The organism is Pseudohalioglobus sediminis (assembly GCF_008370495.1).
GTDB lineage: Bacteria > Pseudomonadota > Gammaproteobacteria > Pseudomonadales > Halieaceae > Halioglobus.
The window spans coordinates 1-230,686 of record NZ_VTUX01000002.1; the positions used below are offsets into that span (position 1 = coordinate 1).

Annotated in this window: 204 protein-coding genes and 2 tRNA genes (1 of these 206 cut by a window edge); 98 read left to right on the forward strand and 108 right to left on the reverse strand. The window is 60.1% G+C overall.

Going from position 1 to position 230,686, the window contains the following annotated elements; all coding sequences use genetic code 11:
* Positions 1–330 precede the first annotated feature (330 nt).
* The gene (locus F0M18_RS04010; RefSeq protein ID WP_149610129.1) at positions 331–954 is read left to right on the forward strand and encodes an MSMEG_1061 family FMN-dependent PPOX-type flavoprotein; all 624 of its coding nucleotides are present in this window, start codon (positions 331–333) and stop codon (positions 952–954) included.
* A gap of 62 nt (positions 955–1,016) precedes the next feature.
* Here the strand turns inward: F0M18_RS04010 and F0M18_RS04015 are convergent, their stop codons facing one another.
* The 4 genes from F0M18_RS04015 to F0M18_RS04030 all read right to left on the reverse strand — a co-directional run bounded on the left by F0M18_RS04015 (position 1,017) and on the right by F0M18_RS04030 (position 5,872).
* Positions 1,017–2,030 carry a DUF21 domain-containing protein gene (locus F0M18_RS04015; RefSeq protein ID WP_149610130.1) on the reverse strand — a complete coding sequence of 338 codons (1,014 nt, stop codon included), beginning with the start codon at positions 2,028–2,030 and terminating at the stop codon, positions 1,017–1,019.
* A gap of 80 nt (positions 2,031–2,110) precedes the next feature.
* Positions 2,111–3,373 (reverse strand): hemolysin family protein, encoded by a 1,263-nt coding sequence (locus F0M18_RS04020; RefSeq protein ID WP_149610131.1) that lies wholly within the window; start codon positions 3,371–3,373, stop codon positions 2,111–2,113.
* Positions 3,370–4,647: a hemolysin family protein gene (locus F0M18_RS04025; protein ID WP_149610132.1), complete on the reverse strand. Its 1,278-nt coding sequence runs from the start codon at positions 4,645–4,647 to the stop codon at positions 3,370–3,372. Before F0M18_RS04025 ends, F0M18_RS04020 begins: the two co-directional genes overlap by 4 nt.
* A 208-nt stretch (positions 4,648–4,855) precedes the next feature.
* Positions 4,856–5,872 (reverse strand): LLM class F420-dependent oxidoreductase, encoded by a 1,017-nt coding sequence (locus F0M18_RS04030; protein WP_149610133.1) that lies wholly within the window; start codon positions 5,870–5,872, stop codon positions 4,856–4,858.
* 151 nt (positions 5,873–6,023) lie between these two features.
* Between F0M18_RS04030 and moaC the strand changes: the two genes are divergently transcribed.
* The 13 genes from moaC (at position 6,024) to F0M18_RS04095 (ending at position 14,923) form a co-directional block, all read left to right on the forward strand.
* Positions 6,024–6,509 (forward strand): cyclic pyranopterin monophosphate synthase MoaC, encoded by a 486-nt coding sequence (moaC, locus tag F0M18_RS04035; RefSeq protein ID WP_149610134.1) that lies wholly within the window; start codon positions 6,024–6,026, stop codon positions 6,507–6,509.
* On the forward strand, positions 6,509–6,763 hold the full coding sequence (locus tag F0M18_RS04040) for a MoaD/ThiS family protein (RefSeq protein WP_149610135.1): 255 nt from the start codon (positions 6,509–6,511) through the stop codon (positions 6,761–6,763). The genes moaC and F0M18_RS04040 overlap by 1 nt, the downstream gene beginning before the upstream one ends.
* Before the next feature lie 6 nt (positions 6,764–6,769).
* Positions 6,770–7,237, forward strand: coding sequence for a molybdenum cofactor biosynthesis protein MoaE (locus F0M18_RS04045; RefSeq protein WP_149610136.1), 468 nt, complete (start codon positions 6,770–6,772; stop codon positions 7,235–7,237).
* 75 nt (positions 7,238–7,312) lie between these two features.
* Positions 7,313–7,789 carry a flavin reductase family protein gene (locus tag F0M18_RS04050; protein WP_149610137.1) on the forward strand — a complete coding sequence of 159 codons (477 nt, stop codon included), beginning with the start codon at positions 7,313–7,315 and terminating at the stop codon, positions 7,787–7,789.
* 88 nt (positions 7,790–7,877) lie between these two features.
* Positions 7,878–8,420 carry an NUDIX hydrolase gene (locus F0M18_RS04055; protein WP_149610138.1) on the forward strand — a complete coding sequence of 181 codons (543 nt, stop codon included), beginning with the start codon at positions 7,878–7,880 and terminating at the stop codon, positions 8,418–8,420.
* 19 nt (positions 8,421–8,439) lie between these two features.
* The gene (bcp, locus tag F0M18_RS04060; RefSeq protein WP_149610139.1) at positions 8,440–8,925 is read left to right on the forward strand and encodes a thioredoxin-dependent thiol peroxidase; all 486 of its coding nucleotides are present in this window, start codon (positions 8,440–8,442) and stop codon (positions 8,923–8,925) included.
* 3 nt (positions 8,926–8,928) lie between these two features.
* Complete coding sequence (locus F0M18_RS04065) at positions 8,929–10,020, forward strand: MBL fold metallo-hydrolase (protein ID WP_149610140.1); 1,092 nt, start codon at positions 8,929–8,931, stop codon at positions 10,018–10,020.
* A gap of 181 nt (positions 10,021–10,201) precedes the next feature.
* The gene (locus F0M18_RS04070; RefSeq protein ID WP_149610141.1) at positions 10,202–11,446 is read left to right on the forward strand and encodes a cytochrome P450; all 1,245 of its coding nucleotides are present in this window, start codon (positions 10,202–10,204) and stop codon (positions 11,444–11,446) included.
* Between the two features lie 7 nt (positions 11,447–11,453).
* Entirely contained in the window at positions 11,454–11,885 is a 432-nt protein-coding gene (locus F0M18_RS04075) for an HIT family protein (protein ID WP_149610142.1), read from the forward strand.
* A 9-nt stretch (positions 11,886–11,894) separates the two neighbouring features.
* Positions 11,895–12,767 (forward strand): amidohydrolase family protein, encoded by an 873-nt coding sequence (locus tag F0M18_RS04080; protein WP_149610143.1) that lies wholly within the window; start codon positions 11,895–11,897, stop codon positions 12,765–12,767.
* 1 nt (position 12,768) lies between these two features.
* Positions 12,769–13,524 (forward strand): glutathione S-transferase family protein, encoded by a 756-nt coding sequence (locus F0M18_RS04085; protein ID WP_149610144.1) that lies wholly within the window; start codon positions 12,769–12,771, stop codon positions 13,522–13,524.
* Positions 13,525–13,561: 37 nt separating this feature from the next.
* Complete coding sequence (locus F0M18_RS04090) at positions 13,562–14,014, forward strand: nuclear transport factor 2 family protein (protein WP_149610145.1); 453 nt, start codon at positions 13,562–13,564, stop codon at positions 14,012–14,014.
* 6 nt (positions 14,015–14,020) lie between these two features.
* Complete coding sequence (locus F0M18_RS04095; RefSeq protein WP_149610146.1) at positions 14,021–14,923, forward strand: transporter; 903 nt, start codon at positions 14,021–14,023, stop codon at positions 14,921–14,923.
* A gap of 9 nt (positions 14,924–14,932) precedes the next feature.
* Here the strand turns inward: F0M18_RS04095 and F0M18_RS04100 are convergent, their stop codons facing one another.
* Positions 14,933–15,427, reverse strand: a complete 495-nt coding sequence (locus F0M18_RS04100; protein WP_149610147.1) for a MarR family winged helix-turn-helix transcriptional regulator — start codon at positions 15,425–15,427, stop codon at positions 14,933–14,935.
* A gap of 253 nt (positions 15,428–15,680) precedes the next feature.
* Between F0M18_RS04100 and yajC the strand changes: the two genes are divergently transcribed.
* The 7 genes from yajC (at position 15,681) to thrH (ending at position 23,480) form a co-directional block, all read left to right on the forward strand.
* A complete protein-coding gene (gene yajC / locus F0M18_RS04105; RefSeq protein ID WP_149610148.1) occupies positions 15,681–16,016 on the forward strand; it encodes a preprotein translocase subunit YajC in 336 nt (111 codons plus the stop codon).
* A gap of 5 nt (positions 16,017–16,021) precedes the next feature.
* Positions 16,022–17,020 (forward strand): 1-aminocyclopropane-1-carboxylate deaminase/D-cysteine desulfhydrase, encoded by a 999-nt coding sequence (locus tag F0M18_RS04110; protein WP_262500816.1) that lies wholly within the window; start codon positions 16,022–16,024, stop codon positions 17,018–17,020.
* A gap of 53 nt (positions 17,021–17,073) precedes the next feature.
* Entirely contained in the window at positions 17,074–18,411 is a 1,338-nt protein-coding gene (locus F0M18_RS04115) for an alanine/glycine:cation symporter family protein (RefSeq protein ID WP_149610149.1), read from the forward strand.
* A gap of 81 nt (positions 18,412–18,492) precedes the next feature.
* Positions 18,493–20,640, forward strand: a complete 2,148-nt coding sequence (locus F0M18_RS04120) for an acetyl-CoA hydrolase/transferase C-terminal domain-containing protein (RefSeq protein WP_149610150.1) — start codon at positions 18,493–18,495, stop codon at positions 20,638–20,640.
* A 40-nt stretch (positions 20,641–20,680) separates the two neighbouring features.
* The gene (locus tag F0M18_RS04125) at positions 20,681–21,583 is read left to right on the forward strand and encodes a 5'-nucleotidase (RefSeq protein WP_149610151.1); all 903 of its coding nucleotides are present in this window, start codon (positions 20,681–20,683) and stop codon (positions 21,581–21,583) included.
* A 224-nt stretch (positions 21,584–21,807) separates the two neighbouring features.
* Positions 21,808–22,782 carry an HTH-type transcriptional regulator CysB gene (gene cysB / locus F0M18_RS04130; RefSeq protein ID WP_149610152.1) on the forward strand — a complete coding sequence of 325 codons (975 nt, stop codon included), beginning with the start codon at positions 21,808–21,810 and terminating at the stop codon, positions 22,780–22,782.
* An 80-nt stretch (positions 22,783–22,862) separates the two neighbouring features.
* Positions 22,863–23,480, forward strand: coding sequence for a bifunctional phosphoserine phosphatase/homoserine phosphotransferase ThrH (gene thrH, locus F0M18_RS04135; RefSeq protein WP_149610153.1), 618 nt, complete (start codon positions 22,863–22,865; stop codon positions 23,478–23,480).
* Positions 23,481–23,554: 74 nt separating this feature from the next.
* Here thrH and pabB read toward each other — a convergent pair whose 3' ends face one another.
* Positions 23,555–24,913, reverse strand: a complete 1,359-nt coding sequence (gene pabB, locus F0M18_RS04140; RefSeq protein WP_149610154.1) for an aminodeoxychorismate synthase component I — start codon at positions 24,911–24,913, stop codon at positions 23,555–23,557.
* 311 nt (positions 24,914–25,224) lie between these two features.
* Between pabB and F0M18_RS04145 the strand changes: the two genes are divergently transcribed.
* The 9 genes from F0M18_RS04145 (at position 25,225) to F0M18_RS04185 (ending at position 35,817) form a co-directional block, all read left to right on the forward strand.
* Positions 25,225–26,958: an acyl-CoA carboxylase subunit beta gene (locus F0M18_RS04145; protein ID WP_149610155.1), complete on the forward strand. Its 1,734-nt coding sequence runs from the start codon at positions 25,225–25,227 to the stop codon at positions 26,956–26,958.
* Between the two features lie 25 nt (positions 26,959–26,983).
* The gene (locus tag F0M18_RS04150) at positions 26,984–29,797 is read left to right on the forward strand and encodes an ATP-binding protein (RefSeq protein ID WP_149610156.1); all 2,814 of its coding nucleotides are present in this window, start codon (positions 26,984–26,986) and stop codon (positions 29,795–29,797) included.
* 11 nt (positions 29,798–29,808) lie between these two features.
* Positions 29,809–30,219, forward strand: a complete 411-nt coding sequence (gene mce, locus F0M18_RS04155) for a methylmalonyl-CoA epimerase (protein ID WP_149610157.1) — start codon at positions 29,809–29,811, stop codon at positions 30,217–30,219.
* Between the two features lie 52 nt (positions 30,220–30,271).
* Positions 30,272–32,428 (forward strand): methylmalonyl-CoA mutase, encoded by a 2,157-nt coding sequence (scpA, locus tag F0M18_RS04160; RefSeq protein ID WP_149610158.1) that lies wholly within the window; start codon positions 30,272–30,274, stop codon positions 32,426–32,428.
* 81 nt (positions 32,429–32,509) lie between these two features.
* Positions 32,510–33,469, forward strand: coding sequence for a methylmalonyl Co-A mutase-associated GTPase MeaB (gene meaB / locus F0M18_RS04165; protein WP_149610159.1), 960 nt, complete (start codon positions 32,510–32,512; stop codon positions 33,467–33,469).
* Between the two features lie 70 nt (positions 33,470–33,539).
* Positions 33,540–34,406 (forward strand): TIGR03619 family F420-dependent LLM class oxidoreductase, encoded by an 867-nt coding sequence (locus tag F0M18_RS04170; protein WP_149610160.1) that lies wholly within the window; start codon positions 33,540–33,542, stop codon positions 34,404–34,406.
* 19 nt (positions 34,407–34,425) lie between these two features.
* Positions 34,426–34,740, forward strand: a complete 315-nt coding sequence (locus F0M18_RS04175; protein WP_149610161.1) for a Rieske (2Fe-2S) protein — start codon at positions 34,426–34,428, stop codon at positions 34,738–34,740.
* A 92-nt stretch (positions 34,741–34,832) separates the two neighbouring features.
* On the forward strand, positions 34,833–35,276 hold the full coding sequence (locus F0M18_RS04180) for a YtoQ family protein (RefSeq protein ID WP_149610162.1): 444 nt from the start codon (positions 34,833–34,835) through the stop codon (positions 35,274–35,276).
* 4 nt (positions 35,277–35,280) lie between these two features.
* Positions 35,281–35,817 (forward strand): GNAT family N-acetyltransferase, encoded by a 537-nt coding sequence (locus F0M18_RS04185; RefSeq protein WP_188109588.1) that lies wholly within the window; start codon positions 35,281–35,283, stop codon positions 35,815–35,817.
* 3 nt (positions 35,818–35,820) lie between these two features.
* Here the strand turns inward: F0M18_RS04185 and F0M18_RS04190 are convergent, their stop codons facing one another.
* From F0M18_RS04190 to F0M18_RS04220, 7 genes are read right to left on the reverse strand one after another with little or no spacing between them, the layout of a single operon-like run.
* A complete protein-coding gene (locus F0M18_RS04190; RefSeq protein ID WP_149610164.1) occupies positions 35,821–36,309 on the reverse strand; it encodes a DUF7931 domain-containing protein in 489 nt (162 codons plus the stop codon).
* Positions 36,299–37,432 carry a cupin domain-containing protein gene (locus F0M18_RS04195; protein ID WP_149610165.1) on the reverse strand — a complete coding sequence of 378 codons (1,134 nt, stop codon included), beginning with the start codon at positions 37,430–37,432 and terminating at the stop codon, positions 36,299–36,301. Before F0M18_RS04195 ends, F0M18_RS04190 begins: the two co-directional genes overlap by 11 nt.
* Positions 37,433–37,437: 5 nt before the next feature.
* On the reverse strand, positions 37,438–38,808 hold the full coding sequence (purB, locus tag F0M18_RS04200; protein WP_149610166.1) for an adenylosuccinate lyase: 1,371 nt from the start codon (positions 38,806–38,808) through the stop codon (positions 37,438–37,440).
* A 30-nt stretch (positions 38,809–38,838) separates the two neighbouring features.
* Positions 38,839–39,471: a high frequency lysogenization protein HflD gene (gene hflD / locus F0M18_RS04205; RefSeq protein ID WP_149610167.1), complete on the reverse strand. Its 633-nt coding sequence runs from the start codon at positions 39,469–39,471 to the stop codon at positions 38,839–38,841.
* Entirely contained in the window at positions 39,472–40,563 is a 1,092-nt protein-coding gene (gene mnmA / locus F0M18_RS04210) for a tRNA 2-thiouridine(34) synthase MnmA (protein WP_149610168.1), read from the reverse strand. It lies immediately after the preceding gene.
* A complete protein-coding gene (locus F0M18_RS04215; RefSeq protein WP_149610169.1) occupies positions 40,541–41,017 on the reverse strand; it encodes an NUDIX hydrolase in 477 nt (158 codons plus the stop codon). The genes mnmA and F0M18_RS04215 overlap by 23 nt, the downstream gene beginning before the upstream one ends.
* Positions 41,014–41,607, reverse strand: coding sequence for a pseudouridine synthase (locus F0M18_RS04220; protein WP_149610170.1), 594 nt, complete (start codon positions 41,605–41,607; stop codon positions 41,014–41,016). Before F0M18_RS04220 ends, F0M18_RS04215 begins: the two co-directional genes overlap by 4 nt.
* A gap of 186 nt (positions 41,608–41,793) precedes the next feature.
* Between F0M18_RS04220 and icd the strand changes: the two genes are divergently transcribed.
* From icd to clpA, 4 genes are all read left to right on the forward strand, one after another.
* On the forward strand, positions 41,794–43,047 hold the full coding sequence (gene icd / locus F0M18_RS04225) for an NADP-dependent isocitrate dehydrogenase (RefSeq protein WP_149610171.1): 1,254 nt from the start codon (positions 41,794–41,796) through the stop codon (positions 43,045–43,047).
* Between the two features lie 208 nt (positions 43,048–43,255).
* Positions 43,256–44,530 carry a spinster family MFS transporter gene (locus F0M18_RS04230; RefSeq protein ID WP_149610172.1) on the forward strand — a complete coding sequence of 425 codons (1,275 nt, stop codon included), beginning with the start codon at positions 43,256–43,258 and terminating at the stop codon, positions 44,528–44,530.
* Positions 44,531–44,833: 303 nt separating this feature from the next.
* Positions 44,834–45,157, forward strand: coding sequence for an ATP-dependent Clp protease adapter ClpS (gene clpS, locus F0M18_RS04235; protein ID WP_149610608.1), 324 nt, complete (start codon positions 44,834–44,836; stop codon positions 45,155–45,157).
* 19 nt (positions 45,158–45,176) lie between these two features.
* Positions 45,177–47,465 carry an ATP-dependent Clp protease ATP-binding subunit ClpA gene (gene clpA / locus F0M18_RS04240; protein WP_149610173.1) on the forward strand — a complete coding sequence of 763 codons (2,289 nt, stop codon included), beginning with the start codon at positions 45,177–45,179 and terminating at the stop codon, positions 47,463–47,465.
* Positions 47,466–47,508: 43 nt separating this feature from the next.
* Here clpA and F0M18_RS04245 read toward each other — a convergent pair whose 3' ends face one another.
* From F0M18_RS04245 to F0M18_RS04260, 4 genes are read right to left on the reverse strand one after another with little or no spacing between them, the layout of a single operon-like run.
* Positions 47,509–47,829, reverse strand: a complete 321-nt coding sequence (locus tag F0M18_RS04245) for a DUF3240 family protein (RefSeq protein WP_149610174.1) — start codon at positions 47,827–47,829, stop codon at positions 47,509–47,511.
* Positions 47,826–50,894, reverse strand: coding sequence for an efflux RND transporter permease subunit (locus F0M18_RS04250; RefSeq protein ID WP_262500817.1), 3,069 nt, complete (start codon positions 50,892–50,894; stop codon positions 47,826–47,828). The genes F0M18_RS04245 and F0M18_RS04250 overlap by 4 nt, the downstream gene beginning before the upstream one ends.
* Positions 50,894–51,913 (reverse strand): efflux RND transporter periplasmic adaptor subunit, encoded by a 1,020-nt coding sequence (locus F0M18_RS04255; protein WP_149610175.1) that lies wholly within the window; start codon positions 51,911–51,913, stop codon positions 50,894–50,896. The genes F0M18_RS04250 and F0M18_RS04255 overlap by 1 nt, the downstream gene beginning before the upstream one ends.
* Positions 51,910–53,157: a TolC family protein gene (locus tag F0M18_RS04260; RefSeq protein WP_188109589.1), complete on the reverse strand. Its 1,248-nt coding sequence runs from the start codon at positions 53,155–53,157 to the stop codon at positions 51,910–51,912. The genes F0M18_RS04255 and F0M18_RS04260 overlap by 4 nt, the downstream gene beginning before the upstream one ends.
* Before the next feature lie 108 nt (positions 53,158–53,265).
* On the opposite strand from F0M18_RS04260, the gene F0M18_RS04265 reads away from it, so the two are divergent.
* Complete coding sequence (locus tag F0M18_RS04265; protein WP_149610177.1) at positions 53,266–53,793, forward strand: helix-turn-helix transcriptional regulator; 528 nt, start codon at positions 53,266–53,268, stop codon at positions 53,791–53,793.
* Here F0M18_RS04265 and infA read toward each other — a convergent pair.
* The 4 genes from infA to trxB form a co-directional block, all read right to left on the reverse strand.
* Positions 53,790–54,008, reverse strand: a complete 219-nt coding sequence (infA, locus tag F0M18_RS04270; protein WP_148063084.1) for a translation initiation factor IF-1 — start codon at positions 54,006–54,008, stop codon at positions 53,790–53,792. The two genes, F0M18_RS04265 and infA, sit on opposite strands and share 4 nt — an antisense overlap.
* 213 nt (positions 54,009–54,221) lie before the next feature.
* Entirely contained in the window at positions 54,222–54,932 is a 711-nt protein-coding gene (locus F0M18_RS04275) for an arginyltransferase (protein ID WP_149610178.1), read from the reverse strand.
* Positions 54,929–55,642 carry a leucyl/phenylalanyl-tRNA--protein transferase gene (gene aat, locus F0M18_RS04280; protein WP_149610179.1) on the reverse strand — a complete coding sequence of 238 codons (714 nt, stop codon included), beginning with the start codon at positions 55,640–55,642 and terminating at the stop codon, positions 54,929–54,931. Before aat ends, F0M18_RS04275 begins: the two co-directional genes overlap by 4 nt.
* A 53-nt stretch (positions 55,643–55,695) precedes the next feature.
* A complete protein-coding gene (trxB, locus tag F0M18_RS04285) occupies positions 55,696–56,643 on the reverse strand; it encodes a thioredoxin-disulfide reductase (RefSeq protein WP_149610180.1) in 948 nt (315 codons plus the stop codon).
* A 266-nt stretch (positions 56,644–56,909) separates the two neighbouring features.
* On the opposite strand from trxB, the gene F0M18_RS04290 reads away from it, so the two are divergent.
* The 6 genes from F0M18_RS04290 to cysG are packed head-to-tail and all read left to right on the forward strand — an operon-like array spanning position 56,910 to position 64,283.
* On the forward strand, positions 56,910–59,195 hold the full coding sequence (locus tag F0M18_RS04290) for a DNA translocase FtsK (protein WP_149610610.1): 2,286 nt from the start codon (positions 56,910–56,912) through the stop codon (positions 59,193–59,195).
* 11 nt (positions 59,196–59,206) lie between these two features.
* On the forward strand, positions 59,207–59,830 hold the full coding sequence (locus tag F0M18_RS04295) for a LolA family protein (protein WP_149610181.1): 624 nt from the start codon (positions 59,207–59,209) through the stop codon (positions 59,828–59,830).
* Positions 59,820–61,136, forward strand: a complete 1,317-nt coding sequence (locus F0M18_RS04300; protein ID WP_149610182.1) for a replication-associated recombination protein A — start codon at positions 59,820–59,822, stop codon at positions 61,134–61,136. The genes F0M18_RS04295 and F0M18_RS04300 overlap by 11 nt, the downstream gene beginning before the upstream one ends.
* Positions 61,137–61,153: 17 nt before the next feature.
* On the forward strand, positions 61,154–61,528 hold the full coding sequence (gene crcB, locus F0M18_RS04305) for a fluoride efflux transporter CrcB (protein ID WP_149610183.1): 375 nt from the start codon (positions 61,154–61,156) through the stop codon (positions 61,526–61,528).
* A gap of 45 nt (positions 61,529–61,573) precedes the next feature.
* Positions 61,574–62,881, forward strand: coding sequence for a serine--tRNA ligase (serS, locus tag F0M18_RS04310; protein WP_149610184.1), 1,308 nt, complete (start codon positions 61,574–61,576; stop codon positions 62,879–62,881).
* Between the two features lie 22 nt (positions 62,882–62,903).
* Positions 62,904–64,283: a siroheme synthase CysG gene (cysG, locus tag F0M18_RS04315; protein WP_149610185.1), complete on the forward strand. Its 1,380-nt coding sequence runs from the start codon at positions 62,904–62,906 to the stop codon at positions 64,281–64,283.
* Between the two features lie 22 nt (positions 64,284–64,305).
* On the opposite strand, the gene F0M18_RS04320 is transcribed toward cysG, so the two are convergent.
* Entirely contained in the window at positions 64,306–66,417 is a 2,112-nt protein-coding gene (locus F0M18_RS04320) for a carboxy terminal-processing peptidase (RefSeq protein WP_262500818.1), read from the reverse strand.
* 326 nt (positions 66,418–66,743) lie between these two features.
* On the reverse strand, positions 66,744–67,454 hold the full coding sequence (locus F0M18_RS04325; protein ID WP_149610186.1) for a hypothetical protein: 711 nt from the start codon (positions 67,452–67,454) through the stop codon (positions 66,744–66,746).
* A 195-nt stretch (positions 67,455–67,649) separates the two neighbouring features.
* On the opposite strand from F0M18_RS04325, the gene ggt reads away from it, so the two are divergent.
* Positions 67,650–69,413, forward strand: a complete 1,764-nt coding sequence (gene ggt / locus F0M18_RS04330) for a gamma-glutamyltransferase (RefSeq protein WP_149610187.1) — start codon at positions 67,650–67,652, stop codon at positions 69,411–69,413.
* On the opposite strand, the gene F0M18_RS04335 is transcribed toward ggt, so the two are convergent.
* Positions 69,410–70,174 carry an enoyl-CoA hydratase/isomerase family protein gene (locus F0M18_RS04335; RefSeq protein WP_149610188.1) on the reverse strand — a complete coding sequence of 255 codons (765 nt, stop codon included), beginning with the start codon at positions 70,172–70,174 and terminating at the stop codon, positions 69,410–69,412. The two genes, ggt and F0M18_RS04335, sit on opposite strands and share 4 nt — an antisense overlap.
* A 206-nt stretch (positions 70,175–70,380) precedes the next feature.
* Between F0M18_RS04335 and F0M18_RS04340 the strand changes: the two genes are divergently transcribed.
* Positions 70,381–70,635 carry a hypothetical protein gene (locus F0M18_RS04340; protein ID WP_149610189.1) on the forward strand — a complete coding sequence of 85 codons (255 nt, stop codon included), beginning with the start codon at positions 70,381–70,383 and terminating at the stop codon, positions 70,633–70,635.
* 37 nt (positions 70,636–70,672) lie between these two features.
* On the opposite strand, the gene F0M18_RS04345 is transcribed toward F0M18_RS04340, so the two are convergent.
* Both F0M18_RS04345 and F0M18_RS04350 read right to left on the reverse strand, forming a co-directional pair.
* Positions 70,673–71,098 carry a VOC family protein gene (locus F0M18_RS04345; protein WP_149610190.1) on the reverse strand — a complete coding sequence of 142 codons (426 nt, stop codon included), beginning with the start codon at positions 71,096–71,098 and terminating at the stop codon, positions 70,673–70,675.
* 111 nt (positions 71,099–71,209) lie between these two features.
* Complete coding sequence (locus tag F0M18_RS04350; protein ID WP_149610191.1) at positions 71,210–71,944, reverse strand: SDR family oxidoreductase; 735 nt, start codon at positions 71,942–71,944, stop codon at positions 71,210–71,212.
* A 483-nt stretch (positions 71,945–72,427) separates the two neighbouring features.
* Between F0M18_RS04350 and F0M18_RS04355 the strand changes: the two genes are divergently transcribed.
* The 4 genes from F0M18_RS04355 to F0M18_RS04365 are packed head-to-tail and all read left to right on the forward strand — an operon-like array spanning position 72,428 to position 78,836.
* Entirely contained in the window at positions 72,428–73,096 is a 669-nt protein-coding gene (locus F0M18_RS04355) for a response regulator (protein WP_149610192.1), read from the forward strand.
* Between the two features lie 34 nt (positions 73,097–73,130).
* Positions 73,131–74,084, forward strand: coding sequence for a type 1 periplasmic-binding domain-containing protein (locus tag F0M18_RS19935; protein ID WP_188109590.1), 954 nt, complete (start codon positions 73,131–73,133; stop codon positions 74,082–74,084).
* A complete protein-coding gene (locus F0M18_RS04360; RefSeq protein WP_188109591.1) occupies positions 74,081–76,753 on the forward strand; it encodes an ATP-binding protein in 2,673 nt (890 codons plus the stop codon). Before F0M18_RS19935 ends, F0M18_RS04360 begins: the two co-directional genes overlap by 4 nt.
* A gap of 19 nt (positions 76,754–76,772) precedes the next feature.
* On the forward strand, positions 76,773–78,836 hold the full coding sequence (locus tag F0M18_RS04365) for a TonB-dependent receptor plug domain-containing protein (protein WP_149610194.1): 2,064 nt from the start codon (positions 76,773–76,775) through the stop codon (positions 78,834–78,836).
* A gap of 528 nt (positions 78,837–79,364) precedes the next feature.
* Here F0M18_RS04365 and F0M18_RS04370 read toward each other — a convergent pair.
* Entirely contained in the window at positions 79,365–79,958 is a 594-nt protein-coding gene (locus F0M18_RS04370; RefSeq protein WP_188109592.1) for a TetR/AcrR family transcriptional regulator, read from the reverse strand.
* A 322-nt stretch (positions 79,959–80,280) separates the two neighbouring features.
* On the opposite strand from F0M18_RS04370, the gene F0M18_RS04375 reads away from it, so the two are divergent.
* The 4 genes from F0M18_RS04375 (at position 80,281) to F0M18_RS04390 (ending at position 84,749) form a co-directional block, all read left to right on the forward strand.
* On the forward strand, positions 80,281–81,120 hold the full coding sequence (locus F0M18_RS04375; protein ID WP_149610196.1) for an SDR family NAD(P)-dependent oxidoreductase: 840 nt from the start codon (positions 80,281–80,283) through the stop codon (positions 81,118–81,120).
* A gap of 61 nt (positions 81,121–81,181) precedes the next feature.
* Positions 81,182–81,949, forward strand: coding sequence for a glucose 1-dehydrogenase (locus F0M18_RS04380; RefSeq protein WP_223177907.1), 768 nt, complete (start codon positions 81,182–81,184; stop codon positions 81,947–81,949).
* A gap of 167 nt (positions 81,950–82,116) precedes the next feature.
* On the forward strand, positions 82,117–83,268 hold the full coding sequence (locus F0M18_RS04385) for a sulfotransferase family protein (RefSeq protein WP_149610198.1): 1,152 nt from the start codon (positions 82,117–82,119) through the stop codon (positions 83,266–83,268).
* Between the two features lie 86 nt (positions 83,269–83,354).
* Complete coding sequence (locus F0M18_RS04390) at positions 83,355–84,749, forward strand: hypothetical protein (protein WP_149610199.1); 1,395 nt, start codon at positions 83,355–83,357, stop codon at positions 84,747–84,749.
* Positions 84,750–84,766: 17 nt separating this feature from the next.
* On the opposite strand, the gene F0M18_RS04395 is transcribed toward F0M18_RS04390, so the two are convergent.
* On the reverse strand, positions 84,767–85,780 hold the full coding sequence (locus tag F0M18_RS04395) for an LLM class flavin-dependent oxidoreductase (RefSeq protein WP_149610200.1): 1,014 nt from the start codon (positions 85,778–85,780) through the stop codon (positions 84,767–84,769).
* 95 nt (positions 85,781–85,875) lie between these two features.
* Complete coding sequence (locus F0M18_RS04400) at positions 85,876–86,898, reverse strand: TIGR03617 family F420-dependent LLM class oxidoreductase (protein ID WP_149610201.1); 1,023 nt, start codon at positions 86,896–86,898, stop codon at positions 85,876–85,878.
* 67 nt (positions 86,899–86,965) lie between these two features.
* On the opposite strand from F0M18_RS04400, the gene F0M18_RS04405 reads away from it, so the two are divergent.
* The 3 genes from F0M18_RS04405 to F0M18_RS04415 are packed head-to-tail and all read left to right on the forward strand — an operon-like array spanning position 86,966 to position 89,023.
* Positions 86,966–87,418, forward strand: coding sequence for a MarR family winged helix-turn-helix transcriptional regulator (locus tag F0M18_RS04405; protein ID WP_149610202.1), 453 nt, complete (start codon positions 86,966–86,968; stop codon positions 87,416–87,418).
* Entirely contained in the window at positions 87,415–88,254 is an 840-nt protein-coding gene (locus F0M18_RS04410; protein ID WP_149610203.1) for an SDR family oxidoreductase, read from the forward strand. Before F0M18_RS04405 ends, F0M18_RS04410 begins: the two co-directional genes overlap by 4 nt.
* 1 nt (position 88,255) lies before the next feature.
* Complete coding sequence (locus F0M18_RS04415) at positions 88,256–89,023, forward strand: enoyl-CoA hydratase (protein WP_149610204.1); 768 nt, start codon at positions 88,256–88,258, stop codon at positions 89,021–89,023.
* A gap of 5 nt (positions 89,024–89,028) precedes the next feature.
* Here F0M18_RS04415 and F0M18_RS04420 read toward each other — a convergent pair whose 3' ends face one another.
* The 4 genes from F0M18_RS04420 to F0M18_RS04435 form a co-directional block, all read right to left on the reverse strand.
* Positions 89,029–89,652 (reverse strand): DsbA family protein, encoded by a 624-nt coding sequence (locus F0M18_RS04420; RefSeq protein ID WP_149610205.1) that lies wholly within the window; start codon positions 89,650–89,652, stop codon positions 89,029–89,031.
* Between the two features lie 2 nt (positions 89,653–89,654).
* Complete coding sequence (locus F0M18_RS04425; protein ID WP_149610206.1) at positions 89,655–90,410, reverse strand: SDR family NAD(P)-dependent oxidoreductase; 756 nt, start codon at positions 90,408–90,410, stop codon at positions 89,655–89,657.
* Positions 90,411–91,666: 1,256 nt separating this feature from the next.
* The gene (locus tag F0M18_RS04430) at positions 91,667–93,766 is read right to left on the reverse strand and encodes a PQQ-dependent dehydrogenase, methanol/ethanol family (RefSeq protein WP_149610207.1); all 2,100 of its coding nucleotides are present in this window, start codon (positions 93,764–93,766) and stop codon (positions 91,667–91,669) included.
* A gap of 159 nt (positions 93,767–93,925) precedes the next feature.
* Positions 93,926–95,653, reverse strand: coding sequence for an IlvD/Edd family dehydratase (locus F0M18_RS04435; protein WP_149610208.1), 1,728 nt, complete (start codon positions 95,651–95,653; stop codon positions 93,926–93,928).
* 163 nt (positions 95,654–95,816) lie between these two features.
* Between F0M18_RS04435 and F0M18_RS04440 the strand changes: the two genes are divergently transcribed.
* Complete coding sequence (locus F0M18_RS04440; RefSeq protein WP_188109593.1) at positions 95,817–96,533, forward strand: Crp/Fnr family transcriptional regulator; 717 nt, start codon at positions 95,817–95,819, stop codon at positions 96,531–96,533.
* 10 nt (positions 96,534–96,543) lie between these two features.
* On the opposite strand, the gene F0M18_RS04445 is transcribed toward F0M18_RS04440, so the two are convergent.
* Together F0M18_RS04445 and F0M18_RS04450 are read right to left on the reverse strand one after the other, a co-directional pair.
* Positions 96,544–97,473, reverse strand: coding sequence for a 2-hydroxyacid dehydrogenase (locus F0M18_RS04445; RefSeq protein ID WP_149610210.1), 930 nt, complete (start codon positions 97,471–97,473; stop codon positions 96,544–96,546).
* Positions 97,474–97,515: 42 nt separating this feature from the next.
* Positions 97,516–98,289, reverse strand: a complete 774-nt coding sequence (locus F0M18_RS04450) for an SDR family NAD(P)-dependent oxidoreductase (RefSeq protein WP_262500820.1) — start codon at positions 98,287–98,289, stop codon at positions 97,516–97,518.
* A 266-nt stretch (positions 98,290–98,555) separates the two neighbouring features.
* On the opposite strand from F0M18_RS04450, the gene F0M18_RS04455 reads away from it, so the two are divergent.
* The gene (locus tag F0M18_RS04455; RefSeq protein ID WP_149610211.1) at positions 98,556–99,836 is read left to right on the forward strand and encodes an MFS transporter; all 1,281 of its coding nucleotides are present in this window, start codon (positions 98,556–98,558) and stop codon (positions 99,834–99,836) included.
* A 36-nt stretch (positions 99,837–99,872) separates the two neighbouring features.
* Here F0M18_RS04455 and F0M18_RS04460 read toward each other — a convergent pair whose 3' ends face one another.
* The 3 genes from F0M18_RS04460 to F0M18_RS04470 are packed head-to-tail and all read right to left on the reverse strand — an operon-like array spanning position 99,873 to position 102,523.
* Positions 99,873–100,850, reverse strand: a complete 978-nt coding sequence (locus F0M18_RS04460) for an LLM class flavin-dependent oxidoreductase (RefSeq protein WP_149610212.1) — start codon at positions 100,848–100,850, stop codon at positions 99,873–99,875.
* A gap of 16 nt (positions 100,851–100,866) precedes the next feature.
* Positions 100,867–101,325 (reverse strand): nuclear transport factor 2 family protein, encoded by a 459-nt coding sequence (locus tag F0M18_RS04465; RefSeq protein ID WP_149610213.1) that lies wholly within the window; start codon positions 101,323–101,325, stop codon positions 100,867–100,869.
* A 25-nt stretch (positions 101,326–101,350) separates the two neighbouring features.
* Positions 101,351–102,523 carry an acyl-CoA dehydrogenase family protein gene (locus tag F0M18_RS04470; RefSeq protein ID WP_149610214.1) on the reverse strand — a complete coding sequence of 391 codons (1,173 nt, stop codon included), beginning with the start codon at positions 102,521–102,523 and terminating at the stop codon, positions 101,351–101,353.
* Between the two features lie 208 nt (positions 102,524–102,731).
* On the opposite strand from F0M18_RS04470, the gene F0M18_RS04475 reads away from it, so the two are divergent.
* On the forward strand, positions 102,732–104,204 hold the full coding sequence (locus tag F0M18_RS04475) for an acyl-CoA carboxylase subunit beta (protein WP_149610215.1): 1,473 nt from the start codon (positions 102,732–102,734) through the stop codon (positions 104,202–104,204).
* A gap of 51 nt (positions 104,205–104,255) precedes the next feature.
* Positions 104,256–105,470, forward strand: a complete 1,215-nt coding sequence (locus F0M18_RS04480; RefSeq protein WP_149610216.1) for a CaiB/BaiF CoA transferase family protein — start codon at positions 104,256–104,258, stop codon at positions 105,468–105,470.
* On the opposite strand, the gene F0M18_RS04485 is transcribed toward F0M18_RS04480, so the two are convergent.
* From F0M18_RS04485 to F0M18_RS04495, 3 genes are all read right to left on the reverse strand, one after another.
* Positions 105,471–107,501 carry an AarF/UbiB family protein gene (locus tag F0M18_RS04485; protein WP_149610217.1) on the reverse strand — a complete coding sequence of 677 codons (2,031 nt, stop codon included), beginning with the start codon at positions 107,499–107,501 and terminating at the stop codon, positions 105,471–105,473.
* 129 nt (positions 107,502–107,630) lie between these two features.
* A complete protein-coding gene (locus tag F0M18_RS04490) occupies positions 107,631–107,930 on the reverse strand; it encodes a YciI family protein (RefSeq protein ID WP_149610218.1) in 300 nt (99 codons plus the stop codon).
* A 15-nt stretch (positions 107,931–107,945) separates the two neighbouring features.
* Positions 107,946–108,746, reverse strand: a complete 801-nt coding sequence (locus F0M18_RS04495) for an enoyl-CoA hydratase (RefSeq protein WP_149610219.1) — start codon at positions 108,744–108,746, stop codon at positions 107,946–107,948.
* 185 nt (positions 108,747–108,931) lie between these two features.
* Here F0M18_RS04495 and F0M18_RS04500 point away from each other — a divergent pair, with 185 nt between their 5' ends.
* The 4 genes from F0M18_RS04500 (at position 108,932) to F0M18_RS04515 (ending at position 115,499) form a co-directional block, all read left to right on the forward strand.
* The gene (locus F0M18_RS04500) at positions 108,932–110,155 is read left to right on the forward strand and encodes an acyl-CoA dehydrogenase family protein (RefSeq protein ID WP_149610220.1); all 1,224 of its coding nucleotides are present in this window, start codon (positions 108,932–108,934) and stop codon (positions 110,153–110,155) included.
* A 9-nt stretch (positions 110,156–110,164) separates the two neighbouring features.
* A complete protein-coding gene (locus F0M18_RS04505; protein WP_149610221.1) occupies positions 110,165–110,944 on the forward strand; it encodes an SDR family NAD(P)-dependent oxidoreductase in 780 nt (259 codons plus the stop codon).
* An 84-nt stretch (positions 110,945–111,028) separates the two neighbouring features.
* A complete protein-coding gene (locus F0M18_RS04510) occupies positions 111,029–112,738 on the forward strand; it encodes a SulP family inorganic anion transporter (protein WP_262500821.1) in 1,710 nt (569 codons plus the stop codon).
* A 58-nt stretch (positions 112,739–112,796) separates the two neighbouring features.
* Complete coding sequence (locus F0M18_RS04515; RefSeq protein WP_262500822.1) at positions 112,797–115,499, forward strand: fatty acid cis/trans isomerase; 2,703 nt, start codon at positions 112,797–112,799, stop codon at positions 115,497–115,499.
* On the opposite strand, the gene sohB is transcribed toward F0M18_RS04515, so the two are convergent.
* The gene (sohB, locus tag F0M18_RS04520) at positions 115,500–116,564 is read right to left on the reverse strand and encodes a protease SohB (protein ID WP_149610223.1); all 1,065 of its coding nucleotides are present in this window, start codon (positions 116,562–116,564) and stop codon (positions 115,500–115,502) included. It lies immediately after the preceding gene.
* Positions 116,565–116,567: 3 nt separating this feature from the next.
* Entirely contained in the window at positions 116,568–117,389 is an 822-nt protein-coding gene (gene nudC, locus F0M18_RS04525) for an NAD(+) diphosphatase (RefSeq protein ID WP_149610224.1), read from the reverse strand.
* Positions 117,390–117,546: 157 nt separating this feature from the next.
* On the opposite strand from nudC, the gene nhaB reads away from it, so the two are divergent.
* Positions 117,547–119,052: a sodium/proton antiporter NhaB gene (gene nhaB, locus F0M18_RS04530; protein ID WP_149610225.1), complete on the forward strand. Its 1,506-nt coding sequence runs from the start codon at positions 117,547–117,549 to the stop codon at positions 119,050–119,052.
* Positions 119,053–119,065: 13 nt separating this feature from the next.
* Here the strand turns inward: nhaB and dnaQ are convergent, their stop codons facing one another.
* Genes dnaQ through F0M18_RS04545 form a run of 3 tightly spaced genes read right to left on the reverse strand, consistent with a single transcriptional unit; the run spans position 119,066 to position 121,044 of the window.
* Positions 119,066–119,776, reverse strand: a complete 711-nt coding sequence (dnaQ, locus tag F0M18_RS04535; protein ID WP_149610226.1) for a DNA polymerase III subunit epsilon — start codon at positions 119,774–119,776, stop codon at positions 119,066–119,068.
* A 21-nt stretch (positions 119,777–119,797) separates the two neighbouring features.
* A complete protein-coding gene (gene rnhA, locus F0M18_RS04540) occupies positions 119,798–120,232 on the reverse strand; it encodes a ribonuclease HI (RefSeq protein WP_149610227.1) in 435 nt (144 codons plus the stop codon).
* On the reverse strand, positions 120,229–121,044 hold the full coding sequence (locus tag F0M18_RS04545; protein WP_188109594.1) for a class I SAM-dependent methyltransferase: 816 nt from the start codon (positions 121,042–121,044) through the stop codon (positions 120,229–120,231). Before F0M18_RS04545 ends, rnhA begins: the two co-directional genes overlap by 4 nt.
* Before the next feature lie 71 nt (positions 121,045–121,115).
* Between F0M18_RS04545 and gloB the strand changes: the two genes are divergently transcribed.
* The 4 genes from gloB to F0M18_RS04565 all read left to right on the forward strand — a co-directional run bounded on the left by gloB (position 121,116) and on the right by F0M18_RS04565 (position 125,141).
* Entirely contained in the window at positions 121,116–121,889 is a 774-nt protein-coding gene (gloB, locus tag F0M18_RS04550; protein WP_149610229.1) for a hydroxyacylglutathione hydrolase, read from the forward strand.
* A gap of 179 nt (positions 121,890–122,068) precedes the next feature.
* On the forward strand, positions 122,069–123,328 hold the full coding sequence (locus F0M18_RS04555) for a transglycosylase SLT domain-containing protein (RefSeq protein ID WP_262500823.1): 1,260 nt from the start codon (positions 122,069–122,071) through the stop codon (positions 123,326–123,328).
* A gap of 6 nt (positions 123,329–123,334) precedes the next feature.
* Complete coding sequence (locus tag F0M18_RS04560; protein ID WP_149610230.1) at positions 123,335–124,453, forward strand: class I SAM-dependent methyltransferase; 1,119 nt, start codon at positions 123,335–123,337, stop codon at positions 124,451–124,453.
* Between the two features lie 85 nt (positions 124,454–124,538).
* Positions 124,539–125,141, forward strand: a complete 603-nt coding sequence (locus tag F0M18_RS04565; protein ID WP_149610231.1) for a hypothetical protein — start codon at positions 124,539–124,541, stop codon at positions 125,139–125,141.
* Positions 125,142–125,169: 28 nt separating this feature from the next.
* On the opposite strand, the gene F0M18_RS04570 is transcribed toward F0M18_RS04565, so the two are convergent.
* Complete coding sequence (locus F0M18_RS04570; protein ID WP_262500824.1) at positions 125,170–125,889, reverse strand: NAD-dependent deacylase; 720 nt, start codon at positions 125,887–125,889, stop codon at positions 125,170–125,172.
* Between the two features lie 60 nt (positions 125,890–125,949).
* Between F0M18_RS04570 and F0M18_RS04575 the strand changes: the two genes are divergently transcribed.
* Positions 125,950–126,822 (forward strand): LLM class F420-dependent oxidoreductase, encoded by an 873-nt coding sequence (locus F0M18_RS04575; protein ID WP_149610232.1) that lies wholly within the window; start codon positions 125,950–125,952, stop codon positions 126,820–126,822.
* Positions 126,823–126,842: 20 nt separating this feature from the next.
* On the opposite strand, the gene F0M18_RS04580 is transcribed toward F0M18_RS04575, so the two are convergent.
* Together F0M18_RS04580 and F0M18_RS04585 are read right to left on the reverse strand one after the other, a co-directional pair.
* Positions 126,843–130,190 (reverse strand): UvrD-helicase domain-containing protein, encoded by a 3,348-nt coding sequence (locus F0M18_RS04580; protein WP_149610233.1) that lies wholly within the window; start codon positions 130,188–130,190, stop codon positions 126,843–126,845.
* Positions 130,187–132,859, reverse strand: a complete 2,673-nt coding sequence (locus F0M18_RS04585; RefSeq protein WP_149610234.1) for a PD-(D/E)XK nuclease family protein — start codon at positions 132,857–132,859, stop codon at positions 130,187–130,189. The genes F0M18_RS04580 and F0M18_RS04585 overlap by 4 nt, the downstream gene beginning before the upstream one ends.
* 135 nt (positions 132,860–132,994) lie before the next feature.
* On the opposite strand from F0M18_RS04585, the gene F0M18_RS04590 reads away from it, so the two are divergent.
* Positions 132,995–134,077 (forward strand): 3-deoxy-7-phosphoheptulonate synthase, encoded by a 1,083-nt coding sequence (locus tag F0M18_RS04590; RefSeq protein WP_149610235.1) that lies wholly within the window; start codon positions 132,995–132,997, stop codon positions 134,075–134,077.
* Positions 134,078–134,122: 45 nt separating this feature from the next.
* Here F0M18_RS04590 and nfuA read toward each other — a convergent pair whose 3' ends face one another.
* Positions 134,123–134,698 carry a Fe-S biogenesis protein NfuA gene (gene nfuA, locus F0M18_RS04595; protein WP_149610236.1) on the reverse strand — a complete coding sequence of 192 codons (576 nt, stop codon included), beginning with the start codon at positions 134,696–134,698 and terminating at the stop codon, positions 134,123–134,125.
* 170 nt (positions 134,699–134,868) lie between these two features.
* On the opposite strand from nfuA, the gene metH reads away from it, so the two are divergent.
* Positions 134,869–138,543: a methionine synthase gene (gene metH, locus F0M18_RS04600; RefSeq protein WP_149610237.1), complete on the forward strand. Its 3,675-nt coding sequence runs from the start codon at positions 134,869–134,871 to the stop codon at positions 138,541–138,543.
* 18 nt (positions 138,544–138,561) lie between these two features.
* Complete coding sequence (locus F0M18_RS04605; RefSeq protein ID WP_149610238.1) at positions 138,562–138,792, forward strand: DUF2970 domain-containing protein; 231 nt, start codon at positions 138,562–138,564, stop codon at positions 138,790–138,792.
* Between the two features lie 26 nt (positions 138,793–138,818).
* Here the strand turns inward: F0M18_RS04605 and F0M18_RS20040 are convergent, their stop codons facing one another.
* Complete coding sequence (locus tag F0M18_RS20040) at positions 138,819–138,941, reverse strand: hypothetical protein (RefSeq protein ID WP_262500825.1); 123 nt, start codon at positions 138,939–138,941, stop codon at positions 138,819–138,821.
* Between the two features lie 197 nt (positions 138,942–139,138).
* Here F0M18_RS20040 and F0M18_RS04610 point away from each other — a divergent pair, with 197 nt between their 5' ends.
* The 3 genes from F0M18_RS04610 (at position 139,139) to F0M18_RS04620 (ending at position 142,485) form a co-directional block, all read left to right on the forward strand.
* On the forward strand, positions 139,139–140,794 hold the full coding sequence (locus tag F0M18_RS04610) for a nitrite/sulfite reductase (protein ID WP_149610239.1): 1,656 nt from the start codon (positions 139,139–139,141) through the stop codon (positions 140,792–140,794).
* Positions 140,787–141,227: a DUF934 domain-containing protein gene (locus F0M18_RS04615; protein WP_149610240.1), complete on the forward strand. Its 441-nt coding sequence runs from the start codon at positions 140,787–140,789 to the stop codon at positions 141,225–141,227. Before F0M18_RS04610 ends, F0M18_RS04615 begins: the two co-directional genes overlap by 8 nt.
* 88 nt (positions 141,228–141,315) lie before the next feature.
* Positions 141,316–142,485 carry a cation:proton antiporter domain-containing protein gene (locus F0M18_RS04620; protein ID WP_149610616.1) on the forward strand — a complete coding sequence of 390 codons (1,170 nt, stop codon included), beginning with the start codon at positions 141,316–141,318 and terminating at the stop codon, positions 142,483–142,485.
* Positions 142,486–142,590: 105 nt separating this feature from the next.
* On the opposite strand, the gene F0M18_RS04625 is transcribed toward F0M18_RS04620, so the two are convergent.
* Positions 142,591–143,520: an FAD-binding protein gene (locus tag F0M18_RS04625; RefSeq protein ID WP_149610241.1), complete on the reverse strand. Its 930-nt coding sequence runs from the start codon at positions 143,518–143,520 to the stop codon at positions 142,591–142,593.
* Positions 143,520–144,269, reverse strand: a complete 750-nt coding sequence (locus tag F0M18_RS04630; protein WP_149610242.1) for an electron transfer flavoprotein subunit beta/FixA family protein — start codon at positions 144,267–144,269, stop codon at positions 143,520–143,522. The genes F0M18_RS04625 and F0M18_RS04630 overlap by 1 nt, the downstream gene beginning before the upstream one ends.
* Before the next feature lie 321 nt (positions 144,270–144,590).
* Here F0M18_RS04630 and F0M18_RS04635 point away from each other — a divergent pair, with 321 nt between their 5' ends.
* Entirely contained in the window at positions 144,591–146,243 is a 1,653-nt protein-coding gene (locus F0M18_RS04635; RefSeq protein ID WP_149610243.1) for an electron transfer flavoprotein-ubiquinone oxidoreductase, read from the forward strand.
* 100 nt (positions 146,244–146,343) lie between these two features.
* On the opposite strand, the gene F0M18_RS04640 is transcribed toward F0M18_RS04635, so the two are convergent.
* The 21 genes from F0M18_RS04640 to F0M18_RS04740 all read right to left on the reverse strand — a co-directional run bounded on the left by F0M18_RS04640 (position 146,344) and on the right by F0M18_RS04740 (position 166,700).
* Positions 146,344–146,865: a DUF1285 domain-containing protein gene (locus tag F0M18_RS04640; protein ID WP_149610244.1), complete on the reverse strand. Its 522-nt coding sequence runs from the start codon at positions 146,863–146,865 to the stop codon at positions 146,344–146,346.
* 21 nt (positions 146,866–146,886) lie between these two features.
* On the reverse strand, positions 146,887–148,071 hold the full coding sequence (locus F0M18_RS04645; RefSeq protein ID WP_149610245.1) for a phosphoglycerate dehydrogenase: 1,185 nt from the start codon (positions 148,069–148,071) through the stop codon (positions 146,887–146,889).
* Between the two features lie 21 nt (positions 148,072–148,092).
* Positions 148,093–149,973 carry a SurA N-terminal domain-containing protein gene (locus F0M18_RS04650; protein WP_149610246.1) on the reverse strand — a complete coding sequence of 627 codons (1,881 nt, stop codon included), beginning with the start codon at positions 149,971–149,973 and terminating at the stop codon, positions 148,093–148,095.
* Positions 149,974–150,088: 115 nt separating this feature from the next.
* Complete coding sequence (locus F0M18_RS04655; protein WP_149610247.1) at positions 150,089–150,364, reverse strand: HU family DNA-binding protein; 276 nt, start codon at positions 150,362–150,364, stop codon at positions 150,089–150,091.
* 184 nt (positions 150,365–150,548) lie between these two features.
* Positions 150,549–152,960, reverse strand: a complete 2,412-nt coding sequence (lon, locus tag F0M18_RS04660) for an endopeptidase La (RefSeq protein WP_149610248.1) — start codon at positions 152,958–152,960, stop codon at positions 150,549–150,551.
* A 129-nt stretch (positions 152,961–153,089) separates the two neighbouring features.
* Positions 153,090–154,382 carry an ATP-dependent Clp protease ATP-binding subunit ClpX gene (clpX, locus tag F0M18_RS04665; RefSeq protein WP_149610249.1) on the reverse strand — a complete coding sequence of 431 codons (1,293 nt, stop codon included), beginning with the start codon at positions 154,380–154,382 and terminating at the stop codon, positions 153,090–153,092.
* A gap of 112 nt (positions 154,383–154,494) precedes the next feature.
* Positions 154,495–155,133, reverse strand: a complete 639-nt coding sequence (gene clpP, locus F0M18_RS04670; RefSeq protein WP_149610250.1) for an ATP-dependent Clp endopeptidase proteolytic subunit ClpP — start codon at positions 155,131–155,133, stop codon at positions 154,495–154,497.
* Between the two features lie 63 nt (positions 155,134–155,196).
* The gene (gene tig, locus F0M18_RS04675; RefSeq protein WP_149610251.1) at positions 155,197–156,522 is read right to left on the reverse strand and encodes a trigger factor; all 1,326 of its coding nucleotides are present in this window, start codon (positions 156,520–156,522) and stop codon (positions 155,197–155,199) included.
* An 87-nt stretch (positions 156,523–156,609) separates the two neighbouring features.
* Positions 156,610–156,694 (reverse strand) — tRNA-Leu (locus tag F0M18_RS04680).
* A 152-nt stretch (positions 156,695–156,846) separates the two neighbouring features.
* Positions 156,847–158,148 (reverse strand): hypothetical protein, encoded by a 1,302-nt coding sequence (locus tag F0M18_RS04685; RefSeq protein ID WP_149610252.1) that lies wholly within the window; start codon positions 158,146–158,148, stop codon positions 156,847–156,849.
* 303 nt (positions 158,149–158,451) lie between these two features.
* Positions 158,452–158,805, reverse strand: a complete 354-nt coding sequence (locus F0M18_RS04690) for a PilZ domain-containing protein (RefSeq protein ID WP_149610253.1) — start codon at positions 158,803–158,805, stop codon at positions 158,452–158,454.
* Positions 158,806–158,823: 18 nt separating this feature from the next.
* Positions 158,824–159,813 carry a DNA polymerase III subunit delta' gene (holB, locus tag F0M18_RS04695; protein WP_149610254.1) on the reverse strand — a complete coding sequence of 330 codons (990 nt, stop codon included), beginning with the start codon at positions 159,811–159,813 and terminating at the stop codon, positions 158,824–158,826.
* Positions 159,813–160,460, reverse strand: coding sequence for a dTMP kinase (gene tmk, locus F0M18_RS04700; RefSeq protein WP_149610255.1), 648 nt, complete (start codon positions 160,458–160,460; stop codon positions 159,813–159,815). The genes holB and tmk overlap by 1 nt, the downstream gene beginning before the upstream one ends.
* Positions 160,461–160,467: 7 nt before the next feature.
* The gene (gene mltG / locus F0M18_RS04705; RefSeq protein WP_149610256.1) at positions 160,468–161,499 is read right to left on the reverse strand and encodes an endolytic transglycosylase MltG; all 1,032 of its coding nucleotides are present in this window, start codon (positions 161,497–161,499) and stop codon (positions 160,468–160,470) included.
* Positions 161,493–162,329, reverse strand: coding sequence for an aminodeoxychorismate lyase (gene pabC, locus F0M18_RS04710; RefSeq protein ID WP_149610257.1), 837 nt, complete (start codon positions 162,327–162,329; stop codon positions 161,493–161,495). Before pabC ends, mltG begins: the two co-directional genes overlap by 7 nt.
* Positions 162,330–162,338: 9 nt before the next feature.
* The gene (fabF, locus tag F0M18_RS04715; RefSeq protein WP_149610258.1) at positions 162,339–163,580 is read right to left on the reverse strand and encodes a beta-ketoacyl-ACP synthase II; all 1,242 of its coding nucleotides are present in this window, start codon (positions 163,578–163,580) and stop codon (positions 162,339–162,341) included.
* 98 nt (positions 163,581–163,678) lie between these two features.
* Positions 163,679–163,915 carry an acyl carrier protein gene (gene acpP / locus F0M18_RS04720; RefSeq protein ID WP_066056577.1) on the reverse strand — a complete coding sequence of 79 codons (237 nt, stop codon included), beginning with the start codon at positions 163,913–163,915 and terminating at the stop codon, positions 163,679–163,681.
* Positions 163,916–164,057: 142 nt separating this feature from the next.
* Positions 164,058–164,801: a 3-oxoacyl-ACP reductase FabG gene (gene fabG / locus F0M18_RS04725; protein ID WP_149610259.1), complete on the reverse strand. Its 744-nt coding sequence runs from the start codon at positions 164,799–164,801 to the stop codon at positions 164,058–164,060.
* Between the two features lie 24 nt (positions 164,802–164,825).
* On the reverse strand, positions 164,826–165,761 hold the full coding sequence (fabD, locus tag F0M18_RS04730) for an ACP S-malonyltransferase (RefSeq protein ID WP_149610260.1): 936 nt from the start codon (positions 165,759–165,761) through the stop codon (positions 164,826–164,828).
* A gap of 214 nt (positions 165,762–165,975) precedes the next feature.
* Entirely contained in the window at positions 165,976–166,158 is a 183-nt protein-coding gene (gene rpmF / locus F0M18_RS04735) for a 50S ribosomal protein L32 (protein WP_149610261.1), read from the reverse strand.
* Between the two features lie 14 nt (positions 166,159–166,172).
* Positions 166,173–166,700 (reverse strand): YceD family protein, encoded by a 528-nt coding sequence (locus F0M18_RS04740; protein ID WP_149610262.1) that lies wholly within the window; start codon positions 166,698–166,700, stop codon positions 166,173–166,175.
* Between the two features lie 96 nt (positions 166,701–166,796).
* On the opposite strand from F0M18_RS04740, the gene F0M18_RS04745 reads away from it, so the two are divergent.
* A complete protein-coding gene (locus F0M18_RS04745) occupies positions 166,797–167,378 on the forward strand; it encodes a Maf family protein (protein WP_316838358.1) in 582 nt (193 codons plus the stop codon).
* Between the two features lie 6 nt (positions 167,379–167,384).
* Here the strand turns inward: F0M18_RS04745 and F0M18_RS04750 are convergent, their stop codons facing one another.
* Positions 167,385–168,029, reverse strand: a complete 645-nt coding sequence (locus F0M18_RS04750) for an HAD-IA family hydrolase (protein WP_149610264.1) — start codon at positions 168,027–168,029, stop codon at positions 167,385–167,387.
* A 5-nt stretch (positions 168,030–168,034) separates the two neighbouring features.
* The gene (rluC, locus tag F0M18_RS04755) at positions 168,035–168,991 is read right to left on the reverse strand and encodes a 23S rRNA pseudouridine(955/2504/2580) synthase RluC (protein WP_149610265.1); all 957 of its coding nucleotides are present in this window, start codon (positions 168,989–168,991) and stop codon (positions 168,035–168,037) included.
* Between the two features lie 542 nt (positions 168,992–169,533).
* On the opposite strand from rluC, the gene rne reads away from it, so the two are divergent.
* The 4 genes from rne to F0M18_RS04775 all read left to right on the forward strand — a co-directional run bounded on the left by rne (position 169,534) and on the right by F0M18_RS04775 (position 174,191).
* A complete protein-coding gene (rne, locus tag F0M18_RS04760) occupies positions 169,534–172,311 on the forward strand; it encodes a ribonuclease E (RefSeq protein ID WP_149610266.1) in 2,778 nt (925 codons plus the stop codon).
* A 112-nt stretch (positions 172,312–172,423) separates the two neighbouring features.
* Positions 172,424–172,513, forward strand: a tRNA-Ser gene (locus tag F0M18_RS04765).
* 104 nt (positions 172,514–172,617) lie between these two features.
* Complete coding sequence (locus tag F0M18_RS20045) at positions 172,618–173,712, forward strand: hypothetical protein (RefSeq protein WP_223177908.1); 1,095 nt, start codon at positions 172,618–172,620, stop codon at positions 173,710–173,712.
* A gap of 65 nt (positions 173,713–173,777) precedes the next feature.
* The gene (locus F0M18_RS04775; protein ID WP_149610267.1) at positions 173,778–174,191 is read left to right on the forward strand and encodes a hypothetical protein; all 414 of its coding nucleotides are present in this window, start codon (positions 173,778–173,780) and stop codon (positions 174,189–174,191) included.
* 6 nt (positions 174,192–174,197) lie between these two features.
* Here the strand turns inward: F0M18_RS04775 and F0M18_RS04780 are convergent, their stop codons facing one another.
* Positions 174,198–176,042, reverse strand: a complete 1,845-nt coding sequence (locus F0M18_RS04780) for a beta-ketoacyl synthase (RefSeq protein WP_149610268.1) — start codon at positions 176,040–176,042, stop codon at positions 174,198–174,200.
* 115 nt (positions 176,043–176,157) lie between these two features.
* On the opposite strand from F0M18_RS04780, the gene F0M18_RS04785 reads away from it, so the two are divergent.
* Positions 176,158–177,150, forward strand: a complete 993-nt coding sequence (locus F0M18_RS04785; protein ID WP_188109595.1) for a GlxA family transcriptional regulator — start codon at positions 176,158–176,160, stop codon at positions 177,148–177,150.
* A gap of 68 nt (positions 177,151–177,218) precedes the next feature.
* Positions 177,219–178,331 carry a 3,4-dihydroxy-2-butanone-4-phosphate synthase gene (gene ribB, locus F0M18_RS04790; RefSeq protein WP_149610270.1) on the forward strand — a complete coding sequence of 371 codons (1,113 nt, stop codon included), beginning with the start codon at positions 177,219–177,221 and terminating at the stop codon, positions 178,329–178,331.
* 86 nt (positions 178,332–178,417) lie between these two features.
* On the opposite strand, the gene F0M18_RS04795 is transcribed toward ribB, so the two are convergent.
* The 9 genes from F0M18_RS04795 to F0M18_RS20055 all read right to left on the reverse strand — a co-directional run bounded on the left by F0M18_RS04795 (position 178,418) and on the right by F0M18_RS20055 (position 188,168).
* Positions 178,418–180,859 carry a penicillin acylase family protein gene (locus F0M18_RS04795; RefSeq protein WP_188109596.1) on the reverse strand — a complete coding sequence of 814 codons (2,442 nt, stop codon included), beginning with the start codon at positions 180,857–180,859 and terminating at the stop codon, positions 178,418–178,420.
* A gap of 115 nt (positions 180,860–180,974) precedes the next feature.
* On the reverse strand, positions 180,975–181,739 hold the full coding sequence (locus tag F0M18_RS04800) for an enoyl-CoA hydratase-related protein (protein WP_149610272.1): 765 nt from the start codon (positions 181,737–181,739) through the stop codon (positions 180,975–180,977).
* A 6-nt stretch (positions 181,740–181,745) separates the two neighbouring features.
* The gene (locus F0M18_RS04805; protein ID WP_149610273.1) at positions 181,746–182,420 is read right to left on the reverse strand and encodes a nitroreductase; all 675 of its coding nucleotides are present in this window, start codon (positions 182,418–182,420) and stop codon (positions 181,746–181,748) included.
* 47 nt (positions 182,421–182,467) lie between these two features.
* On the reverse strand, positions 182,468–183,286 hold the full coding sequence (locus F0M18_RS04810; protein WP_149610274.1) for a crotonase/enoyl-CoA hydratase family protein: 819 nt from the start codon (positions 183,284–183,286) through the stop codon (positions 182,468–182,470).
* Between the two features lie 51 nt (positions 183,287–183,337).
* A complete protein-coding gene (locus F0M18_RS04815; protein WP_149610275.1) occupies positions 183,338–184,966 on the reverse strand; it encodes an acyl-CoA synthetase in 1,629 nt (542 codons plus the stop codon).
* Between the two features lie 9 nt (positions 184,967–184,975).
* Positions 184,976–186,139, reverse strand: coding sequence for a thiolase domain-containing protein (locus tag F0M18_RS04820; RefSeq protein WP_149610276.1), 1,164 nt, complete (start codon positions 186,137–186,139; stop codon positions 184,976–184,978).
* The gene (locus tag F0M18_RS04825; protein ID WP_149610277.1) at positions 186,139–187,197 is read right to left on the reverse strand and encodes a thiolase domain-containing protein; all 1,059 of its coding nucleotides are present in this window, start codon (positions 187,195–187,197) and stop codon (positions 186,139–186,141) included. The genes F0M18_RS04820 and F0M18_RS04825 overlap by 1 nt, the downstream gene beginning before the upstream one ends.
* Positions 187,190–187,717 (reverse strand): Zn-ribbon domain-containing OB-fold protein, encoded by a 528-nt coding sequence (locus F0M18_RS20050; RefSeq protein WP_223177909.1) that lies wholly within the window; start codon positions 187,715–187,717, stop codon positions 187,190–187,192. Before F0M18_RS20050 ends, F0M18_RS04825 begins: the two co-directional genes overlap by 8 nt.
* 10 nt (positions 187,718–187,727) lie before the next feature.
* Positions 187,728–188,168 (reverse strand): Zn-ribbon domain-containing OB-fold protein, encoded by a 441-nt coding sequence (locus F0M18_RS20055; RefSeq protein WP_223177910.1) that lies wholly within the window; start codon positions 188,166–188,168, stop codon positions 187,728–187,730.
* Positions 188,169–188,372: 204 nt separating this feature from the next.
* Here F0M18_RS20055 and F0M18_RS04835 point away from each other — a divergent pair, with 204 nt between their 5' ends.
* On the forward strand, positions 188,373–189,278 hold the full coding sequence (locus F0M18_RS04835; RefSeq protein ID WP_149610278.1) for a VOC family protein: 906 nt from the start codon (positions 188,373–188,375) through the stop codon (positions 189,276–189,278).
* 141 nt (positions 189,279–189,419) lie between these two features.
* On the opposite strand, the gene F0M18_RS04840 is transcribed toward F0M18_RS04835, so the two are convergent.
* Both F0M18_RS04840 and F0M18_RS04845 read right to left on the reverse strand, forming a co-directional pair.
* Complete coding sequence (locus F0M18_RS04840) at positions 189,420–190,523, reverse strand: DUF3089 domain-containing protein (protein ID WP_262500857.1); 1,104 nt, start codon at positions 190,521–190,523, stop codon at positions 189,420–189,422.
* Between the two features lie 22 nt (positions 190,524–190,545).
* Complete coding sequence (locus F0M18_RS04845) at positions 190,546–191,298, reverse strand: substrate-binding periplasmic protein (RefSeq protein ID WP_149610280.1); 753 nt, start codon at positions 191,296–191,298, stop codon at positions 190,546–190,548.
* 176 nt (positions 191,299–191,474) lie between these two features.
* On the opposite strand from F0M18_RS04845, the gene F0M18_RS04850 reads away from it, so the two are divergent.
* Positions 191,475–191,945 (forward strand): YbjN domain-containing protein, encoded by a 471-nt coding sequence (locus tag F0M18_RS04850; RefSeq protein ID WP_149610281.1) that lies wholly within the window; start codon positions 191,475–191,477, stop codon positions 191,943–191,945.
* 27 nt (positions 191,946–191,972) lie between these two features.
* Here F0M18_RS04850 and F0M18_RS04855 read toward each other — a convergent pair whose 3' ends face one another.
* Together F0M18_RS04855 and F0M18_RS04860 are read right to left on the reverse strand one after the other, a co-directional pair.
* A complete protein-coding gene (locus tag F0M18_RS04855; protein ID WP_149610282.1) occupies positions 191,973–192,815 on the reverse strand; it encodes an SDR family NAD(P)-dependent oxidoreductase in 843 nt (280 codons plus the stop codon).
* Between the two features lie 13 nt (positions 192,816–192,828).
* Positions 192,829–193,857 carry an AraC family transcriptional regulator gene (locus F0M18_RS04860; protein WP_149610283.1) on the reverse strand — a complete coding sequence of 343 codons (1,029 nt, stop codon included), beginning with the start codon at positions 193,855–193,857 and terminating at the stop codon, positions 192,829–192,831.
* Between the two features lie 145 nt (positions 193,858–194,002).
* Between F0M18_RS04860 and F0M18_RS04865 the strand changes: the two genes are divergently transcribed.
* The 4 genes from F0M18_RS04865 to F0M18_RS04880 all read left to right on the forward strand — a co-directional run bounded on the left by F0M18_RS04865 (position 194,003) and on the right by F0M18_RS04880 (position 198,929).
* Positions 194,003–195,637: an AMP-binding protein gene (locus F0M18_RS04865; RefSeq protein WP_149610284.1), complete on the forward strand. Its 1,635-nt coding sequence runs from the start codon at positions 194,003–194,005 to the stop codon at positions 195,635–195,637.
* Positions 195,638–195,653: 16 nt separating this feature from the next.
* Positions 195,654–197,174 (forward strand): aldehyde dehydrogenase family protein, encoded by a 1,521-nt coding sequence (locus tag F0M18_RS04870; RefSeq protein WP_149610285.1) that lies wholly within the window; start codon positions 195,654–195,656, stop codon positions 197,172–197,174.
* Positions 197,175–197,199: 25 nt separating this feature from the next.
* Positions 197,200–198,399: an iron-containing alcohol dehydrogenase gene (locus F0M18_RS04875; protein WP_149610286.1), complete on the forward strand. Its 1,200-nt coding sequence runs from the start codon at positions 197,200–197,202 to the stop codon at positions 198,397–198,399.
* A gap of 104 nt (positions 198,400–198,503) precedes the next feature.
* On the forward strand, positions 198,504–198,929 hold the full coding sequence (locus F0M18_RS04880) for a nuclear transport factor 2 family protein (protein WP_149610287.1): 426 nt from the start codon (positions 198,504–198,506) through the stop codon (positions 198,927–198,929).
* Positions 198,930–198,957: 28 nt separating this feature from the next.
* Here the strand turns inward: F0M18_RS04880 and F0M18_RS04885 are convergent, their stop codons facing one another.
* The 6 genes from F0M18_RS04885 to F0M18_RS04910 all read right to left on the reverse strand — a co-directional run bounded on the left by F0M18_RS04885 (position 198,958) and on the right by F0M18_RS04910 (position 203,829).
* Positions 198,958–199,686 carry a hypothetical protein gene (locus tag F0M18_RS04885; RefSeq protein WP_149610288.1) on the reverse strand — a complete coding sequence of 243 codons (729 nt, stop codon included), beginning with the start codon at positions 199,684–199,686 and terminating at the stop codon, positions 198,958–198,960.
* 18 nt (positions 199,687–199,704) lie between these two features.
* Positions 199,705–200,154 carry a DUF3237 domain-containing protein gene (locus F0M18_RS04890; protein ID WP_149610289.1) on the reverse strand — a complete coding sequence of 150 codons (450 nt, stop codon included), beginning with the start codon at positions 200,152–200,154 and terminating at the stop codon, positions 199,705–199,707.
* A gap of 139 nt (positions 200,155–200,293) precedes the next feature.
* Positions 200,294–200,824, reverse strand: a complete 531-nt coding sequence (locus F0M18_RS04895; RefSeq protein ID WP_149610290.1) for a nuclear transport factor 2 family protein — start codon at positions 200,822–200,824, stop codon at positions 200,294–200,296.
* A gap of 26 nt (positions 200,825–200,850) precedes the next feature.
* Positions 200,851–201,744, reverse strand: a complete 894-nt coding sequence (locus F0M18_RS04900; protein ID WP_149610291.1) for an NAD-dependent epimerase/dehydratase family protein — start codon at positions 201,742–201,744, stop codon at positions 200,851–200,853.
* Positions 201,745–201,746: 2 nt separating this feature from the next.
* Positions 201,747–202,610, reverse strand: a complete 864-nt coding sequence (locus F0M18_RS04905; RefSeq protein ID WP_149610292.1) for an LLM class F420-dependent oxidoreductase — start codon at positions 202,608–202,610, stop codon at positions 201,747–201,749.
* A gap of 55 nt (positions 202,611–202,665) precedes the next feature.
* Positions 202,666–203,829, reverse strand: coding sequence for a hypothetical protein (locus tag F0M18_RS04910; protein WP_149610293.1), 1,164 nt, complete (start codon positions 203,827–203,829; stop codon positions 202,666–202,668).
* Positions 203,830–204,041: 212 nt separating this feature from the next.
* On the opposite strand from F0M18_RS04910, the gene F0M18_RS04915 reads away from it, so the two are divergent.
* On the forward strand, positions 204,042–205,757 hold the full coding sequence (locus F0M18_RS04915; RefSeq protein WP_149610294.1) for a class I adenylate-forming enzyme family protein: 1,716 nt from the start codon (positions 204,042–204,044) through the stop codon (positions 205,755–205,757).
* Positions 205,758–205,778: 21 nt separating this feature from the next.
* On the forward strand, positions 205,779–207,392 hold the full coding sequence (locus F0M18_RS04920) for an AMP-binding protein (protein ID WP_149610295.1): 1,614 nt from the start codon (positions 205,779–205,781) through the stop codon (positions 207,390–207,392).
* Positions 207,393–207,620: 228 nt separating this feature from the next.
* Here F0M18_RS04920 and F0M18_RS04925 read toward each other — a convergent pair whose 3' ends face one another.
* Entirely contained in the window at positions 207,621–208,028 is a 408-nt protein-coding gene (locus tag F0M18_RS04925) for a nuclear transport factor 2 family protein (protein WP_149610296.1), read from the reverse strand.
* 179 nt (positions 208,029–208,207) lie between these two features.
* Between F0M18_RS04925 and F0M18_RS04930 the strand changes: the two genes are divergently transcribed.
* Positions 208,208–209,770, forward strand: a complete 1,563-nt coding sequence (locus tag F0M18_RS04930; protein WP_149610297.1) for an acyl-CoA synthetase — start codon at positions 208,208–208,210, stop codon at positions 209,768–209,770.
* Between the two features lie 28 nt (positions 209,771–209,798).
* On the opposite strand, the gene F0M18_RS04935 is transcribed toward F0M18_RS04930, so the two are convergent.
* Complete coding sequence (locus F0M18_RS04935; protein WP_188109597.1) at positions 209,799–210,530, reverse strand: DUF975 family protein; 732 nt, start codon at positions 210,528–210,530, stop codon at positions 209,799–209,801.
* A 77-nt stretch (positions 210,531–210,607) separates the two neighbouring features.
* Between F0M18_RS04935 and F0M18_RS04940 the strand changes: the two genes are divergently transcribed.
* The 3 genes from F0M18_RS04940 to F0M18_RS04950 all read left to right on the forward strand — a co-directional run bounded on the left by F0M18_RS04940 (position 210,608) and on the right by F0M18_RS04950 (position 213,563).
* Complete coding sequence (locus tag F0M18_RS04940) at positions 210,608–211,705, forward strand: BamA/TamA family outer membrane protein (protein ID WP_188109598.1); 1,098 nt, start codon at positions 210,608–210,610, stop codon at positions 211,703–211,705.
* A gap of 212 nt (positions 211,706–211,917) precedes the next feature.
* Positions 211,918–212,838, forward strand: coding sequence for an aminotransferase class IV (locus F0M18_RS04945; RefSeq protein ID WP_149610300.1), 921 nt, complete (start codon positions 211,918–211,920; stop codon positions 212,836–212,838).
* Entirely contained in the window at positions 212,835–213,563 is a 729-nt protein-coding gene (locus tag F0M18_RS04950; protein WP_262500826.1) for a sulfotransferase-like domain-containing protein, read from the forward strand. Before F0M18_RS04945 ends, F0M18_RS04950 begins: the two co-directional genes overlap by 4 nt.
* A gap of 13 nt (positions 213,564–213,576) precedes the next feature.
* Here F0M18_RS04950 and F0M18_RS04955 read toward each other — a convergent pair whose 3' ends face one another.
* The 3 genes from F0M18_RS04955 to putA all read right to left on the reverse strand — a co-directional run bounded on the left by F0M18_RS04955 (position 213,577) and on the right by putA (position 219,620).
* On the reverse strand, positions 213,577–214,701 hold the full coding sequence (locus tag F0M18_RS04955; protein ID WP_149610301.1) for an NAD(P)H-dependent flavin oxidoreductase: 1,125 nt from the start codon (positions 214,699–214,701) through the stop codon (positions 213,577–213,579).
* Between the two features lie 166 nt (positions 214,702–214,867).
* Positions 214,868–216,304 carry a DUF3336 domain-containing protein gene (locus F0M18_RS04960; protein WP_262500827.1) on the reverse strand — a complete coding sequence of 479 codons (1,437 nt, stop codon included), beginning with the start codon at positions 216,302–216,304 and terminating at the stop codon, positions 214,868–214,870.
* Positions 216,305–216,485: 181 nt separating this feature from the next.
* The gene (putA, locus tag F0M18_RS04965) at positions 216,486–219,620 is read right to left on the reverse strand and encodes a bifunctional proline dehydrogenase/L-glutamate gamma-semialdehyde dehydrogenase PutA (protein ID WP_262500828.1); all 3,135 of its coding nucleotides are present in this window, start codon (positions 219,618–219,620) and stop codon (positions 216,486–216,488) included.
* A gap of 357 nt (positions 219,621–219,977) precedes the next feature.
* Here putA and F0M18_RS04970 point away from each other — a divergent pair, with 357 nt between their 5' ends.
* Positions 219,978–220,640, forward strand: coding sequence for a cyclic nucleotide-binding domain-containing protein (locus F0M18_RS04970; protein ID WP_149610303.1), 663 nt, complete (start codon positions 219,978–219,980; stop codon positions 220,638–220,640).
* 16 nt (positions 220,641–220,656) lie between these two features.
* Here F0M18_RS04970 and F0M18_RS04975 read toward each other — a convergent pair whose 3' ends face one another.
* Complete coding sequence (locus F0M18_RS04975) at positions 220,657–221,592, reverse strand: fatty acid desaturase family protein (protein WP_149610304.1); 936 nt, start codon at positions 221,590–221,592, stop codon at positions 220,657–220,659.
* Between the two features lie 106 nt (positions 221,593–221,698).
* On the opposite strand from F0M18_RS04975, the gene F0M18_RS04980 reads away from it, so the two are divergent.
* Positions 221,699–222,520: a PaaX gene (locus F0M18_RS04980; RefSeq protein ID WP_149610305.1), complete on the forward strand. Its 822-nt coding sequence runs from the start codon at positions 221,699–221,701 to the stop codon at positions 222,518–222,520.
* Between the two features lie 5 nt (positions 222,521–222,525).
* Here F0M18_RS04980 and F0M18_RS04985 read toward each other — a convergent pair whose 3' ends face one another.
* A complete protein-coding gene (locus F0M18_RS04985; protein ID WP_149610306.1) occupies positions 222,526–223,437 on the reverse strand; it encodes a fatty acid desaturase family protein in 912 nt (303 codons plus the stop codon).
* Between the two features lie 117 nt (positions 223,438–223,554).
* On the opposite strand from F0M18_RS04985, the gene F0M18_RS04990 reads away from it, so the two are divergent.
* Positions 223,555–224,565: a helix-turn-helix domain-containing protein gene (locus tag F0M18_RS04990; protein WP_149610307.1), complete on the forward strand. Its 1,011-nt coding sequence runs from the start codon at positions 223,555–223,557 to the stop codon at positions 224,563–224,565.
* A 5-nt stretch (positions 224,566–224,570) separates the two neighbouring features.
* Positions 224,571–225,245: a nitroreductase family protein gene (locus F0M18_RS04995; protein ID WP_149610308.1), complete on the forward strand. Its 675-nt coding sequence runs from the start codon at positions 224,571–224,573 to the stop codon at positions 225,243–225,245.
* 48 nt (positions 225,246–225,293) lie between these two features.
* Here F0M18_RS04995 and F0M18_RS05000 read toward each other — a convergent pair whose 3' ends face one another.
* From F0M18_RS05000 to F0M18_RS05020, 5 genes are all read right to left on the reverse strand, one after another.
* Complete coding sequence (locus tag F0M18_RS05000; protein WP_149610309.1) at positions 225,294–226,340, reverse strand: TIGR03617 family F420-dependent LLM class oxidoreductase; 1,047 nt, start codon at positions 226,338–226,340, stop codon at positions 225,294–225,296.
* A 17-nt stretch (positions 226,341–226,357) separates the two neighbouring features.
* On the reverse strand, positions 226,358–227,179 hold the full coding sequence (locus F0M18_RS05005) for a class I SAM-dependent methyltransferase (protein ID WP_149610310.1): 822 nt from the start codon (positions 227,177–227,179) through the stop codon (positions 226,358–226,360).
* Between the two features lie 243 nt (positions 227,180–227,422).
* Positions 227,423–228,478 carry an ecdysteroid 22-kinase family protein gene (locus F0M18_RS05010; protein WP_262500829.1) on the reverse strand — a complete coding sequence of 352 codons (1,056 nt, stop codon included), beginning with the start codon at positions 228,476–228,478 and terminating at the stop codon, positions 227,423–227,425.
* 17 nt (positions 228,479–228,495) lie between these two features.
* Positions 228,496–229,551 carry a TIGR03857 family LLM class F420-dependent oxidoreductase gene (locus tag F0M18_RS05015; protein ID WP_149610312.1) on the reverse strand — a complete coding sequence of 352 codons (1,056 nt, stop codon included), beginning with the start codon at positions 229,549–229,551 and terminating at the stop codon, positions 228,496–228,498.
* 65 nt (positions 229,552–229,616) lie between these two features.
* A protein-coding gene (locus tag F0M18_RS05020; RefSeq protein ID WP_188109599.1) for a cytochrome P450 crosses the window boundary here: on the reverse strand, positions 229,617–230,686 show its 3' portion. 280 nt of this gene lie beyond the right edge of the window; the window shows 1,070 of its 1,350 coding nt (coding positions 281–1,350); its start codon lies beyond the right edge, outside the window — the gene reads right to left on this strand; its stop codon occupies positions 229,617–229,619.

A 230,686-nucleotide genomic window follows, 5' to 3' on the forward strand; every position in this document is an offset into this window, starting at 1 on the left:
ACTCTCGGCATAGGGCCGCCATCTTCTCTCCTTCGAGCAGCCTGGCGACAAATCTGAGGCGTTCATCCATCGGTTTACACTCTTTCCACGGCATCTGGAGGCCTCCTCCAAATACCTAAATGTGTAAACCATGTCTCCGGCGGCCGGCGCTCCGGTATATTCTGTAAGCTATGTGTCAGGAACTACAAAAAAGGTCCCGCAGGGGCCTTTTTGCGTTATCAGGGGTGCAAAAAAACTCGTTGCTACCCGGGCGCACCTTGCTGGAGCGAGCTGCGCAGCCTATCTTGGGGATATCAATCTCGGTGCTCCCTAAAGGGGCAGGAATATGGCATGAAGCGCATCGAAACCGTCGACGAGCTGAGGCAGCTTATCGGGGAACCACATTCACTGGTCCAGCATAAGATCTCACCGGTGTTGACCCCGGAAGCCCGTGATTTCATCAGCAGGAGTCCGTTGCTGTTCATGGCGACGAAGGACGACGTGAATCGAGTCACCGTCTCCCCCAAAGGCGATGTTGCCGGCTTTGTCCGTGTCGGGGATGAGCACACCCTGCTGATCCCGGAGCGGCCGGGCAATAAACTCTGCCATGGCCTTGGCAACATTCTCCGCACCGGCAGCGTTGGCTTGCTGTTCACGCTTCCGGGTACCGAGGAGACACTGCGTGTAAACGGCAGGGCGCAGCTCTACGAAGACGACGAGACCTGCGGTGAGATGTCGGCAAACGGGAAGCCGGCCCTGTTATTGATCAGGGTCGAGGTCGAAGAGTGCTTTTTCCATTGCGCGAAGGCTTTCAAGCGCAGCAAGAGCTGGCAGCCAGAGACCTGGCAGCAGCCGCTGAAAGTCAATTTTGGCAAACAAATCGCCAGGAATTCCGGGCGTGGCAAGGTCAGTGGTGCCGCAGTCGCCATTGCCGTAGATGCCGCAATCAAGGCGGACTATAAAAACAACCTGTGATCCGCCCGGCGGTGCAAGGCCAGCCCGGCTCCGGTGAAACGTTGCGCTGCCTGGCGTTGGCGCTAGTGATAGCGATATTTGCCAATACCGGTGAGCAGTCGCGCCAGTATGTCGCTGCCGGTGATGATGCGCCGCTGGCCAACCCAGATTAGCACCACATCGTTCTGTATTTGGTCATCAGTGTTGGCACTGGCTCTCTTGAGCTGGCGAATCACATCGCCGAGGGTTGTTTGCTGGTCGCGCACCACGACCGGGCGGTGACAGTAGCGATAGGGCTCCAGCGGCTGTTTGCCATACAGCGCAGCGCGGGTGAATTGATCCACATGCAAGGCCAGGCGGGGCTCTCCCTCCGCGTCCACCACGATCACCCAGGGTTCACCGGGGGCGTTGATGCGCTGCAGGAAAGCGTCATCTGCCCGTCGCTCTACTTCCGGAAAGCGCGGCAGGTCCAGGTCTACGGGCAGCGTGATAATGCTGTCGTCACTGAGCTGTTCGCCTTCCTCCATGGTCGACAGATCGTCGATGTCCAGAAAGTTGAGTGCGCCGATACCTTCCACATCGCTGACCTCGGTCTCGGGCGAGCGCACATGCGCTTTCAGGATGTCGCGCAACAGGGGCTCATGCATGTACTCGATGGCTTCCTTGCCCAGCCACCAGTCCAGGAACCTGGCAGTTGGCCTGGCAAAAGGAAACAGCAAAAACTGGTACAGGTGAATGACCGGTGCCAGCAGCGACGCGGTACGCAGCGGGTGCCGTGAAAAGTAGGCCTGGGGCATTATTTCGCCAAACCAGGTGATAATAAAAGTTGAGAACAGAAATGCGAGCAGCCCGGCCATGACCGAATTGGCCAGCAAGGCCAGTAATACATTGATCGACACGTTGCCCCACAAGATCGTTGCCAGCAGGAAATTGGAGTCCTCGCGCAGGCGCAATACGCGGCTGGCGCGTTCGTCTCGTTTGGCTTCCACTTCCAACTGCAATCGGCTCAGTCGATAGAATGCGAGATTGCTGCCTGAGAACATTGCGCTCTGGGTTACGCAGAAAGCGATGCCAGCCCAGGTCAGGATATTTTCCATCGTCGGTAGTCCCCAAGATTTAGCAGTAAAACTGCGTTAATTATGCTTCCCCAATGGCTTTCGCGGCAGCCTTGCGCCAGCTAGTCAGCCGGTTTGACGTGCACTTCCAGGATCGTTCTATCGTTAGCCTTTTCCACGGTAAAGGCGTAGCCACAATCGACCAGTGTCTCGCCGATCGCGGGTACGTGCTTCAGCCGCGCCACGATCAGTCCGCCGATAGTCCGCGCCTCGCTCAGGCGCAGGTCGGTACCCAGCAGGTCATTTACTTCCGCGACCGGCATGCGCGCATCGAGGCGGTAGCTTTCATCATCCAGTGCTGCATAGCCAGGCCGGAGGTGGTCATCTTGCTCGTCGTATATCGCCCCTGCACCGACCTGCCCGACGACCGTTTCGAGGATTCTCTCAACGGTGATCAAGCCTATGGCAGAGCCGTATTCGTCAACCACCACCGCGCTTTGATCCTCCCGATTGCGCAGCACCGGTAGCAACTCTACCAGCGGCTGTTGTGACGGGACATACAGTGCCGGCCTGACCAGGTCCTTGAGCGATTGCGTCGATTCTCGCACCCGTTTCAGGTCCCACACAGACAGCGATAACAGGCCGGTTACCTCGCTGCGTTTGTCGTCATAAACGGGCAGGTGCGCAACACCGGTGTTACGCAGCAGATTATCAATGTCTTCGAGCCTGGTGTTGGTGTCGACGGCGGTCATTTGCGCAGCGGGCAGCATGACGTCGCCGGCAACGAACTCGCCGAAGCGCACCACATTCCTGATCCGTGTGCGGTCAAACACATCTACCGTGGCGCCACCTTCGGCCATATCGAGAACCGCGCGCAGTTGGGCCCGAATCGGAAAAATCCCGGCACCGGGATCGCCGTGGCCGAACCAACGCGCCGCCAGACGGGCCACGCGGGAGAATACATAAATAATCGGGAAGAAAACGATGTAGAAAGCGTACAGCGGGTAGATGATCTTGGGCGTCAGTTCGTCAGCGCGTTGCTGGAACACGCTCTTGGGTACCACCTCGCCCAAAACCAGCGTTATCGGGATGAGCAGCAGTGTCGCGTAGAGATCGCCTTTTTCCCCGACCGCTGCGATTGTTGTCGTCGTCGCGATTGCCGTTAGCAGCACCAGCGCCACGTTCGTGCCGACCAGAGTCGTACTAAGGATCACCTCCGGGCTCTCCAGCAGCCGCAGGGCCAGCTTGCTGCCGGCATCACCGTTCCTGGCCCGGTGACGCAGTTTATGACGGTCGCAGTTGACGATGGCAATTTCCGCGCCGGAGAAGAACCCCTGCAGCCCCAGGAGTACAGCAAGACCGGCCAGCATGAACAATGTGCTCATGGGATCTCTGCTCCGCTGTCTGTGCGGCGCATCACCCGAGCACGGGCCACGCGATTACCGTCCATCTCCAGCACTTCGATTTGCAGGCCATCAAGAGACACCTGGTCGCCCGGGGCTGGCAGACGGTCGAGTTGCCGCAGGATCAGGCCGCCCAGTGTGGTCATCCGCGAGTCCTCCAGGCCGAAGTTCGCAAGCCGATTGAGGTCGATCAGTTTCATGTCGCCGGGCAGATCGAAGGATTCAGCGCCCACGTCGAAAACTGCCCGCTGCCGGGCCGTTTCCGCCTGGGTTCGCCCGAAAATACAGGTCAGTACATCGTTGATGGTAAGCAGGCCGTCCACGCCGCCAAACTCGTTCAGCACCATCACGGCGCGCAGGTCCCTGGATTGGAAATAGTCGAACATTTCGTCGACTTTCTTGGTGCCGGGTACCATTGCTGCGGGTCGCAGCAGCTCATCCAGTGGCAGGGTGGTCAGGTCAATATCCTCAAGCAGGTATTTCATGACATCCTCGGCACAGAGAAAACCGAGTACGTTGTCGTGATGCTCCCGGTACACAGGCACCCGCTGATGCCGGAAACTGAGGAAGTGGTCGATGATGTCGCTCATGGGCTGGTCAGCGTTTATCCAGCGAACACGGGTGCGGGGCACCATCACTTCTATGATCTCGGCGGTTCCCGCCTGCAGAAGATTGTGGATCAGGGCCTGTTCTGTCGCCGTGAGTTCCCCGCGGATGACGCCCTCGTCGAGCAGGGACCTGAATTCATCTACCTGCAGAATGTTGTCGCTTGATCGCTCCTCGCCGACGAGCCGGCTGGTTATACGATCTGAAAGGACGCGAATTGCCGAGGTCAGTGGTGCGATCAAATTGACCCAGAAATGCATGGGTTTGGCGACGATCCTGGTGCTCACGCCCACGGGGTCGGAAATAGCGATGGTTTTCGGGGTGGCCTCTCCAAACAGCAGTAGCAAAGGCACCATGACCAGCGTGCTGATCCAGGCGGCATTGTGCGTACCGTAGAGGGCAACAAGTATGGCGGTCAGGTTGGCAGTGGCCGCAACATTGACCACCTGGTTGCCACAGAGTATGGAGATGATCAGCCTGCGCGGCTGTCCCAGCAGGGCGTGAAGCTTGTCCGCGAGCGGATTGCGCTCCCGACGGAGCTGGCGCAGGTCGAGGCGAGAGAGCGAAAACAGCGCCGTTTCTGACCCGGAAAAAAATGCCGATGCAACCAGCAGGCCGACAAGTAATGTGAACTGAAAAATCAATTCCATCTACGCATTCTAACCCGTCGACTCATGTGCGGTTAGGCCTTTGTTGACGGAAAAACCCACAAATTCAATCGCGCTGGGTTGCGGCAATGGCAAGGCTGAGGCGATCTGGCGTGTCGTACACCGGTCATGCAGGCCTCGACCGGCCCCGCCTGGTGCGCAGCTTGCGGCCGGGATGCGCGGTCAGGCGGGTCTCAACGGATGTTTTTGCCTAGAGCGCCAGTTCCGCCATATCGCGGAGCAGCGCTTCGTCCCCATTTATCAGCAGACTGGTCACCGGCGAGTTTTCCCAGTCCTGGAGTTTCTCGCGGATACGCTCTCGCGGCCCGCAGAGGGAGATTTCGTCGGCAAAAGCGTCGGGCACTGCGGCAATGGCCTCATCCCGCTTGCCCTCGAAGAACAGTGTCTGGATCTGCTCGGCCTCATCCGGGAAACCCATCCTGGCCATGAGTTCCTTGTGAAAATTGCGCTTGGCCGCGCCCATGCCGCCGATGTAGAAGCCGAGCATGGCCTTGACGGGGTAGAGCGCCTGCTCAAGGTCGTCGTTGATATTGGCCATCACCGTGGGGCAGATTTCGAAGCCCTCGGGGGCGCCGGCGATCTGGTCGGCATAGACTTCCTGACGATACGGCGAGTAGTAGAGTGGCAGCCAGCCATCGGCTATCTCTGCGGTCTGGGTGACATTGCGCGGACCTTCTGCGCCGATAAAAATCGGCACGTCCGCGCGCAGGGGATGGGTGATGGGTTTCAGCGGCTTGCCCATACCCCAGGCACCGGGGCCCTCATAGGGCAGGGGGTAGAATTCACCGTCATTGGTAACCGGCGCTTTGCGCGCCAGTACCTGGCGGATAATGGAGACATACTCGCGGGTGCGGGTTACCGGTTTACTGTAGGGCTGGCCGTACCAGCCTTCTACTACCTGCGGCCCCGAAACGCCGAGCCCCAGAATCATGCGCCCCCCTGACAGTGCATCGAGCGCCAGCGTCGCCATGGCGCAGGCCGTCGGCGTGCGTGCAGACAATTGCGCCACGGACGTGCCGAGACGGATAGTCGATGTCTGTGCCCCGATCCAGGCCAGCGGTGTAAAACAATCATTGCCCCAGGATTCCGCAGTCCATACGGAATCGAAGCCGAGGCGCTCCGCCTCCTGTGCCAGCGCAGTATGATTCTCACCGGGGCACAATGCGCCCCAGTACCCGAGTTGTAATCCAAGTTTGAGTTTGGCCATGTCTTGTCTCCTTGTTCTGCTTACTCTAAGCCACCCTCAGCCCGTGGGGAAAGTGGTTCGGGGCCAAATTGTCTGGCAGCATTGATCAAGCCTGTTATTCAGTGGCGCCATTGGATAGACTCTGGCGGTTCTCAGCAAGGCGGGATCAGCCATGAGTAAACTCTCACATCTGGATGCCTCCGGCGCTGCCCACATGGTGGATGTGGGCGGCAAGTCGGTGAGTGAGCGCGTGGCAGTGGCCAGCGCTACTGTCAGCATGTTGCCGGAAACCCTGCAGTTACTGCGCGATGGCGGACACAAGAAAGGTGACGTATTGGCCGTCGCGCGTGTCGCGGGTATCCAGGCTGCCAAAAAGTGTTCTGACCTGATTCCGCTGTGTCACCCGCTGATGCTGACCGCGATCAGCATAGAGTTCGAACTGGACGCGAGTGACACACAGGTCCTGATCACCGGCCGCTGTAAGGTCGCAGGGCAAACCGGCGTTGAAATGGAAGCGCTCACGGCGGTATCTGTCGCCGCGCTCACGATCTACGATATGTGCAAGGCGGTGGATCGCGGCATGGTCATCGGCGGACTTCGCCTGCTGGAAAAGCAGGGCGGGAAGTCCGGGACCTGGCGGGCAGGGGAGCCGGGCTGATGTTGCGAGTGCTGTTTTTTGGTCGGATTCGCGAGGAACTGGGCTGCGCGCATCTCAGCCTGGAGCATGACGAGAGTACTGCCGATCTCGAGCGCTTGCAGCAGGAACTGGTTGCGGCCAACAGTGAAAAGTGGGCGCAGGTACTTTCTGCCGACAACATCATACGTGCAGTCAATCAGCAGGTAGCCCAGGGCAATGTTGCACTATGCGATGGCGATGAAGTGGCCTTCTTTCCGCCGGTAACCGGGGGTTAGTGTCGCGTGCGTACACATGTCAGCGTGCAGCAAGCGGATTTTGATGTCGCGGCGCTGCAGGCGGAATTACAAACGGATGCGGCGGCAGTCGGCGCTATCGCGACCTTTACCGGATACGTGCGTGGGGGGCAGGGCGACAGCGTCATTTCTGCCCTGGAGTTGGAGCACTATCCAGGTATGACGGAAACATCTATCGAGCATATACTGCGCGACAGCGCGCAGCGCTGGCCGTTGCTGGCTGCGACGGTGGTACATCGTATTGGTATCCTGGAGCCAGGTGCCCAAATCGTTTGGGTAGGCGTCAGCGCAGGCCATCGAGGTGACGCTTTTGCGGCCTGCGAGTTCATTATGGATTACCTGAAGACACGAGCGCCGTTCTGGAAAAAGGAATCCGGTGCCGGCGGTAGTCGCTGGGTTGATGCACGCGACAGCGACAACGCCAGAGCAGCCCGCTGGCAAGCGCAGGGCGAATAACCGAAACGGGTGATGCCAATAACGCCCGAAGGCGTTGCAATACACCAAAATAAACAGGCGATCAAAGGAGAGCACATGACGATTGACGGACGAGAGCTGCGCAACGCGCTGGGGAGATTTGCCACCGGTGTATGCGTTATCAGCGCGGTAGACGCGCAAGGCCACGCGGTGGGCATGACGGCTAATTCTTTTGCTTCCGTTTCCCTGGAACCACCCCTCGTGCTCTGGTCCTTACAGAATTCGTCTGAGGTTTTCGACAGCTTTGCCGGCGCGCGCCGGTTTGCTATCAATGTGCTGGCGTCAGACCAGCTGGAAATCTCCAACCAGTATGCCAAGAAGGGCGACCACCGGATGGCGCCGCAACACTATCGCCTCGGTCGCCATGGGGCGCCGCTGCTGCGCAATGCGCTGGTCAGCTTCGAGTGCGAGCAGGATGTCACCCATGATGGCGGCGATCACCTCATTATTGTTGGCCGGGTCAAGGATATGATCTCGCGTCCTACAGGCAAGCCCCTGTTGTTCCACTCTGGCGCGTATTGCGAGCTGCGCTAGTTCAGTCTGTGAACCGCGCTCTCGCCGTCGTCGTAGATTGTCTCTATACTGATTCGCTCATTTGATGGGCCTTTGTGGTTGAAGCTGAATGAAGTTCTGCACCAGCTGCGGTAGCACCGTGGCGCTGACAATCCCGGAAGGTGATGATCGCGAGCGTTTCGTGTGCACGAGTTGCGAAAGCATTCACTATGTGAATCCGCGCGTGATCGTTGGCTGCCTGCCGGTCCACGAGGACAAGGTGCTGCTGTGTAAGCGTGCTATCGAGCCAAGACTGGGTTACTGGACGCTGCCCGCCGGGTTCATGGAAAACGGCGAGACCACACCGCAGGGCGCCGCCAGGGAAACCTGGGAAGAGGCCCGGGCCCGGGTGACGGACCTGGAGTTGTATCGAATTTTTGATGTGCCCTATATCAGCCAGGTATATATGTTCTATCGCTGCCGGGTTGAAGACGGGCGTTACGGTGTCGGCCCTGAGAGTCTGGAAACCGGGTTATACACCGAACAGGAGATTCCCTGGGATGAGATCGCGTTTCCCGTGGTCAAGCAGACCCTCCAGTCCTACTTCGAGGACGTGAAAACCGGTCATTATCCCGTTCAGGTATCCGCCGTCGAATATCGCCGGCGCAGCTGACTTATTACAGGAGGAACACATGGCGTTTCCAAAGATTGGCAATATGGCCCCCGCATTCACGCTCCTGGATCAGGATGGCAATAAGGTCAGCCTGAAACAGTTCCGGGGTGAAAAAAACGTGGTTGTCTATTTTTATCCCAAGGCCATGACTCCCGGGTGTACTGTCCAGGCCTGTGGTATTCGCGATAGCAAGAAGGAGCTGGCCAAGCTCGATACGGTGGTTCTTGGCATCAGTCCTGACCCTGTGGCGCGGCTTGGTCGCTTCATCGAGAAGCAGGAGCTGAATTTCACCCTGCTTTCAGACGAGGATCATGCCGTGGCCGACAAATACGGCGCCTGGGGTTTGAAAAAGTTCATGGGGCGCGAGTTCATGGGCGTATTGCGCACGTCATTTATCATCGGCAAGGATGGGCGCCTGAAACACGTGATGGACAAGGTCAAAACCAAGAGTCATCACGAGGATGTGATCGCGCTTATCCGGGAACTCGGCCTGGACAAGAACTGATAAGTGCTCAATTACCCCTTCCCTGAGAAGCCCGCCGCCGGCGACGTAATCGAAGTGGCAGAGGGCGTGCTGTGGTTGCGCATGCCACTGCCGATGGCGCTGGACCATATCAACCTGTATCTCATTGAGGACCACGACGGCTGGTGGGTGGTAGACACCGGCATGGATGTCGGGGCGACCAGGGACCTGTGGCAGCAAATCTTCGACAAGCACCTGCGCGGTAAGCCAGTGAAGGCCGTGGTGGCGACGCACTGGCATCCTGATCATGTCGGCCTCGCCGGCTGGTTATGTGATGTCTGGCGTGCGCCCTGTTACATGACCCAGGGCGAATACCTGACCGGCCTGGTCTACACTCGCGCCGCGAAGGAACACTTCGGCTGGAGTAACGAGCAGCACCAGGTGCGCAGCGGTCGCGGCCAGGCCGGCATCGACTCTGCACGTTCAAGCATGGGCGGTGTAGGTCGCATCACCCACGCCATGCCAACATCCTATCGCCGTCTGGAGGAGGGCACGCGCCTCACCATCAAGGGGCGCCGCTGGCGGGTCGTTGTAGGCAGTGGTCACTCCCCCGAACACGCGTGTCTGTTCTGTGAATCGCTCAACGTGCTGCTTTCCGGCGATCAGGTCATACCCAGGATCACATCCAATATCAGCGTTTCCGGTCTTGAGCCCGAGGGTAATCCGCTTAAGGCCTGGCTCACCTCGCTGGAGCGATTTCTTGAGGTGCTGCCTGACGACGCCCTGGTGCTGCCCGCACACAACACGCCATTCACGGGCTTGCATCACCGGCTGCGCTACCTGATCGAACACCATGAGGACCACCTTATCGCGCTGGAGCAGGCCTGCATGACGCAGCCCAAGAGCGCCGTCGAGCTGTTGCCGGTGCTGTTCCAGCGAGAACTCAATGAACAGCACATCGGCCTGGCCGTTGGTGAGTGCGTAGCCCATCTCAACTACCTGTATCAGCGTGGCCAGTTGGAGCGCACGGTGGACGCAGAGGGGTGCTATCGCTATCGCTCGATTGACGACACCCTGCCGATGCGCCTGCGCAAGCACCGTCACCGCGCAGAATCTGCCGATCCCATTCGAGTTTAGTTTAAAAAACAGATAGATAGAGAGTTTATATAAAGCTGAATCTAGTTATTATGACCAGCGCCTGAGCGCTTCTGACAATAGTGCGCGGCCAGAGTAGCCAGCCACGACCCGGGCCGGCAGGGTTATACTTGGATGCCTTCCCGGCGATGACAACTACAATAATAGAGAGAGGTAATACGGCGTGAGCGGATGCCCGCATTTTGACCTTACCAAGCCCGAAACCTATGCGGGTGGCCTGCCCAGGGACGTGTTTCGGCACCTGCGTCAGGAACAGCCGGTTTACTGGCACGAAGACCCGGAGCAGGGCGTGGGTTTCTGGGCGGTGACGCGCCAGGCTGACCTGGACTATGTATCCAAGCACCCGGAACTGTTTTCTTCTGCCGAGCGCGGTTGCCTGCTGAATGAGATGGAGGGCGATCAGTTGGCCATGATTCAGACCCAGTTGATCAACATGGACCCGCCACAACATCTCAAGTATCGCCGCCTGGTGCGGGCCGCGTTTACACCGCGCATGGTCGACACCTATGAAGAGCGATTTCGCGAGGTCGCCAGAGGCCTGGTGGAGAAGGTCGCTCCCGCGGGACGCTGTGAATTCGTGCAGGATATCGCGGTAGACCTGCCCCTGATTGCCATCTGTGAACTGATGGGCGTGCCACTGGACAAGCGCCAGCGCCTGTTCGAGCTGACCAATATCATGCTGGGGATGGACGATCCGGAGCTTTCTACCTCCGAGGAGGACGGCCTCAATGCCGCCATGGAAATGTTCATGATGGCGATGGAGCTGGCCGCGGAGCACCGCGCCAACCCGCGCAACGATATCGTCAACGTGTTGCTCACCGGTACGGTAGAGGACGAGCCCCTTTCCGACGATGATTTCTGCAATTTTTTCCTGATGTTGATCGTTGCCGGTAACGAGACCACGCGTACCGTTACCAGCCACGGCATGCGCCTGCTGATGGCGCACCCGGATCAATACGAGGCCCTGGTGAAGCATCCGCAGATGATCGAGGATGCGGTAGAGGAAATTCTGCGCTACAACCCGGCAGTAATCGCTTTCAGGCGTACGGCGATGGCGGACCTGGAACTGGGAGGCCAGCGCATTAGCAAAGGCGACAAGGTGTTGATGTTCTACGGTGCTGCCAGTGCCGACGAGGCGGTATTCAAGGACGGCGACCGCTTTGATATCACCCGGGCCCAGCGTGAAGATGTGCGAAACGAGCACCGCGCCTTTGGCGTCGGGCAGCACTTCTGCCTGGGGTCACATCTGGCCCGGCTCGAGTTGCGGGTGATTTTCGAGGAGATAACGCGCCTGATCCGCAATCCGCGTCTTGACGGGGAGATCAAGTGGTTACGTTCAAATTTCATCAGCGGCATCAAGTCCATGCCGATTGTGTTTGATGTCGCCACGCCCGGGGAGAGGGAGTAACAGCGCCATGAGTGACAACTGCATATTTTGCCAGATACTCGCCGAGAAGGCCCCCTGCTACCCGGTGCATGAGACCCGCTATACCAGGACATTCCTCGATATATTCCCCGCCGCTCCAGGCCATTGCCTTATCGTGACCAAGGAGCACTACACGGATATTTTCGATGCCACGCCGGAAGCCATCGCCATGGTAGGGCACGTGTCGACTTTGATTGCCCACGCTGTGCGGGATGAACTGCAGTGCGATGGCGTGGGCGTGTTCCAGCTCAATGGCGCCGCCGCCGGCCAGACCGTGTTTCACTACCATATGCATGTGATTCCGCGGAATACCGGCGAGGAGCTGGTCATTCATTCCCGCCAACCCGGCAATGCATCTGAACTGGAAGCCATGGCGGCGCGGCTGAGCAAGCGCGCGCACGCCATGCGTATCGACGACTAGGACAATACTATGACCATGCCCACCGACATCGGTGTTATCGATCTCATGCTTGCCGTACCCGGAGATGACAGCAGCCAGTTCTACGAGTGGATCAAGCCTATGCTCATGGATAAAGAAAGCCATGAGATGTTCAGTATGCCCGCTCAGTACATGTTCAAGGACATCCCCCAGACCGGCAAGCAGGAAGACTACATTGCCTATACCCTGGCACAAATGGACAAGCACAATATCGAGCGCGCCATGGTCGGTGTGGGCAAGTTTTCCGATCTCAACGCCGAGGCGGTGCGCCGTTATCCGGAGCGCTTTTTTGCCTGCTACGAAGCCAACGCCAACATGGGTATGGAAGAAGTGCGCACCATCGTCGCGATGAAAGAGGAGTTCGACATCAAGGCGGTCACCGCGTCGCCGGCAATGATTTCGCCGCCGGTGCCGGTTAACGACAAGAAGTGGTATCCGATCTACGGCAAGCTGGTAGAACTGGATATACCGTTTTGTCCCTGTATGGGTGTGCCCGGGCCGCGAGTCCCCGCGGGCCCACAGAAAGTTGAACTGCTGGACGAGGTGTTGTGGTTTTTCCCCGAGCTGCGCATTGTCACGCGCCACGGCTGTGAACCCTGGACTGAGATGGCGTGGAAGTTGATGCTCAAATATCCCAACCTCCATTACATGACCAGCGCTTTTACTCCACGCCGGTACCCGGCCGATATTATTGAATTTGCCAATACGCGCGGCGCAGACCAGGTCATGTACGCGGGCTATTTTCCCATGGGCTTGTCGCTGGATCGCATATTCGCTGAATTGCCCGACGTGCCGCTGCGTGATGAGGTGTGGCCAAAATTCCTGCGCGACAACGCCATCCGAGTTTTCAAACTGGACAGCTGAAATGGAATATATCGAAGTAGAGCAAGCCATCGAACTGCCAGGCCTGCGCCTGGTGTTGTCTGCCGGTGTCCCGGGGCCCTGGGGTGAAGCCGCAAAAGCCATGCTGGCCTACAAAGGTCTCGACTTCACAGCGGTGCGCCAGGAGGGAGGTGGTGAGAATGCTGCCCTCAAGGCGTGGACGGGGCAATCTTCCGCCCCGGTGCTGGTGGCTGATGATCTGCCGCCGGCTTGCCATTGGCTGGACCTGGTCACTCTCGCGGACCGCTTGCAGCCCGCTCCTGCCTTGCTGCCCGAGGAACCGGCGCTGCGCGCACAGGCTGTGGGCCTGAGCACACTGATCGCCGGGGCAGAGGGCTTTGGCTGGCAGCGGCGACTAATGATGATTCATCCGATGATGGCGGTTAATCCAGTACCCGAAGTAGCTGCAAACCTGGCGCACAGGTACGGCTATTCCGAAAGCGCTTTTCATGCGGCACCCGGGCGTATGCAGCAGATCTGCGGATATCTCGACCAGCAACTGCAGCAGGCAGCGGGAGAGTACTTTGTCGGCGACGCGCCAAGCGCAGCGGATTTCTATTGGGCTAACTTCGTCGGCATGATCAAACCCCTGCCGCCGGAGGCCAATCCAATGCCGGACTGGATCAGGACCCTGTATACCACCGAAGACCCGGGGTTGCTCCAATGCCTGACGTCGCGATTGGAAGCGCACAGGGATATGATGTACCAGCGCCATATCAGCCTGCCGCTGGATTTTTAACGACACCAATTCTGTCAACCACACCCGGGGAACCGTTATGTTATCGCAACAGGAAATATCTGATCGATTTGAAATCCAGGACCTGGTGTTCCGTTACGCAGAGCTCATTGACAGTAAGCAGATTCAGGACCTCCGTGACCAGGTATTCTGCGAAGATGCGCACATTGACTACAGTGCCGTGGGTGGCAGTGTGGGCAATGTCGATGAGACCATTGCCTTCCTTGAGGGTGCGCTCACCAGTGAGCTGTTCCCCGCCAGCCAGCACCTCAATGCCAATATCCAGGTCTCTGTCGATGGAGACACCGCCCAAGGCAGGGTAATGTGCTTCAACCCCATGGAAATGGCCATGCCTGACGGTGGCTCCACGGTGTATTTTCTCGGCTTGTGGTACGTGGACGAGTACCGGCGTACACCCGCGGGTTGGCGTATCGCCAGCCGCAGGGAAGAAAAGAGCTGGGTGTTTAACGCGCCTGATTTTATGCAGCTGTAGAACTTGATGCACAGTATGACACAGCGGGTCTCGATGGCGCTGTTGATGGCGTGTACGACAGCGCTTGCACACGGACAGGAGTTGGAACCGCGCAGTTTCAATAACCTGCCCATTGACCAGACGTTCGTCTTTGTAGGCGCCGCGCGTTCAGATGGCGACCTGTCACCTCCGGGTTCTTCCCCGCTGCAGGATGCGGAACTGACTATCGACGGACTGGCTGTAGGCGTGTCCCGTACCTTTGATCTCGCGGGGTCATCCGCCAAGGCCGACGCGGTGGCCACGCGCCTGTGTTACGAGGGTGAAGGGCTGTTTCGCGGTGAATACGTCGAGGGGCGTCGCTGCGAGTACGCGGACCCCCGTTTCAAGCTGACCTGGAACTTCCTCGGTGCGCCGGCCATGTCCATGCAACAGTTTGCAGGGTGGCAGCAGGACCTGGTCGCGGGCGTGAGTGTCAGCGTCAACGCACCCTGGGGCGACTATACTTCGCGCCAGCTGATCAATGCCGGCAGCAATCGCTGGAGCATCAAGCCTGTGCTGGGTATGTCGAAGCGCTACGGTACGCGGTGGCAGTGGGAGGCCAAGCTGGGTGCGACCTTTTATGAGGACAACGATGACTACTACAACGGTGCCCAGTTACAGCAGGACCCGCTGTACTCAACCAGCTTTCACGTCATCTACAACCTGCCTAGGGGCTGGTTGTCACTGGATGCGAATTACTTCACCGGCGGCCGTACCACTGTCGATGGCCAGAAGCAGGATACGCGGCAGGACAACTCACGCTGGGGTGTGACCTGGTCCCGGCCGCTCATGCCCAGGCATTTGCTGAAGGTTTACGCCAGTACCGGGGTCATCACGCGCATCGGCAATGAATTCAACTCCTTTGGCGTGGCCTGGTTGTACCGCTTCTGAGACGCGACGTTACTCCACCCAGGATTCCGGCAGGTACTCCAGCTCCAGCTTGTCAACCGTGTCGCGCAGGTCGTTTTCCAGTTGCGCCAGTTGTTTGCCGCCCACTTTGGCGTCGTAGTATTCGCGTACCTCCTCCATGACTTCGAGGCTGTCCTGCGCCAGCTGTATGCCGCGATCGGTCAAGCGGATTTCACGCGCTCGCTTGTCGGCCATATCAACATCGCGGGCAACGTAACCCAGCCTTTCCAGCTCCTTGAGCATCTTGCCCATTGCCTGCTGGGTGACCTGCGCCCGTTCTGCCAGCTCGCTGACACGAACAGAACCCATGCCCAGGTTGGCGAAGACCTGGCTGTGAGCTGGCCGTATTTCGGGGTAGCCGCGCGCCGCCAGTTGGCGCCATATCCGCCGTTCGTAATCGCGGGAAAACTCGCGTAGCAGGCGCGGCAGGTTGTTGGATAATCTGTAGGCGATTTCGCGATTGGTTTGTGCTGTTGTTTTTCTCATTTGCCGCCCCTGGCAGTGCCGGTAATGCTGGCGTCATCGATTATCTGTTTTATTGACTGCTCATTTTATACTCAACAGCGGCGCCGAAGTCAGTCCCCTGGCGCGCTGAAAGCGTGACCGGTGTCTAGAAATTGAACCCTGAACAGCCGATCAGGTAGACTGCGCGGCCTGCATTGCCCGGTACCGAGAAACCCTGTACATTTATCGCCGTTTTTACGCTCCCGAGCGGAGCCAGCAAAAAAGGTAACAAGATATGAGTTTGTTTATAGCCAGTGCACACGCCCAGGCAGCCGGACAGTCGCCCCAGGGTGGAGAGTTGTTCCAGATTGGTTTCCTGGTCCTGCTTTTTGTGCTGTTTTACGTCATCGCGATTCGCCCCCAGCGCAAGCGCCAGAAAGAGCATGCTGAAATGGTGTCTGCCCTGAAGAAGGGCGATGAGGTTGTCACCAGCTCGGGCATCCTCGGCAAGGTGACTGCACTGGACGAGAATTACATGGTCCTGAATGTGGCCAACAACGTGGACATGAAGTTCCAGCGTGTGCACGTTCACGCCGTGCTGCCCAAGGGCACTCTCAAGTCCATCGGCTAACCACGGTGCCCGGTATCGATCCCAGCTTTCCCCGCAAGATCGAACTGGCGCGCCTGCCGACCCCGCTGCAGCACCTCCCGCGCGCCTCCGAGCGCTGGGGCAGGGGGCATAGACTCTGGATAAAGCGTGATGACCTGACCGGCTGCACGCTCAGCGGCAATAAGGTGCGCAAACTCGAATATATACTCGCTCATGCCCGGGATAACGGCTTTGATACGCTGATAACCTGTGGCGGTCTCCAGTCCAACCATTGTCGCGCCACCGCTTTTGCCGGGGCCCAGCTCGGTATCCCGGTACACCTGGTACTGCGCGGGCAGCCCTCCGGAAGCAGTCAGGGTAACCTGTTGCTGGACCATCTGGCGGGTGCCGTGGTCAGTTGCTACGACACGCGCGAATATATCGAGGGGCGTGACCAGTTGCTCGCCCACTGGCAGCAGCACTATGCCGAACAGGGGCGGAATGCCCTGGTGATACCGACAGGCGGCAGCGATGGCCTGGGTGTGTGGGGCTACCTCGAAGCCACCCGGGAGCTCGACCAGGATCGCGCCGCGGCGGGCATCGAGCGGGCGCAGGTTGTCTGCGCCACCGGTTCGGGCGGGACGCAGGCCGGTTTGACCCTGGGCTCGGCACTGTTTGGCCTGCCGCTGGACATCTGGGGGGTCAACGTTTGCGACGATGCACACTACTTCCATGAGAAAGTAGCGCAGGATGTCGGGGATTGGCAGCAACGCTACGGGCAGCAAGCGCCACCGCTGGATGTCCGCGTGCTGGATGGCTATGTGGGTGAGGGCTATGCCAAGGCGTCGCCCGAGGTCTTTGCCCTGATCGCAGAACTGGCCAGGCTGGAGGGCGTGTTGCTGGACCCGGTCTACACCGCCAAGGCCTTCAACGGGATGGTGCAGGAAATTGAACAGGGGCGCTTCGACGGCTGTCGCGATATCATTTTCCTGCACACTGGCGGCATATTCGGGGTGTTCCCACAAAGCGACGGCTTCAATTTGTGACCTGCAAGGGCAGGACCCCGGCGCCACGATAGCAATAACAAACGGGTGTAGACATGACAGAAATAATCCAAACGGTTAACAGCTGGGCCTGGGGCCCGGTGATGCTGGTGTTGCTGCTCGGTACGGGCCTGTACCTGAGCATCGGCTTGCGTTTCATGACCCTGAAGAAGATACCTGTCGCGCTGCGCCTGCTGCTGCAGGGGCACGAGGGCAAGGGCAAAGGAGATATTTCTCCCTTTAGTGCGTTGATGACCTCGCTTTCAGCCACCATAGGCACCGGCAATATCGCCGGGGTAGCGACTGCTGTGGCGCTAGGTGGCCCCGGCGCGCTGTTCTGGATGTGGATCACCGCGCTGGTTGGCATGGCAACCAAGTATGCTGAAGCCGTCTGCGCGGTCACCTTTCGCGAGCAGGATGAGCAGGGCAACTACAGTGGTGGCCCGATGTACTATATCCGCAACGGCTTGCACAAGCGCTGGCACTGGCTGGCTTACGCGTTCGCCCTGTTCGGCTCTCTGGCCGGGTTCGGCCTTGCCAATACGGTGCAATCCAATTCTGTATCCCAGGTCCTGAACGATGCGTTCAGTGTTCCGCCGGTCGCTACGGGCCTGGTGTTGATGGTGATGGTAGGTGCTGTGGTACTGGGAGGTATCAAGCGCATTGCCAGTGTGGCCAGTCTGCTGGTGCCGGCCATGGCCCTGGGCTACATCCTGCTCAGCGTGATCGTTATCGCGCTCAATATCGAGCAGGTGCCAGCCGCCCTGGTTACCATTGTCGACAGCGCACTCAACGGCTCTGCCGCTGCTGGCGGTTTTGCCGGCGCCACGGTATGGGCGGCGTTGCGATTCGGCGTGGCGAGGGGAATATTTTCCAATGAAGCGGGATTGGGCAGTGCCCCCATCGCCCACGCTGCGGCCAGGACCAACCAACCGGTTCAGCAGGGCATGATTGCCATGCTGGGTACTTTTATCGATACGCTTATCGTTTGCACCATGACCGGCCTGGTGATTGTGATTATGGATGTATTACCTAGTGGCGTAAGCGGCGCCAGCCTGACTTCAATGGCGTTTGCCAATGCTTTCCCGGGTGGGGAATATATCGTCACCCTCGGTTTGTGCCTGTTTGCTTTCACTACCATGATTGGCTGGTCTTTTTACGGGGAGCGCTGTGTCGTGTTCCTGGTAGGCGCCCGCGGTATCCTGCCTTTCCGTGTGCTGTGGGTACTGGCTATCCCTGTCGGCACGCTGGTGCAGCTGGACCTGATATGGCTCATCGCGGACACGCTCAACGCGTTTATGGCGATTCCCAACCTTGTGGCGCTGCTGTTACTGGGGCCACTGGTATTCAAGCTGACGCGGGAGTATTTTGAGAACCGGGACATCGGCCATTGATACCGGTGCAAGCCGGGAGCAGTCACGATGTTCACGTCTGGCCGTTGCCGCCAGTAACAGGAATTCCACGAGGACAAAGCAGTGAGTAACGTAGTTTCCAGCGTCGAGGCCTGTGTAGATCACATTATCGACAGCGTTGGCCCGGACATAAAACTCGGCGCGCCGCTCGGGCTGGGCAAGCCGGTGCAGTTGATCAACGCACTGTATCACCGGGTGGCAGCGGATCCCTCGCTTTCACTGCACATCTATACCGCGCTGTGCCTGGAAGTGCCCAGGCCACAAAGCTCGATTGAGGAGGGCCTGGCCGGGCCGATCCTGCAGCGTATGTTCGGTGACTACGAGGAACTGGCCTTTCTGGAGCCGTTCAAGCGCGACCAGTTGCCGCCGAACATCCAGCTCTCGGAGCTGTATTTCAAGGCGGGCTCGATGAAGAACAACCAGCGCGCCCAGCAGAACTATATCTCCAGTAATTACACGCACATATGTCGCGATATGCTGGCAGCCGGTGTCAACGTCATGGCGCAAATGGTGGCAGCGCGGGGCAGTGACGACGCACTGCGTCTCAGCTTCTCCTGTAACCCGGATGTCTCCCTGGAAATGCTGGAGACCCTGCAACAGCTTGACCGGCCCTTTGCCTTCGTCGCCCAGGTGCACAGCGATCTGCCGTTTATGGAGCACGATGCCGAGGTCGGCAGCGAGTGCTTCGATTGCATCGTACACAACACCGAATACGATCGTACCTTGTTCGCAGTGCCGAATGCCGCGGTACCATTGCGGGACTATGCGGCGGCCCTGCATGCCAGCAGCCTGATCGTGGACGGGGGCACCCTCCAGATCGGCATCGGCTCACTGGGTGACGCCGTTGCCCATGCCTGCATACTGCGCCAGCAGGACAATGCAATCTACCGTCGACTGCTCGATGATCTCAGCCATGAGCCATTGAGCGACCAGCGCGATACCGGAGTGTTTGAGCAGGGCCTCTATGTGTCTACGGAAATGTTCGTAAACGGCATGATGCACCTGCTTGAGCAGGGCGTGGTCAAGCGCCGGGTGTACGACAACCTGGCCCTGCAGCAGGGTCTCAACAGCGGTGCGATCAGTGAGCGCATCGATTCCCAGCTCTGGGGCTTCGCTCGCGAGCACGGAATTTTGCCGCGCACTCTGGACCAGACCTCCCTGGCGACATCGCAGTACTGGGGGATCGTCCCCGACACGCTAACGCTGCGCGATGACGCCTTGCACTTTGCCGGGGATGTGCTGGCCAATGACCTGGACGATCCGGGTACCCGCGCTACCTTGCTTGAAGCCTGTGTGGGTAAGCACCTGCGTCATGGCCGCGTGCTGCATGGCGGCTTTTTCCTGGGGCCTCGCGATTTCTACCAGAAGCTCCGTGACCTCGGTCCCGATGAGCATGAAAGAATCTGCATGACCGGTGTGCGGCGAACCAACCAGTTGCTGCTCGACTATCCGCTCTATTGCGCCCAGCGCCGCCATGCCCGCTTCATTAACACCGGCATGCTCGCCGCGCTCAATGGCGCCGTCGCTTCCGACGCGCTTGAGGATGGCACCGTCATCAGTGGCGTGGGCGGGCAATATAATTTCGTCGCCATGGCCCACGACCTGCCGGGTGCGCGTTCGGTGCTGTGTATCCGCGCCACACGGGGGGAGGGCAAGGCGTTGCGTTCCAATATCGTACCCTTCTATGGCTACACCACTATTCCCAAGCACCTGCGCGACTTCATCGTGACGGAATATGGCGTGGCTGACTTGCGCGGGCAATCCGACTGCGAGGTCATCAAGCGCATGATCAATATCGCGGATTCCCGTTTCCAGCCGGAATTGCTCAAGTTCGCCAGGGAACACGGCAAGGTGCCGCAGGACTACGACATACCAGCGGCGGCGCGTAACAACACCCCCGAGAAGCTCGAGGCAATACTGCGGCCGCAAATGCGTGCTGCCGTGCTGCCGGAATACCCTTTCGGTACCGAACTGACGCCGGAAGAACAGGCCCTGGGAGCCAGCTTGCGGCATATCAAATCCCTCAGTGAAGAGCCGACGCACTTCCTTTCCAGCGCCTTCAAGGCGCTGCTGCACCGCGCTGACGAAGAGGCCGCGCGGCCTTTCCTCGAGCGGGTGCACCTGGATCATCCCGGTACAACACGGGAGTTCCTGGTGCAGCAGTTGTTACTGCTGGAACTGGAGCAGCGCGGCATGCTCAAGGTCAGCTGATGCGCTGGCCGCCAGTTGCGCAACTGGGTATGCTGTAGCCATGCCTGAAACACTCGACGACAAACTGGTCATAGCCATTTCCTCGCGCGCGCTCTTCAACCTCGACGACAGCCACCAGGTATTTCGCAGCCAGGGCCTGGACGCCTATTCCGAGTACCAGATAGCCCATGAGGACCAGCCTCTGGAGCCGGGGGAAGCGTTTCCGCTGGTGCACAAGTTGCTGCGGCTCAACGACTTGCTGGGCCCGGAGCAGCAGGTCGAGGTGGTACTGCTATCGCGCAATAGTGCCGATACGGGCCTGCGCGTATTCAATTCGATCGAACACTATGACCTGGCTATCAACCGCGCCGCATTCTGTGGCGGCGAAAGCCCCTGGCGTTATATCAACGCATTTGGCTGCAAGCTGTTCCTCTCCAGTGAAGCGGACGACGTGCGCAACGCGCTGGACTGCGGTGTCGCAGCGGCCACGCTGATATCCGGCGCGCGGCAGGAAACCGGCAATGAACAGCTGCGCTTTGCTTTCGACGGGGATGCTGTGCTGTTTTCTGATGAGGCCGAGCGCGTTTACAAGAGTGAGGGACTGGAGGCGTTCACCGCCAGCGAGAAAGCCGCAGCCCGCCAGCCGCTTGCCGGCGGCCCGTTCAAACCTTTTCTCTCCGCGTTGCATCGGTTGCAGCAGGCCTTTCCCGCATCCGAGGCGCCCATTCGCACGGCGCTGGTGACCGCCCGGTCTGCGCCTGCACACGAACGTGTGATTCGCACATTACGGGCGTGGAATATCCGTATAGACGAGTCCATATTCCTGGGTGGCCTGGACAAGACGGAGTTCCTGCGCGCATACCAGGCCGATGTCTTCTTCGATGACCAGCAGACACACTGCGCCTCAGCCAGCCCCCACATTGCCACCGGCCACGTGCCCCATGGCGTGGCCAATAACAGTTGATTGCGGCTCTCGAGAGCGTTTTAGGCAGCGCCTTCCAGTACCTGCAGCGCCCCAGCCAGTAAGCTCACGCTGCCGCAATCCGCGGGCCGGCACGGGCGCCTGACACCCCGCGCAGGAGCGCATTTGCGGTGGCGCGGGTTATTCCATTTTAATTTGGCAAAATGCCGGGTTAATGGCTATTCTTCATAAGCCCTGCTATCAACGGGCTCACTGCGGAGGAAGGGATGAAGCTGCAACAGTTGCGCTATATCTGGGAGGTTGCCCACCACGACCTGAATGTTTCCGCAACGGCCCAGAGCCTGTTTACCTCGCAACCGGGCATCAGCAAACAAATCCGCTTGCTCGAGGACGAACTCGGCGTTGAGGTGTTTGCGCGCAGTGGCAAGCACCTGACCCATGTAACCCCCGCTGGCGAAGCGATCCTGGAGGCCGCTGGCGAGGTGTTGCGCAAGGTCGAAAGCATCAAGCAGGTGGCCCAGGAATACTCCAACGAGAAGAAGGGCACACTTTCCATCGCCACCACCCACACCCAGGCCCGCTATGCCTTGCCGGCAACCATTGCTGCATTTATCGAGCGCTACCCGGAAGTGTCGCTGCACATGCACCAGGGCACGCCGATGCAGATTTCGGAAATGGCGGCCGACGGTACCGTGGATTTCGCTATTGCCACGGAAGCACTGGAGCTGTTTTCGGACCTGGTGATGATGCCCTGTTATCGCTGGAACCGCTGTATTCTGGTGCCCAGGGACCACCCGCTCTGCCAGGTGTCGCAGCTCAGCCTGGAAGATGTGGCGGCGCACCCGATTGTCACCTACGTATTCGGCTTCACCGGGCGCTCCAAACTGGACGAGGCATTCACCGAGAAAGGGCTGACCCCGCGCGTGGTATTTACCGCCGCGGATGCGGATGTGATCAAGACCTATGTGCGCCTCGGTCTCGGTATCGGGATTGTCGCGGGCATGGCACACGATCCCGAAATCGATCCGGACCTGGTGGCGCTGGATGCCAGCCACCTGTTTGCCAGCAGTGTTACCCGTATAGGCTGCAGCCGCGGCACTTTCCTGCGCGGTTATATGTACGAGTTTATCGAGGATTTCGCGCCCCATCTTACGCGCGAAGTCGTCGACCAGGCATTCAAATGTCACAGCAAGGCGGAGCTGGAGCGGCTGTTTCAGCACCTCGAGCTCCCCGTATACTGAATATTTCCCCGTGGCACTTGTGCCTGTCCCGCCAACGCCTTAGATTGTTGCGCTGATTTTGCCCCGCAGGAGATGAAAACGTGGAACTTGCCTGTCTTGACCTGGAAGGTGTATTGGTCCCGGAGATCTGGATTGCTTTTGCCGAGAAGACCGGTATCGATGAATTACGTGCCACCACCAGGGACATTCCCGATTACAACGTGTTGATGAAGCAGCGCCTCGGCATTCTCGACCAGCACGGACTGAAGATCGACGATATCCAGGAAGTGATTGCCACGCTGGAACCATTGCCCGGCGCCATCGATTTCGTGAACTGGTTGCGCGAGCGCTTCCAGGTCATCATTCTCTCTGACACCTTCTACGAGTTTTCCCAGCCACTGATGCGCCAGTTGGGCTGGCCGACCCTGTTCTGTCATCGCCTGGTAACGGACGATGAGGGCAGGGTAGTGGACTACAAGCTGCGCCAGGAAGATCCCAAGCGGGCTTCGGTCATGGCGCTGCACAGCCTGAACTATCGCGTGATTGCCGCGGGTGACTCCTATAACGACACCACCATGCTGGGAGAGGCGGATGTCGGCATTCTCATTCACGCCCCGCAAAATGTGATCGATGAGTTTCCGCAGTTTCGTTCCGTGAAAACCCTGGCAGAACTCAAGCAGGCGTTTGTCGATGCCTCGGTACGGGACCTGGCTATCTAGGATCCGGGCATTACGCCGCTGCCAACCCGGCGCTGTCTTATCCGCAATACCACAGGTGGGCTGGTGCGACCCATTCAGCTCATGGATTCCAGCGCTGCCAGGAACCTGCCCACCTTGTCGAAGGTTTCCTGGTATTCGTGGCGCCATTGCGAGTCAGCAACGATACCGCCGCCCCCCCAGCAGCGAATTTCGCCTTCGTGGCACAGCAGGCTGCGAATAGCGATATTGCTATCCATGCGGCCGTCCGCGCTGACATAGACCACGCTGCCGCAGTAGGCTTCCCGCGCGTGCGGCTCAAGCTCGGCAATGATTTCCATGGCCCTGCGCTTGGGTGCGCCGGTAATGGACCCGCCCGGGAAACTGTCGCGCAATAAATCGTAGGCGCCGCGATCAGCGCGCAGTTCCCCGGTGATATTGCTCACCAGGTGATGCACCGTCGGGAAGCTCTGCACCTCGAATAACGCATCCACGTGAATGCTCCCCGGAATACAGTTGCGACCCAGGTCATTGCGCAGCAGGTCAACAATCATCAGGTTTTCCGCACGATCCTTGTGCGATGCGCGCAGCGCATCTGCTGCCAACTGGTCGGCAGCGGCGTCGCGATGTCGCGGGCGCGTGCCCTTGATCGGGGATGTTTGTACGCGGTGTCCGTGTAGCCGCAGGAAGCGTTCGGGTGACAGGCAAAGCAGGGCCGAATCTGTGCCGTGCTGCAGGAATGCGGAAAATGGCGCCGCAGCGATGCTGCGCAACACACGGTAGGCACACCAGGGGTCACCCTCGAAGCCGGCACTGAACCGCTGCGCGAGGTTGACCTGGTAGCAATCGCCAGCCTGGATATAGGCCTGGATTCTCTCGAAAGCGTGGCGGTACTCTGCCTCTGTGAGGTTGGAACGGAAGCGCTGGCGCAGGCGGAACCCGGTGTTGACCTCCCTTGGCACGGCCTGCAAACGCAGGCGTATATCCCTGCGTACCGCTGCCGACACCTGTGGCTGGGCCACCAGCACCGCGCGTTGTAACAGGTGGTCCTGGATCACGGCCCAATCATAGGCTGACAGGTTTATCCCCGAGTGGGTGGTGGGCGCCGACGTCGCCTGTACTTTATGCAGCGCATTACCCGAGTCGTAACCGAGCACGCCGAGCAGGCCCCCGCAGAACGGGATATCTTCAGCCGCGGGCTGGACCTTGCCGTAACGCTCGCGATGAAAGCGGCCGAGTTCCGAAAAGTAGTCGTGCCAGGCCGGGGCGTCGGCGCCGGGCGGTGGGTTCGCGGGTGCGGGCACCGGCTGGGCGCAGAGGATGTCGTAGCGACCGGCTTGACTGAGCGGATAGCTGGAATCCAGTAACGCCGCGCCCGGTATATCGCGCAGCGCCTCGAACAATTCACAGCTGTCGGGGCGATAATTCAACTCCTCCAGGGAGACGGTCTGGTGCATGCTTGCGTTGCCTGTTGTGGCGCTGACATATGTTGACACTGATTACTCGCCGCAAAAAATATGCAGGCGGAGTCAGTATTGTAAACTAATGCGCCCAACGGCGTTGAACGCGCGAGTATTTGCAGTGAAAACATGGCGTTACGGCAGTCGTGCGATTGACTTTGCAGACCCCGACAATTAATGTAGGACGCCGTTTTTCGGGCGAAACTGGAAACCCCGGTACGCCTGTTTGTCCCATCTTGCCACTGTGCCTCACAGAAGGCCGAGCAAGTTCTCCCCGGCCCGCAAGGCCTTTTACTGGATCAAGGAATATGACAACACCAAACAGCAATGACCTGATCGCAAGTCTGGAGAATCCGTTCGCTGAAAAGAATGAGCAGGAATTCCGTGTGCCGGGCCAGGTGGACTCCGCCCCCGGCCTTTACGAACACGCAATGAAGCACGGGTGGGAGCTGCAGCAGCGCCCCTACCTGGCTGGCGGTGTGAAGAATATCCAGCGCCAGCACCAGAAGCACCGCATGACTATCTGGGAGCGTATCCAGTGCCTGGCGGACGCTGCTCCCACAGTGTTGTACCAGAACTGGGGACCCAACCTGGACGGTGCTTCACTGGTAACGGCACTTATTAAGGTGAATGGTCGCGATGTGGCAATTTACGGCCATGATTTCACGGTGCGTGCCGGCTCCATGGATGCCACCAATGGCGACAAGCTGGCGCGACTGTTCGAACTGGCAGCCAAGCGTCGTATACCCGTGGTGGGCCTGAACGATTCAGCCGGTGCCTACATCCCCGCCGGCGTTGGCGGGCTTGACGGGTATGCCGATGCCTTCACAGCGCTGCGCAAGATTTCCGGCGTGGTGCCGAGCATCATGTGCATGTTCGGGTTTAACGCCGGCGGTGGTTCCTACCTGCCGCGCCAGGGCTCGTTCCTGATTCAGCCCAATGAGACCTTTTTCGGGCTCACCGGGCCCGGCGTGGTCAAGTCGGTGCTGGGTGAGGATGTCACGCCGGATGAACTCGGCGGCCCGGGCGTGCACAGCCAGAGCGGCGTCACCGACTTTGTGGTGCCCGATGAAGAAGCGGCACTGCGCAAGGTACGTGCCTTGCTGGCCTACCTGCCCAGTCACAACGGTGAGTTGCCGCCACACCAACCCTCTTCAGACCCGGTAACCCGCAAGACCTGGGATATCGATATCCTGTTGAAGAAGGCGTTCAACTCTCCCACCGGATTCAATACCCCCTTTGATATCAGCATCCTGATCCAGCAGCTGTGCGATCACGGTGACTTTATTGAAATCCAGCCGGAGCGCGCACGGAATACCATCACTGCCCTGGGCCGTATGGGCGGCAATGTGGTTGGCTTCGTTGCCAACAATTCCTCGGTGGCCTCGGGGCAGATCGATATCGATGCCGCATACAAGAATGCGCGCTTTATCCGTTTCTGCAACCTGTACAACGTGCCCATGATATTCCTCGAGGACACTACCGGCTTCCTGCCCGGCAAGGAACAGGAGAGCCGGGGCATCGTGCAGGCGGGGCGGGCCATGCTCGACGCCATCGTCGACCTGCGTACCCCGCGGTTCCTGGTACTGGTGCGTAACGCTTTCGGCGGCGCCTACGCCTCGTATAACAACTACCCAACAGGTGCCGACTTTGTCGTCGCGCTACCCACCACTCGGGTTGCGGTGATGGGCCCAGCCGGTGTCGAGTATGTATACAAGGATGAACTGAAAAAGATTCGCAGCTCCGTAAAGCAGCGCATTGCTGACGAAACCGCGGCGCAGAAAGCCGCCGGTCTCGACGATGCCGCCGCAGCCGCTGCCGCCGAGCAACTGGTGGGCGACTGGGTCAAGGGCGAAGAGATATTACTCGCGCAACGCTACGAGCAGGAGTTGATGAATCCTGACGAGGCACTCAGTCTCGGATCGATCTCGCAGATCGTGATGCCCTCTGACCTGCGTCATGTGCTGGCGGAACATATGGACTTCTGTCTGCGTCACTACGAGCCCACACCGCTGCAGTCTGTACAGCGCGAATTCCACTAAGCACGGCCCACGAGAGGATTTACACGTGTCCAACGAACACTATTTGAGTAACCCCCTGATCCACCGTGATCGCCGCCTGGGCCGTCGTCACAACGACTGGGTCAAGCAGTTTGACTGCACACATATGCGCCCGCTTATCATCTGCCGCGGCCCCATCCGCAAGGAGGCGATGGATGTCTTCGCCGAGATGGGCATCGACACGTTTGGCATTCTGCTCTCTGAAAAGGATTCCATCGTCTACAAGAACGCGCTGGCACCGGAGCTGCGCTCCTTGACTGACCCTGACCGCGTCCACCGCGTGCCGGACTATACCGGCGCCAATAAGGAAGAGCGCGACCAGCGCATCAAGCAGATCATCAATATTGCCCGCGAGAATGATTACAACTCGATCTTCGCCGGCTACGGTTTTATGGCCGAGGACGAAACCATGGTCGCAGCCATGGAAAAGGCCGGCCTGAAGTTCATCGGCCCCTGCTCGCGGACAGTGCACGATGCGGGACTCAAGGACGAGGCCAAACGCACCGCGTTGAAAGCGGGCGTATCGGTCACTCCCGGTATCGACAATGGCACCGCTTTGACCCTGCTGAAGAAACACCCCGACGTGGCCGCGCTGAAAGCACTGGTGGCGAGCGAGGGGCTGGATGTTGATGCGGCCGCGCTGGATGATTCGACGATTGAACTGGCCGATAAGGCCGACATGGTGCTGGCGGCGTCCTATGTGAAAGGCATAGACCTCTACACCGTGGATGAGCTGTGTGAAACGCTGACCGAGGCTGTTGAGAAAATGGCGGCGGACTACCCGGAAAACCGCATCAGGCTCAAGGCGATTTCCGGCGGTGGCGGTAAAGGCCAGCGCATCCTGCCCATCGGCCAGTCAGCGCGCACCCCGGAAATGGTTCGCGAGATTCTCAACGAAGTGAAGACTACCGGCGTCGGCGATAACAAAAACGTGCTGGTGGAACTGAACATCGAGACCACGCGTCACCAGGAGATCCAGGCCATTGGTAACGGTGTCTGGAGCATGTCCATGGGCGGTCGCGACTGCTCCCTGCAGATGCATGAGCAAAAACTTCTGGAAGTATCGGTCACGGTGGAGTCACTGCAGGCGGCGATCGAACAGGCTGAGGCTGCTGGTAAGGCCAAAGAAGCGCAGGTGCTGAGACAGGACCTGGAGACACTGGAAGCCATGGAGGATGAAGCGGCCCGCTTTGGTGAGGCTGTGGGCCTGGATTCGGTGTCGACCTTTGAGTGTATCGTGGATCGAGACAAGCATTTCTTCATGGAAATGAATACCCGCATCCAGGTAGAGCACCGGGTTACCGAGCTGTGCTACGCACTGCACTTTGCCAATCCCGATAACCCGAACGAAAGCTTCGAGGTTGAATCGCTGGTAGAACTGATGGTGTTGCTGGCAGCACACGGACCCAAGCTGCCCAAACCGACCCGCCGTGTGCGTCACAACGATTCTGTCGAGGCCCGTCTCAACGCCACCAACCAGGCGCTGCAACCCAGTGCCGGTGGTGTCATAGAGTACTGGTCAGACGCAATCGACGGTGAAATTCGCGATGACCAGGGCATCAGCCTGCACAATCCCGACACCGACGTGTTTATGAAGTACACGCTGGCGGGGGCTTACGATTCCAATATCGCCCTGTTGTTGACCGTGGGCGATACGCGGCTGGATACCTATGAGCGCATGGCGGAAGTGATTCGCCAGACAACGATGCGCGGCAAGGACCTGGCGACCAATCTGGAATTCCACTACGGGCTGGTTAACTGGTTTATCGGGCAGAACATCAACGCCCGCCCGACAACGCGCTTTATCGTGCCCTACCTCACGGCCGTGGGGCAGTTGAAACAGCAGGGCAATAACATGGACCTGGGCTATGCCTGGTCACAAATCTGTGCATCCGCGCTCGCCGGGCTGGAAGGTGACGCCGCCAGGGCGCAGAAGCAGGCCCTGGAGCAGAAGCAGACACTGTTGCTGCGGCCACTGGAAATACTGCTGCACGAACCGCATATCCTTAGCGGTTGGCTGAGCATCAATCACGACAGCTACACCATGATAGATGGCAAGATCAGCTGGAACGAGAACCCCATCGAACTGCTTGCTGACACCTACCATTTCCTCAATATGGATTACGCCCCCGGTGACCCCGCGGCCAGTATGATCTGGGATCACGATAACGAGATATTGCAGCAGGCGCTGGATTTTTACGCCGAGCTCAACAACCGCCTGGATGCAGAGGACTGGATCGAGCTGCAGACGGCGCTGGAGGCCGAGGCCGCGCCAGAGGGTATCGATGACGCACTGTGGGCGCAGATTCGTGCCGCGCACGCCGGTTACCAGGCCGGCACAGAACTGCTCGGTGTCCTGCCCAGCATCGCCGAGTACACCGGGTTCTACGAGTTGAGCGTCAACGACGACCTGACCATTCACATACCCGAACGCCTCCTGGACGAGAACCTCCAGGATGCCATGGCCAAGGTCCTGGTACCCCCGCCGGTGGCCAAGAGCGATGAGATACTGGCTGAGAGCGGCGGTATGTTTTATGGCCGCGAAACGCCGGAAGCAGAGCTTTACATCCAGGAAGGTGATCACTTCGAGGCCGGCGACCCGCTCTACATCGTGGAAGTGATGAAAATGTTCAACAAGGTGTATGCGCCCTTCGCCGGCACCGTAGACCAGGTCCTCATCGATACCGACGGTGTCATCATCAGCAAGGGGCAGCCGCTGTTCAAGATCACGCCTGACGAGAAGATCGAGGTGGAGTCCCCGGAAGAGATCGCGGCGCGCCGGCGCGCCTCCACCAGCGTATTCCTCGAACAATTGATTTAGGGAGACACACCATGATCACAGCCCTGGACCACATTGCGATTGCAGTGCCTGACTTCGACAAGGCTATCAAGCGCTTTATGGAGGACTTCGGTCTTAACTTTGAAGGTACCGAGGACGTGCCGGCTGCCAAAACCTCGACGGCTTTTTTCCCGGTACCCCCCACCAGTATTGAACTGGTGCATCCTTTGAACGGTGAAGGCCCCATAGCGGGTTACCTGGAGAAGAAGGGTGGTGGCTTGCACCACATCTGCTTCCGCTCCGATAACATCGAGGAAGACGTTGAGCGACTCAAGGCCAAGGGATACCAGTTCCTCGCAGACGCTCCCACCCCGGGCGCGCACGGCTCAAAGGTGATTTTCATTCATCCAAAGAGTTGCGACGGCGTGCTGATCGAGATCAATCAGCCTGCCGACGGGCACTGAAACGGGTAACCATTACATCCGGTAGCGACCAACAGAACAGCGGGACAACAGTATGAGCGACAATATCTACGACAAAGCGAAAGCGACACCGCAAGCCTGGGCTGAACTGGCGAGCAAGCAATTGCGCGGCAAGCCGCTCGAGGACCTGACCTGGCATACGCCAGAAGATATTGACGTAAAGCCGCTGTACACAGCCGCCGACACCGAGCAGCTGGATTTCGCCGATACCATGCCTGGCATGTCGCCCTACATACGCGGCCCACAGGCCACCATGTATGCCGGTAGACCCTGGACAATCCGCCAGTACGCCGGTTTCTCCACGGCGGAGGAGTCCAACGCCTTCTATCGCAAGGCCCTCGCAGCCGGCGGGCAGGGCGTTTCCGTCGCCTTTGACCTGGCCACGCATCGCGGTTACGACTCGGATCATCCGCGCGTGTCAGGAGATGTCGGTAAAGCCGGTGTGGCGATCGACTCCGTCGAGGACATGAAAATCCTGTTCGATGATATCCCGTTGGACAAGGTATCCGTATCCATGACCATGAACGGCGCCGTGCTCCCGGTGCTGGCGGGCTATATCGTCGCAGCTGAAGAGCAGGGCGTTAGTCAGGCCGACCTCGCCGGCACTATCCAGAATGACATCCTGAAAGAATTCATGGTGCGCAATACCTACATTTACCCGCCCGCACCGAGCATGAAAATCATTGGCGATATCATCGCCTATTGCTCGGAAAACATGCCGCGCTTCAACACCATTTCCATTTCCGGGTATCACATCCAGGAAGCCGGGGCCAATGCCGCGCTGGAACTGGCGTACACGCTGGCGGACGGCAAGGAATACATCCGCACGGCACTGGCTGCGGGCCTGGATATCGATCAGTTTGCTCCGCGCCTGTCCTTCTTCTGGGGCATCGGCATGAACTTCTATATGGAGATCGCCAAGATGCGCGCCGCGCGCCTGTTGTGGGCGCGGATCGTGGGGCAATTCAACCCGCAAAATCCCAAGAGCTCCATGCTGCGTACCCACTGCCAGACATCCGGCTGGTCGCTTACCGAGCAGGATCCCTATAACAACGTGGTGCGCACGACCATCGAGGCCATGGCGGCGGTCTTCGGCGGCACCCAGTCGCTGCACACCAATGCGCTGGATGAAGCGATCGCGCTGCCCACCGAGTTCTCCGCACGTATTGCCCGTAACACCCAGTTGATCATCCAGGAAGAAACCGGCATCACCAATGTGGTGGATCCCTGGGGTGGCTCCTACATGATGGAGAGCCTGACCCAGGATATTGCGGACAAGGCCTGGGAACTGATCGAGGAGATCGAGGAGGCCGGCGGTATGGCCAAGGCGATCGAAACCGGTATGCCCAAGCTGCGCATCGAAGAGGCAGCGGCTCGTAAGCAGGCGCGTATTGATCGCGGCGACGACGTCATAGTGGGCGTCAACAAATATGTACAGGACCAGGAAGACGACGTCGATGTGCTGGAGATCGACAACAATGCCGTGCGCGAGGCACAGCTGGCACGGCTCGCCAAAGTCAGGGAGTCTCGCGACGAGGCTGCGGTAGAGGCGATTCTCGAGGACATTTATCAGGCGGCGGTGTCCGGAGACGGCAACCTGCTGGCGCTGGCCGTGGAGGCCACCCGTCGCCGCGCCACGGTCGGGGAGATTTCCTTCGCCATGGAGCGTGAGTTCGGCCGCTTCAACGCCCAGGCGCAAACCGTGTCCGGCGTCTATGGCAGCGCCTTCCAGGAAGACGACGACTGGCAGGCGATCAGCAAGGATATCGACGCGTTCGTTGATCAGCACGGGCGCAGGCCGCGCATGCTGGTATGCAAAATGGGCCAGGACGGCCACGATCGCGGCGCCAAGGTTGTTGCCACAGCTTTCGCCGATGTCGGCTTCGATATCGACCTGTCCCCGATGTTCTCCACCCCTGAAGAAGTGGCACGACAGGCGATCGAGAATGACGTGCACGTGGTGGGGGCTTCGTCTCTTGCTGCGGGTCACAAGACCTTGGTCCCGGAGCTTGTTGAGGAACTGAGGAAGCAGGGCGCGGACGATATTGTGGTCATCGCTGGCGGCGTGATTCCGCGTCAGGATTACGACTTCCTTTACGAGGCCGGGGTGAAATGTATTTTTGGGCCAGGGACACCGATTCCGGTTTGTGCGCGAGAGGTGCTTGATGCCGTTAACTCGGCGCAGGGGTAATAGAGCGAATTCTTTCGCGGCGCGGGGCACGCCTGGCGAGCATCACGTGCCATCTCCGACGCTCAGGTATACTGGATCGCAATGAACAACATCGACCTCGATAAGCTACTCGCCGGTAACCGCCGCGCATTGGCCAAGGCGATCACCCTGGTGGAAAGCAAGCTGGATACGCACCGCGAACAGGCCCAGGACGTTCTCGAACAGGTCCTCCCACACAGCGGCAACAGCATCCGCGTGGGCATAACCGGGGTGCCCGGCGTCGGCAAGTCCACCTTTATCGAAGCCTTCGGGCTCTATCTCATCGAGCAGGGCAAACGCGTGGCTGTTCTGGCGGTCGACCCAAGCTCGCCTATCGCAGGTGGCTCTATCCTGGGTGACAAGACCCGCATGGAAGAACTGTCCCGCCGTGAGGAGGCGTTTATCCGCCCCTCACCCTCTGAAGGCGCCCTCGGCGGCGTAGCACAGAAAACCCGCGAAACCATGCTGCTGTGCGAGGCGGCCGGCTACGACGTCATCCTTGTAGAGACTGTTGGCGTGGGGCAGAGCGAATACCAGGTCGCGGGCATGGTCGATTTTTTCATGGTGCTGATGCTGCCCGGTGGCGGCGACGAACTGCAGGGCATCAAGAAGGGGATTATGGAGCTCGCCGATGCGCTGGTCATCAACAAGGCCGATGGTGACAGCGAGAATCTGGCACAGCTGGCGCGCCAGCAATATACCAGTGCCATGAACCTGCTGCGACATACCAGTTTCTGGACGCCGCGAGTGATGACCTGCAGCGCTCTCAAACAGATCAATATCGACGCGATCTGGGGCATGGTCGTAGAGTATTACTTTCGCGCTCTGGATGAGGGCGGGTTTTACCAGAAGCGTGCCCAGCAAAACCGGGACTGGCTGCACCAGCTCATCAACGAGATGCTGTTGTTGAAGCTGAGCCGCAGCGCGGAGGTGAAACAACTTTTGCCGGTGTTGGAACAGGAGGTCGAGGCAGACCGTAAAACCGCTTACACTGCGGCCAGGGAAATTATTGCATTGTTGTAGCCGCTGTCTGCCTTAGCCCCATGCGGGCGGGCAGGCTGGATCAGGCACCGGATGTGCCGGGAGAGCAGTGATGAAGTTTTGGCAGGCCTTGACGTGGATTGAGCCGGAGCAACTGCTGGAGGCAGCGAAGTTTGCCGAGGAAGTTGGCTTCGAAGGCGTCTTTCTCGGCGACCATGGCGTCTACCCGCAGCAGGTCACCGCCCGCTACCCTTACTCGACAGATGGGCTGCCGCCAATGGCTCCCGAAGACCCGTACCCGGACTGCTGGGTAACCCTGGGCGCACTCTCCGCCGCGACCTCCACCCTGAAGTTCAGTGTTTCTGTGTACGTGCTGCCTTTGCGCAACGTATTTGAGGTAGCCAGGGCTACCGGGTCCCTGGATTTATTCAGTGACGGTCGTTTCCTGTTTGGCGTGGGCGCGGGCTGGATGGAGGATGAGTTCGATATTTACGGTGTCCCCTTTCGCCAGCGCGGTAAGCGTATGGACGAGATGATCACCATCCTGCGCAAATTGTGGCAGGGGGGTTGGGTGGAGCACCAGGGCGAATACTATGATTTTCCGGCATTACAGGTCTCGCCGGCTCCCGGGCGCCAGGTTCCTGTGCTTGTGGGCGGTGGCAACAAGGCGGCCCTGCGGCGTGCAGCGCGCAACGATGGCTGGCTGGGTGCCGGCAGCGCGCCGGAAGAGGTGCCGGCGGTGCTGCAGGAAATTGCGCAATACCGTGCCGAATACCAGCGCCAGGACCAACCCTTTGAGACCATAGTAGGCCTGACCACGCCACCCGATGTGGATACCTTCAAGCGCCTTGAGGCGGCCGGCATGACCGCCGGCGTCTCGTATCCATTCAAGTTTGCCCTTGGCGCGCGTTCCTCGCTGGACGAGAAGAAGAGATTGATGGAACAGTTTGCCGAGTCGATAATCCGGCATTGCCGTTAGCGTCCGGAGTCAGCCGTTTATGCGCTTCTACCCGCTTGAGAAAATGATGAACCTCGAGGACGGATACACGCGCCAGTTCAAGATAGACGCGCTACAGTTACTGCTGGTCCAGAGGGAAGGTAGCGTGCATCTGCTGGAGGCGGCCTGCCCGCATCGCGGTCACCCCCTCAGTGAGGGTGAAATAGCCGATGGCGTCATGCGTTGCCCACGCCACAATTATCGCTTCTCGCTGCAGGACGGTACGCCGCTACAGCAGGTTGAGCATTGCCGGGCACTTCGGGTCTGGCCACTGGTTTACGAGGGCAATGAAATCGGCGTTATGCTGCCGGACTGAGCGCCAGGGGCGAATAAGGTGAGCATGGCGTAGCGTGCCCGGATTCAGTAAGGGCTAATCAAATTATGGGTTAACACCTGGAGGTACCGAACATGACCTGGAACATTTACCTGTCCGGCGAGATTCATACGGACTGGCGCGAGCAGATCAAGCAAGGTTGCAGCGAGCGCGCGCTGGATGTGAGCTTCAGTTCCGCCGTCACGGATCACGAGGCCAGCGACGCAGCAGGTGACGTGCTGGGGCCGGAGCAGGATAACTTCTGGCGTGATCACAAGTCGGCAAAGGTCAACGCCATACGCACCAGCACCCTGATCGGTCGTTGTGATATCGCTATTGTGCGTTTTGGCGACAAGTATAAACAGTGGAACGCCGCCTTCGACGCCGGCCAGTGCGCTGCGCTGGGCAAGCCCTACATTACCCTGCACGACGAGGCGCTTATTCACCCGCTCAAGGAAGTAGATGCCGCCGCCCTGGCATGGGCAAGCGATGTCGAGCAGGTGGTCAGCATTCTCGCGTATATCACCAGCCAGCAGTAATCCCATGCTGAGCTACCCGCAGGATGTGCTGCTCACAGACAGATTGTTCATGCGCAAGATTGACCAGTCAGACCTGGCCGCCCTGTACCCGGTGCATTCGGTGGACGCGGTAAACCGTTTCCTGCCCTATGAAACCTGGCAATCTTTCGAAGATGCCGAGAAATGGTGGCAGCGTACCAGTGAGCGCATGGACAGTGGTACCGGGATCCAGTTTGTCATAGGCCTGCGCCAGAATGGCGAGTTGATTGGCAGCTGTACCCTGTTCGCCTACGACGAACCCGCGCGCCGGGCCGAAGTAGGGTATGTACTCGGGCAGGCCTATTGGGGCCGCAAACTCGGCGGGGAAGCGGTGCACGGGCTACTCGATTTCGCCTTTTCCCGCCTGGCCCTGCGACGCATTGAGGCCAGGGTAGACACGCGAAACGTGGCCTCCGCGCGGCTGCTGCAGCGCCTTGGTTTCAGCTCAGAGGGCTGCTTGCGACAGTGGCAGCAGGACTGTGATTTGCAGCTCTTCGGGCTGCTGCGCGAAGAGTGGCCCTAGGCGCTAGATACTCAGAGTGCGCAGGTTCGGGTCCTGTTCGCTGTGCCGCCACAGCTCCTCGAAAAGCTCGAGATGGCGTTGCGTTGAGGCGCGCGAGTCTGGTTCGTAGAACCCGTCACGCTCAGATCCGCCCGGCTTGTACAGCACGCCATCACGATCACGGATGACCAGTGTCTCGCCGTTCCAGTCGGGGTGTTCCTGCAGCACACGCAGGTGTATGGAGCTGGGTATGCGCCTGGCAAGGCTGAGCAGCCGGTGACCGCGGCTGACGATGCCGGTGCTGCGGGCAACCAGTATCCGCACTTCCGATTGGCGCCCACCTCGCGCTAGTTTGCTGAGGGCATCTGCCAGCGCGGTATTGTCGAACGCGGCGTGATCGAGATCGGGGCTGAGAATGCAGACGTAGCGTGAGGCGCCCTCACACAGTGACACCGCGTAGTCATCGAATGGATGCGGGTAGGCCAGCTCGCGCACAAACTCTTCAGCGGACATAAATGCACCCCGTTTCCAGCAGGTAATCCAGCAGGCTCGCGGACTCGGCATCCTCCAGTGACGCCTGCAGTTCCGGCCCGGTGAGGGCCCGGTCGCCACACAGCGTGGTCAGCAGATCGATCTGCCGGGCAGAAAAACGCCTGCTGTCGCCGTTGGCAAACACCAGAACATCCTGCTCGGTATGCTGCCATGCCAGCTTCGCGGCCGGCGACACGGTGACTGACTCGCCCTTGTGATGTAGCAGAGCCCTGGCCTCGGCGAGATCATCGTCGTCCGGCAACTGTTCATAGCGCGGCTCCGTTACCAGTTCGCCGAACCAGTTGTCCTCGCCAGCCTGGTCCAGTGCCGCCTCGAGTTGGGCGCGCACGCGCTGCAGGTCTCTGGTGCGTATTTCCCCGGCGCGGGTGCTCGGCTCGATCCTGGCGTCATGATAAAACTGGTCGGGTTCCATAGAGGCCAGCAGGGCGTCGGCAAAGCGCGAGACCATGTCGTTGATGCGCGGGGCACGAAAGCCTATAGAGAATGTCGTACACTCGCCCTCGGCAATACCCCAGTGCGCTACACCAGGCGGCAGGTACAACATGTCGCCGGTCTCGAGCAGGTATTCCTCTTCGCTTTCAAACAGGGCCAGCAGGCGCAGGGACTCATGGTCCAGCAGGGGTGTGTCAGCGTTGCAGAATTGCCCGGTCCGCCAGCGTCGCCGGCCTTCCCCCTGCAGCAGGAATACGTCGTAGTTGTCGTAATGCGGACCCACGCTGCCGCCGTCGACAGCGTAGCTGACCATCACGTCATCCACTCGCCACTGGGGCAGGAAATCCACCAGGCGCCGCAGTGCGGCCACTTCGTCCACGTAGTGATCTACGGCCTGCACCAGCAGGGTCCAGGGCGCACTGCGCTGGTAATCCGCGTTGTTGAAGGGGCCGTGCTCGAGGTGCCAGTGGCCGTCGCGGTGTTCTATGATGCGCGACTCGACCGCGTCTTCAAACGCCAGTCCTGCGAGTTCATGGCTGGAAATCGGGGGTTTGAAGCCGGGTACCGCCTGGCGCACCAGCAGCGGTTTCTGTTGCCAGTACCGGGCCAGGAATTGTTCCCGATCGAGGTGTAGTTCCTGGCCCGTAGACATGGGAACTAGGCTATTTTCTCGGCCTGGCTGACCGCGTTGCCAATATAGTTGGCGGGAGTCAGGGCCAGCAGGGCTTCGCGGGCATGTTCGGGGATGTCCAGTCGGTTGACAAAGTCCTGGATGACTTCCTTGCTCATGTCCTGGCCGCGCGTCAGTTCCTTGAGCTTTTCATAGGGCTTGTCGATACCGTAGCGGCGCATCACCGTCTGGATCGGCTCAGCCAGCACTTCCCAGCTGTTGTCGAGATCTTCCGCCAGGCGCTGTTCATTGAGCTGCAGTTTGCTGATCCCCTTCAGGCTGGCCTGGTAGGCGATCAGGCTGTAACCCGCGCCAACCCCCATATTGCGCAGTACGGTAGAGTCGGTCAGGTCGCGCTGCCAGCGGCTGACTGGCAGCTTTGCCGCCAGGTGCTGGAACAGGGCATTGGCTAGACCAAGGTTGCCTTCGGAGTTTTCGAAATCGATGGGGTTGACCTTGTGCGGCATGGTCGACGAGCCCACTTCGCCGGCGATGGTCCGCTGCTTGAAATAGCCCAGGGAGATATAGCCCCAGACATCGCGATCGAAGTCGATCAGCACCGTGTTGAAGCGGGCGATCGCATCGAACAGTTCGGCCATGTAGTCGTGCGGCTCAATCTGTGTGGTATAGGGGTTCCAGCTCAGGCCCAGCGAGGTGACGAACGCCTCGGCGTTGGCCTGCCAGTCCACGTCGGGGTAGGCGGAGAAATGCGCGTTGTAGTTACCTACCGCGCCGTTGATCTTGCCCAGGTAGGGGACTCTTTCCACCTCAGCCAGTTGGCGCTGTAGGCGCGCCACCACGTTGGCGATCTCCTTGCCCATCGTGGTCGGGCTGGCGGTCTGGCCATGCGTCCGCGAGAGCATGGGCACGGCGGCGGCATCACGGGCCAGGTCTGCCAGCGCATTGATGACGTTTTGCATTTGCGGCAACAGCACCCCGTGGATGCCATCGCGCAGCATCAGTGCGTGGGACAGGTTGTTGATGTCTTCCGAGGTGCACGCAAAGTGCACGAACTCAGCCACGGACTCGAGTTCCTCCTGGCCGGCAAAACGCTCCTTGAGAAAGTATTCCACGGCTTTTACATCGTGGTTGGTTGTCGCTTCGATATCCTTGATGCGGCGGGCATCGACCTCGGCAAAGTTATCGAGAATGGCTTCGAGTTCGGCATTGGCGGAGGGCGAGAACGCAGGCACCTCGGGAATGCCGGGATGATTGGCCAGGCACTGCAACCAGCGAACTTCCACCTGGACGCGGCGCTTGATCAGCCCGTATTCACTGAACACGTCGCGCAGTGGCGCAGTTTTGCTGCCGTATCGGCCATCAATGGGGGATATTGCGCTGAGGGCTGTGAGGTCCATGCCTGACTCCGGATTGAAAGAGGCCGGATTTTACACCAGCGGAAGATCGCGCGACAGGTTTTGTGCTGTCTGCAGCAGTTGTTTGCGCTGGAACAGCAACTTCCAGCGCCGGCCGCCCAGCTGGCGCCACAGGAAGGCCGAACGCAGGCCGGCGAGCAGCACGGCACGGATGATGTCGGCGTTCCTGGGGTCCTGCAGGTGTTGCGCCGCCCCGGTGACCTTGACGCGAAAACGCAACTTGCTGAGGGTGTCCTGGTAGATGCCCGAGACGGCGTGACAGGTGTCATTGACGTGGCTGGCGAAATGCTCTGCATTGAAGCTGGCATGCTCCAGCCGGGATCTCACCACCGACATCATTTCATCGCTGGCAGCGAACTTGCGCTCCAGGTAAAGCAGGTTGAACACGTAGCGTATGGTGTCGCGGTTTTCCTCGCCCTGTCGATTGGACAGCATGGCACTGAGGTTGTCGAGACCGAGTTTGACGCCGCCGACGCCGCCAAACAGGTCGGCTGCATCGTCGATTTCGAAGGTGAACAGGCTGTGCAGGGAGGACTCGAGAAACTCCACGGGGTAGGTGCCGGTTTTTGAAACCTGGTCTACCAGTCGGGCCGCCTGTGCCACGCCGGCCAGCGCCAGGGTCTGCTGTTCAAGATGACTGCGCATTCAGGCGGTACTCTCTATAACGCCGCCGCCAAGACACTGTTCGCCCTGGTAGAACACGACTGACTGGCCGGGCGTGACGGCGCGCTGGGGCTGCGCGAATTCAACGCGGTAGCCCTGGCCGTCGCGCAGCAGGGTGCAGGCCTGGTCAGCCTGGCGATAGCGCACCTTGGCGTGGCACGACAGGGGCAGGGCAGGGGGTTCGTCCGCCACCCAGAATATGTGGCTGCAGGCCAGGGCCTGCCGGAACAGGGCCGGGTGCTCATTGCCCTGTGCCACCAGCAGCACATTGTGCTCCAGGTCCTTCTCAACCACGTACCAGGGCGCCTCGGAATGGTTGGCCAGGCCGCCGATGCCCAGCCCCTGGCGCTGACCGATAGTGTGGTACATCAGCCCCTGGTGGCGGCCCAGCAACTCGTTGTCGATGCTGCGTATTTCACCGGGCTGGGCCGGCAGGTACTGTTGCAGGAAATCGCGAAAGCGCCGCTCGCCGATAAAGCAGATGCCGGTGGAGTCTTTTTTTCGCGCCGTGGCCAGGCCGTGCTGTGCCGCCAGTTCCCGCACCAGCGGCTTCTCGATATCACCCACCGGGAACAGGGTTCTGGCGAGTTCCTCGTGGCCTACAGCGTGCAGGAAATAGCTTTGGTCCTTGTTGCCATCCAGGCCCTTGAGCAGGGTGGCTTTGCCGCCGGACGTGCCCCTGCGGGCATAGTGGCCGGTGGCGATCATGTCCGCTCCCAATTCCAGTGCGTAATCGAGAAACGCCTTGAACTTGATTTCGCGGTTGCAGAGGATGTCCGGGTTAGGTGTGCGCCCGGCGCGGTATTCAGCGAGGAAATGCTCGAATACGTGGTCCCAGTATTCAGCGGCAAAGTTGGCGCCGTGCAGGGTGATACCCAATTTGTCGGCTACCGCCTGGGCGTCGGCGAAGTCTTCCTTGGCGGTGCAGTATTCGGTGCCGTCGTCTTCCTCCCAGTTCTTCATGAACAGGCCTTCCACGGCATAGCCCTGCTCCCTGAGAAGCAGGGCGGCGACCGAGGAGTCGACACCGCCGGACATGCCGACAATGACTTTACTGGAAGCGTTGAGGCTCATCGATGTATACAAAGTCCAGGGGGTAGTGGTGTCCCTTGCGGTATTGCTCAATGGTGGGCAGTACCAGCGGGCTGCGCAGTCTAGCAGAATTCGCCACGATTTCCTCGTAGCTGAGCCAGTGCACGCGTTCGATATCAGCATCGATTATCGCGCCTTCCACCTCTGTCACTGGCTGCGCAGCAAAGCTGGTTCGGTAATAGGTAATGCCATTGGGTGCGGTCGCCAGCGATACACCGATCACGCCAGTCAGTTGCACCGACCAACCGGTCTCCTCCAGCGTTTCACGCAGGGCGGCCTGCAACAGCCCTTCGCCGGGCTCCAGGTGGCCGGCAGGCTGGTTGAATACCAGTCCCCCTGCGAGTTCATCTCTCTCTTCTACCATCAGGTAGTGGCCATCGCGTTCAACGACAACCGCGACGGTGACATGGGGTGGCCAATCACGGGCTGGGGTCACTGTTTTCTCCTCTTCGGTGGCGGCCGACGCCGGCGCGGTGCAGTCGGTGCGGCTACGTCTTCGATACGGTATTGTCCCGGCCCCAGTTCACCCAGGTGCCAGTCGGCTATGCGCGTGCGCACCAGGCGCAGTGTGGGAAGGCCCACAGCTGCTGTCATCCTGCGTACCTGCCGATTGCGTCCCTCTCGTATAGACAGCTCCAGCCAACTGTCGGGAACCGTCTTGCGGCTGCGCACGGGCGGCGTCCGTGGCCAGAGCGCGGGTGGGTCCATGCGCCTGGCGCGCGCAGGCAGCGTGGGGCCGTCCTTGAGCTCGACCCCCTTTGCCAGTGCCGCGATGGCAGCAGCGTCAACATTGCCCTCGACCTGCACCCAGTAGGTCTTCCACTGCTTGTGTCGCGGGTTGGCAATCTGCTGTTGCAGGCGGCCATTATCCGTTAACAGCAGCAGGCCCTCGGAATCGTAATCCAGCCTGCCGGCGGCTCGAAAACCGGGCGCATCGAGGTAGTCCGCCAGCGTATCCCGGCCTTCGGCGTCAGTGAACTGGCTGAGCACCCGGAAGGGTTTGTTGAAGAGGATGATTTTTGCCATGACCTTGTGAATGCTACGTCAAATGGCGCCGTGCGGTGTAATGATTTGGTCCTGCACGAGCGAAAAAAGGCGCCAGGCTGCGCAGAAACGCCTGCAAACGTGCTACAATTTCCGCCGCTTCAAACGGGGCGTCCCACAGGATTTCCCCAATTATTCCAAGAACTAAAGCAGCAATGGAGTAGATATATGGGCTACAAGCATATTCAGGTTCCCTCTACAGGTGACAAAATCACCGTTAACGAAGATAACAGCCTGAACGTCCCGGACAATCCCGTCATTCCTTACATCGAAGGTGACGGCATCGGCGTTGATATCAGCCCGGTGATGATAGACGTGGTAGACGCCGCCGTGGAGAAGGCCTACGGTGGTGCCAGGAAGATTTCCTGGATGGAAATCTTCACCGGTGAAAAAGCCGCCGAACTGTACGATGGCGACTGGTTTCCTGAAGAGACACTCGATGCGATCAAGGAATACTCGGTTGCCATCAAGGGCCCCCTGACCACGCCGGTAGGCGGCGGTTTCCGCTCCCTCAACGTGGCACTGCGCCAGGAGCTTGACCTCTACACCTGCCTGCGTCCCGTGCGCTGGTTCGAGGGCGTCCCGTCTCCCGTGAAAGACCCGGGCGCCTGCAACATGGTTATTTTCCGGGAGAACTCGGAAGACATCTATGCCGGCATCGAGTACCAGGCCGGCAGTCAGGAAGCGCAGAAAGTGGTCGATTTCATCATCAATGAAATGGGCGCCACCAAGATCCGCTTCCCCCAGAACGTCGGCATCGGTATCAAGCCGGTTTCAGCTGAGGGTACCAAGCGTCTCGTGCGCAAGGCCATCCAGTACGCGATCGACCAGGACCTGCCCTCGGTAACACTGGTGCACAAGGGCAACATCATGAAGTTCACCGAGGGCGCTTTCCGCGACTGGGGTTATGAACTGGCGCAGGAAGAGTTCGGCGGCGAGTTGCTGGACGGCGGTCCCTGGGTGTCGATCAAGAACCCCAACACCGGCAAGGAGATTATCATCAAGGATGTGATCGCCGATGCCATGTTGCAGCAGGTGTTGACCCGGCCCAAGGAATACAGTGTGGTGGCCACACTGAACCTGAACGGCGATTACCTGTCCGATGCGCTGGCCGCACAGGTCGGCGGTATCGGCATCGCGCCGGGCGCCAACCTTTCCGATACCGTGGCCTTGTTCGAAGCCACGCACGGTACCGCGCCCAAGTACGCCGGCCAGGACAAGGTCAACCCCGGCTCGCTGATCCTGTCGGCGGAAATGATGCTCCGCCACATGGGTTGGAACGAAGCGGCAGACCTGATCATAGACGGCATGAACGGCGCGATTCAGGCTGGTACCGTCACCTACGATTTCGAGCGCCTGATGGACGGTGCAACGCTGTTGAGTTGCTCTGATTTCGGCAAGGCCATCGTCAAGGCCATGTAGCACGGCAGCGCAGTCTAAAGACAGGGGCAACGTTTGGCGTTGCCCCTTTTTTTGTTCCGCACATTACCGGATGCCGTGAGTGCCGGCCTGCTGGCGCAGCCGTCCCTGCAGCCTCTGTATTGCCATGCAAGCCTGGGGGGTGAATATGTGGACTTGGGCGCGCAGCATGACTATTCTCGCTGGCTAACCCACGAGTTGTGTCGCAGCCATGCAATCCGCATTCAGTCCCAGATACCGCGCCTACGTCCTCTTCATACTCTGGATTACCTATATCCTCAATTTCGTCGACCGGCAGTTGATCACCATTCTGCTGGAGCCGATCAAGCTCGAGTTTGAAGTCAGCGACACCGCTATGGGTTTTTTGAGCGGTTTTGCCTTCGCCCTGTTTTACGCCAGCCTGGGTGTGCCGGTAGCGCGCCTGGCAGACCGTTGGTCGAGGCGCAATGTCATCGCCATATCCGTTGGCTTGTGGAGCGCCATGACGGCGTTCTGCGGTCTCGCCGGCAGTTTCTGGCAGTTGGCGCTGGCGCGCGTGGGCGTGGGTATCGGCGAGGCGGGGGGGACACCGCCGTCCCATAGCCTTATCGCGGACTATTTTCCTGTTGAGCAGCGCGCCACGGCCTTGAGCATTCACGCCACCGCCACACAGTTCGGCATTCTTATCGGCATGCTGGGCGGTGCTGTGGTGGCGGCCCAATATGGTTGGCGCATGGCGTTTATCTTCTTTGGTATCCCGGGTATTGTCGTCGGCCTGCTGGTGGCGTTTACCGTAAAGGAGCCGCGCCGTGAAAGCCCGCTGGGCACCAGCAGCATGCTGGCAGACATAAAACACATCTGGGCCCTGCCCGGTTTTGCACTGATTGCCACCGCCGGCGCAAGCACGGCATTGGCCGCCTACGGCCTGGGTACCTGGTCTCCCAGCTTCCTGATGCGTTCACACGGACTCAGCCTGGTGGAGACCGGTTTGCTACTCGGTGGCGCGGGCGCCGTCAGCGGCATTATCGGTGCGATAAGCGGTGGCTTGATGTGTGACCGACTGTGCCAGCGCGACAAGCGCTGGCAGCTGTGGTTGCCCGCACTGGGTGCGTTCGCGACGGCTCCGCTGATGCTCGGCTTTCTGCTGTGGCCTGAGTCACAGCAGTTTGCGGTGGGTGGATCCATGATCCCGGTTGCCATCCTGTTCACCTTTCTCGGTGGCATTGTGGCGGCGTTCTGGCTGGGGCCCACCTACGCTGCCATACAGACGCTGTCGCCCGGTAGTATGCGAGCACAGGCTGCCGCGATATTCCTGTTTATGTTCAACCTGGTGGGCATGGGCCTGGGTCCGCTGCTTATCGGCGCGTTGAGCGACTTGCTGGAGCCGGCGTATGGCAGCGACAGCCTGCGCTACGCCATGGCCATCAGCCTGAGCCTGGTCGTGGTTGGTGGGCTCCTGTTTCTGCGCGCGGCACCAAAGTACGTGACCGCCACGGCATCAACTTGACCCTGTCCGCTACATTGCCTTGTCGCAGTGCCAGCAGGGTAATAGTGAGCAGGGCTGACTCGCCTGCACGCCGGAGCCACGGCGGAGGGGCGGGGCAGCAGGCGCACATGGCGTCACACAGGTGTGTGCTGCAGTAATCTTAAAAGCGCTATTCAGCGTATATCCCTGCAACCATTCAGGCTTTTCAGTCTCGCGTTGCGAGCCCTTGAAAACACGAGTATTGTATCCATATCCAGTAGTCGAACCCCATTTGCAGGTATGAGTAGCACCGTGGAATACATCCAGAAGCACCTTGACTGGCGTATGGCTGATGAGCAGCGCGACTCCGAAGGCGGCCTGGCTCTGCAGGAGTCCAAACCCGAGTTAAAGAAACCGCCGTTGTTCAAGGTCGTGCTGCTGAATGATGATTACACGCCCATGGAATTTGTGGTCGAGGTGCTGGAACTGTTTTTTCGTATGAACCGTGAGCAGGCAACACATGTGATGTTGACGGTACACACCCAGGGCAAAGGCGTATGCGGGATTTTCACCCGCGATATTGCCGAAACCAAGGCGGCACAGGTAAACCAGTACGCCCGTGAAAACGAACATCCCCTGTTGTGTGAAATCGAGGCGTCGGAGGGCTAAGGCCCGGGAGTAGCCAAGTATGCTGAGTAAAGATCTGGAACAGGCACTGAACGACGCCTTCCGCAACGCACGTGCCAAGCGTCATGAGTTCATGACGGTGGAGCACCTGTTGCTGGCGCTATTGGACAATAACGATGCGATTCGAGTGCTCAAATCATGTGGCGCCGATATCGGCGGCCTGCGCGGCGATCTCGTGGAGTTTGTGGACGCGACCACGCCACTGATCCCGGAAGACGATGAAGACCGCGATACGCAGCCGACGCTGGGTTTCCAGCGCGTACTGCAGCGAGCCGTCTTTCATGTGCAGTCTTCCGGCAAGAGTGAAGTGACCGGGGCCAATGTGCTGGTAGCCATTTTCAGTGAAGCCGAAAGCCAGGCGGTATTCTTTCTCAAGACCCAGAATATCGCCCGCCTGGACGTGGTGAACTACATCACCCACGGCATCTCCAAGGTTGCCGGCGAGGATGAGCAGGGTGAAATACCCCATTCACTGGAGAACGATGGCGCGGCGTCAGAGGAGGGCGAAAGCAACCCCCTCGACAGTTATGCAACCAACCTGAATCGCGAGGCCGCAGAGGGCCATATCGACCCGCTGATAGGGCGCGTGCCGGAAGTCGAACGCGTTGCACAGATACTGGCCCGCAGGCGCAAGAACAATCCCCTGCTGGTAGGCGAGTCCGGCGTTGGCAAGACGGCTATCGTTGAAGGCCTGGCCAAGAAGATTGTAGAGGGCGACGTGCCTGACATGCTGCAGGACGCGGTGGTGTACTCACTTGACCTCGGCTCCCTGCTGGCTGGCACCAAGTACCGCGGAGACTTTGAGAAACGTTTCAAGGGCCTGCTGGCCGAGCTCAAAAAGCGGGATCATGCCATCCTGTTTATCGACGAGGTGCATACCATTATCGGCGCCGGGGCGGCTTCGGGCGGCGTCATGGATGCCAGCAACCTGCTCAAGCCACTGCTCAGCTCTGGCAAATTGCGCTGTATCGGCTCCACCACCTTCCAGGAATACCGGGGCATCTTCGACAAGGACAAGGCCCTCAGCCGGCGTTTCCAGAAGGTCGATGTGCTGGAACCCAGTACCGAAGACGCCTACAAGATCCTCAAGGGGCTGAAATCGCGCTTTGAGGAGCACCATGGCCTGCGCTACACCGACAAGGCGCTGAAAGTGGCAACCGACCTTTCCGCGCGCTACATTACCGATCGCTTCCTGCCTGACAAGGCCATAGACGTGATCGATGAAGCAGGGGCCTTCCAGCAGTTGCAGCCACCGTCAAAGCGCAAAAAAGTCGTGGGCGTCGGTGACATCGAAACGGTGATAGCGAAGATTGCGCGCATTCCGCCAAAATCGGTGAGTGCCGACGACAAGGACACCCTGGCGAAGCTCGAGCAGAACCTGCAGATGGTAGTTTTCGGGCAGGACAGTGCCATATCCAGTCTGTCGACGTCCATCAAGATGGCGCGTGCGGGGCTGCGGGCAGGCGACAAACCGATCGGTTCCTTCCTGCTCGCAGGTCCTACGGGCGTGGGCAAGACCGAGGTGACGCGGCAACTCGCCATGCAACTGGGCCTGGAACTGATTCGTTTCGATATGTCCGAGTATATGGAGCGGCACACGGTGTCGCGGCTTATCGGCGCCCCACCGGGCTATGTCGGCTTTGACCAGGGGGGCTTGTTAACGGACGCGGTCACCAAGCATCCACACGCGGTGGTACTGCTGGACGAAATCGAAAAAGCGCACCCGGAAGTATTCAACCTGCTGCTGCAGGTAATGGATCACGGCACACTCACGGATAACAACGGCCGCAAGGCTGATTTCCGCAACGTGATCCTGGTCATGACCACGAACGCGGGAGCGGAGAGTATCAGCCGCCGCAGCATTGGTTTTACCCAGCAGGACCACAGTACCGATGGCATGGAAGCTATCAACAAGATGTTCACCCCGGAGTTCCGCAACCGCCTGGACGCCATAGTACAGTTCGAGCCCCTCGGCGAAGATGTCATCCTCACCGTGGTCGACAAATTCCTTACCGAACTGCAGGGGCAGCTCGACGAGAAGCGGGTCACGCTGGATGTCGATGAGGACGCGCGCCTGTGGCTGGTGGAAAAAGGCTACGATCAACACATGGGTGCCAGGCCCATGGAGCGCGTTATACAGGAGCACATCAAGAAGCCGCTGGCGGAGATGGTGCTGTTCGGCGACCTCGCGCGCTCGGGGGGCACTGCCAGGGTACGCCTGAACAAGGCCGAGGACAGGCTCGACGTCACCGTGGAAGAAGAAGAGGGAGTGCTGGAAAAAAGCGACTGACTGCCACAGGCTGCCTGGCCCTCCCTGAGGGCAGGCGGGGCAGTCAGTGAGGCTCCCCGCTGTCCGGGATGACGCCGCTCCCGGAGACGGGGCTTATCCAGTAGCGCACGTGGCTGGCCTTGCCAGCGTCCTGCAGGGCCGCGAGCAGCACCTGCTCCTGATCTTCGCCGTGCATGACCTCGATACGGCACATGCGCCTGTGGCCGGCAACCTGTTCCTTTATATCGTAGCGGCTGTGTTCCCTGCTATAGCCGTGAACCGCACCCAGCGTGAAGCCGGAAACCACCTCCAGACTCATCATTGTATCGATGATTTCATCTTTTATTTCTTCTGAGAAGACAGCCGTAAGTATCTGTTTATTCATGCTTTTCGGTTCTCAATTCGCAGGTAGGCCAGCGGCAGCAGGAAGAGCGTGGTGGCGGTTGATGTGAGCAGGCCACCAATCACCACAATCGCCAGGGGGCGCTGGATTTCAGCTCCGGGGCCGCTGGCAAAAACCAGCGGTAGCAAGCCGAACATGGCGGTGGTTGCTGTCATGAGAATAGGGCGCAAGCGCGTGGCAGCGCCACTCAGCACACGGTCACCGGCGTCGGGAAAGTAGGGGCGGCTCTGCTCAAAGTGACTGATCATCACCACGGCATTGAGCACAGCGACGCCCAGCAGGGCGATAAAGCCAACCGATGCCGGCACAGACAGGTACTCACCACTGATAAACAGGGCGATGGCCCCACCCATCAGCGCAAAAGGGATATTGCCGAGAATCATCGCGGCGGTAAGTAAGGAGCGAAATGTGGTGAACAGGATGACGAGTATGAGCAATAGCGCTGCCGGCACTACCATCAACAGGTTAAAAGTGGCCCGGCGCTGGTTCTCGAATTCGCCACCAAAGCTGACATAGTAGCCCGCCGGCAGGACAAGCTCCTCGCTGATGCGGCGATCCAGTTCCTCGACAAAACTGACCACGTCGCGGCCACTGATATTGCTGGTCACCACGCCAAAACGGTTACCCATCTCCCGCTCAATCAACAGCGGCCCTTCGCGAAACTGGATGTCGGCAATAGCCTGTAACGGAGCCTTGCTGCCGTCGGGCAGGATAACTAGCTGCTGCTGCAACTCGGCAATGCTCGCAGACGGGTCAAAGGCACTTCCCCGACTGGCCAGGGTCAGGGGAAAGCGCCGTTTACCCTCAATCACCTCCGCCACCACCACCCCTTCCAGTTGCGCGCGGACGGCATCCCCAAGGTCGGTCACGCTCATACCGCGGCCAGCCACCAGGTCCTGCTTTACGCGCAGGTCCAGGAAACGACCGCCCTCTATCACGGCGCTTTGCACATCAACAGCACCCTCTGTGTCGCGGGTAATGGCTTTAATTGCTTCGACCGCACTAGCAAGCGTGGCTATGTCATCGCCGAACACCTTGATCGCCAGGTCGCCACTGGAACCGGAGAGCATCTCTGACACGCGCATATCGATGGGCTGGGTGAAGCCGAAGTTAATACCGGGAAACTGCAGCAGTACCTCGCGGATAGCGTCGGTCAATGCGTCCTTGCTGCCAAACCGCCACTGCTCCATCGGTTTCAATTCCATGAAGATATCGGTTTCATTCAGCCCCATGGGGTCGAGGCCGATCTCGTCCGAACCGGTGCGCGCAACGATCTGGCGAATTTCAGGGATTTGCTGCAGCAGTGCGAGTTCAACCTGTTTGTCTAGCTCCGTTGATGCCTGCAGGGAGATGCTTGGCGACTTCTCCAACTGCACGATAAGGTCACCCTCGTCCAGCGACGGCATGAAGGTCTTGCCGGTGAACGCGAACAGCACCAGGGCGACAACCAAGGTGGCAAAAGTGACCAGCAGCAGGAAGGCCGGGCGTTTCAGCACCCGCTCGAGCAGGGATCGATAGGCGCGTTGCAGTCGCGCGATATAACCCGGCACGGCGACCGTCTTATCGTTCAGCAGCAGCGAAGCGAGAATGGGTATGACCGTGAGCGAAAACAGCAGCGCCGAAAGCATCGCAAATACAATGGTAAGCGCCACCGGGGTAAACAGCTTGCCCTCGAGGCCGGTGAGGGTCAGCAGTGGAGAAAACACAATAAGCACAATCAGTGTGCCGGACACTACCGGCACGGCCACATCCTTGACTGCCCGATAGATGATATGCAGTCGCGGCAGCCCCGGCTTTCCTGTCAGGCGCGTGGCGATGCTCTCAACCACTACCACAGAGGAATCGACGATCATGCCAATGGCGATAACCAGGCCACCCAGGCTCATCAGGTTTGCAGACAGGCCGTAGAGACGCATCAGCGTAAAGGTGGCCAGTGCCGCCAGCGGCAGGGACAGGGACACCACCAGGGACGCGCGCAGGTCTCCCAGGAACAGGGCCAGCAGTGCGATAACAATAACGACAGCCTGGAACAAGGCACTGGAAAGGGTGGCTACCGCCGTGTTGATCAGCACGGAGCGGTCGTAGAACACGTTGATCTCGGTGCCCTTGGGCAAAGTTGGTACCAGTTCTGCCAGCTTGTCCTTTACCGCACTGATGACCTCGGCGGCGTTGCTGTCCTTCAGTGCAATAACCAGTGCCTCCGTGGTCTCCTCGCCATCTCGGGTAACAGAACCGTAGCGGCTCAAATGGCCGACACTCACGGTGGCGATGTCGCGCACCCGATAGACTGTCGCACCGTCGCTGTGCACCACCTGGTTGGCAATGTCTTCCGCGCTGAGCATGCGTCCGGATGTCCGTACGATAAGTGTGTCGTTGCCCTGCACGATTCTGCCGGTGCCGGTGTTCCGGTTATTCTGCGAGAGTATGTTGCGCAGCCTGTCCAGGTCGATTCCCAGTGCTGCCATGCGCTCCGGGTCCGGAGATACCTGGTAGGTCCTGGCGTAGCCGCCAAGCACGTTGACATCGGCGACCCCGGGTACAGACCGCAACGCCGGGCGTATTTCCCAGTCCAGCAACTCGCGCCGTTGCATCAGTGACAGGGCAGGGTTCTCCAGGGTAAACATGAACATCTCGGATAGCGGTGTGCTCATCGGGGCGATGCCGCCGCTGATGTCATCCGGCAGGGTATCCCAGATGTTGAGCAGTCTTTCGTTGACCTGCTGCCTGGCCCAGTAGATATCTGTGCCGTCGGCGAAGTCCAGGGTGATGTCAGTGATCGCGTATTTGGTCGTCGAGCGCAGAATTTGCTGACGCGGGATACCCAGTAGTTCGGTCTCTATTGGCTGGGTTACCTGTTGCTCGATTTCCTCAGCCGTCATTCCGGGCGCTTTGAGGATGATCTTCACCTGGGTCGGGGAGATATCCGGAAAGGCATCAATCGGTATTTGCAGCCAGGAACGCACACCCAGCACACAAACCACGGTGGCCAGCAGCAGTACGAACAGGCGCTGGGTCAGGGAAAAATGCACCACGGACTGCAACAGCACTATTCGCCCCCCAGGCCATTGAGCATGCCCTGAACGGCGCTTGCCGAGGTGGACAGCACCTCGCGGCCAGACAGGTCTCGCGCAGAGGTGACGAAGTAGCTGCTATTCACGCTGCCGAGAATCTGCACCAAGACAGTTTCCAGCGCCGTTCCTGCCTTCATCAGTACAACAGATTTACCCTGCCATTCGATCAGTGCGCTGCGGGGTACCAGGTAGCCCGTAACGCCCAATAGCGGCCTGGCCATAACCCGTTGTCCGGGCAATAGTTGGCAGGCGCTTGTCAGCGGCGCGCTCCATGCCTCAATGAAATAGTCATCAGCGATGCCGCTGAGCGATTCAACCGCCAGGGTGCAACCCGGTATCCGCAGAGACTGCGTTTGCTGTCCCATGTCGATTGGCAGCGATACCCGCAGTCGCAATGCATCCTGTGGGATGATTAACGCAAGTTGTTGCCCGGCAGCGAGCCCGGGTTCGGGTTGCCTGTACTGCAGCAACCCGCTGGCCGGTGACTTGAGCCAGAGCGCGTCGTCCTCGCCCGCAGGCTCCAACAGCTCATAAAAGTGGCGCATGTGTTCGTGCTCCAGGCGCAGCGCGTAATAGCTATCGCTGATGTCCAGCCAGGTGGACTCGTCAATGGCCTGTCGCTCATACAGTTCACGATTTCTCTCGTAACGCCGGCTTGCACTGGCCAGGCGCGACTGCAGGATAGTGAACTCGGTCATGAAGTGGTGTATCTCAGGGCCGGCCAGGCGGGCAATGATGTCGCCACGGGCAACCAGGGCGCCGGGCGGGTGCTGGAAGCGTATCTGCCTGACGGCATAGGGCGTGACCAGATTCACCGCCTCGCCCTGGCGAAAACTCGCACGTGCCGACAGGGGGCGGCCCGGGTAAGTGTCGGTTGACACTACTTTGGCGAAGTCAACGGCCAGGTCACCCAGCGCGCCAAGGGGTATGGTGTCGGCCCGGGCGATGGTGCCCAGCAGTCCGGTAAACAAGAGAAGCGAAGTGAATAGTTTCAAAGGGGTAATCCTGCTGCGTGTCGGCTCATGGCGCGGTTTTCGCCAATGCGTAACTGGTTGATGGCGACCTCGGCCTGCCGGTCCAGGTACGCGAGTTCACGGCGCAACCAGATTTCACGGCCCAACTCGTTCTCGCCCATCAGCGTGCGTGTCTCGCGCACCAGTTCCTGGCTGGCGCTGGCTGCTGACTCGAGCAGCGATTGTCGTTCTCGCAGATAGACTGCCTCGGTTTGCAGGGCCTGCCATCGCTGCGCGAGCTGCAACTGCAACTCGTCGCGCTGCTGCCAGTAACTGCGTCGGCTGGCTCGCCAGTCACTTGTGCTGGATTCGGCAGCCGTATCGAGGAATGAGAGCGGTACGTCCACGGCGACCCCGTACTGGTCCTCTGTGAACGCCGGGCTATCAACCTGCTTTGCATGCAGGGAAACCTGCCACGGCTGCGCGCGCGCACTGGAAGCAGCAATCACGCTGCGCTGTCGTTCCCAGTCGAGATCGAGCATGCGTAGTAGCGGATGTGCCTGCCATGCTTCACCCACTGGCGCTGGCATTTCCTCGATGTCTGCAGGGAGGTTTCCCAGCCCTGTGAGTTGCCTGTAGCGAGCGTGCCAGCGACGCCTGTCTGCGCGCTGCTCTGCCAGCAGCAAGTTCGCATCGGCTATCTCCTGCTGCAGCAGGAGCAGGCTGTAGCGACTTGCGCTGCGCGCATCGAACAGTGCCTGTTGGCGCGAGAGCAGGCTGGCAAGCTGTGTCACTTTCTTTTCGCTGAAGGCGACCCTGGTGCTGGCCAGCTTATGTGACCAGAGCGCTTCCCTGATCAGGCCAGACAGGTAAAGTCGGCGCCGTTCCTGTTCCAGCTGCTGTAGCTGTTCGCCAATCTGGCGCAGGTTTTTGTCCCTGGCGGCGAGAAAGGGCGATTTCACCGGGAAATTGACGCTGACCTCGGTCTCGTCGGTACCCGCTCTCTCATCACTCTGCAGGTAGCTCAGTGAGACCGAGGGCAGGGCAGCCAACCAGGTGGAGGATTGAAAGGGTGGGGTGACGGCAGTATCTCCGTATCCGCTCTGCTGCTTCGCGGCCACAATGTCCACCAGTTCTGAGGCCTGGATGCTGCTGGCCGTGACAGCATTGCCGTTGCCGGCTTCGCTGCCATGGACGCCGCATGCCAACAGTGTGGCGGCCAGGAGTGACCACGGCGACAACAGGCGCTTTCGGGGCGGTGTGGAGATTTTGTAAGCGAGGATCATAGCGCCAAATGTACGCCCGTGCGGCCCGCGGGGCATCGGGCAAGTGTCTCTCTTGGGCTTATGGTACACTTGTCCTATGCTTTATAACCGACTGTTTATTAAGGAAAAATGAGAGACTACCTGATTGCCGGTGTACTCGGCGTGATCATGATACTTAACGCGCTGGATGTGGTGACGGATATCGGTCTTGGCGTGCCGCGCTGGCACATCGTGGAAGAGAGCATGATTGTGCTCGCCTCCGGCATAGGTTTTATCTACCTGCTCTGGGAAATGCGCCGCCGCAGCAGGGAAATGCAGGCACTGACTCATAGCCTGAACAGTGCCGGACAGCAGCTACAGGACATCACCGAAGAGATGCGCCGGGCCCGGAGCAATTTCAGCGAGAGTATTCAGCAGCAGTTCCAGGATTGGGGGCTCACCCTGAGCGAGCAGCAGGTCGCCATGCTGCTGCTCAAGGGCTTGAGCTTCAGGGAGATCGCCGTGGTACGCGACACCAGGGAAAAGACGGTGCGCCAACAGGCTTCTTCCATTTACGGGAAATCAGGGCTGGATGGACGCCACGCATTTTCGGCATGGTTCCTGGAAGATTTTCTCAGTGCGGATCCGGTGCATGAGAGCGCACCGGGTAGCGCCTAGCGCTCGCGATAAGTGATGCGGCCCTTGCTCAGGTCGTAGGGCGTCAATTCGACGCGAACTTTGTCGCCGGTGAGGATGCGGATGTAGTTCTTGCGCATTTTGCCGGAAATGTGCGCGGTCACCACGTGACCGTTTTCCAGTTGTACGCGGAACGTGGTGTTAGGCAGGGTGTCGATCACCTCACCTTCCATCTCGATTTGGTCTTCTTTTGCCATGTAGTGGCAGTCCTCGCTAAAAAAACAGCGCGCATTTTGCCTGAAACAGGGAATCGTTGCTAGCTTATTTCTTGGTAATTCTGGGCCCGGCAGCGCCGCTGCGGTGCTGCCGGTGGTCGACTGTTTGTCAGGGGTGGCCGCGGGCGACCATGTTATCAAGCGCCGTGCGCATGGCGGGCAGCGCCGTGGTTAGCACCCGGCTCAGCGGCGCAGTCAGCGCAGATCCGACCAGCGCCCGTTCAGGTACAGCTGCAGCGGACGGTACTCGGATTTGTAAGCCATTTTCCGGCAGCCGCGAATCCAGTAGCCCAGATACAGGTAATCGAGATTCAGTTCCCGGGCCTTTTCTACCTGCCACAACACGGCGTAGCGTCCCAGGCTGCGCTTCTCGGCATCGGGGGCAAAAAACGTGTAGATGGCGGAGAGGCCGTCCAGCAGTTCATCGACCACGGATACGCCGACCAGGCGTCCCTGCTCGTAGAAGCGAAAATACCGGGTGCATTCCCAGGCGTTGTCGAGGAATGAAAGATACTGCTCGCGATCCGGCGGGTACATGTCACCGTCGTGATGCCGTTGCTCGATGTAGCGTCGATAGAGCTCGAAGGCAGCCTCGTCGCGGATGTCTGCAGTCAGTTCCACTTCCAGGTCGCGGTTGCGGGACAGAGTGCGACGCTGGCTGCGATTGGGGGCAAAGTGATTGACCGGGATACGCGCCGGTATGCAGGCTTCACAGCCCTCGCAGTGCGGGCGGTAGAGGTGATTGCCGCTGCGACGGAAGCCGATGACGGACAGGTTGCTGTACAGCGTCTGGTCGACCTCCTGGCGCGGGTCGACAAACAGGGTGGTGGCTTCCCGATCTTCCAGGTAGCTACAACTATGGGGGTAGGTCGTATAGACCTTTAGGTCCCGCAGGGAAGAAGTCACAACAGTTCTCCGCAATTCGCCGGCAGCCGCCACAGGCCGGGGTCATGGGCAGCATCTATAGTTTGGTCAAGGTGCGCCTCGAAGTCCAGCCGGCTGATCGACTCGGCGCCGAGCGAGTTCATGTGCTCACTCTCAACCTGGCAATCGATCAGGCGAAAGCCGCCGCGTCGCATGATGTGGACGAGCCCGACCAGCGCGATCTTGGAGGTGTCGGTTTCAGCGCTGAACATGGACTCGCCAAAGAACACCCCGCCGAGCGCTACGCCGTAAAGGCCGCCAACCAGATCGCCCTGCTGATTCAATACTTCGATAGAGTGCGCGTGGCCGATGTAGTGGAGATCGCAGTAGGCGGCGAGCATGTCGTCGCCAATCCAGGTGCCCAGTCCGTCGCCGCGCAGTTGTGCACACTGGCGCATTACCGCCTCAAAGTCTTGGTCCACGCTGAGGGCATAGTTTGCTCGCCGCAGCGTTTTGCGCAGGGAGCGCGAGATATGCAGCTTTTCCGGAAACAGCACCGAGCGCGGCTGCGGGGTCCACCACAGCACCGGCTGCGGCTCTTCATACCAGGGGAAGATGCCGCGGCGATAGGCTTCCAGCAAGCGCCCGGCAGAAAGATCGCCGCCCACAGCGAGCAGGCCATTGGGGTACTCCAGGGCCTGGTCGGTGGGGGGAAAGGGCGAGTCCCCTCGCAGCTGGGGCAGTGCCTGCATTGGTTCAGCCGGCCCGCACGATCATTGCGCAGCGAGGCATGTCGCCCGGGATATCACAGGTTATCCAGGTACTTCTCCGCATCGAGGGCGGCCATGCATCCGAAGCCAGCGGAGGTGACTGCCTGCCGGTAGATATGATCGCCCACATCACCGGCGGCAAATACGCCGGGCAAACTGGTGCTGGTGGCATTGCCCTCGAGGCCGCTCTTGATGACGATATAGCCATCTTTCATCTCCAGTTGGCCGGCAAACATGTCTGTGTTGGGCTTGTGGCCGATAGCGATAAATACGCCGGCCAGATCCACGTCAGTGGTGCTGTCGTCCTTGACCGAGCGCACACGCATGCCGGTTACGCCGCTGTCATCGCCGAGCACCTCGTCGAGTACGTGGTCCCACATTATAGTGACTTTGCCTTCCTTCTCACGGGCGAACAGGCGATCCTGCAAGACCTTCTCCGAGCGCAGTGCGTCGCGGCGATGCACCACGACCACGTGCTCGGCGATATTGGCCAGGTACAAAGCCTCTTCCACGGCCGTATTGCCACCGCCAATAACGGCTACCTTCTTACCGCGGTAGAAAAAGCCATCACAGGTCGCGCAGGCACTGACGCCTTTGCCCATGAACGCCTGCTCCGAAGGCAGGCCCAGGTATTGTGCCGATGCGCCGGTGGCGATAATGAGCGCATCACAGGTGTAGGACCCGGTGCCCTTCAGCACCATGGGGCGGGCGCTGAGGTCAACGTCTTCGATATGGTCAAACAGGACTTCAGTACCGAAGCGCTCAACATGCTTCTGCATGTCCTGCATCAGTTCGGGACCCTGGAGTTCGGCGTGTCCGCCGGGCCAGTTTTCCACTTCGGTGGTTGTAGTCAATTGCCCACCCTGCTGCATGCCGGTGATCACCACCGGATTCAGGTTGGCGCGGGCGGCGTAAACGGCGGCAGTGTAACCCGCGGGGCCGCTGCCCAGGATAATCAGGGGGATATGGCGTGCTTCGCTCATCGGTCGCGATTCCTTTTGCTCTGGTGTGATGTCAAGTGGAAAACTTGGTCTGTAATTGGGGTCGACTATGGTACTTTAAAGGCCTGAATCCGGCAAAGGCTAGGACGATTCTAAAAAGATTGTATAAGCCTTTGATAAAAATACAGATTGAGGCGACAATTGCTCTTCCCTATAAGTGCCATAGCAGCGCTGTATAGGCGATTTACAGACACAGCCCGGTAAGGACCGTAGCAACCGTGCCAGACACGACTGAAACTGAATCATTCATGGGGCCGCGCCTGCGCGAGGGCGCCTTTATTGGCGTGAGTGCCGTCTGCCTCTACCTGATGCTGGCGTTGCTGACCTATAGCCCCCAGGACCCCGGCTGGTCTGCCAGTGGCGCCGGCGGCGGCATCCGCAATCTTGGCGGCCCCACCGGTGCCTGGCTTGCCGATGTGTTTTTCTCTCTGGTCGGCTACGCCGCCTACCTGTTCCCGCTGATGCTGGCATACCGGGCGGTTATCATCCTGCTGGAGCGCAATGACGACAAGGGCTTCGACTGGCTTACCTTCGGAATCCGTACCCTTGGGCTGGTGCTGGTGATGATAGCCGGTACGGCGCTGGCGGCCATGAACGACAGCGGCAACTCACCACTGCCGCAGGGCGCGGGCGGTATTCTCGGGCAGGCCATCGGAGATTCCTTCACGGTCGCCTTCAGCGCGGTCGGCAGCCGGCTGATCCTGCTATCGGTGTTCCTGTTTGGCATGACGATATTTACTGACCTGAGCTGGTTGAAGCTGATGGATCGGCTGGGTCAGTGGGCCATCAGCGCATTTGAAGCCACGCGGACGCGCGTGCAAAAAGCCATCGACGAGTTCCGGGACAAGCGCCAACGCGACAAAGCGGTGGAAGCGCGCAAAGTGGTGATCGAAGAACATGTCGAAAAGGAAAAGAAGCGCAAACCGCCCAAGATCAAGCCCCTGAAGCCCAGGGCAGAGAAGTCCGAGCGTGTTGAAAAAGAGAAACAGCAACCGCTGTTCGATGCCCCGGTTACCGGCGAGTTGCCGCCCCTGGAACTGCTTGATGAAGAAGTGAAAGACCCTACCAAGGGCTATTCCAAGGAGGCGCTGGAAGCCCTGTCCAAGTTGCTGGAACTGAAACTGGCGGATTTCGGCGTTACGGCCGAGGTCACGGCGGTCTATCCCGGCCCGGTGATCACGCGCTTCGAAATCCAGCCGGCGGCGGGGGTCAAGGTGTCGCGGATATCCAATCTCGCGAAAGACCTGGCGCGTTCACTGGCGGTTATCTCCGTGCGCGTGGTGGAGGTGATCCCGGGGAAATCGGTGGTCGGCATCGAAATTCCCAACGAGGACCGTGAGATCGTCAACTTCAGGGAGGTGCTTGCCTCCAAGGCCTTCGACCAGTCCAGGTCTCCGCTGACGCTGGCACTCGGGCACGATATCTCGGGGCAGCCGGTGGTGGCTGACCTGGCCAAGATGCCGCACCTGCTGGTGGCAGGCACCACGGGCTCGGGTAAATCGGTCGGTGTGAACGCGATGTTGCTGAGCCTGCTGTATAAATCAGGCCCTGAGGACGTCAGGCTGATACTGGTTGATCCGAAGATGCTGGAACTCTCGGTATACGACGGTATCCCGCATTTGCTGACACCGGTTATCACCGATATGAAGGATGCCGCCAACGGCCTGCGCTGGTGCGTGGCCGAGATGGAGCGGCGCTACAAGCTGATGGCTGCGCTGGGTGTGCGCAACCTCGCCGGGTATAACCGAAAAATACAGGAGTCAAGCAAGGCCGGCACGCCGATAGCCGACCCGCTGTGGACGCCGGATCCGATATTTGCCGAGACCGATGAGGAACAGACGCCGCCCAACCTGGAAAAACTGCCGGCCATCGTGGTGGTAATCGATGAGTTCGCCGACATGATGATGATTGTCGGCAAAAAGGTCGAAGAGCTGATAGCCCGTATCGCCCAGAAGGCCCGCGCCGCCGGTATTCACCTTATCCTGGCGACCCAGCGCCCCTCGGTGGACGTCATCACGGGACTGATCAAGGCCAACGTACCGACCCGTATTGCTTTTCAGGTCTCTTCCAAGGTGGACTCGCGGACCATTCTCGACCAGGGCGGTGCCGAGCAGTTGCTCGGGCACGGGGACATGCTCTACCTGCCGCCGGGGTCAGGCGTGCCCAATCGTGTGCATGGCGCCTTCTGTTCAGACGAGGAGGTGCACCGGGTCGTGGCGGACTGGAAGAAGCGCGGTGACCCGCTGTATATCGAAGGCCTGCTTGATGAGGGTGGGCAGACGCCGGTCACGGCCGGGGAACTTAAAGCCAGTTCATCTGACGAAGATGATGAGAGCGATGCACTCTATGATGAGGCCGTGCACTACGTCACCAAGAGCCGTCGCGCCTCAATCTCCAGTGTCCAGCGCAAACTGCGTATTGGCTACAACCGCGCCGCGCGGCTCATCGAGGCAATGGAAGCGGCTGGCGTGGTAAGCGAAATGGGCACTAACGGCCAGCGCGAAGTGCTGGCGCCTCCACCTGTTGAAGATTGACGGCGGTCACTATGAAATCACTGACGATGATCTGTGCCCTGATTGTGGGCATATTCGCGGGTGGGGTGCGCGCGGAGCAGGGCGCCGATGAGCAGCTGATTGCTTTGCTCCAGGGTTTTGAGCAATTGCAGGGCGGCTTCGTCCAGACGCAATACGGCCCCGATGAGGAGGCAGCGGTCGCCACCAGCAGGGGCACGTTCCGCCTGTTGAAGCCGCGCTACTTTTCCTGGCGCATCGAGGACCCTGATCGCCAGCTGGTCCTCGCCGACGGTGAGTTCATCTGGCATCACGACCTGGACCTGGAAACCGTGACCCGGCGACCGCTGTCCTCGCAGGATGCGGTGTCGCCGTTGCAGGTGCTGGGTGGCGATACCGATATCCTGCGCAGTGATTTCGACATCAGTGTTACCGGTAAAGGCCGGTTTCGATTGCAGCCCACCGCGGGCAATCCGGGGTTTCGGGAGCTCACCCTTATTTTTAGCGACAGCACGGTTTCCGGTATGGAAATAGTCGACAACCTGGGCCAGCGTCTGTTCATTGAACTTGTCGACGTGCAGACCACGCCGGTGCTGCGCCCCGCTGACTTTAACTTTACTCCTCCCGCAGGCGCCGATCTATTCTTCCATGACCAGTGACCTGTTCGAAGGCAGCACCGACAGCAGCGGGTATCAACCGCTGGCGGCGCGCCTGAGGCCCCACGACCTGGATACCTACGCAGGGCAACAGCACCTGCTGGCCCCCGGGAAGCCGTTGCGTGAATCCATCGAGCGGCGCCAGCTGCATTCGATGATCTTCTGGGGGCCGCCTGGCGTTGGCAAAACCACCCTGGCGCGCATCGCGGCTGAGGCGGCCGACGCCCATTTCCTGCAGCTTTCCGCCGTACTTTCCGGGGTCAAGGAAATCCGCGAAGCCGTGGCGCAGGCGAAACAGCACAAGGCCTCCGGGCGGGATACCGTGCTCTTCGTGGACGAGGTGCACCGCTTCAATAAATCACAGCAGGACGCATTCCTGCCCTACGTGGAAGACGGCACGGTGATTTTCGTCGGCGCGACCACGGAAAACCCGTCCTTCGAACTCAACAATGCGCTGCTCTCCCGCTCCAGGGTGTACAAACTTCGCCAGTTGGAGCGCGCAGAGCTTGAACACGTTCTGCAACGCGGTCTCGAGGCCCTGCCGGGAATGCAAGCCTCAACCGAGTGCCTGGCAATGATCGCTGCCCAGGCCGACGGTGATGCGCGCCGCGCCCTCAACCTGCTGGAACTGGCGGCAGACCTCGCCGAGCAGGATGAGATTACGCAGGCGACACTGGAGGAAGTGCTGCAGGGTTCTTTGCGCCGTTTCGACAAGGGCGGTGACCTGTTTTACGACCAGATAAGCGCGCTGCATAAAGCCGTCAGGGGCAGCGCTCCCGATGCCGCCCTGTACTGGTTCTGCCGCATGCTGGACGGCGGCTGTGAGCCGCTTTACATCGCGCGGCGAGTCATGCGCATGGCCAGCGAGGATATCGGCAACGCCGACCCCAGGGCGCTGTCCCTGGCGCTTGATGCCTGGCAGGTGCAGGAGCGCCTCGGCAGCCCGGAGGGTGAGTTGGCCCTGGCGCAGGCGATCCTCTACCTGGCCTGTGCGCCGAAGAGTAACGCGGTCTATAACGCCTACAAACTCGCCAGCGCCGACGTGGATGAGGGTGACAGCGAGGAGGTGCCAATGCACCTGCGCAACGCTCCCACGGCGTTGATGCGGGACATGGAGCACGGCGAAGGCTATCGCTATGCCCACGACGAGGAAGAGGGCTATGCGGCCGGTGAAAACTATTTTCCTGCGGCGCTGAGTGAACGCCGCTATTACCATCCAGTAGATCGCGGCCTCGAGAAACGCATCGCCGAAAAGCTGCAGTACCTGCGCGAGCGCGACAAAACCAGTACAATACGCCGCTACGACTGACGCGCTGCCGCACGACTATGAAGTACCTGCTATTCATTGCCCTGGGCGGTGCCTCCGGTGCCGTAGCCAGATACCTGGTATCCAGCTGGGCGCACGCGCTCTGGGAAGGGCGCTGGCCCGTGGGCACCTTGCTGGTGAACATGCTGGGTTCGTTCCTGATCGGCGTGGTTTTTGTGCTTATCGAGAGGCAGATCATGCATCCCGACTGGCGCAGTGTGCTGATGGTGGGTTTTCTGGGTGCGTTTACCACCTTTTCCACGTTTTCGCTGGAAACCATCGCCCTGCTGGAGGAGGGACATGTCCTGCAGGCCATGGCCTATATGGTTGTCAGCGCACTGAGTTGCGTGCTCATGGCGGGGCTGTCTATCCACCTGACCAGGGCAATGGTTTAGCGCCAGTCGGTATTTTCAGTTTTTCTGTAACGGGATTTATACAACATGTTGGATATCAAGGCCGTCAGGCAAGACCCACAAGGGGTTGCACAGGCGCTGGCGAAGCGCGGTTTCGTTTTCGATGTCGCGGAGTTCCAGGCGCTAGACGCCAGCCGCCGCCAGGCTGACATCGACAGCCAGGGCCTGCTGGCCGAGCGTAAAGCGGCCTCCAAGCAGATCGGCGTCCTGGTCGGGCAGGGCATGAGTGTCGATGACGCCAAGGCTCAGGTAAATGAAACCCTCGAAAAGATCGCCGCACAGCTCGACTGCGCCACAGATGCAGCAAAGGCTGCCCAGGCGGCACTGGACGAGTTGTTGCTGTCCACGCCGAACATTCCTGCCGACGAAGTCCCCGAGGGTAGCTCGGAGGAGGACAATGTCGAGGTCGCGCGCTGGGGTGAGCCCGCGGCCTACAGCTTTGCAGTAAAGGATCACGTTGCCCTCGGTGAAGCACTGGGTGAGATGGATTTCGAAACTGCGGGCAAGATTACCGGCTCCCGGTTCAACGTGATGTATGGCGATCTCGCGCGCCTGCACCGGGCACTGATCCAGTTCATGCTCAACCTGCATACATCCGAGCATGGTTACCGTGAGATCTATGTGCCCTACATTGTCAACCGGGACTCCCTGCGCGGTACCGGCCAGCTGCCGAAATTTGAAGCAGACCTGTTCAAACTGGAAGGCGAACAGGGTTATTACCTGATTCCCACCGCCGAAGTTCCGGTGACCAATGTCGGCAGGGAGCGGATATTCGAAGACTCCGAACTCGGTGCCGATGGTGTCCGCTTCGCCTGTCACACGCCGTGCTTCCGCAGTGAGGCGGGCAGCTATGGGCGTGATACCCGCGGCATCATCCGCCAACACCAGTTCGAGAAGGTAGAACTGGTGCAACTGGTGCGTCCGTCACAGTCTGATGCCGCGCTGGAACAGCTGACCGGGCATGCCGAGGTGGTATTGCAACGCCTGGAGCTGCCTTACCGCAAGGTGATCCTGTGTGGCGGCGATATCGGCTTCGGGGCGCGCAAGACCTACGACCTCGAGGTGTGGCTGCCGGCACAGGATACCTACCGTGAAATATCCTCCTGCAGCAATTTTGGCGATTACCAGGCGCGAAGGATGCAGGCGCGCTGGCGTAACCCGGATACCGGCAAGCCGGAACTACTGCACACGCTGAACGGTTCCGGCCTCGCCGTGGGTCGCACCTTGGTGGCGATCATGGAGAACTACCAGCAAGCGGACGGCAGCGTCGCTATTCCGGAGGTGCTGCAACCCTATATGGGCGGGCTTGACACCCTGGCCCCCGGGGCCGGGTAAAACGGCGTTAGCGAGGCCCAGCATGCAATACCTGCCCATTTGTCTGAAACTCCATGGAGCGCCGGTTTTACTGGTGGGCGCGGGTACGGTGGCAACGCGCAAGGCGCGCTTGCTGCTGCGCGCCGGAGCAGATGTCACCGCAGTTGCGCCGGAGGCCTGCGCAGAGCTGCAGGCACTGCTGCAGGAGCATGGCGGGCATTGGCGACAGGGGTGCTACGACACAGCCGACCTCGAGGGCAAAACACTGGTGGTCGCCGCCACACCGGTGGCTGAAGTCAATTATCGCGTTTATGAAGATGCCTGCGCCCTGGGAGTGCCGGTCAATGTCGTGGATGCGCCGGCGTATTGTAATTTTATATTCCCTTCCATTGTCGACCGCGATCCACTGGTAGTCGCCATCAGTAGCAGCGGCAGCAGTCCGGTTCTGGCGCGCCAGTTACGCCATCGCATAGACGCCATGTTGCCGGCGGCACTGGGACGCCTGGCGGCCTTTGCAGGCGGCCTGCGCGATCGTGTTAAACAGGCCATCCCGGATGAGTCGGCCCGGCGCCTGTTCTGGGAAAAGTTGTTGCAGGGTGCGGTTGCCGAACAGGTGCTGGCCGGTAACGAGGCGCGAGCTGAGGCCTTGTTCGACGAGGCGATCGCGAGCGGGGCGAAGCAGTCGCAGGGCGAGGTCTACCTTATCGGGGCCGGCCCCGGTGACCCCGACCTGATGACATTCAAGGCCGCACGTTTGTTGCAGAGCGCCGACGTGGTGCTGTATGACCGCCTGGTATCGACGCCGATAGTGGACATGGCGAGGCGCGATGCACAGCGCATTTATGTCGGCAAGCGCAGGGGCGACCACGCGGTACCCCAGGGGCAGATCAACCAGCAGTTGCTGGACCTGGCCAGGGAGGGCAAGCGCGTTGTGCGCCTCAAGGGTGGGGACCCTTTCGTGTTCGGGCGCGGAGGTGAGGAAATCGAATTACTGGCCCGGCATGGCGTGCCTTTCCAGGTAGTGCCCGGTATTACCGCGGCTAATGCGGCTGCATGCTATGCCGGTATCCCGCTGACACACCGCGATTACGCCCAGTCAGTACGCTTCGTTGCCGGCCACCTGAAAGACAACAGCAGCAACCTGGACTGGGGCGGCATGCAGTCTGAGTCAGAGACGCTGGTTTTCTATATGGGGCTGGTTGGATTGCCGGTGATCTGTGAACAGTTGCGGGCGCACGGCCGGCGACCGGACACGCCGATGGCGCTGGTGGAGAGGGCAACCCGCGAAGAGCAACGGGTGCTGACTGGCACACTGGCCACGATGGTGGATATCGTCGCCAGCGAAAACCCACAGGCGCCCACGCTGATAATCGTCGGCGATGTCGTGACCCTGCACCCGCAGTTGCGCTGGTACGGGGAGTAGCGCCAGGCCTCGCTCTGCAGGGTTACTCCTTCTCGCCGGCGTTGAGTGCGAAGCGCTGCTGTTTCAGGACCAGTGCGTCCACCAGCACATTACCGGCCTCGCTGAGCAGTACATCCGGCTCGTCATCTTCCTCCTCCTCGCTGGCGAGGTCAGCGCCATCACCTTCAGCCTCGACGTCTTCTTCATCTTCCTCGAGTGACGCCAGCGGTTCCTCACCCTTGGCTTTGCGGCGCTTGTTCTCTATTTCCAGGGCCCTGTCTTTCTGGCTGTCGCGCAGTGCGAGCCGGGCTTTTTCGTTCAGCGGCAATTTTTCCAGTTTGCGGGTTTCGGCAGCCAGCGCTATGCGGTCCTGCAGGTAGATGAAATCAGGGTTGCTGAGACTGCGCTCCTCAAACAGTTCGGTCACGTGGGGCAGCACTGTGCTCAGGTCGTCATACCGACGGTGGCGAACCGAGTTGATCTGGTCCCAGTTCAAAGCGTGCTCCAGCGCGCTCTCGCCGATTTCCTCGGTATCGAACATGGTGGGGAACTCGATGTCGGGCACCACGCCCCGGTGCTGCGTGCTGTCACCGGATATCCGGTAGAACTTGCTCTCGGTAATTTTCAGTTGGCCTTCGGTAAGCGGGGTCAGGGTTTGCACCGTGCCCTTGCCGAAAGAGCGGTCACCGACAATGATTCCGCGCTCATAGTCCTGGATGGCACCGGCGAAAATTTCCGACGCCGAGGCGCTGAGGCGGTTGATAAGCACCACCAGGGGGCCCTGGTAATAGTCGCCCTTGAGGCGTTTGCCGTCGCGCCAGACACGGCGCGAGGAGTGGCGTATCTGCACTGTGGGCCCGTATTCGATAAACAGGCCGGTCAATTCGTTGGCCTCCTGCAGAGAGCCGCCGCCGTTATTGCGCAGGTCGATAACCAGGCCGTCGATATTCTCATCCTGCAATTCGGTGAGCAGGCGTTTGACGTCACGCGTGGTGCTCTTGTAGTCCTTGTCTCCACGGCGCATGGCCTCGAAGTCGATATAGAAAGCGGGAATATCGATCACCCCGACCTTCAGCGTCTGTTCACCGTTGGGAATCTCCAGGATCTCTTTCTGCGCCGATTGCTCTTCCAGCTTGACTTCATTGCGCACGATGGCGAAGCGCTTGCGCTCATCCGTAGCCTTGGATTTTGCCGGGATGACTTCCAGGCGCACTGTTGAGCCTTTGGGGCCCCGAACCAGTTCCACCACTTCGTCCAGTCTCCAGCCGATCACATCCACCATTTCGCCGTCGTCACCCTGGCCGACAGCGACGATGCGGTCAGAGGGTTGCAATTCACCTTGTTTGTCCGCTGGACCTTTGGGGACCAGGCGCACGACCTTGGTGTATTCGTCTTCCGCCTGCAGCACAGCGCCGATGCCCTCCAGCGACAGGCTCATATTGATGTTGAAATTCTCCGATCGCCGTGGCGAGAAGTAATTGGTGTGCGGGTCATAGAGCTCGGTCAGGGCATTGGCGTAAATCTGGAAAACGTCCTGGCTGTTGTATTGGGCGACGCGCTTGAGCTGGTTGCTGTAGCGGCGCGACAGGGTCTCCGGTATCTCCTCCGCCGGTTTGTCGGCGAGGCGGAGACTGAGCACCTGGTTCTTCAGGTGTTTGCGCCAGCGCTCATCCAGTTCGGCGTTGTCTTTGGCCCACTGGCGGTCATCGGTATTGAGTTCGTAGTATTCGTCAGCGGTGAAATCCATGGCCGCAATGGTTTCCGGCAGCGATTCCAGTACCGTTTCCAGCCGGGCCTGTAAGCGCTCCTGGAAACGGTTGAAGATGGTGAAACCGGCGTCGAGGTTACCCTCGGGCAATTGTTCGTCCATTACCGAGCGATAGCGCTCGAAATCGGCAATGTCAGCAGCGGTGAAGAACATTTTGCTGCCGTCGAGGCTACTGATATAGGCGTCGAGGTGCTGGGAGGAGAGGGTGTCGTCATAACGCAGCTTGGCGTAATGGCGTTCCTCGAGTTGATCGATCAGTTCGATAATCGTGTCGCGCTGTGTATCCGAATATTCTATCAGCGCGGAGGCAGGCAGGGCGATCGCGCCAAGTACAAGAGTCAGGGTAACGCGGCGGCATGCGGCCTTGATGAAACGAAAGCTTTGCAAAATGGTATCTACCAGACAGAGTGATGAATGCAGTGGGTAAGTGTAACGCGGCTCACCGCCGGTTCAAGGCGGGAACATGCATTTATTCAGATACACGAACCCATAAAAAGTTCACTGGCGACAGAGCAGGCATGGCCTCTGCCTGCGGGCAGCAACCCAAAACGAGAATTAAATATAATAACTAATAAAAACATATAGATGAAGAAGTAATCTAAAGCTAATTCTATTTTAGGCTCACGGCTGAAGCCGCCTGGAGGAGCGCATTGCAGCCGTGACGCCGGCCGCCGGCAGGGGCGAGTTCCCCCCGGCCACCCTGTGGGAGACGGTCAGCGCTTGTCCAGTAGTATCCAGGTGGAGCGCGCGCGGGCCAGCACCACGCCATCGCCAGTGGCGATCGCGGTGCCGGCATACAGCTTGCGCCCAACCTCCCCGAGGGGCCAGGAATAGACGACCAGTTCCTGGTCTCCCGGCACCGGCGCCAGCCGTTCCCCCTCGAGTTCACCCAGCACCGCATGCAGCAGGCGCTCGCCGGCGGCCGCGAAATAGCCCGGACAGTCCAGGGCGCTCCAGACTATCTCGGGGCGCACCTCGCCGTCTTCGTTGAGCACGTCTGCTGTTGGTCGCCAGGGGCAGGCGAGCAGATCCCAGTTGCCTACCGGACCGGGGAACAACTGGAGGCCGTCTTCCTCGGGCCGGTTCGGGCCGCAGACGAAACAGGTGCCAAAAACGTGCTGCTCGTAGCATGGGAACCGCGCCCGGGCAGAGCGAGCGGTGTCCAGGCCAGGCGCTGGCGGCACGTCCAGTTGTAATTCGCAGGGCGCGCCGTTGGCGACCAGGATGCCGTCCTCACGCAGGGCGACCGAGCCGTCGCTGTTGCATTCGAGTGCCAGCGGGGTATCCAGCGGGGGCGGGATGTGCAGGCGCACGCGGGCCGCACCGGCTATATGGTTGGCAATGATGCCGCAACTGTAACCGCCATTGCCGGAAGTGGGTGGGCCGTTGAAGCGCTGCGGAATGCTCAGGAATTCACTGGACATGATGCGGGTTCCTTGAAGTCGTATTACTCCCCACGGGGAGGCCAGCGTCGAAACTGGCTCAGTGTTGTGTATCCCCAGTGTAACGTGTGCGACACGATCGGCGCAGCACCGCTTTCAAGCAAGTAACTACTGCCACGGTGCACAGAGGCTGACTCTCTGTTTTAATGGGCGCTTTCAATACCTTAGAACATACCTATGCACGCCTGTCGAATCGCAATCTCTGTATCGCTCACCCTGGCCATATTCCTGGTCACTACCGGGTGCTCTTCAGCACCGGATACGCCGAAGGAGGAGGCCGGCAGGTCGGCCTGGACTGCTGGTGCAATGGCAACTGCGGCGAACCCGCATGCCGTGGAGGCAGCCATGGCTATGTTGCGTGCCGGTGGCCATGCCGTCGATGCAGCGATCGCCGCCCATGCCGTGTTGGGGCTCGTCGAGCCGCAGAGCTCCGGACTCGGTGGTGGCGCTTTCATGCTGGTATACGAGCGCGAAGACGGGCAGATGGTGTTTCACGACGGCAGGGAGATAGCGCCCGCCGGTGCCACCGTGGACATGTTCATGCGCGACGGGAAAGTCATGGGCTTCCTGGACGCCTGGCAAAGTGGCAAGTCGATCGGTGTACCCGGGGTGGTCGCCCTGTATGAAGACACGCACCGTCGTTACGGTAAATTGCCCTGGGCAAGCCTGTTCCAGCCAGCTATCGACCTTGCCCGGGAGGGCTTTGTGGTCTCGCCGCGGATGGCCAACTTCCTGCCGCGGGTAGCAGAACTTGGACGGCTGGATGAAAACCCCGGAGCGGCGGACTATTTTTACCCCGATGGTGTACCCCTGCAAGCGGGCCAGCACCTGCAGAACCCGGAGTACGCAGACACACTCACTCGCATTGCGCGTGAGGGCAGCAGTGCCTTCTACAGTGGTGAGATCGCCCGCGCCATTGCCGAGCAGGCGCAGGCCGGGCCGGAGCCGGGTACATTAACGGTGGAGGATATCGCCGCCTATCGCACCCGGGAACGTAAAGTGCTGTGCCGCCCGTTCCGGGACAACCGCGTCTGCGCCCCGGTAGCGCCTTCCTCGGCGACAGCGCAGTTGATGATGTTGTCGCTCTACGATGCCTTCACCGACCAAAACAGTGACAGGAACACCCAGCTTCGCGCCATGGTGGATGCCCAGCGTCTCGCCTATGCGGACCGCGATCACTACTACGGTGACCCGGATTTCGTGTCCGTGCCACTACAGCCTCTGCTTGCCCCCGACTATTTGCGCCAGCGCGCAGCGCAACGTTTTGCGCCGGACGCGCTGCCCCGCCACGGCAACCCCTTTGCAGCAGGGCAGCAGGCGGCTCAGCAGCTTCTGTGGGGTGCAGATACGACAGAGGAGGTGGCCGGGACTTCGCACCTGTCCATCGTTGATGCCGAGGGGAACGCGGTTTCCATGACCGCAACGGTAGAGGCGCCCTTCGGTTCCGGGCGCTGGGTTGCCGGCTTCCTGCTGAACAATGAAATGACCGACTTTGCGCGGGAATACACACCGGGCGAGGCACCGCAGGCCAATGCCGTGGCGCCGCGCAAGCGGCCGCGCTCGTCAATGTCGCCGATAATCGTGTTCGACGCCAAGGACGAATTGCGCATGGTGACCGGCTCGCCAGGGGGCAACTCTATCCCGGCGTACGTGTTCAAGTCACTGGTGGCGGTGCTCGACTGGAATATGACGCCGCAGGAGGCCGCGGACTATCCCAATATCGTGGCGCGCGGCAAGGACGTGCGCGTGGAAGTCAGCGTGGCACCCGGCCAGGAGATCGCCGATCTCCTCGAACAGGCGGGCTACAGTGTGCAGCAGCGCGAGGGAGAGAACTCCGGCCTGCACCTGATTGTGGTTGCCGACGGTCAGCTGAGCGGTGCCGCGGATTCTCGGCGCGAGGGCACTGTCGGTACGCTACCCGCGCCGCAGCAAGCCCGCTAGCCGACCCGGTTACGTATATACGCTTCCCGCGCGGCGTCGCACTCGGCATCGGCCAGCGCGGCAATCAAGCTGTCTGCATCGGACCAGGCGCGATCAGTGCCTACCATATTGGCGGTCACGGCATTGGTGTGACGCTTGGTGGCGAACACCGGGATAGCGGGCTTGGCGGCAATGGCTGCGGCCATTTCGTGGGCGGCATCCTGTAACTCAGACTCATCGACGACGCGGTTCAGGAAACCGGCTGACTGGGCCTCGCCTGCATCGAATTCACGACAGGTGATCACCAGTTCCTTGGTCAGCGCCGGGCCGATCTCCCGCACCAGTCGAGGTATACCGCCCCAGGCCAGCGGAATGCCGAGGTCGACTTCGGGGATTGAAAAGCGTGCAGAGGTGGTAGCCAGGCGTAAGTCGCAGGCTGCGGCAACGACAAGCCCTCCGCCCACGCACCAGCCGTGCACTGCGGCGATAGCTATAGCGCGCATGTTTTCCAGGGCCTCCGCCATGCGCCGGCCGGCGTCGGCGGCCTGCCTGAGCGCACTGTCACCGAGCGTGGGGAAGCCCTGCAGGTCAGCGCCTGCTGAAAAAGCGCGACCGCGTCCGGCTACAATCACTGCGCGTATTTCGCTGTTGGCGTCAAATTGCCTGGCGGCATCAGCCAGTTCCTCGAGCAGTTGGGTGGACAGCGCGTTGAGTCGCTGTGGGCGGTTCAACCAGATGCGCCCAATGGCGCCATCGGTTTCGATCTCGAGCGTTTCGTACATGGGGTCGCCTGCCTTCAAGGGTTAATACCGTACACGTTATGTTAACTCCGGCGGCGGCTAATAAGAACCGTGCCAAAACCTGGGCGCTGTGGTTTTCTGTCTGCAGGAAAAAACCGCTGCGGGTGCTATGCTTATTGCTCGTTCGATCGCGAGCGACAACGGGCCACCGGCCCCGGTTAATACTAGCGTTAACTATGGAGATACACATGAAAACCGCCTCTCTTATACTGGCACTTGCAGCCGTCGCTGCCGCGCCCCTGGCCTCAGGCCAGGACCTTGGCAAACTCGCTGAATCGGTGGACACCGACAAGGCGATGGAATCGGTTGACCAGGACAAAATGACCGAGGCCGTGTCTACTGATGGCGTTGATATGAAGAAGGCCTATGACGCAGTGGATAAGGAAAAAGCCGTCGAAGCCGTGGACATGGAGAAGGCCAAGGAAGCCCTGACCTCAGACTGATATCGCTTGCCGGTAAATGATGACCGCGCCCGCTGGCTCAAGCGCTTGCGGGCGTTCCTTTCAGTTCAACCGTGTTGCCCTCGGGGTCGCGAAGGTAGATGGAAGGACCCATCCCCCCGGCGCCGTAACGTGTTGCCGGCTCATCCGCGTCCACTGCATGCCGCTGCAGGTGATCCAGTATGGCGTCTGCGTCCCAGGGTGCGACGCTGAGGCACACATGATCCATATTCGGCGCGTCATGATCGGGTGCCTTGCCCCCGTCCCGGCCCAGCGGCCCTGAGACATCGACAATGTCGATTAACGACAGGCCGGCGCGGAGTTGCGCCAGGCCAATGTCACCCGGGCCGCGCTCCAGCCTGCAGCCCAGCACATCACAATAAAACGCGACCAGCTTTTCCATATCGCGGGCCCGTATCACCACGTGATCGATCAGTTCGATGTTGATGGGGTTTGCCTGTTGCATTGTCGGCGCCTCGACCAGTTGGTGACTTAATGGTAGACCACGTCGTTTGCGTTAGCAGCGGCAATTGCAAGCGCAGGCGACGCACAGCGTAGTGGCAGGAACCAGGCCCGGTTACATCTTGCGCAACAGTGCCGAGGGCATCAGTTTCATCGCCTGCGCGACCAGCGTCCAGGGCCAGGGGGGTACGTAACGAAATGAAACCTGCTTCTCAATCAGGTCCACCATGACCCGGGTGCCGGCCGCCGCCGTTACCAGGAAGGGACGGCTGGCGAGGGCGCGGTTGATATCAGTGTCGATATACCCCGGCGCAAGTTCGGTGACTACAATATTCTGGCCGTGAACCTCACAACGCAGTGCCTCGAGGTATTTGCCCAGTGCAGCCTTGGTGGCGCTGTAGACGCCGGAATTGGGCATGCCCCGCACCGCGGCCACAGAGGTGATACCGACAAACTGGCCCCTGCCTTGTTCCCGAAACAATTCTATTGCCGCGTCGGCAGTAGCGATAGCGCCGGTCAGGTTGACATCGATCATCTGCGCCATCTGTTGAAACTTGCCTTCGCCAGCTCGCGCCGGCTCACCGAGCCCTGCGTTGGCCACCACGATATCCAAACCACCCAGTGCCGCAGCGGCCTCACGCAGGACGACTGGCACCCTGTCGAATTGCGATACATCCAGTTCGCAGATGATAACTTGCGGGGAACTCGCCTCCAGCTCTGTCTTCAGCTCAATCAGGTCCTCCTGCTTGCGTGCGGTCAGTGCCAGTTTGTAGCCACGTTGGGCAAAATGCCTGGCCATACCCTGGCCAAGTCCCCGCGTGGCTCCGGTAATCAATACAGATTTACTCATGGCAATCTCCCTGCACAAACTCGCTTGCGAGGCTGCGCGGCTCCTGTGACGTTGTTGGCAGGCGCAGAGTATAGCAAGCGGAGATGGCATCGCAGCAGGCAGATAGCATGAAAAACAGCGTGGGGGGCGGTAAAGACGGGCGCAGCGTAAAGGCTCACAGCGACGCACCCGCGAAACAGCGTGTCGTGTAAGAGGGCGGTTGTAATGAGTTTAAGAAAGAGCACACATCCATGTGTGCGGCAAGCTATCCCTAGATGTGCGCACTGCCCCGGGAATGCCCGGGACAACTGTCCCTGGGTGCGACTGTACTATCCCTAGTTCCCAACCTGATCACATCCTGTGTTTCAGATTGCAGTTCCACCTTAGTCAAAGTTGGGCCAGAGTAAAATAACCCATAGGAACTAGGGTTTTTTTGAGGCTTTCTTTGACCGCTTTTTTCTCGATGGTCTAATATGCTGCGTATAGGAATATGGACTTGTACCCATGCATATCATGCTGGTTGACGATCATTCCCTGATCCGTTCGGGCATCAGCGATAGCCTCGCCAAACACTATCCCGGGATTGAGATAACGGAAGCAGAGAGCAGTAAGGCTGCGCTCAGTCTCGCGCGTGAGCAGAGCATTGACCTGGCACTGGTGGACTTGTTCATGCCCGGCGAAAAGCTGTTCAGCCTGGTTCGCGAACTGGGCTCCAGGGATATGGATATCCCGTTTATTGTCCTGTCGTCGTCAGACAACCCATCGCACATTCGCAAGTGTATCGATCTTGGTGCGCTCGGCTATGTGCCGAAGTCCTCTGCACAGTCTGAACTGTTTGCCGCGGTAGACCGCGTGCTCGCCGGTGGTACCTATTACCCCTCGCCAGCGCTGCAAGCGCATCAGCCAGAGCCGGCTGCGGATGAAGAGCCGGTGTCCATGTCCTACGGCTACAACGAGGTCGAGAATATTCTCACGGCCCGGCAAATGGAAATTCTGGAACTGATTGCACACGGACAAACCAATAAGCAGATAGCCAACAATCTCGGGGTCTCCAACTACACGGTTAAAGTACACGTGAGCGCGGTATTCAAGGCGCTGGGGCTAAGCAACCGGTCCCAGGCAGCGATTCTTGGCGAGAAGATCGGTCTCTCATCGCAGGTAACGGGAAACTGATTCTCTGCGGCGGCCATCAGGACGGTGCAGAGTGATGGCTAACCAGCTCTATCGCCTGGCACTCTTCGCACTGGTCCTGGCCAGCCTGGTTTTCACTGCGCGGGCACAGGCCGATGTCGCCCGACCTTTGATCGTGACCAGCGCATTGAGCGGCGTATACGGCGAGATTCTCGAGCGACTGGAAGAGTGCTCGGCCTTCGCCATCGACAAGCAAGTGATATCACTCAGCGATGCTGAGTTGAGCGAAGCATCGGTACGCAAGGCAGACTCGATAATAGCAATTGGTACGCGCGCATCAGCGGCGGTCTACGAACTGGCGCCGAGTGTGCCGGTATTGAGCGCGCTGATTACCGAAAGCGGCTTCGAGCATCTCGCCGCCAGGCACTATGGTTCCGTCGCGCAGGCGCTGGAGGCCGGGGTTTCGGCGATTTACCTGGACCAGCCTCCAGCGCGCCTGTACCGGCTGGGCATGTTACTTGTGCCCGACGCAGATCGAGTAGGCGTCATTGCCACTGACCCTGCCAGCGCGAGTATCGTCGATAATATCTCGGGCGACACAATAACCACTCCTGAACTGGAGTGGGTGACGCTGACCGATCTTGCCAAGCCCATCAAGCTTCTGGGGCCGTTGATGCAGCGCTCTGCGTTCGTGATTGCGCTGCCAGGGAAACGGGCGATAACGCTGTCCGCGGCGAAATGGATTCTTGAAATTGGTTCCAGTACCCGCACCCCGGTCATTGCCTATTCCCGCAAATACGCCACATCAGGCGCGCTCGCGGCGGTGTATACCTCCCCGGTCGATGTTGCCGACCAGGTTGCGGATGTATGCACGAGAACGCAGGGCTTCGCCAGCGGGCCAGCAGCGGTGTATCCACCGGAGCACTTTTCAGTCGAAATCAATGCCGCCGTGGCGCGAGTTCTGGGCATTCCTGTGCGCGACCCCGGCTATTATCGCGATGCCCTGATGCGCGCGGAGGGTCGACCATGACGGCTCGTCAGCGCAGCGGTGGCGGTATGCGACGCAAAATCCTCCTGCTTGCGATCATTCCCGCGTTGAGTATCAGTATTATCCTGACCTGGTATTTCACCAGCACACGCCAGGCGCAACTGACGCGTGACCTGCAGTTACTTGGTCACACTACTGCCGAGCACCTCGCCATTGCCGGCAAATTGGCCCTGTTTGCGGACAACCTGGAAAGTCTCAGGCAAATTGGCCTGGGCCCATCCAGTAACCCGGCCGTAACCGGAGTCGCATTTCTGGACTCGTCCGCTGAACCCGTTTTGTTGTTAAGTGACTCCGGCGATTTCCAGGTGCCGGGATTTTCCGGCGAACATATGTGGCAGAACAATCAGTACCGGGGAGATGAGATCTGGTATTTCCGCGCCCCGGTGATGCTGGAAACCGAAACCATGACGGACTATGACGAGGCCGGGGAGGGCGGGCAGGAATTGCTGGGCTGGTCTGTTATCGGCCTGTCGCAAATCGAGCTCTTTCGTGCGCAGCAGGAAAACCTGTTTGCTGGCTTTGTTATCTTCGCTATTGCCACCATCATTGCCGGCTTCGCCGCCTGGCTGATCGGGCACCAGATTTACCAGCCGGTGCGAGATCTCACTACCACTGTTGAAACCATGGAAGCGGGCGATCTTTCCGTTCGGGCACGGGTTGCGGGTGAACGCGAAGTCAGGATTCTTGCCCGCGTGATCAACCGCTTGGCGGCAAACCTTAACGAAACCAATATTCGCCTCAAGCAGGAGGTGGATGAGGCCACCGCGGACCTGCGCGATGCCATGAATGCAAAGGACGAGTTCCTCGCGCGTGTCAGCCACGAGTTGCGCACTCCGCTGACGACCATTATCGGCTATACCCACCGCCTGGAACGCTCGACATTGACCGCGGAACAGGCCGAATTCAGCCATGCCATCCAGCAGTCATCGGAGCTGTTGCTGGCGGTCATCAACGATATTCTCGACTTTTCCCGTTTACAGCATGGCGGGCTTGAGTTGGAAAGTATCGAATTCAACCTCGAGACCGCTCTGGAGGATGTGGTTGCCATGCATGCCAGCGGTGCCAGTGAGAAGTCGATAGAGCTGGTATTGCTTGTCGATTCAGACGTCCCGCGCTACTGCCTTGGTGATGTCGTCCGCCTGAAGCAGGTGGTCAACAACCTGTTGGCCAATGCGGTGAAGTTCACTGAGCAGGGCGAAATCGTGGTGCATGCCGCCATGCAGGATGAGTCGGGCACGTCGCCGCCAGCAGGCGAAAAAAACAGCGGGGTTGGCATGGAAATCAGCGTGCAGGATACCGGCATCGGAATTGCGCCTGAGGCCATGGACAAACTGTTCACCTCTTTTTCCCAGGCCGATACCTCAATCAATCGACGCTTCGGTGGCAGTGGCCTGGGGCTGGTCATCTGTAAGCAGTTGGCGGACTTGCTGGGGGGGGATATCTCGCTGCAGAGTCAGGTCGGCGAGGGCACGCGAGCTTCCTTCTCGATTTCGCTGCGCCGGGCCACCGGTGCCAACCAGCACCTGCCGATCCCGCATCGTGAAGCAGCGGTCGCCGTCGTGGACGCCAACCGCTGGTCCAGGCGCGCGCTGCGCAGCCAGGTCACACACTGGACACGCCAGGTATACGCACTCGAATCAGTACAGGAACTTATCGATCTGCTCGACAACCCTGCCCCTGAACTGATGGCGGTACTGATATCCGAACCACCAGGGGCAGTGCACGATGAAGCGCTGCAGCGCAAGCTGACCGGCCTGCGCGAGCACTATGAGGGCCCCATCGCGCTTATGCGTTATATGCTGGAAACGCCGGACATGGAAGGCGAGGGTTGGCACCAGGCTTTGCAGCCAATGACGCTGCTTTCGAAGCCATCGCGCCGCCAGAGTGTACTGCAATGGCTGGATTCACTGGAGCAGGGCGATACTGCGGAAACGGAAGTACAGAACCCGCTGGACCCAGCGAGCGGCAGCCTTAATGGTATCGAGATAGTCATCGCAGAAGACAACCAGTTCAACCAGGATCTGTTCAGGATGGTGCTGGAACAGGAGGGGGCCACGGTGCGGGTGGCCAACAATGGCGCCGAGGCGCTACAGGCTTTTCGTGTATCAGGCGCGACCCTGGTATTGATGGATGCGCATATGCCCGAGGTCGACGGCATTCGCGCAAGCCAACAGATCGTCGAGGAAGCGGCCAGACTGGAGCGCGAAGTAGTCATTGTCGGCCTCACGGCGGATACTTCAAGCGCGGAGCATGAGCGCTTCATCCAGGCCGGGGCCGTGGAAGTGCTGTCGAAGCCGGTGAATGAGGATGCGCTCATCGAAACGCTCTGCAGGCACGCAGAAATGGCATACGATGGCGGAGCGAACCGCAGTATAATGGACCTGGACAGTACAGATGTAGCCCTGCATGCGGAATTGATGGCCCAACTGGGCGCGTTGCGACGAGACCTGGCGCAGGGCGCGTTTGAGCAGTGTCGCGAGATCCTGCACCAGCTCCAGGGATTATGTGGCCTTTGCGGCATTCATGACCTGCAGCATGGTTTGCAGCAGGTCAAAACGCTTCTGGCTAATAACGAGTTAGCACAGGCGGAACAGAAGATCGTTGAGCTGGAGAACATACTGCTGCAAGAGAAGCGGCAGGCGAGGGTGTGAGGTGGTGCGGAAGTGGCAGATGCGTGACAAGAAGAACCCGGCAATGAATTCCACGTGGCGCATTGCGCTTGGCCTGCTGACGCTGGCCCAGGTAAGCGCTGCACATGCGCAGGAAGCTGATTATCTGACCGAGGAAGATGTCTTCCTCGACGTCCCCGTCGCCAGTGGTGCCAGCCGGTTCCCGCAGGCGCTGAACAAGGCGCCGGTGAGCGTTATTATCATCGATCGCGAAATGATCAAGGCGGCCGGGGTGCTCGAAGTGCCTGACCTGTTTCGGCTGCTCCCCGGTTTCCAGGTCTATTCCGCTGCCTACAACCATCCTGTGTTCAATTATCATACGCTGCCGGATGGCTTCCCCAGTCGCATGGAAGTGCGCATCGATGGTCGATCGGTCTACGAACCCTTTACCAATACCGTGTTCTGGATCGTACAGGGTCTGGAAGTGGAGGACATCGACTACATAGAAGTGGTTCGTGGCTCAAATGTCTCCGCCTACGGTGCCAACGCCATCAACGGTTCAATCAATATTGTAACGCGTTCGCCTGTGGCAGCACCGGGTCTCACCCTCCGTGGCGCAGCCGGAAGCAACGATACCGAGAACCTGTCCATCGGCTACAGCGGGACCCATGAGGCTGTCAGCTATCGTATTTCCGGGCGCCACCGCCAGAACAGCGGCTTCGGCAGCTTCGAGGGCCAGGACCTGGATGACGACAGCGAGGCGTGGTCGGTTACCGGTAACCTGCTGTGGACGCCATCCCTGCGCGATAAGGTCAGCGTGCAACTTGGCTACAGTGATAGCGACTTCACTTTCGACCAGGGCAACAGTAACGTTGAGCTTGACGAGTTGTTTCCCTGGGATATCCAGTATTCATACCAGCACGTCGACTGGCAGCATCAAATCAATCACCAGCACTCGCTGCGTGTGGCACTTACCCACAGTCGCAATGAGATCAATGCCATAGAACGGGAAGCGCTGCTTTCGGAGCTGATCGGGCTCCCCCCGGGCCTGATCTGGCCCGGACTGGATGATTTCGAATTGGTGCTGGGCATCGACGACGGCTACTCGGAACGCTACGATCTCGAACTCAGCCATACGGGCGAATCGGGTGAGCGACTCAAGTTCGACTGGGGTGCCAGCGCGCGGCGTGACCGGGCCAAGAGCCAACTCCACTTCAGCACGGAGTCCTCTGTATCAGAGAACTACTATCGGCTGTTTGGTAATGCTGAATACGATGCGCTGGACTGGCTGACCTTGAATGCAGGTGCCTCGCTGAGCTACAACGATACGGTCAAGGATCATAACTCCTGGCGTTTATCTGCCAACTTTCATGTCAACGCCAACAACACGCTGCGCTTTGCCCTGAGTCGCGCCACGCGTGCACCCACGCTACTTACCGCTAACTATTTCCGTACAATCAACAATGGCGGCGTGGTCTACGACCTGGACCTGATCAGTGACGAGGACATAGCCGAGGAGGAGCGCAAGGGAGCGGAACTGGGCTACTTCGGTTACTTCTTTGGCGGCAAGCTGACTACAGATTTGAAGTTGTTCTACGAGGACAACGAACACCTGATTGATGTGCAGACCGATCGTGACTACCGCGGCCCCCTGTCGGTGGATAACGAGGTGGCGTTCATGACCAACAGCCTGCAATCAGAGGACTATGGTTTTGAGGCCTACGTGAACTGGCGGCCGGACCAGGCCTGGCTGATTACCGCCCAGTACACGTGGATGGACATCGACGCAGAGCATGCGCGGCGCATCAACCCGGACAGGATCAGTGATCGCAGCGATGCGGTTGCCGAAAACATGGCCAGCATGATGGTCAACCGTGCCTTCGGACACGGCTTTCACGGCGCTTTTACCTGGTATTACCAGTCTGAGATCAACTGGAAGAGCGGCCCACCGGTTGAAGACTATGATCGACTGGACGTGAACCTGCGCAAGGAATTCCAGTTCGAGCGCTTCAGCGGTCGAGTTGAGTTTATCGCCCAGAACATTTTTGGCGACGATTATGCGGATTACCGGCCGTTTCATGAATTTGATTCACGATATTACATCAGGCTGGTTACCGAATTCTGACCTGCCCGATTCCCGGCGGTTCGAGGGAAAGTGGGTTTGTTAGCTCCTATGGGCTATTCCAAATTATCCGCATCACCCTAGACTGGTAACTCGACATCCCATTGAATGATTGAGCGGTGCTGGAACCCCGGAGAGCAGTACGATTGTCTCCCCCAGCGACCGCTTCCCGGAAGGGTAGATGCTGTGGCTGACCTGACACCACCGATTATCGACGTAAATACCAACGCGGCTAACTGCGTCGTGTGTCCGACCTGTAGCGAGCCCTTTGTGCCACGCACAAAGACCCACGTATTCTGCACGCTGAAGTGCTTTATACCGCCGAAAAAGCGGCGCTGCTGCGCGGAAACACCTGCTGGCAAGCGCAGTCCCGGATAGAAACCGGAACAGCGCAGAGGAGGCTTTCCCGCCGCGATACCGGCACTCAACCCGTCTTTGCCTGCCGCTTGTTCAAGCAGTCAGCACAGTTGGCGACGCACATCAATCATTTCGAAACGCTCAAGCGACGAGGCGGTTCTTCCTGCACCAGCGCTAGTCTGATTTACACAGGTAGCGCAGCAGCAGCGTGACCAGTTCCTGCCTGAAACTTGCCTGCTCGAGAAGCTCCGGTTCCTCCGAGCTTGCCGACAGCAATACACCTGAGAGAGCGTGGGAAGCAATCCGGCTGAGCTTGTCGATATCATTGCTCCTCAACTTCGCTTTGTGCCTTCGTAGAAAGCTGGCAAGCCACTCATCCCATCCGGGATGGCTGCGTGAAATCTGCAACTCATTGATCTGGCGGTGAATGTCAAAGCTGTGCTGGTAGGCGCGGTAGAACTCCGGGTCCATGCGCTGCAGCATAAGCCGTTGCTCGACCTCCATGTCTACAATCGCTGCCAGCGTGTCTTCCAGTGAGACCCTGGAAAGTCGCTCAATCTCGACAACACGCTCCAGGGCCGCTGCCTTGTATTGCTTGACCTGTTCCTGGAAAACCTCCGCCAGTATGGCCTCCTTGTTCGGGAAGTATTGATACAGCGAGGCAATGTTGATGCCTGCCACATCGGCGATACGCTGTGTGGTCAGCTGCTCGGGGCCTTCCTCTTCCAGTATTTTCAGGCAGGCTTCCTGGATCGCCTTTACCAGCATGAGTGAGCGGCTTTGCTTGGGGCGTTTTCGCGGCTGCGGTAAATCAGGCTTACTCATGCAAATGTAAGACGGTTATGATGGATTCCGGAATGTGCAATAAATCTCATGAACTATCAACAGGATAGGTGGCATCGCAGCGTCCTGGAATGCCAGTTGTTGCCGCCGGCAATAGGGGATTATGCTTTAGCTTTAGCACGCAACAGGCGCGCCTGCGTGCTGCAAACGGGGCTGGTCAGGAGGCCGCGCCAGTGACCGTGGGAACAGCAGTTCGAAAGAGTCGCATCGAGGCCGCAAATTAACCGCATGATTCTGGAGCACGAATATGGCTGTATTGAATGGACGCGTTGCCCTGGTAACCGGGGCCAGTCGCGGTATCGGCAGGGCTATCGCGCGCCGTTTCGCCGCTGAAGGCGCGGCGGTCGTGGTATGCGCTTCCCGAATGGGGGCGCACGGCGACCTCGAAGGGACGCTGGAGGGTACCGTGGCTGTGATCGAATCGGCGGGCGGAAAAGCAGCCGCCGTCGCTTGTGACCTGGCGGACGCTGAAGCGCGGTCGAACCTTGTCGAGCTCGCCAGCGCGCATTTCGGCGCCGTGGATATACTGGTCAACAATGCCGCGCGTGCAGATTACGAATTGCCCAGTATGAACTCCACGGCATCGCGAAATCGTGTTTTCGACCTGAATGTCAATGTGCCTGTTGAACTGTTGCAACAGGCACTGCCCGGGATGCGAGCAAAGGGCCGCGGCTGGTGTCTAAATGTTTCCAGCCGGACTGCTGAGCGGGTAGAGCCGCCTTATCCTGACTCAAAGGTCGCGGCACATGTTATCGGCCCCTACGGTGCTACCAAGGCAGCACTCAACCGCTACACCCAGGCACTCGCTGACGAACTCGCAGATGAGAATATTTTCGTCAACGCGCTGGCTCCCAACAATATTGTTCTCACTAATGTCGGCGAGGCGGTTGAGGCCATTGCCAGGCGCCGCCCGGATATGGTCGAGCCAGTTGAGATGATGGCGGAAGCCGCGCTGGAATTGTGCTGTGGCAGCCACGTTGGCGAAGTGGTCTACAGCCGGAACATTGTTCACGCGTCCGGGCGCAAGCTACATGATCTCTCTGGTAGGGAAGTTATCGGTGACGCATTCACCCTCGGCAAACTGTAGCGGACCCGGCGAGCCTAATCAGTAGCGATTTAACGTTTGCAGACGAGTCATGGAGCACAGGATGCTATTGGAAAACAAGGTTGGTCTCGTCACCGGTGGTGGTGACGGCATAGGGCGCGCAACGTCTATCGCGTTCGCGAAAGATGGCGCCAGGGTCGTCGTTGCCGATATTCGGCTGGACATGGCCAATGAGACTGTCGGCATGATCCATGCACTGGGCGGGGAGGCCCTTGCGATCAAAGCCGATGTGGCGAATGGCGACGATGTAAAAGCCATGGTGGAGGCGGCTGTCGACACCTACGGATCGCTCGATTGTGTATCCAACAACGCCGCGGGAGGGGCGAAGTTTGCCACACTCCCGGAGATGTCAGAGGAGCATTGGGATCGCACCCAGGCTATCTGTCTGAAGGGTGTCTGGCTGTGCCTCAAGTACCAGATCCCCGCCATGCTGCAAACCGGTGGCGGTGCAATCGTCAATATTGCTTCGCTGTCAGGCGTACGCGGTGAGGCAATGCAGTCACCGTACAGCGCCGCCAAGGGTGGAGTCATCGCACTAACACGCACCGCCGCGGCTGAGTGGGCGCGAGACGGTATTCGCATCAATGCGGTCAATCCCGGCGGGATTCTCACCGAAGGCATTCGCAACTACTTTGAGAAAGTACCCGGCGCCCGTGAGAAAACGGAGGCAGTGCATGCGATGCGCCGACTGGGTAAGCCGGAGGAGGTCGCCGATGCTGTGTGCTATCTGGTGTCTGATCGTGCCTCGTTCATTACTGGCACGACCCTGGACGTCGATGGCGGCATCATGGTGAACCCACATACCCTGTAAGCGGGCAGCATTCTCTTCATCAGTCCTGTCGACCTGCAAAATATAAGTCCGTCGCCGGCGGGGCTGTTCAATCGCATTAAAAGCAATCGATTCAACACCTTATGCGCCGTATCCTGATGCGCTAACGTCAGTTGTGCCGGTGCAGCTGCCTCGTTAACCTGTTCGCCATGTTCTTTGACTATGATTACTGGTGGCGGGTCGTGCGCCACGTTTGGGGCTTGCGAGGCTGGGATGGTCGCACTGGCATGCTGCTGCGCCTGGTGGTGCTGGTCCCCCTGTTGAGTCTATTCCACGGCATCTGTTTTTTACTGGACTACCTGTTGTTCTGGCGTCTCTGGTCCCAGCGTGTCGAGCAGCCGGTATTCATCGTCGGGCACGGCCGTTCCGGCACCACCCTGATGCATCGCTTGATGAGTGCCGACGCGGAGCGTTTCAGTTATTTCCTCTACTGGGAGATGTTCTTTCCCTCGCTGTTGCAGAAGAAAGTCATCCGTGGCCTCGGCTGGCTCGACGCACGCCTGTTGCGTGGCTTTCTGCATCGCAAACTCAAGTCCTGGGATGACAAGACCTTTGGTCCGTATCGCCACATGCACTACATGAGCCTGTGGAGTGCCGAGGAAGACTGTTTTGCCATGGGCGCGGCTTTCGTCACCCAGCAGTGGTCACTGGAAATCCCAATGATGGATGTGGTGGATTTTTTCCACGTGGACCAGATGCCCATCAAGCGCAAACGCTGGCTGCACCACTACCGGGAGTTGGTGAAGCGGCAGTTACTGCTGAACGGTGGCGACAGGATACACCTCGCCAAGAACCCGGTCATGAGTGGCTGGGTCGATGCACTGATCGGTGAGTTCCCTGATGCGCGTATCGTGGTGATGATGCGCGACCCCGGCGAGTGTATTCCCAGTTGCCTCAAACTGGTGGAGCTCACCTGGAAGGGTAAGGGTTGGAAGCCGTCTGACTATGAACGTTCCCTGGATATCCTGACCGACATATCCTTCGAGCATTTTGACAATCCGAGGCGTGTGCTCGCTGCGCATCCGGAAACCCCGAGCATCGTGGTGGACTATCGCGAACTCACCAGTGCGCCCCGTGAAACCCTGCATGCGGTTTACCAGGCTCTGGGAATGTCGGTCACGGCCGAGTTTGACCGGTGGCTACAGGCCCAGGCTGAAAAAGAGAAGAAGCATCACAGCAAATTCGAGTACAGCCTGGGGGAGTATCGACTGACGCCCGCGGAGATTCGCCAACGCCTGGAGCGTTTTTATGATCTCTACCAGTGGCATACCGCACCGGCCAGAGATAGCGCGGAGACGTAGCGTACAGAGGTCTAACGGGTCGCAGTGAAAACCAATATCCCGGGGAGGTTTGTCCACTTTCCCTGAAAAACAAGAGCATTAAGACGATGACACATAAAGCACAAGACTCGAAAGCAGCGGAACTGGAATTAAAATCCGCGTTCGACGATTTCATGGCTGCCCTGCAGGATGCACGTGACACCATAGACGACCCACGTTATTTCCCGCCACAGCCAACTGAGCGCAACCTTGCTGAAGGCTATCGATACCTGTCGGGCTTTATGCATCACGCCATAGAACGCTGTTTTCACGACGACCCGGATTTTCCCGCGTTTCGCAATGCGCTCTCTGTGTACAACAAGTCCACCATAGATAACGCTGATGCGATCTATTTCTACGCGGGTATCGATGGCCGTAAAAACTATCGCGTCAGTGGCCGGACAGGCAATCACAGCCATTGGCAGGCAGGGCAGCGCTCCGGGGAAGGGCCGTTTGCACCCCAATACCTTATTTTTGAAGTGAGCAACGGGCCCTTGTCGGGGGATACCGGTGATCTGCGTGAAGTCATGCCCGGCTACCGTACCGGTTTTGGCACTATCGATACTTCCACACTGGAGGTCGCCAGTGACGGTACCTTCGAGCTCATGCTGGGGCCTGAGAAGCCCGCAGGCTACAACGGAAATTTCATCTGCACGCGCAAGGCGCCGAGTAAGCAAAGCCCCGAGTCCGGTGATCGCTACGCTGAATATATTAGCGGCCGACAGCTTTTCTACGACTGGGAGCATGAAGAAGCCATTCACCTGCAGATCGAGTGCCTCGATACCGCAGGTACCCGGCCCGGCCCGCTGTCAGCAGCAACAGCGGCTGCCAACCTGCGCAACATGGGCAGAATTATTCGTGGCCAGATGCGTTTCTGGCTGCAGTTTTATGACGTGATTTTGAACTGCAACCAGACCCACGAGGACAACGGCAGCCCATACTTCATGCCGGTCAATGCGTACAACACGCCTAACGCCGCGTCGAGCGATACCGGTGGCGGCATGAGCACCAATATCTACGCCGGCGGCATTTACGACCTCGCCGAAGATGAAGCCCTGTACATCGAGGCGGAATTTACCGGCAACCCGGTCTACACCAGCCTGCACCTGGGCAACCTGTGGGGAGAATCGCCGGACTATGCCAATCACCAGAGCAGCCTGAACCTGTCACAGATGTATATCGGGGCTGATGGCAAGCAGCGCTGGGTGGTTGCGCATCGGGATCCGGGCGTGCAGAACTGGATCGATACCACTGGTCTGCCCCGTGGCTACCTCAGTCATCGCTGGGCGTATTCGCAGCTACCGCCGCAAGCGGAGTGGCCGAAGATTTCCTGCAGGGTGATTTCCTTCGACGCTATACAGGAAACCTTCCCGGATGATCAGCCAGTGATAACGCTCGAGCAGAGGCGCGAGGTGATTCGCGGGCGCCAGCGCCATGTTCAACAACGCTACCGGGTCTTCTGATAGCCCGGGCGTGAACCTCAAAGGTCCCGCATGTCACAGACCTGCGGCCACACTTCTGCCTCAAACAGCCTGAGGCTCTGCCAGGCCAGGTCAGGGTCCAGTCCGCCCAGCAGGGGAGTCAATATAAACGTTCGATTACGGCCCAGGCCCTTGATCATGTCCACAGCAGCTTCCGGCGTCAGCACCTGGTAAGCGCCACCGGCACGCAGGTTGTCGACATCGATGCCGCCGGCAAAGGGACCTGCCGCCTTGCCATAGGCCTCTACCGTCCATTCGGCATAGGACTCGACCACATGCTTTACATGGGGTGCGATACGCTTCCAGTCGGCATCCGGGTCTCTACTGACATGGGTGAATATGGGGCCGAGCGCCTTGAACGCGTTACCCGGGTCGGGCTTGCCCAGGTCGAGACAGGTTTGGCGGTAGATGTGCCAGTTTTCACCTGCAGGCGGGTAGTAGCCGTCGGCAATCTGCGCCGCACGCCTGGCCACTGCCGGGTGCGTGCCGCCCAGAAGCAGCCTGGGGGCGGGCTGCGGAACCGGGGTGATGGTGACACTACGGCCTTCGTATTCGAAGGTTTCCCCGGACCAGGCCTGGCGCAAGAACGTGAACGCGTTGACGTAGAGGTCCTTGCGATCCTCGCGGCGCTTGCCAAACATCTGGAACTCATAGGGTCGATAACCCGCACCGATCACCACTTCCAGGCGACCCTGGCAGAGAAACTGCGCAACCGACAAGTCCTCGGCAAGCTTGACCGGGTCATAGATCGGCGCCTGTATAACATTCGGGCGTACGGTAATGCGCTGTGTTCGGGCGCCGATGGCGGAAGCCATCGGAATAGGCGAGGGCAGGTAGCCGTCCTCTGACGCATGGTGTTCACCGAGTCCGACAGCATCAAATCCTATTCTGTCAGCCCAGGCGCACATATCCAGCGCAGCATCGTAGAGTTCCTGGGCGGGCGCACCGAATGCCGGCGCGCGCATATCAAACGAGATAACAAATTCCACCGGTACCACCTCGTTGCAGGTCATGATTGGTTTACCACCAGCCAGGTGCAGGGCAATGGCAAAGTTGCAGGATTAGGTGCCAGTCGCCACATTGGGCTCCCGTGGCATTCCTGTCGGGTTTATGCCTTCAGCCTGGCGATCGCCGCTGCGGCCAACGCGTCATCGGCAGGGTTTTCTGGCATGGGAAAGGTAATGCGCCGGCTAAGGTCGCCGTAGCGAGCGCGATAGATATCCACGATGTCGTCGTAGTCGCCTCTCGGTACAAACTTTTCCAACATGTCGTCGGTGATAATGGTGGGCATATCCTGCCAGTTGCCGGAGCGGGTCATGTCCAGCAACTGCTGACCCTTGTCCTGCCAGCCGAACAGTTCCAGGCTGGGCCAGTAGGCTGGCGTAGAGTACAGAAAACCCAGCAGGTTGCGCTGCTTCTCCCTCTCCGCGGCGACAGTGGCCTCGTCCTTGCCAGTAGCCGTCAGCGGGCCCAGAACCAGCTTGAAGTCATCGCCGGATCTGCCCGCCTTGTCAAAGCCGGCCTGCAGACGGGGCAGGCATACTTCCCTGATGTACTCCGGGGGCGTGTTGGTGGGATGGGTGATCATGCCGTCCGCAATGCGCCCCACCATGCGGGTCATGGCCGGGCCAACGGCGCCACAGAGAACAGGGATATGCGGGTGGTCAATAGGACCCGGGTTAAAGAAGGGCTGCAGGCGGGTGAGTTGGTAGTGCTCGCCCTCAAAATTGAGGCGCTCACCGGTCTGGAAACTGTGGAAAATCGCCTTGATGGCCTGCACGTACTCCCGCATCTGCGGTACTGGTGAATCCCATCGCGCGGAATAGCGCTGCTCGATATTCTGCTTGATCTGCGTGCCCAGCCCCAGCTCAAAGCGCCCGCCGGACATCTTCTGCAGGTCCCAGCTGGCGATGGCAGTGACCATCGGACTGCGAGGAAAGGCGAGCAGCACCCCTGTGCCCACAATCAATTTCTGCGTGGAAGCCAGGGCCATGGTGGCGAGCAACAGGCCGTCGTGGATCGCATCGGGCACCTGCAGGCCATCGAAGCCCATGGCCTCGGCGCGGGCCGCGTGGGCACCGATTTCTCCTGGCCCCATGGTTTCGGGTGTGGCGGCGAATACCTGGAACATGTCTTGCCTCTTTGACTATTAAACAGATAAGCTTATTATAAGTTAAGCTTATTAATTGGGGAATGCAATGCCAAGTGTAGAAAAGCATGAGATCGGCCAGGTGCTGATGCTGGCCTTGCAGGACTTCCAGCGGCGGCTTGACCGGGACCTGGAAAAGGCCGGCTTTCCCGGGATTCCGCAGCGCCACCGGGCGCTGTTTATGCACCTGGATAGCCACGGCGCGAGCCGCAGTGTGGAGCTGGCAGAGGCTGCGGGTATCCGCCCGCAATCGATGATGAAGATTGTGCATGAGCTCGAGGGGCTGGGACTGATCTGTCGCAGAACCGACCCGGAGGATTCACGCGCCAAGCTGATTGAGTTTACCGGGGAAGGGCAGCGCTTGATCGAACAGCTGACGCAATCCACCGAGCGGGTCTGGGCACAGTATGCCGGGCTGCTTGGCGAAAAAAAATTGGGGCAACTTATGAACTCGCTTAACGCCATGCTGATGCTGAGCCAACAGGAGAGGGCAGGACAATGAGCAAAAAAGTCGCATTTATTACCGGCGCCAGCCGGGGCATCGGTGCGGAAGCGGCGGTCGCATTGGCCCGGCGGGGTTATCGCGTGGCCATTACCGCGCGCACCCTGGCAGAGGGCGAGAAACATGACCATGTGGGCAGTGATGCGCCCCTGCCCGGCAGCCTGGAAGCCACGGCCGCCGCAGTGGAGGCGGCTGGTGGCGAAGCCTTATGCCTCAAGGCCGACATCCTTGATGAGCAAAGCATGGTTGACGCGGCACTGGCCGCGCTGGCCCGCTTTGGTCGCGTCGACCTGTTGTTCAATAACGCCGTCTACCAGGGGCAGGGGAATCAGGAATCAGTGCTGGATGTCACCCGGCAACAGCTTGACTGCATCTACCAGGGTAATGTTTTCACCCCACTGGCGCTGGTGCGCACCCTGTTGCCCGGCATGCTGGAGCGGGGCGAAGGTACGCTGCTGAATATGGTGTCCTACACCGCGTTCAACAACCCGCCGGCGCCGGCGGACAGGGGTGGCTGGGGCTTCGCCTACCCGTCTTCCAAGGCCGCCTTTGCCCGCATGGCGGGAGCGCTGCGTGTTGAACACGCCGGCAGCGGTGTGCGCATTTTCAATATCGAACCCGGCACCGTTGTCACGGAAGTAATGAAGGCTGTCGGGATGACGGAGGAAGTGATGGCCCGTTTCAAACCCTGCACGCCACAGGCGATCGCGGCAGTAGTGGCCTGGCTTGCGGAGAACGAACCACTCGCCGAGTGGCAACCGGAAGAGACGCTGGCTGCCCCCGCCATTGCAAAACAACTGGACCTGCTGCGGGTCCCATCACTGTTGGGAGACTGAAGTGAACAAGGTATTACTGGAAAAACACGAAGGCTATGCGATTGTCACGCTCAATCGCCCGGACGAAATGAATGCCCTGTCACGGGAGTTACGTGCGGACTTCGTCGAGGCATTCACCGAGTGTGCAAGCGACGAAGCGGTTCGCGTGGTTATTCTCACTGGCAAGGGCAGGGCGTTCTGCGCCGGCTTCGACCTCAAGGAGCTCGCCAGCAGTGACACCGACGCAGCGGAAGAGGCAGACAACACGATTGCCCGGGCAATGGAGGCTTTCACCGGGCCAATTATCGGCGCGGTCAACGGCCATGCCATTACCGGCGGCTTCGAGATGGCCCTGGCCTGTGATGTGCTGATTGCCTCGGAGCAGGCGCGCTTTGCCGATACCCATGCCCGCGTGGGCATGCTCCCCGGATGGGGGCTCAGTCAAAAACTGCCGCGGCTGATAGGCATGTCGCGCGCCAAGGAGATTTCCTTCACCGGATCACCCGTATTTGCCAGGCAGGCCTACGAATGGGGCCTGGTCAATCACGTCGTCCCCGCCGAGGAACTTATGCCGCGGGCGATCGCCATGGCAGAAGAAATGTGTCGCTGCGTGCCGCAGATACTCGCCCAGTACAAGCCGCTGATAGACGAGGGTTTCTGCAAGCCCTACGACGAGGCGCTGCGCTGGGAGGAAGCGAAAGCCATTGAGTCAGCCCGGCAGGCGATGGCGCATATGATTGCCCAGCGCCGGGAGAGCGTGGTCGCGCAGGGGCGCAGTGAGAAGGAGTAGGGGGTTCACACTGGCAGCCGTGCCGCTATGGCAGCAAGCGTGGGTCGATAGTCCAGGTAATCGATGGGCACGGAAGAATGTGTTCCAGCGTGAGCGAGAACCAGTGACGGAAAGCTGTAGACACCGAGGCGCTTACGCAGTGCAAACTCGTTTTCAAGTTCGGATTGAATGGCAGGGCTGTCCAGGTCTTGTGCAAACTGTTGTTTGTTGGGGCCTGTTTCCCGGGCAAGCTTGATCAGGGTCGAGGAGTCAGACGGGTTCATAGCCCGCAGGTAATAGGCCTTCTGGACGGCGTCGATCATGGCCTGTTCAGCACCCTGGAGACGGGCGGCCAGTACAGCCCGGCAAGCCGGATAGGTGGAGCGGCGCGGCTGGCACAGCCGCCAGAAATCAAAGTTGAATTCAGCCCCGGTTTTCGCCTGCACATCCCGCCAGTACCCGGCGATGGTTTCCTGCTGTGCTATCGGCATGGGTTCATCGGTGTCGGGCGCGAGCCCGCCCACCACACTGACTACGCTCACATCAGCGGGCAGAAAGGCGCACAAGGTATCCCAGGTGCGGCGGTAGCCCCAGCACCAGCTGCACATCGGGTCGTGGACGTAATACAGCGTGGCAGCGGAGGCGGGCATGGCTAGTGGGCGCCGCCATCGATGCGCAGGTTCTGCCCGTTGATAAAGTCCGCCCGCGGACTGCACAGGAAAGTCACCAGGTCGGCGACTTCCTGCCGTTCCGCAATGCGCCCGCAGGGATTGGGGAAGTCTCTTTCCACAATGAGTTTGACGACCTCGTCCCAGTCTTCGCTCCGGCCCAGTTTTCTGGCGAGCCTGCGATATCCCGCTTCGACCTGCTCCGTGCGCACAAAGCCCGGGGACACGGTATTTACCGTGATGCCTGTGCCCGCCAGTTCGCGCGCCAGGCTGACTGCCATCGTGGCCAGGGCGCCCTTGGCTGAATAATACGCCGGGCGCAGTGCCGCGGGCTGGAAAGTGCCGACGGTACCGAGATTGATAATCCTGCCCCAGTTCCTGGCCTTCATGGCGGCTATACAGCCCTGTGACATGCGTACCGCTGACAGCACATTCACCTGGTACATCTCGAGCCACTTGGCAGTGTCTGCTTCCTGCCAGCGATGGTTATCAGTTGTGCCGTAGTTGTTCACCAGGATATCAATGCCCAGGCCCATCGCAGCGACTTGCTCAAGCACCCGTTCGCATCCGGCCTCGCTGGTGACGTCACCCTCTACGGCCAGCGGCCGGGCAGGGCATACGTCGTTACCGTGGAAGATTACGCTCGCGCCCTCGGCCGCCAGCGCCTCGGCGATGGTCTCACCGGTGCGTTTGTCACTTCCCGTTACCAGGGCCGTCTTGCCCTGAAGTTGTAAATCCATGCACTGCGCTCCTGAGTTGCATGCGCATTGTGCCCAAAAGACTTACCGCACGGAAACAATACGTCGGCCTTTGCCAGGCCCGGAACGCCGTGCCTGACGACGGTAAACGGAGTCATACCGAAACAGGCATCACGGGCGCCGTACAGCACACGATAAGGCGCCCCGGAGAGCTACGTCCGATGAGCACGACAGCATCGCTGTATTTGCTTACCCAGAGCGCCTCACAGAAATGGCGCCTGCAGATGGAGCAGCGGGGGCACGATGCGGTGCGGGGCAAGCAGCCACCTGTGGATAGATACCGGGGTAAACACTCAATTTAACATAATATATATTATGCGCACATGTGGATAAGTATCCGGTGGGGCCTATATTGGCCCTGAAACGGCCATTACAGGCCCCGATACCCGCTCCAGGCCAGTTTTGGGCGGTTTATCAGGGCTCTTACCGACATACGTTTTGTGTTCTACCGACACCGGCTGAAACTCTCGTGTTGTCAGCGCCCGCCGCGCCGTAAAGTTGATGCACTGCGGTTTGCACGGCCATGACTGTCGTCGCGTGTTGATCTGGCGCCTGCCGCGCGCGGGATCAGGAAATGCATCGCTGCGCTGCTGCTGCGTGAACGCGCACCACAGGCGTGCTTGTACTGCGCTGGTTCTGTTGCCCGCGTTGTACTTTCAGCTCTGACTATCCTGCTGTGGTCCTGACCGTGCGGCTGTCCTGGACAAGGGCTATGACTTCGGGGTTATTACAGGCAACTGCCTGGCACCATCAATATGCGTAAATATCCGTATTGCCCAGGCCGGGTCGTGTGCGCGTCCTGCCATCCCGTCGATCGTATAAACGCCTATAGCGGCGTTCGTACAAGACTTTGCGATCCCTGAGCCGGTTCAATCGCCCCCAGCGCTGAGCTCAAACAGGCTTTTGCCGGTGACCTTCCTTGCGGGCATATCACCTGGTGCCTGAACCTACGCTAAATAAAGGTATTATGTTAAATGAAGGGCTGGTCGCCTCTGCGTGAAACTAATTGCAAAGCTGTGCCCCCTGCACCTGCAGGACGAACCAGCCCGTTACTGAAGAGCTAGCCAGGTGATTTGGTGTGGCGAATAAGCAGGCAGCAGGCGCCTGAAGCGCAGCCCCTGTGTCGGTTTTCCATGCCGCTGCAGCATGTAGCGCTCAGGGCGCGCTGGCCACACCGCGATTATGCGGCCTTCGCCATAACGCCCCGCCCTGCTGCTGCCGGGCCGAGCACCCTGCCCCTACTGCCTGGCGCTGGCCGCCGCTTGCTGGCGCTGATACAGCTTGTTGGCTTCCGTCAGCACATACTGGCGTATGGCCTCCGACTGTTTCTCATCCAGGTATGGCGCAAAACTGATCATGCCGCGCGCGCTCAACACCCCTTCCAGTAGGATGTCCTGCCAGATATCGTGTACGGCTTTGCCTGAATAACGCAGGTCCGGGGTCAGGCCGCCGGTGCGCATGCTGTCGCCATGACAGTAGCTGCAATGTCGCTGGTACAGGACCTGGCCCTGGGTCACCGCGTCCGCACTCGCCGTGACTGGCTCCGGCTTCGGCATTGCCCGTTCCTGATCCGGAACAGGCGGCAGTGTGGCCTCCCCTCCCAGCTTGAATACCAGCACCCTGGACAGGTTAGGGATCTTACGCCCGTGGAACAGCGGGCCGGCCTCGGCCGCCGCGCCGCCGCCGAAGCCCGCAGCGACTGCCACGTACTGCACACCGTCAATGGCATAGCTTACCGGCGCGGCCATGACCATGGTCTGAGCATCAAATGACCAGAGCTCCTCACCTGTGCTGGCGTTATAGGCATTCAGTTGCCCGGTGGCGTTGCCACTGAACACCAGGTTGCCAGCCGTGCTGAGTACGCCGCCTCCACCCAGCAGGCCGACGTCGGTGGACCAGCGCGCCGACTGGGTCAGCGGGTCCCATGCCAGCAACTGCGAGGTATAGACCTGGGCCAGCACCTCTTCCAGGTTCGGGATGTCTTCTACCACATTGCCCATGCGGTCAAAGCCGGTGTTCCAGTAGCCCTGGCCAGGCTGGCGGTCGCGTTCGTTGGTCGCCTGCAGGAAGCGTATGGGGATCGTGAGTTGCGGGATATAGACCAGGCCCGTTCCCGGGTGGAAAGACATCGGGTGCCAATTGTGTGCGCCGGCGTTGCTGGGCAGGCTGACGTTCTTGCCGTCGAAAACCCGGGCGTTTGGCGTTTCAACTGGTCGCCCCGTTTTCATATCCACGCCGCTTGCCCAGGTCATGGCGGAGTAGGCCTCGGCCGAGAGCAGCTCACCACTGCTGCGGTCGAGTACGTAGAAAAACCCGTTCTTGGGCGCCTGCATAAGCACCTTGCGCAACTTGCCGTCCACTTCAAGGTCGGCGAGGATCATGTGCTGGGTGGCGGTATAGTCCCAGGTTTCGCCGGGCGTGGTCTGGTAGTGCCAAACGTACTCCCCGGTATCGGGTCGCAGGGCGACGATCGAGGTCAGGAACAGGTTGTCGCCGCCGCCGGGGCTGCGCAGGGACTGGTTCCAGGGCGAGCCATTTCCGACGCCGATGTACAGCAGGTCGAGTTCCGGATCGTAAACCATGGAATCCCAGACGGTGCCGCCACCGCCCCACTTCCACCATTCGCCGGTCCAGGTTTTCGCCGCCATCTCCAGTTCCGGCCTCTCGAAGCCGTCAGCGGGATTGCCGGGCACGGTGTAAAAGCGCCACGCCATTTTGCCGGTCTTGATGTCGTAGGCGCTGACGTAACCGCGCACACCCAGTTCGGCACCACCATTACCAATCACAACCTTGTCGCCGGCTATGCGCGGGGCACCCGTTATCGTATAGGGTTGTTCGCGGTCAGTGGTCTGCACGTCCCAGATGACTGCGCCATCTTTGGCATTGAGCGCCACCAGGCGACCGTCATAGGTGCCGACAAAGACCATGCCATCCGCATAGGCCACGCCGCGGTTGACGGCATCACAACAGCCCTTGGCCAGGAACGCGCGGTCCACCTCGGGGTTATAGAACCACTTCAGCTCACCGGACTTGGCATCCAGTGCATAAACCATGGACCAGCTGCCGGAGACATACAGGGTGCCGTCCACCATCAAAGGGGTGGCTTCAATGCCCCTGCGGGTATACATATTGAATGACCAGGCCAGGCCCAGCTGGTCGACGTTGTCAGTATCGACCTGCTGTAGCGTGGAATGCCGTTGTTCGCCCCAGTCGTTGCCATGCAGCCGCCACTCCGTATCCGGCGCGGGCGGCCACTTCTCCGCCGCCAATAGCGGCAAGCTGCTGCCAAACGCGGCCAGGAGTATGGCTATGGAGGTGTGTCTGAGGCTGATTCGCATTGCTGCTTTCTCCCTGGGCGCAGGCATCGCCGTCCATTGCGGCGGACCTGAGCCCGCGTTGCGTAATTATTATTACCGTGTGCTTTACCCGGGCATTCTATAACCCTATATCGCCCAAGGTACAGGAGCGCCTGCTTGCGGATATGCAAAGCGCATGCGCTACAGCTTGCCGTGCACCGGTGGTTCCGGCGTGGGTTCGCGACTTGCAAGCATGTCGAAGTCACAACCCAGGTGCGCCTGGTTGACGTGCTGCGAGAACAGTAAACCCCAGCCACGCTGGTAATGTGGCTCGGGCGCCTGCCAGGCCTTGCGGCGCTCGGCCAGGGTTGCTTCGTCAACGCAGAGGTTGATGGCGCGATTGGCCACGTCCAGCTCGATCTCATCGCCATCCTGCACCAGGGCCAGCGGGCCGCCGATCCATGCCTCCGGGCTGACATGCAGCAAGCAGGTGCCGAAGCTGGTGCCGCTCATGCGCGCGTCACTGATACGCACCACGTCGCGTATGCCCTGCTCCGCCAGCTTGCGCGGGATGGGGATCATGCCGTTCTCCGCCATCCCCGGCCCGCCCAGGGGACCGACGTTGCGCAGCACCAGTACGCTGTCTGCATCCACGTCCAGATCAGGATCGTGGATGCGCGCCGCCAGGTCATCCGCGTTTTCAAATACCAGGGCTCGCCCACGGTGCTGCAGCAGGGACTGTTCCGCTGCGCTGGGCTTGATCACACAGCCATTGGGGGCGAGGTTGCCTTTCAGTACCGCCAACGCTTCCCGCGCCACGGGTTTGTCCATGGAGCGGATAACATCGTGATCGACAATTTTTGCGCCGGCGATATTTTCTCCCAGGGTGGCGCCGGTCACGGTGGCGCAATCCAGGTCCAGCACCGAGGTCATCTGTGTGAGCATGGCCGGCAGGCCGCCGGCATCGGCGAATTCATGCATGATGTATTCCCCGGACGGTTGCACATTGGCCAGCACCGGCACCTGGCGCCCTATTTCATCGAAGTCTTCCAGGGTGAAATCAGTGCCTGCGCGACGGGCGATGGCGATAAGGTGAATAGCGGCATTGGTGGAGCCGCCCAGCGCTACACAAGCCCTGGCGGCATTGTGCACAGAGCCATCGCTGATAATGTCGCTGGGTTTGATATCGTCCCATACCATCTGCACGATGCGTCGACCCGCAGCGGCCCCCTGCTGGTGCCCTCGTGAGTCCATGGCCGGTACCGAGGAGGCGCCGGTCAACGACATGCCCAGTACCTCAGCCAGGGCTGTCATGGTGGATGCGGTACCCATGACATTGCAGGTGCCGGGTGAACTCCAGATTTTTTGCTCTATCGCCTCCCAGTCATCCATGGGCAGGCGCCCGGCGATGAGGTCAGGTGCCCAGCGGAATGGGCCCGTGCCGCTGCCGAAACGCTCGCCGCGAAAAGTCGCGCCCATGGTGAAACCCGCCGGGCAATAGATCGCCGGGATATCCATGCTGATCGCACCCATCAGCAGCCCGGGTGTGGTCTTGTCGCAGCCACCCAGCAGAATCGCGCCGTCGATAGGATGGCAGCGCAGTATTTCTTCCGTTTCCATGGCCAGGAAATTCCGGTACAGCATGGCGGAAGGTTTGACGTAGCCTTCACCCAGGGACATGGCCGGCAATTCCACCGGGAACCCGCCTGCCTGCCAGACACCGCGCTTCACCGCCTCGGCGCGATCACGCAAGTGGGCATGGCAGGGATTCATATCGCTCCACGTATTGACGATACCGATAACCGGCCGCCCCTGGAATTCCTCACGGCTGTAACCAGCCTGCAGTGCATGGCTGGTGTGCTCGGTTGAGCCGGGGCCCTCACCAAACCAGCGACGGCTGCGTAGTGTTTCCGGTGTTTTCCTGGCCATATATCTCTCCCTCTCCGCGTTGGCGACCAGGCCGTTTTCGACCCGGGATCATCTGGGGAGATTAGATCATGCCACAACGATGGATACCGTCACCATTGCGACAATTCGGCAGGGGCTGACACCAGCATTGTGCAAGCGCTGCCGCCTGTGCTATCAAGTGAGCATGAAAGCCATTCCACACCTCCACGACTTCATCAGCGAACTGCCTGCAGCTATTCAGGCGGAGATCGAGCACCTCAGTACGCAACGACAGCTGGCCAGGGGTGAGGCGGCCTACCGCAAGGGGGATTTGCCCAACGAACTGTTTCGAATCGTCGAGGGCGCGATCAAGCTGTGCAATTTTTCCCTGGATGGAGCGGAGATCATATCCGGCGAGTTTCAGCCCGGCGACTGCTTTGGCGAGATGGGCGTCATCGACGGCATGCCCCGGGTCAGTCACGCCATTGCCAGCAAGGATACCCGGCTTCGCGTCCTGACCAGGGCCCGGTTCGAGGACCTGTGCCAGCGCTACCCCGAGATCAACCGCCAACTCAACCTGGTGCTTTGCCGGCGCGTGCGCTTCCTGTATTCACTCAACGATGAATTGCTGGGGCTGAAGTTGAAGATCAGGCTGGCTCGCGTCCTGCACCGGCTGGCCTATAGCCACGGCAAGCACAACGAACTGGGTGAGACCTTTGTCGAAACCTCACATGAGGAGCTCAGCAATATGCTGGGAGCCTCACGCCAAAGCGTCAGCAAGGAGCTCAAGTTACTGGAGCGCGAGGGCGATGTGGAGCTGCGCTACGGCAAGGTCTATTTTCATGACCTGGCCGCACTGGGTGAAAAATACGAGACCGCACTGGGCATGGAGCAATTCGCCCCACTCTACCCCAACAAATAGCGCAGCGGCCTCAGGTGCAGCTATCCAGCGGGCTGCCGGTTTCAAGGAAGCGCTCGATGTTGGCATAGGCGCGCATGGCCATATCGGTTCGACACTCCGCCGTGGCACTGCCGATATGCGGCAGCAGGGTTACGTTGTCGAAGTCAAACAGGGCCTCTGTTACCCGGGGCTCGAACTCAAATACGTCCAGCCCCGCGCCACCAAGATGCCCCTGCGCCAGGCTGGAAACCAGTGCCGCCTCGTCCACCAGTGCTCCGCGTCCGGTATTGATCAGCACGGCACCGGGTTTCATGGCGGCAAGTGTGCTGGCATTGAGCAAATGCCGGGTATGCGACGTCAACGGGCAGTTGAGGCTCACCACGTCAGCCTGGGTGAGCATGTCTTCCAGCACCTCACAGTAAGTGGCATCCAGCGCGCTGTCCGCTTCCGGCTTACGCCTGGGGCCGTGGTAGAGCACGGTCATATTGAAAGCGCGGGCTCGCCTCGCCAGTGCCTGGCCGATGCCACCCATGCCGACAATACCAAGGGTTTTGCCGTGCACACGCGTGCCGAGCATACCCGCTCCCGCCCCCCAGTCACCGGCGCGCAAGGCACGCTCGCTGGCGCTGAGTTTTCGGCACGTGGCCAGTAACAGCGCCATGGCCAGGTCCGCGGTATCTTCCGTTACCACCGGTGTGTTACTGACCGCGATACCGCGTGCAGATGCGGCCGGGAGATCAATATTGTCGATACCGGTGGCGATGTTGGCTATCAAGCCGAGTTCAGGCGGAAACCGCTCGATGAGTTCAGCCGGCACCGAATCGACGCCGGCGGCGAGGTAGATGCGCGCGCCGGCCAGGTCGGCAGGCCCTACCCGCACTTCGCCAAGCTGCTCCAGCGCGGCGGTAAACATATCTGGTAACGGCCGTGACAAGACGATCACCGGTCTGGATTGTGGCATCTTCTTCTCCCCAGGTTGCAGTGTTACTCGCCGCGCTGCCTGTCAGGCAACCGGCGGTTCCCAGTTTACCCCGTTAAGGTGGCTGCCACCGTCTGCGAACAGCGTGTTGCCGGTGAGGTATTGCGCGGCATCAGAGGCCAGGAATACGGCGACACCGCCGATATCATCAACCGGGTCACCCATACGTCCCATGGGGTTCTGCTGCAGTACCAGACTGGCGTTTTCCGGGGAGTGCTTCACGAAAAGATCATAGGCAGGCGTGCGCGCAGCCGGGCACAGGATATTGACGCAGATCCCGTACCGCGCCCACTCCCGCGCAGCAGTGCGCGACAGCGCTCGCAGGGCCTCCTTGGCGGCATTGTATTCGGCGGTGTAGGGATGGGCATTGACGCCATTGAGCGACGCCAGGTTAATAATCCTGCCCCAGCCGTTGTCGCGCATCGCCGGGAAGGCTGCCTGCATGGCCCACCAGGGCGCCATGAACCCACCCTCGAGGGCCCTGTTGAAGTCACTGTCAGTGCGGTTTTCCAGGCGTGCGGGCGGTGTTCCCGAGGGGTAGGCATTGTTCACCAGTATATCCAGCCGGCCGTGGGCAGCCAGCGTATCTGCCACGGCGTGCTCCACCTGTTCACGTTGACGGACATCGGTCTGAACAAACCGCGAGCCCGGCAGCGCCTCTGCGCACCGCTGGCCGCTCTCCGCATCGAACTCGGCAATCACCACGCTGGCACCTTCCCGATGCAGGCTGTGTGCAATCCCCTCGCCGACACCTTGCCCCGCTCCGGTCACCAGGGCGACTCTTCCTTGTAACGTCATGCCACGCTCCATCTGCATCGTGCCTATTGGTCTGGCGATGCTAACAGCTGTTGTAGGTGTTCGCGAACTCCGTCCGGGGGGACCCGCAAAGACAAGCGCAGCGATACAAAAATTTGGCTCGATAGGCTCTTGTTATCACTTTATGAAGACCACACTATAGGCGCGCCGCGCCAAAATCATGCGGCCAATTTACCGACTTGTCAGGAACACCCCGGGGGCTCGCCAGGGGCACGCCGGTTTTAACCAAAAGGAGACGCTGGGTCTCGATGAAAGTATTGCTAACCGTCACTTCATTACTCCTGTCCACGGCCTTGCTGCTCGTTGGCCACGGCCTGCAGTTGACCTTGCTCCCTCTGCGTGCGTCTTTCACGGGCATGTCAGAGTTCATAATCGGTTTGAGTGCGTCCAGCTACTTCCTCGGTTTCATCGCCGGCTGCCTGCTGATCCCGCTGATCATTCGCCGTGTCGGGCATATTCGTGGCTTCGCTGTGCTGACCGCCATTATGATCTGCAGCCTGTTGTCGCTGGAAATGCTCGACTACTGGCCGGCGTGGCTGGTACTGCGCTTCCTCACCGGTGTCGCCATCAGCGGTCTGTATACGGTCATCGAAAGCTGGCTGAACAGCCAGGCCACGCCGGAATCCAGGGGTCGCATACTCTCCACGTACACCTTCATTACGCTGGTGGCGATGCTGGCCGGCCAGTTCCTGATCAACGTCGGCCCTGTAGACAGCTCGGTGCCCTTCAGCCTGGCTACACTGTTCCTGGCCCTGGCGATTCTACCGGTGGGCATGACGCGCCGTATGGCACCGCAGCCCGTGGAGACCACGCAGATTCGTTTTACCCTGCTGTACAAGCGCTCTCGCTCAGCGTTTGCGGGCGCGCTGCTCTCGGGGCTGGTGGCAGGCAGTTTCTGGTCCCTGGGGGCAGTGTTCGCAAAGTCTTACAGCGTCACGGCGATGGAGATTACCTGGTTCATGAGCGCGGCCATTGGCGGTGGCGCACTGTTGCAGTATCCGATCGGTATGCTGTCTGACAAGATCGACCGGCGCCTGGTGCTGGCATTGTTGTGTATAGGGGGCGCGCTCACTTCCGCAGCGGTGGCCTGGAGCATCGGCCAGGCCTGGTACCTGGCCATGGTGTTCCTGTTTGGCGCCATGGTCCTGCCGATTTATGCCATTTCCCTGGCCACGGCTGCCGATGTATCGGCACCCGAGGAGTTTGTTGAAATTGGCACCTCCGTCCTGTTACTGAACGCCGTAGGCGCCGCGATTGCGCCGCTGCCCCTGGGGCAGTTAATGGCTGTAGCCGGCGCATCGGCCTTGTTCTGGTCGTTCGCCGCCATTTGCCTGCTCATGGGTTTCTTCCTGGCACTGCAGATGCGCCACCCGCGCACAATCAGCGTAGAGCAGCAGACGCCCTTTGAAGCCGCCGGCAACGACGGTGCCCCGGTCGGTTTCGAGCTGGACCCGAGGGGGAACGACGATCTTGAGCCGGCGCCTGCCGAGGACCTGGACGAGCTCGCGGATACTAACCGGGAGCGCTAGGCGCGTGACGCAAGGCGCAACAGATAAGTAGTGGGTTCACTGCAGTAACGGCAGCACCTTCTGCGCATAGAGCTCGAGGCTTTGCCAGGCGGCGTCCACAGGCACGCCGCCACACAGTGGCGCGAGATTGATTGAGCCTTTGCTGGCAATCACCGCCGCGGCTTCGTCCGGGCTGAGAATGGCGTATTTACCTTCCGCCCTGAGTTGCTGCAGGTCTTCTGCAGCGGACTCCGCATATGCCCTGCGGCTGGGATGCCGCCACTTTGCATAAGACATCGCATCATAGAGCAGGTAGGGCCCCAGTTCCGCCCAGGCTGCGTCAGGGTCCTCCGCAATCAGTGTCAGGCAGGGCTCGCGCGGGTAGATAATAAAGCCATTGTCGAAACCCTGTTGAGCACAGGCTTCGCGGTAGTAGTCACCGAGACTGGGGTCATCGATTGCCGGGGCAAAATACAGGCCGAACCTGGCTGCCCTGCGCGCTGCCGCGCGACTGTTGCCACCGACGAAGACGATATCCCGTGCCGGCCTCGCCAGCGCGGGGACCAGTTGGCATGGCGTACCGTGATGATCAAAGGCTTCGCCGGACAGTGCCTGCAGCAGCAAGGTTAGCTTGGCGTCAAAGATGCGACCGCGGCTGGCCCAGTCAACACCAAAGGTATCGTATTCGAGCTGTCGGTAGCCCAGCCCAAGGGTCAGGTTGAAGCGGCCCTCGCTGACGCTGTCCAGCGCCACGACGTCCTCGGCAACCCGCAGCGGGTCATGTAACGGCAGTTGCAGTGCGCTCACGCTGATGGCAATGCGCCGGGTGCGCGCTGCGGCCGCCATGGCCAGGGCCAGCGGCGCGCTGAGAAAGCCGTCCGGGGTATTGTGATGCTCTGAGAAAGCGGCGACCGAGAGCCCCTGCTGGTCTGCCCACTCAATCATCTCCAGGCAGGCGCGCATGCGCTGCTGGGCGCTATCGGGGCAGAATGGCGCCTGCCGCAGGTCGAACTGCAGTATGGCTAGCGGGGGCATATTGCGGCCGCTGCCATCAGCCGCCTTTGCCCTGGGCGTCCCGCGCCTTCAGCCAGCGCGCCACCATGCCACCCATGCGCTGTCTATCGTAAGCATCCTCTTCATAGCTGAACAGACCGTTGCCGGCGTAGTGGAGGATGGTGATATTGGGCTCCTCATAGATCTCTCCATCGCCGAGATCCTCCATACGATTGAGTACCTCGCAGATAATCCAGCCTTTATCCTCGTCGATGCTGTACCAGCGAATGGGGAATGCGGTCATGCTGCTTGCCGGGAATGCGCCCATCGTCTTGCTGATCCACTGGTAAATATTCTCCCGACCCCAGAAACGCCCATACTGGTGTTCAAAGTACGTGGCGTCCAGTGTGAACCGGTCTGCCCAGTCCCGCCAGTCGCCCTCCTGAGCACCTTTCAAAGCCGCTTGCTGGTAGTCATCAAACGCCTGCTCGAGTTCTGCCCTGCTCCACCTTCCCATTCTATTCCCCTGTCGTTGCCGTCAGTTACAACTGGTATTGCCGCGTGGCCAGGTCACGCATGATTTCCTCGGAGCCGCCGCCAATGGCGTTGACCCGCACCTCGCGGTAAATCCGTTCCACCTTGTTACCGCGGATATATCCGATACCGCCCAGAATCTGCATCGCTTCCCTGGCACAGAACTCCATGGTCTGGCTACACTGTACCTTGAGCAATGCGATATCACCGAAGTTGGCCCGGTTTTCAATCATCGCCAGGCTCAAGTGCTGGATGCACGCCTGGCAGGCGTTGATCCGCTGCTTCATGTCGGCGATCTTGTGGCGAATCACCTGGTGATCGGCGAGGCGCTGGCCAAAGGTCTGCCTGTCACGCGCCCAGTTCACCGCCTCCTCGAGGCAGACCCTGGCGCTGGCTTCCATCATGACGCACATCGCCATGCGCTCGGCGTTGAAATTGTTGGCGATTACCAGGAACCCGTGACCCTCCTCTGCCAGCAAGTTATCCGCCGGAACCCGCACAGAGTCGAAATGGATCGTTGCCGTATCGCTACACCACCACCCCTGCTTTTTATCCAGCGGCGTGCGACTGACACCTTCTGCAGCGGCGGGAATCACCAGCACCGATACGCCGGCGGCGCCATCACCACCGGTTCTCACGCCCGTGGTGAACCAGTCCGCGCCCATGCCGCCGGAGATAAAGGTTTTACTGCCGCTCACGACGTAGCTGTCACCGTCGCGCACAGCCCTGGTCTGCAGGTTGGCGACATCCGAGCCTCCAGATGGTTCGGTAATCGCCAGGGCGATACGTTTGTCCCCGGCCAGCACCGGTGGAATTACCTCCTGTTTCAGCGCCTCACTGCCAAATCCAAGCACCGGTGGCAGGCCGATACCATGGGAAAGCAGCGTGCTGGGCAGGCCACCAAGGCTGGTCCGGGCCAGTTCCTCGCTGAGAATGTTCTGGTGCCACAGATCGATACCTGCGCTGGTGCCGCCGTACGCTTCCGGGTAGCCGAGACCAAGCAAGCCGAACTCTGCCGCCCTGGGCCAGAGTGCATCGGGCACAAAACCCTGCTCATCCCATTCATCGACATGCGGCACGACCTCCCGCTCCAGGAATCGACGCAACTGTTCGCGCCACGCTTCATGAGTCTCGTTCAGGTGTGGGTTGTAAAGGCGGGCACTATCAAAGCTCAGCGACACAGGTTTCCTCTCGGGCGGGTTATTATCTCTTTTTCCGAGCGCCAACTATAACCGTGTCCAGCGCTGAGTTTAAGCGCTGCTGGTTTAACTAGTCACCGTTAGCAGGCGGGACGTGCCGTCTGATTATCGCTATATTCATTTTGACCGGGCGCGCGCAAGCTATGCAGCGCCGGCAGACAACAGGCACATTGAATACAGGGGGCAGCCCTTGAGCAGCCATCGACAACAATGGCAACAACTGCTGGAAGAACTTGCACAGCGCCAGGGGCTTGCGCAAGCCATGGGCGGTGCAGAGAAGCTCACCCGCCAGCGCAGCAAGGGGCGACTCAACGCTCGCGAGCGGGCGGCGCAGTTGTTCGACGCGGACAGTTTCAACGAGATCGGCGCCCTCGCCGGCGGCAACCACCCTGCCGGGCACCCGCCGCTCGCCGGTGATGGCGTCATCGGCGGTACCGGCCTGGTCGAAGGGCGCACCGTGGTCGCACTGCTGGAAGATTTTACCGTGATGGGCGGCTCCATCGGACATGCCAATGCCGCGAAACGCGCCCGCCTGGTGCGCCTGGCATCGGAGCAGCAACTGCCGCTGGTGATCGTGCTGGACGGTGCGGGAGAGCGCATGGGCAATGCCGCGGAGCGCTACCCCAATGCCCCCAACGATCTGCAACTGGTCGCCGACCTGCAGGGCAAGGTGCCGGTGGTGACCCTGGTACTGGGGTCCTCCGCCGGTCACGGAGCGCTCACCGGCATGTTCGCTGACCTCGTTATCATCAACCAGGGCGCCAGCCTGTTTACCGCCGGGCCGCCCCTGGTTGAGGCGGCACTGGGCATCAAGGTGACAGCGGAGGAGCTTGGCGGGGCGGTGATGCATACTTCGGAAAGCGGTGTCGCCCATAACCTGGTAAGCACGGAGGCGGAAGCCTTTGCCCAGGCGCGCCGCTTTCTGTCCATGCTGCCACTGCGTGCAGGCGAAGCACCGCCGCAATCCCGGGACAGCGTCGGCGCCGATGCGAACGACGTGGATGCGCTGCTCGATATCATACCGCCCGGCACGGACCGCGCCTACGACATACGTGAAGTGCTGGCAACCCTGGCGGACGCAGGCAGTGTTATGCCGTTACAACCCGATTACGGTCGCTCAATGGTCTGCGCGCTGTGCCGATTCGGTGGTGTGGCAGCCATGGTCATTGCCAACCAGCCCATGGTGTTCGCCGGAGCCATCACCTGTGAAGCGGCACAGAAAGCCACGCATTTTATCGACTTGGCGCATAACTTTGGCCTGCCCCTGGTGTCCCTGCTGGACAACCCCGGGGTCATGCCTGGACCCGAGGCTGAGCGCGCGGGTGTACTGCGCGCAGCGGGTCGCATGTTTGCCGCGCAGCGTCGCTACCGTGGCCGCAAGGTCGTGGTGACCTTGCGCAAGGCCTTTGGCTTCGGCTCGTCTGTCATGGGCATGAACCCGTGGGACAGGCAGGCAATAAGCCTCGCCCTGCCCTCGGTGAATCTCGGTGGCATACCGGCCCTCGGCGGTGCCCAGGCAGCGCGCAGCAGTGCCGAGGAATCGGCGCAGGTGCAGGCCAACCAGTCCGGCGCCTGGGTGCCGGCAGACGCGATGGCGTTTGACAAGGTTATCAATCCCGTTGCCCTGCGCCGTGAAATTATCGCGGCACTGCAACGCGACTGACGCCGGTTATTTACACGCAACGACTCCCCATCTACGCAAGAGGCAATAGTGATGGATATCGAACTGGACAGTGACGGCGCAGGCCCGCTCAAAGGCATTACCGTACTCGACGTAACCAGCATGATTACCGGTCCGCTGTGCAGCCAGATGCTGGGTGACCTGGGCGCCGATGTCATCAAGGTGGAGCCCACCCATGGCGAGGTGGCCCGCTGGATGATGCCCCCGGAAAACGGCGGCCTGACCGGCTTTTACTGCCAGATGAACCGCAACAAGCGCAGCATCGCCATCAACCTGCAGCAAGCCGAGGGGGTCGAGATACTGAAAAAGCTGGCAGCGCAGGCTGACGTGCTGGTTGAAAACTTTCGTGGCGGTGTCGCCGACAGGCTCGGAATTGGCTACGACGCGCTGCGACCCCTCAACCCGCGGCTGATTTATGTCGCCATCACCGGCTTTGGTCCCAGTGGACCCTACGCGGAGCGCCCCGCCTACGACCCGATCGCACAGGGCCTGGTCGGCATGATGCCGATACAGGGCAAGCCCTTCGGGGGCAAGCCGCAACTGATCCAGTCCGCCATTGTCGACAAGACCACAGCCACCACTGCCGCGGGTGTGGCGCTGGCAGCGCTTTATGCCCGCGACGCCGGTAACGGTAGCGGCCTCGGGCAGCGCGTCGACGTCCCCATGATCGATGCCTACGCGGCCAATTCCCTGCCCGACATGCTGGCAGTGGACAGCTTCCAGCCCTCGGCGCTGCCCGATGCCGAGCCGCTTGCGGTGCTGCGCACCTTTGCCACCCAGGACGGTTACGTGGTGGGCATGGCCTTGCAGGACAACCACTTCCGCGGCCTGTGCGAAGCGCTGGAATGTACGCAACTGCTGCAGCGTGAAGGCATGCGCAATGTCGGCGAGCGCATCAGCGACTTCGAACCCTGGCTGGATGCTATTGAGGCGGAGATCGCACGCTGGCCAACTGATGAACTGCTGTCACGGTTCGAGAAGCACGGCGTGCCCTTTGGCAAGGTGAAAACCGTTCGCGAATTTGCCGAGGACCCCCAGGCGCAACACAACCGCACGGTGTTCGATGCGGAGCATCCCCAGTTAGGCACCCTGCGCTACGTGCGCTACCCGGGGCACTTTTCCGAAACCCCCGCCAGTTTGCGCCTGCATCCACCGCGACTGGGTGAGCACAGTGACGCGATCCTGCAGGCCGCTGGTTATTCTGCGGCGTCCATTGAGGCATTGCGCGAAGCGGGTGTGGTGGCCTGATTACGGCCCCGCAGTTGTTGCTCCCTCGCGATTCCAGATCAGCCCGACCGGCAGGTCCCTGGCTACCTGGCGCAGCAGGCGCCGGCGGTATCCTGTGGCCTGCCGATAACCCTCCAGCGAGGGAAAACGGCACATAACAATCATCGCGTCCTGCGCCAGCGCCAGGCGCGATACGCCGCTGTAAATACCGAGGTAGGAACCCACCATGGCCGTGATCGACCGGGTCAGGTGCATGTAATTGCCATCAATAACAATACCCTGGCGACTCATCACCGTACCCAGGCCAATGGCCAGGTCAAAGCGGGACTTGAGACCCTCCACGCCCTCCCGGTACAGCACCAGCGGGAAATCAAGCCCGATGGGCTCAACCGGGTTCTCCTGCAGTGTTTCAACGATATGCCCGAGCATTTCCTGGCGGCGCTGCAGCAGTGCATCGCCGTCGCTGGACAGGTCGATCATGGCGTCTGCGATCGCGGTGGCGTCAGCGGCAAAGACAGCCTGCAGGTAGCGCAACGCCGGTCGCCAGATCGGGCCGACGTCTACGCTGTTGCCCCAGTCGATGAAATACAGGCGCTGTTCGTCGTCGACCAGCAGGTTGCCGGGGTGCAGATCGCCGTGGAACTCGCGGTACACGAGCATGTGCGACAGCACGGTATGCAGGAACGCGCGACCCACCTTGCGTCGCGCGCGCTGCGCCTTGCGCTTGCCGAGTGCATCAAATGCCGTGGACAGGCTGCTGGCGCCCTCAACGTACTGCATCTCTATCACGCGTCGCGTGGTCTGGTACACCTGCGGCACGTGCCAGCCGCCCGTGTAGCCTGCGCGTTCTGCAAAGCGTGCCTGCACCGCAGCCTCGGCCTCAAAGTCCAGTTCGGCGCGGAAGCCCTCTACGAAAACGTCCACCTGGTCCAGCCATGAGGACAGGAATGGCGACAGCTTGGAGTGCGGCGCCCAGTACTGGCTGCTGAGTATCGCCAGCTTGATCACCGTCTTGCCAATGATGAACTCGCGTTCGAGGTTGTGTCGACCCACCTTCACCACCAGGGTTTTCAGTTCCTGGCGGCCACGTCGGTTGCGCACCGGTTTTTCCGCCACGAACACGGAGGCAATGGAACCTGACTTGAGCGGTTTGGACGCGTCGAAGTTGTAGTAACGCTGCCCCGGCAACTCGCCGAAACTCTCCATGAACGCCTGCTCGACTTCCGCCGGCGTCATCGGTTCCACGTCTTCCTGGAACACCTCCAGCGCTGCGCTGATCTCCTCCGGCAGGAAATCCGATCCGGAGGCAGCCACCTGCGCCATCTTGATGAAGAAGGGGCCAAACTCCCGCACCATTTGCGCCACGATGGCAGCTTGCGCCTTGAAATCCTCGGGGTCGGTTTCGAAAAACTCGCGGATATACGCCAGGGCGCCGATCTGTCGCCTGAAGATGTCAAGGTCGGAACGCAACACGCCGGTCTGGTCGAAAATCTCACGCAGATGCCGATTGTTGCTGTGCCGCATGTGCTTGAGCTGATTGATCACCCTTACCAGCAAGGGCTCGTAGGCGTTGGCGACGATGCGCGCCACCTCCAGGCTCACTTCCCCGAGCCCCTTGAGCTCGGGTTCACTCATCAGGTCGTTAAAAAACTGCCAGAACTCTTCGGTGACCTGTTCAGGGATAGGAAACACAGAGCGCGCAGTAACCTGGTCCATGAGAAAGCGCAGCAGGTTCTCCGTGCTCTGCTCATTGGGCAGGATGTTGTCTTCACGCAGGCGGCGTGTGAGTTGGGTAAGCTGGGCGGTAACGGGATGGGTCTGCAGCGACTCAAACAGCGCATCCAGGGCGTCGTGCAGTTCGGCTTCCGTGACATCGGCATGGCGGTTGAGCAGTGAAGCCAGGGGCCGCAAGGCCACATATACGCGCGCCATGCCCGAGGCATACTCGCCAGTGGATCGCAGGACACGGGTAGTCTGTTCGCGCAGCACAGGCAGCCACTCTTCCAGCTTGATGGTGCTTTCCGCGTCCCTTACGGGCTCTGTTTGCGACAAGTATTGTTCCCTGCCGCGTGCTGCGGCATCAGTTTTACTCAGGGGTACATCTACTGCGTCAGGTTACTGCGTGGCACCAGATGTTGTGGTCATTGTCTATGATCGCCGTCGCCCGGACAAGTGCCAATATCAGGGCAGGACCAGCTTGTAAGGTTTGACGATCACCTTGCGGGTGACCCCGTTCAGGGCGTAAGGATCCGAATCTGCCCAGGCCTGTGCCGCCTCAAGCGAATCAAAGTCAGCCACGATCAGGCTACCGGTAAAACCCGATTCACCGGGCTCCTCGGTGTCGACCGCCGGGTGCGGCCCTGCGATCAGCAGGCGCCCCTGGTCGACAAGTTCCTGCAGACGTTGCAGATGTGCCTGCCGATTGGCTTTGCGGCCGGCCAGGCTGTTCTCAACATCCTGGGTCATGATGGCGTACCACATGTTCCCCTCCTCCCTTTACTTGCGCTTGCTGCGCGCCTTGAGTTGTGACAAACGTTCTGCCATGGCAGTCATATCCACCGCGCTGTTGTAGGCCCGTGCCGCATCACCTTCCACATCCAGTCCATGCGCCAGGCTGGTTTCCCAGCCCTTGTTCATGACCTGTTTAATGCGGTACAGCGGTTCCGGGAGGCAGGTGGCGATCTCGCGAGCGGTCTCCAGCGCCGCGCCGAGCAATGCATCGTCCGGCAGCACGCGATTTACCAGACCCCACTGCAGGCCCTCCTCGGCGCTGTAGTAGTTGCCGGTAAAACTGATTTCCCTGGCCCTGTTGATACCCACCAGTCGCGGTAGTTTTTGTGATAAGCCCCAGCCGGGCAACAGCCCGACCCGGGCGTGGGTATCGGCAAAGCGCGCGCTCTCAGCCGCGTAAATAAAATCGCAGGCCAGGGCCAGTTCGAAGCCGCCGGTCACGGCAACGCCATTTACCGCCGCAATGATGGGCTTGGGGCAATCATTAAAGGCCTGCAGCAGGGGTGCATTCGGCCCCAGTGACACCCCATCGGACATTAACGAGCCATCGCCTGACAGCACTTTCAGGTCGACGCCGGCGGAGAATGCCCGACCAGTTCCCGTCAGCACAATGGCATGCACCGCATTGTCTTCTGCCAGGTGCAGCATCGCATCACGCAGGCCATCGAGACAGGTCCTGGTGAGTGCATTGAACTGCTGCGGGCGATTCAGTTTCAGCAAGGCCACGCCCTCGCCACGGCTTAGCAACAGTTCGCCATCAGCGAGTGATTTTTCTGGTCCCAACATAAAGTCTTTGCCCTCTGTAGACAGTTACCCGCATTATGCGGGTTGAGCCGGCAAATAACAGTGCCGGCAGACAATCATTGAAGCACTCAAGACGATGCCTGATAGCGGATGGCAGGCCGAACCATTTGAGTGATGGCGCCAGCCTTCCTATGATTGACGCTTAACACCTGACGGAGTCTCACACCATGTACCAGTTCAGCGAACGTTCCCAGCAGCTACAGGCGCAGCTCAAACAATTCATGCAGGAGCATATTTATCCCAGCGAGGAGAATTATGCCCGGCAGTTGCATGAGGCTACCGATCGCTGGGCCCCGCTGCCACTTATGGATGAACTCAAGGAGAAGGCACGGGCAGCGGGCCTGTGGAATCTCTTCATACCGCCTTCGCTGGCCGAATTCGCCGATCACGACGGCCTCAGCAACTTCGACTACGCGCCGCTGGCGGAAATCATGGGCCGCGTGCTCTGGAGCCCGGAGGTATTCAATTGTAACGCGCCCGACACCGGCAACATGGAAGTGTTCATGAAGTACGGTACCCGTGCGCAACAGGAGCAATGGCTGACGCCGCTGCTGAATGGCGAAATACGCTCAGCCTATGCCATGACCGAACCACAGGTCGCCTGCTCGGACGCGACCAATGTGGAGTTGCGTATTGAACGCGACGCTGACGAGTGGGTGCTCAACGGTCGCAAGTGGTTTACCTCTAACGCCATGCACACGCGCACTGCGGTGTTTATTGTCATGGGCAAGAGCGACCCGGACAACCCAAACCGCCACCAGCAGCAGAGCCAGGTGCTGGTGCCTCGCGACACGCCGGGGGTGGAAATCACACGTGCACTGACGACTCTTGGCTACGATGACGCACCGCTGGGGCATGCAGAAATGCGCTTCGACAATGTACGCGTGCCAGTGGACAACATGTTACTGGGTGAAGGCAGGGGCTTTGAAATAGCCCAGGGGCGTCTGGGCCCGGGCCGCATACACCACTGCATGCGGCTGATAGGCATCGCCGAGCGCTCACTGGAGCTGGCGTGCCAGCGCTCGGTATCGCGTACCACCTTTGGCCGTACCCTGGATCGTCACCAGTCGGTGCGCGAAGACATTGCCAAGAGCTTCTCTGAAATCGAGATGGCTCGACTCCTGGTGCTGAAGACTGCCGCGCGCATGGACGAAGTGGGCGCGAAAGGAGCCATGGAAATGATCGCTGCCAGCAAGATCAGTGTGCCTATCATGATGCAGCAGGTTATTGATCGCTGTATGCAGTTGCACGGCGCCGGCGGGTTGACCGAGGATTACTGCATGGCCGAAGGTTTCAATTATGCGCGCTGGTGCCGCCAGGCGGATGGTCCCGACCAGGTACACCAGATGGCGTTGGGGAAAATGGTCATCAAGCGTCACACTGAACAGTAGGCCCAGAGTATGCATGCAACAACACAATCACTTTTCAGCCTGGCGGGCAAAACTGCCCTGGTTACCGGCGCATCCAGCGGCCTGGGCGCCCACTTCGCCAGCGTACTGGCGGCAGCCGGCGCTAACGTGGTGGCGGCGGCACGCAGGCAGGAGCGACTGGATTCGCTGGTCGCGCAAATCACTGACAACGGCGGCAAGGCCACAGCAGTGGCCATGGATGTCACTGATGGCGACAGCGTCAACGCGGCGCTGGACGAGGCAGTTGACGCTTTCGCAGCCGTGGATATTCTGGTGAACAATGCCGGTGTAGCCGGCTCCCGCTTTTGCCTCAACGTCGATGAGCGTAACTGGGACTACATCATGGACACCAACCTCAAGGGCGCTTGGCGCGTGGCGCAGGCAGTCGCCGCGCGCAGCGTGGCGGCGCATCGCCCCTGCAGCATCATCAATATCGCCTCCATACTCGGCCTGCGGGTGGGCTTTGGTGAAAGCGCCTATGGTGTGTCCAAGGCAGGTGTGGTCCAGCTCACGCGTGCCCTGGCCCTGGAACTGGCCGCCAAGGATATTCGTGTGAACGCGATCTGCCCCGGGTACTTTGCGACTGAGATGAACAGTGATTACCTGCACTCGGAAGAAGGCCAGGCTTACCTGGAACGCACCCCGGCCCGACGCATGGGCGAGCTGGATGAACTCAGCGGCCCCCTGTTGCTGCTGGCCTCCGGCGCCGGCAGTTTCGTCAACGGCGCGATCATCCCTGTGGATGGTGGCCACCTGGTCAGTTCGCTGTAAGCGGTGGCCAGAGTTTCCGGTTTCGTTGTCATTATGTTGAACGCTTCGCACCCGCAGCCGCGCGCTACCAAATAGGAGATGCCGATGGCGCCGGAATGGCTACGGGACTATCGCAAGGAAACCTTCGTCAGCGACCTGTTGGCAGGGATTATCGTCACCATCATGCTGATACCGCAGTCGCTGGCCTATGCGTTGTTGGCCGGTCTGCCCGCCGAGATGGGTTTGTATGCCAGCATCCTGCCGCTGGTGGCCTACGCACTGCTGGGCAGCAGTCGCACACTCTCGGTGGGGCCGGTGGCGGTCATATCCCTGATGACAGCGATGGCGGTGGGCGATATAGCCGCTTCAGGTTCGCCCCATTACATCGAGGCCGCCATTGTGCTGGCAGCGCTATCCGGTGTGCTGTTGCTGTTGATGGGCGTCCTGCGCCTCGGCTTTCTCGCCAACCTGCTGTCTCACCCGGTAGTGTCCGGTTTCATAACCGCCTCTGCCGTGATCATCGCTGTGGGGCAGTTCCGCCACTTGCTGGGTATTCCGGCGCAGGGCGACAATCTCATCGCCCTGCTCGCGTCGCTCTTCGCCAATATCGGCGCCACCAACTGGATTACCCTGGGTATCGGCCTCGGCGCCACCGGCTTCCTGATATGGTCTCGACGGGGGCTGTTGCGCCTGTTGCTCCGGCTCGGGCTGCCCGAGCAGCTGTCGCGCATCCTCGCCAAAGCCGGCCCCGTACTGGTCATTCTGGTAACGGTGGCGCTGAGTTACCTGTTCCAGTTAGGGGCGCACGGAGTTGCCCTGGTCGGCGAAGTACCACGCGGGCTACCCGACCTGGCACTGCCCTCCTTCGACGCTGAACTATGGTCCCAGCTACTGGTTTCAGCGCTGCTTATCTCCATTATCGGGTTTGTCGAATCGGTTTCCGTGGGCAAGACACTGGCCGCCAAACGCCGCCAGCGGATAGATCCCAATCGTGAGCTGGTTGCGCTGGGCGGTGCCAATGTGGCTTCGGCATTCTCCGGCGGATTTCCGGTAACCGGCGGTTTTTCCCGCTCGGTTGTCAATTTCGATGCCGGCGCGCAAACCCCCGCCGCGAGTATACTGGCGGCCATGGGCATCGCCCTCGCGGCGCTGTTCCTCACCTCACTGCTCTTCTACCTGCCCAAGGCAACGCTCGCCGCCACGATTGTCGTCGCCGTAAGCAGCCTGGTGGACTTTGGCCAGATCCGCCGCGCCTGGCACTACTCGCGCTCGGACTTTATCGCCATTGTCACCACTATCATCGCCACGCTCACCCTGGGTATAGAGCTGGGCGTGCTGGCCGGCATCCTGTCTTCCGTGCTGCTGCACCTTTACAAGACCACGCGGCCCCATATCGCCATCGTCGGCGCCGTGGCCGGGACGGAACATTACCGCAACGTGGAACGCCACAACGTCATCACCCATCCCAACCTGGTCTCACTGCGAATAGATGAAAGCCTGTATTTTGCAAACAGCAGTTACCTCGAGGACTATATATATCGCCTCGTGGCCGAAAGTGACCAACTGGAGCACGTGATACTGCAGTGCACAGCAGTCAACGAGATCGACATGAGTGCGCTGGAGACGCTGGAAGCAATAGATCACCGTTTGCAGGAACAGGGCATACGCCTGCATCTGAGTGAAGTGAAAGGACCGGTCATGGACGCCCTGCAAAGCGTGGACTTCCTGCGACAGTTGTCCGGCGAGGTTTTTCTCAGTCACCACCAGGCTGTGAAAGCGCTGAAGCGGGACGAGATCGAGCCCTACATAATCTGAAACGCCTGCCCCACTCTGCTATCATCGCAACGACTCCTGATTCAAACGGCCTGGTTGTATGAACCCTCTGCTTAAGGCTGGCGCGTTCCTCGTGCCGGTGTTGTTGATCGCTGTGCTCGCCATCCTCACTGAAGAGCCCGAAGACAGTAAAGATACTTGCGCGAACCCGGACAGCGATGTCGCCGCGGCCATCCTGGCAGACTCGGCACATGACCAGGATGGGCTCGCCAACCGTGCCATCCTGCAGCGTGGTCGCTGCCAGCAGCCCAAAGCCGCAAATGCGGACCAGGCCGCGGCGGCAAGCGCGGCCGCAGAGGCACTGGCAGCCGATTCATTGACGGGCGCGGCAAACCCGGCGGAGACCAAAGCCGACAAGCCCGCCGCGCAGGTGGAACAGGGTGCCGCACCTGAGCAGGCGTCCCCTGCTGAGGCCAAGGACCGGGACGGCCAGCAGGACATGCCGACCGACGACCCCTCGGGCAATGCGGCACCTATTACCCCACTGTCGTCGACCAATACCGTCGCCAACCCGGGTCACCAGGCAACAACGCAGGCGGCAGCCCCTCCGGTCACGGTGCCCACTGGAACCGCAACCGAGATCGTGCAGCACCGCTGCATGGTCTGCCATGGATGCTACGACGCCCCCTGCCAGTTGAAACTGGAGGCACAGGCCGGGCTGGAGCGCGGTGCCAGCAAGGACCTGGTTTACAACGGCGGGCGCTTGATCGAGGCCAATATGACACGCCTTTTCGATGACGCGCTCACCGAGAGAGGCTGGCGCAAGAAAGGCTTCTACCCGGTGCTGGACAAGGAACAGCCCGAGCGCGGTGTCATGTACCGGCTGCTTGAGCTGAAGCAGGCACACCCCTTGCCGACAGATGGGCCGATGCCGGAGGGGTTCGATTTCTCCCTGGCGCGTGACCAGCAGTGCCCGAGACAGGACGAGTTTGACAGTTACGCTGAGGATAAGCCGCTGTGGGGAATGCCCTACGGCTTGCCAGGGCTCAACCCGGAACAACACCGGACCCTGACCTCGTGGCTGGATGACGGTGCCCCGGCACCCGCACTGGCAACGCTGCCGGCCGCACAGCAACAACTGGTCACGGACTGGGAGACCTTTCTCAACGGCGACACCCCCAAGCAGCGGCTGATGGCGCGCTACGTCTATGAACACCTGTTCCTGGCCAGTCTTTACCTGGAGGCAGGCGAGCAGCCGGTCTGGTTCCGTCTGGTGCGCTCCCGATCCGAACCCGGCAAGCCTCTGGACTTGATCGCCACGCGCCGCCCCTACGATGATCCCGGGGTCAAACGGGTGTATTACCGGTTGCAGCGCATGCCGGTGCAAGCGCTGGCCAAGATCCACATGCCCTACCGCTTCGATCAGGCGCGCATGGATTGGTACCGGGGTCTGTTTCTCGAGCCGGCATACGAGGTCCCGAGCCTGCCCGGTTATGAGCGCGAAGTTGCCTCCAATCCCTTTAAAACCTTCGTCGACATTCCGCTGCCCTCGCGCTATCGCTTCCTGCTGGAAGAGGCGCGCTTTACCATCATGAACTTCATCAAGGGGCCGGTCTGTCGTGGCCAGATCGCCCTTAACGTCATCGACGATCACTTCTGGGTGGTCTTCGCCGACCCGGAGCGTATGGATATGGATGTCGATGCCCGTTTCCTGTCCAGCGAGATGGACAAGATGCGCCTGCCGACCCCGGCCACCGGCACAGTCATCGACCTGTTCAGTTGGTCACGCTACGCCAAGGCTCATGAAAAATACCAGCGCGCCCGCTCACGTTTCATTCGCAAGCGATCGCAGCAGGGCGAGCGGCTCACCCTCGATTCAGTCTGGGATGGTGACGGCAATAATGCCAACGCCTCATTGACCATATTCCGTCACTTTGACACCGCGTCTGTGGAAATGGGCCTGCTTGGCGCTGTACCCAAGACGGCCTGGGTTATCGATTACCCGCTGCTGGAGCGAATTCACTATCTGCTGGTTGCCGGCTTTGATGTTTACGGGGCGGTTTCACACCAGCTGGAGTCCCGCTTGTACATGGACTTCCTGCGCATGGAGGGAGAATTCAATTTCCTGTTGTTCATGCCAGCAGAACAGCGCCTGCCGATGTGGGACTACTGGTATCGGGATGCGCCCAAGGGGGCCCGTGAGCACTTTATTGAACGCAACGCACTGGTCAGCGAAACCACGGACATCAAATACGAGACCGACAACCCCAAGGCCGAATTGCTGCTGGCCCTGCGTGAGCGCATCCACGGCGCTAAAGCGGCGAAGTTTGACTACAAGCGCCCCGAGGACAAGGATATTGCGGCACAGTTGGCGGCTATTGAGGCAGAGGTTGGCGCGCACAACAGCTTCATGCCCGATGTCAGTTTCGTCAACGTGATCGGCCCGCAGCGCGACCGCTTTTACACCCTGATCAGCAACTCTGCCCACTCGAATATTGCGCAACTGTTTCGCGAGGACAAACGCAGGTTGCCGGCAGAGGATTCCATGTCGATAGTGCGCGGCTTTATCGGCGCCTATCCGAACTATTTTTTCCAGGTAGAGGTGAAGGAATTACCGCAGTTTGCCAGCGCTATCGCGGCGCTTGGCAGCGCCGATGACTACCGCAAGTTCCGCGCCCGCTATGGCGTGGCGCGCAATGCGTCCTGGTTCTGGCGCTTTGCCGACAAGGCCCACGCCCGTTACCAATGGCTGGACCCTGTCGAGTTTGGACTGTTCGACCTGAATCGTTACAACGGTTACTGATCAGACCGGGGGGCGACCCTGGCCGCGCTGCCATAGCTTGAGCAGCGCGCCCTCTATGGCCCCCTCGGTGGCCATGCCGAGCTTTTCCTGCCAGTTTTTCTTCAGCACGAAGCGGACGTCGTATACATCCCAGTCCTGCAGTTTCTCCTGGATGAAGGCGTCGGACGTCTGCAGTGTATCCACCAGTTTCTCTTCCAGGGCTTTCTTGCCGTACCAGACCTCTCCGGTGGCCACGCCGGCAATGTCGACCTGGGGCCTGTTTTCGGCAACAAATTCCTTGAACAGGCCGTGGGTTTCCTCCAACTCCTCGACGAACTTCTGGCGCCCCTTGTCGGTATTTTCGCCAAACATGGTCACGGTGCGCTTGAACTCACCGGCGGTATAAAGCTCGAAATCGATATCGTGCTTTTTCAACAGGCGGTGAAAGTTGGGTACCTGCGCCAATACGCCAATCGAGCCGACCACAGCGAACGGCGCGGCGATGATCTGGTTGGCGACACAGGCCATCATGTAGCCCCCGCTGGCGGCAACCTTGTCCACGGACACGGTCAGCGGCACCCCGGCATCGCGAATGCGCCGCAGTTGACTGGCCGCCAGGCCATAGCCGTGCACCAGCCCGCCGGGGCTCTCCACGTTGACCAGCACTTCATCACCTTCCTCGGCCTGGTTCAGTACCGCAGTGATTTCCTCGCGCAGGTTGTTGGTGCGACTGGCGCGGAGGTCGCCCTCGAAATTCATGACGTACAGGCGCTTGCGACGGTCAGCCTGCTTGCCCTCTGTCGCGGATTTGCTCGCTTTCCTGGCGGCCTTGGCTTCCTGTTTCTCCTGCTTGCGTCGGGCTTTGCGCGCAACCTTGAGCTGCTGTGGATCGGTGACGACCTGGTCAATACTTTCACCAATCTGCTTGTATTTCTCGTTCAGGTTGCGAATTTCAATATGACCTTCATGCTGTTCAGCCTTGCTGCGCTGCCCGATCGCAAAGAGACCCGCAAAAACGATCAGCACCGCTGCGACCAGCGTGATGGCCTGGGCCAGAAACAGCCCGAACTCGTAAATGTATTCCACCTGTTACTCCGCTTTGACTAACGTGTTGATGTAATGGCCGATCAATTGACCTGCGACCGAGGCGGGTGGCGGTACGCGCGGCAGATCCCGGAAGTGAAACCAGTCGGCTTCAGCGATTTCGCTGGGGTCACAAACGATGTCTCCACTCTCATACTCGGCGAAAAAGCCCAGCATGAGCTGGTTGGGAAAGGGCCAGGATTGTGACTGGAAGTACTTTAGATTACCCACTGTGACCCCGACTTCCTCCTTTACCTCGCGAATCAGGCACTCTTCGACGCTTTCACCTGCTTCGATAAAACCGGCAAGCGTGCTGTACATGCCCTGCGGGTGGTTGCGGCCGCGTGCCAGCAACAGCTCCTCTCCGCGCGTGACCAGCACGATGACGCAGGGCGCTATACGCGGATAACAGGTCACACTGCAACGCGCGCAACGCATGGCGCGTTCGCGGGTATCCGCCTGCATGCGCTCGCCGCAGCGGCCGCAGAACTGGTGATCCCGCTCCCAGTCCAGCAGTTGCGCTGCCCGACCAGCAAGGGCGAACAGTTGCTCGTCTACCCGCCCGACCAGGTGCCACAGGCTGCCGACCTGGTAGGTGTCTGGCTCCAGTTCGTGGGCTTCATCGATCTCGAGGGCAAAACAGGGCTGTTCTTCCCAGTAGCCGACAAAGTGGCTGCGGCGTACATCCCAGCCGCCCAGCCGGACCGCTTCTTCCTGCAGCAGGCAAGGCATGGTCGAGCGCATATCACTAACCAGCTTGCCTCTCTGGAAGACGACCAGAAGCCGGGGGATGCCCTCCGGGGGTGGCTCGTTGTCGGGTCTGAACATGGCGGGGTATCTGGACAAAATGACCGCGTATGGTAGTCGTGCCAACGCCAACGGGCAAGTAGACCAATGTCAGTAAGAATTTTACGGGTTTAGCCGCCAACAGGATGCCAAATTAGCGTAGAATGCGCGCTCCAAATTTTCAGGCTTGTCACGAACCATGAGCGACTCAGTAATCAGTGCCTTCTGGAAAAACTTCCTCGGCCCATCCCCGGTCTGGTACAAGCAGACCATCATCGCCTTCCTGCTAATCAACCCGGTGATACTGCTGCTTGCCGGGCCCTTCGTGACCGGCTGGCTACTGATCGCCGAATTTATCTTCACCCTGGCGCTGGCACTGCGCTGTTACCCGCTGCAGCCGGGTGGCCTGCTGGCCATCGAGGCGGTGCTGCTGGGCATGACCTCACCGGAAGCGGTCTATCACGAGACGCTGGCCAACTTCGAAGTCATTCTGTTGCTGATGTTCATGGTGGCCGGCATCTATTTCATGAAAGAGATGCTGCTGTTCGTATTTACCAAGATCCTGCTGCAGGTGCGCTCGAAGGTCGTGCTTTCGCTGCTGTTCTCGCTGGTTGCAGCCTTCCTGTCCGCTTTCCTCGACGCGTTAACGGTAACCGCGGTTCTGATCAGTGTTGGCGTGGGCTTTTACTCGGTCTATCACAAGGTGGCCTCCGGCAAGGGCCTGAGCCAGGATGACCACGACCACTCCAGCGACGACGGCGTACAGGAGAGCAGCCGCGAGGACCTCGAAGATTTCCGCGCCTTCCTGCGCAGCCTGCTGATGCACGGCGCAGTGGGCACTGCCCTGGGCGGCGTCTGCACCCTCGTGGGAGAACCGCAGAACCTGTTGATCGCAACCATCGCGGAATGGGATTTCGCCCGCTTTGTCACAGTCATGGCCCCGGTTACCCTGCCGGTGCTGGTCGCCGGGTTGGGCACCTGCATGCTGCTGGAAATGAGCGGTAAATTTGGCTACGGCGCGCAGCTTCCGGCCCGTGTGCGCGAGGTGCTGGAAGAGTTTGAAGCCAAGGAACAGAGCCAGCGCAATACCCGCACCAATGCCCGCCTCGCGGTTCAGGCCCTGGTGGCACTGATCCTGGTGATGGCGTTGGCCATGCACTGGGCAGCGGTTGGCCTGGTTGGCCTGATGGTGATTGTGCTGCTGACCGCGTTCAACGGCGTGGTGGAGGAGCACCAGATCGGGCACGCGTTTGAAGAGGCCCTGCCCTTCACCGCCCTGCTGGTGGTGTTCTTTGCCATTGTCGCCGTGATCCACGACCAGCATCTGTTCACCCCGGTCATCGATACGGTACTGGCCATGGATTCCGAGATCCGCCCGGCGATGTTCTTCCTCGCCAACGGGGTCCTGTCGATGATCAGCGACAACGTGTTTGTTGCCACCGTTTACATTACTGAAGTCAAGACCGCCCTCGATGCAGGGCACATTTCGCGTGCCGAATTTGACCAGCTGGCGGTCGCCATCAATACCGGCACCAACCTGCCGAGTGTGGCCACGCCCAACGGCCAGGCGGCCTTCCTGTTCCTGCTGACTTCGGCACTGGCGCCGCTGATCAGGCTGTCCTACGGGCGCATGGTGATCATGGCCCTGCCCTATACGCTGGTGATGGGCGGCGTGGGCCTGGTGTGCGTGAGCCTGTTTATCTGATCGATCCGCCGGTTCAGCTGTCCTGCCAGAGCACTTTGCCACCGCTGCTGCCGGCGATGGCTTCCAGCTGGGCGCGGTGAGCTGCCAGCTCCTCTTCTGATGCCTGGATGACCGGCAGCGGCGCGCGCCCGGCCGGCAGGCGGACAATGCGCTCCACCCTGGCCTCTCCATCAGATGAATCGTTTTCCGACAGCTGGAATGTCGTCTGACCCCCGGTCATGGCCAGGTAGACGTCGGCCAGTATCTCCGCGTCCAGCAGGGCGCCGTGCAGGTCACGCTGGGAGTTGTCGACATCGTAGCGCTGGCACAGGGCGTCAAGGTTGTTGCGCTGGCCGGGGTGTTTCCCGCGCGCCATCACCAGGGTATCGATTACCCGGCAACGGTCCTCAAGCGCTGGCGCATCGCTGTCCAGTCGCTTCAACTCACTGTTGAGAAAGCCCATGTCGAAGGGCGCGTTGTGGATTATCAATTCCGCACCGTCAACGAACTCGAGGAAATCCTGGGCTATCTGCGCAAACAGCGGCTTGTTGGCGAGAAATTCATTGGTGATCCCATGGACTTCTATAGCGCCCTGGTCGATCTCGCGCTCCGGCTTGATGTATTGATGGTAGTGATTGCCGGTTAGGCGGCGGTTATCCAGCTCAACGCAGCCTATCTCGATAATCCGGTGGCCCTGGGACACCTCCAGTCCTGTAGTTTCGGTATCCAGTACTATTTGACGCAAGTCGTTTTCCTTTTGTTGAATCTAGGCCAGTTCGTCGATGCCGCGGTTGGCCAACTGGTCGGCAATGTCATTTTCACGATGGCCGCTGTGGCCCTTCACCCAATGCCACTCCACCTGGTGGCGCTGGTTCTCCCGGTCGAGCTCCTGCCAGAGATCCACGTTCTTGACGGGCTTCTTGCCCGCGGTTTTCCAGCCTTTCTGCTTCCAGCCGTCCAGCCAGCTACTGATTCCGTTTTTGACATAGACAGAATCGGTCGTCAACACCACGTGGCAGGGCTCCTTGAGGGCGCGCAGGCCCTCAATGGCAGCCTGTAATTCCATGCGATTATTGGTGGTGTGCCCCTCCCCGCCGTAGAGCTCGCGCTCCTTGCCCTGGTAACGCAGCAACACGCCCCAGCCACCCGGCCCCGGATTGCCGCGGCAGGCCCCATCGGTGAAGATTTCAACTTTCTTCAATGCAGCACGTCTCCGCTGGGGTTACGCGCTACCTTGCCGGTGCTGCGCGATGGCACGTTGGGCGTGGGGCTGGGTGCCACCGCAGGTTTGGGGACTGCAAGGTCGATTAACTTCTCACCGTGGCGACGCAGCAGTGAGCGCGGCCGGTTCTGTGCTACCACGGTCTTCACCGCGTGCAGCAGATAGACACCGCCCAGTGGCACGTTGTGCTGGCCCAGCCAGATGTCGATGGACTCCATACCCCGGCGCAGCCTGCCGCCACCGAACGGAGGCAGCGCGTACAGGTAGTGGCTGTCCTGCAGCTCACATCCCAGCAGGTGCATCCAGTCGGTAAGGCGGCGGGCACTCACCGGCTCATACTGGCGCCAGGCAGATCGCCGCGAGAGGCCACGACTGGCGGTCAGCAGCCCGCGCAGGCTGAACGGATTGAAGCCAACCATCAGCAGCTGGCCCTGCGGCGTGAGCACCCGCTGTATTTCGCGCAGGACCTGGTGTGGATTGTCGACAAATTCCAGGCAGTGATGCCCTATCACCACGTCCACACTGTCACTCTCGAGGGGAATCTCGCCGCTCTCACACAGCAGGCCAATGTTGTTTGCCGGCCGGTTACTGGCGTGAATGCGGTGGTGGATCCTGCAGTCGCCGAACAGCGCGTGTTCACGCACCGGACCGAGTTGCAGGATGTGGTAGCCGAAGGCGTTTTCGAGGTGCGGTCGCAGGCTGGCGCGCAATTGTCCCAGCATATATTGACCCCGGTCGCTGTCGTACCAGGATTCCAGTTCCGTCAAAATGTCGTTAAACTGATCGCTCACTTGCCGGGCCTGTCCTATTGCTGAACCACGGCCCATGTTACTGTATTTCTATCCAATTGAAACGCCATACCATGTTGAACATAGAACCTATCCCCGCATTTAACGACAACTATATCTGGTTGATCAGTTGCCCTGACAGTAAACGTGCCTTCGTGGTGGATCCGGGTGATGCCGCGCCGGTGGAAGCCGCCCTCTCAGAGCGTGAACTGTCCCTTGCCGGCATCCTCGTTACCCATCACCACTTTGACCACACCGGTGGTGTGGCTGAACTGCAACAGCGGCACGCTGCGCAGGTCTTCGGTCCGCACAACGAGGCGATAGAGGGTGTCGATGTGCGCTTGGGAGCCGGCGACGAGGTGGAGGTTTTTGGCCAGCGTTTCACCGTGCTGGAAGTACCCGGCCACACCCTGGACCACATCGCCTACTACCACGAGGGTAATACACCACTCTTATTCTGCGGCGACACCCTGTTCGCCGCCGGCTGCGGCCGCGTATTCGAAGGCACGCCGCCAATGATGCACGCGTCCTTGCAGCAACTGGCAGCCCTGCCTGGAAACACACAGGTTTACTGTGCCCACGAGTACACACTCGCCAATCTCGCGTTTGCCCGTGCCGTGGAACCCGGGAACCAGCGCCTGGCCCAGCGGATGCAAGACGCCCAGGCGACACGTGACCGCGGTGAACCCACCGTTCCGTCTACCGTGGCGCTGGAGTTGTCCACCAACCCGTTCGTACGCTGCCAGCAACCGGAACTGTTGGCCTCGCTGCGTGAGCAGGGCCGGCTCGAAAGCGATGATCCCGACGCTGTCTTTGCCACGGTGCGTGGCTGGAAAGACAGTTTTTAAGGTAATCAGCAAAAATCACTGGTCATAGCGCCTCACCCACCTAGAATGGGCATTCGCGGCCCTGCTTCAGTCGAAATGAGATATTATTCATTAAATACATGATGTTACGGTACATACTTCTAGTTATTTTTACATCATTGGCGCTGTCCGCTTGCCAAACGGCACCCGTCGAGGAGGCTGTGATAGCTGAGACTGCACTGCCGCAGCCCGCCGAGGAGGAAAGCTTTTTCGAACCGGTTGCCGCACCGGCAAAGAAAGTCGCCCGGCCACCCGGGAACCTGTGGCAACGCATCCGGCAGGGGCTGACCTGGCAGAGCCTGCACAATGAACAGATCGGCAGGGCCCGCGACGCCTACCTGCGCCAGCCCAACTACCTGTCGGTGGTCGCCGAGCGCGCCAGGTTTTATCTCTACTACATCGTCGAAGAAGTCGAGCGCCGCGACCTGCCCATGGAGTTGGCGCTGCTGCCGCTGGTGGAGAGCACGCTGAACCCTTTCGCCACATCTTCCGAACAGGCCGCGGGCCTGTGGCAAATCATGCCCGCCACGGGCAAGCAGCTCGGATTGCAGCAGGACTGGTGGTATGACGGACGCAGGGACCTTCGTGACTCGACCCGGGCGGCACTGGATTACCTCGAGTACCTCAACGACGCCTTCGACGGCGACTGGATGTTGACGCTCGCTGCGTATAATTCAGGCAAGGGCCGGGTTATGCGCGCCCAGAAGAAAAACCGCAACCGTGGCCGCCCGACTGACTACTGGTCCCTGGACCTGCCCCGTGAAACCCGCAAGTACGTGCCGCGACTTATTGCCCTCAGCCAGATCGTGGCCTACCCCGAGGCGTTCAACCTGGACATTCCGCGAGTCCCCAACAAACCTGCCTTTGCTGTTGCCGCGACCGATGGCCAGATTGAAATGGCGCGTGCCGCTGAACTCGCAGCCGTGGAGATGCATGTGCTGGAGGCCCTCAACCCAGGGCAACTGCGCTGGGCCACCTCCCCTGATGCGACGCAGGAACTGCTGCTGCCCGTTGATCGCGCGCCCCGCTTTGAAAGCGGCATTGCCAACCTGACCGAAAACGATCGCGTACGCTGGGAGCACTACAAAATACAACGTGGAGACAACCTGATACGCATTGCTCGCAAGTTCGACACGGAGGTAGGGCTGCTGCGCGAGGTCAACAATATCCGGGGCAACATCATCCGCGCCGGTGACACCATGATGATCCCGTATGGCAGCGATTGGGCCAGCAGCCTGGCCATGACCACCAAGTCCGAGCGGCAACAACAGACTTACCGGGTGCGCCGCGGTGACTCGCTGTATCGCATAGCGGGTAAATTCAAAGTATCGATCAATGACATCATCGCCTGGAATGCCCTGAACCCTGGCGACTACCTGCAACCGGGGCAGCGCCTGACGCTCTATGTGGGTGGCAGCTGATAAAGAATGCCCGCCACGGCGCCCACACTGCTGTCCTGCTCCCAGGGGGACTTCGAACTCAGCCGCCATCCGCGGCGCAGGCGCGAGACGCTGCAGGCCTGGTGCGCTGCAGATCTGCTGTTGCTGGAAGCCGTCGACAAGGCCCGCGGCAACACCCTGGTAGTCAACGACGATCACGGGGCACTGAGTATTCCGCTGTCAGCGCAGGCTCTGTGGACGGACTCTGCCCTGTCAGCGCAAGCGGTAGCCGATAATGCGCGGCGCAATGGCTGCGACCCGCCGGTTGTGTTCTGGAGCACGCAAGAGCCGCAGGGAGACTGGCCACAGGTGGTCATGCGCATACCCAAGCAACTCGCCTACTTCGAGTTTCAGTTGTCCCGATTGGCTCGCCTGCTGCCGCAAGATGCGAAGCTGTACTGCGCAGGCATGGACAAGCACCTGCCCAGGCAAACCGGCCAGTTGCTGGAGCGGTACTTCCGTGTGGTGGAGCGCCATCCCGGCCAGCGCAAGGCGAGGCTGTTCACGGCGTGCCAGCCGGTGCGCGATGCACCCGCAGCGGACGTCGACTCACACTATTTCTGTGCACCGGTCGGCCACCAGATGCTCTCACAGGCCAACGTTTTCAGCCGTGACGGCCTCGATATCGGCACCCGCTTCCTGCTCGACAATCTGCACCGCGTCGCCCCGGTGGACCAGGCTGCCGACCTGGCCTGTGGTAACGGTGTCCTGGGCATTGCGGCGATGCAACAGGGTATCGCCGGGGCGGTGACTTTTGCCGATGAGTCGGCGATGGCGATTGCTTCTGCCAGGCACAACGTACAGGCAATCCTCGGCAATGAGACGTCCGCCACTTTTCACCACGGCGATGGCCTGCTCGAGTGCGAACAGCAATTTGAGCTGATTCTCTGCAATCCTCCTTTCCATCTTGGCCATACCGTGGACGAATTTGCCGGGCGCCGCCTCATCCGCCAGTGCGCTGTCGCATTACGCCCGGGTGGACAACTGCTGCTGGTTGCCAACCGCCATCTCAACTACGCAGGGGAGCTCAAGCGTCGGTTCTCGCGGATCGAGCAAACGGGCCAGAACCGGAAATTCCGGCTGTGGCAGGCAACCCGCAGTTGCTAAGGCTGGCAAGGGTGGCTATCTTTACGACTGCCGGAACACCGGGCGTCGCCTGGGTACGGCAAACCCACCTCGAAAAGGATTACCCATGCAAAAAATCGTCAACAATATTCTAGGCACCGCGGCACTGATTGCTGCCGCCGTCATGATCCCGTTCACCGCTACCGCGGATGAACACGCAAAAGAGCCCACCTCAGGCGGTCGCGCCATGGCCATTGAAATGGAGGCCGAAGTCACCGCCGTAGATGCTGAAACACGCCAGGTTACGCTGACCGGAGCCGACGGCAGGTCGCTTACCATCACCGTACCGGAAGACGGCATAGCCATCGAAACCGTGGGCGTGGGTGACGTGCTTCGTGTCGGTTACCTGGCTGCGCTGGAGGGAGAACTGCGAGCCCCTACCGAGGAAGAGAAAGCCGATCCTTTCGTTGAGATTCGTGATGCCGCCCAGGGAGAGGTCGAGGGCACTGATGTTGTCGGTGCCGGCCGTGTCATCCATGCTGTATGCACTATCGAGGGCATGAACCGCCTGCTGGGCACGGTGACCGTGCTGGATTCCAACGGCAAGGTGCACGTCATTGCCGATGTAGAGCCCGAGAAAATGTCCGGCGTCACCCTCGGGCAGACTATCGTCCTGACCTTTACGGAAGCGGTTGCGGTAAGCCTCGAGCACGTATCCAAGGCTGAGTAAGTCATGCTGATCCTGGCCGGCAGCGTTTTTAGCCGGCCAGTATTTCCTCAACCACTTCAGCCACTTTCTCGGTGGCCAGCCCCCTGCGCTGATGGTGGAACACCCCTGTAACCTCACTCACCTCCCGGTTGATTTCCAGGGTCATGGCGCCGTACGCCAGGGCCTGGCGTACGAACCCCGCAGCGGGGTACACCACACCCGATGTGCCGACCGCTATGAACAGGTCGCACCGCGCCAGCTGGCCCTCAATATGTGGCATAAAGTAAGGCATCTCCCCAAACCAGACCACGTCGGGTCTGACGCCGCCGACTGCGCCACAGTCAGGGCACGGGCTGCTGTGATCGTAATCCTGCCGCGGCCGATGGCGTTCACCACAAAGCTGGCAAAGAGCGGAACGCAGTTCGCCATGCATATGGCAAACCTGTTCACTGCCACCGCGCTCGTGCAGGTCGTCAACATTCTGCGTGACCAGGAACACCCGGCCGGGAAAATCGCGCTGTAGCCGCGCAATGTCCCGGTGGGCGTTATTGGGCTCGACCTCGCCCAGTTTGTTGCGGCGCGCGTTATAAAAACGATAAACCAGGCCGGGATCACGGGCAAAGGCCTCGGGAGTGGCAATCTGCATCGGGTCATGGTTTTCCCATAGACCGTCGGCATCGCGAAACGTGGGGACCCCGGATTCGGCGGAGATACCGGCTCCGGTGAGTATGACAATGTGTTCGATTTGGCGGTCATTGAACAGCGGCAAGGACTTTTACCCCGGATAAGGCTACATTTACCCGGCATTAAAACGTATCAGGAGACCCTCGTGAAGTTTGTACTGTCCACCTCATTCAGCACCGTCGCCCATCTCACTGAGCTGGCGCCGGTAGCCGATACGCATGGCTGGCACGCCATGTCGTTTTCAGACCACGTGGTGAACCCCGAGACGATTCGCACACCCTACCCCTATACCGAAGACGGCAGCCGGCGCTGGCAGCCTTTTACAGACTGGCCGGACCCCTGGGTAATGATCGGCGCCCTGGCAGCGATAACCACCCGGTTGCGCTTTACCAATAATGTCTTCGTGTTACCCATGCGTAATCCCTACCTGGTCGCCAAGGCCATCAGCACAGCGTCAATTATTTCCAACAACCGTATCACCCCCGCCTTCGGTGTCGGCTGGTCAAAAGATGAGTTCGAACTGATGCAGCAGGATTTCCATACCCGCGGCAAGCGCGCCGATGAGATGATCGATGTCATGAAGCTGCTCTGGAGTGGGGAAATGGTCAGTTATGAGGGCAAGTACTATCAGTTTGAGCCCATGGAGATGAACCCGGCGCCGACGGCTCCCGTACCCATCTGGATCGGCGGTATATCAGACCCGGCGATGCGCCGCGCAGCGCGCGTCGGCGATGGCTGGGTGTCTGATCTGCAGCCCTCTGATGAAATTCTCGAGTCGGTGGCGAGAATACAGGCATGGCGCAAGGAGTACGGACGGGACCACTTGCCTTTCGAGGTCATGGCCACTCCCTCGGACGCCTGGGATGCAGACGGCTACAAACGCCTCGAGGACGGCGGCGTGACGCATATCATGACCATGCCCTGGCCCTTTTATCACGGTGCCAGTGATGCCCTGGAACACAAGATCGACGCAATCAAGCGCTTCTCAGACGACATCATCAGTCAATGCAGCGACTGAGTCGTTGAGCAGCCCACGGCTTAATCCTGGTCGAGTTCGGCTATCGGGTGCAGCAGACCCAGGCCGGTGAAATAGAGCGCGCAGCGAACCGGCTCGCTGGCGCGGGCTGCCAGGGCGTTTCGATATACCAGTAATTGCGGGCGATAACGCTCGCGCTCCGCGCACAGGAAGTCTTCCAGCGCCATCCCCTCAGCCGGTACGCTGCTCTTGTAATCCACGATCCAACGCACACCACTGGCTGAATCCACGAAGGTGCGGTCGATAACAAGGTCCCTGACCTGGTCATCCAGATGGGCCGTGAGCGCCAGTTCGCTGTGGGCATCGGCATGTTCTGCGCTCAGTAACCAGCGACCGCCAGCGTCATCAGCCAGGGTTCTGCGCAACGCCGCCATCACTGCCTGCTCGGCGGCGTCAAGCCGGCCCGGCCCCACACCCAGGGTTGCCAGGTCACAGCGCAACTGGTCCTGCAGGTGCTCGGGCACGTCGCGCGGCAGCGGTACCATCAGGCTCAGTTGTTCGAGGCCCTGGTGAATGACCGTGCCGATATGCCGCTCGTTCCAGTTCAGCGTCGGCGACGGTATATTGGCGTCTTCTTCCGCTACTGGTTGCGGCCCGGATGGTGGCGGCGGTGGGTTATCAAGGCGCAGCAGCGGGCGCGAAGTGACGGCCGCCTGCGCAGGCTCGGGGATGGCTGCATGTGCCGTCAGCTGGCGCTTGAACACCGGCCACAGTGGCGCCAGCAGGGATCCATCACCGGGAGGTTTGAACGCCGGTGTGGTGGCTTCCGTCTGCTCTCTCTCCTCCAGGCAGGCGGTCAGGGTAAGCCTTTTGACAGCGCGCGTTGTGCCGACATAGAGCAGGCGCGTATTTTCCAGTCGCGCCTTTTGTTTACGACAGCGCCGCAGATAGTTGTACAGGCCCGGGGCCTTGGCCTCACTGTGGTCATCCGCTGCGAGCATGATGCCGAGATCGCCACTGCTGCTGTTGTACTCGTCCCACAGCAGCAGTTGCCTGCTGTCGCCGCGTGTGGCGCGAGCCAGGGCCGGGATGAATACCCAATCGAACTCCAGGCCCTTGGCTTTGTGCAGGGTCATAACCTGCAGCGGCGCATCCGGAGTGTCACTGCTGGCAAACAGCCGCTCCAGGCGCTCCTGCATCCAGGTCATGGACAGCCCTGCACCTTCGGCCTCGGCCTCTTGCAGCAGCTGGAAAAACGCCTCGGCATCCTGCAGGTAGCGCGCCTGGTTGAGGCAGGCGGGGCCGCCCAGGTGCTCCCAGGTTTGTTCGACCCAGACACGCAGGGCCAGCCGATCGCGCTTCTGTTCCGCCCAGCGCAGGCACTCACTGACCCGGGCAAGGCTGGTTCTGCCGCGCTCGCTCAACGTCCCCGGGAAATCACCCTGCAACAGCCAGGCTGCCAGGTTCTGGTATCGGGGATGTTCGCTGGCACCGACGACGGCCTGCAGGTCCGCCAGTGACAGCGCGCACCATGGCGCACGCAGCAAGGCCAGCCAGGCCACGCGATCTGCGGGATTGGCCAGTGCGCGACAGAGTAGCGTCAGGTCGACGATGGCCGGGGAACTGGCCAGGTTGTCCATGTCCTGCGCGGCGAAAGGTATGTCCTGGCGCCGCAATTGCTCAAGAATCGGGGCCAGGTGTGACCTGCTGCGTCCGAGCACGGCAATGCTGGTGATGTTGTCATCGGCCAGTCCCGCCTGCAGTTGCTGCACCAGCCACGCGGCCTCCTGCTGTGCGGCTGCCTCGCCTGAAAAGGCATGCATCTGTATGGCATCGGCCGCGCCCGCGGGCTTGACGGCTGCGGCATCGCTGAAGCCCACCTGCCCCTTCCTGGCATTGTCTTCGTGCGGGAAAGCCTCGCGAAAGCTCTGGTTAACCCATTCGACGATGCCCTCCTCCGAGCGAAAGTTGCAGCGCAATTCGACGCTCTCCGGTACGACACCGTTGAAGCCCTGGTCCCTGGCGGTGAGAAACAGGCCGACGTTGGCGTTGCGAAAGCCGTAAATGGACTGCATACCATCGCCGACGATGAAAATCGTTCGCGGGGCCTCGCCATTCACCGCATTGTGCTCGCCCCAGCCGCGGGTCAGGCGTTCGATGAGGCGGTACTGGTTCAGCGCCGTATCCTGGAACTCGTCAACCAGTATATGCTCGATACCGTAGTCGAGCCGCAAGGCCAGCTCTGTAGGCGCCGCATCATCACCGAGAGCGTCAAGGGCGGAAAGCGTGACCTGGCTGTGGTCCACCACACCGCGTCGCTCAAACACCAGCAGCAGGCAGGCCGCAAGCAGTGGCAGCACATGTGAAAGGTGCACCACTAACTGCCAGGAGGACTCGTGGCTGTCCATCAACGGTAGCCACATCACCTCGGCGAGCGCGGCATCCAGTCCCGGCTCAGCTGCCAGGCATTCAACCAGGTCCTTGAACTGCGCCTTGCGTTCCTTGGGCTCACCTGTGCCGGTAATAAATCCGTTGCGCACATTGACCGTGCTGCGAAACATGCCCTGCTGGGTGAGCAACATGCTTGCCAGCGCGCGCCAGTGCCCCAAGTCATCCGCTATCGCGGCAGGAAACGACGCGGGTACCGGTGCATGGAGATTGGACTGCGCATAAACCAACAGCTCGAAGAGCTTGTCCTGCCATGGCAGCAGGCGGTCACGCAATTCTGACAGCGTATCTGCCGTGGCAGCGGCTACCGTCCGTTCAATACTGGCCTGTGCTTCTCTCGGCGAATAGCGCGCGCCCATGTATTCATGCCACTGCTCACGCTTGGCCAGCATCTCCACCAGCAGTTCTGTCAGGCGATCCCAGTTGTTGTCGAAGTGCAACAACAGTGCCTCCAGGTCCTTCACCTCCGGCCTTGATGTGCCGACCAGGGTAAACAGCTCCTGCACGGCCTCCCGGTATAAGGGCACAGCGTTGTCAGTTGCCTGCGCCTGCCCGCCAAAGCGGCTGAGCACTGGCATCTGCCTGGTCAGCCCGGCACAAAAGCTGTCGATCGTCTTGATATTCAGGCGCGATATATCCCGACCGAGATGCCAGTCACCGGCCGCGCTTGCAGCCAGGGCAGCGCTTGCCAGCTCGCGCGTTACCCGCTGGTGATCATCGCTCACTGGCAGGTCCTGCTGCGCTGCGCGCAATGCCTGCAGCACGCGCTCGCGCATTTCAGCTGCTGCCTTGCGGGTGAAGGTGATGGCCAGCACCTGTTCCGGCTTTGTCACCCGGGACAGCAGTGCCAGGTATCGCTGTATCAGTAACTCGGTCTTGCCGGATCCGGCCGGGGCCGTCACGCAAAAGCTTTTGCTGACATCCAGCGCCCTGCGGCGCTCTGTAGCATCAGCGATACTCACACTGGACCTCCGTCGTGTATCTCCACCCGGCAGAGCGCTTGCATACCACAGTACGTGCAGGCAGCAGGCAGTGGGTCCACTGCAGCCTCCCCCTGCATGAATGCATCTGCGAGGCGTTCGAGGTTACTGCGCCACTCCGCCAGTAAGCCCGGCCAGTCCTGCTGTTCCGAATAGCGCTGTACTGCCCTGGCGACATCCTGCTGCACGCCGGCAACGCCTTCAACTTCCCCTATACCGATCATGCGGCAGTCGCGGGCGCGCACCTGTGCAAAAGCCAGTCCGGAGGCATCACCGATCAGTCCATACAGAGGCAGCTGTGGCTGCGACGGCCGCTCTCCGAGCCAGCTGGACAGGCTGCTGCGGCCGCTTTTGTAATCAATGACCAGTTGCGCTCCGTCCGCCAAACGGTCAATTCGGTCCAGCTTCAAGCTGAGCCGCAGACCGGCAAACGTGTATTCGGCAGGGTCCTCCCGGGAGACCACCGTGAACGGTTCCCGCGCTCGCTCGACCTCCAGCCACTCATGTAACAACGCTGTGAGACGCTGTTGCTCCAGATCCAGGCAGCCCCTGCCAACCAACTGCGACAATGCCGAGGGCAGTTGTTGCATCGCCGAATCTATGGAGCGATTTACGATGGAGTGCAGCGCTGCCTCGTCCTGCCGGTGCAATGTTGCACTGTCCTGCAGCTCGCCCCACAGTGCGTAGAGCGCATCGTGCAGCAGTTTACCGCGCTCTGTAGCGCGCAGCCCGCTGCGTGGCTCATCCAGCGGTTGCGCCTGGAGCCGCAGGACGGCAAAGGCCCTGAAAGGACAATTCGCCTGAGCCTGCAGGATGGCAGTGCCGCCGCGGATCGCAGCCAACTGCGCTGAAGACAGTGCCGGCGCGTTGTCGTCGCGCTGTGCTACCAGACGCGCAGCGCCGGATGTTTCATGCCAGTCGCGCCAGGGCTCCTCGGCCAGCTCGTGCTGTTCAATCTGCACGCCGTCGAGCAGCGCGCTGGGCACTTCCGGGACCCCGTCATTCTGTCGGGAAAAGCTCGCTATCAATACGCGACAGCCCGCTCGATACTGGCGCATCAGGGCCGTGGCATAGCGCCACTCACGCTCGGCTGAGCTGTGTGGCATGGACAGGCGACGCTGCATGGCGACAGGAAGGAATGGGTTCGGCCGCGCCGGCGCTGGCCAGCGACTGCCCTGCAAGCCGACCATCCACACCTGGTCAAACTGCAGCCCAGCTGCCTCCAGCGGCCCCAGCACCTGTATACCGCTGCTGGCAGTCTGTGGCTGCGATATCCTCTGCTGGCAGCACCGGCGCAGCAGGGCCAGGGCCTCGCTCGCAGGGAGTTCACCGCTGAGCGCGTCAAAGCCGGAAAAGGCTTCCAGTACCTCGTACCAGGTCTCCACTTGCTGGTATTCAAGGGAATCCAGCGGCCCCGGGCCGGGCCAGCCGAATATCTGCAGTACCTGGCAAAAGTGCTCAACCCAGTGCGACGGTAGCTCCCGCCTGCGATCAAGACGCAGCGCAGAGATCGCTTTAAGGCAGTCTCCAATCGCCGTGCCCCGCTGCTCATCGATGCGGACTGTCGCGGCCAGGTGACGCAGTCTCGCGGTGCTGATGCGCTGTACACCGTCGCGGTACAAAGCCTGCAACAGTTTCAGGCCGGTTTCCGTGAGCGCGTCGCGGCAGGCGGCAAAGCGACTGATGATTAGCCCCTGCACATCCTCCTGGCTGACCTGGGGCTCAATAACCGTCAGCATGCGCAGCGCATCGCGAATCACCGGCGCCCTGTCCAGTGGAATACCGGTGGAGAAGTCCACCGGCAAGGCGCCGTAGTTGTCTCCCAGGCAATCGAACTGCCGGCGCAAGAGATACTCCAACTCGTTGCGATCCGACTGCATATCCGTCAGCAGGATGCCCAGGCGGCACCCTGTATCACTTGTGTATTGCGACGCGGCCCAGCGCGCAACTGCGCTCAATTCAGCGCGTCGCTCAGCAAAGCTCTTGCCGATAATTGGTGCCGACGCATCCGCGCTGGCTACCTCTTCCAGCGGATCGGCACGGGACGCGACCACTGCGCGATGCAAGGGCGCTATGTCGTCGAAGTCGACCAGCGCTATGGGCACAGTTGCTGCGCTGTAATCCAGCGCCAGCAGGCGTATTGCGCTGTCGTCAATTGTGAGCGCGGACTGCTGCTGCAGCGCAACGGTGAAGGCCCGGCACCAGCGCAGGAAGGTGGCACAGTCGTCGTCCAGCGCGAACTCGCTGGTAGCCTTCGTATCCGCGGGATCAATGCCATAGCGCAGCATCAATTCGCGTGCCTGGCGGGCCAGGTCAACCGCTGCGTCAAGGCGCAGCAGTGGGGCACTATCGGTGGCGCTGGTATCGTCACGGATGACCTGTCGCCACAATTCGGCCTGCTGCAAGGGGCTTATGGTTTTGGCGGGTGACACCACTCCTGCACGCACGGCCTGTTGCCACTGCCCGGCCAGCCATTGCTCCAGCGCGCACACTGGCGCCGGCTCCCAGGTCACCTGCCCCGCCTGCATTTGCTCACGATCCCAGGCCTGCTTGATCGCTCGGGACAGGCGCAGGTTCGGCGTGATCAGGGTGAAACCCCGCTGCAGCAAGGGCCTTAGCCTGTCTAAATCGAAATATCGGGGTGAATCCATTGCGGGCCTTACCTGCCTCCTGCCGCGCCCGAGTGGCGCCTACCCAAACCTTGACCGCTGCTATAGAATGTCGCGCCGCGCGCGCCACCTCGGCACGCGGCCGCGTCCGGTTTTTACTGTATCAGGGATACGAACATGAGCAACAAGCAAGTCCACAATATCAACGTCGCTTCGCAGGGCGTACTGATAACGCCCGAACAACTCTGGGACGAGCTGCCCATGTCTGACCAGGTGCGAGAAACTGTGGCCGACAGCCGCCGCATCATCTGGGACATACTGGACGGCAGGGATCACCGCCTTTTCGTGGTGGTTGGGCCATGCTCCATTCATGATACGGAAGCGGCCCTGGATTATGCGCGCCGCCTCAAGGCACTGGCGGACGAGCTCGGTGACACACTGTATATCGTGATGCGCGTGTACTTCGAGAAACCCAGGACCACTGTCGGCTGGAAAGGGCTGATCAATGACCCGGACCTGGATGACTCTTTCCAGATCGAGAAGGGTCTGCATATTGGTCGTCAACTGTTGCTGGACATTCTGGAACTGGGCCTGCCCACCTCCACCGAAGCGCTCGACCCGATTTCGCCCCAGTACTTGCAGGACCTGATCAGCTGGTCAGCCATCGGCGCTCGCACCACGGAATCGCAGACTCACCGGGAAATGGCCAGTGGGCTGTCTTCCGCTGTGGGCTTCAAGAACGGTACCGACGGGAGTCTTACTGTCGCCACCAACGCACTGAATTCGGTATCCAAGCCGCATCGTTTTCTGGGTATCAACCGACAGGGCCAGGTATCGGTATTTACCACCCGCGGCAACGCCCATGGTCATATCGTGCTCCGCGGCGGCAGTAACGGGCCGAACTATGACTCGGTACACATTCGCCTGTGTGAGGAGGCGCTGGAACAAGCGGGCCTCGCGCGCAACATCATGGTGGACTGCTCGCATGCCAATTCCAACAAGCAGCCCGAACTGCAACCGCTGGTCGTGGAGAACGTGGGTAACCAGATACTTGAGGGCAACGAATCGATTGTTGGCCTGATGATTGAGTCCAACATTAATGCAGGGAACCAGTCGATACCGGAGAACCTCGAAGACCTCCAGTACGGTGTCTCAGTTACCGATGGCTGTATCGATTGGGAGAGCACCGAATCCTGCCTGCGCAAATTGCGGGACACCGTCAGGGCTACCCTGCCCTCTAGGCAAAGAACCGCCCGTTAAACGAGCCTGGCGGCCCTGACTATGCTGCGCTGATCGCGGGGCAGATCAGTAATAGGCCTGCGAGCGATCTGTGTGGTCGGTCATATCCCGCACACCTGCCAGCTGCGGCAGCTGCTCCAGCAGGGTCTTCTCTACCCCGCCCTTCAGGGTCTGGTCTACGGCGGAGCAGCCCTGGCAGCCGCCTCCAAAGCGCAATACCGCGAAATGGTCTTCTGTCAGCTCTACCAGGCTCACTTCACCGCCGTGTGCGGCCAGCGCCGGGTTAACCTCGTTATACAGGATGTAGTTGATGCGGTCCTCCAGCGGGCTGTTCTCATCCACGCGAGGCATTTTCGCGTTGGGCGCCTTGATCGTCAGTTGACCGCCCATTCTGTCCTTGGAGTAATCGACCAGTGCGTCCTCCAGGAACGGCAGGGAACGGCTCTCGAACCAGGCGGTGAACTGCTCGAAGACATGCTCTTCGTCGCCTTCCTGCACATCGCCCTCGCGGCAATACGCGATGCAGGTTTCAGCCCTGGGGGTGCCGGGCTGATTGATGAAGACGCGCACGCCGAGGGCGTCATCCTGCTTGGAGAGGAGTTCAGCGAGGTACTCCTGGGCTGATTCGGTAATGGTGACCATGGGTCTTAACCTGCTTTCTGAGTAATTTAGTCAAGTATTCTAAGAAAATTGGGACGCGCCCGCGAGTATTCAAGGCATTTAGCGGCAAAATATCTATATCAAATAATTTTGATATAGATAGGTCGGTCTGCTAGGATGCCCTCCTTTTCAGCTGCACCCCGGAGAACAAAGTGCCCTCAGATTCGACCCCAGCCCTGATCTCAGCCCTGCAGGAACGCATCCTGATCATGGATGGCGCCATGGGCACCATGATACAGAAGGAGGGTCTGGAGGAAGCAGACTATCGCGGTGAGCGCTTCGCGGATCATGCAGTGGATCTCAAGGGTAATAACGACCTCTTGTGCATCACCCGGCCGGAGGTGATCGAAGCTATCCACAGCGCGTATCTTGATGCCGGCGCGGATGTCATTGAAACCAATAGCTTTAATGCCACATCGATCGGCCAAGATGATTATCGCCTTGGCGCAATCGCGTATGAGTTAAACCTCGCTGCCGCCAAAGTAGCACGCCTTGCCGCCGACAAGTGCATGGCAAAAGAGCCCGGGCGCCCCCGTTTTGTCGCTGGCTCCCTGGGCCCTACGCCTAAAACAGCCTCGATTTCTCCCGACGTCAATGATCCCGGCGCCCGCGGCGTCAGCTTCGATGAGCTCAGCGCAGCGTACCTGGAGGCATCACTGGCACTGATCGAAGGTGGCGTCGACATTCTGTTGATAGAGACGATCTTCGACACGCTGAATGCCAAGGCAGCCATCTACGCCGTCAAGCAGGCCTTTGAGCGGACTGGTAAGGAATTACCGCTGATGATCTCGGTCACATTCCCCGATGTCAGCGGACGTGTGCTTTCCGGGCAGAACCCCGAGGCATTCTACAACGCCATCGCCCACGCCAAACCGCTTATCGTCGGCAGCAATTGTGGACGCCGTTACAAGGAGATTCGCCCTTTCCTGGAAGAGCTGTCGAATGTCACAGATTGCTATTTCGGCGCCTACCTGAACGCCGGCTTGCCGAATGCGTTTGGCGAGTTCGATGAAACGCCGGAAATCATGCACGATGACTTCCATGAATTCGCCAGTCGCGGGATGCTGAACATGGCGGGCGGCTGCTGTGGCACCACCCCGGAGCACATCCGGGCGATTGCCGATGCGGTATCCGGGGTGGCACCCAGGCCACTGCCCGAGCGCGAACCGGCGTGCCGCCTGGGCGGCCTCGAAGCGCTCAATATCCAGGCCGACAGTCTGTTCGTGAACGTGGGAGAGCGCTGCAACGTCACCGGCTCGGCGCGATTCAAGCGCCTGATACTTGAAGAGGACTATGAAACAGCCCTGGATGTGGCGCGCACCCAGGTAGAGGACGGCGCGCAAATCATCGACGTCAATATGGACGAAGGCATGCTCGATGCCGAGAAAGCAATGGTCACCTTTCTCAACCTGGTCGCGTCTGAGCCTGACATATCCCGCGTACCCATCATGGTCGACTCGTCCAAGTGGTCTGTTATCGAAGCCGGGCTCAAATGCATCCCTGGCAAGCCGGTGGTGAATTCCATCAGCCTCAAGGCCGGTGAAGACGAATTCCTTGAGCAGGCAAGACTGTGCCTTCGCTATGGCGCCGCGGTGGTGGTGATGGCGTTTGACGAGGACGGCCAGGCCGACAATCTCCAGCGCAGGCAGGACATCTGTCGCCGCTCCTACGATCTGCTGGTGAACGAGGTGGGCTTTGACCCCAATGACATTATCTTCGATCCCAATATCTTTGCCGTTGCCACCGGTATAGAAGAACACAACAACTATGCCGTGGATTTCATTGAGGCCACGCGGTTTATCAAGGAGCAGCTTCCGGGGGCGCTGGTATCCGGCGGTGTATCCAATGTCTCGTTTTCTTTCCGCGGCAACAATCCGGTGCGCGAAGCGATCCATTCGGTGTTTCTTTACCATGCCATTCGCGCCGGCATGGACATGGGCATAGTCAACGCCGGTCAATTGGCGGTCTATGACGAACTGCCCGCTGACCTGCGCGAAGCGGTCGAAGATGTTGTGCTTAATCGCCGCGACGACGGCACCGAGCGGCTTCTGGATATGGCCGAAAAATACCGTGCCAGCGGCAGCGGTGAAGCGCGCAAGGAAGACCTGAGCTGGCGTGAGGAAGACGTCGGCAAGCGCCTCGAATACGCGCTCGTAAAAGGCATAAACACGTACATTCTCGAGGATGCAGAGGCAGCCCGGCAGCAGTTTGACCGCCCTATCGAAGTCATCGAAGGCCCGCTGATGGACGGCATGAATGTAGTTGGAGACCTGTTTGGTGAGGGCAAGATGTTTCTACCCCAGGTGGTCAAAAGTGCCCGGGTGATGAAACAGGCCGTGGCCTATCTGCAGCCCTATATCGAGGAAGAAAAAAGCGAGGGCAACAACACCAACGGCAAAATCCTGATGGCTACGGTCAAGGGTGACGTTCACGATATCGGCAAGAACATTGTCGGCGTTGTTCTGCAGTGCAACAATTTTGAAGTTATCGACCTCGGCGTGATGGTGGCATGTGAAGAGATTTTACGCGTTGCCCGAGAGGAAAACGTCGACATCATCGGTCTTTCGGGGCTGATAACGCCATCACTCGATGAAATGGTACATGTTGCCGCGGAGATGCAACGGCAGGAGTTCAATGTGCCGCTGCTGATAGGCGGGGCGACCACCTCCAATGCCCACACCGCTGTAAAAATCGAGCCGCAGTACAGCAATGACCTGGTAGCTTACGTACCGGACGCTTCACGCAGTGTTTCGGTTGCCACACAGCTGTTAGGGGACGCAAAGCCAAACTTTGTCAGCGAACGCCGCGCACAGTATGAGCAGGTCAGGGAGCGTATTGCCAACCGTGAACCGAGGGCGCGGCAGCTACCCTACAGCGAGGCCACCAGCCGGGCCCTGCAATTGGACTGGGGCAGCTACCAACCTCCCCGCCCGAGTTTCCTGGGTACGAAGGTGTTCGATGACTTTCCGCTACAGGCACTCGTCGACACTATCGACTGGACCCCGTTTTTCATTACCTGGGAGCTGGCTGGAAAATTCCCGGCCATACTCGATGATGACAAGGTCGGGCAACAGGCGACGGAATTGTTCCGCGATGCCCAGGCGATGCTCGCCCGCATAGTCGACGAAAAACTGCTGACGGCAAGAGGCGTGGTTGGCTTCTGGCCTGCGCGCCGCAACGGTGCGGACGATATAGACCTCTATAACGACGAATCCTGCGAACAGCACCTGGCCACGCTGCACCAGTTGCGACAGCAGACAGACAAGCCCGGCGACAAGCCCAACCTGAGTCTGGCCGACTACATCGCCCCGGACGGGGACTATATCGGCGGATTCTGCGTCACCACCGGTCACGGCGTGGATCAACTGGCCGCCGAATTTGAAAAAGAGCACGATGACTACAGCAGCATAATGCTGAAAGCCCTGGCCGACCGGCTGGCAGAGTCCTTTGCCGAGCACCTGCATCGACTTGTGCGCACGCAGTTGTGGGGTTATGCAGCAGACGAAGCGCTCGATAATGACGCCCTGATCCGGGAACGCTACCGGGGCATACGCCCTGCCCCCGGTTACCCCGCCTGCCCCGATCACACGGAAAAAGCCACGCTGTTTGAGCTTCTCGATGCCAGTGCCGCGACAGGTGTGACGCTCTCAGAGCATTTCGCCATGAGCCCGGCAGCCTCGGTGAGTGGTTTCTATTATGCGCATCCCGAGGCAAAATACTTCGCCGTGGGGAAAATTGGTCGCGACCAGGTTGCTGATCTGGCAGCGCGCAAAGGTGTTGCCGTCGAATCTGTGGAACGCTGGCTGCGTCCGAACCTGAGTTACTGAGGAGTTTGTGCCTGAACCATGTCAGATAACAAAGACGAGAGTCACAAGGAAAAAGAACCGCTGCGGCCGTTTCAGGTCATCTCCAGCATTTTCGCCGCTGGACTCGGGGTGCAGAGCAGCAAGAATCGCGAACGCGACTTTAAACAGGGGCGCGCCGGGGTGTTCATCGCCGCCGGCCTCATTTTCACCCTGCTGTTCATTGCGGTGATGGTGGTCATAGTCCAGTTGGTGCTGAAAGGGGCCGCATGATTCCACACCGCCCCTGATGGCATTTTTCAGGTCGGCATGCCGGATAGCCAGAGGTACAGTGTGAATACCACCAGGGATATTACTGCGGTCGCCGCTATCGCATCGGCCGCGCCATCACCGTTGTCATGGTCCTGCATTTGTTCGCTCATATTCAGCTCCAGATTCGTGGTTGGGGAAAGTCGCGACATTATAGCAGTTAGTTGATATATCCCAAGTTCGACTTGTCGCAAACCGCTGGTTCTAACCTTATGAATAATATGACTATTTAATGTAGCCGGTTTTCTGATAAGGTACCGCCCTCCGCGCGCGGGACAAACCGCAGCAGCAGCACTGACAGGACGCCCAGATGTACGTTTACGACGAGTACGACCAGAAGATTGTCGATGAGCGGGTAGCGCAGTTTCGCGACCAGACCCGGCGATTTCTGGACGGAGACTTGAGCGAAGCCGAATTCCTCCCACTACGCCTGCAAAATGGCCTTTATGTGCAGCGGCTCGCCCCCATGTTGCGGGTAGCTGTGCCCTACGGGCTAATGAGCAGCCGCCAGTTACGCAAGATAGCGCAGCTGTCCCGGGACTATGACAAAGGCTACGTGCATATCAGCACGCGACAGAACATACAGTTCAACTGGCCGGAACTGGCCGAAGTACCAGAGCTTCTGGCCGAGTTGGCCAGTGTGCAGATGCACGCCATCCAGACGTCCGGGAACTGCATACGCAACACCACCACAGACCAGTATGCTGGTGTGGCTGTAGATGAACTCGAAGACCCCCGCCCCTGGTGCGAGATCATTCGCCAGTGGTCCACCCTGCACCCGGAATTTGCCTTCCTGCCCCGCAAATTCAAGATCGCGGTGTGCGGCAGCGAAGAGGACCGGGCGGCGATCTATGCACACGATATTGGCCTCGAACTGGTCACCGGCGAGAACGGCGACACCGCCTTTCGCGTACTCGTTGGCGGCGGCCTGGGTCGGACTCCGGTGATTGGCACGGAGATCTGTGCCAGGCTCCAAAGCCGGCACCTGCTCACCTACCTCGAAGCGATCCTCCGTGTGTATAACCAGCATGGGCGGCGTGACAACAAGTACAAGGCCAGGATCAAGATACTGGTCAAGGCGATGGGTGCGGACGCGTTCCGGGAGGCCGTTGCACAGGAGTGGTCGCGTATCAAGGACGGCCCCGGCACGCTGACCGGAGCGGAAATAGAGCGCGCGCGCAGTTTCTTCACGGCACCGGAATATCGTGAAATTGACGCAGCCGGCGCCGACTCGGAGCTGCAGGCGCGATCCGCCGCAGACCCACTGTTTGCCAACTGGCTGAAACGCAATACGGTTGCGCACCGTGTCCCCGGCTACCAGATTGTCAATGTATCGCTGAAGGCCACGGGATTCGCGCCGGGTGATATCAGCGATAGCCAGCTCGAGCTGGTCGCAGACCTGGCAGAGCAGTACTCCTTCGGTGAGTTGCGTACCACGCACCAACAAAACCTGGTGCTGGCTGATGTCGAACAGGGCCAGTTGTATTCGCTCTGGCAGCAGTTGCAGGCAGCCGGGCTGGCGACGCCCAACATCGGCTACCTCACCGACATGATCTGCTGCCCAGGCGGCGACTTCTGCTCCCTGGCCAATGCCAAGTCCATTCCCGTGGCAGAAGCAATCCAGGCGCGCTTCGATGACATGGATTATGTCTACGACCTGGGCCCGCTCGATTTGAATATCAGTGGCTGCATGAATGCATGTGGTCATCACCATATCGGCCACATCGGCATCCTCGGCGTCGACAAAAAAGGGCAGGAATTTTTCCAGGTCAGCCTTGGCGGCAACCAGGGCAAGGATGCCAGTATTGGCAAGATTCTCGGGCCGTCTTTCCGGCAGGAAGATATGCCCGATGTGATGGAAAAACTGCTGTCCACCTTCGTAAAACTGCGCGAAGGCGAAGAAACATTCATCGACACCTATCGCCGCGTTGGAATAGAGCCCTTCAAGGAGTATGTGTATGGCTAGGTTGATCAGAAACGGCGCGATCGTTGAAGATCACGGTCCGGAAGTACTGGACCTTGAGCAGTGGCTCGCGGCAAAGGATCGCGGCAGCCGGGCAGTCGTTCTCGAACCCGGAGAAAGCCTGGCACCATTGATCGAGCACATTGAGGAAATTCCGCTGGTGCTGGTTAACTTCCCGACCTTCATGGACGGGCGTGGCTTTTCCTATGGCCGTGAACTGCGAGAGCGCGGTTACAGCGGCGAATTGCGCGCGGTCGGTCACTTCATGCGTGACCAGCTGACTTACCTGTCACGCTGTGGTTTCAACGCGTTTCAGTTTGAGGACGAGTCGCAACTTGAGGCCGCGCTGGAAAGCCTTGCTGATTTCAGCGAGTACTACCAGGCGTCTGTTGACCAGCCCCTGCCGCTGTTTCGGCGCCGGGCAGCAGACAACTAGGCCAACGCGCCGCCCCACGGGTGCCCTGATTACGCAGATTCCAGCGCCGGCGGTATCTATCCGCCTGTTGCTTGATTAAACTGGCGTGATGGATGTGTCTATTACCTTTTCCTTCTTCCTGATTTTCACCGGTGCGGCCATCTTTGCGTCACTGGCCCTGGCCACGCGCCAACCCCTGATTATCGCCTACATTGCCCTGGGCGCCTGTATCGGGCCCTACGGTTTCTCCATGGTCACAGACACGCAGCTGCTGGCGGAGATTGGCCACATCGGCATTATCTTCCTGCTGTTCCTGCTGGGCCTGGATATGCAGCCCCAGGCACTGTGGGCGACACTGCGAAAATCAACCGTGGTAGCGCTGATCAGTTCACTGATCTTTCTGGTTATGGCGTTTTCAGTAGTCAGGTTGTTCGGTTTCAGTAACCTCGATGCGCTCATCGTGGGCGCAGCGATGATGTTCTCTTCCACTATTATCGGCATCAAGCTGCTGCCTACCACGGTGCTGCACCACAAGCATATCGGTGAGCTTATGGTGGGGCTTCTATTGCTGCAGGACCTGCTGGCTATCATGGTGTTGATGGTCCTGTTCAGCGCGGCGGGAGACAGCAGCGACATGGGTATGGACCTGGCGCTATCCATGCTTGGCCTGCCGGTGCTGGGAGGTGCCGCGCTGCTGGTGGTGCGTTACGTGCTACTGCCGCTGATCGCGCGCTTCGATCGCTTCCACGAATACATATTTCTGCTCGCACTGGGTTGGTGCCTGGGTATGGCAGAGGCCGCTAAAGCACTAGGCCTCTCGGAAGAGATCGGCGCCTTTATCGCCGGCATCACCATCGCCACCAGCCCGATCTCACAGTACATTGCCGTCAACCTGAAGCCGCTGCGAGACTTTTTCCTGATCCTGTTCTTCTTTGCCGTGGGCGCCCGCTTTGACCTCGCTATGCTGGAACAAATCTGGCTGCCTGCGGTGGTGCTGGCGGTGCTGGTACTGACACTGAAGCCGGTTACCTATCGCTGGTTGTTCAAGGGGATGAGCGAATCCAGCAACATGGCCTGGGACCTGGGTTTCCGGCTCGGGCAGGCATCAGAGTTCTCGCTGCTTATCGCCTATGTCGCCGTTGCCGCGGGCCTCATTTCCACCGAGGCTTCCATGCTGGTCCAGGCAACCACGATCATTACACTGCTGGCATCTTCTTATATCGTGGTACTGAACTACCCTACTCCCATCGCCATATCAGATCGCCTGCGACGTGACTGACGGCAACCTGCCTGCAGCCTGGGAAGCCAGGCCGCCACACCGGGCAAGGCATAAAAAAACCGGCCACGAGGGCCGGTTTCCTGGATCACGATGGCAACGCCAGGGCTAGAGCTTGCTTTCGATCTCCGGCAGGGCGTCGAACAGGTCAGCTACCAGTCCGTAATCCGCTACCTGGAAGATCGGCGCATCCTCATCCTTGTTGATTGCAACAATGACCTTGGAGTCCTTCATGCCTGCAAGGTGCTGTATCGCGCCGGAGATGCCTACGGCGATATACAGGTCCGGTGCAACGATCTTGCCTGTCTGGCCAACCTGCATGTCGTTGGGCACGAAACCAGCGTCTACGGCGGCGCGTGATGCACCAATCGCAGCACCCAGCTTGTCTGCAATGCCATCAAGCAGCTTGAAGTTCTCGCCGTTCTGCATGCCGCGGCCACCGGAAATAACAACCGGTGCAGCGGTGAGTTCCGGGCGGTCAGATACAGCCACTTCTTCGCCGACAAAGCTCGAGATGCCCGCATCGTGCACGGCGTCCACCGCTTCCACGCTGGCTGAGCCGCCTTCTGCAGCCGCTGCGTCGAAGGCCGTGGCGCGAACGGTGATGACTTTCTTGGCATCGCTGCTCTTCACTGTGGCGATCACGTTGCCGGCGTAAATCGGGCGCTTGAACGTGTCGGCAGATTCAACAGAAGTGATCTCAGAGATCTGCGCAACATCCAGCAGCGCCGCGACGCGCGGCATGGTGTTCTTGGCGTTGGCTGTTGCTGCGGCGACGATATTGTCGTAGCCGGCACCGAGCTCTGCTACCAGCAGGCTGACGTTTTCTGCCAGCTGGTGCTCATAAGCTGCGTTGTCCGCTACCAGCACTTTGTTGACGCCAGCCACGGCTGCCGCAGCCTGGGCTGCACCGTCACAACCGGCACCGGCGACGAGGATGTCGATATCGCCACCAAGGCCCTGTGCTGCGGTTACCGCGTTGAGGGTAGCCCCCTTCAGGGAGCCGTTATCGTGTTCTGCAATTACCAGGGTACTCATCAGATTACCTTCGCCTCGTTCTTCAGTTTGTCCAGCAGCTGATCAACATCTTCAACCTTGATACCGGCCTGACGCTCAGCCGGCGGTTCCACACTGACCTGCGTCAGGTGCGTGGTGACATCGACGCCGAGGTCAGCTGGTGAGAACACGTCTAGCGGCTTCTTCTTCGCCTTCATGATATTAGGCAGGGACGCGTAGCGCGGCTCATTGAGGCGCAGGTCCGTGGTGACGATCGCCGGCAGATTCAGGGCTACCGTCTGCAGGCCACCGTCCACTTCGCGCGTTACGTTGACCTTGTCTCCGTCGATAACGACTTCGGAAGCAAATGTGCCCTGGGGCATGCCCGCCAGCGCGCCAAGCATCTGGCCGGTCTGGTTGTTGTCGCCGTCGATGGACTGCTTGCCGAGTATGACCAGTTGCGGCTCTTCTTTCTCGACTACGCCCTTGAGCAGCTTGGCGACTACCAGCGGCTCGACGGCGCCTTCTGTTTCCACCTGGATACCGCGGTCGGCACCCAGCGCCAGTGCAGTACGAATCTGCTCCTGACAGGCTTTGTCGCCGATTGAAACGGCGACAACCTCGGTGGCTGTGCCCGCTTCCTTGAGGCGAACAGCCTCCTCGACAGCGATTTCACAGAAGGGGTTGATAGCCATTTTGACGTTATTCAAGTCAACATCACTACCATCGGCTTTGGCGCGCACTTTGACGTTGTAGTCAACGACACGCTTAACGGCAACAAGAACCTTCATGGATTCTCCATATGATCATTGTGGGTGGGTTTACGGTGCCTGAGTGATCGCGATATCACCCGGTATAAGCAACTTCGGCGGGGTATCTTGCCCATTCTGCTGCCCCGGGTCAATAGCAAAGGCAGACAGGAAAATAGACCATATGAGCCAGATCAAGTATTGCCGGGATTCATAGCCGTGATAGTTTTTTATTTAGTAAAATTATATACTTGCCGCCCTTCTGGGGTTGTGGGCTCGATTGGCACGAGTAGCACGCCACACTCATTTACAGGCGATGAGCGATGCGCCTGAACCAACCCGGTTTAGAGAGAGGACACCGCTGTGGAACGCGAATCTATGGAATTTGATGTTGTGATCGTCGGCGCAGGCCCTGCAGGCCTGTCCGCCGCATGTCGCATCATGCAACTGGCACAGGAAAAGGAACAGGAAATCACCGTCTGCCTGGTGGAAAAAGGCTCTGAGGTTGGCGCCCACATCCTATCCGGCGCGGTGCTGGAGCCCCGGGCACTGAATGAGTTGTTCCCTAACTGGCAGGAAATGGGTGCGCCACTCAACACCAAGGTAAAGGGCGACAAGTTCTATTTTTACACCAGCGCCACAGGCGCCATCACCCTGCCCAACTTCCTGATTCCCAAGCCGACCCACAACGAGGGCAATTACATTGTCTCAATGGGCAACGTCTGCCGCTGGCTCGCGGAGCAGGCCGAAGGCCTGGGTGTGGAAGTTTACCCCGGCTTCGCTGCCGCGGAAGTGTTGTTCCACGAAGATGGCAGCGTGAAAGGTATCGCCACAGGGGACATGGGCATCAGTGCCGAAGGCGAGCAGAAAGACAGCTACATGCCCGGCATGGAGTTGCATGCGAAATACACCCTGTTCGCGGAAGGCTGTCGCGGCCACCTGGGCAAGCAACTTATCGAGCGCTTTGCCCTCGACGCCGGGAAGACCGCCCAGCATTATGGTATCGGCATCAAGGAAATCTGGGAAATTCCGCCCGAGAAGCACGAGGAAGGACTGGTGGAACACGGCCTGGGCTGGCCACTCTCAGAAAACGGCGCATCCGGCGGTGGCTTCCTCTATCATGCCGAGAACAATCAGGTGTACCTGGGCCTGATCACCGACCTGAGCTATTCCAACCCGCACCTCAGCCCCTATGAAGAATTCCAGCGCTGGAAGCACCATCCGACAGTAAGCAAGTATCTCGACGGCGGCACGCGTATCACCTATGGCGCAAGGGCCATCACCAAGGGCGGTTACAATTCGCTGCCGAAAATGCATTTCCCGGGCGGCCTGCTTATCGGTTGCGATGCGGGCACCCTCAACTCGGTGAAAATCAAGGGTAACCACACTGCCATGAAGAGTGGCCTGGTTGCAGCAGAGACCGTCGTAGACGCACTGGCTCAGGGCGACTCACGCCCTGCTGACCTGGCGTCCTATGCGGAGAATTTCGAGTCATCCTGGGCCTTCCAGGAACTCTACACAACCCGCAACTTCTCCGGCTTCATGCACAAGTTCGGTTTCATGCTCGGTTCGGCCATGGTATGGATCGACCAGAATATCTTCGGCGGGAAACTACCGTTCACGGTCAAGGACGAAAAAGCCGACTACGCCGCCCTGAAGCCCGCTGCGGAGTGCAAGGAAATCGACTACCCCAAACCGGACAACAAGATCAGCTTCGACCGCTTGTCCTCGGTTTTTCTCTCCAATACCAACCACGAGGAAGACCAGCCCTGCCACCTGACGCTCAAGGACCCGAATATCCCGCTGCAGGTGAACCTGCCTAAATGGGATGAGCCGGCGCAACGCTACTGCCCGGCCGGTGTCTACGAAATCGTCGAGGATGATCAGGGCAAACGCTTCCAGATCAATGCGCAAAATTGCGTACATTGCAAGACCTGTGACATCAAGGATCCGTCACAGAATATTGTCTGGGTTACTCCGGAAGGCTTCGGTGGACCCAACTATCCCAATATGTGACGGGGTGTAGTCAACCAAGCAAGGCGAGCCACGGCTCGCCTTTTTTGTGAGCGCCCATCCGGGGTCAGTACACAACCGGCAAGAGAGTCCAACAAAAAGGTCAGGCGCGGCCCAGTAGGTTGAGACGAAAATCACCGCTACAGAGATTGCCGTCGAGGTCAGCCATCTCAACCAGGCGGTACCACGCACTGCGTGAAAACACCGCGCAGAGCCCGTGCCAAAGTTCCACGGCAGCGACATTATCCAGACGACTTTCCAGGAATAAGGGGTGCTCCTGACCCACCGCGACACGCTTGCCCGTGTTGAGAGTCAGCTCCAGACTGTCGCCGGCCTGCTCGACATCTACAACAATCAGCGGATGCAGTTCCACTTCGATACGCCACTTCTCAACGGGCGTGACCAGGTAGTACTCGCCATCCTGCTCTCGGCGCAGGATGGACGCGAACAGGTTGCGCAGCGATTCACGGCGAATAGGATCGCCATCATGGTACCAGGTGCCGTCTGCCGTGATGCGAATGGCAATGTCACCGGACAGGGGTGGATGCCAGCGTTCCAGTGGCGGCGAGTCGAAATTGCGGCCTCCCTCGACCTGCGCAGCGATGCCTTCTATATTTGTTGCCATGGTCGATCCGGGCTCGCTTGCTCAGGCGCAGTCGCCGATAAGCCGCACGTTCACCACACCGTCCAGTGCCCGCATCTTGTCTAACACTGATTCACTGGCGTGGGATTCGATGTCGATCAGGTTGTAGGCAATCTCGTTGCGACTCTTGTTGAGCATATCGATAACGTTGATATTCTCGTCGGCCAGGATAGACAGGACGCTACCGAGAATCTTGGGAACATTCTCGTTGGTCACTGATAACCGGCAACCACTGACCCGCTCCAGCGTCAGGTTTGGAAAATTGACCGAGTTGCTGATGTTGCCGTTCTCCAGGAAGTCACGAATCTGCTCGGCAGCCATGATCGCACAGTTGTCCTCGGCTTCCTCAGTGCTGGCACCGATATGCGGCATGAGAATCACGTCGTCGCGTCCAATCAGGGCCGGAGACGGGAAATCCGCAATGTACTGGCGCAGCTGGTCGCCATCGAGCGCTGCCACCAGCGCCTCTTCATCAACGATTTCCTGGCGCGCAAAATTCAGCAGGCAAGTACCCTTGCGCACAGCGGACAAGAGCTCCGCATTGACCAGCCCCCGCGTCGCATCCAGGACCGGCAGGTGCAGGGTAATGTAGTCACAGCGGGCGAACAGTGCAGAGAGGTTGTCGGCTTTACGCACCTGCGATGACAGCCGCCAGGCGGCTTCTACCGACAGCGCTGGATCGTAGCCAACCACGTCCATACCCAGGGTCAAGGCCATTTCAGCCACCAGGGAGCCGATTGCACCGAGCCCCACCACACCGAGGGTTTTGCCCACCAGCTCGCTACCCTTGAACTGCTTCTTCTGGGCTTCAAGCACCTTGTTCATTTCGGCTTTGTCGGTCATGTCCGCCAGCGTGTCGACGTACTGGATACCGTCGATAATGCCGCGCGAACCCAACAGCAAGCCCGCCGCGACCAACTCTTTTACCGCATTGGCGTTGGCTCCGGGAGAATTGAATACCGGGATGCCGCGCTTACTGCATTCGGCTACGGGAATGTTATTGGTGCCCGCACCTGCACGCCCGATCGCCAGGACCGACGCGGGTATGTCTTCGATCTTTAACTTGTGGCTTCGCAGTAAAATCGCATGTGGGTGTGCGAATTCACTGGCGACCTCGTAGCAATCCCTGGGTAAGCGCTCCAGGCCCTTCAACGATATCTGGTTAAGCGTGAGAATCTGTTTAGCCATTTGTCCCTCGAAATTGCTGCGTTAAAGTACGTTTATCTCTGCTGCTTCACGCAGACCCTGGCGGTACTCGTTATCGATAAGTTGCCCGTATTCGGCGCCCACCATCTGCTGGATGACGTTGCGTTCTGCTTCCGGAAGACTCTGCAGCTCGCCGGGCGTGACCTGGGAGACCTCATAGACCAGCGCGTCGCCGCCGCTGCTGAGCACGTAGTCCACTACGGAACCACCCTCCTCGGGTGGCGCGAGTTGGAATGCCGAAGCCAGGATCTCGCGAGGCACCATGGGGTTGCGACGATCTGCGCCGAGTTCTACCTGCCACTCAAAGCCGGCGTCCCCGGCATAGTCCTCCACTCCGGCTCCACCGCGCAGCTGTTGCACCGCCATGGCGGCCTCACGCTCTACGGCCTGCAAGGCCCGCTCATCGGCGATTCTCGCGACGATTTGCTCACGCACCTGCTCCAGCGGCATGACCTGAGCGGGGAAGTGTTCCTGCACACGCAGCACGACCCAGCGGTTCTCTTCCAATTCGAGCACGTCACTGTTGTGACCCGCGTTGAGCACATCATCGGAGAAGGCAGCGTCGAGCAGGACACGGTCGGCAAACAGACCTTCGCTGTGAGCGCGAGTAATGCGCCCGGTACGGGCTACTTCGAGTGCCAGTTCCTCGGCGGGCTCATTGAGGTCCTGGGCGTTGAAAGCCAGGTCCTTGAGGGTTTCCACTGTACGCAACAGCTCCACCCTGGCTTCGCTGAGTGCGATCTGTTCCTCAAGCTGAGGCCGCATTTCTTCCAGTGTTGGGGCTTTGCCTTCACGGCGTTCATTGAGCAGGATAATGTGCGTGCCAGCCTCGGTCACAACCGGTGCGGATACCTCGCCAACCTGCAGCTCTGCTATCGCCAGCTCCATCGCTTCCGGGAACGCATCGCCACTGCTAAAGCCGAGATCTCCGCCAAAGCCGCTGGAACCGATATCATCGGAATATTGCTTTGCGAGTTCGGCAAAATCCTTGCCCGAGGATATTTCCTGCTCTACTGTTGCTATGCGCTGGGCGTAGTCCTCAGCAGACTCGTCTTCGCGCTGCTCCAGCAGGATATGCGAAACGCGGTTCTCCGTTGCATATTGCCCACCCTGCTTCTCCGCTTCATAGGCATCAAGAATCAGCGCTTCATCGACCGGCTGTTTGAAATCGTCGGCGCTGATCACGATGTAGTCCAGGACTACCGCTTCCTCGGAAAGGAACTCGTCAGCATTTTCAGCATAGTAGGTCTCTACCTCGGCGGCGCTGACTTCCACGTCGCTACGATAGCGCTCCATGGGAATTGTGAGATAACGAAGGTCGCGCTGCTCACCGAGAATTCGTGCGTTGAGGCTCAACTCCGCCGGTGTCGCGAATTCACTGGCGGCGAGGCCGGCGCGGACCTGCCCCATCACCAGATCGTCGCTCATGGTCATTCGGAACGACGTGGGTGTGAAGCCTGCATCAGCGAGACGTGCACGATACATATCAGCGGAAAACTGCCCGTCGACCTGGAACTCTTCCATGTTGGCTACGATGGAGCCAATCTGCGCATCCGACACCGTCAATCCCATTTCACGGGCCGACTGGATAAGCAGCTTCCGCTGAATCAGCGTCTGCAGGGCCTGTTGGCTGATTAACTGGTCATCAAGCAGGTCGGGGTCGATATCGTCGCCCATCATCGCCAACAACTGTCGCTTCTGGTTATTCACAGCCTGCTGCAGTTCCTGCGGGGTAATTTCCTCACCATTGACCTCGGCTGCCGCATTGCTGCTACCGCCAAGCAAGATGGACTCGATGCCAAACAGCGAAAAGGCGATAACAATCAGGCCAATAATGATCTTTGCCGCAGTTCCCTGGGCATTTGCGCGTATGTCTTGGAGCATGGGTATATCTCTCTACAACTAAAAAAAAAGCGCACCGGTAGTGCGCCTTTTCTATCACTTCTCCTGTTACCGCAGCGGCATCCACCATTGCTGGCGGCGCTACACGGTAATTGCCTCAGGAGTTAACCGCGTCCTTGAGGGCTTTGCCCGCTTTGAAGCTGGGTACTTCGGAAGCAGCGATTTCGATTGTGGCGCCTGTCTGCGGGTTGCGACCGGTACGGGCGCTGCGATGCTTGACAGAAAAAGTACCGAAGCCGACCAGGGAGACCTGGTCACCTTTCTTCAGTGCGTCGGTAATACCGTCGATCACTGCATCCAGAGCGCGGCCGGCAGAAGCCTTAGGCAGATCCGCTGCTGCGGCGATTGCATCAATTAGTTCAGTTTTGTTCACACTTATCCCCTTGGAATATTTGGTCAGCTGGAGTGTCTTATCGCCCCGGGAAAGGGCAAAGAATTCATTTATTTATATCGAAGCCTCGAGGGCTGTAACCCTTGCCACGACTGCTTTTGGGCCCGTCTGGCAGACGCAAGACTGTATAACAGAGGGGGAATCCCGGTCAACCGGAACCCCCTTGTTAATGCGTATTTATGCGATTTTTTTCGTCTTCACTGTCCTGTGGCTCGCTCGCAACCGAACTGGCCATGAAGTCTTCGTCGCTAAGCGGTTCGGGCATGGACTCCAGAGCAATCGAAAGTACCTCGTCAATCCACTTGACCGCCCGGATATTGAGATCTTCCTTGATGTTATCTGGCACCTCTTTCAAGTCGCGCTCGTTCTCTTTGGGAATGATCACGGTCTTGATACCCCCTCTCCGGGCAGCGAGCAGTTTTTCTTTCAGGCCACCTATCGGCAACACTTCGCCCCGCAGGGTAATTTCACCTGTCATCGCCACGTCCGCGCGCACCGGTATGCTGGTCAGGACCGACACCAGAGCCGTGCACATAGCGATACCCGCACTGGGGCCGTCCTTGGGTGTAGCACCCTCTGGGACGTGAATGTGCACATCATGCTTCTCATGGTAATCAGCCGGTATCCCGAGCATCTGCGAACGGCTGCGCACGACTGTCGTGGCGGCCTGTATCGACTCCTGCATCACGTCGCCCAGGGAACCCGTTTTCACGTGCCGGCCCTTGCCGGTCACTGCCACGGCTTCGATCGTCAACAGCTCGCCGCCAACAGATGTCCAGGCAAGTCCCGTGACCTGCCCTATCTTGTTCTCTTCCTCGGCGATACCGAAGTTATACTTGCGCACGCCCAGCAGGTCACTCAGCATCTCCGGTGTCACCGTGGCGCCACTTTCGGCTTCCTCAAGGGTGATGGCCTTGACCATCTTGCGGCATACCTTGGCTATTTCCCGCTCCAGCGCACGCACACCGGCCTCGCGTGTATAGTAGCGAATGATATCCGTTACCGCCGCCTGCTCGATATGCAACTCGTCTTTCTTCAGGCCATTGAGCTTGACCTGTTTCGGTATCAGGTAGCGCTCGGCGATATTGAGCTTCTCGTCCTCGGTATAACCGGGAATGCGGATGACCTCCATGCGATCCAGCAGGGGCCCGGGGATATTCATGGTATTCGACGTGCAGACGAACATCACATCTGACAGGTCGTAGTCCACTTCGAGGTAGTGGTCATTGAAAGCATGGTTCTGTTCCGGATCCAGAACTTCGAGCATGGCTGACGCGGGGTCGCCGCGATGGTCCATACCCATTTTGTCGATCTCGTCGAGCAGGAACAGCGGGTTTTTTACGCCTGCTTTCGCCATCTTCTGCAGCAATTTTCCGGGCATTGAGCCGATATAGGTACGCCGGTGGCCGCGGATTTCGGCTTCGTCTCGCACGCCGCCGAGAGCCATGCGTACGAACTTGCGATTGGTCGACCGGGCAATCGATTCGCCCAGGGAAGTCTTACCGACTCCGGGGGGACCTACCAGGCACAGCACCGGGCCCTTCACCTTGCGCACACGCTTCTGCACCGCCAGGTACTCGAGAATACGGTCCTTGACCTCTTCAAGACCATAGTGATCTTCGTCGAGGATCTGCGTGGCCCGCTTGAGGTCATGCTTGACCTTGCTGCGCTTGGCCCAGGGCACACTCACCATCCAGTCTATATAGCTGCGCACTACCGATGCCTCTGCAGACATCGGCGACATCATCTTCAGCTTGCCGAGTTCAGCCTCGGCCTTTTCCCTGGCCTCGGCGGGCATCTTGGCGTCGTCGATCCGGGCCTGCAACTCGTCCAATTCGTTGGGCGCTTCATCCATTTCACCGAGCTCTTTCTGGATGGCCTTCATCTGCTCGTTGAGATAATACTCGCGCTGGCTCTTCTCCATCTGCTTCTTGACCCGGCCGCGAATGCGCTTCTCGACCTGGAACAGGTCGATCTCGGCCTCCATCAGGCCCATCAGGTGTTCAAGGCGCGGACGGATGCCCGCTATCTCCAGAATGCGCTGTTTTTCGTCGAGGTCCACACTCATGTGCGCGGCAATGGTGTCGGCGAGGCGGCCCGGCTCGTCAATCCCGGTCAACGAGGTCAGCACCTCGGCAGGCACCTTTTTGCTCAGGTTTACGTATTTCTCGAACTGGGTATTGGTTGATCGCAGAAGGCCTTCCACCTCGGCTTCGGGCACGTCATCACTGACAATCTCGCGCACGGCAGCCACGGCGAATGCGCCATCGTCATCGACGCTTTCCACCACCGCGCGGAAGCCACCTTCCACCAGCACCTTGATGGTGCCATCTGGCAGCTTGAGCAGTTGCAGGATGTTGGACACGGTACCAACCTGGTAGATGTCGTCCGTGCCAGGGTTGTCATCGGCAGCATCGCGCTGGGCCACAAGCAGTACCTGCTTGTCATTGGCCATGGCGAACTCCAGCGCCTCTATGGACTTTTCCCTGCCGACGAACAGCGGAAGCACCATGTGCGGGTAAACAACGACATCGCGCAGTGGTAGAAGAGGCAATTCAATGACTGAGGAAGAACCCATAACGATCTCCGGGTTGGGGGGGGAAAACACTTCATGCTTTCAAGTATGGGGGCGATTCGCCGGATTACAAGGAATCACGGCCTACGCCTCCTCCCGGCCATCTCGCGTGCCCGGGCAGGATCGTCGTGGCTAGTCCTCCGTGGAGGCCGCCCGCGCGGAAGGTTCGTTGTTCTGGTACACCAGCAGTGGCTCCGAATCACCGCGAATCACGGACTCGTCGATCACCACCTTGCTGACGTCATCACGTGACGGGATGTTGTACATGGAGTCCAGCAGCACACCTTCCAGGATCGAGCGCAGGCCGCGCGCGCCGGTCTTGCGTTCCATGGCTTTCTCGGCCACTGCGCGCAATCCGTCTTCGCGGAAGTCCACCTCAACGCCTTCCATTTCGAACAACTTGCTGTACTGCTTGGTCAGCGAGTTCTTGGGCTCCGTCAAAATCTTGACCAGGGCATCCGCATCGAGTTCCTCGAGTGTGGCAATCACAGGCAAGCGGCCAACAAACTCAGGGATCAGGCCGTACTGCACCAGATCTTCTGGCTCGAGTTCGAACAACAATTCGCCGACGTTGCTGGTTTCATCCTTGCTTTTCACTTCAGCGTTGAAGCCAATGCCGCCCTTCTCCGAGCGATTACGGATCACCTTATCCAGACCAGCGAACGCGCCACCACAGATGAACAGGATGTTCGACGTATCCACTTGCAGGAACTCCTGCTGGGGATGCTTACGGCCGCCCTGCGGTGGAACCGAGGCGACGGTGCCCTCGATCAGCTTCAGCAATGCCTGCTGTACGCCTTCCCCTGACACGTCGCGGGTGATCGACGGATTGTCTGATTTACGCGAGATCTTGTCTATTTCGTCGATGTAGACGATGCCCACCTGTGCCTTTTCAACATCGTAATCGCACTTCTGTAGCAACTTCTGGATGATGTTTTCGACATCCTCACCGACATAACCCGCTTCAGTCAGGGTGGTGGCATCAGCAATGGTAAATGGCACATCCAGCAATCTCGCCAGCGTTTCTGCGAGCAGCGTCTTACCGGACCCGGTGGGGCCAACCAGCAGGATATTGCTTTTACCCAGTTCCACATCTTCGGCACGGCCCTGGCCGTGGCGCAGGCGCTTGTAATGGTTGTACACGGCCACGGACAGCACCTTCTTGGCACGCTGCTGGCCGATCACGTACTCGTCGAGGATTGCCTTGATTTCCTGGGGTACCGGGAGCTGGTCCTGTGCCGGATCGCTGGCACTTTCGGCAACTTCTTCACGGATGATGTCGTTGCAAAGATCAACGCACTCATCGCATATGAAGACAGATGGGCCGGCTATTAGCTTCCGCACCTCGTGCTGGCTCTTGCCGCAGAAAGAGCAGTACAGCAGTTTGCCGCCATCGTCGCCGTTTGTGGTGGATTCGTCACTCATTAAGCCGCCCTACGCGAGAATCGTGAATTGTCATCATCATGGGGTTTAAGATGATGTTTTTTCCCGTGTTTTGCAAGTGCCACGGGGGTGGAAAAACCGGATTAAACGGATTTTAGTTCGCTGCGCTCCTGCTGTTGACAACTTCATCAATGAGCCCGTACTCGCGGCTTTCCTCTGCGTTCATGAAACGATCGCGTTCGGTATCCCGCTCGATCACCTCTAGAGGCTGACCGGTGTGCTCTGCCATCAGCTGGTTGAGCTTCTCGCGAATAATGAGAATCTCCCGCGCCTGGATTTCAATATCGGTCGCCTGCCCCTGGGCGCCACCTGACGGCTGGTGGATCATGGTGCGGGCGTTGGGCAGGCAGAAACGCTTGCCCTTGGCTCCGCCGCAGAGCAGGAAAGCTCCCATCGAGGCAGCCTGGCCCACGCACATGGTGCTAACATCCGGTTTGATGAACTGCATGGTGTCGTAAATGGACAGCCCGGCAGTGACGCTGCCACCCGGAGAGTTGATATAAAGATGGATGTCCTTGTCCGGGTTCTCTGACTCCAGGAATAGCAACTGGGCCACAATCAGGTTGGCCATATGGTCCTCAACAGGCCCCACGGCAAAAATCACCCGCTCCTTCAGCAGGCGGGAATAAATATCGTAAGACCGCTCCCCGCGGGAAGTCTGCTCCACCACCATTGGTACGAGGCCAAGGTTGTTAATGGTCTGTGAATTGCGCCCGTCTGGCTGAAATGACATATATCGATGTCCCTGTGGCTGATATAAGCGGGAGGCCACCTTATGATGGCCCCTATTTTTTGATCAGGCGTCTTCCTGCTCTGCAGGGGCTATTGCCTCCTGATAGCTGCATGCCTTCTCTGCTATCTTGGCACCCTCGAGCAGTTTTTCAACCACCTGATCTTCAAGCACCTTTGATTCTACGGAAGCCAGCTGCTCCTGGTTTGAATAATACCAGTTAATAACTTCTTCCGGCTCCTGGTAGGTGGAAGCCATTTCTTCAATGGTCGCGCGAACGCGCTCCGCTTCGGCTTTCAGCTCCAGCTTCTTGATCAACTCAGAAAGCACCAGGCCGAGTTTGACGCGCTTTTCAGCGTTCTCTGTGAACATGTCGTCCGGCAGCAATGACTTGAGGTCCAGGTCCTGCCCGGCCGCTCCGCCGAACTGCTGGAACATCTGGTTGCGCAGCGCGTCAACTTCCTGGGCTATCAGGGCCCTGGGGATGTCCACGTTCTCATGCGCCGCGATCACAGCGTCCATAACCTGCTGCTTGACCTTGGCATCAACCGCGTTCTTGAGCTCGCGCGCCATGTTTTCAGCGACTTCCTTGCGGAACTGCTCTTCACCGCCTTCTTCGACACCGTACTTCTCGAACAGTTCTTCATTCAGGGCAGCGGGTACCATTTCCTCGACCGTATTGACGGTAACCTTGAACTCCACGGCAGCGCCCTTGAGGTCCTCGTTGTGGTACTCGTCAGGGAATGTCAGCTCCAGGGTCTTCTCGTCGCCCGCCTGCATGCCGACAATGCCATCCTCGAAGCCGGGTATCATGCGGCCGGAGCCCAGCTCCAGTTCGGAGTCCTCTGCGCTGCCACCCTCAAATGCCTCGCCATCTTTGGTGCCCACGTAAGAGATGTTGACGCGATCACCTTCCACTGCGGCGCGCTCGACAGCCTGCCATTCGCCCTGCTGTTTGCGAAAGACCTCGATGATGTTGTCGACGTCTTCGTCGGTTACTTCAGCGACGGGCTTTTCGACTGCAAAGCCTTCCATGTCAGCAACTTCCACTTCCGGGAACACTTCAAAAGTGGCGATGTACTCCAGGTCCTTGCCTGCATCAAGAGACTTTGGCTCTATGCTTGGCTGGCCGGCCGGGCGCAGGTTTTCCTGTACCACCGCTTCCTGGAAAGACTGGCTCATCACTTCACCGAGCACTTCCTGGCGAACACCGGCACCGAAGCGCTGGCGCATGACTTTCATCGGCACCTTGCCGGGTCTGAAACCCGGCATCTTTACGTTCTTGGCCGCCTTTTTCAGGCGCTCGTCAACTTCGCTATCTACCCGTGCAGCGGGTACGCCAACGGTCAAACGACGCTCCAGGCCGGAAGTCGTCTCTATAGAAACCTGCATGGTATTTCCTCGTCACTCAATGGTGTGGAGTGTTGCGTCACTCCGTGCTTATGTCGGCCCGATCTGGAATCGATACCGTTCAGAATATGGTGCGGAAGGAGAGACTCGAACTCTCACGCCTTGCGGCACTGGAACCTAAATCCAGCGCGTATACCAATTTCGCCACTTCCGCATACATGAATACCGCCGCCAAAATCTAGAATTCACTAGAAGTTTGCTGCTCTAACCACTTGATTAAAAGGAACTAAGCAAGCCACAAACACTACGCTCAGCGGTATCACAAGGGCGCAGATTCTGCCACAAAGGAAAGTGCTGTTCAACCGCTCAGCGGTGTGGCCTGGCCAGTAACAAAACCAGGGGCTCGGCAGGCTCTGCGGAGGCCAGGTGGAAAACCACTCCTGCGGGCAACAGTGCGGCCTGTTCTGGCCCCAGTTGCCCTTCGTCCAGCGCCAACTGCCCCTTGACCACCATGATCAGGGCATAACACTCGTTGCTGCTGTAAACCTGGCTGGCGCCCTCGCCTATCCGCAGGCGCCTGACCTCAAAATCCGGGAAATCGACAATACGCTCGATAAGGACGGAGTCGTCACCCGGGAGCCTCTCGAAATCGACTTGCTCCGGAGGCGTGAGACGCATCGTGTCCACTGCCGCCGCCGTATCCCAGTGATCCTGGGTCAGCACCTTCTGTGCAAAGGAGAGTATCTGACGCTCATACACGGGTGTCTGAAACTCGATAGTGCGCACCCCGTGCTGCAATGAGTGCGGCATCCGCAGCGGTACAACGACCACATCGCCCACCTGCAGGGGCCGGATGCTGGTGAAGTCATTCATGGCCTGTCGCAGCTCGCGCTCGCGCTGCAGCAGGCCTGCTTCGGCGGGCACCCCCTGCGGCGTGGCATCTATCTGCCTGCGCACCGCTTCATATTGCTCCACCGCGGCAAGGTATTGCCGGCGAAAAGTGGCCTCGTCGCCAGCCTGCGAAATCTTTTCCCTGTCAAAGCCGTAGCGAATGCCACCAATGCCCTCAGGCCAGGCGCGTTCGTCCACGTGAGTAACCACATAGACTTCCCGCTTTTCTTCGTGCAGTTCGAAATACAGGTCGCCGACCACCTCTTCGGGGGACGGGTCCAATATCTTTAACAGCACCAGCGGAGCGCCCGGGGCACCGGCGGCGGCGTCGGGCATGATTGCCTGCAGCCAGGGGATGGGCACGCTGCCAGAACCGTCGGTGAACCGGCACACGCCACGGGCCTCGACGCCGGTGAACCAGATTTCCTGCCCCCAGGGCTTGGGAATGTGCTCCGGCAGCAAACGGAGCGACTGTCCCGGGCTAAACACAGCGAGCGCATGCTGCCGGACCCAGTCATTAAATTGCGCACCTGCTACACCAGCCGAACTGCTCAATGCGCGGTCTGTCACCGCACAATGCAGGCGCCCGGCCTGATCGCGGAAATATACCGCGGTAAGAGCCTGCAGCTCGCCGCCTTCAAGCCACCAGCACGGCAGGGAAAACTCCACGAGCAGCAGTTCGTCAACCCGCGCCTGCCGGGACCAGGCGGCCAGCGCGGCCAGGGGCTCGCCCTTTTCAAGCGTGATAAATGGAGACGAATCTATCGCATGCTTCAACGCGCGCTACCCTGGACTCAATCGATTAGAATATAAAAATATAGACTTATTACTAAAAATGATAAAAAACCAAACAATAGGCTGTGGAAAATTACCAAATTTGAGCGATACTTAAGGCGTGACTACCTATCCCCTAGTTTAGTCGGGTGGTCGCGGGAGCATACCCAATGCTCTCTAAGGGAAGCAATTCCTTTATGTTTCACTCCTAATGGTCTTCTTGGGTCCCCTTTGGGACCCATTTTTTTGCCTTATATTTATGCTTATCAATAGCTTGGAATGCTTTTCTAGAATCCGGGCGAGGTGCTACATGGTGTGAGTAGGTCGGTCCGATCCAAGCAAGCCTGCGAGGTGATTCTCAATCTTGGCATTGGCAGCCGTATCCTGCTCGCTGAACTGCACGCCGATACCGGCAGTTCTGTTGCCCTGGGCGCCCTTGGGGGTAACCCAGACCACTTTACCGGCAATGGGTATTTTTTCCGGCTCATCCATCAGGGTGAGCAGCATGAACACCTCATCTCCAAGCGTATAGGGCTTGTTGGTAGGCACAAACAGCCCGCCGTTTTCCAGAAACGGCATGTAGGCGGAGTACAAGACCGCCTTGTCCTTGATCGTCAATGAGAGGATGCCATTGCGACTGTTCTGCCCGCGCTGGTTCATAACGCCGATCTCCAATGTTCAGTGCCGGATATTACCACTGGCGCTAACGCCCCCCAATACGGAATGCAGCTTTTCCAGCAAAACTTCCGTAAGCAATTGGCGATTTGGATTGGCTCCTGCCAGTACAGCACGCTGCAAGCCGGAGATTTCATCCAGCAGTTCGAAGGCGGCCCGCGCCTGCTGTGCACACAGCGCAGCCCGATCCAGTTGTTTCAGGTGCTGACGCAGGGCGTTCGAAACCTGCTCCAGTACCGCTGTTGCCTCGGTATCCGCCAACAGGCCTTTCGCCTCACCAACGCCGATCTTTCCAGCTGCCAGGCCGGCGCAGGCTAGCCGTGCCTGCACCACTTGCCCGGCGTCTGGGTTATTGTAAAGCGCCTCCGCCAGCAAGGGCATGCCGTCAGCAAGCGCAAACAACCTGCCACTCTCGTCTCTGTCACCGGTTAGCTGGTCCAGCCATTGCAGGGCTGCCTCTGCTGCGGGCGCAGCCTGCCTGATGATCTGGCAACGTGAACGGATAGTAGCGGGAACTGCGTGTAACTGATCGCAGACGAGCAACAGGTAGGTACCCGGTGACGGTTCTTCCAGTGATTTCAGCAAGGCATTTGCTGCGTTCGTGTTCATGCTATCGGCGGGTGCCAGCGCGAGCACCTTGCGTTCGCCAAAGCCCGCAGTCTTGGTGGCAAAAGCCACGGCATCGCGTATCTGGTCAATTTTTATGTTGCGGCTCTTCTCTTCCGGCTGCAGCCAGCGCAAATCGCCATGACTGCCGCTGGCGCTCAGCTCGCAGGCATGGCAGGTGCCGCAATTGAGGCCGCCACTGGGCGCCTGGCACAGCAACAGTCTGGCCAGCGCCAGGGCAAGCCTTGCCTTGCCGGTCGCAGGGGGGCCGGCGATGATCAGTGCATGCGGCAGCGTACCCTCCTGGAACTGCCTGCCGAGTCTGCTCCAGTTCTCTGACTGCCAGGGCAGTGGCGCACTCACCGCGGGCAGGGCTGTCAAATCCATCACGGTTGCCGCACTCCCCAGCAGGCAGCCAGCTCAGCGCACACCTCTTCCAGTTGGGCCTGCACCTGCGCCAGCGGCAGCGAGGCATCTATCACTCGATAACGTCCGCTACTCTCTTCGGCCAGTTGGAGGTAGGTGGCGCGGACCCTTTCAAAGAAGGCAACCTGCTCCTGCTCAAATCTGTCCAGTTCGCCACGTTCTGTGGCGCGCGACATCCCGACCTCCACTGGTGCGTCCAGTAGCAGCGTGTAATCCGGACGCAGTTCACCCTGCACCAGGCGCTCGAGCTCGCGAATCATGGCGACAGGCAACTCCCTCCCGCCCCCCTGGTAGGCGTAGGTCGCATCGGTAAACCGGTCACAGAGCACCCAGCGCCCGGCCGCCAGCGCCGGTTCGACTACACGGGCTATGTGCTGCGCCCTGGCTGCGAACACCAGCAACAATTCGGCACTGGGTGCCACGGCCTCGTCTCGAGGGCGCAGCAGCAGCTCACGAATATCCTCGCCCAGTGCGGTACCTCCGGGCTCGCGGGTCAGCACCAGGTCGATGTCACGCTCACGCAGGTGCCGCTCCAGAAAAGCGATATTGGTTGATTTGCCAACACCCTCACCGCCTTCGACAGTGATAAACAGTCCTCTTCCCTGCATTACTTTTTTACTGTGCCTCTTGTGGTGCGGAGCGATAGTCCTGCCTGCGCTGCAACTGGTATTTACGCACGGCCTGCTCGTGCTCGGCAAGCGTGTCGCTAAAGTAGTGCCCGCCATCACCCCGGGCAACGAAGAACAGCGCTGTGCCCTCCTTCGGGTTTAGCGCCGCGTGAATCGCAGCCTGCCCCGGCAGGGCAATTGGCGACGGCGGCAGGCCGGCGTGGCGGTAGGTATTGTATGGGTTGCCGGCATCGCGCAAATGCACCCGCCGCAGGTTGCCGTCGAAACTCTCGCCCAGGCCATAAATCACCGTGGGATCAGTCTGCAGTCGCATCTTGCGCTGCAACCGGCGCACGAATACGCCTGCTATTTCGTCACGCTCGTGCTCTAAACCGGTCTCTCTCTCGATGATGCTGGCCATAATCAGGGCCTCGTAAGCTGTTTCGTAAGGCAGCCCCGGCGACCTCTGTTGCCACTCCCTGTCCAGTATCGTCACCATCGCTTCATGCGCGCGGCGCATGATATCCAGGTCGGTTGTGCCGCGCACAAAACGGTAACTATCGGGAAAGAACAAGCCCTCCGCGACCGTGCGCGGCGCGACCATCTGCAATATTCGTGGGTCGTCGGCACCCTTGAGGACCGACTTCAGCTCAGGTGTCTCGGCCAGCAGGGACAGGGCCCTGGCCAGGGTAATACCCTCGGGCAGGGTCACCTGGTAGTGAATCACCTTGCCGCTGGTCACCAGCGCCAGGAACTGCTCAGGTGTGGTACCGGCGGCTACCGCATACTCGCCGTGTCGCACCTTCTGGTCGAGGCGGGTATAACGCCCATATAGGCGCAACAGCCAGTCTTCCCTATAGACATTGTCCTCACGCAACTGGGCTGCGACCTGCGTAAGCGTGGCGCCGGGCGCAATGAACAGGTAATAACTATCACCGGTGATCGACAGGGGCTGCTGCCAACGCGAATGCAGCTGCCATGCGGTGATAGCCGCTATTCCGCCGAGGCACAGCAACAGGAGCAGCAGCTTTCTCAGCATGTCATGGTGTCGCAGTACTGTTGGTGCAACGCCAGGGCGATGGGGAATTCCGACCAGGCGGTATCGCCGAGTCGGGCAACCGGCTGCAATCCACGGATACTGTTGCAACAGAAAAGTTCGGCCGCCTGCTCCAGCCGAGATACTGCAACTGTCTCTTCTACTACCGTCAATCCCAGTGCAGGGGCCAGTTGTTCAATAACCAGCCTGCGCCGGGTGCCGGCAATCCCGGTTGTGGTAATCGCTGGAGTAACGAGGCGCCCTTCTTCGACCAGGAACAGGTTGGCAGAGGAAAGCGAACAGACATGCCCGCCCCCATCCAGTACCACCACGTCGTCAACCTGCGCCGCCCGCGCTTCGTTAGCCGCGAGCACCTGCTCGAGGCGGTTCAGATGCTTGATACCGGCGAGGGCTGGCTGACTCGCCCAAGTGATGCCGGCGTAGGCAAGTGCAATTGGCGATGGCGCCTGTTTGCGATCCTGCTGCAACGGCGCCGCTGAAATGATGGTGCGGGGGACGGCCTGGTCTGGGGCCGCATAACCACGCGGTCCACTGCCACGCGTCACCGCAAGCCGCATCACCGCCCAGGGCGTATCGGTAAACGCGCTGGCGGCCATATGCAGGTGCTCCGCAGCGGTAGCCCGGCACTCGGGAAAGGAAAGCTTTTGCAGGCCTGTCTCAAGCCTGGCCAGGTGATAGGTCAGGAACTGTGGCTTGCCGTGCCAGAGCAGCACGGTCTCAAACACACCGTCGCCAAAGTCCAGGCCGCGGTCAGGCAGCGGCAACGCAGCGGCCAGTTTGCCGTCAACCCAGATGGTCGCGGGAGAACGCACCGTGAACGGTCAGTCGACTTTACTGAACAGCAGGGAACCGTTGGTGCCGCCGAAGCCAAACGAGTTGGACAATACGCTGTGTATCTCCCGCTCCTGGGCCGTATGCGGCACGTAATTCAGGTTGGCGCCTTCGTCCGGGTTGTCCAGGTTGATCGTTGGCGGGCATACCTGATCACGTATCGCCAGTATCGAGAAGATTGCCTCTACGGCGCCAGCCGCGCCCAATAGATGACCGATCATGGACTTCGTTGAACTGACAGCGACGTGCTCCGCAGCCGACCCCAATACGGTCTCGACAGCCCTGCTCTCTGCAACATCGCCAGCCGGAGTCGATGTGCCATGTGCATTGATGTAGTTAATACGCTCAACCGGGATACCGGCATCGCGCACTGCGTTGGCCATTGCGGCTGCGGCTCCGCGGCCATCTTCCGGCGGCAGCGTCATGTGATATGCGTCACCACTCATGCCAAAGCCGGTAACTTCTGCGTAGATGCGCGCGCCGCGGGCTTTTGCCGCTTCAAGTTCTTCCAGCATGATGACCCCGGCGCCGTCCCCGAGCACAAAACCATCCCGATCCCGATCCCAGGGGCGTGAAGCGGCCTGCGGATCGTCATTACGCGTGGACAGGGCGCGCGCGGCGGCAAAACCGCCAAGCCCCACCGGGGTGGTTGCCATCTCCGCACCACCAACCAGCATGGCGTCGGCATCTCCCTGCGCTATCAGGCGCGCGCCAAGGCCTATGTTATGTGTGCCGGTCGTGCACGCCGTCACAACGGCAAGGTTTGGCCCCTGCATGTTGTACTTGACCGAGAGGTTACCGGATATCATGTTGATAATTGATCCCGGCACAAAGAAGGGCGAGATCCGCCGCGGTCCCGCAGTGTTCACTATTTCGGTATTTTTTTCGATCTGGCCGATGCCACCTATACCGGACCCGATTGCGCAGCCTACACGGGCCGCATTTTCCTCGGTAACCTCGAAGCCGCTGTCTTCCATGGCCTGGATGCCTGCCGCCATACCATATTGTACGAAGGTATCCATCTTTCTGGCGTCTTTGGGCGTCATGTATGGCGTGATATCGAAATCCCGCACGCTGGCGCTGAACTGTGTGCTGTAGGCGGAGACATCAAATGCCTCAATCGGTGCAGCACCACTTTTACCCGCGAGTATATTTTCCCAGGTCTCAGCAACGGTGTGTCCCACCGGGCTGACGATGCCCAGCCCGGTCACAGCGACTCTTCTGCCGTTCAAGTCAGCATCTCCTCTGCAAAATTAGGTTTTCCGGAAGCATAAAGAAGAAAAGCCGCTCTATCAAAAATAGAAACGGCTTTTCGGGGGAGCTTTTTGGGTCAGGCGAGGTTTTCGTTAATGTAATCGATCGCCAGCTTGACCGTGGTAATTTTCTCCGCTTCTTCATCGGGAATCTCAGTTTCGAATTCCTCTTCAAGCGCCATTACCAGTTCGACGGTATCCAACGAGTCGGCGCCCAGGTCTTCGACGAAGGAAGCCTCTGTCTGGACTTCTTCTTCTTTCACGCCAAGTTGTTCTGCGACGATTTTCTTAACGCGTTCTTCTATGCTGCTCATGATTATTTTCCACTCCTGAGATTAGTGCTAGTTCAAACCTGAGATATGGCCTGAGGCGCCATTTTACTCTGTTTTTTGCCCAAGTAATAAACTTTTTTTTGGCAGCGACCTGCCTCGCCACAACTACCTTTTTATCAGGCAGTTAGGCCATATACATGCCGCCGTTTATATGCAGCGTCTCACCGGTAATGTAGCCCGCTGCATCGCTACATAAAAAACCGACGGCAGCGGCAATCTCTGCTGCCGCCCCGAGGCGACCGAGAGGTATCTGGCCCAGCATCAACTCGCGCTGCTCGTCGGATAATTCACGCGTCATGTCGGTATCAATAAAACCGGGGGCAACGCAATTGACCGTGACCGAGCGGGAACCCAGCTCACGGGCCAGGGCTCGGGAAAAGCCCTCTGCACCGGCCTTGGTGGCGGCGTAATTGCTCTGCCCGATATTACCCATTGAACCGACCACCGAGGTGATATTGACGATGCGTCCCCAGCGCGCCTTGGTCATGCCGCGCAAACATGCCTTACTGACCCGGTAGAGGGCGTTGAGGTTGGTGTCGATCACGTCGTGCCATTCGTCACCCTTCATGCGCAGCAAAATATTGTCGCGGGTAATACCGGCGTTATTCACCAGCACAAGCGGCGCTGCATAATCTGCCGCGATGGTCTTGATCACTTCGCTAACGCTGTCATCGTCGGCCACGTTGAGCTTCATGCCACAGCCACTGAAGCCGCCATCCTCGAGATAGGAGGTGATATTATCGGCCCCGCCCTCGCTGGTGGCCGTGCCTATTACCGTATAGCCGTCGCCAGCGAGTTGCTCGGCAATGGCCCGGCCAATTCCTCGGCTTGCGCCCGTGACCAGTGCGACCTTGTTCTCATCAGACATGTTGTTTCTCCATTATTATGCTTTTCAGGCGAGTTCGGTAACGGCGGCAGCCAGGGCATCGGGCTCTTCCAGGGAATAGCTGGTCAGGCTCTTGTCGATACGCCGATTCAGGCCGCTGAGCACTTTCCCGGGCCCGCACTCCACCACGTTGCTGACCCCTGCGGCCAGCATATTGCCGACACAAGCGGTCCACTGTACCGGGCTGTATATCTGTTCTACCAAAAGCGCGCGAATGCGCTCCGGGTCGGTTTCTGTCTGTGCATGAACATTGTGCACCACCGGCATTTCCGGTGTCTTGATCTCGATACCGGCAATCGCCCCGGCCAACTGCTCACCCGCGGGCTTCATCAATTCAGTATGGAACGGTGCGCTTACGGGTAACGGCATGGCGCGCTTGGCGCCCGCCTCCTTCAGGGCGACAATCGCCGCGTCCACCGCAGCGGTGTGTCCTGCTATCACCACCTGCCCGGGGGAATTGAAATTCACGGCGGCAACGACACCATCGGTGTCAGCGCAAATGGTATTGATAGTATCGTCATCGAGGCCGATGATAGCGGCCATGGCGCCCTCTCCCACTGGCACTGCAGTCTGCATGAATTGCCCGCGTTGACGCACCAGGCGCAGCGCGTCAGTGAAAGACAGCGATCCGGCGCACACCAGCGCAGAGAATTCGCCAAGACTGTGGCCCGCCATCATGGCCGGCGCGCCGCCACCCTGTGATTGCCAGGCACGCCACAAAGCCACTGATGATGCCAGCAACACCGGCTGTGTCGTCTCGGTCAGGTTCAAGGCTGCCTGGTCCCCATTCTGTATAAGGTCCCACATGTCGTAACCGAGGGTATCCGCAGCCTCGGTGAAAGTATCGCGCACCGGCTCGAATTCGGCGTGCGCGGCGGCGAGCATGCCAACCTTCTGTGAACCCTGGCCGGGAAAGACGAAAGCGGTGTGATGTTCAGACATGGTTATATCCTGGGGCGTAAAGGGAAATCGTTACACAGCCCGTAAAACAGCCTGCCGTGCGCGGGAGACCGGACTGCGAGTTAACAGATAGTGGGCGAAAGAGACTGGCGTGGAGTAATGTTGACAGCGCTCCGGTTGGTAGCGCTGTCAGGGGCAGCAGGGATAGGGCCCTGCTTTTTAGTAACGACGTTGCGGGTGACCGCAAGAGCAATGTCTAGTCTTCGGCGCCGGTTTCTACTACTTTCTTGCCGCGGTAGAAGCCATCGGCACTGACGTGATGACGGCGATGGGTTTCACCTGAGGTCTGGTCCACGGACAGAGTGGATCCGGACAGTGCATCGTGTGAACGACGCATACCGCGACGAGAGCGGGTTTTCTTGCTTTTCTGAACAGCCATGTTTAACTCCTGGTTTAATCGCCCTTCTTCAACTGCGCCAGCACATCGAACGGGTTGGGTTGTTTCTCACCCTGCGTTTCGTCAGCAGCCGGCCCGCTGAAATCGGACAGTATCTGTTTACAATCTTCTGTATCGTGATAACTGAATGGCGGCAGAGCGAGTATCAGCTCTTCTTCCACCAGGTACCACAGGTCACAGCCCTCCTCCGGTGCGATCAGCGGATCCAGTTGACGAGGAAGATGGCGTGCCTGCTCATCTGTCCAGACGATACCCAGTCGATTACTAACGGATATTGCCAGGGGCATTGCCTGCAGGCAGCGCTGGCAGGTAACCGAGACATTTGCCTCCAGCACCAGGTCCACCACCGCCCTGTTCTCCTCGTCACGGGAGAATGCCAATTCCGCCTGTATAGACCCGTCGTCACTGGCCAATAATGGCCTGAAACGCGGTAAATCAAGGGGTTTCAGCACTCCGCTGACGGTAACTCCTCGCGCCGCTGCCTTACGGACATCCAGCGTGCTGGGAAGGGGCTCAGTCAACATAGGCGCGCATCATAGTGACGCGCCCCCCCTTTGTCAAAAAAAATTCTATAAAATACAAGCAGTTCTCTCACTTATTCACAGGCCAAAACAGACATCATGGAACTCATCCTCGCCTCGACATCTCGCTACCGGCGCTCACTCCTGGAAAGGCTGCAACTGCCCTTTCACTGCCTGCCCCCCGAGGTCGACGAAACACCCCACGATGGCGAAGGCCCTGAGCAACTGGCACTGCGGCTCGCCAGGGCCAAGGCCAATGCGATAGCGAGCCGCCAGCCCGGGGCCCTGGTCATCGGCAGTGACCAGGTCGCCTGCCTTGACGGTGTGCTGCTGGGCAAACCCGGCAACCGCGACCGGGCCCGCGCCCAGTTGGCAGCCAGCTCAGGCAGAACGGTAGCCTTTTACACCGGGCTGGCTATAAGAGGTATTGATGCGCAGGTGGACGCCAGCGTAGTTGAACCGTTTTCCGTCCACTTCAGAGATCTGTCAGCAAGCGAAATAGAGAACTACCTGGATCGGGAGCAGCCCTATGACTGCGCCGGCAGTTTCAAGTGCGAGGGGCTCGGCATAGCGCTGTTTTCCCGCATGGAGGGCCGCGACCCAACTGCGCTTGAAGGGCTACCATTAATCGCTACATGCGAGCTGTTGCGCGATGCAGGGCTTAACGTGCTTTCTGACTAAAATTGCCTAGCGCCTTGATAACGCAGGCAAATCAAGTAGCTGCCTGAGATCATCAACGATCGCCAGTGGCTGGTGGCGGCGCAGGCGGGCAGCACTGTGGGCGCCAAAGCTGACACCGATAGAGGCGACGCCGGCGTTGGCCGCCATCTCCAGGTCGTATTCGGTATCTCCCACCACGATCACCTGCTCGGGCAGCACCGCTCGCTCCGCCATGATCTGCTCGATCATCAAGGGGTCGGGCTTGGAACGGGTTTCCTCCGCACAGCGGGTGGCGTGGAAGAAGTCAGTGAGGCCATGGACATCAAGCATACGCTCCAGCCCGCGCCGGCTCTTTCCGGTGGCCACCGCCACCTCCAACCCCCTTTGCTTGAGTGTGTTCAGAGTCGTCATGGCGCCGCGAAACAGCCGTGGTGGCGAGGATTCCGTAGCCACGTACTGACCAGAATACCCGTCGATCAGGGCGGCGATTTCCTGCTCATCCAATTCCGGGAACAGCTTCGCCATCGCCTGTGGCAGGCCCAGGCCAATAATATTGGCAGCTGCGGCATCGTCCGGCACCGGCAGGCCCATGGTTGCGGCGGTACTTTGAACAGCCTTTACGATGTGACTCACGGAGTCACATAGCGTGCCATCCCAATCAAATATAATCATTTATATTACAGCATCTTGCGCAATATATTTAAAGCATTCTCAAGGTCTTGATCGAGCCCCGCCTCCAGCACCAAAAGGCCACTACCGGGAAGCTTACAACGCAATAATCGCGCATGCAGGAACAGGCGCCGCAAGCCGATTTGCTGGCACAGGGCCTCGCCCTGCGGCGAGCCATACTTACTGTCACCCAACAGCGGGTAGCCCGCATACTGGCAGTGCACGCGTATCTGGTGGGTGCGCCCTGTCACCGGTTTGGCTTCTACCAGGGTCGCCCCGTTGAAACGCTCCACCACGGAAAACTCTGTTATCGAAGCCTTGCCTTCTTTAGATACGCGCACCATGCGCTCACCGGATTTGAGCACATTTTTCTGCAGGGGTGCCTCCACCCGCTTCAATGTGCGCGGCCATTTTCCGGCCACCAGGGCAAGATAGCGCTTGTCCACCTTGTCTTCCCGCAACTGCCTGTGCAGTTCGCGCAGTGCCGCCGGCCGCCGCGCAACCAGGATAACGCCGGACGTATCCCGGTCCAGGCGATGCACCAACTCCAGGTAACGATCATCCGGGCGCAATTGCCGGAGGCATTCAATCATGCCGTAATTCAGGCCACTGCCGCCGTGCACCGCCAGTCCGGACGGCTTGTCTATGACCAGCAGGTCGCCGTCTTCATAAATAATGCGCCCGGACAATTGCTCAGCCCAGTAGCGAGGTACGGTGGGCGGATCTGCGGGAGCGGCGGTGCGTAGCGGGGGGATGCGCACGGTATCACCGGCAACAAGCCGGTAGTCGGGCTTGACCCGCCCCTTGTTCACGCGGATTTCCCCTTTGCGCAGGGCCTTGTAAAGCCGCGTTCGGGGAACGCCCTTCAACTCCCGGGTAAGAAAATTGTCCAGCCGCTGGCCCGATGAATCTTCATCGACTTGCAGGTGGCGAACGGTGGGTCTTTTGGGAGAGGTCTCGGGCATAACTCACGGAATTTGTTTAGCTTTCTTTATTTAGCTGGTATAGTCGCCGGGTTGCGGCACACCCGCTCGGGTTCTACCCGAACTGGAAAGCCAACTATACCGGCGAAGATTGGGCCTGCCGATTTGACTGCAAGGTACCGCCGGAAAGAACAGCCGCACAATGGAGGTCGAAGCGACGGTCTTTACTCGGGCAAACCACCCGTTCCAGCCCCGCTTACTGACAATATATATAACCGAGCAGCAGCGTCTGCCGGGACACAGAATCAGAACAATACAGCGCCGTCGCCTGCCCCAGGTGCAGCGACACTAACAAAAAGGCGGAGTGAGTACCATTCCCCCGGTGCTGATACCACGACAGTATTTCTGTCGTGTAGTAGAAATGAATACCTGGATGCCGGGAGTGGCATTCATTCAGCCGTGCCTCACAAGGGTGCGTAACGCGCAAGGTAGCGCGCAGAACTGTCCTCCCTGAGGGCTCGCGAGAGCCCCAGCAACTGATTCCTGCCCCGCCAGGCCTGTCGCGACAAGGCTTAGGCAAACTTATGAAAAAAATGCTCATCAATGCAACTCAACCTGAAGAGTTGCGCGTGGCACTGGTTGATGGCCAGCGTCTGTACGACCTGGATATCGAGAATCGCACCCGTATCCAGAAAAAATCCAACATCTATAAAGGCAAGATAACCCGCGTCGAGGCCAGCCTCGAAGCGGCGTTTGTTGATTTCGGTGCCGAACGGCACGGCTTCCTCCCGCTCAAGGAAATCGCTCGCGAGTACTTCAATCGCAAGTCAGACGGCGAAGGCCGCGTGAAGATCAAGGATGTGATCAAGGAAGGCACGGAAATTATCGTGCAGGTCAACAAGGAAGAGCGCGGCAACAAGGGCGCCGCGTTGACCACATTCATTTCCCTGGCCGGACGTTACATGGTGCTGATGCCCAACAACCCCCGTGCCGGAGGCATCTCTCGCCGTATCGAGGGCGACGAGCGCAGCGAGTTGCGCGAGGCGCTGTCCGCGCTGGAAATCCCCAACGGCATGGGCGTCATTATCCGTACGGCCGGCGTCGGACGTTCGGCCGAGGAGTTGCAGTGGGACCTGAACTACCTGCTGCAGTTGTGGGACAAGATCTGCAAGGCCAACGAAGAGGTCAAGGCCCCTACCCTGTTGTTCCAGGAGAGTAACGTCATCATCCGCGCCATTCGCGACAACCTGCGCGACGATATCGACCAGGTACTCATCGACTCTCCCGACGCTTTCAAGCAGGCCCAGGATTTCGTTGGCCTGGTCATGCCGCAGTACAAGAGCAAACTCCGCGTCTACGAAGACGCCATTCCCATGTTCAACCGGTTCCAGATCGAAAGTCAGATCGAAACCGCCTTCCAGCGCGAAGTGCGCCTGCCCTCCGGCGGCTCCATCGTTATCGACCCGACCGAGGCACTGGTTTCGATCGACATCAACTCTGCCCGCGCCACCAAGGGCAAAGACATCGAAGACACCGCCCTGCAGACCAACCTGGAAGCAGCGGACGAAATAGCCCGGCAGCTGCGCCTGCGTGATATGGGTGGACTGGTTGTTATCGATTTCATCGACATGTTGGCGGCAAAAAACCAGCGCGCTGTTGAGAACAGAATGCGCGATGCTCTGAGCATTGATCGCGCGCGGGTCCAGGTGGGGCGCATCTCACGTTTCGGCCTGCTGGAAATGTCCAGGCAGCGCCTGCGCCCTTCCCTGGGTGAAACCAGCGCCATCGTCTGCCCACGCTGTAACGGCCAGGGCACCATCCGCCATACCAAGTCCCTCGCCCTGTCGATCCTGCGCCTGCTGGAAGAAGAGGCCATCAAGGATCGCACTGCAGAGGTCCGCGCAATCGTGCCGCTGGATGTTGCCGCGTATCTGCTCAACGAAAAACGGAACGCACTGGGCGAAATCGAACGCGATGCGAAGGTCAGGGTGCTGGTAGTTCCCAACCCGAACCTGGAGACACCGCACTTTGAAGTGCAGCGCTTGCGTGATGATGAAGTCAACGGCAACCTCGAAACCAGTTACAAGATCGAGCTGGCCGAACCGGACGTTGATTCTATCTCCGACACCCACAAGGCGGTAATCCCCCAGCAGGAAGCTGCCGTCAAGGGGGTCACGCCGCAGCAGGCGCCCACGCCGACCGCAGAACCCGCTGCCACAGCCAATGAGGAGCGCCACAAAAAACCCCGTACTGCCTCAGCCAAGCCCGCGCGCAAGCCGGCACCAGCGCCGCAACCGGGCTTGCTGACCAGGCTATGGACAACACTGTTTGGCGCCGCGGAAGCAGAACAACCCAAGCAGGCCAGTACGGCAAAGAGCGCGCCCGCCAAGCGCCAGGGGCAGAAACAGGGTCAGGGCCAGGGTCAGAGTCAGGGTCAACCGGGCCAGGGCAATCGCCGCAACCGCAACCGGAACAACCGCAATCGCCGCGGCGGTCAGGCGCAGCAGCAAGCGAGAGCAGAGCGTCAGGACGATAACGGCAATACCCAGCCGAAAGCACGCCCGGAAAAACAGCAGCCGCGGGAGCGCAGTGAAGAACAGCGTGGCAATGGCAATCGTCGGCGCAATGATCGCGGTGGGCAGCCTCGCAAGCAGGAGGTCAGCGCCGACGTCGCCGCCAACGATAATCAGTCCACTGACAATCAGCCCGCCGAAACCGGGCAGCGCCAGGACCAGCCGCGCAAGCGTCCGTCTGACATGAAGCGCGGTGAAGCACCCCGTCGGCGTCGCAACCGCAGCCGCATGCCTGCAGAGGATGCAGCCAGCACCAATGTCGCTGCCCTGGCCGCAGAAACCAGCGCGCCGCAGCCTGCGCAATCGAAGCCGGCAGCCGAGAGCAGCAATGTGGCAACACCAGCAGACTCTGCGCCGGTAACGGCCATAGCAGAACCCGCCAGGGAAGCCAGCCCCCAGAGCCCGGCTACCGCCGAGGTGGAGACAGCTAAGCAAGCCCCTGCCATCGCGCCCGCACCCGCCCAGGCACCGACTGCAGCGGCAGAGAAGCCCGAGTCACGTCCAGTCGCCGAGGCCGAAGTCGACAAGGCAGAGCCGGCGGCGGCGCAAGCGGCACCCTCTGCACCCGCTCCAACAGGGCTGACAGCAGACGGTCGCGCCGTCAACGACCCGCGCGTGGAGCCCAACCCGGTGGACGTCGTGGAGATCGTTACCAAGCACATTTCACTGTTCAGTGATGAGGTTGCCCCCGCTGCGCAGAGCAGCGGCCGCGTGGCACCCCGCGCAAGCAACGACCCTCGCGGTCCACTGGCCGAAGTGCAGCCCCACCAGGAGGCAGCATCCAGCTAAAAGCGACGGAAATACAGGCACTTGAGGCATTTCGCCTCTTGTGCCCTGTTGCCATCGCTGTATAATTCCGGCTTCCTCGCCGCAGGGCGAAGAATGTAACAACTAGGTTTCCGGTGGGCTGGCTGAGTGGTCGAAAGCGGCGGTCTTGAAAACCGTTGAGGGTTTATCCCCTCCCGGGGTTCGAATCCCTGGCCCACCGCCATTACAAAGTGTTCTTTAATCGTGTCGGTTAGGGAATACGCCAAAAAGCCCCGCATGTCGGGGCTTTTTTTTAGCAGCGACTCACCCTATGCAAGGGGGCATCCCGTGACATTTATTCGCTACTGCCTGCTTCTGTCAGCTGCCCTGCTCGCGGCCTGCGCTGGCCCTGCGCCAAAACAACCGTCACTCGAAGAGACCGTCGCAGAGATGGGCGCCTACCTGCGTTCCCAAGGTGTCACCGACGGGCGCGGTCGTTTCCGCGAGATATTCTGCGCCGTGCTGGAAGCGCATGGTCGCGAACTGCCCGACTATCGCCCTTGCGAGGAAGCCCTGCGCGATACCGGTCCGGAAAAGTCGGCGACGGGCGCAACCGTCGCACTGGGCCAGAGCAACACGGATTTCCTTGTGCTTATCGTTCCCGGCCTGGGTTGGGACTGCTTCGAAGACTGGCTGGACCTCTCACACTCGGGCACTGAACACGTGGCGAAGTTCGGCTATGAGGTGCGTTTTTTGCCTGTTGACGGGCTTTCCAGTACCGCCAACAACGCGCGCATGATTCGCGACTACGTCGCGGCCTTGCCGGCGGCCGACGCCGAGCGCCCTCTGGTGCTGATGGGGTACTCCAAGGGAGCGCCTGATATTCTCGAGGCGGTTACGGCCTATCCGCAGGTAAGCGAGCGCGTGGCGGCTGTGGTCAGTGTCTCGGGAGCGGTCTATGGCTCACCGCTGGCTGAAGATGCCAAACAGGCCCAGGCCAACATGCTGACCCTCGTTCCCGGCTCCAAGTGCAGCAAGGAAGATGGCGACAACGACGCGGTAACCAGCCTCAAGCCCGATGTACGTGAAAAATGGATGGCAGAACATGTGCTGCCGGAGCACATAAATTATTACAGCGTGATCACCTTCCCCGCACCGGATCGGGTCTCGTGGGCACTGGAGAAAAGCTATGTCCTGCTGGGGCAGAATGACCCGCGCAACGATACCCAGGTAATTATCTTCGACCAGGTAATTCCGAACTCCAGCCTGATTGCAGCGACCAATGCAGATCACTGGGCGATAGCCGTACCGGTCGCGCGCAGTCATCCCCTGGCCGGCAACACCCTGGTCAATCACAATGACTATCCTCGCGAGGCTTTTCTTGAAGCACTGCTGCGCTATCTCGAGGAAGATATGGAGAGTTCAGCGCCGCCAGCGCGGTGAACCGTGGCCAGACTTCAGCCCGCGCACTATACTCTGCGTAAAGCATAATAACAGGCCGCCAGCCCATGACCGCACCGACTCTTGCACTACTGTGCTCAGCTTCTTTCTTTCTCGTCGCCCTGCTCCTGGGTGTCTGGAAATACTGGCAGATGGCCTCCAGACCAGCGGGTCTCGCGCACCCGTATGTCGATATCGCACACCGGGCATCACTGCTCTATGCCTTTGCCTCGGCGATGTTGGCTTACTTTACCGAGATCAGCCAGCTGCCCAATACCACCGAGCTGGTTGCCACCGGGCTGATGGTCACCTACTTTGCACTGGCCATCGCCGGGTACATCGTGCATGGCATACGCGAGGATACCGACAATCAGGTCCGCGACATCGACACCGCGGGCAAGGTTTTTCTCTGGTCGCTGGTGGCAGCAGAGATTGGCGGCTTCCTGGTGATTTTCTACGGCCTGGTCACGGCCTTGCTGTAACACACCTCAGGCGAAAGGGTTGTCGAGATCCAGGTCCACGCTGAACTCCCCCACGCGCAGCGCATGGGCATCGATGTCCACATCACCCTCGCCCAGGACACCGTAGTCAAAGCGATACACCGGCTCCACCGTGCCCGCCAGCATACCTTCGTCGTAGTCATGCTGAGACTCCAGCACGCGCTCATTGGCCGCCGACCACGCCTGCCATTCCCGCTCCGTGTAACGCTGCTGTAACAGGCTCCGGGTCGCCGTCGGGCTGAGCAGGGTCGCCGATGCATTGTTGCCGCCGAAACCTTTTGAATTGATGACCGCATATTGCGCCGCCCCCGGGTCAAAGCTTCGATGCCCGGTGCTGAACGCGAGGTGCTGGCTGCGCACATCGTCAGCCAGTCCGTCGATTGTGGTGATGCCAGGAATAATACCGTGATGCCAGATGCTGAGCGTGGCTGTCACCTGATCGCCCGATGCAGCACCCAGTGAATGCCCCAGGTAGCTTTTCAACGCGACAACTGGCCACTCTTCGATACCGAAAGCTGCCGCCGTACGACTGAGAATGTCGGATTCCGTGACCCGGTTCTGTGGTGTGCCCGTACCGTGCGCCTGAACCAGGCCGCCCGCGCGTATCCCCTGCTCACCGATGATGGCGCGCACCGAGGCGACGGCCTTGGCCATGGTAATGTAGTTGCCGACGCCGGGGCCGGATATGGACTTCTTGTAGCCGTCGGCGTTGACAAACACCTCGGTAGCGGCGCCATAGATGGTAGCGCCCAGTTCCAGGGCCAGCTGGTCGTCAAACAGCACCAGCATCTGTGCCGATTCGGCAATGGTAAAGCCGCAGTTTTCGGCAAAGGGCCGGCAGGCTCGGCGGTGATCGGGTTCCCCGTTGGCTTCGAGACCATCGAGCCTGAGCAGCTCCTTGTCAGTCGCCAGTGCGCCCATCGCCGCATAGCCTTCCATTACTTCTGCATTGATCGGCGCCTCGGCCGAGCCGATAAAGGCGACGCGCGACCTGCCGGAGCGTATGTCGGCGATGCCGTTTTTCAGGTTGTATAAAAAGGATGCGCAGGCACCGAGCGTGGCGCCGGTAGACCCCATCGCGCCGAGCACATAGGCGTTAATAAAATCAGCCGGCATTTCCGCGAGACTGAGCGGGCAGTACTTGGAGGTCACCCGCTTGCCGTTATAGCGCGCCTTGAGCATGCCCCCGGCACCGGCGCTGTCCAGCTGTCCCATGGCGCTGCCTGCGTACACGCTGATCTGGTCGGCGGCAACATGGCGCTGCAGCGCGTCCCAGTCCAGGCCGAGGTTGCCCAGCGCATCGGATGCGGCACAGACCGTCATCTGCAGGCCCCGCGGATGACTGCGCGAGGGGTACAGCTTGCCCGGCTCATAACCGGTAGGCAGCTGCCCGGCGGCTTTCACTTCAAATTCCCTGTTGGTAGGCAACAGGAACTCCTGATGGCCCTGGATGTTGACGTTGACGTGCGTCACTGACTTGGAGGTCACGCGCCAACTCGGCGGGATTGTGTCGGGCAGGTGGCGACGCTCAATATCGAAGTTGACCGGATGGCCATTGCTCTCGGTTGGGAAACGCTGATTCCACAGTACGTTGTCCACATCGAAGTGCTGCTTCTCTATGCGTCGTATCAAGGTGTGGTCCAGTATGTACCCGGCGTGGCCGGCCGCATCCTCCAGGCCCATCATGCTGGCAAGGGACTGCAATGTGCGCTGCTGTGCGGGCCTGTCGAGTGCGTCATAGGCCATTCGTGCCACAGCGTGGTGGCCGGAGGCACGCCCCGCACAATTGATGCCGCCGAGACTGACGATAACGGGTAGTGGTTCTCTGGCCATGTTGATCCTGTGCAGTTGAATAGATTGCCTGCACCCAGTGTAAGGGTGATTGGCCCGCTTCTTTATGGCTTATCTGACATATAATAAGTTATTTCAGACACTAGGGAGCCAGGCCATGTATCGGATCGCCGCCCTGCTCTATCCCCAGGCGCTTGCTACCAGTATCACCCTGCCGCTGGAAATTCTGCGCGCTGCCTCGCAGATGGCCAGGGTCAGGCGCCGCCTGCAACCCGCGGTAGACGTCAGTCTCGCGGCGAGCACCCTGGCGCCGGTGCCCCTGTTCGGGGGTATCTCGCTGACACCAGACCAGACCTGCAGCCAACTGGAGCAACTGGACCTGCTGATCGTGCCCGCGATCTGGCGTAACCCGAAGCCCGTGATCAGGGATTCTGCCCAGTGGCTGCCGCGATTGCGGGACATCGCCGCCGAGGGGACCCGGGTCTGTGCAGTGGGTACCGGCACTTGTCTGCTGGCCGAGGCAGGGCTACTGGATCAACGCCCCGCCACCACGCACTGGAACTACATGGAACACTTTGCTGACCACTACCCGCAGGTGCAGCTGAAACCGCGTCACCTCATTACCCAGGCGGATAATATCTACTGCGTGGGCAGTGTTAACTCCATCGCCGACCTGATGGTGCACGTGGTGGAAGACTGGTACGGTGCCGGGATTGCCCGGGCCGTGGAAAACCAGTTCTCGCCGGAGATACGCCGGCCATTTCGCGCCGCCGCCTACCAGACGGACCGTGACGCCAGCCACCATGATGAACTGGTAGTGGAAGTACAGCAGTGGCTGCGTGAGCACCTGGCTGAAAAGCCCTCCCTGGAGACTGTCGCCCGCGAGTTTGGCGTCAGTTCACGCACCCTGAACAGACGCTTTCACCAGGCCACCGGCGTCAGCCCGAATAGCTGGCTACAACGCCTGCGCACAGGCCAGGCCAGGGAGCTGTTACGGCACAGCAATCTATCGGTCAGCGAGGTGGCCTGGCAGGTGGGTATCAGCGATGCCAGTTACTTTGCCAGGCTGTTCCGCGAACAGGTGGGCATGTCACCGGGGCGCTACCGGGAAGCGGTGCGCGGAAAACTGTTCACCCCTGGGTCTGCTTGAGGAAAGGCGTCGCCTGTGGCTAAATGGGCGCCCTTTTCAACCCGCCCCAGCTTCAGGACGTCAACCGTATGGCTCTTTCCAGCATCCCCGATATTCTCGACGACATCCGCGATGGCAAAATGGTCATCCTGATGGACGACGAGGACCGGGAAAACGAAGGCGACCTGATCGTTGCCGCCGAGGCGGTCACACCGGAAATCATTACTTTTTTCTCCAGTGAAGCCTGCGGCCTGATCTGCATGCCCATCACCGAGGAGCGCGCGCGCCAGTTGCAATTGCCCCTGATGGTTCGCGACAACCGCTCACAACATGAAACCAACTTCACCGTGTCCATAGACGCCGCAGAGCGCAAGGGCCCGGGTATCAGCTCGATACAGCGCGCCCACACCGTGCGCACTGCCGTGGCTACCGGCGCCAGGCCTGCTGACATCCTCCAGCCCGGGCACATATTCCCGCTGGTAGCCAAGCCCGGTGGCGTACTACGGCGCGCCGGCCACACGGAGGCCGGTGTCGATCTCGCACGCATGGCGGGGTTTGAACCGGCAGCGCTGATCGTGGAGATCATGAACGAGGACGGCACCATGGCGCGGCGCCCGGAACTGGAAGTATTTGCCGAGAAGCACGATCTACGCATGGGCACTATCGCCGACCTGATCGAATACCGGTCACTGCATGAAGCATCGGTGGAGTTGCGCAGCAGCAAGCCGGTAGATACCGACTTTGGCGCGTTTGAGTTGCACACCTTCATCGACCTGATTGACGACACCGTGCACTACGCACTGACCTGTGGCGAAATACAAGAAGATGAGGACGTGCTGGTGCGCGTGCAGGCCCTCAATACCCTGCGCGATGTGCTGGGCACACGTATAGCGGGTTCTGAAGGCTGGTCCTACCGCCGCGCCATGGCGGCAATCGCCGCCGAGGGTAAAGGCGCTGTGGTCCTGATCGGCCAGGAGATCACTCCGGAGCAGGCCCTGGCGGAGGTGGCGCAGTTCCCGGAGCCGGCCACCGTGACCGGATCTACTGACAGCGCCGGCCAGCAGAACTACCGGGTCATTGGCACTGGCTCACAGATACTCAAGCGTCTGGGCGTGGGCAAGATGCGCCTGATGTCGGCGCCGGTTCACTTTAACGCGCTGTCCGGATTCAATCTCGAGGTCACGGATTTCGTCCAGCCCTGAACACTAGCCGTGGTTAAGCGCTACACCGGCATGCCCGGTGCGAAAGCACGGGTCGGCGCCGCGAATGCGCACCGACCCGTGATACATCACTCTTCCAACATCTCACGACGGATCTCTTGCGCGTCCCGGTCTGCCTCGCAGAACGGCATGTCGATCCAGCCGCCCTCCGAGTAGAGCCGGGTCGCATCCGCGTAGTGATCGGAATCCGGATCAGTGGACTGCGAATAGGTAATCATGGCGTAAGCGTCCGGACAGCTGCCATCGTCCCAGGTGATCGCCTGCATGTAACTGTTGCCATGGGTGATATTGGAGTAGCCCTCGCCATCCACCAGGCTGGACGTGATCACGCTGAACATCATGCTGCCGGAGCCGCCGTGAATGCCGATGCGCTCGCCATTTTTCTCCACATACTGCACTTCTCCCCAGGGGCGATCCATGGGAATGCCGGCCTCAACCAGGCGATCCACCGCCTCGCCCAGCGCTACCCGCACCGCTTCCGCGTTCACCGGGTCGGTGTTGAGCATGGAGGGCGTGGTCACTGGCATGGTCACATCGAAGGGCATGGACCACAGTGTGGGTTCCGAGCGTACTCGCAGCCAGAACTCATAGAACACGTGCCCGCCAACGCTATCCAGCTGGTGCGCGCCGTCCCAGTCCCCCAGCACCTCGCAGGCCTGCGTGGCTTGCCCGGGGTTGGCTGAGTACGGCGACCAGTCCGCGGTCTCGTCGCAAATGGCAACCACATCATCCAGTACCAGTTCCGCAGCGTGGTTGGTGGCCTGGTAGGACAGGTCGCGAATATTGTCGATGTTGAACAGTGGGTCCCCATAGGGGTCGTTCCCGGCGAGGCGATCCTCGGCCATGTTGAAGGTATGCCGGGTGCGTATAGATTGCTCCACCCCTTCGCGGCCAATAATCGGCGAGAAACCTTCCAGCAGGTTACGCGGATTGGACAGCCAGTAGCTGTCGTTGGCATTGGCGCCGTACTCGCGGGTTTCCAGCTTGGGCAGGCTGTCGTAGCCGAAGATGCCCTCGGGGGTGTCCGGGTCGTTGCCCCATTCGCAGGCGGAATCAGAGCCGTCCAGGGTCAGGTTCCCGGCGGCGGTGAGTTGCTCCTGCAGGAAGCCGCGCACACAGTTACTGTATTGGGCCACCGAGACATTGGGCACCACGGAAATATCGCCATAGAACGCATCGCCGTTGCGGTCGGCGGCGATGGTGTTGACCCAGGGGATGCCCAGGTCGGCCAGGGCCGTCTTGAACTCGCCCAGGTCCCGCGCCTGGCCCATATTGCGCCACTGCTCCATGCCGCGCAGGTTTTCCAGGTTGGCATCGCGATAGGTCACCAGCGTGCCCGCCGCATTGGGCCAACCTGACAACAGAGGCGACACGGCGCCAAGGTCGATAATCGGCCCGAAGTGGGACAGGTAGAAGGTGTACTCGACGGTTTCCACACTGCCGTCTGCGGCCACCTGCTCGGCGCTCACCGTCTGCGCAGTGATATCGCGCATTTCCCCGTCGTATTCGTACTGCATCAGGTTATCCGGATTCAGCGTCAGCTCGTAAAACGTGAACCGTGATCCGGTACTCACAGTGTGCGACCAGGCCACGTTCTCATTGAAGCCAATGACCGGTATGGGCAGGCCACCCAGCGCCGCACCCATCACGTTGTATTCGTCACCGAGGCTCACCCGGAAGACGTAAAAGCGCAACTGCCCCTGCCAGGGAAAGTGCGGGTTACCGAAGAGGATGCCGGAGCCCGTCTGCGAGGCGTCCGCGCCCACGGCGTAGGCGTTACTGCCGATTTCCCAACCCTCGGGCAGGCCCATCGCGTCGCGCAATTCACCTGCATCGTAACCGGCCAACATGGTTTCCAGTTCGGCCGGGGTGGCGCTCGGCCGGGCGCTAGCCATGGTTTCTTCAGGCGGCGTCACAGATGTACTGAAGGGCGACAGCGGATCGGAACTCGCGCGCAGGATTGTCTTGTGCAGCAGGCGCGTGACATCCATGTAGTCGACTTCGCGCACCCACTCTGCACCACGGCAACCTTCATCGCCCTCGGCCAGGTTGTCGGCGCCGGTTTCATTGAAATAGCGGTTCACCCCTGCTGCGTAGCCGGTGAAATTGTCCTGTAGCGTTTCCGGCAGGCTGTCGAAAAGGCTCTGGATACGTTCGTCGTTGTTGAACAGCTTGAATACGAAATCCTTGTTGATATCGCCGTCGTCACCTAAATAACGCGCCGACTCGCCCGCGGCATTCACATACTCGCGCATCAGGGTGCAGTAGTTGTCGCGGGCATAGGCATAGCCTACGCCATAACCCAGGCTGCCCCAGTCATCGGCGATCACATGGGGAATGCCGTATTCGGTCCAGACCACTTCCGCCTGGTAGGTCAGTTCGGGTTCCGGTGGCTGCACTGGCGGGTCTACCGGATCCTTGCGATCAGAAGAGTCACTACAGGCAATAGCAAAGACAGATACAGCTGCTACAAGGCAAAGCCGCAGCTTGCTCACGGGTTTGGTTTTCAAGGGCACACCTCTTGGTCGGGTTATTGTTTTTACTTGGATTAACAGTGTAGCAGAGACAGCATCAATCGCTCACCCCTGCAGCTGGCCTCATGACACAGCAAGCGCTGGCGCGGGACTACAGGTTACGGAAATCGGGCTTACGCTTTTCCAGAAATGCGGTCATGGCCTCGATATTCTCCGGTGAACCGGCCTGCCTGGCCATGGCCTCCTGCTCTGCCTGCATGGCGACCTTGATCGCGGGCAAGTGATGCATGCGCAGGGTACGCTTGATCTCCCGCAGCGAGTTCACCGGCCACTGTGCGATTTCCCTTGCCCTGGCTTCTGCATGGGCCAGCACGTCCTCGTCGGGTAACACAGCGGCGACCACACCAGAGTCAAGCGCCTTCCCGGCGTCGATCCACTGCGCCGTGTAAAACAGTTCAGCGGCACGCTGGGCGCCGATGTTGGCGGGCAGCATGTAACTGCTGGCCCATTCCGGGGCCAGGCCCAGGCTGGCAAAGGGCAGGCGCATGCGCAGCGACTCACCGGCGTAAACCATGTCTGCGTGAAACAGCACGGTGGCGCCACCGCCGACCGCTGCACCACGCGCCGCCGCTACCAGCGGCTTATCGAACTCAGCAACGGCAAGCGCCGCGGCATTGAACAATGCCTGGGGATCGACGTCCTGTTCACCGAAGGAGGCCAGGTCCACACCCGCGCTGAAGTTGTCGCCAGCACCGGTAAGCAACACGCAGGTGACTGTGTCATCAATGGCCGCAGCATTGAACACCTCCGCAATACCGGCCCACATCGCGTTGTTGATCGCATTCTTTTTTTCTGGGCGATTCAGGGTGACCAGCAGCACGCCGTCGCGGTTTTCGTTGAGCACCAGATCCGTCATAGAGCCTTATCCGTGGAAGTGAACGACGTCCGTCAGCGCCGCCCTATCGGTGGTACAGGCATTGACCGGCGCATCGGGATCGGGGTGGCCGAAAGAGATACCAAACATGAGTTTGTTGGTGGCATCCACGCCGAGCGTTTCACGCACCAGGTCAGCCTGGAAGCCGAGCGCCGTCTGCGGGCAACTGCCGAGACCGTTTGCGGTCATCGCCAGCATCAGGGTCTGGGCGTACATGCCAAGGTCCGCGGCCTCGCGCAGGCCAAATGGTTCCGGCAGGAACAGGAAGGCCACATGCGGTGCGTCGAAGAAAGTGAAGTTGCGCATGAATTGTTCATGCCGCGCCGCTTTGTCCTCACGGGTGATGCCGACAGAATCGTACAAGGCCTGGGCCGAACCGTACTGCCGTTCCTTATAGACACCGTGGTAGACACCATCGTAGGGGAAGTCCATGGACAACTTCCCTTCCATGAACTGCCGGGGCATTTCACGGCGCAGGGTTTCAATAGCGTCACCGGAGGCTACGTGAGTCTGCCATGGCTGGGTGTTGCAATTGCTGGGGGCTCGCAAGGCTGTGTCAAATACGCGCTGCATGGTTGCCTCGTCTACCGCTTCTGGCAGGAAGGCGCGCAGCGAACGGCGCGCCGCGACAAGGTCAGCAAAGGCTTTGCTCAGGTCTGGCATTGACAGGTCTCTCCGGGGACTACAGGGTGCGACATTATGCGCAGGATTCAACTACCGGTAAACCTGGCAGGGCGTTTCTCCTTGAAGGCGCGCATGCCTTCCTTGGCGTCGCTGGAAGCAAATACCGGCCCGGCCAGTGCGTCGGAGGCCAGCATCGCCTCGTCCTCCGCCATGCATTCCTGGTGCTGGCGCAGTGAGGTCACTACCGCCTTCACCGCCAGTGGTCCATTGGCGCAAATTTTGGTGGCATACTCGCGCGCGGCTTCCAGAACGGTTCCGGCTGGCACGACCTTGTTGACCAGCCCGTAATCCAGCGCCTGCTGCGCGGTGATGTGTTCACCACAGAGCAGCATTTCCGCAGCCAGGCAGTATGGAATCTGCCGGCGCAGTCGGATGGTGGAGCCTGACATCGGATACAGGCCGCGCGCGACTTCGGTGATACCGAACACGGCGTTGTCTGCCGCGACGCGAATGTCTGTACCCTGCAGAATCTCGGTGCCGCCAGCGAGCGCATAGCCCTCGACAGCCAGTATCAGGGGCTTGTTGGGACGGTTGTCACGCAGCAGCGCCTGCCAGTGCACATTGGGCACTTCCGCCATCAGCGCCATGAATTCCTCGGTGGCGTCGTGTTTGTCGTCCGCACCGGCTTTCAGGTCCATGCCTGCGCAGAAGGTATCGCCGTTTGCGGTGAGAATCGCGCAGTAGAGATCGTCCCGTTCATCCAGCAGGCGCCAGGCCCGGTAAAGTCCCAGTAACATCTGCGAGTTGAAGGCGTTCTTGGCCTCGGGGCGATTCAGGGTGACAAGCAGTACATTGCCCTCCTGCTCGACAATGCAGGTTTCGGTACTGATATCCAGTTCAGCCATGTGTTCTCCAGAGAGTCTGATGTTTGTTGCGCGGCGGACCTGCCCGATTGCTCAATCGACGCGGTGAGCGCCGGATAATGCGATAGCCAGTGCCTGCGGATAGGCCGGTTTCCCGCTGGGTGCACGCGGCACTTCGTCCACTATGTGCAGTTCGCGCGGGACCTTGTAGCCGGCGATATGCTTGCGCGCATCCGCCTGCACCGTCTCGAGATCGAGTGTTGCATCGTCACGTACCGAGACGACCGCCGTGACCTTGTTACCGAAGCGCTCGTCCGGTGTGGCGACCACCAGGCAGTCAAAGATATCCGGGTTGGCTTTCAATGCCTGTTCGACTTCCTCGGGGAAGATTTTCTCGCCACCGCTATTGATGCAGTTGGAGCCACGCCCAAATACCGTGATGGTGTCGTCCTCTTCCAGGCGTGCCTCGTCACCCAGCAACAACCAGGGTTTGCCGTCTACTTCGACGATGGTTTTGGCCGTTTTTTCGGCATCGTTGTAATAGCCGGTTGGGATATGGCCGCTGCGTGCGAATATACCCATTTCTCCGCGCTCGACATGGCGGTGCGGCTCGCCCTCTACGTCTGCAATCACCGACATGAATTCGCTCTTGGTGACATTACCCAGGCCCTGCCCTTTCTTGCCGCCGCCGTCCATGCCCATACTGCCACTCTCGGACGATCCGAAAGAATTGGTGATGAACACGTTGGGGAAGTGTTGCTTGAACGCCTCCTGTTTGGATTCGGAAAACACCGCACCACCAGAACCGACATTGAAAACCGAACTCAGATCCCAGCGACCGGGGTTTGCGTCCAGCGCATCGAGCAGCGGGATCGCCATGGCATCACCGACAATGGAGATGGCGTTGACCTTCTCCTTCTCCACGATATCCCAGATCTGCTCACCCACCAGTGAACGGTAGGGGCTGAGCACCACTGTGTTGCCGGCCAGCAACTGGATGCAGGCATACCACCAGCAGGCACCGTGCATCAGCGGGGCCAGGGCCATACCGATGATCGGGAAATCACCGATACGCTCGGCAATCTGTTCAGGCCGGGTAATCGCCCCGTCGGGATGGAACCAGCCGCCGCCGCCCATGGCAGCATAGAATACCGCCTTGTGCGGCCACATCACGCCCTTCGGCATGCCGGTGGTGCCACCGGTGTAAAGAATGAACAGGTCGTCATCGGCGCGCTCTGCAAAGTCGCGCTGGTCACTACAGGGAGCGATCGCCTCTTCATATGCTGCGGCGCCAATGCTGGCAGCATCGGCATCACTGCCGTCTTCTACATAGACAAATGTATGCAAATCGGGAGCGCTGTCGCGTACCTGTGCGATATACGGGATGAACTCCCGGTTGTGAATACAGGCGACCAAATCGGCGTTGTCGAAGATGTAGAGGAGTTCCTCCTCCACGTAGCGATAGTTCACATTAATCGGCACCGCACGAATCTTGAAGCAGGCCAGCATCCCCTCGAGATACTCGTTGCAGTTGTACAGGTACAGGCCTACATGATCACCGGCACCCACGCCGCGAGAGGCCAGATAGTGGGCAAGTCGATTGGCCCGCGACTCCAGCTCGGCGAAGGTCGCCCGCTGTTCACCACAGACCAGTGCATCCCTGGCCGGCACCTTGTCGGCAACTATTTCGAAAAGATCTGCGAGATTGAAATGCTTCTTCATGGACCGCTCCTAGGCTTTATCGGCGCCGACTACCCACATGGCAAAGAACTGTGCGCCACCACCGTAGGCGTGGCCCAGCGCCAGTCTGGCGCCCTCGACCTGGTGGTCTCCGGCATCACCGCGCACCTGTCGCGCCGCTTCTGCGAAACGAATCATGCCAGAGGCCCCGATGGGATTGGAGGACAATACGCCACCGGAGGGATTCCAGGGAATGTCACCGCCCTCGTCCAGCGAGGTGGCGCCCTCCATGGTCAGCTTCCAGCCCTCGCCTTCCGGGGCAAATCCGAGGTTCTCCAGCCACATGGGTTCGTACCAGCTGAACGGCACATACACTTCCGCACAGTCCAGGTCGCGCCGTGGATCAGTGATGCCCGCCTGCGCATACACATCGGCGGCACAGTCTTTGCCCGCCTGTGGATTCACCTCTTCCCTGCCCGCATACATTGTCGGCTCTGAACGCATTGCAACGCCGCGAATCCAGGCCGGGGGTTTGGCCGATTGCTCCGCCAGCTCTTCATTGGCGATCACCATGGCGCAGGCACCGTCAGAGGACGGGCAGGACTCGAGAAAACGAATCGGGTCCCACAACATGAAGGACTCCTTCACTTCCTCCATGGTGATATCCGGACGCTGCAGATGCGCCAATGGATTGCGCGCGCCGTGCAGCCGGTCTTTCACCGCGACTTTTATGCCGACATCGTCCGGGGCGTTCGAACGGCGCATATACTCGCGGATAATCGGGGCGAAGTAGCCACCGGCGCCCGCATTCAGGTGGGTGGAAAACGGTTGCGGGTTGGACAGCGCCCACATCGCGTTGGACTCGGACTGCTTCTCAAAAGCCACCGTCAGCACCCTGTTGAACGCGCCGCTCTGCACATGGGAAGCGGCAACCAGGGCCGTCGAGCCGCCGACGGATCCCGCAGTATGCACGCGCAACATGGGCTTGCCGTTGCAACCGAGCGCATCGGTGAGATAAATCTCCGGCATGATGACGCCCTCGAACATATCCGGTGCCTTGCCAAGAATGACCGCGTCAATATCGTCCCAGCCGATACCGGCGTCGTCGAGCGCGTTCTGCGCCGCCTCCCGCACCAGTCCCGCTATGGAGACATCATCGCGCTTGGTGGTGTACTTGGTCTGGCCGATGCCGACCACTGCTGCCAGATTCGCCATTACGCCTTCTCCACTACGGTAACCAGGTTGTGTTGCAGGCAGGGGCCTGACGTGGCATGCGCCACACCGCGCTGCGCTTCGCCCGCAACAATGCGATTGAAGACCTCCCCTACACGTGCCAGTCCCGATGCCATCATCAGGTTGCCGGCCAGGACGCCGCCGCTGGGATTGATATCTGTTTGCTCCCCGAGCCCCAGCGCACGCGCCAGGATCAGTTCCTGGTGGCTGAACGGGGCGTAGAGTTCAGCCACGTCAACCGGCCCGTCGCCCACGCCAGCGCGCTCTGCGGCCAGGCGTGTGGACGCGGAATCGGTCAGGTCTCGCATGCCGATATGGTGAGTCTCGATACGGTGATCGATACCGCGTATCAGTGCGTACGGCACACCCCACTCCCTGGCCTTGTCTTCGGTGCAGATGATCATTGCCGCGGCGCCGTCAGACACCGGGCAGCAGTCGACACGACGCAGCGGCGACAGGTAGGTCTCTTCCGCCAGCACATCGTCCACGCTGATATCACCGGCAAGCTGCGCATTCGGATTTTGCCGGGCATTGCGTCTTGAGCGGGAAACGACGGCAGCCATATCGCGCTCGGTAATCACGCCCTGCTCCAGCAACAGGCGCGCCTGCATGGCAGCCAGCGACACCGTGTCAATCCACTGTGGCGCCAGGTAATAGGGATCCAGCTGCTGGGACAGCACGATCGGCAGCTCTCCAGGTGAGGACTTGCCAAAGCCGTAGATCAGCGCCGACTCGGCACTGCCCATGCGGATTTTCAGGATTGATTCGTACAGAGCCCAGGCCGCATCCATTTCAACGTGCGACTCCTTGATCGGTGGCACCGCACCGAGGGCATCGACACCGGCGACGAAGGCGAAAGCAGCGCCCTGCATATAGTCACAGCTGCCGGAACACACGAAATCCACGTCCTGGGCATTGTTGATACCCACCTGCCCGTACACTTCATTGAGCACCGGCATGATCATTTCCACCTCGTTGCAGGCACCGGCGTCGGCCACGGCCCGCGACTGGTGGTAAGCCACGATAGCTATATCACGCATCACTCATGCCCTCCCAGCCGCTAACCGGCAGCTTGCCGATTTGCGCCACCGGCACATCGGGTTCGTCCAGCGGCTTGAAGTAACGGATGTTGTCCATGGAATAGTCCCACTCTTCTTCCGGCTTCCATACCGCCTGCACGCGCTGGCCGATACGGACGTCCTCGTTGACGCATTCACTCATCAGGTGAATGAAGGAAATATTGGCGCCGTCGAGCACCAGGTTAGCGATGATATAGGGCGGCTTTATCGGGTTGTTGGGTATGGGTATCGATACGATAGTAAAGGACTGCACGGTCGCCTTGTCCGGCAGCACCAGTTCTTCTTCCGTGGCCACACCACAGGCCGCGCAGGAACCGCGTGGTGGTATGTACACCTGCTGGCAACGCGGACAGCGCTGGCCGGTCAATTTGCCATTCTTTACCTGGCTCAGGAACCGCGCCGGCCCCGCTCCCGCGGTAAAGTTATACTTGAGGTACACCGGTACATCGATGCCGGTTATCGTATCTTGTTGGTCCGCCATTACAGTTCCCCTATACCAGTTCAAAGCCGGCTATGTCGGTGATGAAACCCACGGTTTCATCGGCCCAGCGAGCGCGCACACGCGCACCGGTGTGCAGATCGCTTTCATCACCGGCCTGCACCCAGTGCACCATGGGTACATCGGCGCCATCTAGGCGAATCATTGCCCAGGCGAACGGCTCTGTGCTGGGGTGCGCTTCCCTGGGATGCTTGACCCAGGCCCAGCTGACGATTTCGCCCTCACTGGACACGTCAACGAACTCGGACAATTCCGCAGCCGTGTCGGGGTCGTATTCCATGGGCGGCACGACTACACGTCCGTCGCTGGCGCGGATGCCGACTATCTTGCGGTCACGCAAGCCAGTAAGAAACCGTCCCACCACGGGACCGGTAGATCGGGTGTAGGTGTAACCCAGTTCAAAAGCCTGGTTGAGAATCTCGGACTCTGGCACTGCCGTTGCCCTCCTGCGATCAGAAATAAGCGAACAGGCAGTATCAAAGGAATGACATAAGCGCTCAATGACCCATCTAATCAACTCGCAGTGACTTTTCAGATCACTATGATGAACCGTGCCCGTGATAACGTCGCAAGAGTGTGGCCAGCCCGCAGAATATGCCGATAATGAACCTCTACATCCAACCTTCAGGAGAAACAGATGTCCGTCTCAGCTTCAGGCTACTTGCGTATAGGCGCCACCGACGTGGACGCGTGGATGAATTTCGGCACGGATGTGCTCGGCCTGATGGATGCACAGCGCGAAGACTCCGCCGGCGCGCGCTTCCTGCGCATGGACGACCATCCCTTCCGGCTGATGATCGAACCCGCGGAGGCAGACGGCCTGCTCGCCACTGGCCTGGAATTCCCCTGCGCCGATTCCTGGCAACGCACCTGCGAAGCGGCTGCAGAAGCGGGTCGCCCGGTAACCCAGGGCTCAGCCGAGGAAGCGAAGCGTCGCGGCGTCACCGCCTTTGCCACCACCTCAGACCCTGCAGGCAACACCCTGGAGTTGTTCTGGGGACGCGAACTGGACTACACGCCGCTGGTGTCACCGCAGGGTATCTCGGGTTTTGTGACCACCTACCAGCAAACCGGTGATCTCGGCTTCGGCCACCTGGTGCTACCCGCGCCGGAGATCGACGCTGCAGCGGCGTTCTACACAGACGTGATCGGCATGGGCCTCACTGACACCCTCTACCCGCCCGGCATGGACGGCATGAAGATACAGTTCTATCACGCCAATAACCCGCGCCAGCATTCCCTGGCCCTGTTCAATGGGCCACACCCCCTCGGCGTGGTGCATATCATGGTCGAGGTCAGCAGTATGGATGAGGTTGGTGGTGCCATGGACAGGGCCAAGTCAGCCGGTGTGCATTTCCTGGCCACGCTGGGGCGGCATGTCAACGACAACATGTGCTCCGTGTATCTGCTGGCGCCGGGGGGCATCGCGGTGGAATACGGCTATGACGGCATGTTGATCGACTACGAAAATCACGTGCCCACTGTCAGTACGGAAGGCGACCTCTGGGGCCATGAGTACAGCTTTCCCGGGGTGAACGACTGAGCCCTGCTCGCCTCAGCGCACTCGCCGTCAGAGTCGTTGCACCGAGGCTTTACTTTTAAACCCGGGGCGCAGTAGCAGGCGCGGCTTCTGCTGCGGCGGGGTTTTGCGCATACATTGGCCGGTGACGTCACCCTTACCGCTTCAGGGCATGCTGTCAGCCTGCACCTCGACCAGCCGCAGCAGGTCGCCGATGGTGTAGTTGAAATCCGCCTGGTGCAGGCTGCCGCCCAGCACCAGTTGCACCAGCTCCGGCGGCACCGTGGGTTGCCGCTCCTGCTGCACCGTGCCAATGGACAGGTAACCATTGCTGTCGCAGGACGCTGTGTGCATCTGCGGCCAGCCTATCCAGCTGGTCTCCACGCCTTCCGGGAAAGGGATACCTTCCTGGTCGTTATAAATCATGTTGGCGAGTAAGCCGGGTTCACCACCGAGGCGGGTTGGGTCGACACAGGGCAAGGCCTGCTCACGCTGCGGGCGCTCGGCCCCTTCTGCATTGGTGTCGTAGGCGACAATGCAGGCATTATCGGTTGCGTGTGTACACAGCGGGATATTGGCGAAACTGCCCCCGACGACCTCGCCCTCGGGCACCTCGAGCCAGCCCACCGGGCCGATGACCAGCGCCGAGATCAACCTGTTACGCAATGCGGCGTTATTCTCGAAACGCCGCGCCAGCAGCTCCAGCAGCATGTGCGACCCCTGGGAGTGCCCCATGAGTACGAAGTTGCGACCGGGATTCTCCAGCAGGTACTGCTCAAAGGCCTCTTCCACATCAGCAAAGGCGCTGCTGAAGTAGCTGCTGTTGCGCACATCCTCGACCCCGTAGCTGCCAATGGTCATTTGCCGGTATTTGGGGGCAAAAACGCGGCACACACTGTTGAAACGCGCCGCCTGGTTCACCAGTGGCCGCAACATCAGGTTTTCACCGGCCTCGAGGTCGAGCATGTTGCCCGGTTCACTGCGCTGGTCCACGGTGGGATACACGTAGAAGCAGTCGAATTCCGGGTCAGCGGCGATTTCATGCTGGTACACGACCTGGCTGTTGTCTTCCTGGATATGGGTGATGGTCTGGTCCAGATCGCGGCAGCGATCCTGCGCTATGCCCGGCTTGCACAGCCACAAATCATCTGCGGCGTAGGGCCCGGGCCGCGCCGGCGCGTCACTGCTGTCACTGCACCCCGCCAATACCAGGCACATTGCCAGTCCGCAGCCACGAAGCCAGGCACCAGTCATCTTGTCTTTTCGCATGCTCACGTGCAGCTGTCCCTCCTCACTCCACTTCCACGGTGACGGGTATCCAGCGGTTCAGGATGTACTGCAGCGTGCCGTTCTGGTTCATCAAGGCCAGCGCCCGGTTCAGCTCTGTCAGCAACGCGGTATTGTCCGGCGCCACAGCCCAGGCCAGCATCTCCTCGGTAAGCGGGGAATACAGGCTTATCAGGTCATCATTGTCCATGCCGTTGGCCAGCTGCCAGCTGGTGGGGGCATCGTGGATGTAGAGGTCAATGATGTCATTGCGCAGCCCCTTGAAGGCTGACTCCGGGTCGTCGAAGAAGCTGATCTGTGCATCCTGGAGTTCACGCTCGGCAAAGGCGGCGCCGGTAGTGCCCGGCTCGACGCCGATACGCACGCCCTCTCGGTACACCGACCACGGCTGCGAAAAGCGGCCCAGTTTGCTCTTGTGCATGATGGCCATTTGGCCCACGCGCAGGTAAGGGTCGGAAAAACGCACCTCCCTGCTGCGCTCTGCGGTAACACTCAACCCTGACATCAGCACGTCCACCTTGCCCGCCAGCAGGGCAGGAATAAGCTGGTTAAAGGGTATTTCGACAATCTCGACCGGGCGCGAGATGATCTCACCAACCGCCTTGGCGGCGTCCGCCTCGATGCCGAGATAACGCCCGTCCTGCTTGAAATGCAGCGGCGGATAGTCAGCTGACATGCCCACACGCAAGGCGCCGGCTGCCGTGGCCGTAGACGTGATCAGCAGCAGACAGATTGCTGCGAAGTAGTGTTTGAACATGTTATCTCCTTATTGCTGTCGCACCTGCCCAGCCGCGAGCTGGCCTGCTCGCAGCACTTTAGCATTCGAGCGGCGGCAGCCAACAGGTTTTTCTGGCTGCAGGCGCCCATGCCCGCTTGGGCGGGCGACGGATGTGCCGTAGAATGCCGCTTTGACCTGAGCGCGATGATATACAGATGAGTTCACCCCGGGCAATTGACAAGGCAACCGTTGAGCAGTGGCTGGCAGAAGCGAGAGTAGAGTTCTTTACCTGCGACCGCTGTGAGGGCCTGCACCTGAGTACGCTGCAGGAAACCGAGGGTGTGATCGACAGCCGCCTGTTCCTGGAACCCTGGGGGCTGCTGTTAACCACAGAGCTGGAGATCAGGCCCATGGCCTTGCTGCCACTGGCCGCGGACCTGGGCCGGCTGAATATGGACTACCCCACGCTTAAGCTGTTCCAGGATGTGGTAGACGATGCCACACCACAGCTGGTGGCGGCGGGAACCTGTCTCGGGGGCGCGGGGCTGAACCTGGAACAGTTCGCCGACTTTGTCGCCAATACCATCCGCGTCACCCGCCAGGTCGCCGCCGAGTGCCTGCAACTGAACTACCTGTTCGCGCAAGCGGATCCGGACATGCAACCGGGATCAAGCGCCCTGCATTGAGAACAGCGCACTGGCACCGCAGCCCTGTTACGACGGGCGCAGCTTGCTCAGGCCGAAACGCTTGCTCAATATAGCGTCAAACAGCTTCATCGGCAGCACACGTTTCAGCATGACGAACTTTACGCTACCCGCGCCGCCGCGAATCACAGCAGGCGGGTTCTGGCGCAGCAGTTTATCCACCACCGGTTCGACAAATTCATCTGTCGGCGTCGCATTCTGCTGACCGGCCTGCGCCCTGGCGCGCACACCGGCCTCTATGGGCTTGTAGACTGAATCCTCGGGGAGGCGAATTGCCTCCTCCGCATGATCGCCGAAGGAGGAACGTACGCCACCCGGCTGGATTGTGATGGTGCGTATACCCAGCGGGGCCAGTTCCATGCGCAGTGCGTCAGTCAGCGAGTGCAGGCAGGCTTTACTGGAACAGTAGGCACCGGCAAACGGTGTGGTGAACAGGCCCACGATACTGCCCACGTTCACCAGGTCGGCCACGCCCCGGGACGCCACCGCCTTGCGCAACAGCGGCAGAGCGGCGCGGGTCACGGCGACTGGCGCGATAACATTGGTCTCGTACTGCCGACGCAGGTCCTCTCGCTGCAGGTCCAACACTGCCCCGACCTGCGAGAACCCGGCGTTGTTGACCAGCATATCCAACTGCCCCGCTTCGGCGCTGACGATATCCATGGCAGCACTGATGCTCTGTTCATCGTTGACGTCCAGCGCCAGTGTGCGCAGGCCCTTGTCCGCCAGTTCCTGCAGGGTCTCGGGACGCCGGGCCGTGGCATACACCCGGTGACCACGCCCGTGCAGGCTCAGGGCGAGGCTGCGGCCGATGCCGCTTGAGCAGCCGGTGATCAGCACTGTCTTGGTCATTGTGATACTCCTGTCAGGTAGTCTTCGCTTGCGCCGACCAGCTCCCCTGTTCGGCCCATTTCCTGGGTGATACGCCATACCAGCTACGAAAGCTGCGGCTGAAAGCACTCAGCTCGCTGTAGCCTAACACCATTGCCAGCTGGGTAAGCTGCATATCTCCGCGGCGCAGGTGGAAGGTGGCGATCTCCCTGCGCACGTTTTCCAGAATCTGGCGGAAACTTGTTTGCTCGGTTTCGAGACGCGCCTGGATGGTTCGCGTTGTCGTCGCCAGCGTCTGCGCGACACGGGGCAATGTGCACTCCCCTGTGGGCAGCAGGCGACGGATCATATCCTCGACCATGCGCGCGGTGGATTGCGCACTGCCCAGAGGTGTCGCGGTGAAATAATCCCCCAGCGCTGTGCGCAGTTCCTGGTCGCGCCCGGGCAAAGACTGTTCGATCAGTGAAGGCGCCACATGCATTTCAACCGCGCTGGAACCAAAGCGCACGCGGCGCGCAGGCAGTGCAGCATAGACGGACACATCTGCCGGTTCGGCGATTGGCAGGATGATTTCCTCGGCCATGAAATCGACACCGCAGAACTGGCGCATGATATTACCCATCATGCCCGCGGCCACATCGTAGACCTGGCGAGTGCCTGGCTGGTCATTACGCGGCAGGCCATAGCTGAGCATGACCGAACCCGGGTAACGCCAGATGCGCACCCGCCCATAGGTATCGTGGATGCGGTAAAACTGTGACAGGGTCTGCCAGGCGCCGCCCACGGTATCGGCCTGGGTCATGATAATCCCCACCGTGCCGAGGGTTTCGGCGTTGCCGCGACGCGCCATCAACAGGCCAAAATGCGGCGTGGCTGTAGCCTCAGCAGCGCAGTGCATCAGGCGCATATAGCTGGAGTAAGGCAGAAAGGTGCCGCGGATGCTCATGACTTCCGGCGCCACATCCGCCTCCCGCAACAGCGCTGACACGTCACCGCCCAGCGCCTCAACGGTGCTGGCGAAATATTCCAGCACCCCGCCTCGTATGTAGGATTGCAGCTGCATGCCTGTAGATTGCCTTAGTCGTTCAGCTGCGGAAATTGTCAAAAGAAGCGCACAAATTGTCAAGCGGCGACGGCTGCTTTAACTACACTACTCAGTGTCAGTAAGCGTATACCCCGCACACGACACGATAATAAAGGAGTGCACTATGGCTGAAACAGTCAACACCCCACTGGACATGTTCTATCGCTGGGAGCAGGAAACACCCGACAAAGTGTACCTGCGGCAACCGGCAAAACTGGAATGGAGCGAGTATACCTGGGCCCAGGTGGCCGACCGCGTTCGGCGCATCGCCCGGTTCCTGAAATCCCGGGATTACGAGCCCGGCAGCAGGATCGCGATCTGGTCGTCAAACAGTATGGACTGGCCTATCGTCGATCTCGCCATCATGCTCGCCGGCCACATCAGCGTACCGATTTATCCCGGGCAGGACGTGGAATCGGCCAACTACATCCTCAATCACTCTGACGCCAGGCTGGTCTTCTGCGGCGATTTCGACCAGCACGCCCGCGCCGGCGAGGCTATCGGTGACAATCGCGAGACGGTGGCAATGTTGGGCTGCAAGAACCCGACCGACACCAGCCTTGAGGATATCTACCAGAACTACGAACCCTACATGGAGTCGCCCCGGCCGGACGGCGAGGACATCTTCACGATTATTTACACCTCTGGCACCACCGGTAACCCCAAGGGCGTCATGCATATGTACCAGACCCCGGGGCACGTGGTCCCGGGCCTGGCGAAGGCGTTCAGACTTACCGAGGGTGAGAACGACTTTTTCTCATTCCTGCCCATGTCCCACGCCGCCGAGCGCATCGTGGTGGAAATGTGCAGCCTCTACGTCAATGCGACCATCTCTTTCTCTGAGGGGCTGGAGACATTCGGCGACGAAATCCGCTCCGTGCAACCGACCCTGTTTTTTGCCGTGCCCCGGCTCTGGGTCAAGTTCAAGGAGGGCGTGGACGCCAAGATTCCGCCGGAAGCCCAGGCCGGTCTCACTGCCGAGCAGAAAGCCGGCATTGCGCAGATGCTGGGACTGGGGCGCGCGCGTTTCATTCTCACCGGTTCAGCGCCCTGCCCCCGGGACGTGCAGGACTGGTTCCTGGATATGGGCATCGCCCTGCGCGACGGCTACGGCATGACCGAGAATTTTATCCACGGCATCGGCTGGACCAAAGACGACCAGCCCATTTCAGGCTGTGTCGGCCAACCCATGGACGACAGCATCCAGGTGCGCCTGTCCGACTCCGGCGAAATCCAGTTCAAGAGCAAGGGCCTGATGAAAGGCTACTACCTGAATCCCGAGAAAACGGCAGAGGTCTTCGATGACGGCTGGTACTGCACCGGCGACTCGGGCAAGTTCGACGAGGACGGGAATCTCTGGGTCACCGGGCGTGTCAGCGAGGTATTCAAGACCTCCAAGGGCAAGTTCATCGTGCCGACGCGACTGGAGACCCTGTTCGGGCGCAATCCCAGCCTGGCGCAATTCTGTTGCATGGGCCATGGCCTGGACGCGCCGATCATACTGGTCACGCTGTCGGAACTGGGCAAGGGCCGTGACCGCGAGGAACTCACGGCTGAACTGGAGGCGCTACTGGACGAGATCAATGCCGAAGTGCCGGCGCATGAACGCGTGTCCAACCTGTTCATCACCGATGAATGGACCATCGAAAACGCCCTGCTCACGCCGACCATGAAACTGAAGCGCAAGCAGATCGAAGACCACTACCGCGACCTCGTCCAGCAACACCTGGGCAAGGGACGCGTCAACTTCCTGGATTAGGCGAGAGGAGACAATAATGACGGAACTACAACACTTCCCGTTAATCATCAACGGCGAACGCTGTGAACCCGCGAGCGGCGAATACGCCGACGTGATCAACCCGGCGGACGGCAACGTCATTGCTAGGGCCGCCATGGGCGACAAGGCCGATGTGGACAAAGCCGTGGCCGCGGCGCGCGCCGCCTTCGATGACCGCGCTTGGCGCGAGATGTCACCGGCCGACCGCTCCAAGGTGCTGTACAGTTGCGCCCACGTGGTGATGCAGAACGCGCAGGAACTGATCGAGCTGGAAATCGCTTGCTCCGGCGCCACCCTGAATCGCGCCAGCAACCTGGATATTCCCGCGGTGGCGGACCTGTGGATGAACCTGGCGGAGGCGGTGAAGACCTATCCCTTCGTCAGCAACCAGTCTCCCCGCCCCCTGCCGGAGCAGTGGCACTCACAGATATTCAAGGAGCCCGTGGGCGTGTGCGGGCTGATCACGGCCTGGAACTTCCCGCTGCTACTGTTTTCCTGGAAAGTCGGTCCCGCACTTGCCGCTGGCAACACCATGGTGTTGAAGCCATCGGAACTGACCCCGACCTCGTCCATCCGCCTCGCCGAGTTGCTGCAGCAGGTACTGCCCCCCGGCGTACTGAATGTGGTCAACGGTGATGGCGCCCGTGTGGGCGATGCCATGACCCTGCACCGGGGCATCGACAAGATATCGTTCACCGGCTCAACCCGCGTGGGACGGATCGTGCAGACCAACTGCGCTTCCACCATGAAGCGCTGCACCCTGGAACTGGGTGGCAAGGGCCCGGGTATCGTACTGCCCGATGCCGACCTGGACATGGTGGCACAGGGCTCCCTGTGGGCGGTGTATATGAACGCGGGCCAGGCCTGCGAGTCCGGCACCCGGCTGCTGGTACACGAGGATGTCTACGACGAGCTATTGCAAAAGCTTGCAGAGCGCTCCGACCAGGTCATTGTCGGCAATCCCGCGGACCCGGCAACCGGCGTTGGCCCGATGTCTACAGAGGCGCATTTCCACAAGGTGATGGGTTATATCGAGTCAGGTGTTGCCGAGGGCGCGAGGGTGGTCTGCGGCGGCGAGCCCGCCACTGTGGCAGGCTGCGAAGGCGGCTTCTACGTCCAGCCCACGGTACTGGCTGATGTTACCAACGACATGAAGGTCGCCCGCGAGGAAATCTTCGGACCGGTGCTCTCGGTCATCAAGTACAGCGATGTGGACGAGGCGGTCCGGATTGCCAACGACACCGACTATGGCCTGTCCGCCGGCATCTGGACCGGCGACCTAGTCAGGGCCCAGCAACTGGCCAGGGAACTGCGCGCCGGTTCCGTGTGGGTTAATGACTGGCACATGATGCGCACCGATGCCCCCTTTGGCGGTTACAAGCAGAGCGGATACGGCCGTGAACTGGGCGCCCAGAGCATCGACGCCTACGTGGAGACCAAGGCCGTACAGATGTCCTTTGAGCGCGTGCCAGAGCGCAAGGGCATGCAGCGCATCGTCCACACCACCCTGGGCCAATAACAACAGCATTCGACGGAGCAGAATCATGTCCAACACAGGTTACTTTCAATACAACATGCGCACGGTGGTCCACAGCGGCTGCGGTGCCATCGTTCGCATCCCTGCCCTGCTGCAAGGCATGGGCGCACGTCGCGTCCTGCTGATATCCGACCCCGGTCTCAAGGCCGTCGGTATTGTCGATCGCGTGGTGAGTTGTTTCGATAACTGGCAGTCAGGCACCATGCCGACACTGGCCGGCGTGTATACCGACATCCCACCAGACGCACACAGCAGTGCGGTAAACCAGTGCGCGGCCTATGCCAGGGAGATCGCCGCAGACGCCATACTTGCCGTGGGCGGCGGCTCTGTACTGGATGCGTCCAAGGCGGTGAAATACGCCCTGCAGCACCAGGTGCTGAATATCGCTGACATGCTGCAGAGCGGCATTCGCAGTGAGTCCTGGCCGGCGGCCACCCACTCCGGCATCCCTCACCTTGCCGTACCGACGACCGCCGGGACCGGCGCTGAGGCCTCCAACGCGGCGGTGATCTACAACGAGGAAGTGGGTATCAAGGGTGGCATCGTAGCCCCTTACCTGGAGCCCGATATCGCGGTACTGGATGCACAACTCACCCTGGGGCTGCCCCCTGGCCTGACTGCCTCTACCGGCATGGACGCGCTGACTCATGCCCTGGAGGGGGTAGCCTCGCCCAACGCCAATCCGTTTACCGACGCCCACTGCATGATGGCCGCGCAGTTGATCGAAAAGAACCTGCCCCTCGCCGTCGCCAACGGACAGGACCTCGATGCCAGACACCAGATGCTGACCGCCAGTTGCATGGCGATCGACGGCTACGTGGCGTCCCTGAACGCAACACCGGTACACAATTGCGCTCATGCTTTCGGGGCCCTGTTTCACATCCCCCATGGCGATGCCAACGGCGTTTTCCTGCCCATCGTCATGGAGGCGCTGCCGGAGCTGTATATCCCCAATGCGGAGCGACTGGCCCAGGCGCTGAATATGCAGGCCGGTGGCAATTCCGGTGAGGCACTGCTGCAGGATGTGATCGGCAGAATCCGCCAGCTGCAACAGCAGATCGGCTGCGCTACTGACCTGAAGCGCTGGGACGTCAGCGCGGATCGCCTGGAGGAGATTGTCATGGCGGTAGCCACCGACCCGATCGCGATGTTCTACCCCATCCCGCCGGAGAAGATCGCCGAGATTACCGTCAAGGCTATCGGTTGATTAGTTGCCGCTGAAGTGACAGTGTATGGAACGGGCCCGCGGGGCCCGTTTTATATTTATGGGCACCGCCCGAAGAGCCAACCACCAGAAACGGAGCAACCCCCATGGCCCAATCAGCTGCCCAGGCCGTCGTGCAGGCATTCTATGCGGCGCTGGCTCAGAAGCAGACCGACCCCGACGTCGACCTGACCGCATTCTTCAGCGCCGATGCCCGCTGGTGCTTGCCGCGCACCAGCCCGCTGCACAACAAGCTACAGGGCCCGGAAGCCATCGCCGGCCTTTTTAGTGGCGCCGTTGACAGTTATTACCGACCTGAGAGCATGCGCTACGACTACCATGCGCAACTCGCTGACGACACGCATGTGATGATGCAGTTCACGCTCTCAGCCACCACCGCCAACGGCAAGGATTACGAGAACGACTACTGCCTGCTCTACCGCGTGGAAGACGGGCTGATTGCCGAGGTGAAGGAATTTTTCGACACGGCACTGCTGTTTGACCTGATGCCCGAGGTGCGCGAAAACGCCTAGTGGCCCTGCCTGGCGCGACGCAATCGCCTCAATTACAGAACCAGTCCTGCACCGCCTGCAAGGTATAGCGACCATCGGCGGCGTAATCAGCCAGATCCTGCAACAGGACCAGGCGCGTGCGCTGCGGATCGGCGGTATTGGCGGTGAGATAGCCGTAAAAGAGTCCGGCCTGGTCAAAAATAGCCGGCGGATAGCTGGCAAAACGGTTCCACGGGCTGAGTTCGGAACTCGTCGAACCAAAATCGCCGAACCGGTTCCAGATGCTGTCCACGGCCCTGGGCGAACCGAAGATACTGTTGCTGTTGCAGATCGACTCCGGGTCCAGCCTGGTGCAGGTAATGCATCCGAGGTAATAGTCCGAGGTGACGCCACCGTACAACAGCAGGTGACCGTTACTGTTCACCGGGATCACCTCGAAAACGGGTTCGAGGTAGAACACCTCGTCCGCTTCGAGGAACATCATCAGTACCGGGTTACCCTCGAAAGCACTGGTCTCCAGTTCGCAATCGCCCAGGCGTCCGCCGCAGAGCCCGCGATCACGTTTTTTCCAGCCGGCAAAGCGGTATCCGGCCCTGGGTTCTGCGATAAAGGTCTCGTCGAAGAAAATATCGCTGACCTCGACAATGCAGCGCTCACCCTGGGCACAACCATAGGCACCCGAGGCGGACACCACGTTGCCGCCATTGGGCACCACTATTTCTATTTTGCAGCCGGACAGCGCGAAGGCCGCCAGCAACAGAATCATCAGCCTGATCATAACGTTACGCCCTGGAGACTACTGCGGCCGCCAGACGCGGTAGGCCACACCTGAATCCGGCAACAATCGGCCCTCGCCGACGAAGAAGGTGGTATTGACCCAGCTGTAACGCTCATCGCCCGTCTCCAGGCGCGGGTTGGTATAAAAATACTGCTCACCGAACTCGGTGCCCGAGCCACTGGCCAGCGCCCCGTGGACCGCCTCGTTCATTTCCATCAGTCCGGTGTACTGCATATAGATATGCGCGCCGTCATGCGTCTCCAGCTGCAGGCGAACATCCACCCGCAGGAAACCATCGGGGCCGATCAGCGCCCATTCGCCGCCGGCAAGTACCCTGCCGCGCAGGCGCTCGCCGCTTACCTCACCGGATGCGACCGTATACACGACGCGGGTGCCCGAGGGCCCCGCGCCGACGGGCAGCGGCTCATGCAACTTTATTTCCAGCGAGAATTCCTCTGTTAAACGCATGCTCAGCTCCGGGGAATGGTCTTGTCATAGAGTTTGTCGATAGGGGCATCATAGCCCAGTACAGCCGCTGAAACAGCGACGATGTGCTGTCGGGAACAGAAAAAACCCGGGCTTTTCCCCGCGCTGGCGCGCCAGCCCGCTACGAGGTGTTGCGTTGCAGCTGCTGCGCCAGCTTTTCCTTCATCGGCAGCACCCACTCTGCTTTCAAACGGGGAGACAACAATCCGGCATCTTCCAGTTCGTCGCATAGCAGCATCTGGTGGGCGAGATCAAACATATCGAACTGGCGACTGATCCTGGCGTCGCTGTTGAGTGTAATAAAGGACACACCCGGGGTCTGGAAGTAGCTGCCGTCGGCACGGGTACCGGGCCCCCTGTTCAGCCAGTGCGTCACCAGGTTGTTCTGCGCGCCCACGTAGACGCCCTCATAGGGGAAGGTCCAGCCCTCCCAGCCGACCTGCATATCGCGGCCATAATGCGTAGCCTTGATCTCCTCGATGCCGTTGGCGGTAACATTCATCACCCCGGCATATTCGCAGGTGTAAACGCAATCCGTGGCGTAGAGCTCGTCGACGAATGCCAGCCAATCGTTGCTGATGGAAGCCGCCTGGTGGGCCGCGATAAGGCGCTCGGCAGTCGCCCTCAGTACCTGTTCACTCAATCGTGTCATGTTCGATTCTCCCGACCCGCAAAGCGTCAGCCGTAGGCACTGACGACCTGTTCTATGGTGTGTTGAATACGCCCGAGGGGGTAGCTCAATTCGCCCAGCTCGGGCTCATAACTCACCCGTGCATTGCGGCCGGCATACATCATGACGTCAGGAAACAACGGGTGTTCCTGCTCTGAAACAGGCAGGTCCACCGGGTTACCCGCTGCCCGGAAGAACCGTTCCAGGTAAGTCTTCCAGCTGAGGTTTTCGTCGCCCACCAGGTAGTCATGGCCACCCCTGCCCTGCTCCAGCGCGCTGGCTATCGCTGCGGACATGGACTCGCTGCTGATGTGATTGGTACCGCCCGCCGGAGCAAGCAGCGGCACGCCTTCCAGCTTGCCACGGGCATAATCCACCATCGCCGCGACATGCGGCAGCCGCAGCCCGGGCACATGGCCGAGGATAAATGGCGCATTCAGGCTGCACACGGAAAAACTGTCACAGTCCAGCTGCCTGACGCCCTCGTCCGCGAGATGGCGCGAGCGCACATAGACTGAGCGTGCGATGGCCTCGGGCGCCACCTGCGGGTAAAAGCTGCCGATGTAGACCGCGCGCGCAAGGCCGGCCGATCTGGCGCTGGCAAAAAATGCCGGGATGGCTTCCACGTTCACCCGGGTGTAAAAGGCTGCCTCATCCTGCCCGCGCGGGAACTGGCGTATATCGGCACCGGCCGCAAAGACCATTTGCTCAAAGCCAGACCACTGCGCCGCTGATAAGGGCTCCTGCACGTAGTCGGCGGCGATGTGCTCAAACTCCTGCAGGCACTCGAGCGTGGGTGCGCTGCGCGACATCAGGGTGACTTCATGCCCCAGCTCGCGCAGGTGAAGCGCCGCATGCGCCCCGGTCAAACCGGTACCGCCAACAATCAGAATCCTGGCCATGATCAGTCCTGTAACTCGGGTATGACTTTGGCGTACTTGTCGATCATGGGCATCACCGCCTCCGGTTTATCCCAGAGATCCATGGCCACGCCGATGGTGGCGCGCTCGATGCCCATATCCCGGTACTGCTTGAGTTTGTCGAGGTTGCCGGTGTCCATTATCTGGATGTTGATTTCCACATCATCGGGGTCGCGACCCGCGGCCCTGACCTCTTCCCGAAAGCTGCTGACGCTCTGTTCGACATCGCCCATGGCCACATCAACCGGGTACCAGCCATCTGCCCAGGCGGCAGCGTGCTTCCTGCCAAGCGGGCCCATGGCACCGAGGAACACCTTCGGGCCTCCGGGCTGCAAGGGCTTCGGATCAGCCCATACCGGGTCGAAGCGAATGTACTGCCCCTGGTAGCTGGCTTCTTCCTCACGCCACAGGGCACGTGTTGCCGCCACGGTTTCGCGCATCACCGCGTAGCGCTTGTTGAAAGGATGCGGATTGGCATTCTCGAATTCTTCCTGATTCCAGCCGACGCCGGTGCCGATCATCACGCGCCCGTTGGACAACTGGTCGAGGGTGGCGATGGTCTTGGCCTGCGCGAACAGGTCGCGCTCCATCAACAGGGCAATGCCGGTACCCAGCTTCAGCCTGGTAGTGGCATTGGCCGCCGTCATCAGCGACAGGTAGGGATCCATCATGGTGCGATACGGCAACGGCATTTCACCGCCCGGCGGATACGGCGTTTTCCGCGAACAGGGAATATGACTGTGCTCCCCGTACCAGAGTGACTCAAAACCCCTGTCTTCCAGCGCCCGGGCCAGCTCGGCCGGGTGCGGGTCCCTGAGCGTGTTCATTGAGCTGAATGCAAGATGCATAAGCTGTTTCCTTGTTTGATTATTGTTTGACTACTGCCGGTGACGGCAGTTGCCTTCAGTAGGTGGGCTCATCGCCCGAAAGTCCGAAATCAGGCCACGCGCCGTGGATCCAGGTCTGGCAATTACCTATACCGACACCGCCGCCGACCTGGTCTTCCACCCGTATCAGGCAATCCCGGAATTGCTTATAGCGATCGAGAACACCTGGCTCAGCCGCATCGACAACATGGTCCCCGTCAACATGCAGCTCACCCCGCCAGCTCCCGTGATAGTGTCCATCGCCGCCATGATAGTGGCCCGAACCGAGGTAGAAACCCGTCTCCGAGAGCTTCTCGAACACCAGCGGCCGTTCACTGCCGTCCTGCATCTGCAACAGGAAGCGACCTCCCTGCAAACGCTTGCTGGGGCTGTCAAAGCGCAGTTCCGGGGTCATGCCAACCAGGGTTTCGGTCTGCCCCTCCGGCGACTCAAAACCGCCCTGGACGCGCTGGTGTGAAAAGCCGGGGCCACTGAAATTAAGCAGGTAGTGATGATATGCATAATGAGAACCATCCTTGCGCTGGAACACCAGCGGATTCCAGATTGCCAGCGCCCTGGGGATCATTTCATGGTAATCGGGCTCCAGGTCAGTCGCCGGTAACCCTACCATGGGCCTGACGCCCCAGGACTTGTCGCGCGTGGCTACCCATTCACTGTCACTGAATTCCATGCGCTGGCCCTCTACTTCCAGCCACCCCCTCGCCAGGCCGCTCTGGTGATAACGCACCTGGTCGGTCGACTTGCGATAGCCGTGCAGGTCGCGACGGTCCTCGCGCTCCTCGACAACACAGGCCGCCACCGCATGAAACCACAGTTCGAAGGCGATGGGCTGGCAGTCGTTGGGCGCCAGCGAGACCTTGATTTGCTGCAAGGGCTCAACCACCTCATAGCGAATCGGCCCGACATCCACCGATTCGGGATCAGCGCTGAGGGCGCGGCTGGCACGCACCACCCATTGCTCCTTGCCGCGCGAGATCCCGGCGTAGGCGTCGACCACGTTGCGGTTGGTGTATTTTCCGAAACCGAAGGCAATCTGCAGGGAACCGTCTCGGGCCGCTGCCATACCACAGACTTTTTCCGCCCAGGACAGGTCACTCTGTCCCACGGAGGCAAAGGTATCCACTACCTGGTGATTGAATTGCTCATCTGTCGCCAACAGCGGACCGATACTCGCAGCCATGGGATCTCCTTTTGCCTGGACCCACAGCCTATGCCCACCGGTGCTCTCTGGCAATTGCCGGGGCGGTGCCAGTGGGGGTCACAACACGCAACTGTTGCCAGTCAGTTCAATTGCTTGAATCGAGCCGCTCACTGATCCCCGCGGGCGACCGACAGGCGGAAAACTGGGTTATATTCCCTGACGCGAACAGGGACACAGCAGGAGTAGACCGCATGACCTTCAGTGGCAGTGATATCCAGGCAAAAAAGGCCGAACTCACCGCAGCGGGTGCGTTTTTCGAGACCGAGGAGGTGATCCTGGACGGTCAAGCCTGCGACGCCTTCAAGCACGCTGCGAAAACGGTCGTGGAGGTGCTCAATAACGCCCGCAACCACGGCGACCTTGAATTCGTCGTGTACGCAGGCAAACGCTATACCTATAACGACTTCTTTGCCGAGGTCGATGCGCTGGCGGCGCAGTTGCAGGGTGATTTCGAGATCGAAAAAGGAGACCGTGTCGCCATCGCCATGCGCAACAACGTGGAGTGGATGATTACCTGCTGCGCCGCACTGCTGGTTGGCGCCGTGGTCGTGCCCATCAACAGCTGGGGTAAAACTGAAGAACTTGAATACGCTATCACTGATTGTGGCGCGCGCTTACTGGTCTGTGATGAGGCACGCTACGCACTGGTCGAGAGTCGCCTGGCCACATTGCAGGTCGCGATTATCGTGGTACCAACGTCAGATCAGTACCAACGTCCTGACAACGTGGCCCTGTTTGACGATGTCATCAGTGCCGGGACCGAGCAAACGTACAAGACGCCCCCTGTAGAGCCTGAAGACGACGCCTTCATCCTCTACACTTCCGGCAGCACCGGTTTCCCCAAGGGCGTACTGCATCGTCATCGCAGTGTTGGCCAGGCGCTGATGAATATGATGTTCCTGGGCTTGCTGGTCGCCGAGTTCGAAGGCGGCCCCAGGGCGTATCGTGGCGGCGCCGAGCGCGAAACGCCTATGCTGACCGTCCCCCTGTTCCATGCAACCGGCCTGCTCAGCGGGCTGTTACTGCCCATTACCCTGGGCCAGAAAGTGGTGATGATGTACAAGTGGGACAGCGGCGAGGCGCTAAAACTGATTGAGGCGGAGCGGGTAACGGGGCTGTCTTCGGTGCCCGCCATACTGCAGGACCTGCTCAACCACCCGGAGTTCGAGAATTTCGACACCCGCTCCCTGATGCGCATCAGCGCCGCGGGTGCGGCGACGCCGGCGGGCCTGCCGGAACTCATTGACGCGCGCGTGGCACAGCCCAGCCGCTCCGCCGGTTATGGCATGACCGAAACCATGGCCGTCGGTGCGACCATGAGCGGCGCGCTGTTTGATGCCAAACCGGACAGCGCCGGCGTGGTATCCCCGATCATGGAAATACGCTTTGTGAACGCAGACGGCACCAGTGCCGCGCCGGGTGAACCCGGTGAAATCGAGTTACGCGGCGTGTGTTGCACGCCCGGGTACTGGGAGAAGCCGGACGCGAATGCCGCCACCTTCACCGATGAGGGTTGGATGAAAACCGGTGACGTGGGCCTGCTGGACGACGATGGGTTTCTCCACATCACCGGGCGCATCAAGGAGATCGTGATACGGGGAGGTGAGAACATCTACCCAGGCGAAATCGAGCAGGCGGCGTTTGAAATGCCGGAAGTCCGCGAGGTCGTGGTATTCGGCGAGCCTGACCAGGCCATGGGTGAAGAACTGGTCATGGTTATCTACTCGGCCCCGGGCGCCACGCTCACCGAAACCCAGGTCCGCGACTACCTGAATACTCGCCTGGCCGGCTACAAGGTCCCGCGCAGCATCGTGTTGTGGCCACAACCCCTGCCCCGCAATGCCAGCGAGAAGCTACATAAGCTCAAGGTGAAAGAAGCCTATCTCGGCGGCGCAGCAGTCGCCTGAGCGCGGCAAGGAGACGTGAACATGAAACTGGATCTGACGCATCCGCAGGAACGCCTTCTGGGCAAGATACTCGATCGACACGCGGAACAATCAGCGGATACCCGATTCCTGGTCACCGATGACACCAGCATCAGTTTCGCCGACGCCGCCGAGCTGACCAACCGGCTGGCCGCGGGTTTGCTTGAGCACGGTATCGGGCCCGGTGACCGGGTGGTGCTGTTCCTCGGTAACTGCCCGGAAATGGTCCTGCTGACCCTGGCAGCCAACAAGATCGGTGCCGTGTGGGTCCCGATCAACACGGACTTTCGCGGGGACTGGCTGCTGGATGCCGTCAGTCGCAGCCGGCCGGCGATGATTGTCACCGAGTCCAGGCTCGCGCCAAGGCTCGCCGAGATCGAACAGCAACTGCCAGCGGCACAGCGTTTCATGCTGGAGGACGACGCCGTAGCCGCTTTAGCGGGCGCTATCCCCTACAGCCAACTGGTGCACGACACGCCGCTGGTACCGGACTACAGCAAACAGGATTACGGCGATACCAGCGCCATTCTCTGGACTTCGGGTACCACCGGTCGCTCCAAGGGCGTGATGCAGAGTCACAACAACTGGATTAGGGCGATTGTCGACGGGGCTGCACGGATGTATGACTCCGCGCCCGACGACGTCTGCTACTGTCCATTGCCGCTGTACAACTCCGGCGCCTGGATAACCTGTGTTTACCGGGCCTTGATTGAGGGTATCCCGGTGGTACTGGAGGACAAGTTCTCGGTATCCACCTTCTGGGAGCGCATCAACCACTTTGGCGCCACACAAATCTTTGCCATTGGCGCCATGGGCTCATTCCTGATGAATGCGCCGGAATCCGCAGAAGACAGGAACAACACCCTGCGCACGGCCCTGATCGTGCCGATGGCGCCGGACCTGTGGCAGGCTTTCGAGCAGCGCTTTGACGTGCGCCTGCTGACCTCGGGCCTGGGTATGAGCGAGTGCCTGCTCATTATGAACCAGCTGGAATGCCCGCCTGGCACTCTCAGCTACGCCCTGGGCCGGCCGCCGGCAGACCTCGATGTCGCCCTGTGCGACGACAACGGCAAACCGGTAGCCGACGGTGAGGCCGGCGAAATGTGCCTGCGCGAAAAAGCACCTCATGTGCTGTTCAAGGGTTACTTTGACGATAACGAGGCGACCGTAGCCGCGTTTCGCGAAGAGTGGTTCCTGACCGGCGACATGGCGCGATACGACCCGGAAAGCGGCGTCTACTTTTTCTGCGACCGCAAGAAAGATGCAGTGCGCTTTGCCGGCCGGAATATTTCCACGCTGGAAGTGGAAAGCGTCGTGCGCCGCCATCCGGAGGTTGCCGATGTCGCCGCCTATGGCATACCGGCGAAGGAGATCGAGAGTGAGGATGAGCTCAAGCTGAGCGTGGTGCGCAAACCCGGCAGCGAGTTGACGGCGGAAGCACTTTGCGAATTCATCAACAGCCACGCGCCCTATTTTTTCGTGCCGCGTTACCTCGATTTCGTTGCCAACCTGCCCTACACGCCAACGCAGAAGGTGCAGAAATATCGGCTGCGCGAACAGGGCAACTCGGATGCGACCTGGGACCTGCGCGCGTCCGGCTTCAAAGTGCGTCGCTGAACGCAGAGAAGTCTGCGGCAATGCGGCCAGGGGCTAGGCAACACGCCCGATTGCGGTTATATTCAGCGCGCTCCCTTGGAGTGTGATACTGCTTTTTCGATACAACTATCTAATAATCGGGGTGTAGTAATGACTCAACTTATCTCTTTCAGCACTGCCATGGCAGTGTTTGCGGTATTCGTCGCCACTGGCCTGGGTTCAGTCTAGGACGGCACAGGCGCCGCCCCGTCAGGGGCGCGCGCCACCGCACAGCACGTCCGTTACCAGTTCGGTATCCATATACTCCTTCAGTTCAACTATCCGACCTTCTTTCCAGGTAAACAGGAAGTGGTATTCATTCCTGTAGTCGCGCCCGGAGACATGACGTCCCGCTGATGTCGCCTCCACCGCCACGCGATCGCCCTCTGCCGTCATGGCATGGACGGTGAAAGCCAGTCCTTCGGGGAACGCATCCAGTACACCGGCCGCGAAGCTGCGAATCTCCTCCTTACCCCGGGCCCCGGAAATCAGCGTGTTCCCCATAGTCACCACGCGCCCGTCCTCACAGTACGCGTCGGCGATTGCGTCCGCATCGGCCCGCTGCATGGCCTCGAAGAAGGCCGCGGTCAGATTTTTGTTGGTCTGTTCCAGGCTCATCTGCTCTCTCCCGTAATATTGAGAACCCAGTATAGAGGCCCGCCGCGATGGCAGCGCCCGCTGCGAAGAATTTTACGCCGCAGTTCAGAAATACCGACACCGGTCGCACTGCGACGCTTCTCTGGCATTGCCATCAATGAAATACTGTCGGTCGCACTCACCTTAACCACGGCCACACCATGCAAACCAATATTGGACTGCTGCTGAAAAAGCGCGCCGCCATCACACCCGCAAACGAGGCATTCGTGGAGTGGGAACGCCAGCGACGCTTCACCTTCCGCGATCTCAACCAGCGCTGCAACCGCGTGGCCAATACCCTGCTGGAACAGGGTATACAACCCGGCGAGCGAGTGGCGACGCTTTTGAAAAACGGCATCGAGTTCGTGGAGACCTACTTCGCCATTGCCAAGATTGGCGCGGTCATGGTGCCGGTCAACTGGCGCCTCACGCCAGCAGAAATCGCCTACATCCTGGAAGACGCCGGCGCCAGCGCCCTCGTGCACGACGCCGAGTTCGATGCCAGCATCAGTACCCTACAGCAACAGGGCTCGGACTCAGCCAGGTGTCGACTGTGGCTGCGAGTAGTTGATGAGCCCGCCAGCGCCATGACGGCTACCAGCCTGGACTACAACCAGTGTCTCGTCCGGGCCAGTGACGATGAACCGGCGGTGGGCGCCTGGGATGATGACAACCTTTTTATCATGTATACCTCGGGCACCACGGGACATCCCAAGGGCGCCGTACACAGCCACGATGGCATGCTGTGGTCACAGCTGACCAGCATGGCCACCTCGGACATGCGCGGCGACGACCGCTTCCTGCTGCCTCTGCCCATGTTCCATGTGGGCTGCCTGAACCCGGTTTCCCTGCTGGTACACCGGGGCGGCACCGGGGTCATCATGCGCGATCTGGATATGGCGCAAATGTTTAAGTGTATCGCCAGCGAACGCATCAGCATTTTCATGGCCGTGCCCGCCCTGCTGCAATTCATGTTGCAGGCCCCGGAACGGCCTGATCATGACCTGTCGTCACTGCGCTGGATTGCGACGGGTGCCGCCCCGGTGCCGGTGTCGTTGCTGCGCGCCTGGCGCGAACTGGGCATCAGCATCCACCAGGCCTATGGCCTTACCGAATCGTGCGGGCCCGGTACGCTGCTGCTCGCAGCGGACGCCGAACGCAAGGCCGGTTCCTGTGGACGGCCGCAAATGCATACCGAGGTAAAAATCGTGGATGCCCGGGGCGACGAGATCCCCCCTGGCAGCCCGGAAGCCGGGGAATTGCTACTGGCGGGCCGCCACATCATGAAGGGCTACTGGAACAATCCACAGGCCACTGCAGAAACCCTGCAGGATGGCTGGTTGCACACCGGGGATATCTGCACTGCCGACAGCGAGGGCTTCATCACCCTATGCGATCGCAAGAAAGACATGATTATCTCCGGCGGCGAGAATATCTACCCCGCGGAACTGGAAAACGTGCTCAGCGCCTGCCCCGAAGTACAGGAAGCCGCCGTGATTGGCGTGGCATCGACAAAATGGGGAGAAACGCCCCTGGCGCTGGTGGTCCCTGCGCCCGGGGCGATGCCGACCGCAGACAGCCTCCGGCAATGGTGCCGGGAGCACCTGGCGGGTTACAAAGTACCGCAACTCTATGAACTGGTAGACGCCCTGCCCCGCAACCCATCGGGAAAGCTGCTCAAGCCGCAACTGCGCGAGGCTTTCCCGGGCCCCGCGCCATTCTAGCCAGTGATTGCTTGATCAGCCCATCGCGCTAGCCGCTGGCCAGGGTGCGCTGCAGCGTGTCGGACTCGATACCGGCAAGCGTGCGATACAGGATGCCATAGGCAATCAGCAGCGCGGGCACGGTCCAGATGAAGGGGATGCCCAGCAACACCGTTGACACGGTGGTCACCACAATAGCGCCAATATCGAAGCCCAATACCTTGAACCAGTTGTGCCCGATCACCTTGCGCGATGCCTCCAGCGCCTGCCAGGGGCCCAGTTTCTTGTCTACCGCCAGCGGCATCGCCAGCTGGTAGCTGACCAGCAGGTAAATTCCCGGCAACACCAGCAGCAGGAAACCAACGAAGACCAGCACGCTCATCAGCAGGTAGGTCAGCACCAGCTTCAGCGTATTGTCGTACCAGGAGAACAGGCTCTTCGGCACCGGTTTGTGACCCAGCGCAATCGCTGTACCAAAAAAACACAGGCCCGCCGCCATGGGCAGCATCACCAGTGTTATCACCACGTTGCCAATCTGTTGCATGGCACTTGGCGGCTGCACTGTCTGCGGGTCAGGTGGCGCGCCTTCCAACAGCCCAAAAACGATGCTCAGCAGGAACACCACGGCAAAATAGAACAACATCGCCTTCCATACCAGGGCCTTGTTGCCGCTGACGCGGCCCCATGCTTCACGTGCGAGGGCGCCGAGCTCCAGCTCGTAGTCACCCGCCATGCCCCGTTCCAGTGAACCCTGCCCTGCTGTTGCGGTTTCGACTTCCATTGAGTTCTTCCTCTTGTACGCTGCTGATATACTCAATTACACCCTGCAACTATAGCACCGGACCCCGAGGACTGTTCATGAAGCGCAAGGCAAACGCCTTTTCGCGCCTGGCCCCGATCGCGTTTGCCGCCATCGCCTGTGCCTGTGCCATTGCCGAACCCGGTGCCGGCAGCAGCGAGCCGGGCGACGAAGATACCGCGGGGGAAGCGGTTTCACCCTGGCTGCTCACGCCGACCGTCAGTGCGGACCCGAAGCTGGGCACCACACTGGGCGCAGTGGCCGGATACGTCAGCGCGCTGGACCGGGGCTCAAGCCCGTCGTTGATTACCGCCTTTGCCACCTACAGTGATACCGACTCCTACGTCGGCGGCATGTTCGGGGATTTGTACTTTGGCGCGGACACGCACAAGGTCATGTTCGGCTATATCAACGGCAAGATCCGCAACGAATACGACGATTTCCTGGGCACAGGCAGAACCGTACGCACCGAGGACAACATCGAATCCCTGTTCGCACGCTACCAGCACCGCGTCGGTGATCACTGGTACCTGGGTGGCCAGTTCATCATGAGCGATTACGTGATCGGTGCCGACGGGATATTCGAGCTCATCCTCGACCAGATTGGCCTCACCGGATTCCAGTCCAATGGCATCGGACTGGTGGCCCAGTACGATACCCGCGACGACCAGCGCGATCCCACCACCGGCGATAGCTTCGTCGCCCACAATGTTGCCTACCGGGAAGGACTGGGTGGCGAGGAGTCATTTGACACCTTCACCATTAATTACAGCAACTACTGGCCCTTTGGCGACGGCCATGTGCTGGCCACCAACGCCCGTGGTCGCTGGACCGGGGACGCGCCGCTATCGGGGTATTCATCGCTGAACATGCGCGGTTATACTCGCGGCAATTACCTGGACGAGCATTACACGCACCTCAACCTGGATGCGCGCTTTCACGTACGCGGGCGCTGGGGCGCCGCGCTGTTTGGCGGGGTCGGATGCCTGTACAGTAAAGTGTCGGCCTGCAGGGAATCAGAGAGCCTGTATCCGATGCTCGGTGCGGGCATCATTTTTGACCTGAAGCCCGATGCCGGCATCGTGCTGCGACTGGATTACGCCAGGGGCGAGAGTGATAACGAGGCAATCTACCTGAGTCTGGGGCAGCCGTTCTAGATTCCTCAGGCAGCCACTTGCAGGGGCAGGCTAATCTATTTTCTAGCCATTGAACCCTATTTTATATTATTAAATATCAATAGCTTAAGAGCTTTTATTCAGGCGTTGAATTAATTCAAATAATTGATTAAAAAGCAGCACTTAACAATACCGAACAACCCCGACTACGGCCGCCGGCGAATACGGCGTCACCAGCACAAGGATCACCACACATGGCCAGTACCCATACCTACCAGCAGGACCCGCGTAACGCCGATATCCAGATCAATATCAACGGTGAACTGTTTCACCGGGACCAGGCTGTGGTGTCGGTATTCGATTCGGGCTTTATTCTCGGGGATGGCATCTGGGAGGGCCTGCGCCTGCACAACGGCGTGATCCCCTTTCTCGACAAGCACATGAAGCGGCTGTGGGAAGGCGCCAAGGCCCTGGACCTCGACCTGGCACTGACCAGGGAAGAGCTGCAGGCGCGCCTGTACCATACCGTCGATGCCAACGGCATGGACGACCACGTGCACATCAGGCTGATGGTCAGCCGCGGCATCAAGGCGACCCCCTACCAGGACCCGGCGGTGACCATCTCCGGGCCGACCATCGTCATCATACCGGAGTACAAGAATCCCGATCCGGCGCTGAATGATCGCGGCGTGAACCTGTATACCGTGTACGTCAGGCGCGGCTATGCCGATGTACAGGACCCGCGCATCAACAGTCATTCCAAGCTCAATTGCATCTTTGGCTGCATCCAGGCCGCCAAGGCCGGTGCCGACGAAGCCCTGATGCTCGACCCGCACGGTCACGTGGCGACCTGTAACTCCACCCACTTCTTTATCGTCCGTGATGGCGAGGTCTGGACCTCGTCAGGCGACTACTGCCTGGACGGCATTACCCGGCGCAACGTGATCGATTTGTGCAAGGCCAATGATATTCCGGTATACGAGAAGAACTTTTCGGTGATGCAGGCCTACGGCGCAGATGAGGCTTTTGTCACCGGCACCTTCGCCGGACTGACCCCGGTGTTCGATATCGATGGGCGTCGCATTGGCGATGGCCGTCGCGGCCCCATGGTGGACCGCTTGCAGGCACTGTACCGGGAACTGATCGGCAACGAGTGCGCGCGGGGCCGGGCATGACGCTGCGCATTGCCATGTGGTCCGGCCCGCGCAACATCTCTACCGCGATGATGCGCAGCTGGGAGAACCGGCCGGACTGCTCGGTAGTGGACGAGCCCTTCTATGCCGCCTACCTGGCCGACACCGGGCTCGAGCACCCCTGCAGGAACGAGATACTACTGACCAAGAGCACCGACTATGGCAAGGTCATTGAAGAGCTCACCAGCTATCCGGTGAATACGCCGCTGCAATACCAGAAACAGATGACACACCACATCCCGCGCGGCATGAGCATGGGCTGGTGCGCGGGCATGAAGCACTGCTTCCTGATCCGCGATCCCGCCGAGGTCATCGCCTCCTATGTGCAGAAGATGCCGGAAGTGGATGCAGACGCCATCGGCATCTGCCGGCAGGCGGAACTGTTTGCGGAAATCACCGGGCTCACCGGCGAAACACCGGCGGTTATCGATTCAAACGAGGTACTGATGGACCCGGAAGCGGTCCTGGGTAAGCTGTGCGCCTACCTGGAAGTCCCGTTTTTACCTGAGGCGATGCTGCACTGGCCCAGTGGTCGCAGGGACTCGGATGGCATCTGGGCCAGTCACTGGTACCGCAACGTGGAGCGCTCCACCGGGTTCGGGGAATACACGCCTTCCCGGCCGCAGTTGAGCGCTGCACATCGCCAGCTCGCCGCAGCCATGCAACCCTATTACGATGAGCTGTCGCGTTGGCGCCTGCGGCCCTGAGCGCGCAGCGCGGCTATTCCTGCGTGGTCACGGTATTGACCTGCTCCAGCGCCTCGGCATATTCCGACAGCAGCTGGAACATGATGTCGCGGCATGACTGCTCGGTGTTCATCTGCCCCACCACCTGACCTACCGGGTTGAACGCGATTTTCTGGCAATCGCCCACACCGGCGTAGCGATGCGTGCGGCGCACGGCGTCGAAAGTCAGGTAACCCTGCAGCGGCATCGGCAGCGCGTCGGGTGTATCTTCCCGCTCCCAGGCCTCGGTCCATTCGTTCTTGAGCATACGCGCGGTTTTACCGGTGAAGGAACGCGAGCGTACGGTGTCTTCGGAGTTCGCCGCCTTGTAAGACTCTCGCTGCGCCGGCTCGGCCTGGGCCTCGGTTGCTATCAGCCAGCGTGAGCCCATCCACACACCCTGGGCACCCATACTCATGGCGGCGAGCATCTGCCTGCCGTTGCCGATACCACCCGCAGCCAGCACCGGCAGGGGCGCAATCGCATCGACCATCTGCGGCCACAGCACCATTGAGGTGACTTCACCGGCGTGACCACCGCCCTCTGAACCCTGGCACACCACAAAGTCGAGCCCTGCTTCCTTGTGGGCAATGCCGTGCTTGAGGCGGCCGGCCAGTGCGCCGATCAGGCGACCTGCATCGTGAACCTGTTGCACGATTTCCGGGGGCGGCGTACCCAGGGCGTTGACTATCATCGCGCATTTGGGCCTGGTCAGCGCCTCATCCACCAGTGCCTGTGCCTGCTGCACGGAAAAGCTCAGGCTGACCGGGTCTTTCTCGTCGGGCCACTCGGGGACGCCAGCGTCCCGGAGCAGTTTCTCTGCAAAATCGCGATGCCGCTGCGGAATGGCTGCCTCGATCATCGCCACCAGTTCCTCGGGAGTCGACTTGTCCATGCCTTCATACTTCTGCGGGATGGCGGTATCCACTCCGTAGATGTGATCGCCAATGTGCGCATCGATCCAGTCCAGTTCCTCGCGCAATTGCTCCACGGAAAAGCCCACCGCACCCAACACGCCGATACCACCGGCCTTGGAAACCTCGACCACCACGTCGCGACAGTGAGTGAACGCAAAGACAGGGACTTCAATCCCCAATTTTTTACTGAGCTCAGTTTGCATGGCATTGCCCCCTACAGAAAAATACAGCAGCAGAATGGGGTATAAGCGCTGGCGGCGACATGGCCGAAAAGGCCGAAAGGGATGGCTTTATTGACAACTCGGGGCAGGATGCCGACCGGGCGATGCCGGTCGGTGCGCGGTAAACCTTTACAGCAGGCGCCCGCTGCTATTCGACAATCCCCAGGTCGTGGCACAGGCTCTGCAGCGTCCTGCCGATCCGCGTCTGGATACGTATCATTTCCAGCTTTGGCCAGGTAGAGCGCTCACCGGTCTTGATCAGGTTGAAGATCTCTTCTTCGGTCAGGTGCGCCAGTATCCGCGACGGGTTAAAGAAGCGGAACGGCGGGATGATATTGATATCGCCGACATAGTCCTGGTTGACGATCGCCAGTATGGTATTGGTTAACTGGTTCAGCGCCGGGCGTTTCTGCAGCGGTTTCTGCATGATCTCCGCCGAGGCGTTGAGCCATTCCCTCGCTGTGCGCGTGGCCGCGGTCTTGACCACGTCGATACGCGTATTGCGCCGCCCGGAGTCGCGCACAAAGGGAATAATGTGCGGGTTGGTCTGGCTGACAATATAGTGATTCACCCCGTACAGCCGCGCCAGTCGCTTGGCGGGCAGGTCGTCGCTCACAGCACCGTCCACCCACTTGCGCGAGGGCAGGTATTCCTTTTTATCACCGTACTTGTCGCGTGCCATCAGCGTGACCGGCGGGTACACCCCGGGTACCGCGGCCGATGCCATGATCGACTGGCGAATCAGTACATTGGGGGTGGTGGTGGCATTGAGCAGCCGGGAGGTCTGGTGCGTCTCCGCGGGGGCGATGGAGATATTCATGTGAATCCCCGTCTTGGCGAAGGCTTCCTGGAATGTCATATCGGGAACCAGGCGTTCAACGATACCCTGGATCTCGTGCACCTGCAGGATCTGCGGGCGGATACGGTGCAGCACGCTGAGACGTTGTTTCTCCATTTCAATCTGGCTGACAAGATAGGTGGGATCAAACATCTTCTGCAGTTCATCGCGGCTGTGGGTCGCGAGCATACTGCCGACGAAGGACCCGCCACTGGAGCCGGACAGGATATCGGGCAGCAGGTTCTGCTCAAGCAGCGCCTTCACCACACCGACGTGGAAATACAGCAGCATACCGGAGCCGCTCATCATCAACGCCGAGCGGCCGAAACAGTGATTGGCGCGACGGAAGAAGTCCAGTCGCTCCTCTTCCCCTATCTCGCTGTCATCGACCGTAGCGAGCAGCTGCAGCGAATCGACAATCTCCTCGACATAATCCTCGATGACCTGCTTGGTGCCGGAGCGGGCGACCTGGTAGAGCTCTGAGCGCCCCATCCCGCCCACGTTACCGTGGATGCCCTCGTTCAGCGTGAACAACAGCCCGGGATAGTCGTGGCGAGCACGCAGCGACCGCAAGCGGTCGAGCCGGCTGCGGATAGAGACGTAGTCATAAGCCGATGACTGATCACGGCGCCGCCAGTTGGCCTTGCCGGAACGTTCATCGTGCGCCAGTGCCGCCTCACGCCACTCCTGATAGGAGTCGGCCTGCAACATGGCTTTTTCGTATTTACGCAGCGCTCTCCAGCTCACAAACTACCCCTTGTCCCCAAACACCCTGGCCAGGCTGCATGTCGCAGCACTCGAGCAAACAGTTTATCACTTTGCACGCCGATTATCGCAATACGGTGCGCCCGGGTGCGGTCAGAATTCGTAGCCAGGAACGGCCCTGCAGCGGTGGCCGCTGTAGCGTCATCGAGGTCTGGCGAGGGCCTTATTCCTGCAAACTGAACAGCTGCGTATTGCCGCCCTTGGCCACGACATTGTCGGTGCGCGTTTTCTCCGTCGCGAAACGGTACAGGTAGTTTGGCCCGCCGGCCTTGGGACCGGTGCCGGAAAGCCCCATGCCACCGAAGGGGTTTACCCCGACCACGGCGCCGACGGTATTGCGGTTAATGTAGGTATTGCCGACGCGGGTGGCGGCGAAGATGTCGCGGGCGAATCCGTCTATGCGGCTGTGCACGCCCAGCGTCAGGCCGTAGCCCGAGGCATTGATCTCATCCAGAACCCTGCCCAGTTCGCTGGTGCCATAGCGAATAACATGCAGGATCGGTCCGAATACTTCCCCGGGCAACTGCGCCAAAGACTGTATTTCATAGACCTGGGGCGGCACGAAGTAACCCCCGGTGTGACTTTCATCCAGACTGCAGGCCGCCACCAGACGCCCTTCATCACGCATGCGCAGCTGGTGACGCTCCAGCATCTGTCGCGCGTCCAGGTCGATGACCGGGCCGATATCCGTGCTCAGGGCGGCTGGATCCCCGATCCGCAACTCCTGCATGGCGCCGGCGAGCATCTGCAACACGTTGTCAGCGATATCCTGCTGCAGGTAAAGCACGCGCAGTGCGCTGCAGCGCTGGCCCGCACTCTGGAAAGCCGAGGTGATAACATCGTCGACCACCTGCTCCGGTAATGCCGTCGCGTCGACGATCATGGTATTCAGGCCGCCCGTCTCCGCTATCAGCGGCACAATCGGCCCATCGCGCTCGGCCAGTTGCTGATTGATAAGCTTTGCCGTCGCTGTCGAGCCGGTAAAGGCGACACCACTGATACGCGTATCCCTGACCAGGGCGGCACCAACGCGGGCACCGTCTCCCGGGAGCAGCTGCAACACCTCCGCCGGCACACCAGCCTGCAACAGTAAAGCCACGGCACGCGCGGCGATTAACGGCGTCTGCTCGGCAGGCTTGGCGATCACGCTGTTGCCGGCGGCGAGCGCCGCCGCCACCTGGCCCACGAAGATGGCCAGCGGAAAATTCCATGGGCTGATACACAGGAATACACCACGACCGTGCAGAGACAGCTCATTGACCTCACCGGTTGGCCCCGGCAGCGGGCTCGGCGCAGAGAACAGACGGCGCGCCTGTTGCGCATAGTAGCGGCAGAAATCCACCGCCTCGCGTACCTCTGACAAGGCGTCATCGAGGGTTCGCCCCGCCTCGGCGACAATCAAGGACATCAACTGCGCCGTTTCCTGCTCCATCAGGGTGGCAGCCTGCTCCAGCACCCGGGCCCGCAGCTCTGCACCGGCCCGGTCCCATTGCAACTGTGACGCCGATGCAGTCGCCAGTGCCAGCTCAATGGCTTCGGCACCGGCCTCTACCACCTGCCCCACCGGTGTTTGCGTACTGGCCGGACTGATCACTGCGCGGCTGCTGCCCGGCTGTGTACTGCCGTTGACAACTGGTGCCGCCTCGAAGGCACGCTCCCTGCTGGCCTCGACCTCCTGCAGCAGCGGCAGCACCACCAGTGGTTCGGCGAGATCGAGGCCTGCGGCGCTCTGCCAGGGCCATGTCTCATCGCGATACAGCTCCCTGGGTGCTGGAATGCGTCCGTGGCGCCCGTGCGGGTTCTCCCGCGTCTCTGCAACCGGGTCCCGGAGCAGCTCCCCCGGCGCCACCTTCGCATCGAGGAAGCGATTGACAAACGAACTATTGGCGCCATTTTCCAGCAATCGACGCACCAGGTATGGCAGCAGGTCGCGATGGTTGCCCACCGGTGCGTAAACGCGCAGCGCCGTGTCCGGCGCGCCGGCCTGCACCTGCTCGTACAATAAATCGCCCATGCCGTGCAGGCGCTGGAACTCGAACTCTCTTCCATCGCGCGTCAGCTCCTGCACCATGGCCACGGTGTAGGCGTTGTGTGTGGCGAACTGCGGGTAGATGTCGTCCTGGGCCGCGAGCAGGATCTCGGCACAGACCTGGTAGGACAGATCGGAATGGCACTTGCGCGTGAATACCGGGTAATCGCTGACACCCAGTTCCTGTGCGTGCTTGATTTCACCGTCCCAGTAGGCACCTTTGACCAGGCGCACCATCAGCCGCCGATTGCATTCCCTGGCCAGCTGCACCAGCCAGTGCGACACCTCGGTGGCGCGCTTCTGGTACGCCTGCAAAACGAAACCGAGGCCGTCCCAGCCGGCCAGCTCGGGGTCGGCGGCCAGTGCTGCAAAGATGTCCAGCGACAGGTCCAGACGATCACACTCCTCGGCATCGATACTGAAACCGATGTTGCCGGAGCGTGCCGCCACGGCGAGTGCCTTGACTCGCGGCAACAGCTCGTTCATCACCCTGCGCTTCTGGCGATATTCGTAGCGCGGGTGCAGTGCAGAAAGCTTCACCGATATCCCGTTGGCTTCCAGGACACTGGCCGAGCTGTCGGCAGCAACGATACGCTCGATGGCACTGGCATAGGCGTCAAAGTAGCGTCGCGCGTCCTCGTCGGTGCGCGCGCCCTCCCCCAACATGTCAAAGGAAAACCGCGTGCCCGGCCGGTTGTCGGCAATACCGCGCTGAATGGCTTCTTCGATGGTCCTGCCCAGCACATACTGGCCGCCCATGATACGCATGGCCTGCAGCACGGCGCGGCGCACTACCGGCTCGCCGATGGACGACACCAGGCGCTTCATCCACGAGCCGGTGTTGCCGGTGATATCCTCGTCGAGATTGACCACCTTGCCGGTGAGCATCAGGCCCCAGACGGATGCGTTGACGAAACGGGAACCGGACCGGCCCTTGTGTGCAGCCCAGTCCCCGGAGCGGATTTTCTCGGCAATCAGGCGATCCGCGGTGTCTTCGTCCGGCACCCGCAACAGCGACTCCGCCAGGCACATCAGCGCGATGCCTTCCTTGTTGGAAAGACCGAACTCCTGCAGGAAAGCGTCCAGCGTACCGGCGCGATCGCTCCTGCCGCGACACTGTTCGACCAGGGCCACGGCGTGCTCGTGCACGCGCGCCGCGCGCGCATCCTTGATCGAGGTGGCACCGAGCAGCTCCCGCACGACCTCCGGTTCAGCGGCATGTGTGGCGGCGCGGATCTGTTGCCTCAGGGCATCCAATTGTTCGCTCACTGCAATCATCCTCTTGACAAGAAACCGCACCGACTCACCCGCAGGCCGCTCCATCGCGCGGGGGCAAGCGCCTCGACGCTACACCCTCCCTGGCCGGGTCGGAAAACACGAAAAGTAGCACACAGCTTGCATGCGAACCATGTCAGGCACGTGATAATCGCACCCCAGGCATGACGCAGGAACGGGAGCCCCGAGCAGCCATCCGGTGTGTCATCCGTCGTTTCCAACCCTCTCCATACTCGACAGCCCCGGGTTAGCGCCGTCGTCAACGGCTCAGGCCGGGAAAGTCGACATCACGCTTGCGCGACACCTGCGCTTGCGGCAACGTGCACCTGACGCACCAGGGAACACCACACCATGCTCAAAGACGAGGACCTGCTGGAACTGTTGCTGGCCCAATGCCAGCAAGGCGACTATGCCCCGCGCTGCGATGTCATCCGGCCCGGTGACCCTTCAGACACACTGTATTACGTGGTAGAGGGTTCGCTGTCGGTGCAGGTCCGTGACGACAGCGGGCAGGCATTTGTACTGGCCTACCTGCACCAGGGCGATTTCCTTGGCGAACTGGGCGTCTTCCTGGACACACCCGTGCGCAATGTCCATGTCAAGACACGAACCGAGAGCAAGCTCGCGAAGATTCAATACGCGCGGCTGCAGGAACTGTTACAGGGTGAACTGGCGTCACGCCGTGCAGATTACCTGCGCATGTTCGGCGAACACCTTGCGCGCAGGCTGATGCAGGCGGAACGCAAAACCGGCGACCTGGCATTGCTGGACGTCACCGGGCGCATAGCGCGCGTGCTGCTTGACCTGGCGGAACAACCGGATGCCTATACCCACGCCGAAGGCGTGCGCGTCAACGTCACCCGCACCGAGATCGCGCGCCTGAGCGCTTGCTCCAGGGAGATGGCAGGCCGCTGCCTGCGCGATCTCGAAGCACGGCAACTGATCGTCAGTGAAGGCCGCAGTATTATCGTCAAAGGTGCCGGCAAAGCCACTGCGCTGCTCGAAGACGTGTAGCAGGCAGCGCGCGGATCTAGGCCGGCTGCGCGCCACCGCCCAGTTCCGGCACGGCCCGTCGAATCACGGCGAGGTAACCCGTAGCCAGGGCATTCTCGTGCCCCTGGTAAAAACCGCGCTCCTTGAGCAGGCGGTGCAATGCCGGCAGTTTATGCGCCGGCACGCTGGCCAGCAGGTGATGCTCCAGGTGGTAATTGACAAAATTGGGGCAAAACACCAGGCGCTCCAGCGGGTTGGCATAGGTGGTACGGGTGTTGCTGCGCGGGTCCAGGTCATAGAGGTCCGGCACATTGCCGTGCTCGGCGACCTGCCGGATGCGCGCGATCAGCGGGTAGGCGGTAAAGTACGCCACCACCCACAACAGGTAGTAGGCGCCGAAGCCCAGAGCCACCAGCAACAGCAGCAGGCACAGGTTGACCAGCAGGCCGCGCCGTTCGGCGTGCGTTCTCTCACCTTCCCTCAGCATCAGGTTGCGCCCCTTGCCGCCAAACACACTGCGAATCAGCTGCAGGCCGGTCTGCCCGCTCAGGTCGCGCTTGATCTTGCGCAGGAAGCTGGCGCGTGTCACCGGGTAGGCACGATAGTTGGGCAGGTCGGGATCGTTTTCCGTTCCCGCGTGGCGGTGATGTTCGCGGTGGGATGCACCGTAGGCCGTCACATCGCCCAGAACCGGGTAGGCACAGAGCCACTGCCCCACCAGATCATTGAGTTTCTGCGTCCTGAACAGGGTTTTGTGGCCGGCCTCGTGCATCAATACCGCCAGCCCCAGCTGCCTGCCACCCAGCAGAATGACAGCGAGCAGCAGTGTCAAAGGGTTGGTCCAGACAATGGTCACAGCGAAAATGGTCGCAATCAGCAGCCAGTTCCAGGCGACCAGCCAAGCCCCGGCGACGTCACTGCGACGGGTGAATGCGCGAATTTCCTCTTTGTCCAGATAGTCGCTGGCTTTCATTTGGTCACTCCAGGGCTGATATTGCTTCGACACCAGACTAAATGTAACACATATCGCGCATATTGAAACTTTACTGTTACAATCAGGCGATGCAACAGGACGCGACATGAAGCAATCCAGCCAGCAGGCGCCCGCGGCGAAACGCCTCATCCTGTCTCTGCTCAGTGCGCCGGACCTGGGTGAGGCCAGCATCGCCTCGCTGGAGCAATGGGGAGCGCTGTTCGACATTGATGCGGCCGCCATCCGCGTCACCGTGGGCCGGCTGAAACGCCAGGGCCTGCTGGCGTCCCCGCGCCGGGGCGTCTATGTGATTGGCCCGAAAGGGCGCATCATGGCCGACACCGCCCGGGACTGGGTTAACGTGGAACGTCGCATCGGGTACTGGGATGGTGACTGGATACTGGCGCACTGTGCACACCTGGGCCGGGGCAATCGCACGGCGCTGCGGGCCCGGGAGCGGGCTTTGCGACTGAACGGGTTTGCAGAGTACGCCGCCGGGCTGTGGATACGGCCGTCGAACCTGGCAGAGCCCCTAACCGCAACACAACAACGACTGATCACGCTGGGCATGGAAGCAGATGCCGTGATCAGCCGGGCCACGGAAATAGCCGGCGTCAATGCCGAGGCACTGTTCGCACTGTGGCCGGGTGATGCCATCGAATCCGCCTACCGATACCACTGCGAGGCGATGACCGCGAGCCTGGCGCGACTGGGCAAACTGCCACTGGCCGACGCCGCTCGCGAAACAATACAGGTTGGTGAGGCCGTGATCAGGCAGATCAATTCCGACCCGCTGCTGCCCGACCCCATCGTCGACGCCGCCGCTCGCAGCCGGATGATTGCGCAGATGCTGGTCTACGATCGGGCCGGGCGCAACATCTGGCAGCGCCTGATCGAGGCTTCAGGAGCCGGCCTCGATTCACCGTAATGGATCTATGCCGGTTGTCCCGACTGCCCGCCCCCATTCTCTACCAGTCCCCTCAGGGTGAGGCGGTAAACCGGCGCGCCCTGGGCCAGCATGATAGGTTCTATGTCCGCGTACAGGTCAGCGTAACGATAGAAGGGTACGCGCGGAAACAGATGGTGAATGGAGTGATAGTTCTGGTATCCCCAGGCGACCGTGAGCCACTGCTGCAACGGGCCGGGTAGGAGGATAGTAGAGGTATCCACGTAGCGGCCTACCTTGTTGTGAGGGCGATGCACGATATAGGCGAACAGGTACAGCAGCAGTACGATACCCAGCGACCAGCCGACAACGAACAAGGCAAAGGCTTCCAGCCAATAGCCTGCCAGCACCAGGGCCACCCGCGGCAGGATCGCCGCAGCAACTTCCAGGCAGAGGTAGACATTCTGCCGCAGGGGGCCTTTGGACCAGCGATGGCGCAGATAATACCGGTACTGGACCGTCAGTAACTGCAGGGCGGCTGCGAGCGCAGCGCGCGGTGACTGCCGCATCTGCGCCACGTGATAGTCCGGGTCCTGTTCCGGCTCGTTGGTATGCCGGTGATGTGCCAGGTGCTCGTGGCGATGCGCGGTCAGGGGGATCATCATAATCCAGGCGGCGCCGTAGCCGAGGGCCTCATTCACCCAGCGCAATCGCGGGTGGCTGCCACTGATACAACCGTGCACCGACTCGTGGGCGACGGTGTAGGCGCAATAGGTCAGGCCGGCGATCATCGGCGTGGCCAGCCACAGTGAGAGCGTGCCTGTCACGGCCAGCGCCACCGTTGCCAGGTAGCCGAAGAACGTCGCCAGTGCCAGCAGCACCGTGGGCCAGGCGAAGTCACCCATATAGTGCCGTGCTCGCGCCAGCGCTGCCGCATCCGCACTCTCTTGTTTGCTCATCAACCTGCTCCCCGCTCATTTGGCTATGAGTAAAGACTTTGCCGTAGCTGCCTCCGCCTTGTGAGTGCAGAACTCGCCAGAAAGGTGTCATAATTCGCCAAAAGCGGAGTCCAAGCATTGGAAAAGATCAGCCCTGTGTACGCACGCCTGATTTTGCGAGAGGTAGTGCGTCGCGATATAAACCCCGCCCCGCTATTCTGCGGCGCCTCGATAACGCGGGAGCAGCTGCTTGGCGGTGGCGATATCAGCATGGCGGACTTCCTGCACATACTGCGCACCGGGCACGAGATCACCGGTGACGATCAGCTGGGTTTTATACTGGGGCGCAACATGCCGGTATTTGCCCTCGGTGAGGTGGGCGCAGGCATGGCCGTAGCGCCGACACTGCGAGAGGGCCTACAGCTGATGGAAGCGCATTCGCGCCTGCACGCCAGCTACGTCGTTGTCCGCATTCGTTCGACCTTCCACGGACTGACAGCATCCATCGGCTACCATCAAGACACGGATAACCTTGAGCGCTTTCATACAGAAACGGCAATGCTGATTCTGCAGCGCTACGCCGAGTCACTACTTGACCATGTGCTGGCGGATGCCAGCTATCGCCTGACCATAGCGGAACCTGACAACAGTCACGTGTACCGCAGTGCACTGCACGGAAGCGTCAGTTTCGCAGCAGCGGCGAACGAGGTGGACATTCCACGCCGCTGGCTCGACCTGCCCTCCCCCTATTTCCACCCCGAACTCTGGCGGCAGGCCTGCCTTGACCTTTCACGCCGGCTGGCGGACACCGCCAGTGCCAACGCAGCACCCTACAGTGACCACGTCGCTGCCTTGCTGCGCAGCAGTGAACCACCGCTTCCTGACCTGGTCACGGTGGCCTCCTCACTCTGCGTCTCGGAACGCACCCTGAACCGGCGATTGCAGCAGGAGGGGCAGAGTTTTCGGCAATTGAAGACCGAGGCGCTGGCGGCGCGGGCCAGGCACTATCTCCGCAACAGCAACGACAGCATCGAGTCCATCGCGGCAACGCTTGGTTACCAGGACACCGCCAATTTCCGTCGCGCCTTTCGCAACAATGAGGGCTGCACACCCAACCACTACCGCCAGCGGGCGCAGAAAACAGGATAGAAAACATGCCGGATTACCAACCCGTGCCACTGCCAGACTGGCAAAGTTACAGCGATGACGAGATGCGCCGGCGCGCCAAAGACTATCTCGAAGATATCCAGCGCCGCCACTCGGTGCGGGCCTTCAGCGATAAACCCGTGCCCAGGGACATCATTGAGGCCTGCATACGCGCCGCCGGCTCGGCACCGAGCGGCGCAAACCACCAGCCATGGCACTTCGTTTGTGTTTCAGACGCGGAGACCCGGCGCAAGATACGTATCGCCGCCGAGCACGAAGAGGCCGAATTCTACAGCGGTCGCGCCGGGGAGGACTGGCTGGAGGACCTGGACAAGCTGGGCACGGACCAGCACAAGCCCTTCCTGGAAACTGCACCGTGGTTAATCGCCATATTCCTGCAACGATCCGGCGTGGATGCGGATGGCAATAAACAGAAAAACTATTACATGTCGGAATCCGTGGGTATCGCCACCGGCTTTCTCCTCAACGCACTGCATCGCGCCGGACTGGCCACGCTGACCCACACGCCCAACCCGATGAAGTTCCTCTCGGAAATACTGCAACGGCCAGCGACAGAGCGGCCCTATATGCTGCTGGTGGTGGGCCACCCGGCTGATGACGCCACGGTACCGGGCGCCGCACTGCAAAAAAAATCGCTGGATGAGATAGCGAGCTTCGTCTGAGGGCCGTCAACCGCGGCGCTACGGGAAACAGCGGCGCGGTGGTGCGCATCAGGCCCCTGCAGAAAAGCCCTGGAACGCCATCGGTATCGCCCTGATATCTTCGATCACCTGCGCGGGCAGCCTGCCCGGCATCTCGTAAGACGCGCTGTCGGATACGGCGTCGGCCAGACCGGCAAACCGGCTTTCAATCTGCGTAGCGATCTGGTCATGGCGACCGATGGCGCAAAACAGTTGCAACACGTCATCGCTTATGACCGCAGGCATATCGCGCCACTGTGACTGCCTGGCCATGGCATTGAGTTGTTCGCCCACGTCCAGCAGGTCATGCTGCTCCAGCACCGGCCAGTAGGCGCGGGTGGAGCCATAGAAGGCGATGCGCTGGCGGTGGAACTCTATGCTGCGCTCAACCTCTGCGTCCGTCGCGCCGGTTACCACGAAACCACCACCACTGACCTGCAGCGATGCCCGGTTGCGACCGGCCCGGTCAAGGCCGGTCTGCAGCTGCGGCAGTACGGCGTTCTGGAAATACTTGCGCGTGCAAAACGCATGCAAGCGCACCCCGTCTGCCACCTCGCCGGCGAGCCGCAACATGGCTGGCCCCACCGCCGCCATGGTGACAGGCGGTGGCGAAAACGGCATTGCCTCCGGGGTGAAATTCGGCGTCATCAGGGTAAAGCGGTAGTGCTCGCCATCAAATGCCAGCGGCGCACCTGTTTTCCAGCTCCGCCATATCGCCCGCAGTGCGCCGATGTACTCTTTCAGGCGCGGCACCGGGGCAGACCACGGCACGGAAAAACGTCGCTCGTTATGCCCCTTTACCTGCGTGCCCAGTCCAAGCTCGAAACGCCCTTTACTGGCCGCTTGCAGGTCCCAGCCGAGATTGGCCATGACCATGGGACTGCGCGGGAACGCAATCGCCACACCGGTACCCAGGCGCAGTCGATCACTGTTTACCGCCGCTACACCCAGCGGCAGGAACGGGTCGTGACGGTTTTCCTGGGTGAGCACGCCGTCGTAGCCGGCGTGCTCGAGGCGCTGGATCTCGCCGGCTACGGCTCGCAGCTCATCCTGCACCAGCGTGGTGTAGATCTGCACGTCTTTGCTGCCGCGAGCTAGGGCTTGCGGAAGACCAGTGTCATGCGTTCACTCTCGCCCGCCGCCGTCAACGCGGCCTTTTGCGCATCCGATTCAACTTTGTGCAGCGTTGGCGGCAGGCTCCAGACGCCGTGCTCGTGGCGCTTGGTGTCCAGCGGGTTACGGTTGAAGAAACCCTCAGCTTCGAGGACGAAGCCGGCACGGGTAGCCATTGCCACAACGTAGTCGCGACCGACGTAGCCAATATTGCGCGACATCCAGTCCTGGTCCGCATCGGCCATGTGCTGCACCACGCCCAGCTTGCCGCCTGGCTTGAGGATAGCGTAGAAGTGTTCAAAGGCCGCCGGCGCGATACCGGAGCGCACCATACCGTGGGCGCTGCGGAAGGTCACGACGCGGTCGACACTGTTATCCGCCGCCGCGGGCTTGACCAGCGTATCGGCCTCCTCATCGAACATGAGCGAGGTGACCTCGACCTTGCCGTAAACGTCCGGCGTATCTTTCATCTTCTGTTCAAAGCGCTCGCGCCCACGCGGACGGTAATCTGCCTGGGTATCACTGCTGTCGTAGTGCGCAGCGATCAACTTGCCGTTATCGCGCAGGTAAGGCGCTAGAATTTCCGTATACCAACCGCCGCCCGGCCAGACTTCAACCACGGTATGCCCGGGCTGGATGTCGAACAATTTCAGGGTTTGCACGGGATTGCGGTACTTGTCGCGCGCTTTATTGGCCTCGGCGCGATGTTCGCCGGCGACCGCTGCCTCCAGTGCGGCGTCGTCAGCGTGAACCGCCGGCATTATGGCAATTGCCAGCAGTGCAGCAAAAATCCTTGTTCTCATTGTGTATTTCTCCGCTTGGTCATTAGGAAATTCGGACTGTCGGGGAGGTTACAGGTACTGTTGCCTGCGGATCAAGCGCGTGCCCTGCTTATGGCCCTGTGCCGTGGCAACCTGGCCTGCCGGGAACGCGAGCGTGCATCTCCCCAACCAGTTTGGTACGCCGGGCGGCCCAGCCCGGTTCAAACCGCCTGGCCACCGCGGCCGCATGTAAACCAAGCGTATGTGGACGCCTCAGCGTGGAGTTCAGCCCAGGAAGTCCATCGCATCCAGGTCCAGGCAATGCTGGAAATGACGCTGCGCCATGGTCAGGAACATCCTGTCGCTGCGCTCTCCCGCCGCCGCGAAGCAGGCTCCCAGGATGGTGATCATCAATCCGTGCATTGACTGTAGCCGGTACTGATTCCAGCAGTCATCGAGGCTCAACTTCACGCCCAGACGCGCGAGTTCATCGCGGTACTCGGCGACAACATCCCGCTCCCACTGCCGCCGCTGCGCCGTGTCGACACTGCCGCCCATAAAGTAGGCGAGATCGGTGAGCGGACTGTGTTCCGAGATGGTCTGCCAGTCCACGGTACATGCCATATCGCCATCGAAGAGGATGTTTTCGCTACGGAAATCCCCGTGCACCAGGGTCTTGGGGCCGGCATAGTGGCACGCGAACCTGACGTGATTGTTAACGTAATGCTCGCCGAACTGTTTCGCGCTGGCATCCAGTGAATCACCGAAACGCTGCAGGAACGTCGGCCAGAACTGTTGCAGAAAGTCCTGCCCGACCTTTGCGCCTTCCGGTTCGGTACTCTTCACCACGAAATCGCAGGCCTTGAGGCTGTCGTCGTCGTAGAAGGCCGACGCCAGCCTGGCTGCCTGTTTCAACGCTACCTGTGTGCGGGCCAGTGTCTCGCCGACAAGCTGGCTACCGGGCTCCGCCGGTGCCATGTCTTCCATCACGATAATGAAATCCATGCGGTCTTCGCTGATTTCGTTGGCAAAGATTTCCGGCGTGCGGATGCTGGTTTTGTCGGCGAGATGGCGGTAAAACATCACCTCGTTGAAATAGGCGCCCTGCGCACCCGCCATCATTCGCGCGGTTTCATCTGCAGCCGGGAACTTGACGATCACCGAGGCCGGGGCCTCAGTCTCAAGGCCCTCATAGCAGAGCTGGAAACGCGCGTTATCGCCCATCTTGCCGGTACCGATGATCGTGTAGTCCACGTCGGTGACGCGGCCTTCAGGGAGCCGGCCGGATTCATGCAAAGCGCGCGTAAACCATTCCGCAGTGATTTCCGCGGGTTTTGTCACGATATCTACCATTGCGATTACGCCTCTGCTGTCTTGATTCTTCGGTATTCTTCTATCACCGGAGCAAATTCATCCGGCGTGGAGGCGTGGATGCAGACCTCGTCAGCGCCGTGCCCTAACTCCTCGTGAATACGGCGCGCACATGCCTCCGGCGTCCCTGTGGCCACCGCTGACAACCACTCTTGCGGGATCAACTTCTCCAGCGCTTCGAGTTGTTCGAGCGTCGCCACGCTGTCGATGCCACCGAGCATGGAGCTCACCAGGGCGTCGGCCCTGAACTGCGTCAGCACTTCGGCATCCCAGTCGTTCAACTCCACCAATAATTCCGCATACCCGGGTGCCTGCATATAGGTGGCCATCCGCGCCACTATCTTACGCAGGTAGTCCTCCCGGGACGGGTTCACCACGGTGGCCATTACCGTGCAGATTTTCACATCATCGATGCAACGACCCGCTTGTTCTGCTCCCTGTTGAACCGCCTGCTTCGCCCTGTGGAGGCCATCAGGGGTGATAAAGGTATGCAGGTGCACGCCGTCAAAATGCTTGCCGGCGAACACCAGGCTCTTGGGGCCAAAGCCGACAAAGTAGATCGGGATATGTGCATCCAGCCAGTCTCCCGGGCTGAGATAGGGAAGATTGCCCATCGGCCCCTCGTAGGAGACGATCTTCTCCCCCCGCCACAGACGGCGCAGGATATCGAGCCCGTCCACCATTTGCCTGTTGGTCACGGTACCGAGCCCCATCAGCTGGTTGCGAATGGCGACGCCGCGAGCCAGGCCCAGCTCGAATCGACCTGCGGACATATAGTGCAGCGAACTGCACATGGTCGCCAGCACCATCGGGTGGCGGGTATGGATATTGGTCGCCGCGGTGGCGACATGAATGCGCTCGGTTACTGCCAGTGCCGCCGAGCAGATCACGCCGGCGTCTTTCACATCGAAACGCTCGGACAACCAGGCCTTACCCAGACCAAGGTCCTCCGCCCGCCTGACCTCGTCGAGGGCATCGACAGGTGTGCGGGTGTGCCCCGGAAGCAGGTAACAACTCAGTTCAGGAAATTCTTGCTGTGACATCGGGTGTACATCTCTCATTTTGTAGTATCAGTTGTCAGTGCTGCGGCGCTCGCGGGCTCAGTGCTCTAGTGGCGTGGACTGATATCGAGCGGCAACCTGGCCGGCTTGGGCAAGGGCACCCACAACAGCCTGGGCTTGAATCCCTTCGGGGTTTGATAGTCAAAACGCTTGAGGAACTGGAACATGAAAGCCTTGGCCAGCATGACCGCGAAATGCATACCAATGCACTTATGTGCCCCGCCACCGAAGGGGTGGTAGCAGAAGCTGTGCTGCTTGTGCTCCGCGCGCTCGGGCAAAAACCGGTCCGGGTCAAACTGGTCCGGGTTGCTCCAGTACCTGGGATCGCGGTGATTGAACATGGGCGGCAGGAATAGCATGGTGTTGGGCGGAATGGTATAAGCGCCCAGTTCGCACTCCCTGATGGTCCGCCGCGTCATCAACGGTACCGAAGGATGCAGGCGCAGGCACTCATGAAAACAGCGATCTATGAGCTCCAGACTGGCCAGGTCTTCGTACTCGAGCGTGTCCTTGCCCAGGCTTTCCACTTCTGCGCGCATTTTGCGCTGCCATGATGGATCCATCGCCGAGTACATCACCAGGTGATTCAGCACAGACGTGGTCGTATCGTGAGCAGCAAAAAGCAGGAAAGAGGCATGGGCAATGATATCCTGCTCATCAAAGAAGCGGCCGTCCTCCTGTTTTTCGTTGCACATGTAGGTCAGCATATCGGTGCCGTCACTACCCCGGCGCCGGGGGATCAGCTCGGCGAAGTAACGGGCCAGGAAGCGTTCTCCCTGCTTGCCTTTCCTGAACTTGGTAAAAGGCAGCTCTTTTTTCACCTGCCCGACCAGGCCTTCATTGATATCCGTAAACGCCCTGTTCAGCGCTTCGGCTTCAGCGCCGCTGGCTTCAACGCCGATGAATACCCGGGCGCCAACGGCCAGCAGCAGTTCCTTGATACTGGCGCCAAACTCGATGCGACCGTGCTGGCTCCAACTATCGAGGTGCGCCTCGATAATGGGATTCATCTCCGCGACGTAGTTACCCATCACCGCGGTCTTGAAAGCGCTCTGCATGATGCGGCGCTGGAATTTGTGCTCTTCGAAATCCCGCAGCAACAGGCCGCCCTTGTAGA

What these genes read in the sequence shown, in the direction of transcription:
- F0M18_RS04445 (WP_149610210.1), bottom strand. Translation starts at nt 97,473, where the DNA reads ATGCCACAATCCAGACCGGTGATCGTCTTGTCACGGCCGTTACCAGAT.
- F0M18_RS04025 (WP_149610132.1), bottom strand. Translation starts at nt 4,647, where the DNA reads ATGGAATTGATTTTTCAGTTCACATTACTTGTCGGCCTGCTGGTTGCA.
- F0M18_RS04955 (WP_149610301.1), bottom strand. Translation starts at nt 214,701, where the DNA reads ATGCAAACTGAGCTCAGTAAAAAATTGGGGATTGAAGTCCCTGTCTTT.
- F0M18_RS04115 (WP_149610149.1), top strand. Translation starts at nt 17,074, where the DNA reads ATGACAGAAATAATCCAAACGGTTAACAGCTGGGCCTGGGGCCCGGTG.
- F0M18_RS04780 (WP_149610268.1), bottom strand. Translation starts at nt 176,042, where the DNA reads ATGGCCAGAGAACCACTACCCGTTATCGTCAGTCTCGGCGGCATCAAT.
- F0M18_RS04920 (WP_149610295.1), top strand. Translation starts at nt 205,779, where the DNA reads ATGAAACTGGATCTGACGCATCCGCAGGAACGCCTTCTGGGCAAGATA.
- F0M18_RS04460 (WP_149610212.1), bottom strand. Translation starts at nt 100,850, where the DNA reads ATGCCCCCGCTAGCCATACTGCAGTTCGACCTGCGGCAGGCGCCATTC.
- F0M18_RS04100 (WP_149610147.1), bottom strand. Translation starts at nt 15,427, where the DNA reads ATGAGAAAAACAACAGCACAAACCAATCGCGAAATCGCCTACAGATTA.
- F0M18_RS04630 (WP_149610242.1), bottom strand. Translation starts at nt 144,269, where the DNA reads ATGAAGGTTCTTGTTGCCGTTAAGCGTGTCGTTGACTACAACGTCAAA.
- F0M18_RS04935 (WP_188109597.1), bottom strand. Translation starts at nt 210,530, where the DNA reads ATGGAAGTCGAAACCGCAACAGCAGGGCAGGGTTCACTGGAACGGGGC.
- F0M18_RS04820 (WP_149610276.1), bottom strand. Translation starts at nt 186,139, where the DNA reads ATGGCGAATCTGGCAGCAGTGGTCGGCATCGGCCAGACCAAGTACACC.
- F0M18_RS04835 (WP_149610278.1), top strand. Translation starts at nt 188,373, where the DNA reads ATGTCCGTCTCAGCTTCAGGCTACTTGCGTATAGGCGCCACCGACGTG.
- F0M18_RS04335 (WP_149610188.1), bottom strand. Translation starts at nt 70,174, where the DNA reads ATGTACGAAACGCTCGAGATCGAAACCGATGGCGCCATTGGGCGCATC.
- F0M18_RS04785 (WP_188109595.1), top strand. Translation starts at nt 176,158, where the DNA reads ATGTATCGGATCGCCGCCCTGCTCTATCCCCAGGCGCTTGCTACCAGT.
- F0M18_RS04585 (WP_149610234.1), bottom strand. Translation starts at nt 132,859, where the DNA reads ATGGATTCACCCCGATATTTCGATTTAGACAGGCTAAGGCCCTTGCTG.
- F0M18_RS04350 (WP_149610191.1), bottom strand. Translation starts at nt 71,944, where the DNA reads ATGAGTAAATCTGTATTGATTACCGGAGCCACGCGGGGACTTGGCCAG.
- F0M18_RS04985 (WP_149610306.1), bottom strand. Translation starts at nt 223,437, where the DNA reads ATGAGCAAACAAGAGAGTGCGGATGCGGCAGCGCTGGCGCGAGCACGG.
- F0M18_RS04745 (WP_316838358.1), top strand. Translation starts at nt 166,797, where the DNA reads ATGGAACTCATCCTCGCCTCGACATCTCGCTACCGGCGCTCACTCCTG.
- holB (WP_149610254.1), bottom strand. Translation starts at nt 159,813, where the DNA reads ATGGATTTGACAGCCCTGCCCGCGGTGAGTGCGCCACTGCCCTGGCAG.
- F0M18_RS04855 (WP_149610282.1), bottom strand. Translation starts at nt 192,815, where the DNA reads ATGACCAAGACAGTGCTGATCACCGGCTGCTCAAGCGGCATCGGCCGC.
- F0M18_RS04010 (WP_149610129.1), top strand. Translation starts at nt 331, where the DNA reads ATGAAGCGCATCGAAACCGTCGACGAGCTGAGGCAGCTTATCGGGGAA.
- serS (WP_149610184.1), top strand. Translation starts at nt 61,574, where the DNA reads ATGTTGGATATCAAGGCCGTCAGGCAAGACCCACAAGGGGTTGCACAG.
- F0M18_RS04970 (WP_149610303.1), top strand. Translation starts at nt 219,978, where the DNA reads ATGCTCAAAGACGAGGACCTGCTGGAACTGTTGCTGGCCCAATGCCAG.
- F0M18_RS04910 (WP_149610293.1), bottom strand. Translation starts at nt 203,829, where the DNA reads ATGGCTGCGAGTATCGGTCCGCTGTTGGCGACAGATGAGCAATTCAAT.
- F0M18_RS04500 (WP_149610220.1), top strand. Translation starts at nt 108,932, where the DNA reads ATGTACCAGTTCAGCGAACGTTCCCAGCAGCTACAGGCGCAGCTCAAA.
- F0M18_RS04365 (WP_149610194.1), top strand. Translation starts at nt 76,773, where the DNA reads ATGCGTGACAAGAAGAACCCGGCAATGAATTCCACGTGGCGCATTGCG.
- F0M18_RS04890 (WP_149610289.1), bottom strand. Translation starts at nt 200,154, where the DNA reads ATGCGTTTAACAGAGGAATTCTCGCTGGAAATAAAGTTGCATGAGCCG.
- F0M18_RS04040 (WP_149610135.1), top strand. Translation starts at nt 6,509, where the DNA reads ATGTTGCGAGTGCTGTTTTTTGGTCGGATTCGCGAGGAACTGGGCTGC.
- F0M18_RS04895 (WP_149610290.1), bottom strand. Translation starts at nt 200,824, where the DNA reads ATGACACGATTGAGTGAACAGGTACTGAGGGCGACTGCCGAGCGCCTT.
- nfuA (WP_149610236.1), bottom strand. Translation starts at nt 134,698, where the DNA reads ATGGTCACCATTACCGAATCAGCCCAGGAGTACCTCGCTGAACTCCTC.
- F0M18_RS04650 (WP_149610246.1), bottom strand. Translation starts at nt 149,973, where the DNA reads ATGCTCCAAGACATACGCGCAAATGCCCAGGGAACTGCGGCAAAGATC.
- F0M18_RS04340 (WP_149610189.1), top strand. Translation starts at nt 70,381, where the DNA reads ATGAAAACCGCCTCTCTTATACTGGCACTTGCAGCCGTCGCTGCCGCG.
- F0M18_RS04615 (WP_149610240.1), top strand. Translation starts at nt 140,787, where the DNA reads ATGGCTAGGTTGATCAGAAACGGCGCGATCGTTGAAGATCACGGTCCG.
- cysG (WP_149610185.1), top strand. Translation starts at nt 62,904, where the DNA reads ATGCAATACCTGCCCATTTGTCTGAAACTCCATGGAGCGCCGGTTTTA.
- F0M18_RS04625 (WP_149610241.1), bottom strand. Translation starts at nt 143,520, where the DNA reads ATGAGTACCCTGGTAATTGCAGAACACGATAACGGCTCCCTGAAGGGG.
- F0M18_RS04975 (WP_149610304.1), bottom strand. Translation starts at nt 221,592, where the DNA reads ATGAAAGCCAGCGACTATCTGGACAAAGAGGAAATTCGCGCATTCACC.
- aat (WP_149610179.1), bottom strand. Translation starts at nt 55,642, where the DNA reads ATGCAGGCACTGCCCCAGCTGCGAGGGGACTCGCCCTTTCCCCCCACC.
- F0M18_RS04425 (WP_149610206.1), bottom strand. Translation starts at nt 90,410, where the DNA reads ATGGATTTACAACTTCAGGGCAAGACGGCCCTGGTAACGGGAAGTGAC.
- F0M18_RS20050 (WP_223177909.1), bottom strand. Translation starts at nt 187,717, where the DNA reads ATGGCGGACCAACAAGATACGATAACCGGCATCGATGTACCGGTGTAC.
- F0M18_RS04400 (WP_149610201.1), bottom strand. Translation starts at nt 86,898, where the DNA reads ATGTTCCAGGTATTCGCCGCCACACCCGAAACCATGGGGCCAGGAGAA.
- hflD (WP_149610167.1), bottom strand. Translation starts at nt 39,471, where the DNA reads ATGCGCAGTCATCTTGAACAGCAGACCCTGGCGCTGGCCGGCGTGGCA.
- F0M18_RS04885 (WP_149610288.1), bottom strand. Translation starts at nt 199,686, where the DNA reads ATGATCAGGCTGATGATTCTGTTGCTGGCGGCCTTCGCGCTGTCCGGC.
- lon (WP_149610248.1), bottom strand. Translation starts at nt 152,960, where the DNA reads ATGGGTTCTTCCTCAGTCATTGAATTGCCTCTTCTACCACTGCGCGAT.
- F0M18_RS04380 (WP_223177907.1), top strand. Translation starts at nt 81,182, where the DNA reads ATGCTATTGGAAAACAAGGTTGGTCTCGTCACCGGTGGTGGTGACGGC.
- F0M18_RS04450 (WP_262500820.1), bottom strand. Translation starts at nt 98,289, where the DNA reads ATGACGTTACAAGGAAGAGTCGCCCTGGTGACCGGAGCGGGGCAAGGT.
- F0M18_RS04590 (WP_149610235.1), top strand. Translation starts at nt 132,995, where the DNA reads ATGAGCAACAAGCAAGTCCACAATATCAACGTCGCTTCGCAGGGCGTA.
- F0M18_RS04940 (WP_188109598.1), top strand. Translation starts at nt 210,608, where the DNA reads ATGAAGCGCAAGGCAAACGCCTTTTCGCGCCTGGCCCCGATCGCGTTT.
- F0M18_RS04295 (WP_149610181.1), top strand. Translation starts at nt 59,207, where the DNA reads ATGAAATCACTGACGATGATCTGTGCCCTGATTGTGGGCATATTCGCG.
- F0M18_RS04375 (WP_149610196.1), top strand. Translation starts at nt 80,281, where the DNA reads ATGGCTGTATTGAATGGACGCGTTGCCCTGGTAACCGGGGCCAGTCGC.
- F0M18_RS04145 (WP_149610155.1), top strand. Translation starts at nt 25,225, where the DNA reads ATGACAACACCAAACAGCAATGACCTGATCGCAAGTCTGGAGAATCCG.
- nudC (WP_149610224.1), bottom strand. Translation starts at nt 117,389, where the DNA reads ATGTTCAGACCCGACAACGAGCCACCCCCGGAGGGCATCCCCCGGCTT.
- F0M18_RS04220 (WP_149610170.1), bottom strand. Translation starts at nt 41,607, where the DNA reads ATGGCAAAAATCATCCTCTTCAACAAACCCTTCCGGGTGCTCAGCCAG.
- F0M18_RS04180 (WP_149610162.1), top strand. Translation starts at nt 34,833, where the DNA reads ATGACCTGGAACATTTACCTGTCCGGCGAGATTCATACGGACTGGCGC.
- F0M18_RS04950 (WP_262500826.1), top strand. Translation starts at nt 212,835, where the DNA reads ATGACGCTGCGCATTGCCATGTGGTCCGGCCCGCGCAACATCTCTACC.
- F0M18_RS20040 (WP_262500825.1), bottom strand. Translation starts at nt 138,941, where the DNA reads ATGAGCGAACAAATGCAGGACCATGACAACGGTGATGGCGCGGCCGAT.
- F0M18_RS04640 (WP_149610244.1), bottom strand. Translation starts at nt 146,865, where the DNA reads ATGGCAACAAATATAGAAGGCATCGCTGCGCAGGTCGAGGGAGGCCGC.
- F0M18_RS04080 (WP_149610143.1), top strand. Translation starts at nt 11,895, where the DNA reads ATGACCATGCCCACCGACATCGGTGTTATCGATCTCATGCTTGCCGTA.
- gloB (WP_149610229.1), top strand. Translation starts at nt 121,116, where the DNA reads ATGTTGAACATAGAACCTATCCCCGCATTTAACGACAACTATATCTGG.
- mce (WP_149610157.1), top strand. Translation starts at nt 29,809, where the DNA reads ATGATCACAGCCCTGGACCACATTGCGATTGCAGTGCCTGACTTCGAC.
- rne (WP_149610266.1), top strand. Translation starts at nt 169,534, where the DNA reads ATGAAAAAAATGCTCATCAATGCAACTCAACCTGAAGAGTTGCGCGTG.
- F0M18_RS04265 (WP_149610177.1), top strand. Translation starts at nt 53,266, where the DNA reads ATGAGAGACTACCTGATTGCCGGTGTACTCGGCGTGATCATGATACTT.
- F0M18_RS04435 (WP_149610208.1), bottom strand. Translation starts at nt 95,653, where the DNA reads ATGGCCAGGAAAACACCGGAAACACTACGCAGCCGTCGCTGGTTTGGT.
- F0M18_RS04085 (WP_149610144.1), top strand. Translation starts at nt 12,769, where the DNA reads ATGGAATATATCGAAGTAGAGCAAGCCATCGAACTGCCAGGCCTGCGC.
- F0M18_RS04195 (WP_149610165.1), bottom strand. Translation starts at nt 37,432, where the DNA reads ATGTCTACGGGCCAGGAACTACACCTCGATCGGGAACAATTCCTGGCC.
- mltG (WP_149610256.1), bottom strand. Translation starts at nt 161,499, where the DNA reads ATGCTGAGAAAGCTGCTGCTCCTGTTGCTGTGCCTCGGCGGAATAGCG.
- F0M18_RS04620 (WP_149610616.1), top strand. Translation starts at nt 141,316, where the DNA reads ATGGATGTGTCTATTACCTTTTCCTTCTTCCTGATTTTCACCGGTGCG.
- F0M18_RS04075 (WP_149610142.1), top strand. Translation starts at nt 11,454, where the DNA reads ATGAGTGACAACTGCATATTTTGCCAGATACTCGCCGAGAAGGCCCCC.
- F0M18_RS04870 (WP_149610285.1), top strand. Translation starts at nt 195,654, where the DNA reads ATGACGGAACTACAACACTTCCCGTTAATCATCAACGGCGAACGCTGT.
- F0M18_RS04480 (WP_149610216.1), top strand. Translation starts at nt 104,256, where the DNA reads ATGGATATCGAACTGGACAGTGACGGCGCAGGCCCGCTCAAAGGCATT.
- F0M18_RS04930 (WP_149610297.1), top strand. Translation starts at nt 208,208, where the DNA reads ATGCAAACCAATATTGGACTGCTGCTGAAAAAGCGCGCCGCCATCACA.
- crcB (WP_149610183.1), top strand. Translation starts at nt 61,154, where the DNA reads ATGAAGTACCTGCTATTCATTGCCCTGGGCGGTGCCTCCGGTGCCGTA.
- purB (WP_149610166.1), bottom strand. Translation starts at nt 38,808, where the DNA reads ATGGACCTCACAGCCCTCAGCGCAATATCCCCCATTGATGGCCGATAC.
- F0M18_RS04395 (WP_149610200.1), bottom strand. Translation starts at nt 85,780, where the DNA reads ATGACCTGCAACGAGGTGGTACCGGTGGAATTTGTTATCTCGTTTGAT.
- F0M18_RS04490 (WP_149610218.1), bottom strand. Translation starts at nt 107,930, where the DNA reads ATGTGGTACGCCATCATGACCCAGGATGTTGAGAACAGCCTGGCCGGC.
- clpP (WP_149610250.1), bottom strand. Translation starts at nt 155,133, where the DNA reads ATGTCATTTCAGCCAGACGGGCGCAATTCACAGACCATTAACAACCTT.
- F0M18_RS04430 (WP_149610207.1), bottom strand. Translation starts at nt 93,766, where the DNA reads ATGCGAATCAGCCTCAGACACACCTCCATAGCCATACTCCTGGCCGCG.
- F0M18_RS04015 (WP_149610130.1), bottom strand. Translation starts at nt 2,030, where the DNA reads ATGGAAAATATCCTGACCTGGGCTGGCATCGCTTTCTGCGTAACCCAG.
- ggt (WP_149610187.1), top strand. Translation starts at nt 67,650, where the DNA reads ATGCACGCCTGTCGAATCGCAATCTCTGTATCGCTCACCCTGGCCATA.
- moaC (WP_149610134.1), top strand. Translation starts at nt 6,024, where the DNA reads ATGAGTAAACTCTCACATCTGGATGCCTCCGGCGCTGCCCACATGGTG.
- rluC (WP_149610265.1), bottom strand. Translation starts at nt 168,991, where the DNA reads ATGCCCGAGACCTCTCCCAAAAGACCCACCGTTCGCCACCTGCAAGTC.
- bcp (WP_149610139.1), top strand. Translation starts at nt 8,440, where the DNA reads ATGGCGTTTCCAAAGATTGGCAATATGGCCCCCGCATTCACGCTCCTG.
- F0M18_RS04495 (WP_149610219.1), bottom strand. Translation starts at nt 108,746, where the DNA reads ATGTTGGGACCAGAAAAATCACTCGCTGATGGCGAACTGTTGCTAAGC.
- cysB (WP_149610152.1), top strand. Translation starts at nt 21,808, where the DNA reads ATGAAGCTGCAACAGTTGCGCTATATCTGGGAGGTTGCCCACCACGAC.
- F0M18_RS04050 (WP_149610137.1), top strand. Translation starts at nt 7,313, where the DNA reads ATGACGATTGACGGACGAGAGCTGCGCAACGCGCTGGGGAGATTTGCC.
- F0M18_RS04090 (WP_149610145.1), top strand. Translation starts at nt 13,562, where the DNA reads ATGTTATCGCAACAGGAAATATCTGATCGATTTGAAATCCAGGACCTG.
- F0M18_RS04440 (WP_188109593.1), top strand. Translation starts at nt 95,817, where the DNA reads ATGAAAGCCATTCCACACCTCCACGACTTCATCAGCGAACTGCCTGCA.
- F0M18_RS04125 (WP_149610151.1), top strand. Translation starts at nt 20,681, where the DNA reads ATGCCTGAAACACTCGACGACAAACTGGTCATAGCCATTTCCTCGCGC.
- F0M18_RS04175 (WP_149610161.1), top strand. Translation starts at nt 34,426, where the DNA reads ATGCGCTTCTACCCGCTTGAGAAAATGATGAACCTCGAGGACGGATAC.
- F0M18_RS04860 (WP_149610283.1), bottom strand. Translation starts at nt 193,857, where the DNA reads ATGCAGCTGCAATCCTACATACGAGGCGGGGTGCTGGAATATTTCGCC.
- F0M18_RS19935 (WP_188109590.1), top strand. Translation starts at nt 73,131, where the DNA reads ATGGCTAACCAGCTCTATCGCCTGGCACTCTTCGCACTGGTCCTGGCC.
- F0M18_RS04605 (WP_149610238.1), top strand. Translation starts at nt 138,562, where the DNA reads ATGTCAGATAACAAAGACGAGAGTCACAAGGAAAAAGAACCGCTGCGG.
- pabB (WP_149610154.1), bottom strand. Translation starts at nt 24,913, where the DNA reads ATGCACCAGACCGTCTCCCTGGAGGAGTTGAATTATCGCCCCGACAGC.
- F0M18_RS04515 (WP_262500822.1), top strand. Translation starts at nt 112,797, where the DNA reads ATGAACCCTCTGCTTAAGGCTGGCGCGTTCCTCGTGCCGGTGTTGTTG.
- ribB (WP_149610270.1), top strand. Translation starts at nt 177,219, where the DNA reads ATGGCTCTTTCCAGCATCCCCGATATTCTCGACGACATCCGCGATGGC.
- F0M18_RS05005 (WP_149610310.1), bottom strand. Translation starts at nt 227,179, where the DNA reads ATGAGAACAAGGATTTTTGCTGCACTGCTGGCAATTGCCATAATGCCG.
- F0M18_RS04905 (WP_149610292.1), bottom strand. Translation starts at nt 202,610, where the DNA reads ATGCATCTTGCATTCAGCTCAATGAACACGCTCAGGGACCCGCACCCG.
- meaB (WP_149610159.1), top strand. Translation starts at nt 32,510, where the DNA reads ATGAACAACATCGACCTCGATAAGCTACTCGCCGGTAACCGCCGCGCA.
- trxB (WP_149610180.1), bottom strand. Translation starts at nt 56,643, where the DNA reads ATGAGCGAAGCACGCCATATCCCCCTGATTATCCTGGGCAGCGGCCCC.
- F0M18_RS04775 (WP_149610267.1), top strand. Translation starts at nt 173,778, where the DNA reads ATGACCGCACCGACTCTTGCACTACTGTGCTCAGCTTCTTTCTTTCTC.
- F0M18_RS04390 (WP_149610199.1), top strand. Translation starts at nt 83,355, where the DNA reads ATGACACATAAAGCACAAGACTCGAAAGCAGCGGAACTGGAATTAAAA.
- F0M18_RS04850 (WP_149610281.1), top strand. Translation starts at nt 191,475, where the DNA reads ATGAGTTCACCCCGGGCAATTGACAAGGCAACCGTTGAGCAGTGGCTG.
- F0M18_RS04875 (WP_149610286.1), top strand. Translation starts at nt 197,200, where the DNA reads ATGTCCAACACAGGTTACTTTCAATACAACATGCGCACGGTGGTCCAC.
- clpS (WP_149610608.1), top strand. Translation starts at nt 44,834, where the DNA reads ATGGCTGATGAGCAGCGCGACTCCGAAGGCGGCCTGGCTCTGCAGGAG.
- F0M18_RS04840 (WP_262500857.1), bottom strand. Translation starts at nt 190,523, where the DNA reads ATGCGAAAAGACAAGATGACTGGTGCCTGGCTTCGTGGCTGCGGACTG.
- fabD (WP_149610260.1), bottom strand. Translation starts at nt 165,761, where the DNA reads ATGTCTGAACATCACACCGCTTTCGTCTTTCCCGGCCAGGGTTCACAG.
- F0M18_RS04560 (WP_149610230.1), top strand. Translation starts at nt 123,335, where the DNA reads ATGCCCGCCACGGCGCCCACACTGCTGTCCTGCTCCCAGGGGGACTTC.
- tig (WP_149610251.1), bottom strand. Translation starts at nt 156,522, where the DNA reads ATGCAGGTTTCTATAGAGACGACTTCCGGCCTGGAGCGTCGTTTGACC.
- F0M18_RS04370 (WP_188109592.1), bottom strand. Translation starts at nt 79,958, where the DNA reads ATGCTGGTAAAGGCGATCCAGGAAGCCTGCCTGAAAATACTGGAAGAG.
- mnmA (WP_149610168.1), bottom strand. Translation starts at nt 40,563, where the DNA reads ATGAGCCTCAACGCTTCCAGTAAAGTCATTGTCGGCATGTCCGGCGGT.
- F0M18_RS04925 (WP_149610296.1), bottom strand. Translation starts at nt 208,028, where the DNA reads ATGAGCCTGGAACAGACCAACAAAAATCTGACCGCGGCCTTCTTCGAG.
- F0M18_RS04355 (WP_149610192.1), top strand. Translation starts at nt 72,428, where the DNA reads ATGCATATCATGCTGGTTGACGATCATTCCCTGATCCGTTCGGGCATC.
- acpP (WP_066056577.1), bottom strand. Translation starts at nt 163,915, where the DNA reads ATGAGCAGCATAGAAGAACGCGTTAAGAAAATCGTCGCAGAACAACTT.
- F0M18_RS04345 (WP_149610190.1), bottom strand. Translation starts at nt 71,098, where the DNA reads ATGCAACAGGCAAACCCCATCAACATCGAACTGATCGATCACGTGGTG.
- F0M18_RS04325 (WP_149610186.1), bottom strand. Translation starts at nt 67,454, where the DNA reads ATGTCCAGTGAATTCCTGAGCATTCCGCAGCGCTTCAACGGCCCACCC.
- icd (WP_149610171.1), top strand. Translation starts at nt 41,794, where the DNA reads ATGGGCTACAAGCATATTCAGGTTCCCTCTACAGGTGACAAAATCACC.
- clpA (WP_149610173.1), top strand. Translation starts at nt 45,177, where the DNA reads ATGCTGAGTAAAGATCTGGAACAGGCACTGAACGACGCCTTCCGCAAC.
- F0M18_RS04750 (WP_149610264.1), bottom strand. Translation starts at nt 168,029, where the DNA reads ATGATTATATTTGATTGGGATGGCACGCTATGTGACTCCGTGAGTCAC.
- F0M18_RS04810 (WP_149610274.1), bottom strand. Translation starts at nt 183,286, where the DNA reads ATGGCTGAACTGGATATCAGTACCGAAACCTGCATTGTCGAGCAGGAG.
- F0M18_RS04980 (WP_149610305.1), top strand. Translation starts at nt 221,699, where the DNA reads ATGAAGCAATCCAGCCAGCAGGCGCCCGCGGCGAAACGCCTCATCCTG.
- F0M18_RS04300 (WP_149610182.1), top strand. Translation starts at nt 59,820, where the DNA reads ATGACCAGTGACCTGTTCGAAGGCAGCACCGACAGCAGCGGGTATCAA.
- F0M18_RS04510 (WP_262500821.1), top strand. Translation starts at nt 111,029, where the DNA reads ATGGCGCCGGAATGGCTACGGGACTATCGCAAGGAAACCTTCGTCAGC.
- F0M18_RS05015 (WP_149610312.1), bottom strand. Translation starts at nt 229,551, where the DNA reads ATGTCACAGCAAGAATTTCCTGAACTGAGTTGTTACCTGCTTCCGGGG.
- F0M18_RS04465 (WP_149610213.1), bottom strand. Translation starts at nt 101,325, where the DNA reads ATGGGAAGGTGGAGCAGGGCAGAACTCGAGCAGGCGTTTGATGACTAC.
- F0M18_RS04800 (WP_149610272.1), bottom strand. Translation starts at nt 181,739, where the DNA reads ATGACGGATCTGGTGCTCAACGAAAACCGCGACGGCGTGCTGCTGGTC.
- F0M18_RS04565 (WP_149610231.1), top strand. Translation starts at nt 124,539, where the DNA reads ATGCAAAAAATCGTCAACAATATTCTAGGCACCGCGGCACTGATTGCT.
- F0M18_RS04645 (WP_149610245.1), bottom strand. Translation starts at nt 148,071, where the DNA reads ATGGCTAAACAGATTCTCACGCTTAACCAGATATCGTTGAAGGGCCTG.
- F0M18_RS04455 (WP_149610211.1), top strand. Translation starts at nt 98,556, where the DNA reads ATGAAAGTATTGCTAACCGTCACTTCATTACTCCTGTCCACGGCCTTG.
- F0M18_RS04095 (WP_149610146.1), top strand. Translation starts at nt 14,021, where the DNA reads ATGCACAGTATGACACAGCGGGTCTCGATGGCGCTGTTGATGGCGTGT.
- F0M18_RS04170 (WP_149610160.1), top strand. Translation starts at nt 33,540, where the DNA reads ATGAAGTTTTGGCAGGCCTTGACGTGGATTGAGCCGGAGCAACTGCTG.
- F0M18_RS04030 (WP_149610133.1), bottom strand. Translation starts at nt 5,872, where the DNA reads ATGGCCAAACTCAAACTTGGATTACAACTCGGGTACTGGGGCGCATTG.
- F0M18_RS04505 (WP_149610221.1), top strand. Translation starts at nt 110,165, where the DNA reads ATGCATGCAACAACACAATCACTTTTCAGCCTGGCGGGCAAAACTGCC.
- infA (WP_148063084.1), bottom strand. Translation starts at nt 54,008, where the DNA reads ATGGCAAAAGAAGACCAAATCGAGATGGAAGGTGAGGTGATCGACACC.
- F0M18_RS04020 (WP_149610131.1), bottom strand. Translation starts at nt 3,373, where the DNA reads ATGAGCACATTGTTCATGCTGGCCGGTCTTGCTGTACTCCTGGGGCTG.
- nhaB (WP_149610225.1), top strand. Translation starts at nt 117,547, where the DNA reads ATGAGCGACTCAGTAATCAGTGCCTTCTGGAAAAACTTCCTCGGCCCA.
- rpmF (WP_149610261.1), bottom strand. Translation starts at nt 166,158, where the DNA reads ATGGCTGTTCAGAAAAGCAAGAAAACCCGCTCTCGTCGCGGTATGCGT.
- F0M18_RS04245 (WP_149610174.1), bottom strand. Translation starts at nt 47,829, where the DNA reads ATGAATAAACAGATACTTACGGCTGTCTTCTCAGAAGAAATAAAAGAT.
- scpA (WP_149610158.1), top strand. Translation starts at nt 30,272, where the DNA reads ATGAGCGACAATATCTACGACAAAGCGAAAGCGACACCGCAAGCCTGG.
- F0M18_RS04740 (WP_149610262.1), bottom strand. Translation starts at nt 166,700, where the DNA reads ATGTTGACTGAGCCCCTTCCCAGCACGCTGGATGTCCGTAAGGCAGCG.
- fabG (WP_149610259.1), bottom strand. Translation starts at nt 164,801, where the DNA reads ATGTCTGATGAGAACAAGGTCGCACTGGTCACGGGCGCAAGCCGAGGA.
- yajC (WP_149610148.1), top strand. Translation starts at nt 15,681, where the DNA reads ATGAGTTTGTTTATAGCCAGTGCACACGCCCAGGCAGCCGGACAGTCG.
- F0M18_RS04900 (WP_149610291.1), bottom strand. Translation starts at nt 201,744, where the DNA reads ATGGCCAGGATTCTGATTGTTGGCGGTACCGGTTTGACCGGGGCGCAT.
- F0M18_RS04055 (WP_149610138.1), top strand. Translation starts at nt 7,878, where the DNA reads ATGAAGTTCTGCACCAGCTGCGGTAGCACCGTGGCGCTGACAATCCCG.
- F0M18_RS04420 (WP_149610205.1), bottom strand. Translation starts at nt 89,652, where the DNA reads ATGCCCGCCTCCGCTGCCACGCTGTATTACGTCCACGACCCGATGTGC.
- F0M18_RS04185 (WP_188109588.1), top strand. Translation starts at nt 35,281, where the DNA reads ATGCTGAGCTACCCGCAGGATGTGCTGCTCACAGACAGATTGTTCATG.
- F0M18_RS04290 (WP_149610610.1), top strand. Translation starts at nt 56,910, where the DNA reads ATGGGGCCGCGCCTGCGCGAGGGCGCCTTTATTGGCGTGAGTGCCGTC.
- F0M18_RS04880 (WP_149610287.1), top strand. Translation starts at nt 198,504, where the DNA reads ATGGCCCAATCAGCTGCCCAGGCCGTCGTGCAGGCATTCTATGCGGCG.
- F0M18_RS04805 (WP_149610273.1), bottom strand. Translation starts at nt 182,420, where the DNA reads ATGCCAGACCTGAGCAAAGCCTTTGCTGACCTTGTCGCGGCGCGCCGT.
- F0M18_RS04230 (WP_149610172.1), top strand. Translation starts at nt 43,256, where the DNA reads ATGCAATCCGCATTCAGTCCCAGATACCGCGCCTACGTCCTCTTCATA.
- F0M18_RS04845 (WP_149610280.1), bottom strand. Translation starts at nt 191,298, where the DNA reads ATGTTCAAACACTACTTCGCAGCAATCTGTCTGCTGCTGATCACGTCT.
- F0M18_RS04825 (WP_149610277.1), bottom strand. Translation starts at nt 187,197, where the DNA reads ATGCGTGATATAGCTATCGTGGCTTACCACCAGTCGCGGGCCGTGGCC.
- F0M18_RS04945 (WP_149610300.1), top strand. Translation starts at nt 211,918, where the DNA reads ATGGCCAGTACCCATACCTACCAGCAGGACCCGCGTAACGCCGATATC.
- F0M18_RS04360 (WP_188109591.1), top strand. Translation starts at nt 74,081, where the DNA reads ATGACGGCTCGTCAGCGCAGCGGTGGCGGTATGCGACGCAAAATCCTC.
- F0M18_RS04260 (WP_188109589.1), bottom strand. Translation starts at nt 53,157, where the DNA reads ATGATCCTCGCTTACAAAATCTCCACACCGCCCCGAAAGCGCCTGTTG.
- F0M18_RS04995 (WP_149610308.1), top strand. Translation starts at nt 224,571, where the DNA reads ATGCCGGATTACCAACCCGTGCCACTGCCAGACTGGCAAAGTTACAGC.
- F0M18_RS04865 (WP_149610284.1), top strand. Translation starts at nt 194,003, where the DNA reads ATGGCTGAAACAGTCAACACCCCACTGGACATGTTCTATCGCTGGGAG.
- F0M18_RS04815 (WP_149610275.1), bottom strand. Translation starts at nt 184,966, where the DNA reads ATGAAGAAGCATTTCAATCTCGCAGATCTTTTCGAAATAGTTGCCGAC.
- clpX (WP_149610249.1), bottom strand. Translation starts at nt 154,382, where the DNA reads ATGAGTGACGAATCCACCACAAACGGCGACGATGGCGGCAAACTGCTG.
- F0M18_RS04690 (WP_149610253.1), bottom strand. Translation starts at nt 158,805, where the DNA reads ATGAACCAGCGCGGGCAGAACAGTCGCAATGGCATCCTCTCATTGACG.
- tmk (WP_149610255.1), bottom strand. Translation starts at nt 160,460, where the DNA reads ATGCAGGGAAGAGGACTGTTTATCACTGTCGAAGGCGGTGAGGGTGTT.
- F0M18_RS04385 (WP_149610198.1), top strand. Translation starts at nt 82,117, where the DNA reads ATGTTCTTTGACTATGATTACTGGTGGCGGGTCGTGCGCCACGTTTGG.
- F0M18_RS04190 (WP_149610164.1), bottom strand. Translation starts at nt 36,309, where the DNA reads ATGTCCGCTGAAGAGTTTGTGCGCGAGCTGGCCTACCCGCATCCATTC.
- F0M18_RS04410 (WP_149610203.1), top strand. Translation starts at nt 87,415, where the DNA reads ATGAGCAAAAAAGTCGCATTTATTACCGGCGCCAGCCGGGGCATCGGT.
- F0M18_RS04915 (WP_149610294.1), top strand. Translation starts at nt 204,042, where the DNA reads ATGACCTTCAGTGGCAGTGATATCCAGGCAAAAAAGGCCGAACTCACC.
- F0M18_RS04405 (WP_149610202.1), top strand. Translation starts at nt 86,966, where the DNA reads ATGCCAAGTGTAGAAAAGCATGAGATCGGCCAGGTGCTGATGCTGGCC.
- F0M18_RS04610 (WP_149610239.1), top strand. Translation starts at nt 139,139, where the DNA reads ATGTACGTTTACGACGAGTACGACCAGAAGATTGTCGATGAGCGGGTA.